The following is a 225,411-nucleotide window of genomic DNA, read 5'->3' on the forward strand; positions in this document are numbered from 1 at the left end:
GTTCCACTGGTCGACCCACAGGGTCTTGTCGTCCACCGGGTCGAACCCGGCGGAGGTCCCGTCGGCGAACTCGACGTCGAGGCTGACGCGGGTGGCGTGGTAGGCGGGGATGTCGCCGTCGGCCACCGGGAAGACCACATAGGACAGCTCGGTGCGCCCGGTGACGGGTGCGTCGAGTTCGAACAGGACGGCGCGGGGCCGGGCGGTGTAGCGCAGGGCACGCGTGCCGGTGAAGCCGGCGCCGGTCTTGGCCGTGGGGGAGCGGTCCGGGCCGCCGCTGACGTGCAGGCCGGGGTCCGCCGGCTGCGGGTCACCGGTTTCGAAGGACGAGAAGAACACGGCGTCGGACATGCGCCCACCGTAACCGCCGCCGAACGGCGCAGCGTGTTGAACGCTGCTGCCCGCGCCGGGGCGGGCAGCAGCGTCGGTGCTAGGCGACGGCGGTGCCTTCGAGCTCGACCAGCAGACCCGGGATCGCCAGCCTGCTCACCTCCAGCATCGTGGTGGCCGGGGCCACCCCGGCGGCGCCCAGCCGGGCCGCCAGCACGCCGTAGTGCGGGAACAGCCCGTCGACGTCGGTGGTGTAGACGTCGAGCCGGACGAGGTTCGCCAGGGACATCCCGGCCTCGGCGAGCACCGCTTCCAGGTTGTCCACGCTCAAGGCGAGCTGGGCGGCCATGTCACCCTCGTGCCGGGGCTTGCCCTCGGCGTCCGTCGACGTCTGCCCCGAGCAGTAGAGGGTGCGGGTCTGCCCCGAGACGAGCTCCCCCTGGTTGAAGCCCATTTCCAGCGACCACGTCACCGGGTTGACCGCCGTTCGTTCCAGTGCCACTTCAGCTCCGTTCGTTGCGATTGCTGCGCCGGGGAGCTTTCCGGCGAATCACGACATCCCCTGTCGTGTATTCGCTACGGTCTCGACGTGCGTGCCGACCGACTGGTCTCCCTGGTGCTGTTGCTGCGCCGGCGCGGCCGGCTGACCGCGGAGGCGCTCGCCCGTGAGCTGGAGGTGTCGACCCGCACGGTGCTGCGCGACATCGACGCGCTGTCGGCGACGGGTGTGCCGGTCTACGCCGAACGCGGCCGGCACGGCGGGTTCGCGCTGCTGCCCGGGTTCCGCACCGAGCTGACCGGGCTGAACCACGACGAAGCCCTGGCCTTGCTGACCACCGGACGCGCCTTCGGCCTCGGCCCGGCGCTGGCTTCGGCGATGCGCAAGGTGGCCGACGCCCTGCCGGACACCCCGCGCGACGCGGCCCGCCGCTTCCTCGTCGAGCCGGAGACCGACCTGCTCTCCCGCCGTCGTGTCGTCGAAGAGGTGGATCGCCCGACGATGCTCGAGGTCCGCCGCGCGGTTCTCCACGGTCGCCGGCTGCGCATCCACTACGCGGCCACGGGCCAGGAACCGCGGTGGCGGACGGTCGACCCGATCGGCCTGGTCACCGTCCGCGACCGCGGCTATTTGCTGGCGACGAGGGCGGGCGCGGACCGGACGTACCGGCTGTCGCGGATCCTGGCCGCCGAGGCGCTCGACGAACCGGCCGAGCGGCCGGCCGAAGTCGACCTGGACCGTATCTGGCGGCAACGCTGCGCGCAGTTCCTGGCCGACGGGCATCTCGCGGTGCAGGTCCGGGTCCGCCCGGCCCGCCGCGACGACCTGCTGGGCACGGCGGTGGCGGTCCGCGCGGAGGAACCCGCGGACGACGGCTGGCTGCGGTTCGAGGTGACCTACCAGGACGCCTGGCACGCGGAGTGGGCGCTGTGGCAGCTGGGCCCGGATGCGGAGGCTTTGGGGCCGGAGTCGCTGCGCACGGCCCTGCGGGAGCGGGCCACGATGATCGCCGACCGCTACGGCGCCCCGGGCGCGGGTCAGGTCGTCCGCGATGGCTTGAACTGACGTCGCAGCCAGCTCGTGAACCCCGCGGAGTCGAGCAGCCAGAGCCCCGCGACCACCAGCGTCGCGCCGGTCGTGATGCAGACGAGCCCGCCGACGAACTCCCGGCTCGAAAACGCCACCCAGCCCAGCCCGGTCACCGACCAGCCTGTCACCGTCAACAGCGTTCCGGCGAGTGCGTCCCGGCGGTCCATGAACGAGAACACGACGGCGGCTCCCACCCAGGACGCGCCGCCGACGACGCAGAGCAGGGCGACCACCACGTGGTCACCGATCAGGGTGCACCCGGCGATCACCCCGAACACGCCCAGCACGCTGAGCCGAGCCCACGTCATGGGCATCGTCATCAGGGTGTGCACGCCGACGCCGCCAGGTCCCACCAGCCGGTGCCGGTTGAGCAGGCAGGACAGCCCCAGCAGGGCGACGCCGACCGCGCAGCCGGTGATCAGGACCCGGCCCAGCGGATCTCCGATCTGAGCGGACTCGGCCGCGACGACCACGCCCAGGGCGAACCCGCTGGTGCCCAGCAAGGTCGCGAGCGCGCTGGCCCGATCGCGCGCGGCCAGCGCGGCGCACACCGCGAAGACGGCCGAGGCCACGGCCATCGGGCCGGTCCACGAAGCCGGAGTGGCCACGACCAGCCCGATCCCGGCCACCGTGAGGTGGAGCAGCGCGCGAGGCAGGTGGGTGGCTATCTCCCGCTCCGGGTCGAGCCGGCCCAGCAGGTGCACGAACAGGGCCACCGCCACGACGGCAGCGACCAGCAGCGGGTGCATCGCGTCGTACAGCCCGTTGGTCCCCGCGCCGATCGCCAGCAGGTTCAGGCCTTGGACCTGCCACTGCGGCAGGTGTCCCGGGGGCGGTGCCGGTGGTGCTCCGTCAGCGGACGCCATGGGCCCAGGATCCCCCGGCCGGGGGCACCGCGCCACACCTCGGCCCGACCCTGCCGCGGCTTCGAACGTCCCGAATGAGTCATCCGCGACACTCCCGGCCGCCCCGGAAACGCGTGAAGGCCACCCCGGTCACCCGGGATGGCCTTCAGCGCACTACCGCGGAACTACATCTTCGCGCACTGCCCGACGTTCGGCCCACGAACCGTGTTCGGCAGGTCGTGGTCGGTCGGTGCCGGCGAGTTGACCGCGCACGCCAGGGGACCGGCGACCGTGCTGGACGTCAGCACCGGTCCGTGGTTGGCCGTCAGCGCGACCGGGCCGCCGATGTCGGTCAGCTCGATCGACACCGGACCGGTCGCCCCGGTGATCGCCACCGGACCGCTCACCTTCGTGCGGTTCAGCACCACCTGAGCCGCACCCGTCGCCGCCAGCGGTCCCTTCACAGAACCGCCGCGGACGATCAGCGATGCACCAAGACCGACCGTCACCGGGCCCGACACCGTCGCGTCCTGCAGGCACACCGTGCCCGACGTGACCGACAGCGGCCCCGGCGAAGCACCCGTGATCGTGCGAGTGCACGCCGCGTCCGGCTTGCCCAGCAGCTCGAACTCCGCCAGCTGCGCCGGGGCGCCGGTGCTGGTCGCGGTCACCTCGAGCCGGTAGTGGGCGTAGTGCGCCGGGTTCGCCACCTTGAACGCACGGGTCTGCTGCCGCCAGCTGAACGCCTGGTTCTCCTGCCGGTCGGCCACCGCCCACGTCTTGCCGTCGTAGGACCCCTTCAGCACCCAGCTCTTCGGGTCACCCGCACCGGTCTGGGACGTCAGCGTGTAGTTCGTGACGGCCTCGTCGGTGTTGTTCAGCTGGTACTGCACGGCGCCGGTGACCGCGGCCTGGGTGCGCGAGGTGTTGTCCACCAGCGCGGCCGCGTTCGAGCCGTCCGAAGTGGACAGCGTGCCCTTGCCGGGCCCGGTCTCGTCGTGCAGCGGCGCCGGAGCGGCGTCACCCGTCGTGATCGACTTCGGCGCGTCGTTCGGGCCGGTGCCCCAGGACGACGGGTTCGGGCCCATGTCGAAGTCGATCCGGCCGCCGCGGGCGATGAGGTCGTGCGGCAGCGACGTCGAGGAGTACGCCTTGCCGTTGACCTTCACACCCTGGACGTAGACGTTCTTCGCGCTGTTCTTCGGCGCGTTGATCACCAGGTCCTTGTCGCCGGCCAGGTGGATCGTCGCCTTCTTGAACAGCGGCGACCCGATCGCGTAGTCCGGGCTGCCCATCTGCAGCGGGTAGAAGCCCAGCGCGCTGAAGGTCCACCACGCCGACTGCTCGCCGTTGTCCTCGTCACCGGCGTAACCCTGGCCGATCTCGCTGCCGGTGTAGAGCCGCGAGAGCGCTTCGCGGACCTTCTCCTGCGTCTTGGCCGGCTGGCCCGCGTAGTCGTACATGTAGAGCGTGTGGTGCGAGGCCTGGTTGGAGTGGCCCAGCTGGCCCATCCGCACGTCGCGGGCCTCCCGCATCTCGTGGATCACCCCGCCGTAGGAGCCCGGGAAGTTCGCGGTCTCCTGGTCGGCGAAGAACGCGTCCAGCTTCTTCGCCAGGCCCGCCTTGCCGCCGTAGAGGTTCGCCAGGCCCTGACCGTCCTGCGGCACGGAGAACGCCATGCCCCAGCCGTTGGTCTCGGTGTAGTCGATGCCCCACACCCGCGGGTCGTAGTCGGCCGGCGAGCGGCTGAACTTGCCCGCCGCGTCCCGGCCCTGGAAGAACCCGACGCTCGGGTCGAACAGGTTCACGTACTGCTGGGCCCGGCTGGTGAAGTACTCGTAGTTGGCCAGGTACTCCGCCTTGCGCGGGTCACTCGCCGGAGCTTCGTCGTAAAGCTTCTTCGACAGGTTCGCGATGCCGTAGTCGTTGACGTAGCCCTCGATCGACCACGAGAACCCGTGGTCGGCCGTGTTGGGCGAGTAGCCGAGGAAGATGCCCTCGTCGATGCCCTTGCGGCCGACGGCGTTGTTCGGCGGGGTCACCGTCGCGTTCTTCAGCGCCGCGTCGTAGGACGCCTTGACGTCGAAGTTGCGGACGCCCTTGAGGTAGGCGTCGGCGAAGGCGACGTCGGAGCTGGTGCCGGTCATCAGGTCGGCGTAGCCCGGCGATGACCACCGCGAGATCCAGCCGCCGTCGCGGTACTGCTGCACGAACCCGTCGACCATCTTCCCGGCCATGTCCGGCGTGAGCAGCGAATACGCCGGCCAGGTGGTGCGGTAGGTGTCCCAGAACCCGTTGTTGACGTAGGTCTGGCCGTCGACGATCTTCGCCCCCGTCTGCGTCGGGGTGTCCGCGCCGGTCTTCGGCGAGACGAAGCTCGCGTACTGGTACTTCGGCTTCTCCGGCGTGCCGGTGTTCTCGAACCCGGAGTTCGGGTAGAGGAACAGCCGGTACAGGTTCGAGTACAGCGTCGTGAGCTGGTCCTTCGACGCGCCCTCGACCTCGATCACCTTCAGCTGCTCGTCCCAGATCCGCTGCGCGGCGTCCCGGACGGAGTCGAAGGTCGCGTTCGGCGCGATCTCCTGCGCCAGGTTCTTCTTCGCCTGGTCCACGCTGATCAGCGACGTCGCGATCCGCATGGTCACCGTCTTGTCGGCGCCGGCGGCGAACCGCAGGTAGCCGGCGACGTCGTCGTGGCCCTGCCCGGTGAGCTTCGCGCCCGCGGTGACCGGCTTGTCGAAGGTGGCGTAGACGAACATCCGCCCCGCCCCGGCCGACAGGCCGCTCTTGACGTCGGTGTAGCCCGACAGCGTGCCGCCCGCGGTGTCGAGCGTCAGCCCGCCCTGGTTCTTGTAGTTGTCGAAGATCAGGCTGGAGTCGCTGCCCGGGAAGGAGAACCGGAACACCGCCGCGTGGTCGGTCGGGGCGATCTCGGTCTTGATCCCGTTCTCGAACCGCACCCCGTAGTAGTGCGCGCGAGCGGTCTCGTTGTCGTGCTTGAACGCCAGCGCCCGCGCGTCGCGGTCGGCGGACGGCACCCCGGCGGCCGCGGACGGCATCACCTGGAAGGTCTGGCGGTCGCCCATCCACGGGCTCGGCTCGTGGCTGACGCTGAACGCCTGCAGCTCCGGCAGGTTCTGCTCGTTGTTCTGGCTGTGGTAGTTGTACATCCACCGCACGTCGCCGTTGTCGGCGTTCGCGTCGGTCACCGGGGTCCAGAAGTTGAACCCGTGCGGCACCGCCGTGGCCGGGAAGTTGTTGCCCCGGGAGAACGTGCCGTTGGCCATCGTGCCGCGCGTGGTGAGCACGTTGTCGGTCGGGCGGGTGCTGGCCGGCGGGGTCGGCGTCGCCGAGACCTTCACGTCGTCCAGCCAGCCCTGCAGCGCGCCGGGGCCGTCCGGGTTGTCGAAGCCGACCAGGATCCGGTCGACCGTCTTGCCCTTGGCGACCGTGCCGATCGCCGAGCGCACCAGGTTCCACTGGTTGGTGTAGAGCACCTTGCTCTTGCCCTGGCCCTCCGGCGTCAGCGGGAAGCCGTACTGGTCGGTCGCGCCGAGGTCGCGCAGCCGGGTGCCGTCGGTGAAGACCAGGTCGATCGCCACGTTGGTGCTCTGGTACTTCAGGTCACCGGTGATGAACTGCGGCTGCACCTTGTAGGACAGCTCGGTCGAGGCGACGACGGGGATGTCGACGTCGAAGACCTTGTTGTAGGACCAGCCGTGGGCCTGGGTCTGGCTGCCGGAGTAGCGGAACGCCTTGAGCCCGGTGAAGCCGACGCGGTTCTTGTTCGTGTACCCGCTGGTCGGGCCGGCGTCGGTGAAGCTGCGCATGTTCGGCAGCGGCGGCGGCGCGGGCTCGTCGTTGGCCAGCAGCAGCTCCGACAGCTGCAGGATCGGCCCGCCGTTGTTGCGGGTGATGTCGAGCCGGAAGTACTTGTACGCCGGGGTCGGCGCGGCCAGCGGGTAGTCCTTCTGCTGGAACCGCGCGGTGAACGCCTGATCGGCTTGGGAGTCCAGGTCGGTCCAGGTCGAGGCGTCGTTGGAGCCCTGCAGGGTCCAGTCCCGGGGGTCGCGGTTGTCGAAGTCGTTGGCCGAGGAGATCGCGTAGTGCGTGATCGACGTCGGCTCCGACAGGGTGATCTGCGCCGCCGCCGTCGGGTCCCACGACAGCCACTTGGTGTCGGTGGTGCCGTCGACCAGGTTGGCGACGACCTCGCCGCCGCCGGCGTTCTCGCTGGTGGCGCTGGTTTCGGTCACCTTGCCGCGGATGTCGCCGGGGATCGCGGTGCCGTTGGCGCCGTTGATCCCGGACGCGCGCGGCTTGCCCGCCACGTCGGTGTCGACCGTGTCGGTCCACGTCGGCTGGACGTCACCGGGCTCGAAAGAGGACGAGAAATCGGGGGGAAGGGCGTCTTCGGCGGCGGACGAGGCCGCGGGGAGGGCGACCAGGCCGGCGGCGACCACGGCGGCGGTCACCAGGAAAGCGACCGGCGGTCTGGCGCTTCGGGGCATCGTTGCTCCAAGCTCGGAGGGCGGATTCAGCAGCGCCGCGCAGGCGGGGACCGGCGGCGCCAACGAAGGGAAACGCGCGGGTGACATCGATGTCAAGACCGCTCGCCAAACCTGGCCAAAATCAGACAACGCGGAAAACGGGGGCCCGATGAGACTGTCGAAGATCTGCACCGCCATAGCCACGTTGACGCTCGTTACCACCACGTTCACCCCCGCGGCCGCCACGGCCGCCACGGACTCCGTCGTCCGGCCGGTGACCGCCTGCGCCGACCTGGTCCGCGGATTCGCCCTTCCGGGCGCACCCACCCACGTCACCTCGGCAGCCGTGGTCGCGGCCACGGCCACCGACCCCGAATACTGCGGCGTGCGGGGCTACGTCGAACCCGCCGTCCGCTTCGAGCTGCGGCTGCCCACCACGACCTACACCGGGCGCTACCTGCAGTACGGCTGCGGCGGCTTCTGCGGCCTGGTCAACCCGCCCGCCTTCGCCGACTGCCTGCCGCACGGCGGCGACTTCGCGGTCGCCGCCACCGACGACGGCCACGTCGGGAAGACCCCCGCCGTCGTCGACGACGGCAGCTGGGGCGCGCACGACCAAGCCGCGCGCGACGACTTCGAATTCCGCGCGCCCCACGTCGTCTCCCGGGCCTCGAAAGCGCTCATCCAGGCCTTCTACGGCGCCCCGCCGCGCAAGTCCTACTTCACCGGCTGCTCCGACGGCGGCCGCGAAGGCCTCCTGCTCGCCCAGCGCTACCCCGCGGACTTCGACGGCATCGACGCCGGCGCCCCCGCCCACTACTGGGGCCCGCGGCTCGGGGTCTACCAGACGTGGCTCGCCCGGGCCAACAGCGCCGCCGACGGCAGCCCGGTCCTCACCGCCGCCAAACTGCCCGCCCTGCACAACGCCGTCCTCGCCGCCTGCGACCGCCTCGACGGCCTGGCCGACGGCCAGCTCGACGACCCGCGCGCCTGCCGCTTCGACCCGGCGACGCTGACCTGCACCGGCGCCGACACCCCCGCCTGCCTGACCCCGGCCCAGGTCGCCGTCGTCCGCAAGCTCTACGCACCGCCCACCGACGCCCGCGGCACCCTGCTCTACCCCGGCGGCCAGCAGCCCGGGTCCGAGCTGTCCTGGGCCGGGTGGATCATCGCCACGCCGGAGACCGGCGGCAGCGCCTTCGCCCGCAACCTCGCCGACAACTACCTGCGCTACCTCGGCTACCCGATCGGCGCGCCCGCCTCGACCGTCGACACCTTCGCCTTCACGAAGGGCGAGTTCGACCGGCTCACCCCGGTCGGCGTCCGCTACGACGCGATGAGCCTCGACCTGTCGGCGTTCCAGCGCCGCGGCGGCAAGCTGCTGCTCTGGCACGGCTGGGCCGACGAAGCCATCCCGCCGGCCGGCACCCTCGACTACTACCAGCGCCTCACCCACGGCCGTCCGCAGGACTGGGCGCGGCTGTTCATGGTCCCGTCGCTCTACCACTGCGGCGGCGGCACCACCCTCACCGAATTCGACCCGCTGCGCGAACTGGTCAGCTGGGTCGAACGCGGCACCGCACCCACCCGGGTGACCGCGACCGGCCGCGACGCCGACGGCACCGTCACCCGCACCCGGCCGGTGTTCGCCTACCCGCAGCGCGCGGTCTACGACGGCACCGGCAGCGTCGACGACGCCGCCAACTTCCGGCCCGCCCCGCCGTCCTCGCCCGTCCGGGACGTCGTCCACTGGGCCGGAGAGCGGCTGTACGGCATCCCGGGGCCGGTCGCGCCGTAAACCGGTCCCGCGGTTCCGGCGTCGTCGCTAGGGTCACGACCATGACGACGCCGGAACCCGCCGACCGCGTACTCGCCCGCGCGTCCCTCGCCGAGGGCGACCCCACCGGGTGGTTCGACCGGCTCTACACCGCCGCCGCCCGCGGCGAGGCCGAAGTCCCGTGGACCCGCGGCAGGCCGAACGCGGACCTGGCCGCCTGGGTGCGGCCGGGCGAGGGCCGCCGCGCCCTCGTCGTGGGCAGCGCACTGGGTGACGACGCCGAACTGCTGGCGGCCCACGGCTGGGCGGTGACGGCCTTCGACGTCGCTCCCACCGCCGTGGCGGCCGCCCGCGACCGGTTCCCGCGGTCGGACGTGGACTACGTCGTGGCGGACCTGCTGCACCCGCCGGGGGAGTGGCGCCACGCGTTCGATCTGGTCGTCGAGATCATCAACATCCAGGCCATGCCCCGCGGCTTCCGCGCGGCGGCGGTGAAGTCCCTGGCCTCGTTCCTCGCCCCGGGCGGCACGGCGATCGTGAGCGAGGTCGCGGAGGAGAACATGGACATGGCGCACTGGCAGGGCCCGCCGTGGCCGTTCAGCCGCGCCGAGATCGAATCCGTCGCCCAGGACGGCGTCCGGCTGGTGAGCCTCGACACCATCCACGACGGCGCGCGGTACTGGGCCACCTTCACCCGTTAGCCCGGTGGCGGCCGGGCGTGGTCCCGACCACGGCGGTGAACGCCGCGATGAAGTGGCTCGGGTTCGCCCAGCCGCACGCACGGGCGGTCGCGGCGGTGTCGTGGCCGTCGGCCAGCAGGACCAGTGCGTGGCCGATGCGCACCTGGGTGCGCCACTCGTAGAACGTCATGCCCAGTTCGTCGCGGAACAACCGGCTCAGCGTGCGCGCACTGGCTCCGGCCCGCTGCCCGAGTTCCGCCAGTGAGGTGGTGTCCCCGGGGTCCTCGTACAGCCTCCGCGCGACGGCCCGCAACCGATCGTCACGGGGTTCGGGCAGGTGCAGCGGCTGCTCGGGTGCTTCGCGCAGTTCGTCGACCAGGACCCGGCGCAGGCGGGCACTCGCCGCCCGGTCGTGCTCGCGCGGGCCGGTGAGGGCGAGCAGCACCTCACGGGCGAGCCCCGAAGCGGTGAACACGGCGGGACGACCGGGCACGAGCCGGGCCAGCGAAGCCGGCAGGAACACGATCCGCATGTCGGTGTGCCCGTGTGCGCGGTGCCGGTGGGTGATCCCCGCCGGCGTCCAGGCGACCCGGTTGGCGGGCACGATCGACGTCCCCCGCTCGGTGTGCACCGACAGCACGCCCCGCGCCGCGTAGACCAGGTGCCCCCGGTGGTGGGAGTCCGCCGCGCTGGTGCCGCCCGGCGGCCACCGGTGCACCCCGCCGGACGGCCAGATCCGCGACGTCGGGACAGCTTGGCGGCCGATGGGCATGAACTGGCATCCTACCGGTGGCCGGTCACCGCGTCCGCTGGTGACAGTGGGGGCATGAAGACGATGCGAGCGGCAGTCTGCGTCCGGCCCGGTGGCCCGGACGTGCTGGAAATCCGCGAGGTGCCGATCCCGGCGGTCCGGCCGGGCTGGAGTCTGGTCCGGGTGCGGGGCGCCGGCCTCAACCGGTCGGAACTGCGCACCCGCCAGGGACACTCCCCGGCCGTGCGGTTCCCGCGGGTGCTCGGGATCGAATGCGTGGGCACCGTCGCCGCCTCGACCGACCCCCGGATCCCCGAGGGAACGACCGTCGCGGCGGTGATGGGTGAGATGGGCCGCGCCTTCGACGGCGGCTACGCCGAATACGCGCTGCTGCCCAACACGCTCCTGATGCCGGTCACCACCACCTTGCCCTGGGAGACCCTGGCCGCCCTGCCCGAGACCTACCTGACCGCCCACGGCGCGCTGGACACCTTCGGCCCCGAACCGGGACGCCTGCTGATCCGCGGCGGCACCTCGTCGGTGGGCCTGGCCGCCGCGGCGATCGCCGCCGGCCGCGGCGGCGAGACCGCCGCCACGACCCGCCGGCCCGGCAAGATCGACGCGGTCAAGCACGCCGGCGCCCACCACGTCCTGCTCGACGACGGCCGGCCACTGGCGGAACAGGTCCACGCCCTCTGGCCCGACGGCCCCGACCACGTCCTCGACCTCGTCGGCGCGGACACCGCGGTGGACTCGCTGCGCCTGGTCCGCCGCGGCGGCACGGTCTGCGTAGCGGGCTCGCTCAGCGGCTGGCTCGTCCCGGACTTCGAACCGATCGCGAAGATCCCGTCCGGCACCAAGCTGACCGCCTTCCACAGCGAGACCGTCGAAGGCGCCGCGGCGCTGCTGCAGCGGATCGTCGGCGAAGTCGAGGCCGGCAGCTACCGCCCGAACATCGACCGGGTCTTCCCGCTGGCCGACATCGCCGCCGCCCACCGGTACATGGAGGACGACCGCGCCGCCGGGAAACTCGTCGTCGTGCCCTGATCCGGTGGCCTGCTGAGCGCCGCGCGGGCTCCACCTCCGTCGTTGTTGATCACAGCCTCGACACATCAACCACGACTGGAGACTCCATACCCACGACGACGACACTGCCCATCCCACCGCGGACGGCCGAGCCGACGCCTTCGACCCCGCCGGCCTGCGGCGCCACTGGGACAACCTGCTGGGTCTGCTCGACCGAGCCCTCTAACAGGTCTCCAGGAACCGGGCCAGGACACGGGTGCCGAAGTGCAGGCCCTCGACCGGCACCCGCTCGTCCACCCCGTGCGCCATCGCCCGGTACGGAAACCCCTTCGGCAGCCACAGCGGCGCGAACCCGTAGCAGTCGATCCCCAGCCGCGCGAACGCCTTCGCGTCCGTCCCGCCGCCCAGGCAGTACGGCACCACGACCGCCTCGGGGTCCTCCGCCCGCAACGCCGAGGCCATCGCGGCGAACCACGGGGAGTCCACCGGCGCCTGCACCGGCGGCTGGTGCGCGACGAACTCGCGCGTCACGCCCTCGCCGAGCAGCTCGTCCAGCGCCGCGAACAACGACTCCTCGGTGCCGGGCAGCACCCGCACGTCGACCTGCGCGGTCGCCGTCGACGGGATCACGTTCACCTTGTAGCCCGCGGCCAGCATCGTCGGGGTCGTGCTGTTGCGGATCGTCGGCAGCACCAGTGCGCCCGCCGGGCCGAGAGCCGCCACCATCGCATCCACATCGGACAGATCCACCGGGACGCCCAGTGCCGCGCCGGTCCGCTCCAGGAACGCCCGCACGGCCGGGGTCAGCGACACCGGCCACCGGTGGGCGGCGATCCGGTGCAGCGCCCCCACCAGCCGGGTGACGGCGTTCTCGTCGTTGGGGCGCGAACCGTGCCCGGCCCGGCCGCGGGCGGTCAGCCGCAGGTGCGCCGTCCCGCGCTCGGCCGTCCCGACCGGGTACAGGCGCACGTCACGGCCGTCGGCGGCGGGCACGTGGTAGGTGTAGCCGCCCGACTCGCTGATCGCCGCGGCACACCCTTCGAACAGCTCCGGGTGCCGGGCGACCAGCCAGTGCGCGCCCCAGTCCCCGCGGTCCTCCTCGTCGGCGACGAACGCCAGCACCAGCTCCCGCCGCGGCCGCGCCCCGCCGGCCAGCGCCGCGAGCACCATCGCCACGAAGTCCTTCATGTCGGTCGCGCCGCGGCCCCACAGGTACCCGTCGCGCACCTCGCCGGCGAACGGCGGCACCGACCAGTCCGCCGCGTCCGCCGGGACGACGTCCAAGTGCCCCTGCACCAGCAGCGCGGGCAGCGCCGGATCCGTGCCCGGGACCCGCGCGATCACACTGGCCCGCCCCGGCGCGGCTTCGAAGATCCGCGAGGGGATGCCCAGGCCGTCGAGGAACGCGGCCACGTACTCGGCGGCGGGCCGCTCCGGCTCGGCGTCGTTCCCGCCGCGGTTGGTCGTGTCGAACCGGATCAGGTCCGCGCACAGCTCGACAACGTCGGCCCGCTCAGCCATAGATGCCCTGCACCGCCCCCGCCGCGATCGCCGTGACGACCTTGAAACACTTCATCGCCTCGGTCATGGTCGGCGCGTCGAACCCGACCCGCCGCGTCCCGATCTGCGCCACCGTCGGGATCACCGCCGTCGCCTGCGCCAGGTGACTCGCGTCGAACTCCACCTCGATCCGGTGGCCACCCACCCGCCGCTCCTCGCGCCCGGCGCGGGCCATGGCGCCGGCCGCCGCGCCGGTCAGCAGCTCCGCCGTGCGCGAGGGCGGCAGGCAGATCGCCGCGTACCGGCTCACGCATTCCTTCACCTGGACCAGCTCCGCCTCCGGAGCGTAGTCACGGGCGTCGTCACACGTTTTGTCGTCACCCGAAACGAGCAGGACAGGCACGCCGTACTCCGCGGCCACGCCCGCGTTCAACCGCCCCTCGCTCGCCGGGACGTCGTCCAGCCACACCCCGGTGATCTGGTTCTCCAGGTAGGTGTGGGACAGCACCCCGTCGAAGCCCGCCCCGGCGTGGTAGCCGAGGAACACCACACCGTCCACACCGGAATCGACGCCCTGCATCATCGACAGCGGCTTGTGCCGCCCGGTCAGCATCCGCGCCCGCGGATCGAGGTCCTCCAGCAGCAGGTTCCGCTGCGAGGAGTGCGCTTCGTTGACCAGCACGTCACTCGCCCCGGCCTCGAACAGCCCGGCCAGCACGGCGTTGACGTCCCCGGTGAACAGCCGCCGGAAGCGGTCCCACTGCGGCGAACCGGGCACGACGTCGTCGGTCCAGGTGACGCCGGTGGCGCCCTCCATGTCCGCCGAGATCAGGATGCGCATGCCCGGCACTCTAGCCAGCGCGCCCGGCCCCCGGACGCGGGACGCCCCCACCGCCGAATGTCACCCAGCGTGACGATCAGGGGGTCGATAACGATCGGGCACCTGCCGGGGCGGCAACATATTGCGCAGTTGTCCCGACATGTGGTTACTTCTCGTCTTCGGGGAGGCTCACAAGCGAACGATGGGGTGGTTTTCGGTGCAGTTCCAACGCAGAAGCGGGCGGTTCGCCCGCGTGGGCGCGGTCGTCGCGGCCGCGACACTGGCGGCGATCCCGCTGGCCGCTCCCGCCCAGGCCCAGCAGGGCAAGGTGCTGCGGGTCGCGCTCACCACCGGCATCGACCACCTCAACCCCTTCACCGCCGTGCTGTCGGCCTCCACCCAGATCGGCCGGTTCACCTTCGAATTCCTGACCGTCCCGAACGCGGAAAAGGCCGAAGCCTCGCCCGCGCTCGCCGAGTCGTGGACCCCGTCGCCGGACAAGCTCACCTGGACCTTCAAGATCCGCGGCGGCGTCAAGTGGAGCGACGGCAAGCCGGTGACCGCCAAGGACGCGGCGTACACCTTCAACCGGATGCTGACCGACGAAAACGCCCGCACCGCCAACGGCAACTACGTGGCCAACTTCGAGACGGTCACCGCGCCCGACGACACGACCCTGGTCATCAAGACCAAGACGGTGCAGGTCAACATGAACCTGCTCGACGTGCCGATCGTGCCGCAGCACATCTGGGAACCGGTCACCGACCTCAAGGCCGCCTCGACCGACTCCCTCGCCGTCGCCGGCGTCTCCGACGGCCCGTTCCGGATCACCGAGTACAAGCCGAACGAGTACGTCAAGTTCAAGGCCAACAAGGACTACTGGCGCGGCGCCCCCAAGGTCGACGAACTGCAGCTGCTGCAGTTCAAGGACACCGAGGCCGCGGTCAACGCGCTCAAGCAGGGCGAAGTCGACGTCATCAACCGGCTCAACCCCAACCAGTTCGCCGCGCTGCAGGGCCAGCAGGGCATCACCACCAACGCCGCCCCCGGCCGCCGCTACGACGAGCTGTCGATCAACTTCGGCGTCACCGACAACGCGAACAACCCGATCGGTGACGGCAACCCGGTCCTCAAGGACATCAACGTCCGCAAGGCCATCACCCAGGCCGTCGACACCCAGGCCATCGTCGACAAGGTCCTCAAGGGCCTCGGCCAGGTCGGCGGCGGCGTCGTGCCCGCCGTCTACAGCGCCTACCACTGGGACCCCAGCGCCGGCGAAAAGGTCAAGTTCGACCTCGCCGCCGCCAACGCCACCCTTGATCAGGCCGGTTACCAGAAGGGCCCCGACGGCGTCCGCACCGCCCCCGGCGGCGCCAAGCTGGAGCTGCGCCTGACCGGCCACGCCAACCGCAGCTACGACCAGGGCGTCGCCCAGTACGTCACCGGCTGGCTCAAGGACATCGGCATCGCCGTCAAGCAGGACCTGGTCTCCGACGACGAGCTGTCCGACCGCACCGCCGTCGGCAAGTACGACCTCGCCATCGGCGGCTACGGCACCAACCCCGACCCGGACTACGCCCTGTCGCTGCACACCTGCGCCGCCCGGCCCGCCCCGGACGGCAAGGGCGGCAGCACCGACACGTTCTTCTGCGACGCCGCCTACGACGACCTGTACAAGAAGCAGCTCACCGAAACCGACGACGCCAAGCGCGCCGAGTACGTCAAGCAGGCCCAGGCCCGGCTCTACAGCCAGTTCCCGACGATCGTGCTCGACTACCAGAACGCGCTCGAGGCCTACCGCTCCGACAAGTTCTCCGGCTTCACCACCCAGCCGCAGCCCAAGGGCGCCATCCTCGAGCAGACCGGCTACTGGGGCGTCTACGGCGCCACCCCGGCCGGCACCACCGACACCGCGAGCAGCGGCTCCGGCAGCACCGTGCTGTGGATCGTCCTCGGCGCGGTCGTCGTGGTCGTCCTCGTCGGCGGCGGCATCCTGCTCGGCCGGCGCGGCAAGTCGGCGGAAGACCGCGAGTAGGACATGACCACCCCCGACCAGGCCGCGGTGCTCGTCGACCTCGACGAGCACCGCGGCGGCACCGGCACGGCCCGGTTCGTGCTCACCAAGATCCTCGAAGCGCTGATCAGCATCGTCCTGGTGATCGTGCTGTTCTTCTTCCTGTTCCGCATGCTCCCCGGCGACCCGGTCGCCGCGATGACCCGCGACCGCGTCACCAGTCCCCAGCAGATCGCCGAACTGCGCGAGAAGATGGGCGTCGACAAGCCCGTCTTCGTCCAGTTCGGGAACTACTTCTGGAACCTGCTGCACGGCGACCTCGGCGAATCCCGGCTGCTCAACAACGGCCGCCCGGTCGCCGACATGATCGGCGAACGGCTCTGGCCCACGATCCTGCTCGTCGGCAGCGCCACCCTGCTCGCCGTGCTGCTCGGGCTGTGGCTCGGCATCCGCGCCGCCTGGCGCCGCGACAGCTTCTTCGACCGCAGCCAGACCGGGCTCGCCCTGACCCTCTGGTCGGTCCCGCAGTTCTGGCTCGGCCTGATGCTGCTCGTGGTCACCAACGGCCTGTTCCCCAGCCGCGGCATGCACTCCCCGGACGCCGGCACCGACGTCCTGTCCCAGACCCTCGACGTCCTGCACCACCTGGTGCTGCCGTGCGTGACGCTGCTGGCGGTGTTCTACGCCCAGTACATGCTGATCATGCGGTCGTCGCTGCTGGGGGAGATGAACGCCGACTACCTCACCACCGCCCGCGCCAAGGGCCTGCGCGACGACCTCGTCCGCCGCCGCCACGCCGTCCCCAACGCCCTGCTGCCCACCACCACGCTGGTGTTCATGCAGTTCGGCTCGGTGCTGGCCGGCGCGGTCACCGTCGAGGCCGTGTTCAGCTGGCCCGGCCTCGGCCAGCTCACCTACGACGCCCTGCACGGCCCCGACCTGCCGGTGCTGCAGGGCGTGTTCACCGTGCTGGCCGGCGCGGTGGTGCTGATGAACCTGCTCGCGGAGCTGCTCTACCGCGTGCTCGACCCCAGGGTGCGTACCTCATGACCACCGCCGAGACCCCGCGGCAGATCGCCTGGAGCCGCCGCCGCGCGGCACTGGCCAGGACCTGGCGCGAATTCGCCGGCCAACGCGCCGCGCTCGCCGGGCTCGTCCTGCTCGGCGCCACCGTGCTCGTCGCCCTGCTCCTGCCGCTGGTCAGCGACGAGACCGGCCTCGACGTCACCAAGGCCACCGGGGCACCGCTGTCCCCGCCGGACGCCGGCTTCTGGCTCGGCACCGACAACTTCGGCCGCTCGGTGCTGCTGATGACCGTCTGGGGCACCCGGATCTCCCTGCTCGTCGGGTTCTCCGCCGCGCTGCTGTCGGTCGTCATCGGCACCCTGATCGGCATCACCGCCGCCCACTTCGGCGGCTGGGTGTCGGGCACCCTGCTGCGGTTCACCGACTTCTTCCTGGTCCTGCCTTCGCTGATCCTCGCCATCGCGCTCTCGGCGGTGCTGCCCAGGGGCGTCGGCACGATCATCCTCGCCATCGGCCTCACCGCCTGGCCCAGCACCGCCCGGCTCGTCCGCGCCCAGACGCTGACCATCGAAAGCCGCCCCTACATCGAACGCGCCCACGCCCTCGGCGGCGGCCACCTGCACATCATCGGCCGGCACGTCCTGCCCGGCGTGATGCCGCTGGTACTGGCCAACACCACCCTCGTCGTCGGCAACGCCGTCATCGCCGACGCGACCCTGTCCTTCCTCGGCGTCGGCGACCCCAACTCGATCACCTGGGGCCTGGTGCTGGAGAACGCGCTCAACAACGGCGCCATCAGCCGCGGCGCCTGGTGGAACGTGCTCCCGCCCGGCATCGCCATCGTCCTCGTCGTCCTCTTCTTCACCCTGGTCGGCCGGGGCCTGGAGACCGTGTTCAACCCGAGGTTGAAGAAGTGACCACCCCGCTGCTGCAGCTCACCGACCTGAACGTCACCTACGCGGTGGGGGAGTCCGACGTCCCCGCCGTCCGCGGGGTCGGCCTCACCCTCGACCCCGGCGCCACTCTCGGCGTGGCCGGCGAATCCGGCTCCGGCAAGTCCACCGTCGCCATGAGCGTCCTGCGGCTGCTGCCGCGCACCGCGAAGATCACCGGCGAGATCCTCCTCGACGGCGAAGACGTCACCACCATGAAGTGGGGACGGCTGCGCGCGGTCCGCTGGGCCGAGGCGTCGGTGGTGTTCCAGGGCGCCATGCACGCGCTCAACCCGGTCCGCAGGATCGGCGAGCAGATCGCCGAACCGCTGCGGCTGCACCCGCCCGCCGGCGGCAAGGCGCTCACCGACGCCGAGGTCGACGCCCGCGTCGCCGAACTGCTCGGCCAGGTCGACCTGCCCCCGGGCCGGGCCGGCGCCTACCCCCACGAGCTGTCCGGCGGGCAGAAGCAGCGCGTCATGATCGCCATGGCCCTGGCCTGCTCACCCCGGCTCATCATCGCCGACGAACCGACCACCGCTCTCGACGTCATCGTCCAGGCCCAGGTCCTGGCCCTGCTCTCGCGGCTGGTCGCCGAACAGCACATCGGGCTGATCATGATCAGCCACGACCTGTCCGTGCTCGCCGCCACCTGCGAACGCATCGCCGTCATGTACGACGGGCAGATCGTCGAAGAAGGCCCCAGCGCCGAAGTCATGGGCTCGCCGAAGCACGAACACACCCGGGCGCTGGCCGCGGCGTTCCCCACCGTCGGCGACCCGGTGTCCCGCTTCGCCCCGGCCACCAGCAGCCCCCTGCCACCGGAACCGGAGGACCGCGCCCCCGGCGGCGAGCCGCTGCTGGCGGCGGAGAACCTGCGCGTGTCCTTCCGCGACCGCACCGGCAAGCGGATCAACGCCGTCGCCGGCGTCGACCTCACCGTGTCCCGCGACGAGATCGTCGCCCTGGTCGGCCAGTCCGGCTCCGGCAAGACCACGCTCGCCCGCACCCTGCTCGGCCTGCAGAAACCCGACTCCGGCGTGGTCCGCTACGCCGGCCACCCGGTACCCACCGGCGGCGCCGGGCTCAAGGCCTACCGCCGTCAGGTCCAGCTCGTCCTGCAGGACCCGACGAGTGCGCTGAACCCGGCCCACACCGTGTACGAGGCCGTCGCCGAAGGCCCCCGGATCCACAAGCTCGCCGACGAACGGGACGTCGTCCACCGCGCGCTGGAAGCCGCCGAGCTGCGGCCGGCGGAGAAGTACGCCGACCGGCTCCCGCACCAGCTCTCCGGCGGCCAGCGCCAGCGCGTCGTCATCGCCGGGGCACTGGCGCTCGAACCGTCGGTGGTGGTGGCCGACGAACCGGTCGCCTCCCTCGACGCCTCCGTCCGCGGCGAAATCCTCGCCCTGCTGCTGCGGCTGCGCCGCGAACTCGGCCTCGCGGCGCTGGTGATCACCCACGACCTGGGGCTGGCCTGGAACATCGCCGACCGCGTCGCCGTGATGTACCGCGGCGAGCTCGTCGAAACCGGCACCGTTGAACAGGTCCTGCTCGACCCGCGGCACGAGTACACGAAGTCCCTGCTGGCCGCCCTCCCCGGCGGCACCGCCCAGCACCGCACCCTCGGAACCTGACCCGCGGCGCCCTCCGGTGTCTGCGAGCCACCGGAAAACCGGCACTGCGGGAACTCTGCACGAGCGCGGTGTGTAATCTCCGAACGGAAATGGCGACCACCACCGACCCCGCACAGACGCCCTCGACCGGCCTGGCCGAGCGGCTACGCGTGCCTTCGCGATTCCCGTACCGCACGATCGCGATGGGCACCGTCGGCAGCACCCTGCTGATGATCGCCGCGCTCGGCGCCGGCGGCATCCTCATCAAGGACCCGGTGCTCGGCCACGGCCCGCTCTCGTGGGTCCGCTACGGCCACGGGCGCATGCTCGCCAACGCCGTCCTCTACACCGGCTTCGGCTTGGTCGTCTGGGCCTGGGTCCGGCTCGGCCGCTACGTGCTCGCCGGCCGCATCGGCAGCCGCCCGATCCTCGTCGCGGCGGGGTGCTGGATGGCGCCGCTGCTGGTGTCGCCGCCGCTGTTCACCCGCGACGTCTTCTCCTACCTCGGCCAGGGCGCCCAGCTGCTCTACGGGCTCGACCCGTACGCCAACGGCCCCGCCGAGCTCGACGTGCTGCCGAACGTCGTGCAGAACGTCCACCCGCTCTGGCAGACCACCCCGGCCCCGTACGGGCCCCTGTTCCTGCTGATCTCCAAGGGCGTCGTCGCCACCACCGGCGACAACATGATCCTCGGCGTCATCCTCATGCGCGTCGTGCTGCTGGCCGGCCTCGCGGGGACGCTGTGGGCGCTGCCGCGGCTGGTCAAGCACCTCGGCGGCAAGCTCCCGGTCGCGCTGTGGCTCGCGGTGGCCAGCCCGATGATGGTGATCCACCTCTTCGGCGGCCCGCACAACGACCTCATGATGCTCGCGTTCCTCACCATCGGCGTCCTCGCCGCCCTGGAACGCAAGCACGTGGTCGCGGTCGTCCTGGTGACGATCGGCATGCTGATCAAGCCCACCGCGGCGATCGCGCTGCCGTTCCTCGTCTGGATGTGGGCCAACCACCTCACGGGCGAGTCGAAGGTCCGCAACTTCCTGCGCGCCGGCGCCGCCTCGGTGGGCCTGTTCCTGCCGGTGTTCGTCGCGGGCACCTGGATCTCGCTGGGCTCGCTGAACATGGGCTGGTGGTCCGGGCTCAAGGCCCCGCAGCTCATCGCGAACTGGCTCAACATCCCCACCGGCATCGGCGAGGTGTTCTACAACCTGGTCCACCTGATCGTGGACGTCCAGGTCTCCCCGTTCGTCACGGTCGCCCGCGCGGCGGGCATGCTGCTCCTGATCGGCTTCGGCGTCCGCCAGTGGTGGCTCGCCCGCGGCGGCGGCACCGAGGCGGTGTACCGGGCCGGGATCTCGCTCCTGGCCGTGGCGATCCTCATGCCGCCGACCCTGCCCTGGTACCTCACCTGGGGCTTCGTGCTCCTGTCGGCGTTCAAGTGGCAGCCGAGGCACCTGGCGCTCGTGGTGGCGGTCTCGGTGTTCGTGACGCTGGTGTACTACCCGACGGGCGAGCAGGCCCTGTACGACTGGTGGTTCATCGCCGGCGTCGTGGTGGCCAGCCTGTACTCGGCGGCGTCACTGCTGCGCCCCGACCCGCTCGGCATCATCGACGCCTGGCGGCGCCCGGAGAAGTTCCTCCGCGACCAGAGCTCGCGGTAGCACCCGACCACGGGCAGCGCCGTGTGGTGGCCAGCCGGCCAAGCACCTGCCGCACCACTCACGAGCCCGTCCAGCCGCGCCACGTGTGCACGTCCGTCACCACCACCGCGTGCTCCGGCGGCCGCCGCGCGTACTGCTCGTACTTCGCCACCAGCCATTCCACCGGCTCGGACCCCGGCGGCAGTACCCGCGCGATCCCGTCCGCCCGGACCCACCACAGCCGCGACCAGTCCTCGTCGTAGCCGTCCGCGAGGAAGCACACCGCGGGGTTCGACTCGATGTTGCGCAGGCGGCGCAGCGCCACCGACGTCTTCGGCTTGTGGTCCACCGCGAACACCACCACGTCGCCGCGCGCCGCGAACGTCACCGGGACCAGGTGCGGCACCCCCTCGGCCGAGACCGTCGCCAGCCGGGCGACCCGCGCGGCGGCGAAGCGGTTCCTGGCCTCGTCCGGGGTCACGTCAACGCCGGCGCGTCGAAGGTCAGCGTCCCCAGGTCCGCGTCCAGCGTCACCGGCACCCCCAGCGGCAGCGTCGGCGAGGAGGCCACGTGCCCGAACCCGAACTCCTCGACCAGCGGCACCCCCAGCGGCACCAGCCGGTCCACCATCAGCGCCCGCACCTCCGCCGGGTCGCCGCACGCCGCCCACGAGCCCAGGACGATGCCGCGGACGCCCTCGAACCAGCCGCTGCGCAGCAGCTGCGTCAGCAGCCGGTCCAGCCGGTACACGCTCTCCGTCACGTCCTCCAGCAGCACGATCGCCTCGCGCGCCGAGCCGTGTTCCGGGGTGCCGATCCCCGACGCCAGCATCGACAGGTTCCCGCCCGTCAGCACGCCCGAGGCCCGGCCCGGCACCAGCGCCGACCCGCCGCGGACCACCCGGTTCAGCTCCGGCTCGAACAGCGACCGCCGCAGGTGCTCGACCGCGAAGTCGTCGAACAGCACGCTCGCCGGCATCGGGGAGAACAAAGTGGACAGTCCAAGGTGGACGTCCACCGCCCGGTGCAACGCCGTGATGTCCGACGACCCGGCCAGCACCTTCGGGCCCGCCGCCCGCAGCGCCGCCCAGTCCACCAGGTCCAGCATCCGCTGCACCCCGTACCCGCCGCGCGCGGCCAGCACGCACCGCACCCCGGGGTCCAGCCACGCTTCGGTGAACTCCGCCGCCCGCGCCGCGTCCGCACCGGACAGGTACGGCGGAGTGCCGGGCGACGAACGCACGCACGGCCCGACCCGCACCTCCACACCCCAGCCGCGCAGCACCGGCAGCGCCTTCTCCAGCAGGTCCGCCGGCACCGGCCCGGCCGGCGCCACCAGCGCCAGCGTGTCGCCGGCCCGCAACCGCGGCGGCCTCACCGCGACAGCTCCAGCCGCGCCACGCCCGGCGTCTCGAAACCGAACACCTGGCCGTAGAACGACAATTCCGCCTCCAACGCCGCCACGATCGTCGCCGCCTGCCGGAACCCGTGCTGCTCACCGGCGAACCGCTGGTAGGCGTGCGGGATGCCGCGCCCGGCCAGCCGGGCCACGAACCGGTCGGCCTGCTCCGGCGGGCAGATCCGGTCCTCCAGGCCCTGCTGGAACAGCACCGGCCCGGCCAGCCCGCCGACGTTCGCCAGCGGCGAGCGGTCCACGTACCGCTGCCGCGCCGCCGGCAGCGGCCCGATCAGCCCGTCCAGGTACCGCGACTCGAAGTCGTGCGTGTCGCCCCCGGTCCCGGTCCACCCGGCCAGGTCCAGCACCGGGTACATCACCGTGCCCGCCCGGTAGGTCTTCGTCGTCGTCAGCGACGCCGCCGCGGTGAAGCCGCCCGCGCTGCCGCCCCGGATCGCCAGCCGGTCACCGTCGGCCAGCCCGGCCGCCACCAGCGCCTCGGCCACCGCCGCGCAGTCGGCGACGTCCACCACGCCCCACTGCTCCCGCAGCCGCTCCCGGTAGGCGCGCCCGAACCCCGTCGACCCGCCGTAGTTCACCGCCGCCACGCCGATACCGCGGCTGGTGAAGTACGCGATCTCCAGTTTCAGATCCGCGAAGTGCTGCCCGGTCGGGCCGCCGTGGACGTCCACCAGCAGCGGCGGCCGCTCGCCGTCGGGTGCGGTGAAATCCGGGTTCCGCGGCAGGTACAGCACCACCGGCACAGTCTCGCCGTCCGCCGTGCTGAACACCCGCTCCTGCGGCACCGGCAGGTACGCCTCCGGCAGCTCGGGCTGCGGCGTCACGTCCGTCACCCCGCCGTCGGGGGACACCCGCACGACGGCGGACTCCCGAGCCGGCCCGCCCGCCACGCCGGCGACCTCGTCACCGAGCACCGCGAGTCCCGTCGAAGACCAGGCCGTCAGCTCGCCGGCCACCGGCGTCACCGAGCCGTCCGCCTCGTCGAGCACCGCCAGCCGGCCCGCGACCAGCACCGCGTGCCGGCCACCGCCCAGCGGCGCGAACCACCGCGAGCCCACCTTCCACAGCGGCCCGCCCAGCTCCTGCTCCACCGGCGCCAGGTTCACCACCGACCCGTCCAGGCCGACCCTGTGCAGGTTCCACCAGCCGCCGGGGTCCGCCAGCGCCAGCAGCGCCGCCGGTGTCTCCCACTCGACCTGGCACACCGAGACGTCCGCGCCGCCGGCCAGCACCCGGTGCGGCCCGAAGGCGCCGTCCCCGTCGACGGGCGCCACGCACAGCTCGGTGCCGTCCCACGGCATCAGCGGGTGGTCCCAGCCGAACCAGGCCGCGTGCCGCCCGTCCGGCGACAGCTTCGGCACCGTCAGGAACCGGTGGCTCGCGGCCAGGACCCGCTCGCCGCCGCCGTCCAGGGCGATCGCCACCGGTTCCCGCTCGATGTCGGTCGGCCGCGGCCCGGTGCCGCGCTCCCGCACCGCCCACACCTCCCCGGGCCGCCCGGGCCGCAGATCGCCGTAGCGGACGCTCTGCGGCTCCGCGGGGGACGGCGTGAGCGCCACCACGCCGGTTTCGCTCTGCGCGTACACGCGCTGATCGGCCCAGTGCGTGAACACCACCACGCCGTCGGCGACCGCCCACGGCCGGCCGCCGTATTCGTGCAGCCGGTTGCGGACGTTCCACGGGGCGGGCAGCACGTCCTCGGTACCCCCCGCGACCGCCCGGACCAGGGCGACCCGGCCCTGTTCACCGGGTCGTGCCTCGGCCCACCACACCTCTCCGGAGACGACGTCGAGCCACTGCGGGCCGCCGCCGGCGGCGGCCACGTCGGCGGCGGTGATGGGCGAAGACCAGGTTCCGCACGGGGAGATCCGAGACACCCCCCGAGGCTAGCGGCCGTCGAACGGTGGGGCGGCGGATGCCGATCATGCGCCGGTGGCCTAGGGTCGTCAGTGCTATGTCTCGCGTAATCCACGTCTTCCGCCAGCCGGATCGGTTCGTCGCCGGCACCGTCGGTGAGCCCGGCGATCGCACGTTCTACCTCCAGGCGTCGGAGGACGTGCGCACCATCAGCGTCACCATCGAAAAACAGCAGGTCGTCGTCCTCGCCGAGCGGCTGAGCTCGCTGCTGGAGGAGGTCGCCAGCCGGTTCGGCGCCGAGGTCCCCGACGACGCCCCCGAGGACCTCGTCGACCTCGACCCCCTCACCGTGCCGGTCGAGGAGGAGTTCCGGGTCGGCACCATGGGCCTGGGCTGGGACGCCGACAGCAGCGCGGTCGTCATCGAACTGCTCGCCATCACCGAGGGCGAGGTCGACGAAACGGTCGTGCTCGACGACACCGAGGAGGGCCCGGACGCCGTCCGCGTCTTCCTCAGCCCGGCCGCCGCCCGCGCCTTCGCCGAACGGGCCGACCGCGTCGTCAACGCCGGCCGCAAGCCGTGCCCGCTGTGCGCCGAGCCGCTCGACCCCGCCGGGCACATCTGCCCCCGGCAGAACGGCTACCGGCGCGAGACCGACGCGGGCGAAGACTGATCATGGCGACCGTCCCCGCCGACCCCGCCTCCCGCGAACTTGTCACCCACGGCCGCATCGACGTCGAAGGACGGCTGGTCGACGCCTCCAACGTGACGCTCTTCTGCGCCATCGAGCTCGACGGCGTCACCGGCCGGGTCGTGTACAAGCCGGTGTCGGGGGAGCGGCCGCTGTGGGACTTCCCCGACGGCACCCTGGCCGGGCGCGAGGTCGCCACCGCGATCATCGCCGACACCACCGGCCTCGGCGCGATCCCGCCGACCGTGCTGCGCGACGGCCCGTTCGGCCCCGGCATGGTCCAGCTGTGGATCGAAACCACCGAAGACGACCTGGTGGAAGTCCTGCCGCCCGACGAGGTCCCCGACGGCTGGCGCCCGGTGCTGCACGCCCACGACCGGCTCGGCGAACCCGCGGTGCTGGCCCACGCCGACCACCCCGGCCTGCGCGACATCGCCGTGCTCGACATCGTCGCCAACAACACCGACCGCAAGGGCGGCCACCTCCTGCCCGGCGTCGACGGCCGCGTCTACGGCGTCGACCACGGCATCTGCCTGCACACCGACCCGAAGCTGCGGACCGTGCTGTGGGGCTGGATCGGCGAGCCGCTGCCACCGGACACCGTCGAAAAGCTGCGCAAGCTGCGCTCGGAACTCGACGGCGGCCTCGGCACGACTCTGGCCGAGCACATCACCAAGTTCGAGATCCGCGCCCTGGCCGAGCGCACGGACCTGCTGCTCGCCGAGGGCATCTTCCCGGCGCCCGGTGACGACTGGCGAGCGATCCCGTGGCCCCTGTTCTGATCGACGACGCGGCCCGCACCCGGCTCGTCGACCGCTTCGGCGCGGAACTGGCCGAGCCGTGGTGCGATGCCCTCCCGGACCTGGTCGCCCGGCTGACCGCGCAGTGGGGGCTGACCGTCCGCGAGGCGCGGCCCGGCAACACCGGCCGCACCCTGCTCTGCACCGGCCCCGACGGCGACCTGCGGGTATTGAAGCTCACCCCGGACCCCGAGGTCGTCCGGCTGGAGTTCGCCGGACTGCGCGCCTGGGCCGGCTGCTCCCGCGTCGTCCAGGTGCTCGACGCCGACCTCGGCGCCAACGCCATCCTGCTGGAAGGCCTGGTTCCGGGAACCGAGCTGACCGGTCGTGCCGTCCCGTGGGCCGAGATCGGCGAGCTGCTCACCCAGCTGCACTCCGCCGAGCCTCCTCGCGGGTTCCGGCGGCTGGCCGAGGGCATCGAGTTCATCTTCGACCTCTCCGAACGCCGTCGCCGCGAGTCCGCGGCCGCCGGGCACATGGGCGCCGACGTGCTGGCCAAGGGCCGTGAGCGCGCGTTGGCCCTGGCCACCAGCGGACCGGTCACCCTCATCCACGGCGACCTGCATCCGGCCAACGTCCTCGACGCCGGCCCCGGACGCGGCGCGGTCGCCATCGACCCGCGGCCCGGGCTCGGCGACCCGTCCCTCGACGCGGTCGACTTCGTCTTCGTGCCGATGGCCGCGGGCGGCACGATCGACGACGGCATCGCCGCGCTCGCCCCGCACGTCCCCGGCTTCGATGCCGAGCGCGTCCGCGCGTGGTGCGTCGCGATGGCCCCGCTGGTCGCGCTCGCGCCGCTGCGCCGGGGCGAGCACACGCCGTTCACCGATGCCCTCCTGCAGATGGCGCGCTGACCGGCGTGGCATGACCCGCTCGAGCACCGGGGAGCACTACGTTCCCTGGTCGTGCGCTCCCATTCCTATGACGACGTGCTCGCCGGCCCCCGCCGCAAGAAGGTGCCGGAGGTCCCCGCCGAACCCGGCCTGGTCGTCGAGGACCCGGCCAGCGGCTTCTGCGGCGCGGTGGTGAAGATCGAGTACGGCAACGTCGTGCTCGAAGACGCCAAGGGCCGCCACCGCGTCTTCCCGCTCGCGCCCGCCGGGTTCCTCCTCGAAGGCAAGCCGGTCACGCTCGTGCCGTACCGGGCCCCGGCGAAGGCGCCGGCCCGGCGGATCTCGGCGTCCGGCTCGGTGCGGGTCGAAGGCCTCAAGGCCCGGGTCGCCCGCGACTCGCGCATCTGGGTCGAAGGCAAGCACGACGCCGAGCTCGTCGAACGCGTCTGGGGCCACGACCTGCGCGTCGAAGGCGTCGTCGTCGAGCCGCTCGACGGCGTCGACGTGCTCGCCGACCGGATCGCCGAGTTCGGCACCGGACCCGGCCGTCGCTTGGGTGTGCTGGTCGACCACCTCGTGCCCGGCAGCAAGGAGTCCCGCCTCGTCGAGGCGATCCGCGACGAGAACGTGCTGGTCACCGGCCACCCCTACATCGACGTCTGGGAGGCCGTGCGGCCCGGAGCCGTCGGGATCGAAGCGTGGCCGAAGATCCCCCGCGGGACGGAGTGGAAGCAGGGGATCTGCGACGCGCTCGGCTGGGGGCAACCTTTCGAAGGCTGGCAGCGTGTCCTGAGCGGAGTGAGCAGTTTCCGCGACCTCGAGACCCCGCTGATCGGGGCCGTGGAGCGGCTCATCGACTTCGTCACCGAGCCGGAGGAAGAGGACTGAATGTCCGTTTTGTCCAAGGTCACGCGAAGGTTACGTCCCGTCACGGCGCCGGTGCGAACCGGCGCGATCTGAGAGCATGAAGCCATGGCTTGGGCACTGGTCTGGTTGATCGTCGGCATCGCCCTGGTGATCGCCGAAGTCGTCTCGGGTGACTTCGTGCTGGTCATGCTGGGCGTGGCCGCGCTGTTCGGCGCGGGGGCCGACGTGCTGACCGGCAACCTGGTCATCGACGTCGCCGTGTTCGCCGTCGCCTCCGTCGGCATGCTCCTGCTGGTCCGCCCCGCGCTCAAGCGGCGCCTGCTGTCCGGTCCGGTCCACCACACCGGGATCGACGCGCTGATCGGCGCCCGCGCCGTCGTCGTGTCCACAGTGGACGCCGAGGCCGGGCAGGTGAAGCTGGGCGGTGACGTCTGGTCGGCCCGCAGCCTCGGCGAGCACCTGCCGCCGATCGCGCCCGGCACCCCGGTCACGGTCGTCGAGATCTCCGGCGCCACCGCCGTCGTGTCGGCCGAGCCGTGAGCCTGGGACTCGTCATCGTCGGCGAGGGCCACGCCGCGGTGCTCGAACGCGGCGGGCGGTTCCGCACCGTGCTCGGCCCCGGCCGTCACCTGGTGCTCCCGTTCGCCGACCGCGTCCGCGCCCGCTTCGACCTCGGCGAGCAGATCCTCTCGGCCCCGCCCCGCCCGGCCGGAACCGGCGACGGGAAAGAGGTCCTCATCGGCTTCGAGGTCGTCTTCGCGGTCACCGACCCGCGTCTGGCCGGCTACGAAATCGCGAACCCGGCCCTGGCGATCGAGCAGCTGACCCGCTCGGCGCTGCGGCAGGAAGCCGGCCTGACCACCGCCGAGCGCGCCGTCACCGCGCCCGGGGACCTGCACCGTACAGTGTGGACAGTCCTGCACGACACCACCCGCCGCTGGGGCATCACCACGAAGGAGCTGACCCTCGAGGTGCGCCCGCCCGCGGCACCCGGAACGCCGTCAACCGCGCAAGAATGGTACTAGGTAAGGGGAAATTCTCTTGACCGGATTTGTGATCGGCCTGGTCATAGCTTTGGCCTTGCTCGTGATCATCACGATAGCCAAGGCGGTCATGGTGGTGCCGCAGGCACAGTCGGCCGTGATCGAGCGGCTCGGCCGGTTCCGCACGGTCGCCTCGCCCGGCCTCAACATCCTCGTGCCGTTCCTGGACAAGGTGCGCGCCCGGATCGACCTGCGCGAGCAGGTCGTCTCGTTCCCGCCGCAGCCGGTGATCACCGAGGACAACCTGACGGTGTCGATCGACACGGTCGTGTACTTCCAGGTGACCGACTCGCGCGCCGCGGTGTACGAGATCTCCAACTACATCGTCGGTGTCGAGCAGCTGACCACCACCACGCTGCGCAACGTGGTCGGTGGCATGAGCCTCGAGCAGACCCTGACCTCCCGCGACTCCATCAACACCCAGCTGCGCGGCGTGCTGGACGAAGCCACCGGCCGCTGGGGCATCCGCGTGAGCCGCGTCGAGCTGAAGGCGATCGACCCGCCGCCCTCCATCCAGGACTCGATGGAGAAGCAGATGCGCGCCGACCGCGAGAAGCGGGCCATGATCCTCACCGCCGAAGGTCAGCGGGAGTCGGCGATCAAGACCGCGGAAGGCCAGAAGCAGAGCCAGATCCTGGCCGCCGAAGGTGCCCGGCAGGCGACCATCCTCGCCGCCGAGGCCGAGCGGCAGTCCCGCATCCTGCGGGCCCAGGGTGAGCGGGCCGCCCGCTACCTGCAGGCGCAGGGCCAGGCGAAGGCGATCGAGAAGGTGTTCGCCGCGATCAAGGCCGGCCGCCCGACCCCCGAGGTGCTGGCCTACCAGTACCTGCAGACGCTGCCGCAGATGGCCCAGGGCGACGCGAACAAGGTCTGGATGATCCCCAGCGACTACGGCAAGGCCCTCGAAGGCTTCGCCCGCGCGCTCGGAGCCCCGGGCGACGACGGCGTGTTCCGGTACGAGCCGCCGCAGGACGACGTCGCGGACAAGCCCGACCTCGAGGACGACGAGGTCGCCAGCTGGTTCGAGACCAAGAGCGACCCGAAGGTCGCCGAGGCCGTCGCGGCCGCGGAAGCGGTCGCGCGCAAGGAGGTCCCGGCGATCGGGGCGCCTTCGTCGCCGCCCGCGCGGCCGTCGATCCCGCGCCCGGCCCAGCAGCAGACCGCACCGGAGGCCGACGAGGACCGCGGCACGGAGGCCGTGCCCCCGCCGCAGCAGCCGTCGACGCCCAGGAGCGGCCAGCCGGCGCTGCCTCAGCCCCAGGCCCCGGCCGGCGTCGAGCAGCAGCGCGGCCAGTACCAGGGCCAGCCGCCGCAGGCGCCGCCGCCGGGCCAGTTCGGCGGCCCGCAGCAGCAGAACCCGGGCAGCGGCCCGTTCCCGCAGCAGCCCCCGTTCGGCGGCCCCCAGGGCGGCCCGCGCCGCTGACGCTCGCATGACGAGGGCCTCCCACCCACCCGGTGGGAGGCCCTCGTCACGTGTGTCGTCCGTCCAGACACGTGTGTCGTCCGTCTGGGCACGCGTGTCGTCCGGTCAGGTGCGCTGGTAGACGGTGACGTCGTCGATGTCCGCTTTGGACCGGTCCTTCAGGAAGATCACGCACAGGACCGTGACCACCGCGGCCAAGACGATGTAGCCGGAGATGGCGTACGGCGTCCCGGTCGTGTGCAGCAGCCAGGTCGCCAGCAGCGGCGCCGGTCCGCCCGCGAACACCGACGCCAGCTGGTACCCCAGCCCCGCGCCGCCGTAGCGCAGGTGCGTCGGGAAGCTCTCGCCGATGAGCGCCGCCTGCGGGCCGTACTGCAGGGCGTGCGGGACGAAGGACACGACGACCGCGACGAACACCAGCGCGTGGCTGCCGTGCGCCAGGATCGTGAAGTACGGGAAGGCGATCAGCCCGGTCAGCACCGCCCCGCAGAGGTAGACCCGTTTGCGGCCGAAGGTGTCCGACATGGCCGAGAACAGCGGGATCAGCGCCAGCTCGCACGCCGCCCCGACCAGGACCGCGTTGAGCACGAAGGTCTTGCTGAACTCGTGCCGCGACACGACGTAGATCAGCACGTAGCTGGTGAACAGGTAGAACGGCATCTGCTCGCTGAACCGGACGCCGGCCGAAAGCAGGATCTCCCGCCAGTGGTGCCGGATCGCGTCGAGCACCGGCGTCCGCGCGGTCTGCCGGTTCTCGACCAGCTTCGCGAACATCGGCGTTTCGAGGATCTTCAGCCGGATCACCAGGCCGACCGCGACGAGCACCAGGCTGAGCAGGAACGGGATCCGCCAGCCCCAGGAGTCGAACGCGGCGGGGGAGAGCGTCGCCGACAGCAGCGTCATCCCGCCGGTGCCCAGCACCAGCCCGACCGGCACGCCGATCTGCGCGAAACTGCCGAGCAGGCCGCGTTTGCGCTGGTCACCCCACTCCATGGCGAGCAGCACCGAGCCACTCCACTCGCCGCCGATGGCGATGCCCTGCACCAGCCGCAGCAGCACCAGGAGCAGCGGCGCGGCGATCCCGATCGCCGACGTCCCGGGCAGCATCCCGACGATGCCGGAGGAGATGCCCATCAGCAGCAGCGTGACGATCAGGGTGGCCTTCCGGCCGATCCGGTCGCCCCAGTGCCCGAAGATCGCGGCGCCGACCGGTCGCGCGGCGAACCCGACCGCGTAGGTGGCGAACGACTGCATGGCCCCCGCGTACGCGCTCGAGGCCGGGAAGAACAGGTGCGGGAAGACCAAGGCCGCCGCGGTGTTGTAGAGGAAGAAGTCGTACCACTCGATCGTCGTGCCGACCGCGCTCGCCAGCGCCGCCCGCCGTACCTGCACTCTGCTGTCCGCCGCCACCTGGCGCGTGACGCCGTTGTCGCCCAGAACCATCTCGCAACACCTCCGGTGACCGATGTCACACAACAGTGTGGCGTCCCGCCACGCTTTCGGCGATCGATGACCGGTTTCTCGTCCGATCACTGCCGGAGGAAGGGGGGAATCGGACACTGAAACTTGCCGACTAGGCAACGTTGCAGATTCGGCAAGTTCCGCTAGGGTGGACGCATGGACACCGACCGAGCCGGCCTCCGCGAACGCAAGAAGCGGGAAACGCGCATCGCCCTGAGCTGGGCGGCGATCCGGCTGACCGTCGAACGCGGCTTCGACAACGTCCGGATCGAAGACATCGCCGCCGAAGCCGGGGTGTCCACGCGGACTTTCAGCAACTACTTCGGCAGCAAGGGCGAAGCCATCGTCGCCCGGCACCACGACCGGGCCCGGGCCATCGCCGCCGCCCTGCGGGAGCGCCCGGCCGGAGAACCGATCTGGGAGGCCATCACCCACGCCGCGCTCGAAGGGTTCGCGCTCGGGGAACCGCTGCCCAGCGGGCAGGCCGCCGACCGCAGCTGGGTCGAAGGGCTGCGGCTGATGGTCGCCGAGCCCGCCCTGCAAGGCGAGTTCCAGAAGGCCGGGGCGGCCGCCGAAGCCGAGTTCGCCCTCGCCGTCGCCGAACGCACCAGCGCCGACGCCACCCGGGACGTCTACCCGCGGCTCGTCGCGGGCGTCGTCGGCGCCGCGCTCAACGTCGTCAGCCGGCAGTGGCTCATCGCCGAACCGAGGCAGTCACTGGGCGACATCCTGCGGGACGTCTTCGACCGGCTCGCCGCCGGCCTGCCCGAACCCCGCTAAGCCCGCCATCCGCACCACGCCCGCACGCCGGGCTGCTTCGCCGTGCCCGAAAACAGCTTCACGTCCAAAGGAGTTTCCACTGTGGAAGACGTCATCATCGCCGGAGCCGGCCCCAACGGCCTCATGCTCGCCTGCGAACTCGCCCTCGCCGGGGTCCGTCCGCTGGTTCTGGAACGGCTGCCCGCCCCCACCGCCGAAAACCGCGCCAACGGCCTCGTCGGCCAGGTCGTCCGCCTCCTGGACCGCCGCGGCCTGCACGAACGGCTCGACGGCCCGATCGGGCCTGCCGCGCCGGCGTTCGTCTTCGGCGCCCTGCGCCTGGACCTGACCCTCGCCGAGCGCAACTCGCTGCACCTGCTGGGCGTGCCGCAACGCCGGGTCGAGGCGATGCTCGGCGAACGCGCCGCCGAACTCGGCGTCGAGATCCGGCGCGGCCACGAAGTGACCGGCCTCGTGCAGGACGCCGACGCGGTCGCCCTCGACGTCACCGGTCCCGAGGGCTCGTACCGGCTCGACGCCCGCTACCTCGTCGGCGCGGACGGCGGCCGCAGCATCACCCGCAAGCTCGCCGGCATCGGCTTCCCCGGCGTCACCGAGGACCGCACGCTGTCCTACACCGCGAACGCCACGGTGCCGGCGGAGTTCACCGACCCGGGCTCGGGTGGGCTGCGCGTACCGGGGCACGGCGTCATCCCGCCGTTCTTCCACCACCGCACCGAAACCGGGCTGTTCGTCTACGCGCCGTTCCCCGCCGGTCCGCTGCTGAGCTCCATGGAATGGACCGACGACGAAGAGCCCGCCGACGAACCGCCGATGACCCTCGACGACCTGCGCGCGAGCATCCGCCGGGTCCTCGGGTGCGACCTGCCCCTCGGCGCGCCCGAGGGCGACGGCCCGCACCTGCTGCGCCGGCTGCGGGGGCGCAACACCCGGCTGGCCGACAGGTTCCGGGACGGCCGCGTCCTGCTGGTCGGCGACGCCGCGCACGTCCACTCCGCGCTCGGCGGCCCCGGGCTCAACCTGGGCCTGCAGGACGCGGTCAACCTCGGCTGGAAACTCGCCGCGACCGTGGGCGGCCGGGCGCCGGAGGGCCTGCTCGACACCTACGAGAGCGAACGCCGCCCGGTCGCCCAGCGCGTCGTCATGCACACCCAGGCCCAGTCCGCGCTCATCAGCCCGGGCAGCAACGTCACCGCGCTGCGCGAGCTGTTCGGCGAACTCCTCCGGCTGCCGGGCACCGTGCAGCACATCGCCGACCTGATGTCCGGCGCCGACGTCCGGTACGCGCCGGGCACCGACCACCCGCTCGACGGCCGCTGGGCCCCCGACCTCGTGCTGGCCGACGGCACGCGGCTCGCCGAGCTGACCACGACGGCCCGGCCGCTGCTGCTGGACTTCACCGGCTCGCTCGGCGACGAGCTGCGCGGCTGGACCGGCCGGGTCGACCTGGTCGCCGGCCACGCCGAGGGGGAGGCGACCGCGCTGCTCGTCCGGCCCGACGGTTACGTCGCCTGGGCCACCAGCGCCGCGGAGCCGGACGACGTCGAACGCAAGGCCCTGCGCGCGGCCCTCGAACGGTGGTTCGGCCACCCGCTTGACGCGTAGGAGATATCCTACGTATTGTCGGCGGCATGACGATCACCCACGTGCAGTTCCTGACCCTGCCGGTCGCCGACCACGCCCGCGCGCGGGAGTTCTACGTCGGCAAGCTCGGGTTCGAGGCCCTCGTCGACCGCCGTACGCCCGAAGGCGGCCGGTTCGTGCTGGTGGCGCCGAAGGGGGCGAAGACCGGCGTGGTGCTGACCGACCAGCGGGTCACCGGGGTCGAACCGGGTCCGCGGCACTTCCAGCTGCAGACCACCGATGTCGACGCCGACGTCGCCGCGCTGCGGGCGGCCGGGGTCGAGGTCGCCGAGCCGGACGAGCGGCCGTGGGGCCGGGCGACGTCGTTCCGGGACGTCGACGGCCACACGATCGGCCTGCTGGAGCCGTCGGACTTCGGCGCCGTGCCGCGCTGATGCCGGTCAACGACGACGTCTTCGCCGCGCTGGCCAGCCCAGCGCGGCGCGAAGTGCTGCGGCTGCTGCTCGACGGCCCGATGGCCGCCGGTGCGATCGCCGAGCGGTTCGCCATGGCCCGGCCCAGCCTCTCGGAGCACCTGCGGGTGCTGCGCGAGGCGGGCCTGGTCACCGAACAGCGCCAGGGCCGCAACCGCGTCTACCGCCTCGACGCGGCACCGCTGGAAGAAGTCGCGGACTGGCTGACCCCGTACGAGCGCTTCTGGCGCGCCAAGCTCGCCAACCTGCGCGACCTGCTGGACGAGGAAGAAGAAGACCGGTGACCGACGACCCGACGGCGATCCACGTCGACCAGTTCCTCGCCCACCCGCCCCGCAAGGTGTGGCGCGCGCTCACCGAGCCCCAGCTGCTGGAGCGCTGGATCAACATGCCCAACGACATCAAACCCGTGGTGGGGCACCGGTTCGAGCTGCTGGCCGAGCCGGTGCCCGCGGCCGGGTTCGCCGGCGGCCCGGTGGCGTGCGAGGTACTGGAGGTGGAACCCGAGCGCAAGCTCAGCATCCGCTGGGGTCCGCAGTGGACGGTGACGTGGCGGCTCGAACCGGAGGGCACCGGCACCCGGCTGTTCCTCAGCCACGAAGGGTTCGACCCGGACGACGAGTTCCAGCGCGTTTCCCGCCGGATCATGGGTGGCGGCTGGCGCTCGCACGTGCCGCGGGCCCTGGCGCGGTTGCTGGACACGCTGCCCGATCCGGCCCCGCTACCATCGGACGGTGACCCCCACCGCGGCTGACCCCACCGACCCGAAGCCGCTGCGCGCCGACGCCCGGCGCAACCGGGCGCGGGTGCTGGAGGCGGCCGAGAACGTGTTCGCCGCCAAGGGCACCGGCGCCCCCACCGAGGAGGTCGCGCGCGTCGCCGGCGTCGGCATCGGCACGGTGTTCCGGCACTTCCCGACGAAGGAGGCGCTGCTCGAAGCGGTGCTGTTCGCCCGGCTGAGCCGGTTCGTCGAGGAGGCCGAGGCCGCCGTCGCCGCGGAGTCCGCCGACCCGGGTGAGGCGTTCTTCACCTTCCTCGGCAGCTGGGTCGAGATGTCGAGCGCGAAGAACGCCTACTTCGAGGCGCTCACCGCGGCCGGGGTCACCGTGCCGGTGGCGAAGTCCGACATCGGCGCGCGGCTGCTGGCGGCTCTCGGCGTGCTGCTTTCGCGGGCGCAGGAGGCGGGCGCGGTCCGGGCCGACCTCGTCGTCGGCGAGCTCATCCCGGTGATCATCGGCGTCGCGCGGGCCGCGGAGTACGCCGGCCCGGACGCGACCCTGCGCGACCGGGCCGTGGCGATCCTCTTCGACGGCCTCCGCCCGTCAGCGGGTGACCGGCACTGAGTCCACCGGCGCCAGCGCCGGGCGCTTCGCGGTGAGCGTGTCACCGGAGGACTCGCCCCGCAGCCGGCGCCGCACCCACGGCAGCGCGTGTTCCTGGGCCCACTTCAGGTTCTCGCTGCGGCGCGCGGCCGGGCTCAGCACCTCGCGCGGGCCGAGTTCGGTGCCGGTCAGCGGGTGTTCGACGCCGAGCTCCGCCAGCACGGCGATGGCGACCTCGGTGTGGCCGTAGGCGTTGAGGTGCAGGCGGTCGGGCGCCCACAGCCGCCGGTCCCGCAGCTGCCGCATGGCCCACATGTCCACCAGCAACGCACCGTGGCGGACGACGATGGCCCGGACGAACTCGTTGTAGATGGCGACGCGGCCGCGCATCTTGCGGAAGAGCGCGTCCTCGCCCCCGTCGACCCCGGTGAACAGCACCACGCGCGCACCGGTCGCCCGGATCTTCGCGACGGCGGCCTCGTAGTCGGCCATCAGCGCGTCGATGTCGACCTTGGGCCGCATGAGGTCGTTGCCGCCGGCGTAGAGGGTGACGAGGTCGGGCTCCATGGCCAGCGCGGGCTCGAGCTGCTCGCCGAGGATCTGCCGCATCAGCTTGCCCCGGATCGCGAGGTTGGCGTACTGGAAGCCCGGCTCGACGGCGGCGAGCTGCTCGGCGACGCGGTCGGCCCAGCCGCGCACGCCGTTCGGGGCGGCGGGATCGTCGTCCCCGACGCCTTCGGTGAACGAGTCCCCGAGGGACACTAAGCGCTTGCTCATGTGTCCAGTGTAGGCAGTGGGGTGGCGCCGGGTTCCGCCCGGCGCACCATCCGTGGGCGCCGGGATGCGGCGCCGCGGCGCGGATCGTGCGCGGTGCCGATCGCCACGGGTGCGCTGCCCGCCGTCGCCGCGATCATGGTCCACACCGACATGCCCGCCTACCCGGCTGTGCCGCGCGAAGCCGCGGCCGTCGTCGAGCTGACCTAAGCGCTGACCTGCCGGGCCCGGTGCTCGGCGACGTGGACCCGTGTCGCACAGCGCGTCGAGCAGAACCGGCGGCGGCCGTTGCGCGAGGTGTCGACGTACGCCGTTTCGCAGCCTTCGCGGCCGCAGATGCCCAGGCGGTCCGGTGCCTCGCACACCAGGTGGGCCAGCCCGCCCGCGGTGTACGCGCGGACCCGGCCGACCGGGCCGGCGTCCGCCGCCGAGTAGTGCAGGTGGGGTGGCTTGCCGTCGTGGGTGGTGATGTGCGGACGGCACGCCGCTTCGGCCAGCAGCTCGTTGACCAGCTCCGGGCGGTCGGCGACGCCGGCGGCGAACACCGGCCGCAGCCGGCCGGCCCACGCGGCGATCAGGGCCGCTTCGCCGTCGGTCAGGGCCTTGATGGCCATGCCGTTGCGGACCATCCCGTCGAGGAGCTCGCTCGCGGACCCGGCGTTGACCAGGTCGGCGGCCACGAGCGCGGCCGCGCCGCCGTAAGGGTTGAAGTGCACTGAGTCATTACACCACGATCGGGGCATGGACCGGAACCGTTGCCCCCGCTGCGGCTGGCCGCTCGCCGAACTCCCGGCGGCCGCGGTGCGGCCCGTCACCCACCGGCTCGACTACGTGCGCTGCGTCTGCGGCAGCTGGCTCGCCCGCCTCGACGGCGAAGTCGTCGGCGCCACCCGATCGGCGCCGTGACTCAGAGGTCGAGCGCGCCCGCCGCGTTGTCGTTCCACTGGTCGACGCGGCGGATGTACTCGTACAGCGCCCGGCTGCCGCGCACCCAGCGGCCCTGGTCGGCGATCGCGAGGTCGTCGGCCCCGGCGCGGCGGGCCTCGGTGGCGAACCCGGACCGCAGGGAGTGGCCGGTCACCGGGTACGGCAAGGCCGCGCGAACGCCCGCCCGGGTGAGGATCTGGTTGACGCCGGTGGTGCTCAACGCGGGCTCCCCGACGTTGCCGTGCCGGTCGACGCGGCGGAACGCCGGCCCTTCGGAGATCCCGGCCCCGGACCGCCAGGCGTGCCACGCCCGCACCGGGTCGGTGTCGGCGCTCTCCCGCCGCGGGACGACCATGTCACCGGTGCTCTTGCCGTGCCGGACGGTCACCGCCAGCCCCCGGTCGTCGACCGGCTGCACGTCGGTGACCAGCAGGTTCGCCAGGTCCGAGCACCGGGCGGCGATCGGGAAGCCGATCAGCAGCATCGCCCGGTCCCGGGCGCCGGCGAGGGTGTCGGGACACGCGCGCGACATCGCCCGCAGGTCGGCGAGGGTGACCATGGTGGCCTTGCCGCGGCCGCGCTGGATGCCTTCCCGCGCCAGCCGCTGCCGGTAACCCTTCAGCGCCCGCCACGCGGCCCGGCTGGCTTCGGGATCGACGAGGACCTTGTGGTGACGCAGCCCGGCGAGCGCCCCGGTGAGCCGCCGCTCGATGGTGGACGGCGCCGCCGGAGCGGCCCGTTCGGGCACTTCGGGCACGGCCCGCTCGTCCGGTCGCAGCGTGCGCCCGCGTTCCAGCCACACGACGAACCCGGTCAGCGCGCCGATCGTCGCCGACAGCGGCGGAATCCCGGCTTCGGCGGTGTAGTCCTGCCAGACCTGCCAGTCCTGGGCGTAGGCCTTGAGCGTGTTGGGCGGCCGCTGCTCGTCGACGTGCCGGGCGGCGGCTTCGTCGAGCAGCGCCAGCCGTTCGTGCGCGCTGAGCGCGGCGTCGGTCACCGGTTCCAGGTCGGGCACGCGCCGAGGTTACGGGATTTCGGTAGTTTCCCGTGTCGATCCACGCGGGTGCCGTTCGTATCAGCGGTGAAGGCACCCGATCCGAGGAGGACGCCGTGAAGCAGTACCTGCTCAGCATCTACCAGCCCGACGGCCCGACCCCGCCGCCGGAGGTCCTGGACGGCATCATGCGCGAGGTCGACGCCCTCAACGCCGACCTCAAGGCCGCCGGGGCGTGGGTGTTCGCCGGAGGGCTCTACCCGCCGTCGAGCGCCACCGTGCTGCGGGCCGCCGACGGGGGCACCGTCGTCACCGACGGCCCCTACGCCGAAGGCAAGGAACACCTCGGCGGGTTCACCATCATCACCGCCGCCGACCTCGACGCCGCGCTCGCCTGGGGTGGCCGGCTCGCCGACGCCGTCGCCCCGCTGCCGGTCGAGGTGCGGCCGTTCCGCGAATGACCGTCGAAGAGGTCTTCGCCGCCGAGTACGGCCGGGCGGTGTCGGTCCTGGTGCGGGTCTTCGGCGACATCGACGTCGCCGAGGAAGCCGTGCAGGACGCCTTCGCCGAGGCCGTCCGGCGGTGGCCGTCCGCCGGGCTCCCGCCGAGCCCGGCGGGCTGGATCATCACCACCGCCCGCAACCGTGCCGTCGACCGGCTGCGCCGGGAGTCCGCCCGGGCGGACAAGCACGCCCAGGCCGCCCTGCTGCAGGCCGGTACCGAGCCCGTGGAGGAGGGCGCCGTGCCCGACGAACGGCTCCGGCTGATCTTCACCTGCTGCCACCCGGCGCTGGCCCGGCCCGCGCAGGTGGCGTTGACGTTGCGGCTGCTCGGCGGCCTGACCACCGACCGGATCGCGGCGGCGTTCCTGGTCGCCGAGCCCACGATGGCCCAGCGGATCGTCCGGGCGAAGAACAAGATCCGCGACGCCGGCATCCCGTACCGCGTCCCGCGTGACGCCGACCTGCCCGCGCGGCTGGCCGCGGTGCTCGCCGTGCTGTACCTGATCTTCAACGAGGGGTACGCGGCCGGCGCGGGAGAGGAGCTGATCCGCGCCGACCTGTGCCGCGAGGCGATCCGGCTGACCCGGGTCCTGGCGGAGCTGATGCCGGACGAGCCGGAGGTGCAGGGCCTGCTCGCGCTGATGCTGCTGATCGACGCCCGCCGCGAGACGCGCACGACCGCGTCCGGCGAGATCGTGCTGCTGGCCGAGCAGGACCGGTCGCGCTGGGACGCGGTGCTGATCGCCGAAGGGCACGAAATCGTCCGCCGCTGCCTGCGCCGCAACCAGCCGGGCCCGTACCAGATCCAGGCGGCGATCCAGGCCGTGCACACCGACGCGCCCACGGACTGGGCCCAGGTCAAGGCGTTGTACGACCAGCTGCTGGCGTGCACGCCGACCCCGGTGGTGGCGTTGCACCGGGCGGTGGCGGTCGCCGAGGTCGACGGCCCGGCCGTGGCACTGGCGCTGGTCGAGGACCTCGAGCTGGCGCGGTACCCGCTGTTCCACGCCATCCGGGCGGACCTGCTGGACCGGGTGGACCGGCCGGAGGAGGCGATCGCGGCCTACACGGCGGCCATCGGTCTCACGCGCAACGCGGCGGAGCGGGCTCTGCTGGACCGCAAGCGCCACGCGTGCTCTCGGCGGGTGCACCGATGAGAAATCCCCCGCCCGGTCGTCAGTTCTGGTGACCGCTCATCCCGGTGGAAGGATCGACGACCATGACCGACGTCAGACTGCCGGGCGGCGACGAGGCCGCGTTCCTCGCGGCGGTCCGCTCGGCCGACCCGGCGCGGTTCGCGCTCGTCACCGAGCGCCACCGGCGTGACCTGCAGGTGCACTGCTACCGGATGCTCGCGAACTACGAGGACGCCCAGGACCTGACGCAGGAGACGTTCCTGCGGGCGTGGCACAAACGGGAGTCGTTCCGGGGCGACGCGGCCCTGCGGACCTGGCTGTACCGGATCGCGACGAACGCCTGCCTCGACTTCCTGGACAAGCGCAACGACCGCACCCCCGTGCCGGCCGCACTGCCGGGCCCGGGGTCCGAGCTGCCGTACCTGCAGCCGTACCCCGACCGGATGCTCCCCGAGGACCCGCAGGAATCGGTGGTGGCGCGGGAGACGATCGAGCTGGCGTTCATCGTCGCCGTCCAGCACCTGCCGCCGCGGCAGCGGGCGGTGTTCATCCTGCGCGACGTCCTCGGCTGGCCGGCGGCGAAGGCCGCCGGCGCCCTCGAGCTGACCGTCGCCTCGGTGACCAGCGCACTGCAGCGGGCCCGGGTGACGGTGCGCGAACGGCTGCCCGGCCGCCGCCTCGACTGGCGCAGCCCCGCCACCCACGAGCTGTCGGAGGACGAGCGCGGCGCGGTGAAGTCGTACATCGACGCCCACGAGCGCAACGACCTCGACGGGCTGATGGCCCTGCTGCGCGACGACCTTCGGTTCGCGATGCTGCCCGATCCGGGCACCGTGACCACGACGGCCGGAGAGGCGGTGGACGGCTGGGTCTCCGGTGGGCTCTTCCAGCCCGGCCACGACGACTGGCGCGGGGTCACCACGACGGTCAACCGCATGCCCGCCGCCGCGCTGTACCTCCGCACGCCCGACGCGCCGGAGCACCGGCTCTTCGCCGTCGCGGTCCTGCACATCGCCGAGGGGAAGATCGCCGAGCTCACCGGGTTCGACGCCGCCGGCAAGCCATGGCTGGGCCTGCCCCCGGCGCTGTGATCAGGCAGGTGAACACCACCGCCCCGCCGGCCACGCCGGCGGGGCGTCTTGATGGGTCCGCGCTCATCGCCTCGTTTCGTAGCGGGTCAGCACCACCCCGCCGGGGAACGTCCGCGTTTCGACCAGGTTGAGGTTCACCCAGTTGTCCAGCGCCGTGAAGTACGGTGTGCCGCCGCCCACCAGGATGGGGTAGGTGGCCACGGCGTACTCGTCGATCAGGCCGGCCCGCATGGCGGCCCCGGCGAGCGTGGCGCCGCCGATGCTCATCGGGCCGCCGTCCTCGGCCTTGAGCCGGGTGATCTCGGCGACCGCGTCGCCGGTGACCACGCGGGTGTTCCAGTCGACCTTGTCGACGGTCGAGGAGAACACCACCTTGGGCGTGTCCCGCCAGTTCCGCGCGAACTCGATCTCCGCGGGGGTGGCGTCCGGCTGCTGGTCGCCGGTGGGCCAGTAGGAGCTCATCGCCTCCCACAGCTTGCGCCCGTACAGGGTCAGTTCGTTCGCCTGCTCCTGCTCGAGCCACCACTGGAACAGCTCGTCGCTCGGCGGCCCGCTCCAGCCGATGTCGTCGCCGGCCGCGGCGGTGTAGCCGTCGAGGGTCAGGTTCATGCCGAAGATCAGTTTCCGCATCGGGTTCAGCCTCCTGTGAGTCGATCTCACCCCGTATAGACGGGTCCGGCGCGGAAACCTCATCGGTGCGTCGTCCTCGTGTTCTGAGTTGCGATATGTGACCTTATCCAAACTCAGCACCCTGGGTGGACTTCTTCTAATTTTGAACAGCTATATCTAGTTCTGATTAGGAGGCTTGATAGGGTCCTGACCATGACGGAAGACGCAGGTCAGGTGCGGGTGTGCGAGTACCGGAGGTGCGGAGCGCCGCTGCCGCCGGCGGTGGGGCGTGGGAGCCGGGCGCGGTTCTGCCAGGACGGGAAAACCTGGGGGCGGCGGAACCTCAGCTGCCGCGACGCCGAGGCCGTGCTCTCCGACGCCGAGTCGCTGCGGGAAAGCGACACCGCGCTGGACGACACCGCCGTCACCGCGCTCGCCGACCAGGTCGACCGGGTGCTCGAACCGGCCCGCGGGCTCGTCGAGACGCTCACGACGCTGCGCCACCAGCTGGAGGCGACGACCGCCACCGCTCTGGCCGAACGGGATGCGGCCCTGGCCGAGGCCGACGAGCACCGCCTGCAGCGTGGCCGCGCGGAAGCCGAAGCCGTCCAGGCCCGGGACACCGCGGAGACCGCCGTTGCCGCGGCCGCCTCGGCGGAGCGCGAGCAGGCGGCCGCGGTCCGCGAGCGGGACGAGGAACGGGCGGCCCGGCGCGCCGCCGTCCAGGAGCAGCAGCGGGCCGAAGGGCAGCTGGCCGCGGTGCGCGACGAGCTCGCTCGGGTCGCCGACCGGGCCGATGCCTCCGCGGCTCTCGCCGGTGAACGCGCGGCGGTGATCGCCACCCTGACCGCCGAACTGGCGGCCGCCCGGGCCGCGTTGGAGGAGGAGCGCGGCCGCGGTCAAGCGGCCGCCGCACGGGCGGACGCGGCCGAGGCGCGGGCCGACGCCGTCCGGGAACGGCTCGAAGCGGCCCTCGGCGCCGCGCGCGACGAGCACGCGAAGGCGACCGCGGCGCACGAAGCTGCGCTCGATCGCGCCCGTGCCGAGGCCGAGCGCGTGCGGGCGGGGTTCGACCAGCGGCTCGCCGAGCTGCAGGCGGCGCACGAACAGACCGTCCGGTCGATGCACGAAACGACCACGAACCTCGGCGCCGAGCTGCGTTCGGCCCACAGTCGCGCCGATACCGCCGAGCGCGAGCTGGCGGACGTGCGCACCATCCTCCGGGAGGCCCCGGAGCTCCCCGAGAAACTTAAGCAGTTGCTTGACCGTCTGGCGCTCCAGGGTTAACTTAAGTAGGTGCTTAACCATGAGGAGTCGCTGGACCTGGTGTTCCGCGCCTTGGGCGACCGGACGCGGCGGGCACTGGTGGAGCGGCTCGTGCGCGGGCCGGCGTCGGTCAGTGAGCTGGCCGAACCGCTGACCATGTCACTGGCCGCCGTCGTGCAGCACCTGCAGGTGCTGGAGACGGCCGGGATCGTGCGGTCGGAGAAGACCGGCCGCGTCCGCACCTGCCGGCTCGAACCGGAGGCGCTGCGGGTGGGCGAGCACTGGCTGGGACAGCAGCGCACCACGTGGGAAAGCAGGCTCGACCGGCTCGGCGAGTTCCTCGCCGGCCCAGAAACCACGGAAGGGAGCACGTGATGACCGTCCTGCACACCACCTTCACGCTCGAACGCACCTACCCCGCGGCCCCGGAACGGGTGTTCGCGGCCTGGTCGGACCCGGCCGCGAAGGCCCGCTGGTTCGTCCCCGACGGCACGCACGGACTCGACTTCCGGGTCGGTGGCACGGAGACCGTCGACGCTCGGGGCCCGGACGGCACGATGCTGAGCGTCGTCTCGACCTACCACGACATCGTGCCGGATCAGCGGATCGTCTATTCGACGACGCTGAGCGGCGGCCAGGCGCTCGCCACGGTTTCGGTCACCACCGTGGAGCTGCAGGAGGAGGGCGAGGGCACGCGGCTGGTGCTCACCGAGCAGGGCACCTTCCTCGACGGCGCCGAGAAGCCGGAGTGGCGTGAGCAGGGCACCGGCGACTGGCTCGACCGGCTCGGCGACGCGCTGAAGTGACGCGCTACCGCGCCGGAGCCCGGTAGTTCTGCGGGCTGAGGCCGAACTCGCGCTTGAAGGCCGCGCTGAGGGCGAACGCGCTGCCGTAGCCGACCTGGCGGGCGATCGCGGCGATCGTGGTGTCCGGGTGCTGGCGCAGCAGGTCCGCGGCCAGCGCGAGGCGCCAGCCGGTCAGGTAGGCCATCGGGGTTTCGCCAACCGCGGCCGCGAAGCGGCGGGCCAGGGCGGCCCGGGACACGCCGACGTCCGCCGCGAGCTTGGCGACCGTCCACGGCTCGGCCGGCTGGTGCTGCAGCAGCCGCAGGGCCTGGCCGGCGACCGGGTCTTCGTGCGCCCGGTACCACGCGGGTGCACTGGTGCCCGGCCGGTCGAACCAGGCGCGCAGCGCGGCGATCAGCAGCAGGTCCAGCAGCCGGTCGAGGACGGCTTCCTGGCCAGGGACGTCCTTGCCGATCTCGGTGGCGAGCAGGCCGACCAGCGGGGTCGGCCAGTCGGCCGCGCGCAGCACGAGCACCGGCGGCAGCGCGGCCAGGAGCCGTTTGGTCAGCTCGCCGTCCATGCCGTAGGTGCCGGTGAGCAGCACGACCGGGCCGTCGGTGCCGTGACCCCAGGTGCGGACCCCGACGTCGGCGAGTCCGGTCAGGTGCCCGCCGTCGGAGGTGCGGCACTCCTGGCCGGGCAGGATGAGCGCCTGCGGCGGGGTTTCGGGGTGGTCGGCGACCAGGTACGGGTCCGGGCCGCGCGCGATCGCGACGTCGCCTTCGCCCATCGAGACGCCTTCGCCGCCCTCGGGCACGATCCACGCTTCGCCGCGCACCACCGCCACCACGGTCAGCGGCGCCCGGTCTTCGATGCGCAGCGACCACGGCGGGGTCAGCACCGAGCGCAGCAGGAAGGCGCCGCGGGCGCGGGGGCCGTCGAGGAGCGCGGCGAGCGGGTCCATGCCGCAAGCGTAGACGCTGGAACATGCGATCGAGGCTGTCGACCATGGAGAGTCTCACCGAGTGCCGCTTGACTGATCGGCATGACAACGAACTTCCTGGCGGTGGGCGGCACCGGCGAGACCGGGCGCCGGGTGGCGGACCGGCTGCGTGAGCGCGGCCGGCCGGTGCGGAGCGCGGGGACGGGAAAGGGGAAACCGATGGCGGCGGTGGTGCTGGTGGCCGCGGTGGTCGCGGCGGGGTTGATCGCGGGGCTGTTCTATGCCTACGCCTGTTCGGTCATGCCGGGCTTGGCGCGCGGGGACGACAAGACGTTCGTGGAGGGGATGCGCGGGATCAACATCGCGATCGTGAACCCGGTGTTCCTGCTGACGTTCCTGGGTGCGCCGCTGCTGGCGGGGGTGGCGGTGTTCCTGAACCCGGGACCGCGGCCGTGGGTGATCGCCGGGTTCGGGTGCCTGGTGGCGATGCTGGTGATCACCGGGGTGGTCAGCATCCCGCTGAACGACGCCCTCGGCCGCGGCGGCGACGACTACGCGGCCCTGCGGGCGCGGTTCGAGGCGACGTGGGTGTGCTGGAACGTCCTGCGCGCGCTGGTGAGCACGGCGGGCTTCGGCTGCCTGGTCGCGGCCGTGCTCACCCGGCGCGGTTAGTCCTCGAGGCGGAAGAGCAGGTCGGTGACCCACTGGGCGGGGTCCGGGACTTGGCGGGGGTCGGTGCGCAGCACTTCGAGGCGGCACCCCCATTCCTCGCCGTCCGGGCCGCCGGTGCGGTCCCAGGTGAGCCCTTCGGCCGTGCCCCAGGCGAGGACGGCCTCGGTGGCGGCGGCCAGCCCGCCGGGTGCGCCGACGTAGGTTTCCAGGACGTACCGGCCCGCCGGGAGTTCGCCGAGGAAGGCGGGCTCGTCCGGGGTGAAGCCGCCGTCGATGGGGACGCCGGCTTCGACGGTGAACCGCGGGCCGGGGTGCAGCACGCGGTAGCGGAAGAACGGGGCCCCGGCGAGGCCGGCGCCGCCGGCGGTGAGGGTGCCGATGAGCGGGGGCAGCCGGTCGGCGATCCGCGGGAACTCGGCGATGCCGAGGGTGGCGCGTTCGGCGACGTACCGCTGGGCCGGCCGGTCGACGACGGTGGGCATCAGGCGTAGTCCTCCGGCTGCAGCATGGGACGGACTTCGATGCTGCCGTAGGCGGCGGCGGGGTGGCGGGCGGCGAGTTCGAGGGCTTCGTCGAGGTCGGCGCAGTCGAGGATGACGAAGCCGCCGATCTGTTCCTTGGCTTCGGTGAACGGTCCGTCGGTGAGCAGCACTTCGCCGTCGCGGACGCGGATGGTGGTGGCTTCGGCCGGCGGGCGGAGGCCACCGCCGCCGCGGAGCTTGCCGCGGCGTTCGAGGTCTTCGCTCCAGCCGCCGCAGCCGTCGTTTTGGTGTTCTTCGGCGGTTTCGTCGCCGCAGATCATCAGCAGGTACTGCATGTCAGCATCCTTTCAGGATTTCGCGCAGGCGGGCGGCGAAGGCTTCCGCGTCGGTGTCGAACCCGCCGTGGCCGCCGGGGAACACCTCGGTTTCGACGCCGAGGGCGGTGGCCAGCCCGAGCGCGGCCTGGTGGACCGGCAGCGCGGCGGACTCTTCGCCGACGGCGACGACCAGCCGCGCCGGCGTCGCCCGGAGTGCGTCGAGGTCGGGCTCGTAGGCGCCGGTGGCGGGCATGAGGTGACCGAAGAAGTAGGCGAAGTTGCCTTCCGCGCGTGGGTCGAGCGGAGGGGCGGGGTCGACGCCCACGACCTTCATGAACGCGGCGAAGGCGGCGGCGAGGCCTTGCTCGCGGAACAGGGCGGGGATGTCGGGTCCGTCGAGCGCTCCGGCGGGCAGGTACCGGGTGACGGGCGGTTCGTGCAGGACGGCCGTGCGGACGCCGGACGGGTGGTGGCGCAGGTGTTCGAGCAGGGTGATGGCGCCTCCGCTGCTGGCCAGGACGTCGGCGGGGCCGACTTCGGCGAGCAGCCGGTGCACGTCTTCGGCGTGGTCGCGCAGGGTGTCCGGGCCGGGGGCGCCGTCGAGGGGGCTGCGGGACAGGCCGCGCGGGTCGTAGGTGACGACGGTGTGGTCTTCGGCCAGCAGTGGCCGCAGGTGGGTGAACACCGCGGCGTCGGCGGGCCCGCCGGGGATCAGCAGCAGGGCCGGGCCGCGGCCGTGGACGTCGTAGGTGATCGTGGCGCCGGGGACGGCGAGGGTGGTCATGGGGCTTCCTCCGGTGGTCGGGCTTCACCTGCCCGACGAACGGCGTCGCCCGGGACCGACACCACCTCCGAAATTCTCCGCGTGAGGTAGCCGCGTTCGGCTTCGGTGCCGGCGAGGTCGCGGGCCTCGGCGTACCAGCGGGCGGCTTCGGCGTGGCGGCCGAGGCGGCGGAGGAAGTCGGCGCGGGTGGCGGCCAGCAGGTGGTAGCCCGCCAGTGGCAGGGTGTCGAGGAGGGCGAGCCCGGCCGCCGGGCCGTGCGCCATGCCGATCGCGATGGCGCGGTTGAGTTCGACGACGGCGCTGGGGACGTGGCGGCGCAGCTGGTCGTAGAGGCCGGCGATCTGCGCCCAGTCGGTGTCGGCCGCGCGGGCGGCGGTGGCGTGGCAGGCGGCGATGGCGGCCTGGATCTGGTACGGCCCGGGACGGCGGCGGCGCAGCGCGGTCTCCAGGACGCTCGTGCCCTCGGTGATGGCGGCGGTGTCCCAGCGGCCGCGGTCCTGTTCTTCGAGGGGGACGAGGACGCCGTCGTCGCCGGTGCGGGTGGCGCGGCGGGCGTGCTGGAGCAGCAGCAGGGCGAGCAGGCCGAGGACTTCGGGTTCGTCGGGCATCAGCCGGGCGAGGACGCGGGCGAGCCGCAGGGCTTCGGCGGCGAGGTCGGGGCGGAGCAGATCGGGGCCGGCGCTGGCGGAATAGCCCTCGTTGAACATCAGGTACAGCACGCCGAGCACGGCGTGGGTGCGTTCGGGCAGCAGGTGGGCGGGTGGGACGCGGTAGGGGATGCGGGCGTGGCGGATCTTGCGCTTCACCCGCACGAGCCGCTGGGACATGGTCGCTTCGGGGACGAGGAAGGCGCGGGCGATTTCGGCGGTGGTTAGGCCGGCGAGGGTGCGCAGGGCGAGCGCGACCTGGGCTTCGGTGGCCAGCGCGGGGTGGCAGCAGGTGAAGATGAGCCGCAGCCGGTCGTCGGTGACGCCGCTGTCGCCGGGCTCGGCAGCGAATTCGGGGTGGTCCGGGACGGGCATGCGGGCGGCCTCCCGGAGCTTGGCGGCGCCGACGGCGTCGCGGCGGAGCCGGTCGGTGGCGCGGTGGCGGGCGGCGGTGGTCAGCCAGGCGCCGGGCGAGGCCGGGATGCCGTCGCGGGGCCAGGTACGCAAGGCCGACGCGAAGGCCTCCTGGGCGCATTCCTCGGCCAGGTCCCAGTCGCCGGTGATCCGGATGAGCGTGGCCACGACCTGGCCCCACTCCTCGCGGAACGCGTCGGCGACCGCGGTCTCGACGTCCACCTTTGCTCCTCCCGCCGGTGTCATCCTCCCGACGAACGGGACGGCCCGGGACCGACAGCCGCGGCGTGACACGCGCCGAATCCGTCGGCGCGGACGACGATCCGGCCGTCTTCGACGCGGACCGCGGTCTCGGTGGCGTCGCTGACGGCGGTGACGCCGGCGGCCGCGGCCAGTTCGCCGCTCGCGTCGCAGACCAGCCGCAGCCGGGGCCGCTCCGGCGGGGCGATGGCCTGGTCGAGGCAGCCGCGCAGGTCGGCGACGGCGAGCCGGGCCAGCGGGGCGAGTTCGCCGGGGTCACTGGTGACGAGCACGGCCGTGACGCCGGCACCGGCGCGGACGGCCTCTTCGAACGCGGCGGCGCGGTGCAGGCCGAGGACGGCGACGACGCCGTCGCCGGGCCGGAAGGCCTGGCCGGTCAGCAGATCGGTCGCCACGGGCGGCTGCCACGGCTGCCCGGCGGGCCGGGCCTGGCTGGTGATGGGCGGCTCGGCCGGCCAGTCGTCGGCGAGGTCCAGGTCGAGCAGCGCGGCGCAGGCGGTGACGAGGTGGAACGGCTCGCCGAACCCGGGTGCGGCGGCGGCCAGCTGACCGGCGCCGTGCAGCGTGGTGAGAGCGGCTTCGGCGACCCGCACGAGACGCCGTCCCGGGCGGACCCGCTCGAGGGCGAGGCCGAGCAGGATCGCCTCGACCCGCATGAGCTGGGCGAACGGCCGGCGGGTGTGCTCGTCGGCGAGGACTTCCGGCAGCAGGTCGCGGGCGAGGCGGGCGTCGTCGCTGTCGCTGTCGGTGGCCAGCGGGAGCCGGGCGATCCAGGCGCGGGCGAACGCGGCCAGGACGTCGCCCGCGGCCGGGTTCGCGGGCGGGGTGGCGGGCCGGGGCGCGCGTTCGGCGAGGTCGGCCAGTACCGCGAAGTAGAGAGCGCGTTTGCCGGGGAAGTTGGAGTAGACCGCGCCGCGGGTGAGTTCGGCGCGTTCGGCGATGACGTCGATCTTCGCCTCGCGGAAGCCGCGGCGGGCGAACTCGTCGCGGGCGGCGGTGAGCACCTTCGCGCGGTTGCGTTCCTGGGTTTCCGCCCTGCTGAGCCTGACCATCGTCCTCCTTGCCGCGGGATCGGCGACCAAGATACCGTGACCACTGAGATGATAAGAACATCTGATTTTAACATCTGGAGTGGTGGATGACCCCCGAGATCGACCTGACCGACCCGACGGTGCTCACCGACCCGTTCACCGCCTACGACCACGCGCGGGAACGGGCCGCGGTGGCCAAGCTGGTCATCCCCGGCTTCGGCCCGTTCTGGGCCGTGACCCGCTACGCCGAAGCGCGCGCGATGCTGAGCGACGCCCGGTTCGAGGTGAACTCCGGCAGCTTCCTGCGCCCGCCCGGCATCCCCGACCACTGCCTGGCGTACCTGGAGACGATGGCGGAGAAGGACGGGCCGGAGCACCTGCGGCTGCGGCGCCTGGTCGCCCCGGCGTTCACGCCGAAGCGGGCCGCGCGGCTGCGGCCACGGCTCGCGGCGATCACCGGACGGCTGCTCGACGAGCTGCCCGGGCACGCCGAAGACGGCGTCGTCGACCTGGTGCCGCACTTCGCCCGGCCACTGCCGATCGACGTCATCTGCGAACTGGTCGGGATCCCGGAGACCGATCGGCCGCGCTGGCGCGGATACGGCGCCGCGGTGGCGGGCGGGATGGGCCCGGACTTCGCCGCGGCGATCCCGGCGATCATCGAGGGTGCGAAGGAAGCCGTCGCGCGCAGCCGTGTCGAGCCGGGTGACGACCTCATCGGCGATCTGGTGCGGGTGCAGGCCGAGGACGGCGACCGGCTGAGCGACACCGAGCTGGTCACGCTGGTCTGGCACCTGGTCCTGGGCGGGCAGACGCCGGTGAACCTCATCGCCAACGCCGTCGAGGCGCTGCTGCGGCACCCGGACCAGCTGGCCCTGCTGCGGGCCGACGCCGGGCGGTGGCCGGGAGCGGTGGAGGAGCTGATGCGCTGGTGCAGTCCGCAGCTGCTGACCACGCCGCGGTTCGCGCGCGAAGACGTCGAGATCGGCGGGCAGGTGATCGGCAAGGGCGAGCGGGTGACGGCGGCGGTGGTGGCCGCCGACCGCGACCCGCGGGCGTTCGCCGATCCGGACCGCTTCGACATCACCCGCTCGGGTCCGGCGCAGCTGGGCTTCTCGCACGGGCCGCACTTCTGCCTCGGGGCTTCGATCTCACGGGTGCAGACCGAGGTGGCGCTGTCGTCGCTGTTCACCCGCTTCCCGGAGCTGGCGCTCACCGAGGACGTCCCGCGGGCGCCCGACGGCGGGACCTGGCGCCCGGCGCGGCTGCTCCTGGCGCTCTGACCCGCCTCCTTCGGCTCCAGACCGGTCGTGAGTAACCGGCCTCACCCCTCACGACCGGTCTACGCGGGTGGTGACCAGGGCTTCGATGCCGTCGAGGACGCGGGCGAGGCCGAAGCGGAAGGTGTAGGCCGGGTTCTCGGCGGCGTTGTGGGCCTCCCCGGCCGCTTGGCCGACCCGGGAGGAGAGCGGGTAGTGCGCCGCGTCGGCGGCCGGGATGCCGGCCAGCACCGGCGCGGCGCGCTCCCACCACTGGGCGTCGGTCATCCCGGTGGCGCGGACCAGGCGGGCGTTGTCGAGCGAGCTGCGCGCGGTGGTGCGGACGAGGCCGGCGACCAAGCCGACCACGGCGTCCATTTCGACGTCGTCGAGGCCGATGCCCTCCACCGCGCGCAGTTCGCGCTCGTACTTGGCGAAGCTGTGCGGGCCCAGCGCCGAGCGGCTGGTGGCGACCTGCAGCAGCCAGGGGTGGCGGTGGAACAGCGCCCACTGGTCTTCGGCGATGGCGGTCAGCGCCGCCCGCCAGCCGAGCCCGTCGGCGGGGGTGGCCAGTTCGCCGTGGGCGTGGTCGATCATCAGGTTCAGCAGCTCGGCCCGGCCCGGTACGTAGGTGTAGAGCGACATGGGGGAGACGCCGAGCTGGTCGGCGACCCGGCGGATGGTGACGGCGTCGATGCCGTCGGCGTCGGCCAGCGCCACCGCCGCGCGCACGACGTCGACGGTGGCCAGCTTGGGTTTCGGGCCGCGGCGCGGGGGTGCCGAGACGCCCCAGAGCAGCTCGATCGCCCGCCGCGGGTCGCCGTCACCGTTCTCCTGCGTGCGCACGCCGGTCATTCTGCCCGCCTGATTCCCGTACAACGTACAGAGTTGTGCTAACCTCTTCTCTGTACACTGTACAGAGTTTAAGGGGCAGGATGACTCCGCAGATCCACGCCGAAGGGCTTCGCAAGCGCTACGGCGACGCGCACGCCCTCGACGGATTCGACCTCTCCGTCCCGGCCGGCACCGTGTGCGGCCTGCTGGGACCCAACGGCGCGGGCAAGACCACGGCGGTCCGCGTGCTCTCGACGCTGCTGCGCCACGACGGCGGCGTCGCTTGCGTGGCCGGCTTCGACGTCGCCACCGAACCGGCGAAGGTTCGCGCCTCGATCGGGCTGGTCGGCCAGCACGCCGCCGTCGACGAGATCCTGTCCGGCCGGCAGAACCTCATCCTGTTCGGCCGGCTGCACCACCTGGGCCGCCGGGAAGCCACCCGCCGCGCCGACGATCTGCTCGAGCGCTTCGGCCTCGCCGGCACCGGGGCAAAGCCGGTGTCGGCCTACTCCGGCGGCCTGCGGCGGCGCCTGGACCTGGCCGCCTCCCTGCTCGCGGCGCCGCGGGTGCTGTTCCTCGACGAGCCGACGACCGGGCTCGACCCGCGCAGCCGCCACGAGGTGTGGCGGGCGGTGCGCTCGCTCGTCGCGGACGGGACGACGGTGCTGCTCACGACGCAGTACCTGGAGGAGGCCGACCGGCTGGCCGACCGGATCTCCCTGGTCGAGCACGGCCGCGTGATCGCCGAAGGCACCCCGGCCGAACTGAAGGGCTCACTCGGGGCGACCCGGATCGAGCTGGTGCTCACCGACCCGGACACCCTCGGCGCGGCGGCGGGGCTGCTGGCCCGGGTCACCGGGGCCGAACCGGTCACCGACGAGCTGCGGGTGAGCGCGGCGGCCGAGCCGTCGATGCTGACCGACGTCGTGCGCGAGCTGGCGGCGACCGAGCTGTCGTTCGCCGACGTGGCGCTGCGGCAACCGACGCTGGACGAAGTGTTCCTGGAACTGACGGGGGTGGCGCGATGAGGTGGGCGGTCGAAGACGGCTGGACGCTGACCCAGCGCTACCTCGCGCAGCTGGCGCGGCGCCCGGCCCGGCTGGCCGGGGTGGTGGCCTTCCCGATCCTGATGGTGCTCATCTTCGCCTACCTGCTCGGCGGCGGGATGAGCGTCCCCGGCGGCGGCTCCTACCGCGAGTTCCTGATGCCGGGCATGTTCGCGATGACCATGGCCTTCGGCCTGTCGGGGACGATGATCGCGGTGCTCGACGACACCGGCAGGGGCGTGACCGACCGGTTCCGGTCGCTGCCGATGGCGCCGTCGGCGGCGTTCACCGGGCGGGTGGCCGCGGACCTGGTGAACGCGGCGCTCGCGCTGGCGGTGCTGGCCGGTTGCGGGTTCGCCGTCGGCTGGCGCCCGCACGGCAGCCTGGGTGAGACCCTCGCGGCGCTCGGCCTGCTGCTCCTGCTGCGGACGGCGCTGGTGTGGGCGGGGATCTACCTGGGCCTGCTGACGTCCGATCCGTCGATGGTGTCGCTGGTGCAGACCCTCGAGTTCCCGTTCGGGTTCCTCTCCGGCGCGTTCGTGGCGACCTCGACGATGCCGGCGTGGCTGGGAACCGTGGCGGAGTGGAACCCGTTGTCCTCCACGGTGACCGCGGCGCGGGTGCTGTTCGGCAACCCGGGCGCGGCCGGCACGTCCTGGGTGAGCGCGCACGCGGTGCCGATGGCGGTGGTCTGGCCGGTGGTGCTGCTGGCGGTGTTCGTGCCGTTGTCCGTGCGCCGATACGGGAGGCTGGGGAACTGAACGTCCATTTCGAACCGGGCGAACCACCGCGGGCGGGACGCCTGGTGGTCGACGGCCGCACCCTGTCCATCGCCGACGGTCTGCCGGAACTGCTGGGTGGCGCCGACGCCTTCTGGGCGACGGCGGCGCGGGCCGCGCTGCGGCTGGTCGCCGCGGGCCGGCTGCTGCCCGGCGTCACCGCGGCCGGGCACGACGCCTGGCGGGCCGGCCCGCTGGAACCGGCGGAAGCCGCGTGGCTGCGCGAGCTCGCGGCCGCGATGCCGCCGGACGAGCGTGCGCCGGGGCCGCTGTTGCGGGCGTTCCTCGACGCCGTCGCCGACACGCTGCCCCGCACACCCGCGGCGGCGAAGGCGGCCGGCACGCGGGTGTTCGCCGCCGTCGCACCGCAACGCGCGGACGGCTTGCGCGACTGGGCCGACGAGCTGGCCGCGGGCCTGGATTCGGGGATCCGGGTGTCGCTGCGGCTGACGGCGCCGGACGGGTTCGCCACCGGGCGCTTCCACGCCGTGGTCCAGGTGCACAGCCTCGCCGATCCCGGGCAGGTCGCCGACGCGGCGCAGCTGTGGGAGACCGGACGGTTCGGGCCGCGGGCCCGCGTCGACGTGCTGCTGGCCCTGCGCCGCGCGGCCCAGGTGTGGCCGGCGCTGAGCCCGCTGCTGACCTCGGCGGTGCCGGCCGAGCTCCCGCTCGGCGAAGACGACGTGACCGAGCTGGTCGCGACCGCGGCGCCACGGCTGGCGGCGGCCGGGATCGACGTGCACTGGCCGGCCGAGCTGGCGGGATCGCTGACCGCGCGGGCCGCCGTCCGCGCCGGCGACGCCCCGGGTGACCTGCCGTCGTTCTTCGGCGGCGGCCGCGCCCTGGCGTTCGACTGGCAGCTCGCGCTGGGCGGCGAGGTGCTGACCGAGGCGGAACTGGACGCGCTCGCCGAGGCGCGGCGTCCGGTGGTGCGCCTGCGGGACCGGTGGGTGCTGCTCGACCCGGCACTGGCGGCAAAGGCCCGGGAGCGGACCTTGAAGCCGCTGACGCCGGTCGACGCGCTGGGTGCGGTGCTCTCGGGCACCACCGAGGTCGACGGCGAGGTGGTCGAGGTCGTCACCGACGGCTGGCTGGCGCGGCTGCGGGAACGGCTGGCCGAGCCCCCGCAGCCACAGGCCCCGCCGGCCGGGCTGGCCGCGACACTGCGGGACTACCAGCTGCGGGGGCTGCAGTGGCTGGCCACCGTCACCGGGCTGGGCCTCGGCGGGTGCCTCGCCGACGACATGGGCCTGGGCAAGACGGTCACGCTGATCGCGCTGCACCTGCACCGCGCTTCGGGGCCGACCTTGGTGGTGTGCCCGGCGTCGCTGCTGGGCAACTGGGAGCGCGAGATCCGCCGGTTCGCCCCCGGCGTGCCGGTGCGGCGCTTCCACGGCAGCGCCCGGTCCCTGGCCGAGCTCGACGGGTTCGTCCTGACCACCTACGGCACGCTGCGCACCGATCCCGCCCCGCTGGCCGCGGTGCGGTGGGGGCTGCTGGTCGCCGACGAGGCCCAGCACGTGAAGAACCACCGCTCGGGCACGGCGAAGGCGCTGCGGCTGGTGCCGTCGGCGGCGCGGGTGGCGCTGACCGGGACACCGGTGGAGAACACGCTCTCGGAGCTGTGGGCGATCCTCGACTGGACCGCGCCCGGCCTGCTGGGTTCGCTGACCGAGTTCCGGACGCGCTGGGCGAAACCGATCGAGGCGGGCGACCCGGCCACGGCCGAGCGGCTGGCCCGGCTGCTGCGGCCGTTCCTGCTGCGGCGGCGCAAGTCCGACCCCGGGATCGCCCCCGAGCTGCCGGCCAAGACCGAGACCGACCGGCCGGTGGCCCTCAGCGCGGACCAGGTGGCGCTGTACGAAGCGGTCGTGCGGGAGATGATGGCCGACATCGCCGCCAGCGACGGCATGGCCCGGCGCGGCCGGATCGTCAAGCTGCTGACCGCGCTCAAGCAGATCTGCAACCACCCCGCGCAGTACCTGAAAGAGCCGGGTGGCCGGTCGGGCAAGGTGGAGCTGCTCGACGAGCTGCTGGACACGATCCTCGCCGAGGGCGGCGCGGTGCTGGTGTTCACCCAGTACGTCGCCATGGCGCGGCTGCTGGAGAAGCACCTGGCCGGGCGCGGGATCACCACGCAGCTCCTGCACGGCGGGACGCCGGTGACGCGGCGCGAGGAACTGGTGGCGCGGTTCCAGGACGGTGCCGTGCCGGTGTTCCTGCTGTCGCTGAAGGCCGCCGGCACGGGGCTGAACCTCACCCGCGCCGACCACGTCGTGCACTTCGACCGCTGGTGGAACCCGGCGGTGGAGGACCAGGCGACCGACCGGGCGTACCGGATCGGGCAGACCCGCCCGGTCCAGGTGCACCGGCTCGTCGCCGAAGGCACGGTCGAGGACCGGATCGCGGCGATGCTGCGGGAGAAGCGGGCCCTGGCCGAGTCGGTGCTGGCCGGCGGGGAAGCCGCGTTGACGGAACTGTCGGACACCGAGCTGGCGGAGCTCGTCGAGCTGAGGAGCCGCGGATGAGCGACGACCGGGTACGCGGCTTTCCCGCGTTCGGCGCGGGCGGGCGCCTCGCGCGTTCGTGGTGGGGCCGGGCGTGGGTGCGCGCGATGGAGGACACCGCGCTGGACCTGCGTCAGCTGAAGAACGGCCGCAAGTACGCCGCGGCCGGGCTGGTCGGCCCGATCACGGTCAGCCCCGGGCGGATCGCGGCGGTGGTCGACGACGCCGACGGCGGCCCGTACCGGACGCAGCTGCGGCTGGCGGAACTGTCCGAACCGGACTGGACGCGCCTGCTCGACCGGGTCGCCTCCCGCGCGGGCCACCTGGCGGCCCTGCTGGACCGCGACCTGCCACCGGACCTGGTGGAGGCGGCGGGCGTCGACCTCCTGCCGGGCATCGGCGACCTCGACCCGGAGTGCGACTGCCCGGGCTGGGAGCTGCCGTGCCGGCACGCGGCGGCGCTGTCGTTCCAGGCGTCCTGGCTGCTCGACGCGGACCCGTTCCTGCTGCTGTTGCTGCGCGGCAAGGGGGAGCGGGAAATCCGGTCCGAACTGGAGAGCCGCACGGCGCCGGAGCCGGTCGCGGAGCCGGCGGCCGGCCGCGTCCCGGGGGAGCTGCCGGACCTGGCCGGCTTCCGGCCGTCGGGAGCCCCGTCGATCCCGGCGGCGCCGGGGGTGCCGGCCGAGGCCTTCGCGCTGCTGGCGGCCAACGCGGCCGGCCGGGCCCTGGCGGTGCTGGAAGGCAGGCCGTGGCCGGGGCGGCGGCAGGACGCGGTCCGCCTGGCCGCGGAGTTCCCGGCGGCCGCCGGGCGGCTCGGCGAAGGGCCGGATTTCGCGCGGGCGGTGGCGGCGTGGCGCTACGGCGGGCCGGACGGGCTGGAGGTGCTGGAGTCGTCGTGGACGCCGCCGAAAGCCGTGGTGGCGGCCGCGCGGGCGGCGCTGGAGGTGGCGGCGGTGTTCGAGCGGAACCGGTGCACGGCCGGCGCGGTGCAGCTGCGGCTGGATCGCCGCGGCCGGTGGCACCCGTACCGGCTCGAGGGTGACGTGTGGTGGCCGGCGGGGCCGCCGGAGACCGATCCGGGGCTGCTGGTGGGCTGAGGTGGGCCGGGTCCGGCGGCGGCGCCTCGAGTTCTGCGCCGGTATCGGGCGTTGCCGCTGCGCCGGCCCGGAGGAATTCCGCCGACTTTGCCGGTATCCAGCGCGGTACTCGTTGTCTCCTGTCCCCCGACGGCGGGTTCCGCCGGGCCACTGGGGGTGCGGGCGCGTGGGTTCTTCCCGCGCGCCCGCCCGGTTTCCGCCGGTGTCCGACAGAGTTCGAAACCACCCGCTGTCGAAGGCTGGAGGGGGCTCCGGTGACGGGGTCCCCTCCAGCGTCAGGCCGTCGCCGTCACCGCGTAGTCCTTGACCCGCATCGAGTCGTGCATGCGCACGCCGGCGGTGTTGAGCTTCGCGATCGCCCGGGTCGCTCCGGCCGGCAGCGCCGAGATCAGCCGGCCACCGTGGGCCAGGGCCCACACCCCGGCGCGCGAGGACGGGATCAGGCTTCGTGCCGCGCCCACGGCGAAGGCCCGGCTGCGGCGCACCAGTTCGCCCATCTCCCGTTCGTAGGCGGCGAAGGCGCGCTCGTGGTCGCCGTTGGCCGCGGCCAGCTCGCCGGCCAGGACGTAGGCGCCCAGTACCGCGAGGCTCGTGCTGCCCCCGACGGCCGGGCCGGGGCAGTAACCGGCGTCGCCGACGAGGGTCACGCGGCCGCGGGACCACGTGTCCAGGCGCAGCTGGGTGATCGAGTCGAAGTAGAACGGGCCCGGGCCGTCGAGCTTGGCCAGCCAGCCGTCGACCTGCGGGTGCAGGCCGGCGAACGCGGCCCGGAGCAGCTGCTGCTGCCGGGGGACGTCCCGGTGGTGGTAGTCGAGCGGCTCGTCGCGGCGGAACAGGAACACCGCGCGGGCGTCGGGCAGGTGCCGGGCGCTGTAGAGGGAGACGGTGCGGCCGGGCCCGAGGTGGGTGACGGCCTCGCTGTCGAGGCCGAGGGTGTCGGGCAGGGACAGCACGGCCAGGTAGGCGCCGATGAACGTCGTCATCCCGGCTTCGTCGCCGAAGACCAGGCGGCGGACGTTCGAGTGCAGCCCGTCGGCGCCGACGACGATGTCGAAGCGGCGCGCCGGCGCGTGTTCGAAGGTGACCTCGCCGTCGGGGGAGAGGGCGGTGATCGACTCGCCGAAGAGGTACTCGACGTCGTCGCGGCCGGCGTCGTAGTAGATCTCGCTGAGGTCGTCGCGCATGACCTCGACGTGCCGGTCGGAGGTGGCCTGGAAGAGCTTCGCCAGGTCGACGTGGATGGGCTTGCGGCTGCCTTCGCGGTGCAGCGTCATCCGGGTGGTGCCGGTGGCCCGCGCCTCGACCTGGGGCAGGACGCCCATCCGTTCGGTGATGTCCATGGCCGGCCGGAAGAGGTCGACGGCGTGGCCGCCGGTCCTGCGCAGGGCCGGGGCGCGCTCGACGACGGTGACGTCGAAGCCGTGCCGGGCCAGCCAGTACGCCAGCACGGGCCCGGCGATGCTGGCTCCGGAGACCAGGATTCGCATGAGTACCTCCCTGACTTAACGTTAGGTAAGTTGTACCACGGTTCCTTACCTATCGTTAAGTCAGTTATGCTGGGGCCGTGCCGAAGCCCTCAGACACCAAGCAGCGCATCCTCGACGTCGCCCGCGAACTGTTCACCAGCCAAGGCGTCCAGCGCACCAGCCTGCAGGACATCGCCGACCGGCTCGGCATCACCAAGCCCGCGCTCTACTACCACTTCCCGTCCCGCGACGACCTCGTCCGCAGCATCGTCCAGCCGATGCTCGACGACGGCGAGAAGTTCCTCCTCGACCAGGAAGCCCGGGGCGACGCGCCGGTGCGCGAGCTGATCGAAGGCTTCTTCGACTTCAACCACCGCCACCGCGGCGACGTCGTCATGCTGCTGGCCGAGCTGCCGACCCTGGCCGACCTCGGGCTCATCGACCGCGTCCTGGGCTGGCGCACCCGCCTCACCCAGCTGATCTGCGGCCCGGCACCCACCCTCGAACAGCAGGCCAGGGCCATCCTCGCACTCGGCGGCCTGCAGGACGTCTGCATGCAGTTCCCCGACGTCCCCGTCGCCGAACTGAAGGCCGCCGCGGTCGCCGGCGCACTCGGCGCCCTCGGCCGCTGAAACTCCGGGCAAGGGTTTCCGGCGGCGAGTGTCGAGAACGCTCAGCCGGCTCCGTCCCCGGGACAGCAAGCGCCACGTCCGGAGAAGGAGACCGACATGCAGCAGAACGAGATCACCGAGGTGCTGGACCGCCCGCTCAGCCGCGAACTGCTGGCCCGCGACCTGACCCGGCTCGCCTACGTCGCCAAGGACGGCACCCCGCGCAGCATCCCGATCGCGTTCACCTGGAACGGCTCGGAGATCGTCATGTGCACCGCGAAGAACTCGCCGAAGCTGCCGTCCCTGCGCGCCAACCCGGCGGTCGCCCTGACCATCGACACCGAGGTGCACCCGCCCAAGATCCTCCTCATCCGCGGCCGCGCGGAGCTCGACGTCGTCGACGGCATCCCGGCGGAGTTCCTGCAGATGAACGGCAGCTACGAGATGACCCCGCAGCAGCGCGTCGAGTGGGAACGCGAGGTCCGCTCCCTCTACGACGGCATGGTCCGGATCGTCGTCACCCCGACGTGGGCGAAGCTGATCGACTTCGAGACCACCCTGCCCAGCGCGGTCGAGGAACTGGCCCGGCAGCGGGCCGAGCGCGCCGGCTAGCGGATCGCGGCGCGCTCGATGATCGCTCCCGTGTCGACGCCGGCCGGGAGCGTGCCGAACGCGATGCCCCAGTCACCCCCGAAGCGGGACGCGCAGAACGCGTCGGCGACCGCCGGGTGGCCGTGGCGGACCAGCAGCGAGCCCTGCAGCACCAGGGCCATCGCCTCGACCAGCCGCCGGGCCCGGTACTCGATGCCGTCGAGGTCGGTGAGCTCCTTGCGGACGCGGTCCACCGCGTCGTCCAGCCGGGCGTCGCCGCCGGCGGCCCGCTCGACCTCGGCGAAGAACGCGGCCACCGACTCCGGCTGCTTGCCCATCGCCCGCAAGGCGTCCAGCGCCGCGACGTTGCCCGAGCCTTCCCAGATCGACGACAGGGGCGCCTCCCGGTAGAGCCGCGGCATCCCGGATTCCTCGACGTACCCGTTGCCCCCGAAGCACTCCAGGGCCTCGGCCGCGTGCGCCGGCGCCCGCTTGCACACCCAGTACTTCGACACCGCGAGCCCCAGCCGCCGGAACGCCTGCTCCTGCGGGTCGTCCCGCCGGTCGCCGGCCGCGGCCAGCCGCATCGCCACCGTCGTCGCCGCCTCGGACTCGATGACCAGGTCGGCCAGGACGTTGGCCATCAGCGGCTGGTCCACCAGCGCCTTGCCGAACGCCCGCCGGTGCGTGGCGTGGTGCACCGCGCGGACCGCCCCCAGCCGCATGCCCGACGCGCTGCCCAGCGTGCAGTCCAGCCGGGTGTTGTTGACCATCTCGATGATCGTGCGGACCCCGCGGCCCTCCTCGCCGACCAGCCAGCCGACCGCGTTGTCGTACTCGATCTCCGACGACGCGTTCGACCGGTTGCCGAGCTTGTCCTTCAGCCGCTGCAGCCGGATCGGGTTGCGCGAGCCGTCCGGCAGGACGCGGGGGAGCAGGAAGCACGACAGCCCGCCCGGCGCCTGCGCCAGCGTCAGGAACACGTCGCACATCGGCGCCGAGGTGAACCACTTGTGCCCGACCAGGGTGTAGCTGCCGTCCGCGGCCGGGGTCGCGGTCGTCGTGTTCGCCCGGACGTCGGAGCCGCCCTGCTTCTCGGTCATCGACATGCCTGCGAGCAGGCCCCGCTTGGTGCTGGGCTCCCGCAGCCCGAAGTCGTACTCGGTCGCCGCCAGCAGCGGCTCGTACCGCGCCGCCAGCTCCGGGTTCGCCCGCAACGCCGGGACCGCCGCGTAGGTCATGGAGATCGGGCAGCTGTGCCCGGCTTCGACCTGCCCCCAGACGTAGAACTTCGCCGCCCGCGCCGCGTGCGCGCCCTCGCGCGGGTCCTGCCACGGCGTGCCGTGCAGCCCGTGGGCCGTGGCGACCTTCATCAGGTCGTGCCAGTGCGGGTGGAACTCCACCTCGTCGATCCGGTGGCCGTACCGGTCGTGGGTGCGCAGCACCGGCTCGTGCTCGTTGACCAGCCGGCCCCACTCCTGCGCCTGCTCGGTCCCGGCCAGCCGGCCCAGCTCGTGCAGTTCGCCGGCCGCCCAGCCCGCCCCGGCCCGCTCGAGCCCGGCCAGCAGCGCCGGGTCGTCGGCGACGTCGTGGCCGGCCAGCGGCGGAACCTGGTTGGTGACCTCATGCGTGGCGGGCATCGGAACCTCCTAGAGCGCGCAGGATGAACGTGCGGAGCTCGGCGACGTCACCGGCGTTGCCGCTCGTCAACGGGCCGATCAGGACTTCCGCGGCGGCCCCGACCAGCGCCGCGGCGGTGAGCAGGCCGTCCTGGGGCGGCAGTGAGCCGTCCCGGACCCCGGCGGCGACGTGCTCGGCGATGACCTCGGTGTAGGCCCGCCGGAACTCCAGCCGCTCGGCGTCGATGAGCGGGTCGACCGGCTCGATGAGCAGGGCATAGGCCTGCTTCGGCGCCTTGAGGGCACGCTGGGCGAAGGTGTCGACGGCCGCCAGGACCCGCTCGGCGGGTTCGCCGGCCTCGGCCGATGCCGCCCGGACCGCCTCGACCTCCCGCGTCACGACCTGCCGGAACACGTGCACGACCAGGTCGGCCTTGGTGGGGAAGTGCCGGTAGACGCTCCCGACGGCCACCCCGGCCCGCTCCGCGACCGCGGCGACCGAGCAGCCGCCGTAGCCGTGTTCGGCCAGCTGACGCGTCGCGGCGGCGATGATCGTTTCGCGCTGGGCGTCGAGGCGTTCCTGCACCTTCGGGGTGCGGCGGTAGGGCACGTCAAGAAGTGAAGCACTGATTCATTGCTTCAGTCAACGTTCCAGCAGCCGCTTCGCGCCGCGCACCTCCGCCTCGACGTCGGCTCGCAGCCGGCGCCGCAGCACTGGCTCGACCAGCCGGCGCAGGGGAGCGGCGAACCCGAACGCGATCCGGCGGCGCACCCGGATCCCGCCGTCCACCGGCACGCACTCGAAGTACGCCTCGAACGTCGACACCCGGCGCACGAGGCGGTTCTCCGGCCGGTCCGGCAGCCGCACGTCGACCCGCCGGCCCGGGGTCAAGGTCATCCGGGACACGACCTTCGGCCCCGGCCCCAGCCCGGGCAGCGCCGAGCGGAACCGGAACTCGGTGACGTCGCCCTCGGAGTGCACCCAGTCGATCCGGCCCAGCTTGCGGTCGACCTCCGCGTACCGCCGCGGGTCCATGACCAGCGCCAGGAAGGCCTCCGGCGAGCACGCCACGAACTCTTCCACGGTCACTTCCACCATAGAAAGAGAGTAGTTTCTCACTATGGCTCGGACAACCCCCGGCGTCACCCGCCGCCGCATCCTCGACGAAGCCGTCCACCTCTTCGCCACCCGCGGCTACGACGCCACGTCCGTCGCCGACATCCAGACCGCCTGCGGCCTCCACCCCGGCAGCGGCGCCCTCTACAAGCACTTCCCGTCCAAAGCGGCCCTCCTCGAGGCCGCGGTCCACGACAACCTCGCACGCCTGGCCGCCCGCACCGCCGAAACCGCCGACGCCCGGTTGCCCGAGGACCCTCGCGAGGCCCTGCGCGTCCTCGCCGACGACGTCTGGGCCTTCATGGCCGCCGACCGAGACCTCATCCGCCTGATGATCCGCGAGTTCACCGGCTTCCCGGAGCTGTTCGAACAGATGTGGCGGGGCGTGCTGGCCACCGTCTACCGCCGCGGCACCGAGTGGATCACCACGCTGCGGGACCAGGGGAGAGCCGAGGTGAGCGATCCGGAAGCCACCGCCGCGGTCCTCGTCGCATCGCTGACCTACTACCCGATCCTCGACGTCCTCATCGGACACACCCCCGGCGACCTCGCCCCGGACCGCTTCCTCGCCGCCTGGCTCGACTCCTCGATCGCGGCCCTGCGGCTCACTTCCCGCTGACCGCGGCACCCCGCCGCGGTCAGCTACCCCGCTTCACCAGCGCCACCAGGTACCGGCACGGCACCGAGCCCGGGTTCGCGAACACGCAGTCCGCCGCCGGCCCCAGCTGCAGGCAGTCCCCGGCGGCCAGCTCGTGCACCTCCGGCCCCTCGTGGAACCGCAAGTGCCCCTCCAGCACCCAGATCTGCTGGTGCAAGAACGCATACGTGCCCGACGTCAACGGCACCTCAACCCCGCCCGGCAGCTCCACCTCCACCAGCTCCAGGGGACGACCGGCCGCGGGGGAGACCGACCGCCGCCGGTAGCCGGTGTCCGGATCGACCCACACCGGCTGCTCGGCCGCCCGCGCCAGCCGTCGCTCGTCACCCTCGGCCCGCGCGATCAGCTCCGACAACGTCAGGCCGAGCGCCGCCGACAGCTTCGCCAGCAACGCCGCCGTCGGCTGCACGTCACCCCGCTCGATCTTGCCGATCATCGCCCGTGACACCCCCGACCGGTCGGCCAGCGCGGCGACCGAAAGGCCGTGCGACGTCCGGGCGGCGTGCACCGTGGCGGCCAAACGAGCAGTCAGGGGATCGGTCATGACACGGGATACTATAGGAGCCACTGTGGCTACCATGTGAGCCATGATCCGACACGCCACCCCGCGCGCCGCCGCCGCCTGCGCCGCCCTCTACGCGCCCTACGTCACCGACACCGCCGTCTCCTTCGAAACCGAACCACCCGACGCCACCGAAATGGCCCGCCGCATCGCCGCCGCCCACGCCTGGTTCGTCCTCGAAGACGACGGCCACGTCGCCGGCTACGCCTACGCCACCCGCTTCGCCGAACGCGCCGCCTACCGCTGGTCCTGCGAGACGAGCATCTACCTCGAACAGGGCCGTCGCCGCACCGGAGCCGGACGCGCCCTCTACGAAGCACTGTTCGAGCGGCTGCGCGCCCGCGGGTTCTGCCGCGCCTTCGCCGGCATGACCCTGCCGAACGAGGCCAGCGCCGGCCTCCACCGCGCCCTCGGCTTCGAGCCCGCCGGCGTCTACCGCCGGGTCGGGTGGAAGCACGGCGCCTGGCGGGACGTCGCCTGGGTCCAGAAGGACCTTCGCGCAACCGAAGGTTGCACATCTGCGCCCGGCGAGCTAACGTGAAACGCAACCAAACGTTGCACAAAGGAGCGGCATGGACCACGGCACCCTCGAACGGGAAATCCACATCGACGCCACCCCCGACGTCGTCTTCGACGTCGTGAGCAACCCGGAACACGTCCGCGAATGGTGGACCGACGAAGCCGAATACCCCGTCGAACCCGGGGGAGAAGGCCGCATCGGCTTCGGCGGACACTGGGTCCAGTTCACCGTCGTCGACGCCGTCCCCCCGAAACACTTCTCCTTCCGCTGGACCCACGCCGAAGGCGAAACCGCCGCCCCCGGCAACTCCTTCCTCGTCGTCTTCGACCTCGAACCCGACGGCACCGGCACCCGCCTCCGGATGACCGAAACCGGCTTCCGCGAACGCGGCTGGGACGAAGCCAAGATCGCCGCCGAATACACCGACCACGTCAGCGGCTGGGACCAGTTCCTGCCCCGCCTGCCCGGCTACGCCGCCAAGGTGGGAGCCACCCGGTGACCACCGCCGTCGACGACGACCTCTGGTCGGCCATCGGCGACCCCACCCGTCGCCGCCTGCTCGACCTGCTGCTGAACCAGGGGAGCGCCACCGCCACCGGCCTCAGCGAACACCTGCCGGTCACCCGCCAGGCCGTCGCCAAACACCTCGCCGTCCTCGACCGCGCCGGCCTCGTCCACGCCCACGCCGAAGGACGCGAAAAACAGTTCCGCGTCGACGAAGCCCAGCTCGCCCGCGCCGTCGCCCAGCTCACCGAAGTGGGCAACGCCTGGGACGCCCGGCTCCGCCGCATCAAGCGCATCGCCGAAACCATCGAGAAGAAGACCGAAAGGAAACCGTAGAAAATGGACATCCTGCACCGCATCGGCGTCAAGGGCGGCACGCCGGAGAAGGTCTACGACGCCCTCACCACGATCGACGGCCTCGCCGGCTGGTGGACCGAGAAGACCGAAGGGGAGACCGGCATCGGCGACGTGATCGCCTTCCGCTTCATCCCGGGCGGTTTCGACATGAAGGTCCTCGAACTCGACCCGGGCCGGCTCGTCCGCTGGGAGGTCGTCGACGGCCCGCCCGAGTGGATCGGCACGACGATCCGCTGGGAGCTCCAGCAGCGCGACGAGCACACGATCGTCCTGTTCAAGCACGAAGGCTGGCGCGAGGCGGGCGAGTTCATGCACCACTGCAGCACGAAGTGGGCGATCTACCTGATGAGCCTCAAGCAGCTCGTGGAGACCGGGGAGGGCGCCCCGGCACCGCGGGACGTGATGATCAGCGACTGGCACTGAGGACACTGACGTTACTTGACATAATGTACATTATCGGCACTTGGTCACACGCTGGGCCGAGCGCCGAGAGGGGCGCAGAATCCGGGGGTCGGACCGTCTTCCGATGGAAGCGTGCAGCTTCACCTGGACGGCTCCTGACCCGGTATGGCGGCCCCTCGAGCCGCGACGCCAGCGAGGTGAGCCCTCGGAAGGGCGACAGCATCCCCTGAGGGCTGGTGGCCCAACGTCCAGTCACTCGACCTCAAAACGTCACGGTGACGAAACTGAGTGAGACTCAGAGGTCGACGTCGTCGTTCGACACGGTTGATGTCACGCGGATTCACGACCCGGACTCCGGCGCCGCCTCTGGCGTCTCACGCGAGCCGGTGTCGAACATGTGTGCGGCACGCCCCCGAAACGCGACACGAGGGCGTCTGAAGGCTCGGGATGGGTTCCCGGAGAAGTCCGTGTCCCCCAAGGGGAAGATCCTGGGTCACCCCGGCATTTCATGCATAATTGCCATTATGCATGAAATGCCGGGGTCGGGACCGGCCGCGGAAACTGTCGGTGGTGTGCGGTACAAGATCCACATGAAGGTTTCCGAGGCTCAGCAAGCCTTCTTCGCCGCCCGCCGCCCGCGCAAGGACTCCCCGCACACGACCGACGCCTACCGCCGGGATCTCGCCGGCATCACCACTCTCCTGGTTTCGGAGCTCGGCCGCCCGGCCGAGGACCTGGAGGTCGCCGACCTCACCGGGCCGGCGCTGCGGGCGGCGTTCGGCGTGTTCGCGGACGGGCACGCGAAGAGCTCGGTGCTGCGGGCGTGGTCGACGTGGAACCAGTTCCTGACGTTCTGCGTGGCCGACGGGCTGCTGGCGGGCAACCCGATGGGTGCGGTGGCGCGGCCGCGGACGCCGGCGTTGACGCCGAAGCCGTTGCGGGGTGAGGAAACGCCGGAGCAGCTGCTGTCGGCGGCGGCCGCGGGGTCGCGGCGCGCGCGGGACCCGTGGCAGGAGCGGGACGTGCTGGTGATCGCGCTGGGGCTGGTGGCGGGGTTGCGGGCGGCGGAGATGCGGGCGCTGACGTCGCGGTCGCTGGTGGGGCGCGCCGGTGAGCTGCGGTTGCACGTAAAGGGGAAGGGCAGCCGGGACCGGTCGATTCCGGTGCAGCCGGTACTGGCGGAGCTGATCGAGCGGTACCGGGAGTCGTGCCGGGTGCGGTTTCCGAACGTGCGGTTCTCCCCTGGTTCGCCGTTGCTGCTGGATCGGGCGGGTGAGCCGATCGGGCGGGGTGCGCTGGAGTACCTCGTGAAGTCGTGTTACCGGGGTGCGGGGTTGCACGACCGGGTGCCGGTGGGGGCGAATCTGCACGCGTTGCGGCACACGTTCGCGACGCGGCTGGCGGAGGACGGGGCGACGGCGTCGGAGATCATGGCGTTGCTGGGGCACGCGAGCTTGGCGACGAGCCAGAACTACATCGAGGCGACGGGCCGGGAGCAGCGGGCGGCGGCGGCGAGCAACCGGACTTATCGGGCGTTGGACACCTTGGGCTGAGTACCGCGATGGACGACACGCGTGCTGGGGCGGACGACACGCGTGCCTGGATGGACGACACGGCGTCGGCCGGCGGGCGGGCGGGTCGTGTCGTCCGGCTGGGTACGCGTGTCGTCCGTGGGTCAGCGGAGTTGTTCGAGGTCCTTGGCGGCGCGGGCGATCTCTTCGGCGAGTCCGCGGAGTTCTCGCGGGTCGGCGCCGTCGTCGGCGGCGGTGACGATGTCTTCGGCCGCGCAGCGGAGCTGGAAGAGGCGGTCCTGGAGGGCCGCGATTTCGGTGTCGGAGAGGACGACGGCGTCTTCGGGGAGTCCGCTGCGCTGGAGTGCGGTGCGGCGTTCGTAGGCGCGTTGGCGGCAGGATTGGCCGCAGTAGCGCCGGCGGCGGCCGACGTTGCCGCCTTCGGGGAGGCGTCGTCCGCACCAGCCGCAGTGCTTGGGGGCGCCTCGGCGGGCCGGGGCGAGTTCGATGGTGGTCGGCTGGGTCAGTTCGGCGGCTTCCCTCACCCGGGAGACCCTAGCTGGCCACCGTTTGCTCATGCCGGGGTCATGGCGGAAGGGCACACTGGGGGGATGCACGCGTCGTTCCCGTACCTGGCCGATCCGGTCCCCCGTGCCTTCGCTCACCGGGGGTGGCACCTCGGTGAGCTCGAGGGGCTGGAGAACTCGTTGCCGGCGTTCCGGCGGGCGTGTGCGGAGGGGTACCGGTACCTGGAGACGGATGTGCACGCGACGGCGGACGGTGTGGTGGTGGTGCACCACGACCCGGATCTGGACCGGACGACCGATGGCGCGGGGCCGATCGCGGCGCAGACGTGGGAGCAGCTGAAGAACGTCAAGGTGGCCGGGAAGGTGCCGTTGTCGCGGCTGGAGGACGTGCTCGAAGAGCTGCCGGACGCGCGGTTCAACGTGGACGTGAAGTCCGATCGGGCGGTGGAGCCGTTCGTGCGGGTGCTGGAGCGGGCGAAGGCGTTCGACCGGGTGGCGGGGGCGGCGTTTTCGGATGCGCGGCTGGTGCGGTTGCGGAAGCTGGCGGGGCCGCGGCTGGTGACGGCGATGGGGCCGCGGTCGGCGTTCGCGTTGTGGGCGCGGGGCCGGTTGCCGCTGCTCCCCCTGGGCCGGCTGGTGCTGGGGGCGATGGCTCAGGTGCCGGTGCGGCAGGGGGCGTTGCGGGTGGTGGACAAGGCGTTCCTGGCGATGGCCGGCCGTTCGGGCATCGAGGTGCACACGTGGACGATCGACGATCCGGCGGAGATGCGGATGTTGCTGGATCTGGGGGTGCACGGGATCGTGACGGATCGCCCGGACCTGCTGCGTGAGGTGCTGATCGAGCGGGGTGCGTGGCGGCAGTCCCAGGACTCGTGAGGGGTCAGCGGGGTGGTTTGCCGGTCCAGGCGGCTTCCCAGGTCTTGGGGCCGAGGAGGCCGCTGTCCTTGATGCCGTTGGCGCGTTGGAGGTCGAGGACGGCGGTGCGGGTTTTTTCGAGGTAGCAGCCGGTGCCGGTGAAGCCGTAGCCGAAGGCGTTCATGCGGAGCTGGAAGGTCTTGAGCGGGTCGGCGCAGTCGCCGTAGCGGTAGACGACGCCGGGCCAAGCGGGTTTGGGGCCGCCGGGGCCGGGTGGTGGTGCGGGGAGGTCGCCGCCGCCGATGTAGGCGGATTCGGTGTAGGTGGGGACGCGTTTGCTGCGGGCGTCGGCGTCGGCGGCGAGTTTGAGCATGCCGGCGCACTGCCAGGGTTGCCAGCCGCGCATGCGGTAGAGGTAGAGGGCGCGGTAGTCCTGTTCGGCAGGGGTGGCCTGGTCGGGGCGGCCTTGGCCGCCGACGCTGCGCCAGGTGGGCAGGTCGAACTGGTAGGCGCCGTAGTAGCCGTTGCCGGTGTTGGTGGCGTAGCGGCCGCTGGATTCGCACATGCGGAGCTTGGCCCAGGCGGTCGCCGCGGGGTCCGCGGAGGCGGCGGCGGGGGTGGTCAGCGGCAGACCCGTGACGGCGAGGGCGAGGAGCAGGAGTCTCGCCACGGTGCGTCGGCCGTTCTGGATCATGGGTGCACAGTAGGAGCGTGTCCCACTGACCACAACAGACACGATAGGCGCTGGGATCCCACCTGTAACACCGTGCGGTGACCCGCCGCGGGCGGCGGACGAGCTGATCCGGCCGGGTGGCGGGTGATCACGAAGCGACGAACCGGACACGGTTTCGGTGGTGCGGTCACCGGGGTGGCGGTGTGCCCGTAGTCTCCGCGCTGACCTGGATGTTCTCGAGGTGAAGGAGCCGTGGATGACGCTGGCCGGGACGCGCTCGACCAAGCGTGAGCGGTGGGGCTGGTACTTCTACGACTGGGCGAATTCGCCGTTCTATTCGTCGACGACGACGGTGTTCGGCGCGCTGTCGATGAGCTCGATCGCGGCGGCGGACGCGAAGGCGAACATCACCCTTAACGGGGATCGTGCGTGCCTGAACGCGGCGGGCGGGACGGACACGCTGCGGAACTGCGACGTGACGTTGTTCGGGCTGCACTTCCCGGCCGGTTCGGTGTGGGGTTACCTGCTGTCGGTGGCGACGGTGGTGCAGGTGCTGGTGTTGCCGATAGCCGGTGCGGTGGCCGACCGCAGCCACAACAAGCGGCGGATCCTGGGTGGGTTCGCGTTCCTGGGTGCGGCGGCCGCGGCGGCGATGTTCTTCCTGACCGGCTCGGACTGGCAGCTGGGTGCGGCGTTGTTCATCGTGGCGAACATCGGCTACGGCGGTTCGCTGGTCGTCTACTACTCGTTCCTGGCCGACATCGGCGGGCCGGACGAGCGGGACGGCATTTCGGCGCGGGGCTGGGCGTTCGGGTACCTGGGTGGCGGGCTGGCGCTGGCGTTGCAGCTGGGGTTCTACCTGAAGCACGACCTGTTCGGGGTGGACCAGGGCCTGGCGGTGCAGATCTGCTTCCTGACCTCGGGGCTGTGGTGGGCGGCGTTCACGTTCCCGGCGGTGCGGCGGCTCCCCCGCCGGCACGTGCCGGTGGACGTCGCGCCGGGGCGTTCGGTGCTGCGGGCGGGGTTCGCGGAGCTGCGGCAGACGCTGGTGGCGGCGAAGGCGTACCCGTTGACGCTGGCGTTCCTGGGCAGCTACCTGGTCTTCACCGATGGGATCAACACGGTGGTGACGGTGTCGGCGCAGTACGGCAAGGACGAGCTGGGGTTCGGCAACGAGGTGCTGATCGTCACGATCCTGGTGATCCAGTTCGTGGCGTACCTGGGTGGGACGCTGCACGGGCTGGTGGCGCGGCGGATCGGGGCGAAGCGGACGATCCTGGGCAGCCTGGTGGTGTGGATCGCGGTGCTGGGCGGGGCGTACTTCGTGCAGCCGAGGCAGCTGCTGCAGTTCCTGGCGGTGGCGGTGGGGATCGGGCTGGTGCTGGGCGGGACGAACGCGTTGTCGCGGTCGTTGTTCAGCCAGATGATCCCGGCGGGCAAGGACGCGCAGTACTACTCGCTCTACGTGGTGGGCGAGCGGGGGACGTCGTGGCTGGGGCCGCTGGTGTTCGCCGGGGTGGGGCAGGCGACGGGGTCGTTCCGGCTGGCCATCGTGGCGCTGGTGGTGTTCTTCGCGGCGGGGCTGGTGCTGGTGTGGCTGGTGCCGGTGCGGCGGGCGATCGAGGCGGCGGGCAACCGTCCGCCGGAGGTTCTGTGACCACCGATAGGCTCGGGTGTCGTGACCTTGATCGACGACGCCGCCGGCCCTGATCCCACCGATGCCCTGTCGTCGGTTCCCGCGGCCGGTTCCCGCCGCGGGACGCCGCCGGTGGGCAGGCTGAAGTTCTGCTACGGGCCGATGGACTGCGGGAAGTCGACCCTGGCGCTGCAGATCGACCACAACCACGCGCGGCAGGGCCGCCGGGGGCTGGTGCTGGTGCGCCACGACCGCTCGGGCGCGCCGCAGATCTCGAGCCGGATCGGGCTGACCCGGCAGGCGGTGGAGGTCGGTGAGGACACCGACGTGCGGGAGCTGGTGCGGCAGGAGTGGGCCCAGGGCCGGCACGTGGACTACGTGGTGGTGGACGAGGCGCAGTTCCTCTCCCCCGGCCAGGTCGACCAGCTGGCGGAGCTGGCCGACGAGGTCGAGATCGATGTGTACTGCTTCGGGATCGCGACGGACTTCCGGAGCCGGTTGTTCCCGGGTGCCGCTCGTCTGTTCGAACTGGCGGACGAGTTGCAGCCGGTTCAGGTGGAGGTGCTGTGCTGGTGCGGGTTGCCCGGGCGGTTCAACGCGCGGGTGGTCGAGGGTGAGGTTGTGCGCGAGGGCGACACGGTTGTGGTGGCAGATACCGAACAATCCGTAGTTGAAACTTCAGCTTCGGCGCGTTTTGAGGCCGAATTCGCTACCGTGCGTTATCAGGTATTGTGTCGCCGCCACTTTCGATCGGGTGACCTGGGGCCGGTTACCGCCCATCACGGTCAGTTACGGTTGACCTGAGCGAGCCGCGGGTAGCCCATCTGGGGGATCTCAGCACTAAGAGGCCGTATTGACGTCACGCCGGAGCGCGAAATGCCTCCTACTAGGAGAAGCTGATGCAGGCGGGTGACGCAGCTCATCGTGAGCAACGACATGGCGGTCCGGGAATCCTCCGGGGCCGCGGGTCGTTGCATAGGGTGAGCAACACCCTGGCTCCACCCCGGAGCTGACTGAAAGGACCCCCATCATGGCCGACCGTGTTCTTCGTGGAAGCCGGCTGGGAGCGGTCAGCTACGAGACCGACCGCAACCACGACCTCGCCCCACGCCGCACCGTGCGCTACGCCTGCCCGAAGAACCACGAGTTCGAGGTGCCGTTCTCCGACGACGCCGAGATCCCGACGGTCTGGGAGTGCCGCCTGCACGGGAGCGAATCGGAGATCGTCGATGGAGGGCAGCCCGAGCAGAAGAAGGTCAAGCCGCCGCGCACCCACTGGGACATGCTGCTCGAGCGGCGCACGATCCCCGAGCTCGAGGACCTGCTGAACGAACGTCTCGCCGAGCTGAAGGGCCGCCGGACCTCCCGGTCGGCGTGACCCTCCGCACCTCGGCTTCGTAGCCAAGCTCCCACCACAACGGAACGGCCCCCGCGACCTCCCCCCGCGGGGGCCGTTCCATGTCCGGCCGCTGCCCGGTCAGGGCTTCGGAGGTGTCATTCGCGACACCCGCGGGGCTCGCCGAGCCGGGCCCACTACCCCGCCGCCGTGCGGAACGGGCCGGTGAGGGCGGCCCACTGCAGCAGCATGATCGTCTTGGCGTCCGCGATCTCGCCCGTTCCGATCATCTCGAGGGCCTTGGTGAACGGGAGCTCGAGCACTTCGATGTCCTCCCCCTCCTCCGCGATGCCGCCGCCCCGGCCGCGGTCGGCGGGGTCGTAGGGCGCCGCGTAGCAGTGCAGGCGCTCGGTCACCGAGCCCGGGCTCGTGTAGACGTCGAACACGTGCTCCAGCGCGCCGATCCGCACGCCCGTCTCCTCCTGCGCCTCCCGGCGGATGGCCGTTTCCGGGTCGTCGGCGTCGAGCAGGCCGGCCGCCGTCTCGACGAACATGCCGTCGGGGTGGTCGTTGACGTAGACCGGGTAGCGGAACTGGCGGGTCAGCAGCACCGTGCCGCCTTCGACGTCGTACAGCAGCACGGTGGCGCCGTTGCCGCGGTCGTAGGTCTCGCGCTGCTCGGTCGTCCAGTGTCCGTCGCCGTGCTGGTAGTCGAATGTCGTGCGGCGGAGCACGTACCAGGCCGAGGACAGCAGCTCCACGTGGGTGACCCGGACACGCGGGTTGCGGGACGGGCTTGTCGAGGTGGTCATGACCCGACCATAATGTGCATGATTCGGAGAAAACAAGGAGGATCGTGCATGCTCGTCGGGGAACGCCGTGAACTGCTGCTCGCCCGGCTCGCCGCCGACGGCAAGGTGCTGGCCAAGGACGTCGCCGCCGAGCTGGGGGTGTCCGAGGACAGCATCCGCCGTGACCTGCGCGACCTGGCCGCGGCGGGGCTCTGCCAGCGCGTCTACGGCGGTGCGCTGCCCGTCTCCCCCGCCGTCGCCGACTACGCGAGCCGGACGTCGATCGCCGTCGGCGGCAAGGAGCGGGTCGCCGCGGCCGCCGCCGCCCTGGTCCGGCCCGGCTCGACCGTCATCCTCGACGGCGGCACCACCACCCTCGCCCTCACCCGGGCCCTCCCCCGTGACCTGCGGGCCACCGTCGTGACGCACAGCCCGACCGTGGCCGCCGCGCTGCTGGACCACCACGGCATCGAGGTGTTCCTGCTGGGCGGACGGCTGTTCCGGCACTCCGCGGTCACCTGCGGCGCGGCCGCCGCCGAGGCCGCCCAGTCGATCAGCGCCGACGTCTTCCTGCTCGGCGTCACCGGCGTCCACCCCGAAGCCGGCCTGACCACCGGCGACGCCGACGAAGCCGCGATGAAGCGCACCCTGGCCCGGCGCGCGGCCGACACCTACGTGCTGGCCAGCGCCGAGAAGCTCGGCGCCGCGTCCCGGTTCACCGTGCTGCCCTTCGCCGACGTCGCCGGGATCATCACCGACGCCGACGAGAAGAACGTGCAGAAACTGGCAGACCAGGGCGTGGCGATCCTGCCGGCGTGACCTCGGCGTACCACTCGCGGCCGGCCACCAGCCCGAACACCGGCGCCGGCAGCCACACCAGCACCCGCAGCACCGCCGAGAGCCGCCCGCCGCCGCGCACGTCCGACACGTGCGCGGCCAGCGCCGCCTGCTTGCGCGCGGCGAACCGCCGCACGTCGAACCGGTGGGTGACGGCCGAGGCCGGGCTGTAGGCGTGCTCGAGCGCATCGACGTCGTAGTCGAACGGGATCCGCAGCGCCCGGACCACCCGCGCGAACCGCAGCGCGAAGTCCCGGGGCAGGGTGGCCTCCAGCAGCCGCGTCCCGGTCAGCCGGGCCGCGCGGCGGGCGACTTCGTGCACCTTCACGTGGTCGCGGTGCCCGTAGCCGCCGTTGCTGTCGTAGCCGAGCAGCAGGTCGGCGCGCTCCTCGTGCAGCAGGGCCGCGAGCCGGTGGGCGGCTTCCTCGGTGTCCGCGCGGGCGAAGCGCTGCCGTCCGGGCGGGTCCGCGTACAGCACCGGACCGTGGCCGCTGTCGGCGTAACCCAGGTGCACGACGCGCCGGACCCCGAGGATCGCCGCCGCGGCCTCCAGCTCGGCCCACCGCGGTGTCGGGTGCTCGGCGACCATGCCGTCGGTGGCCACGACGACCACCACCCGGTGCCCGTCGGCCGCGGCGCGGGCCAGCGTGCCGCCGCTGAGCAGGACGGGGTCGTCGGCGTGGGCGTGGAAGGCCACGATCGTCGTCACGGGCCCATGATGGCCCAGAACGGGCGAAACCGGCTCAGGCGCGCTTGAGCAGCTTGCGCAGCTGGTGCCAGCGGCGCTCGGCGCCCCACTTGGCCACGCGCAGGAACGCCTCGCCGATGATCGAGCCGTCCATCTTCGACTCGCCGATCTCGCGCTCGGTGAAGGTGATCGGGACCTCGACGATCTCGAAGCCGGCCTCGGCCGTGCGGATCGTCAGGTCGATCTGGAAGCAGTAGCCGTGCGAGTTGACCTCGTCCAGGGCCAGTTTCTCCAGCACCGGACGCCGGTAGGCGCGGAACCCGGCGGTGATGTCGCGGGTGCGCATGCCCAGCGCGACCTGCGAGTACACGTTGGCGCCCCGGGAGAGCACCTGGCGCTTGAGCGGCCAGTTCACCACCGCGCCGCCCGGCACGTACCGGGAGCCGATCGCCAGGTCGGCGTCGCCGACCGCGTCCAGCAGCCGCGGCAGGTCCTCGGGGGCGTGCGAGCCGTCGGCGTCCATCTCGACGATCGTGTTGTACTCGCGCGCCAGGCCCCAGCGGAACCCGGCGATGTAGGCGGCTCCGAGGCCGGCCTTCTCGGTGCGGTGCAGCACGTGGACGTGGTCGTTGGCCGCGGCGCGCTCGTCGGCGAGCTCGCCGGTGCCGTCCGGGCTGCCGTCGTCCACCACGAGCACGTGCACGTCCGGGAGTGCCTTGTGCAGGCGGTCCAGGATCGGGCCGAGGTTCTCCCGCTCGTTGTAGGTCGGGATCACCACCAGCACCGGCTCGATTTCCCGGGCCCCCCGCGGCGCCTGCGACATCCGTGCTCCTCCGATATCCGCGGCGGTCAGTCCGCCGCCGCTTCCCCTGCTGCCGTGCCGGCGCTCGCGCGCCGGGTGCGAAAACGGAGTACGAGCCCACCGGCCACCCCGGCGATCGCCAGAGCCAGCAGCCCGTACTCCGTCCACGCACCTAGTTGATCCGACAGCGTAGTCTGCGTCCGCAGCGGGACGCGCCCGACCAGGGAATCCGCCGTGAAAAGGCCCGTTGAGCTGGTCACCGTCCCGTCGGGCGCGACGATCGCGCTCACGCCCGAGACGGCGGACACCACGACGGCGCGGCCGTGTTCGACCGCCCGCAGCCGTGACATCGCCAGCTGCTGCTCGCTCATCTCGCTGCGGCCGTACCAGGCGTTGTTGGTCGGCACCACCAGCAGCTCGGCGCCCTCGCGGACGGCGTCGCGGGCCGGGTAGTCGAACGCCGCTTCGTAGCAGATGAACACGCCGACCTTGGTGCCCGCGGCGGTCATGGTCTGGTTCGTGCCGTCGCCGGGGACCATGTCCACGGTTTCGGAGTCGAGGAACGGCGTGACGAGCTCGGCGAGCTTGCGGGCCGGGACGTACTCGCCGAAGGGCACCAGCTGCTGCTTGGCGTAGCGCGCCCCGGGCCCGGTGCGCGGGTCCCAGCCGATGAGGGAGTTCTGCAGGTGCCCGTCCGGCAGCCGGTAGACCGCGCCGATCAGGGCCGGCACGCCGAAGTTCGCGACGAGCTGGTCGACCTGCGGGTCCGGGCCGGTGACGGTGGTCGCGCTCTCCGGCCACACCACCAGGTCGGGCTTGGGCACCTTCCCGGCCCGGATGGCGGCGAGCAGCCGTTCGCTCTCGGCCAGGGTGTTGTCGCGCAGCACGGTCCGCTCCCCCTGCAGCGCGAGCCCGATGTCGGGGGCGTTGCCCTGCACAGTCGCGACCGTGCGTTCCCCGTCCTGGGCGCCGGTCCCGATGGACGGCCACAGCGCCAGGCCGGCGATGACGGGCAGCAGCGTGCCGACGGCGGCGAAGACCGCCGGGCGCGTCAGCTCGCGGACTTCCCACACCCGGGCCGCGAGGGCGGCCAGGCCGAAGCCGGTGAGGACGACGGCCAGGCCGACCAGCGGGGCGCCGCCGATCGAGGCCAGCGGCAGGAACGCGCCCTCGGGCTGGCTGAAGGCGACCCGGCCCCACGGGAACCCGCCGAAGGGGAACCAGGCGCGCGGCGTCTCCAGGGCGACGAACACCAGCGCGCCCCACAACGGCGCGGCCGGCAGCCGCGACACCAGCGTGATCAGGCCACCCGCCAGGCCGTGGTAGAGCGCCAGCGCGAAGGACAGGCCCAGCCACGGCCACGGGCCGAAGTCCGGCCCGAGGAAGTCCAGCAGCCAGGTCAGCAGCGGCAGGAAGAACACGAACCCGAACGCGAAGCCGTAGCCGAAGCCGGCCCGGAAGCGACGTCCGCGCAGCACGAGCGCCAGCCCGGCGAAGGCCAGCGGCGCGAGAAACCACAGCGGGCGCGGCGCGAAGCTGAGGTAGAAGGCGAAGCCGGACACCAGTGCCGCGGCCGTCCGGAGAAGCCACGCGCGGGGGAAGCGCCGGGTGCGCGCGGGTTGGTGCGGGGCGCCCGGTCCGGGGTCCGCCACGGTGACTGCCACAGCCGACAACTCTAGGTGATGTCGTCGTGGAGGACGTCACCCGCGCGGACCGTGCGCAGGCACCGCGGGAGGGCGGCGTCCGGTTCGAGCCGGGGCAGCGGCGGCACGCCGGCCCGCGGGTCGGTGGACCAGCGCTGCACGCGGCTGTCCGGGGTGGCCACGACGAGGTCGGCGGCGTCCCAGATCGCGTAGTGGGCCGGCGCGCCCGGGACGAGGCTGCCGGTGACACCGTCGTTGACCCCGGCGGCGCGGTGCCCGGCCCGGGTGTGGGCGGTGAACGCCGCCCGCGGTGACAGCCCGGCGCCCGGCGTCCGGTGGTAGGCCGCGGCGCGCACGCTCGCCCACGGGTCCAGCGGCGTCACCGGCGCGTCGGAGCCGAAGGCGAGCAGGACCCCTTCGGCGGCCAGCGCCGCGAAGGGGTTGAGCCCGGCCGCGCGGTCCGCGCCGAGCCGTTCGGCGTACATGCCTTCCGGGCCGCCCCAGAGCGCGTCGAACAGCGGCTGCGCGGAGGCGACCACGCCCCAGCCGGCCAGTTGCCTGGTCTGCTCGGCGGTGACCATCTCCAGGTGCTCGAGCCGGTGGTGGCGGGCGGCCAGCGCGCGTTGGCCGACCTCCTTCTCGGCCAGGCGGAAGCCTTCGACGACCTCCGCGACCGCGGCGTCGCCGATGACGTGGAAGCCGGCCTGCAGCCCGGCCGCGGTGCAGGCGGCGAGGTGCTCGGCGATGCGGTGGGCGTCGAGGTAGAGCGTTCCCTGGCCGGGGTGGTCGGCGTAGGGCCGGGTCAGGGCGGCGGTGTGGGAGCCGAGGGCGCCGTCGACGAACAGGTCGCCGGCCAGGCCGCGCGCGCCGAGCTCACGGGCGGTTTCGACGGCGCCGAGCTCACCCCAGTAGCCGACGACCTCGGGGGTGCCGGGCCCGGCGAGGGCGAGGAGGGCGGCGAGGTCGTCGCGGCCGGAGATGTCGGGGCCGGCGCACTCGTGGACGCTCACGATGCCCTGCTTCGCGGCTTCGGCGAGGAACGCCCGCTGGGCGCGTTCACGCTGCTCCGGCGTGACGGCGGCGCGGACGGCCGCGCGGACGGCGTGGTGGGCGGCGCGGGTCAGCGGGCCGTCGGGTGACCAGCCGTCGGCGTCGCGGGCGGCCGGGGCCAGTTCGACCAGGGTGGTGGAGACCAGTGCGGAGTGCACGTCGACGCGGCTGAGGTAGACCGGGGTGCCCCCGGCGGCGGCGTCGAGTTCGGCGCGGCTGGGCAGGCGCGGGTCGGTCCAGGTGGTCTCGTCCCAGCCGTGGGCGAGCAGGATCTGGCCGGGCACGGCGGCCTCGCGCACGCGGGCCAGCAGGTCGGCGCCGCCGCGGACGCCGGTGAGGTCGAGGCCGGTCAGGTGCAGGCCGGTGGCGGTGGCGTGGACGTGCGCGTCGACGAACGCCGGGGCGACGAAGGCGCCGTGGAGGTCGACGATCTCGGCGCCGGGGTGCAGGGCCCTGGCCGGGGCGTCCTGCCCGACCCAGACCACGGTGCCGCCGGTGACCGCCATGGCCGTGGCGTCGGGGCCGGAGGGGGTGTAGATGCGCCCGCCGAGCAGGAGCGTGGTGCGTTCGTCCGTCACGCCCCTGAGTCTGCCCCCTTGGTCCACGTGGGGGACAGCGCCCCAGCAGGCAGGAAGATTTACTCCGTGGGAACGATATGACAGGATATTTTAACGCGTTCCCGACGACTAGGAGTACAAGTGACTGCGATCCAGGAACCTGTGACGCCTGCCGCCGCCTTCGACCAGCCCTACGAGTACGCCCGCGCCGAGCTGGTGGAACCCGACTGGCGCCGCTTTCCTGGCTGGCACGACGTGACCGAAGCCGAGTGGCGCGACGCGCAGTGGCAGCGGGTGCACTGCGTCCGCAACGTCAAGCAGCTGCGCGCGCTGATGGGCGACCTGCTGGAGGAGCGCTTCTACGACGACCTGCTCGCCGACCAGCGCGAGCTGGCGACGATGTCGATGCTGCTGCCCCCGCAGATGCTCAACACGATGGCCCCGACGGCCGGCACCGACCCGGCCAAGGTGACCGAGGCGTTCTACGCCGACCCGATCCGCCGCTACATGCTCCCGGTGAAGAGCGACCGCGACGCCGCGTGGCCGAGCCACCCGCACTCCGAACGCGACTCCCTGCACGAGGCCGAGATGTGGGTCGTGGAGGGCCTGACCCACCGCTACCCGACGAAGGTGCTGGCCGAGATGATCTCGACCTGCCCCCAGTACTGCGGCCACTGCACCCGCATGGACCTCGTCGGCAACTCGACGGAGACGGTCGAGAAGCACAAGCTGACGCTCAAGCCGGTCGACCGCCAGGACGCGATGATCGCGTATCTCAAGAAGACCCCGGGCGTCCGCGACGTGGTCGTCTCGGGCGGCGACGTGGCCAACGTGCCGTGGCCCCAGCTGGAGTCGTTCCTGATGCGCCTGATGGACATCGACACGGTCCGCGACATCCGCCTGGCGACGAAGGCCCTGGCGGCGCTCCCGCAGCACTGGCTCCAGCCGAAGGTCGTCGAAGGCCTCGAGCGCGTGGCCGTGACCGCCCAGCGCCGCGGCGTCAACCTGGCGATCCACACGCACGTCAACCACGCCCAGTCGGTGACCCCCCTGGTGGCGGAGGCGGCCCAGACGGCGCTGAACGTCGGGGTGCGGGACGTCCGCAACCAGGGCGTGCTGATGCGCGGGGTCAACGCGACGCCGGCCGCGCTGCTGGACCTTTGCTTTGCCCTGCAAGGGGAAGCGAACATCCTGCCGTACTACTTCTACATGTGCGACATGATCCCGAACGCCGAGCACTGGCGCGTTTCGGTGTGGGAGGCCCAGGAGCTGCAGCACGCGATCATGGGCTACCTGCCGGGGTACGCGACGCCGCGGATCGTGTGCGACGTGCCTTATGTCGGGAAGCGGTGGGTGCACCAGCTGGCCGAGTACGACCGGGAGCTGGGGATCTCGTACTGGACCAAGAACTACCGGACGGGAATCGAGCTGGAGGACCCGGAGGCGTTGCAGCGCCGGTACCCCTACTACGATCCGATCTCCACCTTGCCGGAAGCCGGCCGGACCTGGTGGGCCAACCGCACCCGCTGACGCTGACGCACCACCGTTCGAGAGGTGTGCCGAGGGGTGTCGTGCGGCCCGATCTGGGCCGTGCGGCACCCCTGCGGCCGTCTCGGACGTTCAGGCTGGTCGGGGCCGGTGCCGCGGTTAGGCACCCTCGCGTCGACGAGCCGGTTGTTCGGCCCGCCGGGCGGGACGTCAGCCGGCGACGGGGTACCGGCTGGTGATGGCCACGCGGTTGAACGCGTTGATCACCGTGGTGAGCCACGCGACAGCCGAAATCTGGTCCGCGGTGAGCACCGTCGCGGCGGCGGCGTAGTCCTCGTCGCCGACGTGACCGTCCGCCACCCGGGTGATGGCCTCGGTCAACCGCAGCGCCGCCCGGTCGGTGTCGGAGAAGTAGCCTGTCTCCTCCCATGCGGGCAGCACGGCGATCCGGTCGGGGTTTTCGCCTTTCTTGAGGGCGTCACCGGTGTGCATGCGCAGGCAGAAGGCACAGCCGTTGATCTGGGAGGCACGGATCCGCACCAGCTCGGCCAGGAGCGGGTCGAGGCCCGCCGCGGTGGCGGCTTTCTCCGCCTCCGCGGAAAGGCCGATGAGTGCCTTGTAGGCGGCCGGGTGCTGTTTGTCGATGCTGACGCGTCGGGTGTTCGTCATGCTTTCTCCGATCAGGTGAATATCAGTGGTGGACGTCGTCGACTTTGAGCTGGGCTCCGTTGTCGGCGACGAAGACGAAGAGCCTGCTGGAGCAAGGGGGGCTCAGGGTTTCCGCGGGTGGCTGCGCCGCCGTGGTGGTCGTCGGGTTCGTGGCCGAAGCGGGCTGGTCGGCCGCACAGGCGGGGGCTCCGGCCAGTGCGGCGACGGCCAAGGCGCCGCCGACGATCCGCGTTCCGGTCCTCCTGCTGTTTTTCATGACTTTCCTCACCGGGAGGGGAATGGGGCGAGCGTTTCTCGTCATTCCTTTTCGTGTTCTCGTCAGGGAGACGAGGTAGCCCCTCCGGGTGTGACAGCTCAGAGGTGCGAAAGTTTGTCCGGGTTGACGACCCTGCGGTACGCGGTGATCAGACCGTGCGAAATCTGCACCGTGTCGACCGAGTGGACGCGGTCCTGCCGGTGGCACACGAGGGAAAGCTCGCCGCCCACCTCGACGAGGTCGATGTGGTCCACCTGCCACTGGCGGCTCACCCGCACCATCACCTCGGCGATGCGCTCACCGCCGTGGATGAGCTTGCGGGCCGCCGAGACCTTGCCGCCGCCGTCGGTGACGTAGACCGCGTCCGGGTCCAGGAGCCGGACCAGGCCGGCCAGGTCACCGGATTCGTACGCGGCGCGGAAGGCCGCCAGCACCCGTTCGCGCTCCGCCTTCGGTGCCTGCGGAGCGGCCTGCTTCGCCTTGGCCACCCGCCGCCGCGCCCGCGACGCCAGCTGCCGGGCGGCGGGCACGGAGACGTCCAGCACTTCCGCGATCCGGCCGAACTCGAGCCCGAAGACGTCGTGCAGGACGAAGGCCACCCGCTCCGGCGGGCTCAGCTCCTCCATGATCAGCATGCATCGCCGCACCGACGGACTCGTCGACGAGCACCGGTTCCGACGCGTCCGGCCCGGTCAGCAGCGGTTCCGGCAGCCAAGGCCCGACATAGGCCTCCCGGCGCACGCGGGCGCTCTTGAGGATGTCGTAGGACCGGCGCGCGGCCACCGTGACCAGCCAGGCCCGCAGATCGTCCACTTCGCGGAGATCCGAACCGGCCGCCCGCAGCCACACGTCCTGTGCCACGTCCTCGGCATCGGCCACGCTTCCCAGCAGCCGGTAAGCCACACCGAAGACGGCAGGTCGATGCCTCTCCCACTCGGCACCGAGCCGGTCCGCCTGCCCGGCCTCCCGCGGCGCACGCTCGTCGACCACGCGACCGCGACCTCCTCCGGGTTGCCGACTCGACGTACCGTTCCCGTTTCGAATGCTTACCGGAAGGGTCAGCTGGGCCACGGCGAGCCGGTGATGCGCTCGACCGTCGTCGTGCGCCGGAAGCCGGGAACGAAGTGTTCGAGGTAGTCGGAGTTCACGGTGCCGTTCGTGGTGTCGGGGCGGTTCTTCAGCCCGTCGACGGTGATCCGCAGGAACTCGTTCTTGAAGTCCCCGCGCGGGTGGGCGGCGAGGATTTCGGCCAGCTGTTCGCGGTCCAGTTCGTCCAGGCCGAAGCCGAGCACGTCGGTCAGGACGCCGTAGTAGGTGACCGCGATCTCCGGGGCCATCCGGCCGGGAATGCCCGGGGTGGTGTGCAAGGCGATCGCCGTCCAGACCGTCTCGGCGGCGGTGGCCGGGAACCCGCGGTCCAGCAGGAACTTCCGCGCGTGGTCGGCGCCGTCGACTTCGAAGCGCTGCTCGGCCTCGGAGAACGGGACCTGGAGGCCGAGGTCGTGGAACATGGCCGCCAGGTAGAGCAGCTCCGGATCCGGCCGCACACCGAGCCGGTGCGCGTGCAGCAGGCCGAAGAAGTACACCCGCCGCGAGTGGTGGTAGATGAGTGGGCTGGTCGTCTCCCGGATGTGCGACGTCGCCTGGGCGACCGCCTCCGTGTCCGGGATTTCCAGCTCCGCGATGACCTTTGACATGCTTCCATGCTGCTCGCCGAGCGTCGGGCGGCGCCGCCTTCGTCCGGCCAGGAACCCCTCGGATCCGGACGTGTACGGGATGCCCTGAAGGTGCCGATCAGCCCAGTTGCGTATCAGCGCCCGTTCGGGTCTGCCCGTCGCCGACCGGCCAGCACCATGTCGATCAGAGACCGCGCGGTGGCTCGGAGCCGGTCCGGATCCTGGTGGACGCGTTCCATCACGACGATGCCGCGGGTCATGGTGACCAGCACCCGCGCCGCGTCGGCCGCGGGGAGCGCGAGCCGGGTGTCTTCGGCCGACAGCCGATCCCGGACGAGGTCTTCCAGGCCGTCGAGCAGGCGGCGCAACGCGGCGTTGATCCGTTCGCCGTCGGCCTTCGAGTCGATCGCCGTCTTGGTCGTCAGGCATCCGCGCGCGGGCTCGCCCGTGGTCATGGACGTGATGGTGAAGTCGAAGAACGCCCGGAGGGCACGGTCGAGGTCCGGGTCGGCGAGGAAGTCACGGGCGTAGTCCTCGAACACCTGCAGGAACAGGTTTCCTTAGCTCGAGGGTGCGCCGCTCGTCGACCTGCGGGAACGCCGCACCCTGATCACCGGGGCCGGGAGCGGCATCGGCCGGGCCCTGGCCCTGGAACTGGCGTCCCGGCGGGGCGCGCTGGCGCTCGCCGGACGCCGGACCGAGCCACTGGCCGAAACGGCGGCGCTGGTCGCCGAGCGCGGCGGCACCGCGCACCCGATCACCGCCGACCTCACTGCCGACGGAGAGCCGGACCGCGTGGTCGCAGAAGCGGCCGAGGCGCTCGGCGGCCTCGACGTCCTGATCAACAACGCGGGGAACGTCCGGGCGGCACCCCTCGAGGACATCGACGTGGCGGACATCCGGGCCATGGTCGCCCTCAACCTGCTGGCTCCCGTCCTCACGACCCGGGCAGCGCCCATGATGGCCACGACCCGGGCCGGCGCGGACCTGGGCTACGGCCTGCGGCCCGTCGACGAGGTCGTCGCGGAAATCGTGGCGGGACTGGAGCAGCGCCGGATCGACATCAACACCCAGCTGCCCGAACGCCGGGCGATGCAGGAGCTCAACGCGCGGGATCCGCTCGCCGTCGACGCCGCCCTCGCACCCCAGCTCGCCGAACTCCGGGCGGCGGTCAGCACCCATCGCAGCATCTGAGGGCCGGCCTGGCACCTGCTTAAGGTCCCCTGTGGACGGCCCAGAGGTCCGGGCGGTCCGCTCGCGACTGCGGAAAGACACCGCAGCGACTGCTCACCGTCTCACCGAGACGCCATCTAGTACTTTCGGCCGATGTCCGCACGGCGAAAACCCTTCGAAAGGCGTGAGCCATTCCGGGGGTCCTTTCGCGGCACCGGTTCCGCCGTCGATCACCGCCCTACTGTGGCGGTGCTTCGTGATCTTGAAACCGGAACCGATGAGGGGATCCACCTTGCCCAACCGGACCAGATTCCTCGGCAAAACGCTGGCGGCAGCGGGCACCGCGGTGGCGCTCGCGCTCGCCACGGCCGTTCCCGCGGCCGCGGACACACCATCCACCGTCGAGCAGGACGTGGCGCAGCTGTTCCAGGACGTCGTCGATCTCTACAACGGCCTGCCGGCCAACGCGCTGCGCGGCGTCGACCGGCTCATCGACTCGCCCATCCCGAAGATCGGCCCGCGCGCCCGGGCCGCGGAGGACCCGATTCCCGGCTGCACCCCGGGTTCGCTGCTGACCTACGCCGACCACCTCGCTTCGCAGCTCGACCCGGTCGAAAGCGGCGCGTTGAGCACCCTGTCGGCGCTCGGCCAGCTCTACGTCCAGGGCGTCGCCTCCGACAAGACCCCGCAGGTGTTCGGCACCGACGGCCAGTACACCGCGCGCGCCACCCAGGCGATCGACAAGCTGCGCGGCTTCTGGGACATCGAGAGCTGGAACATCCAGCTCATCGCCTGGAAGGGTACTGACCTGGGCAGCCAGGCGAAAATGGCGCAGACCTTCAGCCTCGGCCTCGCCCCGGCGAAGGTGCAGGCCGCGGCCGCGCTCGCCACCAAGGTGCTCTACGAAGTGCCGGTCCTGCAGGGCGGCCGCAACCCGCTGCTCACCCTCAACGCGTTCGCCTCCCCGGCCGACAGCCTCGGCGGCAAGCGCGTGTCCCTCGGCGACGGCCTGCTCGACACGGTCAACGCCCTCGGGTTCGACGAGGTCTCGGTGGAGTCCGTCATCGGTCACGAGTACGGCCACCAGGTCGACTTCGCCCACGAGAACTACCCGCGCAACGAGTCGTCCGAAATGGGCCCTGACGCCTACGGCGGCTATTTCGTCGCGCACGCCAAGGGATACGCGTGGAACTCCCGCACCCAGCAGGAGGTCGGCTACCTGGACGCCGCCATCGGCGACTGCTACCACAGCCACGGCACCCCCGGCCAGCGCAAAGCCGCGGGCACCTGGGGCGAGAAGCAGGCGACGAGCCAGAGCAACCCGAATCGGATCGTCCCGTCCGCCAAGATGATCGAGAAGTTCCAGAAGCAATACCCGAAGCTGATGCCGCCGGCCGCTGAGCAGCCGGCTGCTGCCTCGGTGGCCGCGGCTCGCGGCTGAGCCTCGGTTCCGGTCAGCGGGCCGTCTCCCCGGAAACCGAGGGACGGCCCGCTTTCCGAGCGGCGGGTTCCGCGAACCGCCGCTGATCCCGCTCGGCTGTTTGGCGCGCGGCGAACCCGGGCAACCTTTCCCTCGCGACGGCGTCCGATGGAGGTTGCGGGTTCATGTCGTGAACGTCTCCGCGTGGGTCGCCGTCACCCGGATCCGGAACCGGTCACGATCCTGAGGTGGCGTGCGGCTTGCCCCGAAGGCGGTTCGCAGGTATTAGCGCGCAGCCGCTTCGCGAGCCGTATCCACTGGGCCGAACGCAGCACCGGCCAACCACGCGACGACCGCGCCGCGAAAGAAGCTCTCCGCCGCTTCACCGACCCTTCGCCACGGGCCTACGACAAAGCCTGTGCGCTTGAGCCCCGCGCGCGGGTGACGACGAGGCGTTACAGGCACCGGCGGGCTACCCCGTCGCGACCGCGAGTGCCCGCACCGCGGCCGCGACGTCGGACTCGTCGTTGAAGTAGTGGAAGCCGAAGCGGACCCGGTCGCCCAGCGCCGTGGCGCGCACGCCGTGCCCGGCCAGTGACCGGGCGATCCCGTCGGCGTCCTCGGTGGCCAGGACGACGATGTGCGACGCCGGTCCGGCGTGGACCCGGCGCAGGCCGAGCGCCGCCGCCTCACCGGTCAGGTGCCCGGCCAGGCCGAGCACATGCCGTTCCACGGCGGCCGGGTCCAAGTGGTGGAACAGGCGCAGCGCGGCGCGGGCACCGAGCCAGGAAAACCACGCCGGAGAGGCGTCGCACCGGGCAGCGTCCGGGGCGAGGTCGTCCAGGCCGCCGCCGAAGTAGCCGTGCGGGGCGGCGGTCGACTTCCAGCCCGGCGCCAGCGGCCGCAGCCCGGCCACCCGGTCCGGCCGCGCCACCAGCCACGCCGCGCCGCGCGGGCACAGCAGCCACTTGTAACCGTGCACCGCGAGGTAGTCCGGCGCCACCGAGGGGTCGTACCGCAGCGCGCCCAGAGACTGGGTGAGGTTGACGAACAGCCGGGCCCCGACCCGGTCGGTCGCGGCACGCAGCGCGGCGAGGTCCAGCCGCTGCCCTTCGCGGCTGGTCACCTCGCTGACCGCCAGCAGCGCGACGTCCTCGTCGAGCGCCGCGATCAGGTCCTCGGTCCGCGTCCAGCCGTCCCGGGCGGGCACGCTCACCACGTCGTGCCGGGCCAGCCAGGGGAACCGGTTGCTGCGGAACTCCTCCCCGGCCACCACCACACGTCCGCGGGGCAGCGACGCGGCGACGGTGGCGGCCGCCTCGGCCAGCGAGGACACCGTGGCGACCGTGCCCGGCGGGACGCCGAGGAAACCGGCGAACAACTCCCGCGCATCGGCAGCCGCGGCGTCCCAGCGGAGCCAGTCGAACCCGCCGGAGGACCACGCGTCGAACACCTCGCGCATCGCCGTCACCACCGGCTCGGCGCCCGGCGGCGCGCCCGGGGTGTCCAGCCACACCCGGTCGCGCAGCGCCGGGAACAACGCCCGGAACTCGGCGGGTGTCACCGGGGCACCGCGGCCATGGCTTCGACCTCCACCAGGATGTCCGGCCGGGCGAGCGCGGCCGCGACGATCAGCGACTGGGCGGGCCAGTCGCCGTCGGGGTACCAGCGGGTGAAGGTCCGCTTCTGCGCCGAGCGGAAGCCGGCCAGGTGCTCGGTGCCGGCCACCATGCTGAACACCTTCACCAGGTGCCCCGGCTGCGCACCGGCCGCGGTGAGGAGGCGCTCGAGGTTGGCGAACACCGCCTCGGTCTGGGCCTCGGCGTCCGCGCCCGCGAGCGAACCATCGGGCAACGCCCCGACCTGGCCGGAGATCACCACGAGCTCATACCCGGGCGGCACGTGCGCGAGGTGGCTGTACATGCCGAGGGGGGCGGCGACGGTGTCGGGGTTCCAGCGCCGGATCATGCGTTCTCCTCGTTTCGTTCGGCGGACGGGACGCCTGTGCACACTAGGGCGGCCGGCGGGACGGCCCGCCGTCGCCGGCGAACTGTTCGGAACCCCGCACCCTCAGGAGGAGTGTGACGGGGCGGCCGTGACCGGCGCCTGGACGGCAAGGCGGGCGCGGGCCGCCTCGGTGACCGGGGTGAAGAGGTTGACGAGGTTGCCGTCGGGGTCGCGGAACAGCAGAGAGCGGTTCCCCCACGGCATCGTGGTCGGCCGCTGCACGACCTCCGGGGGTGCGGGCAGCTTCCGCACGCGGTCGTACTCCCGGTCGACGTCCTCGACGAGGAACTCGAGGATCGCGGACCGGTTCGACGCGGGCACGGCCGCCCCGGTGCCGAACAAGGCCATCGTCTCGGCACTGCCGATGGCCAGCGTGCACGACGGGCCGACGAGCTCGGCGAACTGCTCGGCGGGTCGCCGGGCCGCGATCCCGGTCACCTGCTCGTAGAACGCGGCGAGGCGAGCGACGTCGCCGGTGATGAGGCGGACGGAAACGAACTGCACGGTGGTTCCTTTCGGTGCGGGAAGGCCCTGGCGGCCTTCCGGAGACACCGGCCACGGTAGGAACAATAGTGGACAGGATCCGCCCGGTATGGGAAAGATCTTCGGCATGACCCGGCCGATCGCCCGCGTGCTGGCCTTGCTGGAGCTGCTCCAGCAAGGCGGTACCCGGACCGTCGCCGAGCTCGCCCGGCGGCTCGACGTGGACGAGCGCACCGTCCGCCGCTACGTCGACCACCTGGTCGACCTGGACATCCCGGTCCGCTCCGTGCGTGGCCGGTACGGCGGTTACCACCTGTCCCCCGGCTACCGGATGCCGCCGCTGATGCTCACCGACGAAGAGGCGGTCGCCGTTCTGCTCGGCCTGGTCGCGGGTCAGCGCGCCGGGGTGCACGGCACCTCGGTCGTGGCGGCCGAAAGCGCGGCGGCGAAGGTCCGGCGCGTGCTGCCGAAAGCTCTCGGGCAACGGCTCGACGCGCTCCTCGAGGTCGCCGGCTTCACCGCGCCCGCCAGGCCGGCGCTCACGGCGGAGGCCGGGATCCTGCTGACCGTCGCGGAGGCGGCACGGGACCGCCGCCCGGTCGCGCTCGGCTACGTCGCCGGCCACGGCGGCGCCAGCGAGCGCGTCGTCCACCCGTACGGGGTCGTCGCGCACTCCGGACGGTGGTACCTGTCCGGCTTCGACTCCGCCAGCGCGCAGGTGCGCACGTTCCGCGTCGACCGGATCACGGCCATCGAGGTGCGTGACGGCACTTTCGCCGTTCCGGCCGGGTTCGACTCGGCGGAGCACGTGCTCACCGCGATCGCCGAGGCACCGCACCGGCACGAGGTGTCCGTGCGGATCCAGGCGACGGCCGGGCAGATCCGCTCCGTGTTCCCCGCTTCGGTGGCCACGCTGGAAGAGCTCGGCTCCGACGGGTCCTGGGTGCGGGCTCGCATCCGGGCCCAGCGGCTCGACTGGATACCGCCCCTGCTCGCCGCACTCGACCGGCCCTTCACCATCGAACGCCCCGATGCCCTCCGTGATCTGGTGCGCGCACTCGCCGACCGGCTCGCGGGTTCCGCCGGCACCGTGCCGGACGAACCCGGCTGACCATCGATCACCTCATCCGGGCGGCTGTGTCAACCGTGGGCCCGGTTGCCGCCCAGCGCGGCCAGCACGGTCCGGAAGGTCAGGTCGGCCCGTGCGCCCACCTCACCCGCCTCGTCGCCCAGCATCGGTGAGTTCGCCGTCAGCTGCGCTGCTTCGTGGACGACGGCCAGGTAGATGGCGCAGCACCAGGCCGTATCGGTGGCGGTGATCTCGCCGGCTTCGCGCAGCCGCCGGAACAGCAGTTCGAGCCCGGCCGTGACCTCGGGGCTCAACGGTGTCCTCTTGGTGGCCGGGTCCACGGTGAGTTCCATGATCGCCCGGCTGTCGGCCTTGAGCTCGAAGAGCAGCTCGGTCAGCCGGTACAGCGCCGCGACCGGTGGCGCCGTCGCCACTCGCGCCTGCTCGAGCCCGCAGAGGTAGCGCTCGTTGAGCAGGCCGGTCAGCGCCTCCAGCAGCGCCTTGCGCGAGGAGAACCGGCGGTGGACGGTGGCGCGCGCCAGTCCCGCGGCGTCGGCGATCCGCTCCAGCGTGGCGGTCGCGTCGACGGCGAGCACCTCCTCGGCGGCGGCCAGGATCCGCGCCGTGCTGCGTTCCGCGTCCGCCCGCAGGCGCCGCGGTTCGGCCTCTGCGCCCACGCGGACTGCTCCTTCCACCTCGGTTGACCTCAAGCTGTCCCACGTCAGCCTACATCCGAACCACCCAAGTCTCTTCTTTGCACATAACTGAGACCGCTGTGTAGCATTTATGAGGTCAACCAAGACGCCGAGGGAGAATCACCATGGATCTGGATCTTGCGGGGAAGCGTGTCCTCGTGACGGGCGCGAGCCGGGGCATCGGACTGGCGACGGTCGAGGCGTTCGTCGCCGAAGGCGCCACAGTCGTCGCCGTGTCGCGCAAGAGCACTCCCGAGCTCGAAGCCACCGGCGCGACGTTCGTGGCCGCCGACCTGCTCGACGCCACCGCGCCGCAGCGGGTGCTGGACACCGTGCTCGCGGACGACCCCCGCCTCGACGTGCTCGTCAACAACGCAGGCGGCGGCGAAGCGGCCGACGTCGACCTCGCCGACCCCATCGGCGGTTCCCGCGCGGCCTGGGGCGACGTTCTCGCGCTGAACCTCGGCGCCGCCGTGGAGATGACCCGCGCCGCGCTGCCGGCCCTGTCACGCACGCGGGGCGCGATCGTGAACATCAGCTCGAGTTCCGCGCGCGACCCGCGCAAGGTGCCCCTGTCCTACGCCGCGGCGAAGGCCGCGCTGAACGCGTTTTCCCGTGGGCTGGCGGAGCAGCTCGGGGACACGGGCGTCCGGATCAACGTCGTCACGCCCGGCGCTACCCGCACCGCGATCCTGACGAGCCCGGACGGCTACGTGGGGAAGCTGGCGGCGAGCATGGGCCTCGACCAGGAGACGGTGCTCGCGGCCATGCCCGAGCAGTCGGGAATGGTGACCGGCAAGCTGATCGAGCCCGCCGAGATCGCCAGGGCGGTGCTCCTGCTGGCGTCGCCGACGATGCCCAGCGCGGTGGGCGCCAACTGGAACGTCGACGGCGGCACCCTCAAGACGCCGTAGCCCGCCGGCCCGGTCGACTCGCGGACGCTGTGCTTGCGCCGGCCGGCTCCGGGTACTCGCGCCGCAAGGCGGCCATACCCGGCCGCGACGGCACAGCGCAACGACAGGAGACACTATGGCCACCGGGGAAACCGGCTTCGACGACGTCACGTTCGACCTCGTATCGGTGCAGTACCACGCCCTGAAGGCGGGGCACGACTACGGCCAGTACGTCCGGGACGCCGACAACGCGGGACGGCAGGACATCGCCGACTTCTTCCGCAAGGTCATGGAGGAAGACTCGGCGCGGGCGAAGCAGTGCCACGAGTTCCTCAAGCAGCTCTCCGGAAGCTCGGAGTCCGGTCCGGCTGTGTCTTGAGGCGTGCTCGTCGTCCCGTCCACGCGGGCGGGACGACGAGGCGCTGCTCACCGCGTGGCCCGCCGCCGCTCCCCGATCCGGCGACGTTTTCCGGAATGCCGGAAACGCCATTCAACAGATTTCGAAATGAACCTCTCCCGCATTCGTTGTCAACGTTGACAACGAATGTCGTCCGGACAATTTCGTGTCATAGCGCGGTATTGCGCTGCGCAGTATCCTCTGGCGCGGCAGTTCCGAATTCGCGGTTGCCATCCGAAAGAAAGACAAGCCGCCTCGGGCACCAGTGTGCCCGCACCGAAGGAGAGGACGGAAAATGCGCACCATCACCAAGTCATTCGCCGCGCTGGCCGCTGCCGCCGCGCTTCCCCTGACGATGAGCGGCACGGCGTGGGCCGACATTCCCTTCGACCAACCGATCAACGGGCGCGCCACCTACTACAACGACGCCGGCTTCGGCGCCTGCGGCACGCAGATCAACGCCGCCACCCAACTGCTCGCCGCGGCACCGGCCGCGTACTGGACCACGGCCAACCCGAACAACGACCCGCTGTGCCGGGGCGTGTCCGTCCGGGTCTCCTACAACGGCCGGACCATCACCGTGCCCGTGGCCGACAAGTGCCCGAGCTGCGACAGCGCGCACATCGACCTCAGCGCACCCGCGTTCGCCCAGCTCGCCGACCCCGCGCTGGGCAACATCCCGGTGACCTGGTCGTTCGTCCGCTCGTGACCGGGACGGAACTTCGGAGAACCGGCATGAACCAGCTCAGGAAACTCCTGCTCGTCGTGACCGTCGCCGCCGTCGTCATCGCCGGCGGACCGGCCGCTCCGGCGACCGCGGCCGGCACCAAGAAGGGCGTCAGCGCGGCCGCCTTCACCGGGGTCACCACCGCGCTCGCCGACGTCGGCGCCCGGTGGTTCTACACCTGGGCCGCCGACCCCCAGGGCATCACCGCACCGGCGGGGACGGAGTTCGTCCCGATGATCTGGGGCCGCGGCTCGGTCACCCCGGACCGGTTGCAGCAGGCGAAGGCGTCCGGGAGCACCCTGCTCGCGTTCAACGAGCCGGACCTGGCCGGCCAAGCCGAGATGCCGGTCGAGACCGCGCTCGACCTCTGGCCGCAGCTGGAGGCGACGGGCCTGCGGCTGGGCGCGCCGGCCGTGGCCTACGGCGGCGACACCCCCGGTGGCTGGCTCGACCGGTTCATGAGCGGCGCGGCGGCGCGCGGCTACCGCGTCGACTTCATCCCGCTGCACTGGTACGGCGGCGACTTCTCGACCGCCGCCACCGGGCAGCTGCGGTCGTACCTGCAGGCGGTGTACGACCGCTACCACCGGCCGATCTGGGTCACCGAGTACGCGCTGATCGACTTCTCCGGCCCGGCTCCGCGCTACCCGTCCGCCGCGGAGCAGGCGGACTTCGTCAGCCGGTCCACGGCGATGTTGAACGGGTTGTCGTTCGTCGAGCGCTACGCGTGGTTCTCGCTGTCGACGTCGACCACCCCGACCGGCCTCTACACGGGGACCACCCCGAACGCCAGCGGCGCCGCCTACCGGGCCGCCGGCTGATCCCCTCACCCGCACCGGAACCGAACGGAGGTCCATCCCGGATGTTCAAGCGGCTCTTCGCCACGGTCGCGGCGCTCGTCGTCGCCTTGACCGTCAGTTCGCCGGCGAGCCCGGCCACCGCGGCGGGCAACCACACGGTGACGTTCGTCAACCACACCGGCCAGACCATCTGGCTGGGCAGCACCGTGAACGCCGACGGGTCGGTCAACTTCGCGAGCCTGCCGACGCTGGCCGACGGGCAGTCGGCGACCGTCACGATTCCCGAAACGTCCGCGCCCGGCCACTGGCGGGGCAAGTTCTTCGCCCGCCAGGGGTGCACGGGCACCTCGGGGCGGGACTTCCACTGCCTGGTCGGCGACTGCGGCGTGTACGCCGACCACTGCGCGACCGGCGAGCAGCCGGCCAGCCTGGCCGAGTTCAACTTCGACACCGCCGACGGCCTCGCCCCGTGGTACGACGTCAGTTACGTCAACGCGTTCTCCGTCCCGATCACGATCGAGCCGGTCAACGCGGCGGTGCCGCCGGGTTCGGCGTCGTGCGGCACGGCGGGCTGCCCGGAGAACCTGCTGCCCTACTGCCCGGCCGCGAACCGGCAGTACTCCCCGTCCGGCACGCTGATCAACTGCGTGAACCCGAACCGCGACGCGCCCACGAGCTACAGCGACGCGATCAAGTCGCACTGCCCCAAGGCGTACGCGTGGTCCAAGCAGGACACCGAGCCGGGCAACCAAACGATGTACCAGTGCGCCTCCTGCACCGGCTTCACCATCACCTTCCACCGCGCTTCCTAGCGGCGACGCCGGGACACGGGCGGTGATCGCCGTCCGTGTCCCGGCGTCCGTGTCCCCGCGTCCGCCCGGCGCCGGTTCGCGGCGTGGACCGGCAACGACCCGTTCAGGTCGCCGGACGTCATGGACGACGTCGGTACCGGGGTGAGCGCGGGCCCGTTCTACGATCGCCCGCGGAGGTGGGGCGTGGAGCCGTTGGGTCCGGGTGAGCCGGCGCAGGTGGGGCGCTACCGGCTGCTCGCCGCGGTCGGTGAGGGCGGGATGGGGCGCGTGCTGCTCGGGGTCGCTCCCGACGGCAGGCTGGCCGCCGTCAAGCTGGTCCACCGCGGCTTCGCGCACGATCCCGGGTTCCGCGAACGGTTCCGCCGCGAGGTCGAGGTTTCCCGGCTGGTCTCGGGCGCCTACACCGCGGCGGTGATGGACGCCGACCCGCACGCGCCGATCCCGTGGCTGGCCTCGGTCTTCGTCGCCGGCCCTTCGCTGCAGGAAGCCGTCGACGCGACCGGGCCGCTCCCGTCGCCCGCGGTGCGGCACCTGGCCGCCGGGCTGGCGTCCGCGCTCATGGGCATCCACCGGGCCGGGCTGGTGCACCGGGACCTCAAGCCGGGCAACGTCCTGCTCGCCGACGACGGCCCGCGCGTCATCGACTTCGGCATCGCCCGCGCCGCCGAAGGCAGCACCGACCTGACCCACACCGGGGTCATCCTCGGGTCGCCGGCGTTCATGTCGCCGGAGCAGGCGGACGGGCGGCCGCTGACCCCGGCGAGCGACGTCTTCTCCCTCGGCGCGCTCCTCGTCCTCGCGGCCACCGGACGCAGTCCCTTCGCCGGGGCGTCGGCTCCGCAGTCGCTGTACAACGTCGTCCACACGCACCCGGACCTGCGGGCCCTTCCGCCCGAGATCCGCGCCCTCGCCGAACCGTGCCTCGCGAAGGACCCGGCCCGGCGGCCGACGCCGGCGCAGCTGCTCGAGCTCCTCGGGCCGCTGCCGCCGGTCCAGCGGCCATGGCCGCCGGCCGTGCACGCGCTGATCGCCCGCCACGGGGACCAGGTGGCGGCCGTCGTGGCCAAGCCGCCGAAGCCGCGGCAGCGGGGCCGGCGGATCGCGCTCGCCGCCGCGGCCGCCACGGTGGTCGTGGCCGGCACGATCACCGCGGTCGCCCTGCTGAACGGCGACGGTGGCGCGACCGCCGCCCCGGCGAGCAACCCGGCCCCACCCCCGGTGACGACGTCCGCGCCGAACCCGGACCCGCTGGGCCCGGACAAGCTGCGCGGGGTCGACCCGTGCCAGGTGCTGCCGTCGGTGCCCGGGATCGGGAAGCTCACCCCGCAGGGCGAAGTCCAGTTCTTCTCCTGCACCTTCCAGACCGCGCAGCGCCAGTGGATGCAGCTGACGATCGGCGGCCCGTCGCCCGCCAGGGGCACGCCGGCCGGGGAGCTGAACGGCCTGCCGCTCAACCTCGACGTCAAGAGCAGCGGCTGCACGGCCTCGGTGCCGGTCGTGGACCGCCCCGCCGCCACCATCGGCGTCGAGGCCGGCGACCTCGGGGTGGGGAAGTTCGCCCAGCCGTGCGACGCCGCGAAGTCCGCGCTCACCGAAACGCTGAACCGCCTGCGCGCCGGGAGCGTTTCCGCCGCGCCGCCGGGAAGCCTCGCGCCGGTCGACCCCTGCGGCCTCGTCGCCACCGCGACCGCCCAGCGGATCGCCGGCCCGATCACCAAGGTGGAACCCCGCGGGCTGCACGAGTGCCGCTGGACCGCCGGCGGCGAGCTCAGCGTGAACCTCGAACGGGGGCGCCCGCCCGTCGCGGCGAAGGACGGCTCCTACGACGCGGCCGGCACCGTCGACCTCGGCGGGCTCACCGCGTACTTCACCGCGGACCGGATCAACCCCGCGTCGGTCGACTGCACCGTGACCTGGCCGCACCGGCCGGTCGGCGAACAAGCCTCGGAGAACGTCATCGTCCAGTACACCACTTCCGCCAGCACGCTCACCATCGAGCAGACCTGCCGCCACGTCCAGGACTTCGCCAAAGCGGCCCGGCCCGGGCTGCCGAAGCCGTGAAGCCGCTGCAGCCGGGCGAGGCCCGGCACGCCGGCCGGTACCGCCTGGTCGCCGAACTCGGCGAGGGCGGCATGGGCCGCGTCCTGCTCGGAGTCGCCCCGGACGGCCGCCTGGTCGCCCTCAAGCAGGTGCACGCGGAGTTCGCGCGCAACACCCACTTCCGCAGCCGGTTCCGGCAGGAAGTGCTGGCCTCGCAACGGGTTTCGGGAGCGTTCACGGCGGCGGTCATGGACGCCGACGCGGACGCCGAAACGCCGTGGCTCGCTTCGGTGTTCGTCACCGGGCCGTCGCTGAAGGAAGCTGTCGAAGCGACCGGACCGCTGCCGGTCGAGGCGGTGCGCCGGCTCGCCGCCGGCCTGGCGACCGCGCTGATCGAGATCCACCGGGCCGGGCTGATCCACCGCGACCTCAAGCCCGGCAACGTGCTGCTGACCGGGGACGGCTCGCGGGTGATCGACTTCGGCATCGCCCGCGCCACCGAGGGCGGCGCCGACCTCACCGGCACCGGCGGCATCGTCGGCTCCCCCGCGTTCATGTCCCCCGAGCAGGCCGAAAGCCGCCCCCTGACCCCGGCGAGCGACGTCTTCTCCCTCGGCGGCCTGCTGGTGATGGCGGCGACCGGCCGCGGCCCGTTCACCGGCTCGACGACGGCGCAGCTGCTCTACAACGTCGTGCACGCCGCCCCCGACCTGACCGGGCTGCCGCCCGAAATCCGGACCCTCGTCGAGCCGTGCCTGGCCAAGGACCCCGCCCGGCGGCCGTCGCCGCAGCGGATCCTCGATTTCCTCGGCCCGGTGGCACCCGGGACGCGGCCGTGGCCGGACGCGGTGCACCGGCTGATCGAAGCGCAGGACACCGCGGTCCGCACCGCGCTGTCCTGGCCGGCGCCGGTGCCACTGCCCCCGCCGCCCCGCCGTCGCCGCTGGTTCCCGGTCGTGGCCGCGCTGGCCGCCGTCGCCGCACTCGCCGTGGGCAGCCTGGTGGCGGTGCTGGCCACGAGGGCCGGTGCGGATGCGCCGACCGCGGGCGCGAACCTGGACCCGACGAGCCTGGAAACGCTGCGGCGCACGGATCCGTGCAAGGTGCTCAACGACGTCAGCGTCCAGGACGCGGGCAAGCTGAGCGCCGTCCCGGATTCGGGGTACTTCGACCGCTGCGATTACCGCACGAAGTCCGGCGAACGGATCTCGATCAAGCTCGGCGACGAGATCTACGTCGAGGGCGGCAGGCCGGCCGAGGACCTCGACGGCCGTCCGGTGCTGTTCACCGAGATCAGCGGCAGCACCTGCGACGCCAGCGTCCAGGTTCCCGCGCAGCCGGAACTGGGCGTGACAGCGCTGGCCGAGACGTGCGGCCTGGCGAAGACCACCCTCGCCAAGGTCCTCGACCGCGTCCGCGGCGGCGCCGCATACGACCTCCCGCCCGGCACGCTGCTCGCGTCGGACCCGTGCACGGTGCTCGACAAGACCGCGGTGGCGCCCGTGCTCGGCCCGGTCCGCGAGGTCAAGCTCAACCGGCTGCGCGAGTGCGAGTGGACGGCGGCGACATCCCTGCGGCTGACCTTCGACAAGGGGTATTCCAGCGTGCCGGACGACGGCAGCCCCGTCGACCTCGGCGGCGTCACCGGCACGCGCCACCCGACCGGCGACAGCTGCGCGGTGTCGTGGAACCACCGCCAGTTCGACGCCAAGCGCACGGAACACATCCGGATCTTCGCCTCGAAAACCGGCGGCGGCGCCTGCGACACGGCGGTGGCGTTCGGCAAGCTGCTGGTGGGGAAACTGCCGAAGGCTTGACTCAATGAGTGTGTCCGTCCGGACTCATCGCGTCGTGATGTCGACGCGGATGCCGTCTCCGGCCGGGACGACGTAGACGGCGTCGCTCCCTTTGCGCCAGCCGGCGGCGACCAGTACGTACCGCTCCGAAGTCTGGGTCAGGGAAACCAGGCCGGAGTAGCGGAAGTGGTACTTCGTCCGGTCCTGCTCCAGCGTGTCCACGGTGATCCCCGGTCCGGTGATGGACAGGCGCTCGGCGCTGTAGAGCGTCACGGACGGCCGGTTGCGCAAGCCGGCCGCGATGCTGCGTGCCACGTCCTGACCGGTCGCCTGGGCGTACAGGGCGACGCTCCACAGCAGGCCGAGCAAGGCCAGCCCGGTCAGCAGCAGTCCACGGAGCCCGGGGGTCCGCGGCGGCACCCGCCGGTCCGGCCGGTGCCCGCAAGCGCGCAGGTGGTCCGCGTAGGACAGCAGGCAGGCCGCGGCGAGCAGGGACAACGGCAGTGCCACGCCGAGGGCGTTGCCGACTGCCACCGGCAGCAGCAACCCGGTCACCGCGACCCCCATCAGCAGGACGCCGCCGACTCGGGCGACGAGAATCGTGGCGTCGGCCATGCGCCGGCGGCGGGTCGACGGTGTCGCGCGGGCGGCCGGCCCGAGGACCGTGCGATGCAGGGCCGCCGCGCCGAGGGCGGCGATGCCGCTGCCGATCAGCGGCAGGAAGGCCGAGTTGATGCTGCGCAGGGCGTAGTCGGCCGTGCCGTAGCCGAGCAGCCCGGTGTCGACGCCGAAATAGGACCAGGTGGCTTGGCTGCGGACCCAGCCGAAGTAGTACAGCAGCGCGGAAATCAGCACCGTCTGGGACAGCACGGTGGTCGCACGGGTCCAGAGCACCGAGGACGGAGCGGCGACGTCGGTCACGGGGTGGGTGGGGGCGCGGTCACCTCAGTGGTGTCCGGTTGGCCGGGGGTGCCGGTCGGGGTACCGGTCGGCTCCGGGATCAGCGGTGTCGTCGGCTCCGGCGCGGGCGCGACGTCGGAAGAGCTCACCTCGCCGGACGCTGTCGTGCTCGAGCCCGCGCCCGCGGTGTCCCCGCCCACGGCAGGCGCCGGGACCGACGACGAAGGACCGGTCCGCTCGTCGACGCAGCTTTCGGCGGTCAGCAACGGCAACAGCAGCAGGCCGGCCGCCACACCGACCGTTCGCAGGCTTGTCATCGGAGAGTCCCCTCGACGTCCGGCTCGCCGGGGAAGTCGTTCGCGGGTGAGACATCGTCACAGGCGGGGAGCACAATCAGCCGAATGGCGCAAGAACGCGAGTTCGGGCCCGGGCGGGCCGTGGATCAGGGCGTGTCCTGGCTGCGGTGCCCGCGGTCGGCACCGCAGCCAGGGTCGGTCACGTGGTGCAGGCCGCCGCGTTGAGCGTGACGGCGGACGGTGCGCCCGACGTGCCGTTGGCGGTGAAGCCGAGCGATACCGCCGCTCCCGCGGCCAGGGACGGGCTGTAGGTCGGCGCGGTCACGGTGACCTTGGTGCCGCTCTGGGTGAAGGTGCCGTTCCAGCCGCTGGCGATGGTGGCTCCGGCGGGCAGGGTGAACACGACCTTCCACGGATTGGCGGCGCTCGTCGCGGTGTTGGTCACCGTCAGCGTGCCCTGGAAACCGCCCTGCCAGGAATTGTCCAGGTTCCACGCCGTCTGGCAGCCGCCGGTGCCGCCGCCGGTCGTGGGGGTCGTGGGGGTGGTGGGGGTGGTCGTCGTCGGGTCGGGCCCGCCGCCGGCCGGCGGGATGAGGTAGGGCTGGAGGATGCTCTGCTTCGCCTGGTTGACCGTGGTCCAGTCGTCGTTGAGGATGCCGCCCGTGTCGCCGGAGTTGGGGTTCCACGACCAGTAGGTGAACGAGATGCCGTTGACGCCGGTCCCGGTGTAGGCCATCAGCTTTTCGAGCCACACCTTGTCGACCGGGTTCGCCAGCGTGGTGCCGAACTCACCCATCATCAGCGGTGCGATGTTCTGCTTGTACAGGTAGCCCCAGTACTTGTCCCAGATCGCGGTCATGTTCGCCGGGTAGTCGGGAGCGCTGAACCACGGCTGGTTGTAGACCGAGGTGGCGTACTCGTGCGGGGAGTACACCAGCCGGCCGGGCACGGACAGGCGTACCGGGAACTCGCCGGCCTTCGACAGGTTTCCGCCCCACCAGCCGCAGTCCTCGTCGTTGGACGGGTCACCGTCCCACACGTTCGACAGCCCGCCGCTCGGGCAGCTCACGCCCTCGACGAAGATCAGCCAGTTCGGTTGCACGCCCAGGATCGCGTTGCCCGCGCGTTCGGCGGCCAGCCGCCAGTCGCGGGCGGTGTCGCCGCAGCCCCAGCACGCGCCGGTCGCGGCCGGGTTGGTGCCCTCGGCGTGCGGCTCGTTGTGCAGGTCCGCGCCGATGACCGTGGTGTTGCCCGCGTAGTGCTGGGCGAGCGTCTTCCAGTCGGTGATCCAGGTGCTCTCCGGGACGCCCGCGGTGTACCAGAGCGCGGTCTGCCCCGCGCTGGTCGGCCGGTGCCGGTCGAGGATGACGCGCATTCCTTTTTGGCCCGCGTAGCCGATCACCTTGTCGAGGATCTGCAGCGGCGAAAGCCCGATCAGATCGGGGTTGGTGTAGTCGTTGATCCCGGTGGCCTTGGCATCGGGTTTCAGCGCGTCGTCGGAGAACGGCACGCGCAGCGTGTTGTAGCCCAGCTGAGCCATCTGGTCGAGCTGCTGGCGCCAGGTGCGGCTGGACCACAGGCCGTGGAAGGTCTTGTTGTCGGTCTCCATCCCGAACCAGTTGATGCCGGTCAGCCGAACCGTCGCGCCCGTGCTGTCCAGGATCTTGTTGCCGCTGGTGTGCAGGTATCCGCTACCCGTACCGCTTGCCGCCGCGGCGATCTGACCGGTCGCGCCGAAGGCGACCAACCCGCTCGCGGCCACGACAGCCGCGGCCAGCGCGCCGAACGCCTTTCTCCACTGCGTCATCTGCTCTCCTTTGAGCAATAACCGATTTCTGGGAGCGCTCCCAGACAGAAGGGTAGCGAACGCGGGCACCCTGTCAAGAGTGCCCGCCACCAATGACCGGTTCGCCCGTCCGGCCGATTGACCGCAATTCCCTACGACGCGAAGATTCCCGCCCCCGCGACCGGGCGCCGCCGCGCTCCCCTCCGCAGGAAATCCCTACCGCACCACAGCCGGGGTCCGCCGGAGATCCAGCAGGTACCGCGCCAGCTCGGCGACCGTGGGCCGGCCGAAGACGACGGTGGCCGGCAAGTCGATGCCCGACAACGCCGTCAGACGGGTGCGCAGCTCGATCGCCCGCACCCCGTCCGTTCGGCAACAAGACTGCCCCGGGTGATCACCGCGGCTGCGTCGGCGGCGTGGTGCCGCTCCGTTCGTCGCCGTAGCTCAGCCAGGTCCCGATCGGCGCGCGCTGCCCGACACCCGGACGGCCGTAGTCGCACACACCGCCGGGGAACGCCGCCCGCAGCCGCTTCCGGTCCGCCACCGTGAAGGCGACCGGGTAGTCGCCGAAGTCCAGCGGCTTCAGCCGGCACTTCAGCACGTCGAGGGCCAAGCTCTCCCCCGCGACCATCCGCGTGTTGGCCGCCACCGGGTACAGCGCGCCGCACCGGCCGCTCGCCGGGTAGGTCAGCGGCTCGGTGATCCGCGACGCGGCGGAGAGGTAGCAACCGTCGCCGAGATCGCCCGGCCGGTTCGCCAGCACCTTCTGCGGCCGGCTCCGGTGCGAGCGGTCGGCGTCGATCGCGGTCAGCCAGCGGTCCATCGCGTCCAGCTCGTAGACACCGGCGGCCGCCGCTTCGGCCGCGGTGGCGTGGTTTTCGATGATGACCTGGTTGCCCGCGGTGCCGTTGGCCCGCAGCAGCCGTTGCCGCATCACGTAGGACCACTCCGTGGTGTGGATGTCGTTGCCGAACCCGGCGAGATCCAGATCGGTGCGCTGGTCGATGATCGGCGTCTCCCGCAACCCCTGCGAGCCGGAGTTCACGAGGTCGTCGGCGTACACCGCGTCGAGCGCCTTCGGATCGGCCGCGATCCGCTCCGCCACCGGCGTTCCCGTGTGGTCGAGGCCGCCGATGCCGGCGTTGAGGTCCACGAACTGCGCGGCGGTGATCGTCCCGGCCTTCAGCGCGTTCAGGCCGTACTGCACCCCGGTGGTGTCCAGCGGACTGCGCACGAATCCCGTCTTCGGGTCCCGCCCGAGCTGATTGACCAGCTGCTCGTTCGAGTTGCACTTCACCCCGCGCGGGTTGGTGACCGGATCCCACCGCGCCGAGACCGGGATGGCCGCGTTGCAGCTGCCGGTCGCGGTGGCACGGCTGGCGAAGGTCTTGTCCCAGGAGACGCAAGTGTCGTAGCTGGCGAAGCCCGCGACGGCCTGCTTCTGCGCCGCGGTGAACGACGCGCCCGGCCCGGCGAAGTACCGCTCCAGCAAGCGGCAGTCCGACACCGGACCGCCCGTGCTCAGCGGATCCGGGAACGAGACGCCGGGGATGATGCCGTCGACGATGCCGGGGTAGTTCTCCGCGATGTCGTACTGCTGGATCGCCCCGCCCGACCCACCCCAGCCGATGGTGTGGGCGACCGGGCCGTAGGTCTCGACGAAGTGCTCCTTGACCATCATCGCCGCTTCGGCCGAGATGATCGGGCCGCAGTTGGTGTCGAGCACGTTCAGGGTCGACGACGCGACCGCGTAGCCCCGGGCCAGGAACAGGTCGTTGACGACCCCGCCGGTCGAGCTGCCCTGGTGGTAGCCCGCGTTGCAGCCACCACCGAAGGTGTAGACCAGCTTCCCGTTCCAGCCGCCTTCCGGCGCGACGGGCGACGGCGCGCCGTCGTACAGCGCCGCCATCTCGTAGACGGCGCGGTCGATCGTGCCGCGCTCGACCCGGACCACGTACGGCACCGCGTGCCCGCCGACCGTGGCCGTCGCGAGGTCCGCGGGCCGGGCCGCCGGATCCGCCAGCGGCGCGAACGCCCCGGCGGTGGTCCGGTACTGGTAGCTCACTTGTGTCGGCGCGCCGCAGAACGGCTGCGCCGCCGCCGGCAGGCCGAACGCCTGGGTCTCGCAGTAGAACGGAAGCTGCTGCGAGCCGGAGAAGACGGGCCCGGTGATCGGGTGGTTGGTGACGCGCAGGTTCGCCCGCCGGTCCCGCCCGTGTCCGCCGGCCCGGGCGCTCAGGTCGTTGGCACCGTTGCGCAGGCCGGTCACCAGGCCGAGCAGACTGCCGTCCGGCTGGGCGCGGAAGCCCGGGGTGACGTCGTGGCCGTTGGCCATGACGTCGACCCGTCCCCCGCTCTGCGGCGAGACCACCCTGACCAGGACCTGTCCCCCGCTGACGAGCGCGGGCCGCGGGTTCGACACCGTCTCGATCGTCAGCTGCCGGCCTGGCGGAGTGCCGGGAGCGGCCACCGCGGTCGCGGTCCCCAGCAGGAGGACGGGCGCGGTCAGGGCGGCGAGCACGGCGGATGAGCGCACAGCACGGTGGGCCACCAGACACTCCGGTCGTTCGTGGCATCGCCTCGTCGCGACACCGGGCTGCTGCCGGTATAGCACTCGCCGTACGGGCGGAACAACGTTCGGTGCGCTCGCGTCGGGCAAGGTGATTGGCTAGTTTACCCGGTCGTATAGGTCGTTATACAGTTAAGGAGATCGGTGAACGACAGTGCCCGGTTCCGCTGAGCCCGGCCGGGCTCCGGTAACGCCCTCGGCCGCAGCGCTGTACCCGGGAAAGCCGCTCGAACCGCTGTTTGTTAGCTTCGCTGATGATCACCAGGCGGGCGGAGGGAAAGAGTCGCACGTGAGCAATCCTCTGGTCGCGGAGACGAAGGACTCGACGAAGGCGTACTCGGGGGTGTCGCTGCTGGAGTCGGCGGCCGACCTGAAGTCCGCCATCGAGAGCGGCGACTGGGCGTCGGTGGCGCTCGGCTCGGTCGGGACGGCGCTCGACGCCTTGTCGATGGCCATGGACCCGTTCGGGGCGATCCTGGCGGCCGGTGTGGGCTGGCTGATGGAGCACGTCGGGCCGCTCAAGGAGGCGCTCAACGGGCTCACCGGCAACGCCGACGAGATCGCGGCGCAGGCGGAGACGTGGAAGAACGTCGCCACCGAGCTGGGCAGCGTCGGCGAGGACCTGCTCGGCATGGTCAAGGCGGACACCGTCTCGTGGACGGGGAACGCCGCCGATACCTACCGTCAGCGCGCGCAGGACACGGTGACGCTGCTCGAAACGGCGCAGAAGGGCTGTGAGGGCGCTTCCAGCGGGGTGAAGACCGCCGGTGAGGTCGTCGCGGCCGTGCGGGCGCTCGTCCGTGACATCATCGCCGAACTGATCGGGCACCTGATCAGCTGGGCGTTGCAGGTGGTGTTCACCTTGGGCATCGGCCTGACCTGGGTGGTGCCGCAGGTGATCAACGCGGTCGCGAAGACGGCGTCGAAGATCGCGGACCTGGTCAAGCGGCTGGTCACCGCGCTCAAGGCGCTGGTCCCGCTGCTCAAGCGCGCGGGCGACCTCTTCTCCGATGCCGCGAAGGCGCTGCGGAACATCAAGCCCGGCAAAGCCGCGCCGCCGCCCAAGCACGCCGACATCAAGGGCAATCCCAAGGACATCGGCGGCCCCAAGGGCAACGGCTCGCCGGACGCACCCCCGCCGAAGACCGACCCGCCCCCGGCGGGCAAGGGCGACGACAGCACCACCACCTCCGGGGCGAAAACCGACCCGCCACCCAAGACGGACCCGCCACCCAAGACCGATCCGCCGCCGAAGAGCGACCCGCCTGCCGATCCCCCGCCGGTGGCGAAGGCCGATCCGCCGCCCGGCGGAACGCCGAAGGGCGCGCCGGGCGGCGGAGGCAAGCCGAAGAGCGCACCCGATGACGGGCCGCGGATCAGGGACAACAACCCCAAACCGGACGAGCACACCACGCCGACGAAGGACCGGACCGACTGCGGCGACCCCATCGACGTCGCGACCGGTGCGGTGATGGTGGAGCAGGAGGACGTGTCGCTGCCCGGCGCGCTGCCGCTCGTGGTCGCGCGCACGCACCTGTCGTCCTACCGCGCGGGCCGGCGGTTCGGCCCCACCTGGGCTTCGACGCTGGACGAACGGCTCGAAGTCGAGCCGGACGGGCTGCACTTGGCCCTGGCCGACGGCACGCTGCTGCGCTACCCGGTTCCGCTCGGCGTGGAGGCCGTGGTCCCCGAGAGCGGCCCGTACCTGGCGCTGCGCCGGGTCCGCCACGGCTACATCGTCGGGGACCCGCAGTCCGACCGGGTGCGCTACTTCGCGGGTCGCCGCGGCGACACCACGCTGCCGCTGCGCGCGGTCGTGGACGGGGCGAAGAACCGGATCGTGCTGCGCTACCGCGACGGGATGCCGGTGGCGATCGAGCACTCCGGTGGGTACCGCGTCGAGATCGACAGCGCCGACGGCCTGGTCACCGCGTTGCGCGCAGCGGGGTCACCGGTCCCCCTGGCGGAGTACCGCTACGACTCCGCGCGCCGGCTGGTCGAGGTCGTCGACGCGGTCGGCACCCCGCAGAAGTTCACCTACGACGCCGACGGCAGGCTCGTCCGCTGGGAGGACGTCAACGGCCGCTGGTACAGCTACGGCTACGACGCCCAGGGACGCTGCGTGCGCGCCCAGGGCACCGGCGGCTACCTGAACACGACACTGGCCTATCAGCCCGGCGTGACCACGGTCACCGACTCGCTCGGCGCCGTGACCCGCTACCGGCTCGACGAGCGGATGCGGGTGATCGGGCGGACCGACCCGCTCGGGAACACCACCAGCGCCGAACGCGACCGCTTCGGGCGCGTGGTCGCCGAGACCGACGAGCTCGGCCACGTCACGCGCTGGGACCACGACGAGCTCGGCAACCTCATCGCGGTGACGCGTCCCGACGGCAGCCGCATGGTCATCGGCTACGACGAGCGGCACCGGCCGGTCGCGGTGACCGGGCCCGACGGCGCCGTGTGGCGCTACGAATACGACCGGCGGGGCAGCCTCGCCCGCGTCGTCGACCCGACCGGGGCCGCGACCGCCTACACCTACGACCCCTTCACCGGCACCGTCGACTCGGTGACCGACGCCCTCGGCGGGGTCACCCGGATCCAGGCCAACGCCGCCGGGCTCCCCCTGCTCGTCACCGAGCCGGACGGCGCCGTGTGGCGCTACGGCTACGACGCGCTCGGCCACACCACCAGCGTGACCGACCCGCTGGGGCACACCACCACCCTGGTCAGCGACGCCGCCGGTCACCTCGTGCAGACGCGCGACGCCGACGGCGCGGTCGAGCGGTTCACCTCGACCGCACGGGGCAGCTTCGAAGAGCGGACCGATGCCCGCGGTGGCGTCACCCGCATCGACTACGGCCAGTTCGACCTGCCGGTCAGCGAGCGCAGCCCCGACGGCGGCACGCTGACCTACGGCTACGACACCGAGCTGCGGCTCACCTCGGTCACCAACGAACGCGGCCTGGTCTGGCACTACCAGTACGACGCCGCGGGCCGGAAGGTGGGCGAGACCGACTACAACGGGCGCGTCCTGCGCTTCGGTTACGACGCGGCGGGACGGCTCGTGCACCGCACCAACGGCGCCGGGCAGACCATCACCCTCGAGCGGGACAGCCTCGGCCGGGTCGTGCGGCGCAGCAGCGCCGACGAAGTCGCCGTCTTCACCTACGACGAGGCCGACCGGATGGTGTCCGCGGCCAACGCGCACAGCGAGGTCCGGTACACCTACGACGCGCTCGGCCGCGTGCTGTCCGAGTCGATCAACGGCCGGACCGTGGTCAACCGCTACGACCCGCTCGGCCGCCGGGTCAGCCGCCGGACGCCCTCGGGAGCGGAATCGGTCTTCGGCTACGACACCGAGGGACGCCCGACCGTGCTGAACACCGCCGGGCGCACCCTGCGGTTCGGCTACGACGCCGCGGGCCGCGAGACGGTGCGCCGGCTGCACACCACCGCCGGGCCGGTGGCGGAGCTGCGCCAGGACTGGTCCCCCACCGGGCAGCTGGCGGCCCAGACGGTGCTGCGCGGCGCGGACACCGTGCAGCGGCGCGAATACGGCTACCTGCCCGACGGCCACCTCGCTCGCGTCGAGGACCTGATCTCCGGGTCGCGCACGTTCGACGTCGACGCGAGCGGACGGGTCCGTGCCGTGCGCGGCACGCGCTGGCAGGAGAACTACGACTACGACCTGACCGGTGCCGTCACCGGAGCCGGCTGGTCCGGCGCACCCCAGGCCAGTGGGCCGCGCGCCTACACCGGCACCCTGCTCACCGCCGCCGGCCCGACTCGCTACCGCCACGACGGGGAAGGACGCGTCATCGCCCGCGAGCGCGGCGGGAACCGCTGGACCTACGAGTGGAGCGCGGAGAACCGGCTGATCGGCGTCCGCACGCCCGACGGCACGGTGTGGCGTTACCGGTACGACCCGTTCGGCCGGCGCGTCGCCAAGCAGCGCCTGGACGCCACCGGCGCCGTGGCCGAGCAGGTCGAGTACGCCTGGGACGGGCAGCTGCCCGCCGAGCAGGTCCACAGTGGACCGGGCCGGCCGCCGATCGCCACGGTGTGGGACTACGCCCCCGGCGACCGGCTCCCGCTCACCCAGACCGAACGCGTCCTCGGCGCCGGCGGCGGGGAGCGGTTCCACGCGATCGTCTCCGACCTGGTCGGTGCGCCCGCGGAACTGGTCGACGACACCGGCGCGCTGGCCGGGCACCTGCACACCGCGCTGTGGGGCCCGGTCGTGTCGGCCGGCGGAGCGGCCGGCACGCCGTTGCGGTTCCCGGGCCAGTACCACGATCCCGAGACCGGGCTGCACTACAACCGGTACCGCTACTACGACCCCGAGACCGGGCGCTACCTCTCCCACGACCCGCTCGGCCTGACCCCGGCGCCGGACTCCCTGGCCTACGTCGGCAACCCGACCGCCATGGTCGACCCGCTCGGCCTGGCCCCGCAGCGGACCACGCCCTGCGCGGCCGCGAACCGGCACAACCCCTACGCCCGAGGATCGGACGGGTCCTCGACGAGCGGCCGCACGTACCCGGAAAGCACCTACGGCGACCGGAACGCCGAACGCAAGCGCCTCGACGACAAGTACGACTTCAAGATCGACGGCAACAAGACGCACCAGTCCGAACACGCCGGTGGTTACGACATCCTGAGCGACAACGGCGGTGTGAAGGGCGCGCGGTCGGACAAGAGCAACAAACCCCTGGAGAACAACGCCTACGCCTACTACGAGGACTTCGCCAACCACCGGTACCACCCCGGTACCGGCAAGGGCGGGAGCAACCACGAGTCCGGGTTCACCAAGGGCGACGTCCGGGACGCACCCAACACGACGAAGGACGACAACCTCGGGTACGACGACCGTCTCGGTTCGTACCGCAACGCGCAGCGCAACGCCATCGAGGCCAACGACCCGAGCACCGCGGTCCAGCTCAACCAGCTCGGCTACGGCCACCAGCAGGGCTTCCAGAACTCGAACACCATCAAGGCGGGCTACGACCAGCCGCACAGCTTCTCCGACCAGGTCTACCACGGGAACGACAAGAACCACGTCCACCACGAAGACCACCCCCTGTACGACAAGGACAAGGCGGACGCGGCGAAGGCCGAACAGGACCGGCGGGACGCCATCAAGGCCGACCCGAACCACCCGGACCGGGCGGCCTACGACGCCGAGCAGAAGCGGATGGCCATCGCCGACGACTCGTACCACAAGATGATCGACGACATGCGCTCCAGCGGCGAAGGCATGCGGTACAACCCGCAATCCGGTCAGGCCGTTCCCACCGGCGGCCACGCGGTGGACGGCTCCGGACACGTCACGACCAAGCCGATCGACAAGTGGGACGCGGCCGAAATGCACGGCGCACGGGACGCGGCGCGCACGGGCGAATGGCCGGGCTACGGCGGCTTCTACAAGAACCCGACGGTCGACGACTGGGCCGCCCTCGACCGCGGCGACCTCGACCCACCGGAGCTCAAGAACATCGACCTCGACGGGGACAAGATGGACGTCGATCCCTGATCGCCGTTCCCCGGCCATCTTGCCGGAACCGCAAGATCCCGTGCTCGCTCGTGCGTGCCCGGCAAGACTGACGGCATGCCGGCAGAAGACCTTTCGACTCACACCTCTCGGTTTTGCCGCTTCGCGCGCACGGCGGTGACGCTCACGCTCGCTCTCCTGCTCACCACGAGCGTCACCGCCTGCTCCACGTCGGCCACCGTTGCGCCCTACGCCACCCAGACCCGGGACGACCCGGCTTTTCGAAGCACCTTCCGGCACGAGTTCGCCGACGTCGACGGCGTCCGCATGCACTACGTCGCCGGCGGCAGCGGCACGCCCGTGGTCTTGATCCACGGCTGGCCGCAGACCTGGTACGGCTGGTGGCCGATCATGCCCGCCCTCGCCGAGCACCACACCGTCTACGCGGTCGACCTTCCCGGCCTGGGTGACGGCACCGGCTCGCCCACCGGCTACGACAAGGCCACCCTGGCCCGGTACGTCCACACCCTGATCGCCGACCGGCTCAAGCTCCGCACCGCCGCCGTCGTGGGGCACGACTTCGGTGCCGCGGTGGCGTTCCAGTACGCCGCCCAGTTCCCCGGCGACACCACCCGGCTCGGCTACCTCGACCTGCCGCTCCCGGGCCCGGCGATCGACGCCGCCACCTACCGGACCCTGAGCTGGCACATCGCCTTCCACTCCCAGCGGCGGGTTCCCGAGGCGATCGCCGGTGACGACGTCCGCGAGTACCTGGCCCTGTTCTACCCGCAGGTCTCGTTCGGCGGAACCGCCTTCGGCGGCACTTCGGACCGCTCCCCGTTCACCGGTGCCGAGATCGACGAGTACACCCGGACCTACCGCCGGCCCGAGGTACTGTCGGGCGGCTTCGAGCTCTACCGCGCACTCGACAAGGACGTTCGCGACACGGTGGCTGCGGCACCGGTCCGCGTGCCGGCCCTGCTCCTGACCGCCCAGGGCCAGCTCGACGCGATCCGGGCGACGGTGACCCCCCGGGTCACCAACATCGTGCGCGCCGTGGACGTACCGCACGCGGGCCACTGGCTCGTCGAGGAAAACCCCGCGTTCGTCACCGCGGAGCTGGTGCGCTTCCTCGGCGACTGACCGCACGGGCCGGCCTGACTCACCGGCTCCGGACGTGAACCAGCTCATACCGCGCCGCGCTCCCGGCGTGCGGCAGGATCACCCCATGGAGGACTACCCCGACCACGACGCCGTCGGCTTGGCCGCTCTGGTCCGTACCGGCCAGGTCACCCCGGCCGAACTGCTCGAAGCCGCCCGGGCCCGGCTGGCGCGGGTCAACCCCCGGCTCAACGCCGTCGTGCGCGAGGTGGACCCGCCTGCCGCGGCCGACGGGCCCTTCGCCGGGGTCCCGTTCCTGCTCAAGGACCTCAACCAGGACCTGGCCGGAACGCCCACCAGCGCCGGCTCGCGGTCGATGGCCACGGTGCCCGCCACCGAAACCAGTACCGTCGTCCAGCGCTGGCTCGACGCCGGCCTGGTCGTCTTCGGCAAGACCAACACCCCCGAATTCGGCGCCAAGGGCGTCACCGAACCCGACGTCTTCGGCCCCACCCGCAACCCCTGGAGCACCGGCCACACCCCCGGCGGATCCTCCGGCGGCGCGGCCGCCGCCGTCGCCGCGGGCGTCGTCCCCTGCGCGGCCGCCAGCGACGGCGGCGGCTCCATCCGGATCCCGGCCTCGGCCTGCGGGCTCTTCGGGCTCAAACCCTCCCGCGGGCTCATCCCGGCCGGGCCGGCCCGCGCCGAAGGACTCGGCGGCACCGCCACCGACGGCGTCATCTCCCGCTCGGTCCGCGACACCGCCGCCATGCTCGACGTCCTCACCGGCCCCACCCCGCTCTCGCCCTACCTCGCCGCCGGGCCGCGAACCCCGTTCGCCGACGAAGCCGGCCGCGAACCGGGCCGCCTGCGCATCGCGCTGTGCACCGCCAGCGCCATCAACCCCGCCCCGCACCCCGAAGCCGTCGCCGCCGCCCGCGCGGCCGGCGACCTGCTCGCCGAGCTCGGGCACGAGGTGGTGGAACTGCCCACGCAGCCGTTCGACGACGCCGTGCTGGCCAAGGACTTCCTGACCAGCTGGTTCGTCAGCTGCGCCTACTCGATGGCCGAATGCCAGGCAGCGAGCGGGGCCGGCGACACGGCGTTCGAACTCGACACCCGCACCATGGCCGCACTCGGCCGGGCCACCAGCCCGGTCGACCTGATGCGGGCCGTCGAACGACGCCACGAGCACACCCGGCGCCTCGCCGGGTTCCACGAGTCCCACGACCTCCTGCTGACCCCGACCACGGCCACCCCGCCACCGAAGATCGGGGCGTTCACCACCCCCGCGCCCGTCCGCGCCGCGCAGCGCGCCTTGCTCACCGCCAAGGCCGCCGGCCTGCTGCGGCACACCCCGATCGTGGACCGGCTGATCTCCGAAAACCTCAGCTGGGTGCCCTACACGCAACTGGCCAACCTCACCGGACGCCCCGCGATGAGCGTGCCCCTGCACTGGACCCCCGACGGGCTGCCGATCGGGGTCCAGTTCGTCGGCCGGCTCGGCGCCGACGACACACTCCTCCGGCTGGCCGGACAGCTCGAACGGGCCCGGCCGTGGGCGAACCGCCGCCCGCCACTGACCTGACCGCGTCCGACACCACTCGTTCGTGGCGGCCAAGGACTCGTTCGGATCTAGTCCGGCGATTCGCCCCGGCGGCATCCTGGGTTCCGTCCGCTCCGAACCACCACGTCGGGAGAACTCGTGCCGGTCAACGATTTGCTCAAAGCGAAGATCGAACACGGGTTCTCGCACTTGGACGTCGACGGGGACGGCCTGCTCACCGAAGGGGACCACGTCCTGATGGGCCGGCGCGCCGCCGAGGCCCTCGGCCACACCCCCGGATCACCGCAGGAAAAGACCATCATCGACGCCTACCTGCGCATCTGGCGCGAGCTGCACCTGCCCCACATCCCCGGCGGAGGCGACGCCATCTCCCGCGAGCAGTTCACCACCTCGACCGGTTCGCTGGCCGACGACCCCGACGCCGCCCAGGCCGGCCTCGGCGCGCTCGCCGAAGCCTTCCTGGCCATCGCCGACACCGACGCCGACGGCCGTGTCACTCCCGCCGAATTCCTGATCTTCCAACGCGGACACTTCCCCGGACTGACCGAAGCCGAGGTCACCGAGGCCTTCACCCACCTGGACACCGACGGCGACGGCCACCTCACCGCCGGGGAGTTCACCCGTGCCTGCGTGGAATTCTGGTCGAGCACCGACCCCGACGCCCCGGGAAACTGGTGGATGGGCCGCTCCTTCGCGTGACGTCGCTCTTTCACCGCCGTCACCGACGGCTCCACCGGCCTGTTGCCGGCTGCTAGGGTGAAAATCCCTGCCTGACCACGAAACGCGTGGGTTCGGGCGGCCGCAGATCGGAGTGGGTCTCCGGTGACGCAGCTCGTCGAACGGGACGCCGAAGTGCGTGCCCTGGAGAGGTCGCTCGTCCGGCTCGGCGCCGGCCAGGGCGGGGTGGTCGTCCTCGACGGTGGTGCGGGCGCGGGGAAAACGGCGCTGCTGAAGCGAGTTCGCCGGCTGGCGGTCGACCGGGGCTACGCGGTGCTGTCCGCGCGCGCCGCGGAACTCGAGCGGGAGTTCGCGTTCGGGGTGGTGCGCCAGCTCTTCGAACCCGTGCTGCCGACGGCGGGACCCGAGCGCGCCCGGTTGTTCAGCGGTGCGGCCAGAACAGCCGAAGGCTTGTTCGGCGCCGCGGACCAGACCGTCGCCCCGAGCTCGTCGTACGCGGTCCTGAACGGGTTGTACTGGCTGCTGGTGACCCTGGCCGAGCGGGCCACCCCGGTGCTGCTGGTGGACGACGTGCACTGGGCCGACCTGCCGTCCCTGCGGTTCCTGGGTTTCCTGGCCCGCCGGCTCGACTCCTGCGCCGCGCTGCTCGTCGTCACGACGAGGTCCGCCGACCACGGCGAAGACGGCCTGGCCGACGACCTGCTGGCCGCGGACGACCTCACGCTGCTGCGGCCGCGGAACCTGAGCGGCCGCGCGGTCGCCGAGCTGGTCCGCCGGGAGCTGGGCCCGGACGCGCACGAGGAGTTCTGCGCCGCCTGCCACGCCCTCACCGGCGGGAACCCGCTCTTCGTCCGGGAGCTGCTGCGCGTGCTGGTCACCGACGGCGTCCGGCCCACCGCCGACGGGGCCGCCGCCGTCGCCGCGGCCGGCCCCGACGCGATCCGGTGGTACGTGACGGCCCGGTTGCGCCGCCAGCCCCCGCACGTGCGCGCGGTGGCCCGGGCCGTCGCGGTGCTGGGCGACGACGTGGCGCTCGCCGAGGTGGCCGCGCAGGCCGGGGTGCCGGCGGCGGAGGCGGCCTCGGCCGCGGCCCGGCTGACCCACGAAGGGATCTTCGACCGGGCCGACCCGCCCGCCTTCGTCCACGCTGTCGTGCGGGACATAGCGCTCACGCTGATCCCGGTCGAGGAGCTCGGGCCGGAACACGAACGGGCGGCGCGGGTGCTGCTCGAGGCGGGCCGGCCGGTCACCCGCGTCGCCGCCCACCTGCTGCGGACGACGCCCGCCGGGGTGGCCGACCGCGTCGGGCTGCTGGCCACCGCCGCCGGCCAGGCCTTCCGGCACGGCGCACCGGAGAACGCGGCGGTGTTCCTCGACCGCGCCCGCGCCGAACCGCCGCCCCCGGCGCAGCGCGCGGAGGTGAGCCGGCAACTGGGCAACTGCCGCGCCCACCACCTGGCCCTCGCCGAAGCCGACGACCACCTCCGAGAGGCGCTCGCCCTCGCGGACGGCGGCCGGCAACGGGCGTTGTGCGCGTACAGCCTCGCCCGGTTCCGCAACGCCTGCGGAGCGCCGCGCGAGGCCGTCCCGCTGCTCGTGCAGGCGCTGGCCGACCTGGCCGGGGCCGAGGACCCGGGGCTGGAGCTCGAGGTGGAGGCGGAGCTCATCGGGATGGCCCGGGCCGACCTGGGCGGGCGGGCCGAGCTGGTGCGCCGGCTGGCTGCGTTCGGGCGCCGGCCCGGCCGGCCGCAGGCGGTCCTCGACTCCCAGGCGGCGCTGGAGGCCGTGCTCGCCGGCCGTCCGGCCGGCGAAGCGATCGCCCTGGCCCGGTCCGCCCTGGCGGGCGACGTGCTCACGCCCGAGCGGTGCGGGCTCTGGGCGGCGGTGCACACGCTGCTGGTGACCGACCAGCTCGACGAGGCCGACCGGCGGATGCAGCGGGCGCTGGACACCGCGGTGGACCGCGGCCTGCTGCTGCCGATGGGCATCGTCCGCGGCTACCTGGCCCGGATCGCGTACCTCCGCGGCGACCTGGCGCAGGCAGCCGAGCACCTCGAGCTCGGCACGGCGGCCGCGCCGCCGCCGAACATCGGCCTGCCGATCTTGGAGGCGACCGCGGCGGAGGTGCACCTCGAGCACGACCGGCCACCGGACGCCGCGACCGTGCTCGCGTCCGGAGTGCTCGGCGACGACCGGCCACCGCACTCGTCGGCCCACCTGTGGCTGCTGGGTGCCCGGACCCGGCTCCGGCTGGCTCAGGGAGACCACGTCCGCGCACTGGCCGACGCCGAGATTTGCCGTCGGTCGTACGAGCGGTGGGCGCCCGGCGAGCTGTGGGACGTCCCGTGGCGGCTGCTGGCGGCCCGGGCTCACCTGGCGGCCGCCCGGCCCGCCGAAGCCACGGCCCTGATCGGCGAGCAGGTGCGGCTCGCCCGCGACTTCGGCGTGCCCCGCCACCTCGCGGTCGCGCTCCGCGCCGCGGCCGGGCCGGCCGAGCCCCCGGCCGCCCGGCGGCACCTGGAGGAGGCGGTCGAGCTGCTGCGCGCGGCGCCCGCCCGGCTGGAGCTCGCGCACGCACTGGCCGACCTCGGCCGGCTCCAGCTGCGCGGCGGCGACCGCAGCACGGCCCGCGCGACGATCCGGCGGGCGGCCGAGCTGGCCCTGGAGTGCCACGCGCAGGCCCTCGCCGACCGGTTGACGGCAGGCCTGGCAACGAAGGGCGGCCGTCCGCCCCGGTTGCGCGTCACCGGCGTCAGCGCGCTGACCCCGTCGGAGCGCCGGGTCGCCCAGCTGGCCGCCGACGCGCTGACCAACCGCCAGATCGCCGAGCGGCTGTACGTCACGGAGAAGACGGTCGAGGCCCACCTGAGCCGCGCGTTCCGGAAACTCGACGTCCGCTCCCGCACCCAGCTCGTCAGCCGGCTCACTACGGGACCTCGTTTGTGACGTCGGCACCCGATCGCCGGGGTCGCGGACCCGCTTCTTTGCGGTTTGAGCTGAAACAGGTGCCACAAGTGGTATTTGATGAGTCCCCGACCGTATAGGCCATTATACAATGAGGATCACGCCGCCGAGACCTCGGGCTTGGTCAGTCCCCGACGTGGCGATGGCCGAGATCCCGCGCGGTCCGGGGCCGGATCCCTGGCTGGGTGCTGGCGGGGTCGAGAGTGTCCAGGATCAGGTCGGCCCAGTTGGTGCCGGCGAGCCAGCCCTTGCCCATCAGGTGCGCGGTCCAGTGCAGGTAGGCCGGCCAGGTCCGGATCCGCTCCACCGCGATCCGGTACCCCTCGCCGGGCGCGCACTCCTCGTGGGTGACCCGCCAGCGGGCGCGGGTGTCCGGCGCGGCGAGCAACTCCTCGATCAGGAACTGGCCCTCGTCCGGCGGCTCGGGCGTCGCCGTCTCCGGACGGCACCACACGGCGCCGTCGCCGTCGTCGATCAGCTGCAGGCACACGTCGCACACCGCCAGCAGATCCGGGCCCGTCATGGCTGAGGCCGGACCAGCCGGCCGGCGTCGCTGCCCGGCTCGACAACGTACGGCGGGGTTGTCTGCGTCAACCCGCTCTCCCCTCCCCGCACCGGCGGCAAACCGGCGGCGATACTCTCGAGTCCTTTCAGGCGGTGTGGAAGGGTGCGCTCGCCGATTTCACGGAGCTCTTGCCGACCGCGGTGATCGTGGTGTCGAAACTGGGCGGCGGCGCGCTCTGCGGGATGGTGACCGATGCGGAGAAGCTGCCGTTGCCGTCGGCTTCGACCTGCGCGACGAGCGTGGCGTGGACCGTGATGTCGACCATTTCGTTCGCCCAGAACTCCTTGCCGACGACGGTGACTTTCTGCCCTTTCCGCGCGCTGTTGCGGGAAAGTGTGAGCGACGGGGTTTCGTTGACTTGTTTTTTCTGCCACTCCTGCATGGCCCGGTCGGCTTGCTGCTCGAATCCGGCGACCTGGGCCCGCTCCGGATCGGCCGGCGGTGACGCGGTCTTCGCGATCTCCATGCAGTCCTTGACGATCTGCAGCGCGACGGGAGTGTTCTCCTGCTTGCTCTTCTCGTAGCCGAGCTGCAGCCCGGCGTCCGCGACCACCTTGAACGTCCCGCTCACCTTGCCGTCGAGCTTGGTGGCCACGTTGACGCCTCGATCCTTCGTGCAGACGACGTATTGGGCCGCCATGTCGCTCAGGCACACGCCCTCGTAGGCCTGCGTCCCGGCCGCGCAGGCAGGGGCGGGCGCACAGCCGGGAACGACCGTCATCGCCAGCGCCAAGAACAGCGTCAGTACCGCTGTCCGGAAACGGCGAAATCTCTGCGCGTTGATCGAATAATCGGCCACTTCGCGCCCTCCTCCGCGAGTTCGAGGGAACAAGTGTAGTGAGCGAAAGGCCGGTTCGAGATCGACAATGCCAGGGCCGTTTGGGTGAATCGGCTGACGACCGGATACCTGAGTCGATGCCTCACTGCGGCTGTTCGGCATCGGACCGGCTCCGACGGCCCGTGACGAATCGCCAGGGTCAGGAGGTCACGGCGAGGCCCTCCGGTTCGGCGCCGACCGGCACGGTCGCGATGACCGTGTTCGTCGCGGTGTCGATCACCGACATCGAGCCCGAGGCCGAGTTGGTGACGAAGACGTAGCTGCTGTCGGGCGCCGCCGCCACGCCTTCGGGCTCGTCTTGGACCGGGATCGCCACCGGGGGGTTGCGGCCCAGCAGCGACACCGTGTCGGAGCCGGCGTTGGCGACGTAGACCTGGCCGCGCGGGGTGACCGCGACCCCCATCGGCACCGCTCCGACCGGCTGCGTCGTCATCAGCGTCGGACCGGAGGCGCTGATGGCGTTGACGCTGTTCGCGCCGGTCGCCGCCACGTAGACGCGGTCGCCCGCCGGGCTGGTCGCGACCCCGGCCGGGAAGCGGCCCACCGGCAGTGTGGCCACGACCTGGTCCGATCCGACGTCGATGACCGACACGGTGGCCGCGCCGTTGTTGGTCACGTACACCCGGCGCCCGTCCGGGCTGGCGGCCGGGCTGTGCGGCAGCCGGCCGACCGGGATCTGCCGCACGACCTTGTTCGTCGCGGTGTCGATCACGGACACGGTGTCGGCCCCGAAGTTCGTCACGTAGGCGCGCGAGCCGGCGACCGCGACGCCGAACGGGTGCAGGCCCACCGGAACGGTGGCCAGGGTGGAATACGTGCGGGCGTCGATCACGGACACCGTGTCGGAGAGCTCGTTGGTGACGTAGACCCGGTCCCCACCGGGTGCCGCACCGACCCCCACGGGCGACCGGCCCACCGGGATGGTCGCGACCACCTCCCGCATCCGGGGGTCGTACACGGTGACGTTGTCGGAACCGCTGTTGGCCACGAACACCTGCACCCGCGCGGGATAGGCGTGCGCCTCCGGGCAGACGGAAGCGAGGACCAGCAGCAGCGCCGTCAGCGCCCCACCGGCCCGCCGGGTGCCGGGCCGCCGTGCACGCGGAATCCTCGTCGCACCATTGCCGAATGACATAACCTTCTCCGGTTCAGCAGCCAACCGCGGCTCGTTCGAAAATGAAGGCTGTTCGGATCTCTTGATCGGACGCCTTCGGGGAAGCCGGTCGGCGAAGCGCTTGTGGCGCGCCGTTTCCCCGGCTGGGCATCACGCTAACCGACGGCTCGGTGAACCTGCCACCGGAACAAGATCATGATCGCCTTGACGAGTGAAGACGGCAGCGCATCCCGTTGGGCGCCGCATAAACCTTTTCAACCCGTCCGGGTGGCACCGATGGTGCGAAAACGGGAACCCACCACCATTCTCCACCGATTTTCACTCATTTCGGGAAAGGAGGACGCTCGACGAGGGGATCGTTGCCGCCGTGGAGACCGGGCGCGGGCAGCCGGTTCGAAGAGACCATGGTCGCCGAGCGCGCCGGCGTGCCGCAACGAGCCGCCGGCCGGCCGTGACGGCCGGCCGGCGTTCCCCCGGCGGCCGCGGGGCTCGCTCCGACGAGCCCCGCGGCATCGATCAGTTGCGTGCCGTGCAGACGATTTCCGGAGCGTTGAAGGCCCGCCCGCAGGCACGCCACGGCCCGCCGTACTGGCCGACCGTGCCCGTGTTCGCCGATGTGGCGCCGGACGGAATGGTCCGGTAGCCGGTCACGGTGCCGCGTGCGCTGTCCAGCCAGACCGGATCGCCGGTGGCTCCGTTCGTGATCTGCCCGTGCCACCCGTTGTCGCACAACCAGAGGTGGATCACGCGACCGTGCACCGACACGGAACTTACCGGTTGCCGGCAAGGTGCCGCCACCGACGACGCGTCGGCGTCCGCGGTCACCGCCGTTCCGAGCAGACCCAGCACAGCCATGCCGAACACGATCGGCAGCTTCTTGACGAACATGGTGCTCCCACCCTTCGAATTCCCGGACTGCGGGGAATTCCCGCGCCGCGACCGCGATTCCTAACTCCGGTCGCCGGCCGATCCCCCGTGTCCGGAAGTCTCGGCGGTCGGCCGATCGAGCGCCTCCGGCATGTCCGCCATCCTGCGAACCTTGGCCCCGGTGACCCCATAGTGGTCGAGGAACGCCTGCCGCAGGACCTCCGCCGAACCGAACCCGCACCGGCGCGCGACCGCGGCCAGCGACAGTTCACTGGCGCGCACCAGGTGCGCGGCGGCCTCCGTCCGGGCGGCTCGCACGGCACGGGCCGGCGTCGTGCCCGCGTGGGTGACGAACAACCTCGTGAGGTGGCGCGGGCTGACCTGGGCCCGTGCCGCCAGCGCCGCCGGGCTGAGGTCGTCACCGGGGTGCGCGGCGATGTGCGCGAGCAGGTCGCGCACCAGCCGGTCGCCCGGTGGCGGCGGGGCCAGGAACATGCTGATCTGCGCCTGGTCGGCCGGGCGCTGCAGGTAGGTCACCAGCTCACGGGCGACCTCGCGGGCCACGGTCGGGCCGTGGTCGGACTCGACGAGCGCGAGGGTCAGGTCCAGGGCGCTGGTGACCCCGGCCGAGGTGTAGACGTTGCCGTCCTGGACGTAGAGCGGCGCCGGGTCCACCGTCACCGCGGGGAAGTGCGCGGCGAGGATGTCGCTGTACGCCCAGTGCGTGGTCGCCCGCCGTCCGTCGAGCAGCCCGGCCGCGGCCAGCACGAACGCGCCGGTGCACACCGACGCGATCCGCCGGCTGCGCCGCGCGAGCCGCCGCACCTGGGTCAGCATCCGGTCGTCGGCCATCGCGGTCCGGGTCCCGTGCCCGCCGACGACCAGCATGGTGTCGATCCGCCCGGTCACCGAAGCCAGCCGCCGCGCACCGGTGAGCGCGATCCCCGACGAACTGCGCACGCTCCGGCCGGCCACCGTCGCCAGCTCGATCGCGTACGGCGGGAGGACGCCGTGACCGTTCGCGATTTCCAGCGCGCCGGTCGGGCAGGCCACGTCGAGGATCTGCGCATCGTTGTACGCGATGATCACCATTCGTCGAGCCGCGTCGAGCCGCGTCACACCCGCCCCCGCCTCAGCCGTGTCGTCGCCCTCTCGATCCTCCCACTCCCGGCAAGGGCCGGCGGGCGGCGCCGGGAACCGAGACGCAGCCGGGGAAATCACCGGCGGCGGGAAACAAAGATCCGGACCGCGTACCGCCGGGCGGCCCGAGCATCAGCTCTCGGCACGGCGAAGGCGCTCGGCGGCCTCATCCTCCGACAGCGACGTGACGGGCTGCCCGGCCGCGTGCTGGAACTTGGCGTCGAAGGCCCTGGTCCACACGCCCGCCGCCCACGCGCGTTGCCGTTCGCCGGCGCTGAGGTCCCGGCCACGCGCACGGCCGTAGGCGACGAGGAATCGCCGCGTGTCCTCGACGGTGGCCAGCTTGTCCGCGTCGACGGTCGAGTACAGCGCGGCGGCGAAACCGACGAGGATGTCTTCGCTGTCCGCGGTCACGCTGTCCCAGTCGTGCACCACCAGCAGCGTGTCTCCGTTCCAGCGCAGGTTGCCGGCGAGCCAGTCGCAGTGGCCGATCACCGCGCCGGAGCCGCCGATCCGCAACCGGTCGCGAGCCCGACGTCCGGCGTCGTCGATCCACTCGGCGCCGGAGACTTCGCCGGGATCGGCGTCCTCCGAGCGCGGCCACAAGCCGTCCCCGGGGTGGTTCCAGGCCGCCCACGACGGTGCCGGGGTGAGCGGAGGCAGCTCAGCGGGGCTGGGGGCCAGCCGGACCAGCCACGCGAACGCCTCGGCGAAGGCCCAGGCCGCGCGGCCGGCGCTCGGCAGCACGGCGCCGCCGGGGACGTAGACCTCTGCCGTGGCGATGTCGCGACCGAAGGAAGTGGCGCCGGTGAGGGGCTCCGGGCAGGGGTAACCGGCCTGGAAGAGGCGACGCTGAACCTCGACGCACACCGCTACCCGGGGCGAGGCCGGACGGACCTTGACCACGACGTCACGGCCGTCGGCCAGCCGTAGCCCGATGACCGCGGACAGGTGCCCGGAGCTGAACATCTCTTCGGCGGGCGGGCTGCCCAGGTGCTCCAGGCACCAGCGGGCGAGACCGTCGGGATTGATCGCGGGCGCACGAGGGGGCATTTCGGCATGCTGCCAGAGGAGCCGCCGGCTTTCGCCCATTCGGGTCTCCCCGGCTACCGGGTGTGAACTTACGCTCGGAGGTTCACTCACCTGGAGGTTCACCGAATGGTCTCGTTGAACGCCGGCATGATCATGAAGCACAACCACAAGAGAGTCGTCGTCCTCCGGACCGGGCTGAGCCTCGACGGCGCCGACGCCGTGATGATCGCCCCGCTGAACACGAGGCGGCCGTCGGGCAAGGCCCCGGCCGTCGAGGCGAACACCTGGTACGACAACTACTGGATCGCGACCGACCAGGCCAAGGTCGTCGAAGCCGCGGAGGTGGTTCACGCCTTCACCGGCCCGGGGCGGGTGCGCAGGAGCACGCTGAACGCCGTGTTGAAAGAACTGTGAAACACCCCCTGGCCCGCTGCTCCTGCGGGCAAGGGCGCCGGACGTGCTCAGCGGAACGCCATCGGCCTGCGAGCGCGTCGTCGACCCAACCTATCGTCTTGATCGCGTCGACGAGTCCTTCGATGCTGCCGGCGAGGCTCGAGCCGGTCCACGCCTCGCGGGTGGACCGGACGGGCGCGATGAGGGAGTCGTCGGTCATCGCGTGGGGTGCGAGGTGGAATCGTCCGGCAGAATTACCCACGCGACAGCGAATCCATGGTGCTTCACTACCCGCATGGTGAAGAAGCTGGCCACCACTGTGGCCGTCCTGGGCATTGCCGCCGTTTCCCTCGCCGCCCCCGCGGACGCGGCCACGAGGTACTACCAGCAGACCGTCAGCGGCGCCACCAAGTCGGCGTGCGAGACGGCCGGCTGGCAGCTCGCGCAGCAGAAGATGGCCGAAGGTTATCTCGTCACCTGGATCGGCTGCGCGTACTCGAACTTCTACTTCTACGGCACCGTCAGCTGGTCCGACTGACCGGCTCCACGCTCGTCCCGCCCAGGAGGTGCCGGCCACGGCGGCCCACACCTCCTGGGCGGTCAGCACTCGCGCCAGGGTGACCCCGGCAGCGGTGAAGAACGCCTGCGCTCGAACCCGAAACGCGACCGCGGTTTCCTTGGTCTCATCCGGCAGGATTTCGCTGTAAGCCAGCCGGGAATGATCATCCACCGCGTTGTGCAGATAGCTGGACTCGATCTTGGGTGTGCCGTAGCGGTGGCGGTCGTGCTCGTAGCGGCGGACCGGCCGGGTTGATCACCGCCAGTTCCGGGCCGACGGCGGCCCGGCTCTCGTCCGCGCAGCCGAGGGTCGCGCACGGTGGTCCGGACCCGGCGCCCATCGGCCAGCAGCCACGGGCAGTCCGGCCGCAGCTTGAGCCGTCGCGCGGAACCGGGCCGATCTGCTCGTAGCAGCGCAGATAGCATTCTCCGGCGCGCAAATTGATCCATGGGCACACAATCGGCGAATACGCAAATACACCCGAGGGCACATTCCTGGTTCGATCGCAAGATTTGTGACCAGCATTCCGAAACTTGACACCTCCTTTCGGGGTTGCTTATGGTCGCCCGAGTTCGCGTCGACCAAATTCCGAAGGTGTACATGACAACGCCGCCAACGCTGCCCAAATCCCGGCAGCGGTTGATCCTCGCCGTCCTCATGGTTTGTTCGCTGCTGATCTGGCTGGACAACACCGTTCTCGGCGTCACGCTGGAAACCCTCGCCGACCCGGTGCGCGGACTGGGCGCCGGCCCGGCCGAACTGCAGTGGGCCACCGGTGCCTACACCCTGGTCTTCGCGACGCTGATGTTCACCGCCGGCGCGCTGGGCGACAGCTTCGGCCACCGGACCGTGCTCGCCGCCGGCCTGGTCGTCTTCGCCGGCGCCTCGGCCTGGGCGGCCTACGCCGGCGATGCCGGCCAGCTGATCGCCGCCCGGGCCGCGATGGGGGTCGGCGCCGCACTGATCATGCCCGCCAACTTCGCCATTCTGCTGTGGACCTTCACCGGCCCCGGGCGGGCGACCGCCATCGCCGTCTCCTCGATGTCCACCGGTGCCGGCATGGCCGCGGGTCCGGTGCTGGCGGGAATCCTGCTCAGCCATTTCCGGTGGGGGTCGGTCTTTCTCGTCAACGTCCCGATCGTGATGGTCGCCTTGGCCGGGATCATCCTGCTGGTTCCCGATTTCCGCAGCCCCACCGTGCGGCCCGTGGACCCGGCCGGAATTCTGCTGTCGATCAGCGGACTGGCGGCGTTGACCTACGGCCTGATTCGCGCGGGCCAGGTGGACGAGTGGAGCCGGCCGGACGTCTGGGGGCCGATCGCGGCCGGGCTCGTCCTGCTGACCGCTTTCGTGCTCGTCGAATCGAAAGCCAAGGCACCGGGTTTCGATCCCCGGCTGCTCGCACAGCGAATGTTCGGCGGCGGCAACGCGGCCATGGCCTTGCTGCTCTTCGCCGTGGCCGCCGTCACGTTCTTCAACGCGTTCTACCTGCAGGGCGCCTTGGGCTACTCGCCGATGAAGGCCGGTTTGGCCACCGTCCCGACCGCCGTCGGCGCGGTCGTCGGGGCGCCGCTGGGCGCGCGGCTGGTCCGCCGGTGGTCGCTGCGCCCCATCGCCGTGCCGTCGCTCGCCGTGGCGGCCTTCAGCATGGGCGCGGTCGGCTTCCTCGGGCTGGACACCCCGCTCGCCGGGATCGAGATCGTGGTGCTGGTGCAGGGCCTGTCCGTCGGCATGGTGCTGGCCCCGGTGACCGGAGCGTTGATCAGCAGCCTGCCGCTGGACCGGTCCGGTGCCGGGTCGGCCGTCACCCACACCGCGCGGCAGACCGGCAGCGTCATCGGGATCGCGGTGGGCGGCACGATCCTGTCGATCGCCTACCGCGGCGCGGTTGAACCTTCGCTGGCCGAGGTCCCGGCGGGACTGCGGGACCAGGTCCGGGTTTCGGCCGAACAGGCTCGGCACGTCGCCGCCGTGCTCGACCGGCCCGCGGTGGCGCGGGCCGCCGATGAGGCGTTCATCCACGCCATGCACGTCGGCGCGGTCTGGGTCATGCTCGTCGCGCTCTTCGCCACCGCGGTGCTGGTGTTCGCCCTGCGTCCGGCGGGGCCGCGCCGGGGCCGGTCACCGAGGCGAACGCCCGGTGGCCGTCACGGCACGAGCGTCGGTGGGCTGAGGGTCACCGCGCCGGAGCCGGGCGGGCCGACCGTGACGCCCGCCCGGTAGGTCCGGGTCACGCCGCCACGGGTGACGCGGATGTCGTACACCGCCGCTTTGAGGAACTTTTCGATCAGGCCCTGGTCGAGGGCCAGCCGGGTGAGGATCTTCTTGTCGCCGCTGGTGAGCATGCCGCGGATGAACGGCGACAGCTCGTCGCCGTTGAAGGTCGTGTACGCCACTTTGAAGTCGACGTCGGCGCCCGCTTTGAGCTCCCGGCGCATGAAGCCTTCGATGTGGTTGTTGGCGAACTGGTTGGCCCGCTCGGGCGCGAGGAAGATCGGGTACGCCTCGCGCCCGAGCCCCGGACCGTGGATGTGGTAGCGGATGTAGTCGGTCAGGCCGTACTTGCCGCCCAGGTGCAGCAGCGACTCGTCACCGCCCCGGGCGAGCGCGGCGGCCACCCGGCTCCAGTCGAGCGTGCGGCTGATCGTCTTGATCCGGGAGGCCATCTGGGAGAGGACCAGCATCCCCTGTACCCGGTTGCGGGCGATCGCGGAGATGCCGAAGGTGCCGAGGTCCAGCAGCAGGTCGAGGTCCACGGCGCCGCGCTGCCCGGCCCGCCCGGCCGGCATCAACGCCGGCCACTTCGCCTCGCGCAGCGCCGAGCCGGCCCGGCTCGCCGACCGCGCGACTCCGGACGCGGCGGCGGGCACGTAGGGCAGCACGCTCGTGAGGATGGTGAACACCATCGCGGCGCGTTTCGCGTTCGCCTGCTCGCGCGCCGCCTGCGCCGCGTCCTTGCTCGCCATCCGCGCGGCGGCCGCCGCGCCCAGCACGTCCGCCCGCCGGTTCGCCGCGACCGAGTCGGCGACGGCGCCGCCCGCCGCGGCCACGTCCATCACGGCGAGGAAGGCGCCGGCGGCGGGGGCGGCCGGGGTCAGCAGGGCCAGCATCGCGACCACGTTCGCGACCGCGAGCCCCAGCTCGGCCTGCGCCTTCGCCTTCTCGGCCTCGGTGATCTTCTTGTTGTAGGCGTCGACGAAGTACTTCACGCCGGCGGTGGACCAGTCCCGCCTGCCGGTCTCGCCGCCGAGCAACCGGCTGATCGACGGGCCGAGGATCTTCCAGTCCACCTTGCCCGGGGTGCCGAGCATGGTCAGGAACGTCCTGGCGTCGGTGGCGTTCTGCTGGGCGGTCCGGATGATCGCGTCGGTCGCGGCGGCCTCGGACTGGCCGGACAGCGCGCTGACCGACTTCAGTTCGTGCCGCTCGTGCAGCACGGCGAGGTTGGCGTCCTCGGCCAGCATCGCCGCCATCAATTCCTTGAACGTCGCGGCGTTCTCGACGCACTGGCGGTGGACGTCGCGCAGCACTCCCAGCGCGACGTCGTCGATCTCCCCGCCCCGCTTGCGTTCGGACTCGACGTCGAGGTCCGGGTCGAACAGCACCGGTGAGAGCTGCTCCCCCGGCGGCGGCCCGGTGCCGGTGCGCGCGGCGTCCCCGCCACCGGGGCCGGGCAGCAGCGCCGGCGTCGGCGCGACCGGCGGCCCGGGCGGGGCGAGCAGGCCGACGTCGGTGCGGCGCACGCCGACCTGCGCCCCGCGCAGGATGTCCGGCCAGTTCTCGAGGAAGTCGACGACCGTGGCCGCGTCGACCAGGCTGCCCGCGTCGGCCAGCGGCTTCGGGGTGGTGCTCCGGCTGAGCAGCTTGTCCTTGTCCTCGGTCCCTTCCGGTCCGCTGTGGTCGGCGGGCATCCTGGACTGGTTCTCCTTGGCCTTGTCCTCCTTGGCTTTCTGCAGCTCCTGGGCGAGGTTTTCGAGGCGGACGACCTGCGAGCCCAGTGTGGACTGCGACAGCGACACGGTGTCGGCGGCGAGCGCGGACAGCAGCGGGCGGGCGGCCGCGACCGGGTCGATCTTCTCCTTGGTGATCGACCGGTCCCACAGCTCCTTGTACGCCGGATCCGCGATGGCCTCGGGCAGCTGCAGCCCGAGCTTCGCCCAGAGCTGCTCGAGCGTGCTGTTGAACGGGACGAGGCTGTCGAGTTCCTTCTTGATCGGCGCGGCCTGGCTGGTGTCGACCTGCCGGGACACCCGGAGCACGCCGGGCCGGTCCAGGAACCGGCCGACCGCCTGGTTCCCGGCGAGCCGCTGCAGCCGCAGGAGTTCGCCGCCGCCGGAGCCGGAGGAGGGCGTGTCGCGGTGTGTGCCCGCCGGGTGCTGCGGGTGGGCACGGGAGACCGGGGCGGAGGTCCCCTCCACGCGCTCGGACATGGGTCGAAGGTACGTCCGCAGGAGGGGGTTCGCCCCGGCCACGGGCCGTCGTTGCGGGCAGCTCGGGCTGCCCGGACGGGCAGTCCGGCCACTCACGAACTCACGGCCGGCCACGGGTGACCGCCGACCAGGCGTCGACCGCGCCGTGGCCGTAGAAGCCGTTGAAGGAAGCGTCACCCGCGCACGTTGCCGTGTACGAAGCGTCGCGGCCCTCGTCGAGGTAGTCGACCGTTCGTGGGACCGGGCAGGGGATCTTCGACGCCGTCGCCTCGAGGATGCGCTGCACGACGTCCGGGTTCAGGCCGAAGCCCCCGTCCTTGCCCGGTGCGCCGTACTGCGACACGATCAGGGCGGCGACGCCGGCGGCGTGCGGTGCGGCCATCGAGGTGCCCTGCAGCCACCGGTAGTAGCCGACGCGGCCGTCGGCGGCCGTCTGCTTCTGGATACCGACGTTGGCCCCGGCGGGCGTGATCTCCCCGGCGGCGTCGATGTAGGCGGCCGCGACGCCGACACTGCGGGCGTAGGTCGACAGGATTTCGTTGTCCCGGCTGTCGTACCACGGGGTGCCGAAGTAGTCGCGTTTGTACCCGCCGGGCGCGGACACCGAGATCTGCTCGACGCCGTAGTTCGAGTAGTCCGCCTTGGCCTGGGACGGGCCGAAACCGGCCACGCCGATCGTGTGCGGTCCCTCGACCGGCAGGGTCAGGCAGGTCGCGTTGTCCACCGTGCGCGGGTGCGTGCCGTTCGACGGGTAGTCGGGGCTCGTCGCGTCCGGCTGCGGCGCGCCCAGGTCGCTGTGCTGGTTGCCCAGCGCGACCACCATCGTGACGCCTTTGCGGTGCGCGTAGTCCAGTGCCCGTTTCGTCGCCTCGATGACCGTGCGCTGCTCGGCCTGTTCGGCGGGTGAATCCGCGGGGTTCGCCGGGCAGTTGTACAGCCACGGGTCGATGTAGAACGACATGTTCACCACGTCGATGCCCGCGTCACCGGCGTAGGTCAGCGCGTCGACCGTCGGCTGCAGGAAGTAGAAGCCCGAGTCCTGTGCGGCGCGCAGGCTCACCAACGTCACGTGGGGCGCGACCCCGGAGACGCCGAAGCCGTTGGCGGCCGCGGCGATGGTGCCGGCGAGGTGGGTGCCGTGCCCGGTGCCGTCGACGTCGACGGGGTCCACGCAGCCGCGGTACTCGCACGGCCCGTCGACGGGCACGCCGTTGACGTCGGCGACGATGTCCTTGGTGAAGTTGCGGGACGCGGCGCGGTCGAAGTTCGGCGCGAGGTCGGGGTGCGTGCCGTCGATGCCGGAGTCGATGACGCCGACCTTGACCCGCTTGTCGCCGGGCTGGACCGTGCGCGCGAGGTCCGACCGCACCGCCTTGAGGCCCCAGAGCCGGTCGTCGAGCGGGTCGAGACCGGCGGACGAACCCCGCGGCGACGGGGACGCGGCGCGGCCGGCCTCCGCCTCGGCGACGTCGGGTTTCGCCACGGCCTTGCCGCTCTTGGGCACCGTGCCGATCGACTTCGCCTCGGCGGCGCCGAACACCGCGGCTTCGCCCGAGACCCGTTCGAGGAAGCCCCCGGCGGGTGCGGCCGCGGTGAGCAGGCCGGCCGCGGCGTTGCTCGCCACGACCGTGCCGCCGGCCGCGCGGACCGCCTTCGCGGCCGCCGCCACGTCGTAGCCGCCGGCTCCCTCACGGGCCAGGACGGAGAATTCGGTGGTGGGGCCCGACAGCCGCGGCTGCGCCGCCGTGGCGGGCACGGCGAGCGCGCCGGACAGCGGCACCGCCAGGGCCAGTGCGAGGATTCGTTTCACGGCTGTACTCCCGGATCGGACGCGGGCGGATGACGCAGTTCGAGCGTGCAGCACTTCACGCTGCCGCCCCCGTTGAGCAGCTCCGACAGGTCGGCGCCGATCGGCTCGAAGCCCCGCTCCCGCAGCTGCGCCGTCAGCCGCGTGGCGGCCTGGGGCAGGATGACGTGCCGGCCGTCGGAGACGGCGTTCAAGCCGAACGCGGCGGCGTCGGCGGCGGAGGCGATGACCGCGTCCGGGTACAGCCGCTCGAGCTGCCGGCGGCTGTCCTCGGTGAACGCTTCCGGCCAGTACGCGATCAGGTCGTCGGCCAGCACGGCCAGTGCGGTGTCCAGGTGGTAGTGGCGCGGGTCGGTCAGCGTGAGCCCCACGACGGGCAGGCCGAAGAACTCCGCGGCCTCTTCGTGCGCCCGCGGGTCGGTCCGGAAGCCCGAACCGGCCAGGATCCGGGAGCCGGCGACCAGGAGGTCGCCTTCGCCTTCGTTGGTCCACCGCGCCTGCCGGACGTCGCGGAACCCGTGCGCGGCGAACCACCGCAGGTACGCGGCGGACTCCGGGCGGCGGTAGTGGTGGCGGAACCGCGCGACCAGCGCCCGGCCGTTCACCACGGTGGCCCCGTTGGCCGCGTACACCATGTCCGGCAGGCCGGGCCGCGGATCGAGCAGGTCGACCCGGTGGCCGAGGTCGAGGTAGAGGTCGCGCAGCCACTCCCACTGCGTGACCGCCAGCTCGGTGTCGGTGGGCTTGGCGGGATCCATCCACGGGTTGATCGAGTATTCGACGTCGAAGTACCTCGGTCTGACCATGAGGTAGTGGCGCACGTGTTCTCCTGGGTGATCAGGCCGTCTGCAACGACTTCCGGGCGGACACCAGCCGTTTGACGAGCTGGTCGCGGATGCGGGGCGGGATGTCGGGGGCGAACCGCCGGAAGTAGCTCTCGGCGTGCGCCGTGCTGTCCATCAGAAACGGCAGGTCGAACACGACCAGCTTCCGGACGGCCAGCAGCGGCACCGGCGCGCGCAGCGCCTTGAACTCGTCGTTCCACAGGCCGGGCTGGTCGCAGACCGGGTGGAACTGTCCGATCATCAGCCCGTCGGCGACGAACCCGTCCTTGGCTTCGCGCTGCAGGTCGTCCAGCGGGGCCGCGTCGTGGTGGTCCAGCTGCGGCAGCACGAGCAGGATCGTCAGCAGCTCCCGGTGCTCCGGCGGGAGGCCCGCCGCGAGCCGCTCGTACCACAGGCGCAGGCTCTGGATCGCGGCGTGGACGTCGACCTCGCCGTCCACGGCGGTCAGTGCGGCCAGGTGGAACAGTCCTTTGTGGAGTGAGGGCTGGGTGTAGGGGCACACCGGGCCGTTCCGGCCGAGGTCGGGGTGCGCGGAAACCAGGTACCGCCACGCCCAGGTGAGGATCTCCCGCAGGTGCGGGAGGTGCTCGGCCGGCACGGCGCCGGCCCCGACCTCGGCCGCCGTCCAGATCAGCACCTTGTCGTCGCCGATCATGAGCCGATGCTTTGCGCGAAGGTGAAGAACCCGTCCGGATCGACCTGGTCCTTGATCCGCTTCAGGCGCGGGTAGTTGACGCCGTAGTAGGCGGTGCGCCAGTCCGCGAGGTCCGGGTCGGTGAAGTTCTGGAACGCGCCACCGGACCCGTACGGCGACATCGCGTCGCCCAGGTCCGCCAGCCAGCGGAGGTTGGCCTCGACCACGGCCGGTTCGTCGTCCTCGGCCCACGAGGTGTCCATCGCCAGCAGGAACATCGCGTCGCGGTGGACGAACGCGGTGTCCGTCGCGCCCACCCGGTTGATCGCGCCGCCCCAGGAGAACAGGGCGGCACCGCCACCGTCCGGGTTGCCGCTGCCGGGCCGGCGTTCGACGAACGCGAGCATCGTGGCGATCGCCTCGTCGGGCAGCGGCCGGGTGACGATGTTCGTCCGCGAGGCGAACGCACCCTCGGCGGTCTCGTGCCGCAGGTCGTCCTTCGCCTGCCAGAAGGTCCGGTCCGCGATGGCCGTGCGGATCGGCGGCGCGACGGACAGCACGGGGTCGAGGATGTCGCGCAGCTCCGCGGCGGACCCGAGGTGCTGCCCGATGGCCGACACGACGGTGTCCCCGCCGGCCCGGCTGACCCCGATCCTCGCCGCGAACTCGTCCGGTGCCCGCCGCACGACGTCCTGGAGCACGGAGAAGACCTTCGCCGCGTCCGCGCTGTCCCACAGCAGCAGGTAGGTGGCGCAATCGGTGACCGGCCTCGCCTGGAAGGTGAAGGACACGTTGACGCCGAAGTTGCCGCCGCCACCGCCGCGGCACGCCCAGAACAGGTCGGGGTTGGTGCCGGCGTCGCACCGCAGCAGCTGCCCGTCCGCGGTCACGATCGTGGTCGCGACGAGCGCGTCCGCGGTCAGCCCGAACACGCGTGAGGTCGCCCCGCAGCCGCCGCCGAGGGTGAGACCGCCGATGCCCACGGTGGCGCTGTTGCCCAGCGCGAACGCCATCTCGTGGGGCTCGACGGCCGCGTAGACGTCCGCCATCCGCGCGCCGCCCCCGGCCGTCACGAGCCCGGTCGAGCCGTCGGCGGACACGGGGTTCAGCGCGCCGAGGTCGAGGACGAGACCGGTGCCGACCGAGTGCCCCGCGAAGCTGTGCCCGCCGCCGCGGGCGACGAGGCCGACGCCGGTGTCCCGCGCCCACTCGATGGTGCGCCGCACGTCCCCGGTGTCCGCCGCGGACACGACGCCGGCGGGGGTGATCCCGGCGAACCGCTTGTTGAACGGCGTGCCGGCGGCACGGAACCCGGCCTCACCGGGCCGCCGCACGCGGCCGGTCACCGCGCGCTCGAGCCGTCGCCAGTCCGCGTCGGAAGGGGGCCGGGACACTAGCTCACCTCGTCGAGGTAGGAGACACCGGTGGCGGCGTGCGGGCCGTAGCGCTCCCACACCTCGCGCAGCCGGAGGTGGCCGTCTTCGGCGACCTCCGGCGTGTTCACCGTGTGCCCGCAGATCACCTCGCCGGTGGCGAGCACCACCGTGTACCCGAGGTGGAGCACCCCGTTCTCCCGCTGGGTGCCGGCGATCGCGCCGCGCCGCACCTCTCCCCCGGCGAACTCCGCCCAGACGACGTCGTCCTCCTGCCGGTACACGGCCACGGCCGCGGCGCCGTCGCCGGCCTTGCGGAACTTCCGCCCGTCGTAGTCGATCACGCCGGGCCCGCCTCACCGGTCTCGTGCGCGACGAACTCGGCCGACATCGCCTGGTCCCACCAGATCGCGTAGTAGGCGAAGTCTTCGCCGTGGCGGGGATCGTTGAACAGGTGGTGTTCGATGCCCGGCCGCAGGAACACGATGTCCCCGGCCGCGAACTCGTGCCGCCGGCCGCCGGCGACCACCGCGGCCCGCCCGGACATCCCGATGAAGATCTCGTGCTCGTGGTGGGCGTGGGCCACCGACGCGTCGCCCGGGCGCAGCACGCACCAGGCCCCGCGGAACGGCGCGGTCATCCCGTCCCACGGGTAGAGCAGCTTCATGTCCAGTCCGTAGGCCCGCGTCAGGTTCTCGTGCTCGAGCCTGCGGATGTCCACGAGGGCAAGGTCTTGGTCAGTCACATCCCACTCCGATCAGCGTGGTTCCCCGGTCGGGCGTCCGACGCCGATCGACGCTAGGTCCGGCCGGTTTCCCGGCGATAGGGGAACTGTTCCCGATCGCCGGTGAATTCGCCGCGCCCGAGTCCCGCGTCCCGGGCCAGGACTATCGCCTGTGCCCGATCGGCTACACCGAGTTTGGCGAAAACCGCGGACACGCGATTGCTGATGGTCTTGGGCGCGAGGCCGAGATCCCGCGCGATCACCGCGTTCGACCGGCCCGCGGCGACGCGATCGAGCACCTGCCGTTCCCGGGCCGTCAGTTGCGGAAAGGGGTACGGCTCGGGGCCCGCCGTGCGCACCAAAGCGCTGAACCGGGCGGCGATCGCCCGGCCGACGATCGCCTCCCCCGCCGCCACGACCCGCACCCCGCGCACGATCTGCTCGGCGTCGGCCCCCTTCACCAGGTACCCGCGCGCCCCGGCGTGGATCGCCGAGCGGACGGCGGTGTCGTCGTCGGCCGAGCTCAGCACCAGGACCTTCGTCGCCGGTGAGACCAGCGCTATCCGGCCGATCACGTCGATCGGCACGGACTCGCCGAGCTGCGGGTCGACGACCAGCACGTCCGGCCGGTGCCGGGCGGTCTCCGCGATGGCCCCGTTGGCCGTGGCCGCCTCGCCGACCACGAACACGCCGCCGGCGTCCTCCAGCGCGGCCCGGACCCAGTGGCGGACCGACGGCTGGGGGTCGGCGAGCAGCACCGTCAGCGGTGCGGGCTCGCGGTGTTCCACCGGCCACAGCCGAGCGGTGTTCCCGAAACCGGTGGCGTGACTCATCGTTCCCCCTACGTGAACCGCTGCCGATCCGTCCCGGTCGGCTCCCGGCGAAAGCGCGTGCACGCTTCCCTATCGGACACGAGAGTCTCATCGTTAGGGAGAATTGATCGCAATCAATTTCCTTGATCGCGATCAAAGATTCCCCGATGCCCGGGAAACCCTTCCCTACCACCGGGGAAAGTGCGCTCCTTACGATCGCTCCGGCGGCACGCGGCACGCCGACTATTCCAGAAATCGGAGTGTATCTGTGACCGAAGTACAGGTGGGTCTGCTCGCGATCGGAGCCGGACCGGCGAACCTCGCCCTCGCGGTGGCCATCGAGGAGTCCGGGCACCCGGAGCTGGCCCTGCAGACGCTGCTGCTGGAGCAGGGACCGGACATCAAGTGGCAACGGGACCTGCTGATGCCGTGGGCGCGCAGTCAGGTCTCCTTCCTCAAGGACCTGGTGACCCTGCGCAACCCGCGCAGCAGGTTCTCGTTCCTCAGCTTCCTCCACGACCAGCGGCGGCTCGACGAGTTCGTCAACCTGGGGACGTTCCACCCCTTCCGCTGGGAGTTCTCGGACTACCTGCAGTGGGTCGCGAAGTCGCTGGAGCAGGTCCGCATCCGGTACGACGCGAAGGTCCGGACCATCGAACCCGCGCGCGACACCGACGGGTCCATCACCGGCTGGATCGCCACCCTCGAGGGCGGCGACACCATCCGGTGCCGCGACCTGGTGGTCGGCGGCGGCCGGGACACGCACGTACCCGACGTCTTCGCCGGCCTGCCGGCCGACCGGCTCATCCACAGCGCCCAGTACCGCCGCCGGATCGCGCAGCTGCCCGCGGACGCACCCCTGCGCGCCGTCGTGGTGGGCGGGGCGCAGAGCGCGGCGGAGATGTTCATGGCCCTGCACGACAACCTGCCCAACAGCACCCGCACGATGATCGTGCGGTCGGTGGGCCCGCAGAACTACCAGACGAGCAAGTTCGTCAACGAGCTGTTCTTCCCGTCGTTCGTCGACCGGTTCTACGACAGCCCGCCCGAGGTCCGCCGGCAGGTGCTGGACGAGATGCGCCTGACCAACTACGCCGGGGCGGCCCCGCCGTTCCTCGATCACATGTACACCACGCTGTACCAGCAGCGCGGCATCGGGCAGCACCGGTCCGAGGTGCGCACGCTGACCGAGGTGGTGGGTGCCCGGGTCGACGGCGACGAGGTCGTGCTCGACCTGCGCGACCGCACCAGCGGCAAGGTGGAGCCGCTGCACTGCGACCTGGTGCTCCTGGGCACCGGCTTCGACACCCGGATGCCCGCGCTGGTCCGCGACCTGGCCGACCGCGTCGGCCTGGCGGAGATTTCGGTCAGCCGCTGCTACCGCGTCGACCTCGGCGAGTCCGCCTGGGGCGCGGTGTACCTGCAGGGGGTCAACGAGGCCACGCACGGCATCGCCGATTCGCTGATCAGCGTGCTGGCCCACCGCTCGCACGACATCGTCGACGACCTGCTCGCCCGCCGCGGCGGCGAGCGCGAGGCCGTCTGATGGACCGGCTCGTGGTGATCTCGCCCGCGCCCACGGCGAACGGTGACCTGCACCTGGGCCACCTCGCGGGTCCGTTCCTGGCCGCCGACGTCTGCACCCGCTACGCCCGCGCGACCGGCCGGGAAGCCTTGTACGGCACGGGCATGCACTTCACGCAGAACTACGTCGTCGCCGCGGCCGAGCGCCTCGGCGTGGCGCCGGAGGAGCTGCGGGAGCGTTCGGCCGAGCAGGTCCGCCGGACCTTCGCCGCGATGGGCGTCGGGATCGACGGGTTCGGCTGCCTCGGCGACCGGTTCACCGGCCTGGTCACCGGCTTCTACGAGCGCCTGCACGAACGGGGCCTGCTGGAGCTGCGGACGGTGACGTTCCCGTACCTGCCCAGCACGGGCGAGTACCTGATGGACGCCTACGTCACCGGCGGGTGCCCGTTCTGCCTCGCCGAGGGCTGCGCCGGGATCTGCGAGAGCTGCGGGCTGCCGATCGCCCCCGGCGACCTGATCGGCCCGCGCTCGGCCACGCGGCCGGACGAGCCGCTCGAACGCCGTGACGTGGACATCCTCGTCTTCCCGGTGGAGCGGTACCGCGCGGAGCTGGAGGCGTACTTCGCCCGGATGCCGATGCGCCCCGGCATGGCCCGGCTGATCGAGTCCGCGCTGGCGCGGCCGCTGCCGGACTTCCCGATCACCCAGCCGGCGTCCTGGGGCATCCCGGCGCCGTTCCCCGAAGTGGCGGGCCAGGTCTTCTACGCGCACATGGAGGGCATGCCGTGGAGCATGTTCACCACGGCGCTGGCCGCCGAGGAACGCGGCGCGGTGCTGACCGCCGACGACGAGCTCTGGCGCACCGGCGCCGGCACGACGGTGGTGTACTTCCTCGGCTTGGACGCGACCTACCCGTTCGCGATCGTGGGCACGGCACTGCTGACCGCGCTCGGGGAACACGTGCTGCCGTCGCAGTACCTCACCAACGAGTTCTACGAACTGGCCAGCGAGAAGTTCTCCACCAGCCGCGGCCACGTGGTGTCCGGCCGGGAGCTGGCCGCCGAGGTGCCGCGCGACCTCATCCGGTTCCACCTCTGCGCCACCAGCCCCGAGTACCAGCGCACCGACTTCACCCGCGAGGCCCTGCTCCGCGTGGGCGAAACCCGCCTGACCGGACCGTGGAACCGGGTGGCGGCGGCGGTCGACCGCTGGGTGGACCGCGGCCCGCTCCCGGTGTCGGCGAACGCCCGCCGGACGGCGCGGCGGATGGCCGAACGCTTCGCCGACAGCTACGAGCTCCCCCGCTTCAGCCTGACCGCGGCGGCCTCGACGCTGGCCGAGCAACTGGCCCGCCTGGACCGCCTGGCCGCAGGGGCGACAGCCGCAACAGCGGGCGACCTGTACCACCAGGTGGAGGTGTTCCTGCGCTGCGCGGCGCCGATCCTGATCGACCTGGCGGCGGCTGCGCTGCCTGACACGATGCTGCCGGAGCATGAGGACGCGGACTCGGTGACACCCAAGCGACTGCCGCGGCTCGCCGCGGTGGTCAGGACGGGAGGGGCACCCGAGCCGGCCGACGCACCCGGCGGCGGATCGGCCGGGGCGGCCGACGTGGCTGGTGCGGCCACTGGGAGCGGGGAAGCCGGGCTGCGCGGTGCCGATGGGTCGGCTGGGTCGGTCGGTGCGACCGGATCGCCTGCCGCGGCCGGGGCGGCAACTCCGGCTGGGGGTGTTGGCGCAACCGACTCGGTTGGCGCGAACGGGGCAGCTGGGTCGGTCAGCGCGGCTGGGGCGATCAGCCCAGCCAACATGACCCGCGCGGCGGGATCGCCGAGCGCAGCCATCCCGGCCGGGGCGACCACTGCAACCAGCGTGACCGAAGCGGCGGGCGCGACCGGGCCGGCCGGTCCGGCCACGCGCTGATGGCCACGGTCGCCGTCGTCGGGGGTGGGGTTACCGGGCTCGTGACCGCCATCGGTTCCGCGCAAGCCGGGCACCGGGTCCGCGTTCTCGAACGCGGGCCCCTCCCCAACCCCGGGTCGACCTCGGCTGATCAGCATCGGGTGGTGCGGGTGCTGCGTCCGGACGATGTCGATGGCACCGTGCGGATGGCCGAAGCGCGCCGGCGGTGGGCGGAACTGGAATCGCTGCTGCGGACCGAGTTCGTCCGGCCGGTCGGGGTGGTCAGCGCCGGCACGCCGGGTGAGCTCGAGCGGGCGTTCGGCACCGCGCGGCGGGCCGGGGTGCCCGCCTCCGCCGTTGCCCCCGGGGCGCTGCCCGCCGTGCTGTTCCCGGGTGGGACCAGCGGGATTTTCGACCCCGGTGGGGCGGTGCTGCTGGCCGATCGGTTCCTCCGCGCCGCCGTCGGCTGGCTCGCCGCGCACCCCTCGGTGACGCTGCGGCCGGGGTGCGCGGTCACCGGGATCGACGACCACCGGGTGGTCCTGGCCGACGGCGCCGCGGTCGACGCCGACGTCGTCCTGGTCGCGGGTGGGCCGTGGACCAGCGAACTGGCCGGGCCACCCGTCGTGCTGTACCGGCAGACCATGGTCTACCTGCGTCCGCCGCCGCACCTGGCCGGCTGGTGGGCGTCGGCTCCCGGGGTCGGCCGGATCGGGGGCGACGGCCGGGCGTGGCTGGTGCCGCCCGGTGGCGGGGCCCAGCTCAAGATCAGTTCGGACGCCGTGTGCCGTCCGGTTCCAACCACCACCGCGGAGCGCGACGGCGAAGCCTGGGCCGCCCGGCTGCTCGCCGAGCCGATCCTCGCCGGCGTCGAGGGTTACGCCGTGGTGGGCGTGAAGGACTGCCACTACGCGGCCGACGCCGTCACCGGTGGCCCGGTTCTCGCCCGGATCCGCCCGTCGGTGTGGGCCCGCCCGGCCTGTGGTGGCTCCGGGTTCGGCGCCGCCCCGCTCGTCGCCCGGGAATTCCTCGGCGCCGTCAGTCAAGTGGACGACAAGGAGTGTGCGTAGTGGAGTTCACGATCGTGGGTGCCGGCATGGCCGGCGCGTTCCTGGCGCTCTCGCTGGGCAGGCAGGGGCACGTCGTGACGGTGTACGACCGCCGGCCGGACCCCCGCGGGGCGACCGTCGCGGTGACGTCGATGAACCTGGGGCTCTCCCGGCGTGGCCTGGCGGCGCTGGACCGCCTGGGGCTGTCGGAGGAGGTGACGCGGCTCGTCGTGCCGATGCGCGGGCGGCTGCTGCACAACGTCGACGCGGGCCCGCGGTTCTCGCCCTACGGCGACGGCGGCATCCTCGCCATCCAGCGCCAGGACCTCAGCGCGCTGCTCGTGGACGCCGCCTGCCGGGAACCCGGGGTGCGGTTCGTGTTCGAGACGCGGTGCACCGGCTTGGACCGGGACCGGCCGTCGGCGACGTTCGAGGGCCCGGACGGGCGGTCGTTCGAGGTGCGGCCGGACGTCGTGGTGGGCGCGGACGGCGCGTTCTCGGCCGTCCGGCGGTTCATGCACCACGAGCTGCGCGCGGAGTTCTCGCAGAGCTACCTCGAGTGGGGCTGGCGCGAGCTGCACATCCCGGCGGCCGCCGACGGCAACCACCGCATGGCCGACGACGTCTTCCACCTCTGGCCGCGCGGCGACACCATGATGTTCGCCCACCCCAACCGCGACGGGTCCTTCACCTGCTCCTGCGTCCTGCCGTTCCACGGCCCCGACGGCTTCGACTCGCTGCGGACGCCGTCGGACGTGGAGGCCTTGTTCCGCCGGGAGTTCCCCGACGTCCTGGCGCTCGTCCCCGGCCTCGGCGAGGCGTTCCTGCGGCGGCCCACCTTCAACCTCGTCACCGTGAGCACCGCCCCCTGGACCTACGAGGGCAAGGTCGCGCTGATCGGCGACGCCTGCCACGCCGTCTACCCGTTCCTGGCCCAGGGCATGAACTCGGCGTTCGAGGACGCGCTCGAGCTGACCGACAGCCTCGCGCGCCACCCCACCGACCCGGCGGCGGCGCTGGCCCGGTACTACGCCCGCCGCAAGCCGAACACCGACGCGCTCGCCGCCATGTCCCACCGCAACTTCGCCGAGCTGCGCGACACCGTGCGGTCCCCGGCGGTCCGGCTGGAGCGGGCCTGCGACACGCTGCTGGAGAAGGTGCTGCGCCACCGCTGGATGCCGCTGCACGCCATGGTCACCAACACCACCATCCCCTACCTCCAGGCCCAGCACCGGGCGAGCCGCCAGCACCGCATCCTGAAGGTCCTCGGCGCGGCCGCCCTCTCGGCCGGTGCCGTCGCGGTGGGCCGCCGGCTTCGCCGCTGACCCCCCACGGAAAAGAGGCCTTCGCCGATATCCGGCGAAGGCCTCTTTTCGTTGCGCGGTAACACCTTTACTCGGGGCGGACCTCGATCCGCACCAGGCCCGCGGCCTTCTCGGCGCGCTGCAGGGCCTCGGCGGGGCTGTCCGCCTCGGCCATGACCAGGCCCGCGCGGTCCCAGGAGCTGCGCAGGCCGGCGAACCGGTGCCCGGGGCCGACCTGGAGGTCGACGAGGAACACCCCTTCCACCTGCCGGGCCTGCTCGAGGCCGAGCACGGCGTCGATCACGCCGGGCTCCATGGGGACGAAGCGGACGGCCGCACCGCCGGTCGGCCGCTGCGGCAGCTTGGGCGGGGTTTCGCCGCGCATCACGGCGAAGTACGCGCGCAGCAGCTCGATCGAGTAGGCGTGGTCGATGATCTCCATGATGCCGTCGCCGGCGATCCGGCCCGCGCACTCCACGAGGTACGGCACGCCGCCGGCGGCGACGATCCACTCGCAGTGCACGATCCCGTCGGCGAACCCGATCGCCGCGACGACCCGGCGGGTGACGTCCGCCAGCGTCTCGGTCAGGTCGCCGGGGATGTCGGCCGGCACGACGTGGGCCAGCTCCACCGGTCGCGGGCCGGGGTAGAGCTGCTTGCCCGTGACGTTGGCGAACAACTGCTCGCCGCCGCGCACGAGCATTTCGACGCTGTACTCGGGGCCGGGCACGAACCGCTCGGCCAGCATCCGCAGCTCCATCGGCCGGTCGGGGACGAAGATGCCTTCGTCCTGTTCGAGGCAGTTCGCCCAGGCCCGGTCGACCTCGGCCGGGCCGGTGACGATCTGGGTCCCGACGGCGGCCTGCCGGTTGGTGGGCTTGAGCACCACCGGGCCGGGGCAGGCGCGCATGAACGCCCGCACGTCCGCCGGGCCGCTCACGCCGGTGCTTTCCGGGTTGGCCAGCCCGGCGGCCGCGCTGACCCGGCGCAGCAGGGCTTTGTCCCGCAGGATCAGCGCGGCGCCCAGGCTCGCGCCCGGCAGGCCGTAGCGTTCGGCGAGCCGGGCGGCGAACGGGGTGGCGTATTCGATCAGCGGGATCACCGCGACCGGGTCGAGGTCCGGGTGGGCGGCGTGGAACTCGTCGGCGGCGCCGGGGCGGGCGTGCTCCCACTCGATCAGGTCCCGGACCAGGGCGGACCCGGCCAGTCTCGCGCGCAGGTCGCGTTTGCGGACCACGTCCGGCTCTTCGACGAGGACGACCGAGCCGTCGGGTTCGACGCCGGTGAGGGCCGTGATCACCGGCGTGACGAACCCGACGACGAGGACCGGACGCTCACGCATCGGTCTCGGATTCGGTCTTGGGCTTGTCGACGATGCCGAGCATGAACCGCATGGAGGGCTTGGCGCCGACCAGGTGCGCCCCGACCGTCTGGGTGACCCGGTCCCGCGCGGTCGGGTGCATGGCCATGGTGACCGCGTCCCGCAGCCACCGGTTCATCGGGTCGCCGGAGCGGATCGCCGCGGTGCCGAGCAGGTCGCACAGCCGCAGCACGACCCGCTTGGCCATCTGGAAGGCCTGCCAGCCGGTCAGTGCCGGCGCGACGCGCTCGTCGGGCGTGAGGTCGTCCAGGGTGCCGGTGCCGTCGGCGGTGACCTCCCACTGCCGCTCCAGGGCGCGGTAGACCCCCGCCCGGGTGGTGCTGTAGTCGGCCTCGCACTCGGCCAGGGTGATCTGGATGTGCTCGTTGTCCTTCCAGGCGACGCCGCTCATCCGCCACGGCGAACCCTTCAGCATGTCGACCCGCTCGACGGTGAGACCGCGGACGTAGTCCAGCGCCGCCCGCGCGACCCCGAGCGGGACGCCGCACATGCTGCGCTGGATGACGTCCGGTTGCACCAGCGGCCCGTTCGGGACCTTCGGGTTGTCGAACGTCAGGGTGTGGTTCTCCGGCACGAACACGTCGGTGATCGTGTAGTCGCAGCTGCCGGAACCGCACAGGCCGAGGGTGTACCAGTTGTCGAGGGAGCGGATCTGCTCGCCCGGCACCATGAACAGGCGTGACTCGTGCGGGTTGCTGCCGTCCGGGCTGGCGTAGGGCGCGCCGTTCTCGAACACCATGGCGCCGGAGGCCACCCAGTCGGCGTGGGTCGAGCCGCTGCCGAACCCCCACCGGCCGGTGAGCCGGTAGCCGCCGGGCACCCGTTCGGCGTGCCCGGTCACCGGGAGCACCCCGGCCGAGTGCATGTCGATGCTGGTGAACATCCGGCGGGCCTCGTCCTGGTCGAGGAAGTTGGCGTGCAGGCCGATGTCCGAGCCGAGCTTGGCGCACCAGCCCACGGACGCGTCGCCGTAGGACAGCGCCTCGATGACCTCCGTCTGCTCCATCGACGTCATTTCGGGGCCGCCCCAGGCCCGGCTGAACCCGATCCGGAAGACGCCGGCGTCGCGCAGCAGCTGGACCACGTCGTCGGGCAGGCTCCGGTTCGCTTCGATCTCCGCGGCCCGTTCGCGCAGGACCGGCGCGAGCGCTTTCGCGTTCTCCAGGATCTGCGCGCCGGTCAGCGGCACATCGGTGCGGGCGGGCTCGGTCATGGTCATGCGGAAACTCCCTCGTGTTCGTCGACGTCGAGCAGCCCGGCGGGCATTTCGAACGCGGTACCGGGTTCCGGTGGGCCGACCGGGACGGCGTCGACCCGCACCGCGGCGGCGGCCGTGTCCAGTCGCCGGGCGCAGGTTTCGGGGTCGCCGGCCTCGCACACCACGAAGGAGTGGCGGGCGAGGTAGCCGCCGGGTGGCAGCCGCAGGGTGGTGCCCGGGGCGGTCATCGGCGCGGCGAGGACCAGGCCGGGCACCTGCTCGCCCGACGCCGGGACGGTGATCTCGTGGACCAGGCAGTCGTGCTCCGGGTAGCCGAAGCGGATGCCGGCGACCGCGCGCCGGGTGGGGGTGATGGCCGGCCGGGTGCCGGTGGTGACGGCGAACAGGACTTCGCCGGGGTCGATGCCGGTGGCCGTCTTGCCGAGGAACGGGATCAGGTCGCCGCCGAGCCTGCCGTTGACCTCGATGATCAGCGGCCCGCGGTCGGTGAGCCGGACCTCGGTGTGGGTGATGCCGTCCTCCACGCCGAGCGCCCGGTGCGCCCGCACCAGGACGTCGAGCAGTTCGGCGTCGTGCAGCAGCGGGTCGGCGGCGTCGACGACGTGCCCGACCTCCTCGAAGTAGGGCTGGTCGCCGGTGTGCTTGCGGGCGACGAACATCGGGAGGTACTCGCCTTGGTGCACGGCGGCGTCGATGCTGATCTCCGGCCCGCGGACGAAACCCTCCACGATCGCGGCGCCGCCGTAGCGGCTCTGGTCGACCGTGGCCGCGCCCATCGCGACCGCGAACGCGGCGTCCAGCTCGGACTCGTCGCCGGCGAACACCACGCCGATGCTCGCGCCCATGGCCCGCGGCTTGAGCACGACCGGGTAGCCGATCCGCGCGGCCGCCGCGCGTGCCTGCTCGAGGCCGGTGGTCAGGGCGTACCCCGGCTGCAGCAGGCCTTCGGCGGTCAGCACGGTCCGCGTGCGGTTCTTGTCCCGGCACCCCCGGACCCCGGGCACGCTCAGGCCGGGCACGCCCAGTTCGGCGGCGAGCTCGCCGGCGGCGAGCACGACCGGTTCGTCCCAGCACATCAGGCCGACGACGCGGTGCCGGGCGGCGACCTCGCGGGCGGCGGCGAGCATCTCGCCGGCGTCGAACACGTCGACGTGGACGATCTCGTCGAAGTAGCCGCGCTGCCAGGTGGGCTTGAGGTTGTTCAGCAGCACCAGCCCGAGGCCGGCCCGGCGGGCGCACCGGTGGATCGACGCGACCAGGTATTCACGGTAGGTTCGCAGCCCGCTGCCGATGACCAGCAGCACACCCTGGGGTTCGGTCATGATCGCTCTCCCACGGCTTCCGGTTCGGGAACGGGGGCCGGCGCCGGGGGTGTCCGGAGGCCGTAGATGTGCATCGAGCCGGCGGTGACGGACAGCAGCGCGCAGCAGCCCCAGAACACCGGGCCGCCGAAGCGGCTCCAGACGAGCACCCCGAGCACCGGGCCGAGCGTGGCGGCCAGGCCGGACAGGGTTTCCTTCGTCGCGATGTAGCGGCTCCTCAGCGTGACCGGGAAGGTCGCGGGGTGCGCGGCCGTGCTCGGTCCGTGGATCATCAGCCCGGACACCGCGAAGAGCGCGCCGGCGAGCACGAAGAACGGGTGCTGCGCGATCAGCCCGTAGCAGATGAACCCCAGCCCGCTGACCAGGTTGCCGGCCAGCCCGGCGAGGTACTTCGGGATGCGGACGATGTAGGTGGTGATCTTCAGTTCGCAGGTGATCAGCACGGCCGAGGAGATCACCAGTACCGTGCTGTACAGCCCGACGGGGTAGCCGGCGGAGACGATGTTCAGCGGCAGCACCGCGAGTGACCCGGCGTAGACCATCATGCCGAACACCCCGGCCACCAGGTAGCAGAGGAACCGGGTATCCCGCAGCATCGTCCCGTACACCGCGCGTGCGCCCGTGGCCGTCCCGGAGCCGCCGGGCCCGGTCCGGTGCCCGGCCGCGGATCGCCTCGGGAGCAACGCGAAGGCCAGCAGCGCCCACAGTGCCGCGGTGGCGCCGTCCAGCCAGAACAGCAGGTCCCAGTTCACCAGGATGAGCAGGGCCGCGAGCAGCGGTGCCACCGCGGCGCCGATGTTGAGCGCGATGCGCATCATCGAGAAGCCCATGACCTTGTGCTCTTCCGGCATGGACTCGGCGAGCAGCACCGCCGCCGCCGGCCGGTAGGCCTGCACGGCCAGCCCGGAGAGCGCGACCACCGCGAGCAGCGCCGCGGGGACGCCCCGGACCAGCGGGATCGACGCGACGAGCGGCGCGGCGCAGGTCATCGCCGCCACGATCGTCGTCCGGCCGCCGAACCGGTGGGTCAGCTCGCCGCCCAGCATGGCGCCGAAGATCGCGCCCACGCTGTAGGCGGCGAGGCAGATCCCGGCGAAGCCGGCCGAGCTGCCCCGGAACGTCAGGTAGAGCACCAGGAACGTCTGGACGAACGCGCCCAGCTGGTTGACCAGCATGCCGCCCAGCAGGTACCTGACCGGGGCGGGGGTCGCCCGCAGCACCGCGAAGACGCCGGTCCGCGCACCGCCCGTCACGCCGTCTCCTCCTTGGTCGGTCGCACCGTCACCTCCGTGGTCGCGAGCTCGCCACGGCCGGCGGCGCACCGCTGTCCACAACGGACAGTGAGCGCGGCCGGCCCGATGCGCCAAGGCTAGGTTCGGCCGGTTCCCGGGGGGTAGGGGAACTATTCCCGGCGATCCGGGAATCTCACCAGCTCCGCGGCGAACACCCCGACCAGCGTGGGGATCGCGTAGCGGCCAGCGACGTCGGCGCGCCGGAGCAACCCGGCATCCACAATGGACTCCAGGAGTTCTTCCGCGGTCTCGGTGGCGACACCCATCGCCGCGGCGACGGCGGCCGGCGTCGTCCGGCTCCCGCCCTCCGCTCCCAGGTGGCGGACGGCCGCGCGGCCCGCCGCGGACAGGCCTTCGTAGGCGGCGGTGAACCGGTCGCGGACGTTGACGTCGCCGACGCTGAGGCTGTCCACCAGCCGATCGCGGCCGGCGAGCCGGCCGGCGGTGGCGGCGATCGTCCATTCCGGCCGCGCGGCGATCCTGCGCCCGACGATGCTGACGGCCAGCGGGAGATCGCCGCACAGCCCGGCGATCGCGGCCGCGGCGGCGTGCTCGGCGCGGATCCGGTGCCCGCCGGCGATCCGCGCGAGCAACGCCACCGATTCCGCGCGGGTGAAGGTGTCCAGCTCGACCCGGTGCGCGTCCTCCAGTGCCGGCAACCGGGCGCGGCTGGTCACCACCACCTGGCTGTGCGCGGTGCGGCCGAGCAGCGGGCGCACCTGCGCCTCGGAGGTGGCGCCGGTCAGCAGGACGAACAGCCGGTGCTCGGCCAGCAGCGACCGGTACAAGTCGATCCGGTGCGCCGGGTCGTCGGGCGCGAGGTGGGCCGGCACGCCCAGTGCCCGCAGGAATCCCCGCACGATGCCGTCGGTCGAGCGGCCGTCCGGCCCGCGGTCGCTCAGGTCCGCGTGCAGCTGCCCGTCCGGGAACCGCGCGGCGGCCTCTTCGGCCAGCCGCACCGCGAAGGCGGTTTTGCCGGTCCCGATCGGACCGGTGACGAGCACCGGCGCTCTCGACGGCCGGACCACCGCGACGGCCTCCGCCAGTTCGGTTTCCCGGCCGACGAAGGTGCTCGTGCCGAGGGGCAGCTGAGCCGGCCGCCGGGCTTGGGCGCGGGATTCCTGGGCGACGCTGCGCCAGCGCCGTTCCCACGCCCCGCGGTCACCCCCGCACGCGGACACGAAGGCCAGTGTCACGGCCAGGGTCGGCAGCCGCCGTCCGCTGGCCGCGCTGGACAGCACGGACGGCGCGAAGTGCGCGGCCCGGGCGAGCTCCCGGTAGCTGGCGTTCCCGGCCCGGTTCCGCAGCACCCGGAGCTCGTGGGCGAACGCGGCGATCGGCCCGGCGGTGGGGTCCAGCGGGCGTTCGGGCCGACCCATGCCATCTCCCTCTGCCTGAGCTCATTGCTAAAGGGGCAACGAGCATTACCACAGATACAAAGGGAAATCGGGCCGCCGCGGGTGGCCCGATCGGCGTAACCCCGGTGGCCGGAAACGGCGCCTTTTCCGGCCACCGCACTCCTCCCGGGGCCGGCTGAACCCGACCTTTGGGGCCGCGTCGTCCGGCGGCCGCGGGGCGGTTCGCCGTCCGCCTTTGCCGGGTTCGAAGTCCGGCCCGGACTTCGAGAAGGTCCTCGGCGTTCCGGGGCCGGCGGATGAGGTCGGGCTCAGCTCTCGGGCCGCGCTTCGAGCGCTTGCGCGAGGGCTGACGCGACGAGGGCGACAGCCGGGTCCTCGTCGCGGCCCAGCCGCCGCAGGACGTCTCGTGCGGCGTCTCCCGGCAGTTCCGCCAGGGCCTGGGCCAGCCGGATGCGCACCGCCGGGTCGGCGGGGTGGGCGGCGAGCTCGCCGGCCAGGACGCCGATGATCCGGTCCGCGTGCTCGTCGGCCGACGACAGCGTGCCCAGCATCTCGGCCGCTTCGACGTCGTTCGTGCCTTCGACCACCATGGCGGCGAGGACCGGCACGGCGTCGGCGTTGCCGCGCCGGCCCGCGGCCAGCGCCGCCAGCCGGCGCACGACCGGGTCCGGGTCGTCGAGCGCCTCCGCGAGCAACGCGCCGGCCTCGGGACCGGGCAGCTCGGCGATCGCCCGCAGCGCGCGCTGCCGGACTTCGGCGTCGCCGGACCGCAGGCCGGGTGCCATGCTCGCGACCCCGTCGCCGCCCGCACGGGCGAGAGCCCACCGCAGGGCGCCGGCGACGTTCGGGTCGGATTCGGCGAGGATGGCCTTGGCCAGCGGGTCGACGGGAACGGCCGGCTCCTCGGTCCGCGCCAGGACGGCCTGCTGCCGGCGCGCGGCGTCGGGCGAGCCGAGACCGCGCAGGAGCTCGACGACGCGCAGGACGTCCTCCCAGCCGGACGGCGCCGCGGCGTCGATCGTCCGGAGGCGCTCGAGCAGTTCCTGCTCCCGCTGCAGCCGGTCTTCGGTCCGCCGGACGAGGTCGCCGACCAGCGTCGCCGGGGTGAAGGCCGGATCCTCCAGCGCGCGGCCGATCTGGCGCAGCGACATGCCGAGCGACCGCAGGCCTTCGACGTGGAAGATCCGGCGGATGTCCGCCGCGGAGTACTCGCGGTAGCCGCCGACGGTGCGGCCGGTCGGCCGCACCAGCCCGAGCGACTCGTAGTGCCGGAGCATCCGGGTGCTGACCCCGCAGCGGCGGGCCACCTCGCCGATCAGCACGCGGCTCCCCCGGTCCGCTCCGGGCCGAGCGCGACGATCCGGTGCGCCTCGTCGACGGCCAGGTCGAAGCCGGCGTCCGGGTCGCGCAGGAGCCGCTCGGTGGCGCGGGCGTGCGCCCGCACCGCCGGGTCGGCGCTCGCCAGCGCCGCCCGAAGGACCGGCTCGGCCACCTCTCCGAGCGCGACGAGCGCGCGGCTGAGGCTCAGCCGCACGTCCCGGCCACCGCGACCGAGCTCCCCGGCCAGTTCGGCGGCCAGCACCGCCCGCTCCCCGGCGGGCACCAGGACGACGGCGGCGCGCCAGGCGCTCCGGGCGACCTCGTCGTCGGCGTCGTGCAGCAGCGATCCGGTGATCCCGGACCAGGTGGCGCGGTCCCCGATCTTGGACAGCGTGTGCAGCGCCTGGCTGCGGGCCTGCGCCCGCCCGGAGCGGAGCTCGGCGAGCAACCGGGGCACCGTGGTCTCCGTCGGCAGGCGGGTCAACGCCCAGGTGAGCATGTCCCGCACGAAGAAGTCGGGCTCGATCCCGCTCCGGGTGACCAGCGCGTCGGCGAGCGCCGGGTCGGCGCGCGTGCCCGCCGCCAGTGCGGCCTGCAGGCGCGTGGACGAGTTCCCGGCGGCCAACGCGGCGAGCAGGCGGTCGTGGTTCTGGGCGTCCGTGTGTGTCGGGCTGTTGATGACGATCACCTCCTGCACGCAGTGAAGACCTTGTCACGGTGTCAAGGTCAAGCGTGGGAGGTCCGAGCCGGGCGGGGCGAAGCGATCCGGGCGGCCGAGATCGGGCTGAGGCCGGTGTATCACGGCGCTCCCCGGCTGCTCCGCACGCCGAGGAGGAATCACGATGAACCTGTTCCGTCCGCGCCGGGTGATCGCGGTGCTGGCCCTCGGCGTGGCCGGCTGCGCGACCCCGGCCGTCCCCGACGCGCCGAGCGGCACCGGCCCGACCACCGCCACCACGACCGAAACCACGCCGACGGCCCCCGGCGCCGAGCCGAGCGGCCCGGAGCGTCCCCGGACCGGCGACCACGAGGTCGCGATCTCGATCCCCGAGCTGCCGATCGGCGGGAACGCCGACCCCGCGGGCACCGGAAAGCTGTGTGCGACCGCGAGCTGGCTGCAGCCGGACGCGCTGCCGGACGGCGGCGTCACGGTCACCCGGATCTGGGCCGACCCGCCGGACGGCTTCCGCGTGGGCGGCAGCTGCGGCGGGCTCCGCGGGTGTGCCTCGTACCGCTTCCGCCCGGGTGGCGGCCGATGCTCGGTCGCCGTCACCGGACCCGGGACCGCCGAGGGCGCGCAGCTGAAGTTCGCCGGCCGCTTCAGCTGCACCCCCGGGCGGGAGAGCTCGTGCCATGAACTGACCCGGCGGGTGAACCCGGGATCGATCGGGCTGTCCCGGCCGGAGACGACCACCGAGCCGGAACCGACCGCGACGCCGGCCGCGACGCCGACCGGGTGAGGTGGTGGAAGAACCCGGCCGGCTGGAACGCCTCGTCGAGGCCGGCAAGGCCGTCATCCCGCCGCTGACGCTGCTCAGCGCGCTGCTGTTCTACTTCGGCTACGTCTCGGCGCGCTCGCAGTACGAGTACTTCGGCGTCGACGTCGACACGATCGGGCTGGGCACGCAGGACTACATCATGCGCAGCCCGCAGCCCCTGCTGACGCCGTTGCTGGTGTTCGCCGCGGCCGCCGCCGGCTCGATCGCGGTGCACGCGGCGATCCGGCGGCGGATCCACCCCGGCGCCTCCGCCCGGACGGTCGCCCGGATGCGCCGGATGGGCCGCGCCGGGCAGGTGGCCGGGCCCGCCGTCCTGGCCGGCGGTCTCCTGCTGTTGTCCGGCTATCCGTTGCTGCGCGACTGGCGGCTGTACGGGCTGGTGACCCCGCTACTGATCGCGCTGGGCGGCACGCTGTACGGCTCCGGGGCGGCCATCGGCCGGCTCCTGCGGCCCCCGCCGGCGCCGTCCGGCCGGGCCTCGACCACGCTCGTGTACCTCGTCGTCGCCGTGAGCGCGTTCTGGATGACCGCCACCGTCGCGCAGTGGTCCGGCCGGGGACTCGCGATGGACCGGGCGAACCGCCTCGGCCGGCTACCCAGCGTCATCCTCAACACCCGGGAAAGCCTGTTCCTGCGCAGCCCCGGCGTCCTGGAAACGAAACTGCCCGCCTCCGAAGGCCAGACGTTCCACTACCGGTACCGGAACCTGCGCCTGCTGATCCACGGCAAGGACCGGATGTTCCTGGTCCCCGACAGGTGGTCGGCCAGCAACGCGACGATCATCGTGCCGCTCGACGGCTCGGTGCGCGTCCAGTTCCAGTTCCAGAACCAGCCACCGTGACGCGGACCCGCGATCCGGCGGGTATCAAGCGGTGGCCCGCCCGCTCCGGGAAGTGTGCCCGGGAAAATCGTGCCGCTCCGCGGCCAGCAGCGCCGCGATCGCCGGCGTGCTGCGCACCTTCGCCAGGCACCGGGCCCGCGACGGGCCGATCGAGCCGATCGGGATCCCCAGCGTCGCACTGATCTCCCGGTAGGACATCGGCGGGTCGCCGAACAACAGCGACAGCAGCCGCCGGTCCTGCCGGGACAGCTGGGCGCAGGCCTGGCGGGCGGCGACCAGGCGTTCGGCGCCGATCAACGTGGCGTCGGACGCGGGGCCGGCCGGATCGGCGAACATCGCGCTCTCGGTGGGGATCTGCCGGGTGCGGTGGCGCAGCAGCCGCAGGCATTCGTGCCGGGTGGTGGTGCGCAGCCAGCCGGGCAGCGCGTCCGGTTCGCGCAGCCGCGCCAGGTTCGCCACCAGCTGCAGCCACACCGTGGCGCCGATGTCCTGGGCGTCCGCGTCGCCGATCCGGTGCTGCCGGCACACCGCGTGGATCAGCGAAGAATAGCGGTCGACCAGGTCCCGCCAAGCCCATTCCGCACCTCGGGCCGCATTTTCCAGCAATCGCGCCGGCGACTCGTCCCGCATGGTCCCTCCTCGTACTCGGCTGTTCCCGGGTTCACGATTTCGCCACGCCCTGTTCGCCGACCTTGCAGAGACCTTGCGGTGCGGGCAGCATCGACGTGGCCGGTCCGGACGTGTCGAGCACGGGGAGTCCGCCGCATGGAGTTTCTGCTGTTCGGGGCGGTGCAGCTGCGCGTCGCGGGACAGCCGCTGGACGTCGGGACCCCACGACGGCAGGCCGTTCTCGCGGCATTGGCGGTCGATGCCGGCCGGCCGGTTCCGATCGAGACGCTCATCGACCGGGTGTGGGGTGAAAACCCGCCGGAGGAAGCGCGCAATGTGCTTTATTCCCACCTGAGCCGAATACGCCGACTCCTCGATCGGGTGACAGAACTGACCGGTATCCCGGCCGCGGTCACCCGGAAAACCGCGGGTTACGTGCTGGAAATCGACCCGGACGTGGTCGACCTGCACCGGTTCGCCCACCTGGTCGAACAGGGCAACGACCACCGCGCCACCGACGCCGACCGGGCCGCGGCCCTGTCCGAGGCGCTGCGCGGCTGGCGGGGTGCGCCGCTGGCCGGCCTCCACGGCGACTGGGCCGAGCGGGTCCGCACGACCTGGCACCGCCGCCGGCTCGACGCGGCCGTGTCCTGGGGCGAGCTGGAACTGCGGCTCGGCCGTCCCGGCGCGGTCATCGGCGCGCTGCCCGAGCTGGCGGCGGAGTACCCGCTCTCCGAACCGCTCGAAGCGTTGCTCATGCGCGCGCTGCACGCCGCGGGACGCGACGCGGAAGCCGTCGAACGCTACGCCGCCGTCCGGACCCGGCTCGCCGAAGCACTCGGCACCGATCCCGGCGCCGAACTGCGGGCGCTGCACGGCGAAATCCTGCGGGGCGAGCTGCCGCCCGGCCCGCGCGCCGCGCCGGCTGCCGTCCCGGCGCAGCTGCCACCGGACACGCCGGGTTTCGCGGGCCGGGACCGGGCTTTGCGCCGCCTCGGCGAGATCGCGGGCGAGCGGTCCTCCGCCCCGCGGATCGTCGTGCTGTCCGGCACCGCCGGGGTCGGCAAGACCGCACTGGCGCTGCACTGGGCCCACCGGGCGGCCGGCGAGTTCCCCGACGGCCAGCTGTACGTGAACCTGCGCGGCTTCGACCCGGCCGGGTCACCGGTGGCCCCGGCCGACGCGGTGCGCGGGTTCCTCGAAGCCCTGGACGTCCCGGACGACCGGATCCCCCGCACCCTGGACGCGCAGGCCGGCCTGTACCGGACGCTCCTGGCGAACCGGCACGTGCTGGTGGTGCTGGACAACGCTCGCGACGCCGGGCAGGTGCGCCCGCTGCTGCCGGGCGCGCCGGGCTGCGTGGTGCTGGTGACCAGCCGCGACCAGCTCACCGGCCTGGTCACGGAAGGCGCGCACCCGCTCGCCGTCGACCTCCTGGACACCGCGGAGGCCCGCGCGGTGCTGCGCCGGCGGATCGGCGCGGACCGCGTCGCGGCCGAACCCGCCGCGGCGGACGAGATCATCGCCCTGTGCGCCCACCTGCCCCTGGCGCTGGCCGTGGTGGCGGCCCGCGCGGCGATCCACCCGGCGTTCGGGCTGTCCGTGCTGGCCGGCCAGCTGCGGGACGCCCGCGGCCTCGACGAGTTCGCCGCCGCCGACCCGGCGACCGACCCCCGTGCCGTGTTCTCCTGGTCGTACCTGCGGCTGGATCCCGCGGCGGCCCGGCTGTTCCGGCTCTTCGGCCTGCACCCCGGGCCGGACATCGGCACCCCCGCGGCGGCGAGCCTGGCCGGCCTGCCCCGGGGACGGACCCGGGTGCTGCTGGCCGAGCTGGCGAACGCGCACCTGATCGCCGAGCCCGCCCCCGGCCGCTACACGCTGCACGACCTGCTGCGCGCCTACGCCGCGGAGCTGGCGCACGAGGAGCAGTCCCCGGCCGAGCGGAACGCCGCCGTCCACCGGGCGCTCGGCCACTACGCCCACACCGCGTACCTCGCCGACGGATTCCTCGACCCGCGCCTGGAAGTGCCACCCGAGCTGACGCCGCTGCCGGAGGGAGCCGAGCCGGACCGGATCACCGACCACCGGCGGGCGCTGGCGTGGTTCGAGGCCGAGCACCGGGTGCTGCTGCAGGCCGTCCAGGCGGAGGTGGAGTTCGACGCGCGGGTCTGGGAGCTCGCCTGGTCGATGCAGCGGTTCCTGACGATGCGCGGCTACTGGAACGACGAGCGCGACGTTCTCACCGCGGCGTTGTCGGCGGCGCGCCGCCTCGGCGACGAGCGCAAGCAGGCGTTCGCGCACCTGCACCTGGGCGGCACGCACGGCCGGTTCGGCAGGCACACCGAAGCCGCCGACGATCTCCGGGCCGCGCTCGCCCTGTACGCGGCGAGCGACGACGTGGTCGGGCAGGCCTACACGCACCGCCAAACCGCCTGGCTGCTCGACCGGCAGGGCGCCGCCACCGAGGCGCTCGCGCACGCCGAGCAGGCGCTGGCGTTGTTCCGCGCGGCCGAGCACCGGGCGGGCGAGGCGACGGCGCTCAACGCCGTCGGCTGGTTCCACACCCTGCTCGGCCGGCACACCTCGGCCATCGAGTACTGCCGGCAGGCCCTCGAACTGCAGACATTGCTCGGTGACCAGACGGGCGCGACCCAAAGCTGGCACAGCATCGGCTACGCCCACCAGCAGCTCGGCGACCACGCCCAGGCGATCGCCTGCTTCGAGAAAGCACTGGAACTGGTGCGCGGCAAAGGAAGCCTGACGACCGAAGCCCGGTTGCTCAACGAACTGGCGAACCTCCACCGCGACCTGGGCGACCTGGCGGCCGCTCGGGCCGGGTGGTGCCAGGCCCACGACATCCTCGTGCACCTCGCCCACCCGGACGCGGACGAAGTGCTGAAGAGGCTGGCCGAAGTACACAGTGGATAGCCGGAAAGGAAGGAACACCATGCCGGACGAGGAAAGCAAGCACAAATTCGACTTGACGGAAATCGAAGAGTTCCACGAGACCCTCAATGCGGTCAAGGCCAAGATGCCGGACGAACAACAGCGGCTGCTGCAATCCATCCTCGTTCTCGCCTGGGCCGCGGTCGAAGAGGAGGAAGCCAAGCTCGCGAACGGGTTCAGCGGCAGCTTCACACCCGAACAAGGTTCGCTGCTCGCGGACTTCACCAAGGGCGGGGTATCCCTGCGGCCTCAGCTCTTCCGGGGCTTCATCAAACTGTGATGATCACCTCTCCTGCCGTTCTCGTCTCGATGCCGTTCCTCGACGCCGACCGGCCGTCCATCCAGCTGGGGCTGCTCAAGGCGATCGGGGAACGGCACGGGTTCGGCGTGCGCACGCTGCACCTGAACCTCGACTTCGCCGTGCGGATCGGGGTCGACCGCTACCGGCGGCTGGCCGACCACCGCGGCCGGCAGCTCGGTGACTGGCTGTTCTCCGTCGAAGCGTTCGGCGACGCCGCGCCCGACCCGGATGGCAGGCTGCTCACCGAACTCGGCGACGAACTGTCCTACCTGGACGATCCGGCCGGGAGCGCGCGGGAGTGGCTGGCGGCTGTCCGCACGACCGACGTGCCCGCGTTCCTCGATGCCGTCGCCGATGAGCTCGCCGGGGCCCGGCTCGTCTGCTTCAGCTGCACTTTCCAGCAGAACGTGGCCTCCTTCGCGCTGGCCCAGCGGCTGAAGGAGCGGGATCCCGGCGTGGTCACCGTGTTCGGCGGGGCCAACTTCGAGGGTGAGATGGGCTTGGAGCTGGTCCGGTCCGTCGCCTGCGTCGACTTCGCCGTGCTCGGCGAAGGGGACGTCGCCTTCCCGCGCCTGCTGGACGCGCTCGCGAACGGCACGGACCCCGGCGGCGTCCCCGGCGTGGCCCGGCGGGTCGGCGACGAGGTCGTCGCGACGCCCGCCGAGGCGCCGCACGACCGGCTCGACGACCTGCCGGTGCCCGACTACGACGAGTACTTCGAGCGCGCGGAACGCGCCGGGTTGCCGACCGGGCACGTCGCCCTGCCGTTCGAGTCGGCTCGCGGGTGCTGGTGGGGCGCCAAGCACCACTGCACGTTCTGCGGGCTCAACGGCACCACCATGCGGTTCCGCGCCAAGTCGCCGGACCGGGTGCTCGGCGAGCTGGACCGGCAGGCACGGCGGTACCGCACCTTCCGGTTCGACGCGGTCGACAACATCATGGAGCCGGGCTACCTCGGGACGCTCGTGCCGGCCTTGGCCGAGGCCGGCCGGGAGTACCAGATCTTCTACGAGGTCAAGGCGAACCTCACCCGTGCCCAGCTGAAGCTGCTCGCCCGGGCCGGCGTCACCCAGCTGCAACCGGGCCTGGAGTCGCTGAGTTCCGAGGTGCTCCGGCTGATGGACAAGGGGGTCCGGGCCGCGCAGAACGTCAACTTCCTGCGCTGGGCGCGGTACTACGGCATCGCCGTCGGCTGGAACATCCTCTGGGGCTTCCCGGGCGAGCCGGCCGAGGCCTACGCCGCGCAGGCGGCGGTCGTCCCGCACCTGGTCCACCTGCAGCCGCCGGCCGGCGCGGCCCGGCTGTGGCTGGAGCGGTTCAGCCCGCTGTTCACCCAGCCCGGCCGGTTCCCGTTGCGGTCACGGGAACCCGAGCCCAGCTACCGGCACGTCTACCCGGCCACCGTGCACCTCCGCCGGGTCGCCTACTTCTTCGGGTACGAACCCGAGCACGAGCTGCCACCGGAGGTCTACGCGCCGCTGCGGGACGCAGTGTCGGCGTGGACGGCGGCGTGGGAGGCGGACCCGGCCCCGGTGCTGGTGTACCGCTGCGCTCCGGGGTTCCTGCAGATCTACGACGGACGGCATCCCGGAAGCCGTGGCACGCACACCTTCCGCGACACCCTCGCCGACCTCTACCTGGCCTGCGTGGACCGGCCCCGCACCGCCGCGGCCGTGCACCGCGAGCTCGGCCTCACCGTCGGCGTTCCCGCGGTCGAAGCCGCGTTCCGGCGGTTCGGCGAGCGGGGGCTGATGTTCCTCGACGGGAACCTCGCCCTCTCCCTCGCCCTGCCCGCGACACCCGGCCGGTGACCGGTATCAAGCGCGTCGCCCGCCCCTCTGTCCGGCGGTAGGACCGAGACGAGCGGAAAGGCACCCGACATGGACCCTTCGGTCATCATGGAGGCGGCGAACGCCTCAGCGAAACGGCTCACCGGCTGGACGCCGTGGGAATTCACCTGGGGGCTGATCAGGAAGGGGGACTGCACGATGTTCGAGGGCGCCAAGTGGACCCTGTCCCCCGACGGCACCGCCACCTTCGACGCCACCGTGACCAGCGGGGAGGACGACGACGCCTGGGTCATCTGGCACGTCGACCTGCTCGACGCCAACCGGGCGATCCTGGGCTCGCTGGCCACCGAGCACCCCGTCGGCGGCGACTGGCGCAAGTTCGTCCAGAACATGCCGAGCAGCGCCGAACGCTACCGGTTCCGGGCCTGGGCGACCTTCGACACCGGGCTGTGGGACGACATCGCCCACCTGAAGATGCACTCGAGCTGCTGACCCGGTCCGTGGCCGGTCCCGGCGCCGCGGAACCGGCCACGAATCCCGGGCGTCAGCCGCGCACGGACGGCCGGGCGAGCTCGACCGGGGCCGCGGTGACCGCCAGCGCGTGCACCGCCACGCCCGCGGACGCCGGCCCGAGGCCGGCGGGCAGCTCGTAGGAGTCCGCCGCGTCGATGTCGACCTGGTAGCCGAGGTCGCCCAGGGAGGCGACCGTGACCCGGCTGAGCGGGTTCGGGGCGTGGCCGACGAAGCCGGTCATCAGCTCGTTGCCGAAGGTGCGGTCCCGCCAGTGCACGTCCCGGGTGCCCGGACCGCCGGTGTCCTCCACCGGCACCCGCACCGCTTCGCCGGAACCGCCCAGCTTCCGGTACTCGGCCATCGCGGCCGGGCCGGAGAACGCCGGGTCGCTGGTGCCCTTGCCGACCAGCAGTCCCTTGGCGGCCCACAGCGAGCCGACGCCGAGGACGTGCCCCATCTCGTGGGTGATGACGTCCCCGAGGATGCCGGTCGCCGCCATCTTGACCAGATCCGCCTTGTCGAACGTCATCTCGCCCCGGACCGGCAGCAGCGCCGACGGTTCCGGGCCGGCCGGCCGCACGTGGGTGATCCGCGCCTGACCGAGGACGCGGCCGTCCCCGTCGATATCGGCGCCCTTGGCGACGATCAGCACGTCGTCGATGGGCTCGCCGTCGAGGACGACGTCCGGCAGGTCACCGACGATCACCGTCGCCCACCGGTCGGCGGCCGCGGCGAAGGCGTCCCGCTGGGCCTGGGTCAGCCCGCCCGCGAACCGGACGGTGATGGTGAACGGCGAGGTGGTGCCCGTCAACAGCCGCGCCCGTCCGGCGTCGGCGCGAGCGTGGTAGATCTCCGGTTCGGGCATGGTCGTTCCTTCCGCTGTGGGAGCTGTGCCGGTCAGAGTCCGGAAGCGCCCGGCAGATACACCGTGGATCCCGGCGTATTTCCGGGCCGGCTCGCGGCTCCGTCCCGGTGAAGGAAGGGGAAAACCGTGAGCCTCGCGCTGATCGTTCTCGCGTTGTCGCTGGTGGTCGTGCTGCTGCTCGCGCGACGCCGCCGCGTGCGCCGCCCCGCCGCCGCCGCGTTGGCCGGGCCGCCCGGGGGCATCCCCGCGTTCCGGATCGTCACGCTCGGGCTGCAGGGTTCGGGCAAGACGCTGCTGCTGACCGGGATCTACCGCCGGCTGCAGACCCCGGGCGACCGCGGCTTCTACCTGCGGGTTCCGCACGAGCAGCTGATCGAGCTGAACCGGTGGTACCGCAAGGCGGCCGACGTCGGCGAAGAGTGGCCGCGCGGGACGACCCGCGGCGAGCTGCGCGAATTCGAGTTCAGCGTGATGGCCGACGTCGAGGGGGCGGCCGAACCCGTCGTCAAGCTCGGCTACCTCGAATACCCGGGCGAGCTGCTGACCGACCCGGACGCGCCGGGCTCGACCGCGCAGGCGACGCTGCTGCGGGCGATCGCCGGCGCCGACGCGCTCGTCGGCATCATCGACGGCTTCCGCCTGCTGCAGGCCGAACAGGGCGACCAGCGCGGCGCGCTGCTGCTCGAGGCCTCCCTCGACGCGATGATCAACGCGATGCTGCCGGTGCGCAGCCCGATCGCCTTCGTCATCACCAAGTGGGACCTGCTCGACCACCTGCACCCGGACGAGAACGAGCGGCTGCGGATCGTCCGCGACCGGCTGATGGCCACGCCCGGGTTCGCCGACCTGGTCAAGGTGCACAGCGCCCGGCGGATCGTGCGGCTGATCCCGGTGACCGCGGTCGGGCACGACTTCGCCGTCTTCTCCGGCGGCGTGGTCCGGAAGAAGCCCGGCGGGCACTTCCGGCCCGGGAACGTCGAAGCCGCGTTGGCGGTGGTCGTGCCCGACATCCTGCGCCAGACCGAGCTCGCGCTCGACCGGGCCACCCGCGCGGAGCTGCTCGCGGCCGCGCAACGGCGGATGCGGATGGGGCCGGCCGAGGCGCTGCGGACGCTCGGCGGCCACCTCACCGCGCACGCCGCGCGGGTGCTGGCCTCGGCGCTCGGCGCCGGCCTGGTCGCCCAGTCGGGCCTGATGCTGCTGCTGGACACGCTGCCGCCGCACGACGACCCGGCCGAGCGCGGTGCCCGGCTGGCCCGGCTCGGCGAGGCCGACCGGCTGGCGGAGCAGTACGTCCAGGCCCGCCGGCGCGTGGTCGCCGAACTGCAGCGGCAGGTCGCGGTGCTCGAGGCGAAACTGCCCGTGTCCCGCCTCGGCGGCGACCGCTGGGGTGACTGGTGACGGCCCGGGCGTGGCCGTTCCTGGTCGCCCGCGGCCGCCGGCGCGGCTACTCGGCCCTGCTGGTCCCCGGCTTCCTGCGGGAGCACGGGTTCCTCGAAGCCACGGCGACACCGCTGGACGAGGTGCCCTCGCGCGCCGCGGCGACGCCGTACGGAGTGCTCGTGTGGGCCGAGCACGCCGTGACCGAGGCGGAAGCCCGCGGCGAACCGCGGGACGAGTACGGCCGCCCGCTCGTGCTCCTGCACGGGTTCCTGTGCCCGGACGGCACGCCCGCCGCCGCCGCGGCCGCGCTGGCCCGCACGAGGACCACCGCGCTCGCGGTGTACGACCGGTTCCTCGCCGACGAGGAGGGCTTCCGGGCGGAGCGCTCGGAGCCGTTCGCGGTCGACGTCGCCGAGGTCGCCGGGGCGGTCCGCCCGCGGGTCTCGCCGCCGGAAGCGCCCGCCCGGCCGGGGCGCGGCCTGGCGTGGGCCGGCGCCGGCGTGCTCGTCGTGGCGGGCGCCGTGGCCGCGGTCGTGGGGTTCGCCTCGGCGGGCGGTGAAGCCCCGCCGCCACCGCCACCGCCGCTGTGCGGTCCTGGCGTCGTCGTCCCGACGGTCTCGGCGGTCGCGCCGACGGTTTCGGCGGCGGTTTCGGCCGCGACCTGCGTGCGCGGAGGGACGACCGTGACCTACGCGCCACGATGAGCAGCCCCAGCCGGTCACCGGCTGGGGCTGCTCATCGTGCGGGGTTCTTCCGGGTCAGCGCCGCAGCGTCAGCACGCCCGGCCGCCACGGGAGCCGGTTGTAGTCGCCTCCGGCAGCGGGGTCCTTGCCCTGGTAGAGGAACTGGAGGTTGCACGGGTCGATCGTCTTGGTCTGGTCCGGGTTGGTCCGCACCAGGTCGCCGTGGCTGATGTCGTTGGTCCAGGTGGCACCGCTGTTGGCCTTGCCCGCGAAGGGGTTGCTTTCACTGGCCGCCTGCGGGGTCCACGAACCGCTGAGGCTGTTGGAGGTGAACGAGCGGAAGTAGCGGCCGCCCGAGCCCATCGCCTCGACGATCATCAGGTACTGGTTCTGGCCCTGGACCTTGTAGACCTCGACCGCTTCGAACAGGTTGGCCTGCGTGTCGCTCATGACCGTCGTGTACGACGACCCGAAGCTGCCCGGGAAGTTGCCGATCGGCATGCTCGCCCGGTAGATCTTGCCGTTGTCACCGGCGAAGAACAGGTACATGTTCGACCCGTCCGCGATCAGCGTCTGGTCGATCGGGCCGGTGCCGGAGCCGGAGATGCTGCCCGTGAACAGCGGCTGCGGCGAGGACCACCCGTTGGGGTTGGTGGGGTCGCTCGACGTGCGGTAGATGAACGGCCAGGCACCCCACTGGTAGGCGAGCACCCAGATGTTCTTCGGCGCGAAGTAGAACAGCGTCGGCGCGACGGTGCCGGAGTTCATCCCGTTCTGGCCGGCCGAAGCCATGTCGGACCAGTTCGTGAAGGGGCTGAACGCCATCGAGCCGTAGGACCCCGACGAGTTGACCGTCGACCCGTAGACCAGGTGCTTGCCGTTGTAGACGACGTTGGTGAAGTCCTTGAGCGAAAGCCACCCGTTCTTCGGCTGCGCCAGCGCACCCGACGACGACCAGCGGTACGTCGAGGGAAGGGTGCAGCTGTTGCCCCCGGTCGTGGTCGTGGGCGTGGTGGTCGTGGGCGTGGTGGACAGGCCCGTCCACTGCTGGTTGGTGCCACCGTGGCACGTCCAGACGGCCACCGCGGTGCCGTTGGCCGTGCCGGCGCCGCTGACGTCGAGGCAGAGCCCGGACTGCACGCCGACCACCGTGCCGTCGGCGTTGACGCGCCACTGCTGGTTGGCCCCGCCGTGACAGGTCCAGATCTGCACCCGGGTCCCGGCGGTGGTCGCGGCGCCCGCCACGTCCAGGCACTTGCCGCCGAACACCGTCAGCTGGCCGCTCGAGGTCGAGGTCCACTGCTGGCCCGCCCCGCCCGAGCAGTCGTAGATCTGCACGGAGGTGCCGTCGGTCTGGTTGGCGTTCGGGACGTCCAGGCACCGCCCCGAACCGACCCCGCGCAAGGCGCCGGTGACGTCGGCCTGGGCCGCTTCGGCGCCGAACAACGCCGTCACCGCGACCGTCGCCGCAGCGGCGAGCACGGCGATCAGGTGCCGGCTCCTGCGGCTGATGCTTCTTCTGTTCATGACGACTCTCTCCCGGTCAGCTACCCGCCGTTGGACGGCCAGATCGGTCTCACACGAGCACGACGACTGTTATCGCTAACATGCGTCGGGCAAGCCTGAACTTCCGGGCGAGCCGTTGTCAATCCACGACCCGCGCCACCGGCACCGGGAAAACCGGACCGGTGCGCCGTGCCACCTCAGAGCCCTACACAACGTCCACAGAGGACAAATGAGCCGTGAAAGTTACACGCGGCCCCTCGGCCGCCCGCTCACCCGCCGACCTTCCGGTCCGCCCACGCGATGACGGCCCGGAAGTAGTCCGGCGCGTTGGGCGCGTAGTTGATCGCGTGCCCATACCCCTGCAGCGCGTAGGTCGTCAGGTCCGCACCGGGGGCGTAGTACGGCGTCTCCGAACTCCTGATCCCGTCCCCCGACGAGCAGTTGGTCGCCAGCAACCCGCAGAAGACCGTGTCCTGGCCCAGCACGACCATCACCGGCCGGTCGATCAACAGCGAATAGGGCGCGATGATCCCGACCGGGAACAGGTCCGCCGCCTGCTCATAGGCCGAGGTGTCCTTCGTCGCCTCGTCGAACGCGATCGCCCCGGCGACCTTCGGGCCCGGCGCGTGGAAGATCGAATACCGGCTGTCCGGCACCGTCGTCAGATAACCGGGGTCGAAACCACCCGCGGCGAAGCGCGGATCGAGCAGAGCCGGGTAGGTGGCGGCGAAGACCGCCGTCGTCCCGGTGAGGTTCAGCCGGTGCGCCAGCCCGGTGACCAGCACGGCGTCGACGTCGTGGAACGTGGCCGCCTCGATGCTCGCGGTACCGGACCCGAACGAATGCCCGGCCAGGATCACCTTCCCGAACCGCGGCCCCTGCGCCCCCGACCGCACGGCCCGGATCACCTGGTGCACCACCGCGGCTTCGGTGACCGTCGTCAGCACCGCACTCGGCGGCGTGCTGCTCCCCCCGGTACCGAGCCGGTCGAGCGCCAGCGTCGCATACCCCGCGTTGTTCATCGCCAGCCGGTAGGACCGGATCTCCGGCTGGTACCCGATGTCCCAGTACGAACTGTTGTACGTACCCCCGGGAATGAGCACCTGCACCGTGCCCGCACCACCGGCCGGCACGCACAGGGTGCCGTGCATCGTCTGCGGCAACGCCACGAGCGTCACCGGGAAATACACGTCCCGGCAGCTCGCACCCTCCGCTCTGGCGGACACGGGAACCAGCAGGAACCCGAACGCCACCAGCACGAGCACCACGGCCCGGCGGCGACGGCCGACGGCGTGCTTCATCCCACGACGGAATCCGAACACGAGAAACTACCTCCGAAACAAATCAGTGTCGATCAAAAACAGAAAACACGGTTTTCGATATCCGTCACCTCGCCCGGCGAGGCACCACCGTCATCGGCATCCGGTCGGGGTACGCCGCCGACGTCACCGTGAGACGCACCGGCACACCGGGCACCGGAAGCAATTCCCACCCCGCCAGCACCGTCGCCGCCACCAGAACGATCTCCGTCTGCGCGAACGCCTGCCCGACACATTGCCGGCCACCCGCACCGAACGGGACATACGCCCCCCGCGGAACCCGCGCCGCCCGCTGCGGCAGCCAACGATCGGGATCGAACCGCTCCGGATCCTCGTGGAACCGCGGATCGAAATGCAGCGCGAACGGACTGAACATGACCTCCGCACCCGCGGGCAACCGCACCCCGCCGAGCTCGACGTCCCGCAACGCCCGTCGCATCAGGATCCAGATCGGGTACATCCGCAGGACCTCGCTGACCACCCGGCGCAAGTACCCCAGCTTCGCCACATCGGCGAACGTCGCCGCCCGCCCGGCCAGCACCTCGTCCACCTCGGCCCGCACCCGCCGCTCGACCTCCGGGTGCCGGGCCAGCTCGTGGAACAACCAGGTCAGCGCGACCGCGCTGGTCTCGCTCCCCGCCGTCAGCAACGTGATGACCTCGTCGTAGACCTGATGATCGGTCATGCCCTCACCGGTGCCGGGATCCCGTGCCAGCATCAGCATCGACAGCAGGTCGCCGTGGTCCTCCCCGGTGGCGCGCCAGCCGGCGATCACCTCGTGCACGATCCGCCGCAGCCGCTCGACCGCCCGGTCGAACCGCCGGTTCGCGGGGATGACCGGGACGTGTTCCAGGAACCTCGGGGACAACGCCCGCACCATCCCCGCCTTCAGCACCACCGGGATCGACCGGCGCGCCTCCGCGACCGCCCGCCGCCCCAGCTCGGTGGCGAACAACGTCTCCCCCACGACGGTGATGGCCAGCCACTGCATGTCCGCGTCCAGCCGGCGCACCTCCCCCGCCCGCCAGCCACCGGCCAGCTCCGCCGTGACCCGCACCATCGTGTCCGCGTACGCGGCGAGCCGCGCACCGTGGAACGCCGGCTGCACCAACCGCCGCTGCCGCAGGTGGAAGGCACCCTCCGACATGACCAGCCCGTTTCCCATGAACGGCCGGAAACGGTCGAAGATGATCCCCTTCGAGAAGCTCGTCCCCTCGGTCACGAGGACGTGGTTGACCAACTCCGGGCTCGTCAGGAAATACGCCTCCAGCGGACCGAGGAACACGCGCACGATATCGCCGTGCGCACGCAGGGAAGACGTGAACCCGACCCGCTGCCGCAACAACGACGGGGTGTGCCCCAGCAGGATCCGACGGCCTGGTGCGACCGGGACGATCATTTCCTCTCCTCGGCAGTCCGGAAGAAGTCTGCCACCTTAGGCCCATCCGGCCGCAGGCAACAGCACCCATTGGCTGAAACGCCGTCACACCGATGGCGTAATCGACGGCGCCGCGGGAGTGAGTATGTTCTTCGTTCGAAGGCGAGCGAGGTGCATGACGATGACAACGCAACACCGAGAAGAGGAATGGGTTCCTCCGGGTATCGACACGACGAAACCCAGCAGTTCCCGGACCTACGACTACCTGCTGGGCGGCGCCCACAATTTCCAAGCCGACCGGGACGCCGCCGAACAGGCCGAAAAGATCATGCCCGGCATCCGGAACGTCGCCCGGCTCAACCGCGCGTTCCTCGGCCGGGTCGTCCGCACCCTGATGGACCTGGGCATCCGCCAGTTCCTCGACATCGGCTCGGGGATCCCGACCGTCGGCAACGTCCACCAGATCGCCGGCGAGATCGACCCCCGCTGCCGCGTGGTCTACGTCGACCGCGACCCGATCGCCGTCGCGCACAGCAAGATGCTCCTGCGCACCAGCGAAAACGCCACGATCGCCCACGCCGACTTCACCGACCCGGACGGCGTCTTCGCCGACCCGGACGTCCGCCGGCTCGACTTCGGCGCACCGATCGGCATGCTGATGGTGGCCATGCTGCACTGGATCCCCGACGCCAGCGACCCGCACGCCCTGCTCGCCGAATACCGCCGCCGCGTCCCGGCCGGCAGCTACCTGGCGATCTCCCACATGGTCAGCGACCGCGACAGCGACCGGATCAACAGCGCGGTGGGCACGTTCAACCTGGCCAGGGGCAACGACCAGGCGACCACCCGCACGTACCGGGAGGTCGAGACGATGTTCGGCGACTTCGAACTGATCGAACCCGGCCTGGTCGGCTGCGCCCTGTGGCGGCCGGGCGGTCCGGGCGACATCTCGGACGACCCGAACGCCAACACGCAGCTCTACGGCGGAGTGGCGCGGAAGGTCGCCGGCTGAGCGAACATCGGTCGATTCCCGGCGTCCTCCGAGCGGCTTTGGCCTGTTCGGGCCGCGATTTTCGCCGGCACGAGCGATGCCGTATAGGTCGTTATACACTTTTGTCCGTGCCGGCCGGCTCCTGCTCGGGCCCGAGCGGGCGGGTCCCCGGCGGCAGGGACCGGTGGCCGTCCGGGAAGTGACCAAGGACCCTAAGCCGGGCCCGCTCCCCCATCGGATGCTCTCCGGGTAACCCCGAACGAGCAGGAGACCCCGATGAGCGCCCTGGACCTCGCCCGATGGCAGTTCGGGATCACCACCGTCTACCACTTCCTCTTCGTCCCGCTGACCATCGGCCTGTCCTTCCTGGTCGCCGGGATGCAGACGGCCTGGGTGCGCACGGGGAACGACCGCTACCGCCGGATGACGAAGTTCTGGGGCAAGTTGTTCCTCATCAACTTCGCCATGGGCGTGGCGACCGGCATCGTGCAGGAGTTCCAGTTCGGGATGAACTGGTCGGACTACAGCACGTTCGTCGGTGACATCTTCGGCGCGCCGCTGGCCATCGAGGGCCTGCTGGCCTTCTTCCTGGAGTCGACGTTCCTCGGCCTGTGGATCTTCGGCTGGGACAAGCTGCCGAAGAAGCTCCACCTGGCCACCATCTGGCTCGCCTCGGTCGGCACCGTGCTGTCGGCGTACTTCATCCTCGCCGCCAACTCCTGGATGCAGCACCCGGTCGGCTACGCGGTCAACCCCGCCACCGGCCGTGCCGAGCTGAAGGACTTCGGCGCGGTGCTGACCAACTCCACCGCGGTCGGCGCCTTCGCCCACACCATCACCGCGTGTTTCCTCACCGGTGGCATGTTCGTCGTCGGGATCAGCGCCTGGCAGCTGCGGAAGAACCGCGACGACGGCGTCTTCCGGCCGTCGATGAAGCTCGCCCTGGTCACGGTGCTGGTGGCCAGTTTCGGCGTGATCGTCACCGGTGACCTGCAGGCGCGGCTGATGACCGAGCAGCAGCCGATGAAGATGGCCGCCGCCGAAGCGCTCTACGACACCGTCGCCCCCGCGTCGTTCTCGCTGCTCACCATCGGCTCGCTCGACGGCTCGCAGGAGAAGTTCAGCATCCGCGTCCCCGGCGTGCTGTCCTTCATGGCCACCGGGGAGTTCGACGGGCGGGTCGAGGGCATCAACGACCTGCAGGCCGCCGAACAGCGGCAGTACGGCCCCGGCGAGTACCGGCCGGACATCCCGGTCGCCTACTGGACGTTCCGCCTGATGATCGGTTTCGGCTTCCTCTGCCTGCTGATCTCGCTGGCCGGCCTGTGGCTGCTCCGCCGCGGCCGCACCCCGCGCGGCCGCTGGTTCTTCCCGGCCGCCACCCTCGGGATCGCCCTTCCGTTCCTGGCCAACAGCGTCGGCTGGATCTTCACCGAGATGGGCCGTCAGCCGTGGTCGGTGTTCGGCGTGCTCAAGACCGCCGACTCGGTGTCGCCCACGGTCTCCGCGGGCAACGTCCTGACCTCGTTGATCGTGTTCACCCTGCTCTACGGCGTCCTCGCGGTCGTCGACGGCGTCCTGATGGTCCGCTACGCCAAGGCCGGTCCCCCGCCACCGGAGGCACCCGCGGACGAGACCGATTCCGATGAGCCGCGCCCCGCGGCCTTCGCCTACTGAGACGCCGGAGACCCGCCATGGCCCTCACCGACATCTGGTTCCTGCTCATCGCGGTCCTCTGGACCGGCTACTTCGTCCTCGAAGGCTTCGACTTCGGCGTCGGCACGCTGCTGCGTGTCCTCGGCCGCGACGACACCGACCGCCGGGTGCTGATCAACACGATCGGCCCGGTCTGGGACGGCAACGAGGTCTGGCTGCTCGTCGCCGGCGGCGCCACCTTCGCCGCCTTCCCGCTCTGGTACTCGAGCCTGTTCTCCGGCTTCTACCTGGCGCTGCTGCTGGTGCTCGTCGCGCTGATCCTGCGCGGGGTCGCGTTCGAGTTCCGCGGCAAGCTCGACAGCCCGCGCTGGCGCAACGTCTGGGACTGGGTCATCGTCTTCGGTTCCGCCGCGCCCGCGCTGCTGTGGGGCGTCGCCTTCGGCAACATCGTCCACGGCGTCCCCCTCGACGCCGAGCACCACTTCACCGGCACGTTCTTCACCCTGCTCAACCCGTACGCCCTGCTCGGTGGCCTGGCCACGCTGAGCCTGTTCACCTTCCACGGCGCCGTGTTCCTCACCCTCAAGACCACCGGCGCCCTCCGCGACCGGGCCCGCACGCTGAGCCGGGCGCTCGGCGGCACGGCGATCGTGTTCGGCGGCGTCTTCCTCGTCTCCACCGCCATCGAGCACGGCGGCTGGGCGTGGCTGTCGGCGGCGCTGGCCGCGCTGCTGCTCGTCGCGGCGGTGCTGTTCGCCGCCGGTGACCGGGACGGGTTCGCGTTCGCCGGCACCGCCGGCGCCATCATCGCCGTCACCTCCACGCTGTTCTGGTCGCTCTACCCGAACGTCCTGCCCTCGACGACCGACCCGGCGTTCGGCCTGACCACGACGAACGCGTCCTCGACGCCGTACACCCTGCAGATCATGACCTGGGTCGCGGTCGCGTTCACCCCGATCGTGCTGGCCTACCAGGCCTGGACGTACTGGGTGTTCCGCAAGCGGATCAGCCGGGCCTCGATCCCGGCCGGCGGCGGCCTGCCCGTGGCCGGCCGGTGAAGCCGCTCGATCCGCGGCTGCTGCGGCACGCGAGCGCGGTCCGCCCGTTCGTCCTCGCCTGCGCCGCGCTGGGCGCGCTCACCGCGATGCTGGTGCTCGCCCAGGCGGAGCTGCTGGCGAAGACGATCACGTGGGCGTTCCTCGACGGCTTTTCCCTCCGCAGCCTCGTGCTGCCGCTCGGCCTGCTGATGCTGGTCGTCCTGGCCAGGGCCGGGATCACCTGGCTGGCCGAGACGACCGCGCACCGCGCCGCCGCCCGTGCCCTCTCGCAACTGCGCGAGACGGTGATCTCGGCCGCGCTGCGGATCGGGCCGCGGCAGGCCGGCCGCTCCCCCGCCGAGGTCGCGGCCCTGGCCACGCACGGCGTCGACCGGCTCGAGGGCTACTTCTCGCGCTACCTGCCGCAGCTGCTGATCGCGGCGGTCGTGCCGCTGGTCGTCGGCACCCGGATCCTGGTCGCCGACTGGGCCGCCGCGGTGATCGTCGGCCTCACGGTGCCGCTCATCCCGGTCTTCATGATCCTCATCGGGATGTACACCCAGCGCGACGTCCGGCGGCAGTGGCAGACGTTGTCCGTGCTGGGGAACCACTTCCTCGACCTCGTCGCGGGGCTCGCCGAGCTGACGGCGTTCGGCCGGGCGCGGGCGCAGATCCGGTCGCTGCGGGAGATCACCGGGAAGTACCGCACGCACACCATGCGGACCCTGCGCGTCGCGTTCCTCTCCGCCCTCGCCCTCGAGCTGCTGGCCACGCTGTCGGTCGCCCTGGTGGCGGTGTCGGTCGGCCTGCGGCTGCTGGCCGGCGAACTCGACCTGCGGACCGCGCTCGTCGTGCTGATCCTCGCGCCGGAGGTCTACCTGCCGCTGCGGGCGGTCGGCGCGCGGTTCCACGACAGCGCCGAAGGTCTCGCGGCGGCCGAGGACATCATCGCGCTCGCCGGCACGCCCAGCGCGGACACGGGCACCGGCACGGTTCCCGACCTCACGCGCGTGGCGCTGCGCTGCGAAGACGTCACGGTCGACGGCCGGTCCGGGCCGGTTCTCGACGGCTTCAGCCTGCGCCTGCCGCCCGGTGAGGTCGTCGGCGTCACCGGACCGAGCGGGGCGGGCAAGTCGACGCTGCTCGACCTCCTCCTGGGCTGGCGGCGGCCCGACGGCGGCCGGATCCTGCTCGGCGACACCGATCTCGCCGGCATCGGCCGCGCGACCTGGCACCGGCACGTGGCCTGGGTGCCGCAGCAGCCGCACCTGGTCGCCGGGACGGTGGCGGAGAACATCCGCCTGGGCTCCCCGGACGCACCCGACGACGCCGTGCTCGCCGCCGCCGACACCGCGGCGCTCGACGTCCCCCTGGCCACGGTGGTCGGCGAGCTGGGGGCCGGGCTGTCGACCGGCCAGCGCCGCCGCGTCGCACTGGCCCGCGCGGTGTTGCTCGACCGGCCGCTGATCCTGCTGGACGAACCGACCGAAGGCGTCGACGCGGAGACCGAGGCGGCCATCCTGGAGCGGCTGCCGAAGGTGCTCGCCGGCCGGACCGCGGTGCTCGTCAGCCACCACCCGGCGGTGCTGGCCCGCTGCGACCGCGTGGTGTCCTTGGGCGAACCGGTCGCCGTCCCTTCGCCCTCCTCCGCGGTGTCGCCGCGGGCGGTTTCCCGGCCGGTCGCCCCGGCGGTCGCCGAGCCGTCCACTGTGGACGTACCGCGGTGGCGGCCGCTGCGCGAAGCGATCCGGCCGCACCGGCTGCGGCTGGCGCTGGCCTGCCTGGCCGCGACGGCCGCGCTCGGCTGCGGCGTCGCGCTCACGGCGACGTCGTCGTGGCTGATCGCGAGCGCGGCCCTGCACCCGCCGGTGCTGAGCCTGATGGTGGCGATCGTCGCGGTGCGGACGTTCGGCCTGGCGAAGGGGCTCTTCCGCTACGTCGAGCGCCTGCTCTCGCACGACGTCGCCCTGCGGGCGCTGGCGGAGCTGCGGGTGCGGGTGTGGGCGCAGCTGGCCCGAATCGGCCCGGCGGGCACCTCGCGCCTGCGCCGCGGCGACCTCCTGCACCGGCTGGTGTCCGATGTGGACAGCCAGCAGGACGTCCTGGTCCGGGGTCTGGTCCCGGGCGTTTCGACGTTCGCCGTCCTGTCGGCGACCGCCGTCACGCTCGGGCTCATCCTGCCCGGCGCGCTGCTCCCGGCCGCGCTGGGCCTGACCGTCGCCGGGGTGGTGACCCCCGCGGTCGCGGCACTGGCGGGCCGCCGGGCGCAGCGCTCGACGGCGCGGCTGCGCGCGGACCTGACCGCGGGGACGGTGGAGCTGCTGCAGGCGTCGGCCGACCTGATCACCCACGACGCGGCGGCACGGCGGCACGGACGGCTGCGGGAACTCGACTCCGCCCTGACCGCCCTCCAGCGCCGGTCGGCGACCTGGCGCGGCCTGGGCGGCGGGATCGCCGCGGCCGGGGTCGGGCTGACGTCGGTCGCGTGCCTGGTGCTGGGCATCCTGGCGGTGCGCGCCGGCACGATCCCCGGCCCGGCGCTGGCGGTGCTGGCGCTGACCCCCCTGGCGACGGCCGAGCTGGTGGCCGGCCTGCCGGAGGCGGCCCAGCGGCTGCTCGGCGCGTCCGGCTCCGCGCGCCGCCTCGCCGAACTGGACGCCCTTCCCACGCCGCACACGCCGGCGGCGGCGATCGCCCCGGCCGCGACCGAGCTGGCGGCCGAGCACCTGTCGGTCCGCTGGCCGGGCCACCCGGCCGACGCGGTCCGGGACGTGGACCTGCCCATCGGCCACGGCCGCCGCGTCGTGCTGACGGGCCGTTCGGGCGCGGGCAAGAGCACGGTGATCGCGGCGTTGATGCGCTACCTCGACCCCTCGGCGGGGCGGGTGCTGCTGGACGGCACGAACACGCTGGCCTACGACGGAGATTCGGTCCGCGAGCAGATCGCGTGGTGCGGCCCGGAGACGCATCTGTTCGACAGCACGCTCCGGGAGAACCTCCGGTTGGCCCGGCCTTCGGCCTCGGACGCCGAGCTGCGGGCCGCACTGGACGGCGCTCAGCTGTCCTCGTGGCTCACGGACCTGCCCGGCGGCCTCGACACGGCCTTGGGCACGCACGGCACTCCGGTGTCCGGCGGCGAGCGTCAGCGCCTCGGCGTGGCCCGGGCGTTGCTGTCGGACCGGCCGATCCTGCTCCTGGACGAGCCGACCGCCCACCTGGACACCCCGACGGCTTCGGCGCTGGCGGCCGTGGTCCTGGCGGCGACGGAAGGCCGGTCGGCCCTGGTGGTGACCCACCGGCCGGCCGAGTTCCCGGCCTTGACGGCGGTGGACGTCGCCGCGGACGAGGACAGCCGGACACCGTGGGCCGGCACGCCCGTCCGGTCGTGAAGCCCGGTCCCCCGGCGGTCCACCCGGCCGGCGGGTAAGCGGCCGGGAGCGGGCCCGCGATGGTGGGCGATCAGGCCGTCGGGTCGGGGCCGAGAGCGCGGTCCAGGAGCTCGCCCAGCTGGTCGAGCTGGTCCTGCGACAGAGCGCGGAACGACGATTCGGCGACGCCGTCGACCAGCTTCTGGCCCTCGGCGCGCAGCCGGGCGCCTTCCTCCGTGAGCCGGTGCCGCACCGCGCGTCCCGGGCCCGGGACGCGCTCGATGAGCCCGCGGTCGGCCATGCGGGTCGCGAGCGAACCGAAGGACTGGTCCGTCTGGAAGGTGAGGACGGCCAGCTCGTGCAGGGACGCGTCCGGGCGGCGGTGTAGGTGCCGCAGGGTGTCCCACTGCACCAGCGAAAGCCCCAGCGGCGCCAGTGCCCGGCTCAACGCCCGGTGGTGGCGGTACTGCAGGCGTTTGACGGCCAGGGAGACGTCGCCGGGGCGGTACTTCATGCGCTCACCCTATCCCATCCGACTCAGGTTGCTTATCTAAACAACCTTATATAAGGTTCCTTAGGTAAGCCCCGAACCCGAGAAGGACCCATGACGACTCTCCGCACCACCCGCACCCTCGGCCCGGCCGAGGTGACCCTCGAGGTCCACGACCGCACCCGCACGTTCCTGCTCCTGCACGGCGGTGGCGGCGTCGCGACGATGACCGGCTTCGCCGGCCTGCTCGCCGAACGCACCCGGTCCCGGGTGCTCCTGCCCACCCACCCGGGTTTCGCGGGCACCCCGAAGGACGCCGGCCTGACCGGCGTCACCGGCTTGGCCCGGCTGTACGCCGGACTGCTGGAGGACCTCGACGTCACGGACGTCACGGTCATCGGCAACTCCTTCGGCGGCTGGCTGGCGGCCGAAATCGCCTTGCTGGGCAGCCCGCGCGTCCGCGACGCGGTGATCGTCGACGGGATCGGCATCGAGGTCGGCGAGCACCCGATGACCGACATCAGCGGCATGTCGCTCACCGAGATCCGGGCACTGTCCTTTCACGACCCGGGCAAGGCGCCGCCGGCCGGCGGGAGCGGGCCGAGCCCGGACGTGCGGGCCCTGATCGGCTACACCGGCCCGGCGATGGCCGATCCGGCACTGGCCGGACGGCTCGGCGAGGTCACCGTCCCGGTGCACGTGATCTGGGGCGAAAGCGACGGCATCGCCGGCCCCGGCTACGGGAAGGCCTACGCCGCCGCCATCCCCGGGTCGACGTTCACCCTGCTCCCCCGGACCGGGCACCTCCCGCAGGTCGAAACACCCGGGGAACTGCTCGACGCCCTCCTCGGCCTCAGCGGCTGATCCGGCGCCGGAGGTGTCGATCAGGGGGACGAAAAGAATGGAGCCGATCCGCCACTTGCCACCGTCGTCCTGCTCCATCCGCCGTGCCACTTCCCGGAAGTGCGGCGTCGGCGCTCTGTCGAATTTCCACCGGTTCACCGCGCAGTTCATGAATCGTTTTTGACCCACCGCGCCCGCTGCGCCGCTCGGATCATCGCCTCGGCCTGGGCCGTTACGAGCGTTTCCGGTTCGGGACCATACCGTGACCTTCGGCGGCGGCCCGGCGTGAAACGCCCGGGCGAGTTACGGCGATTAGTACAGCGGGTGACCATCCCGCTACGCGCAACGGAGCAGCCGGCTGGGCTACCCGCACGAAACCCGGTTCCCCGGTTTGTCACGGAGATCCGGACCATTTCTGGCGGACGGGGAGAAGATGCGCCGGACATTCGTCGTCGCCGACTTCGGTCGTCCCCCGGGCTACGAAGACCGGCTGAAACGGGTGCTCCACGATTTGCACGACGGGCTCGGGCCGACGCTCACCGCCGCCGTGCTCGGGCTGCGCGCGGCGCGCGAGCTGATCGCGCGGGACCGGGCCGGCACCGAGCACCTCCTGGCCCGGCTCGAGGACGAGCTCTACGGCGCGATCACCGACCTGCGGCGGATCGTGGCCGACGCGCGGCCGCCGGCCCTGGACGAGGCCGGGCTGGTGCCGGCCGTGCGCCGGTACGCCGCCACGCTCACCGGCCGGGTGCCCGCCGAACACGGGCCGCTGCGGGTCGGGGTCGAGGTGCGCGGCGAACTGCCGCCGCTGCCGGCGGAGGTCGAGGTCACCGCCTACCGGATCATCCGCGAGGCGCTGGTGAACGTCGCCCGCCACTCCGGGGCCAGGGAGTGCACCGTCCACCTCTGGCCACGGGACGGCGATCTGCACGTGGAGATCGTCGACGACGGCGTGGGCACCGACGGCGAGGCCCTGCCCGCGGTCGGCGGGACCGGGCTGCGGTCGATGCGGGAGCGCGCCGGCGACCTCGGCGGCGGCTGCCGGGTCGAGCCGGTTTCCTCCGGGGGCACGCGGATCGCCGCCTGGCTGCCGCTCGCCGCGGGGAAGTGAAGCCGTGTTCGGCGCCCTGCGCGTCCTCGTGGTGGACGACCACCCGGTCTTCCGCGCGGCCCTCTGCGCGATGCTCGACGCCACCGACGGGATGGAGGTCGCCGGCGAGGCGGCCGACGGCCTGACCGCGGTCGCCGACGCGGGCCGGCTGGACCCCGACGTCGTCCTGATGGACCTGAACCTCCCGGACCTCGACGGGGTCGAGGCCACGCGCCGGATCGTGAGCGCGAGCCCGCACACCGGCGTGCTCATGCTGACCATGTTCGAGAACGAGGCCGCGGTGTTCGCCGCCATGCGCGCGGGCGCCCGCGGCTACCTGCTCAAGGGGGCGCGCAACGAGCAGATCATCCGCGCGGTCCGGGTGATCGGCGACGGCGAGGCCATCTTCAGCCCGGCGATCGCCACCCGGGTCCTGTCGCTGCTGGGCACGGCGACCCCGCGCGACGAGTCGTTCCCGCGGCTCACCCTGCGCGAGAAGGAGATCCTGCGGCTCGTCGCCCAGGGCATGGGCAACGCGTCGATCGCCGAAGAGCTGGTGCTGAGCCACAAGACCGTGCGCAACCACGTGTCCCACATCTTCCGCAAGCTCCGGGTCACCGACCGCACCCAGGCCATCGCCAAGGCCAAAGAGGCCGGCATTGCCCGATCGGAGTAAGAAAGCGGGACATATCGGGACTCCATGTCCCTGTTCGGCGAGCGCCCGCACCACGATCCTGGGAGGTGGAGCGATCCGACATCGTTCGAGGGAGGGCTTTCGCCGATGATCACCGACCAGGTTCCGGTGCTGCTGCACGCGACCGACACCATCACCCACGCGGGCGTCACGGCCGCGCTGCGGTCACGTCCCGAAATCCGCTTCGCCGACGAGGACTCCGGCGAGCCCGCCGTGGTGCTGGTCATCGTGGAGCGGCTCAACGAGGAGGCCCGGCAGCTGCTGCGCAGCCTCCAGTGCGCCGGCCACGCCGGCGTCGTCCTGGTCGCCGGCGAGGTGGAGGACTCGGAGCTGCTGGACGTCGTGGGCAACGGCGTGTCGGCGATCATCCGCCGCGCCGACGCCACCCCGGACACCCTGGTGCGCCTGGTGAAGGCCGCGGCCGTCGGCGAAGGCGCACTGCCGCCCGACCTGCTGGGCCGCCTGCTGTCCCGGGTGTCCCGGCTGCAGCGGGACGTGCTGCGCCCGAACGGGTGGGACCTGGCCGGGATGTCCCAGCGGGAGACCCGGGTGCTGCGGCTGGTCGCCGACGGGTTCGAGACCAAGGAGATCGCCGACCAGCTGAGCTACTCGGAGCGGACGGTGAAGTCGATCCTGCACGACATCACCAACCGCTTCCAGCTCCGCAACCGCGCCCACGCGGTGGCGTTCGCCATGCGCGAAGGGCTCATCTAGCACGGCCTACTCGACCCGGCCGGAGAAGGAGACCGACGGGGTGCAGCGGCCCCGGTCCCCCGGGTTCTGGCAGCTGACCGCGAGCACGATCTTGTCCCCCGGCTGGAACCGCCAGGCCTGCAGCCAGTGGTGGTCGAGGTCGCGGAAGTTCGAAAGCCCGACCTCCAGCAGCACCGTCTTGGTGCCACCGGAATCCCGCAGCAGCCGCAGGGTTCCGGTGTCACCGCGCGGGTTCTGCAAGATCAGGTCGGTGATCACCAGCGTCTTGCTCGGGTCCGGCAGGGTGTAGGGGAACTCGGCGAACCGGTTGACGTTCGAGTCGATCTTCGCGTCCGCGGCCACCCGGAAGTCCGTCGGCGTCCCGTCGGCGGCGGCCGCGTTCGAGACGCGGGTCGGCGGCGCGCCGGGTCCGGAACCGGGGGGCGCCGGGTTGTCGCCCGGCGGGGTCAGGCCGACGGCCTTCATCGCCTGTTCGGAGTTCTGCTTGGCCTGGTCGGCGTTCTTCTTCGCCTGATCGGCCCCCGCGCCGGCGTCCTGCGCCGCCTTCACGATCTCCTGGTTGTGCTCTTCGGCGGCCTCCCGCGCGGCCGACTTCACCGCGGGCCGCAGCACGGTGAACCACAACGTCACCAGGGCGAGCAGGAGGACCAGCAGCGCGGCGAGCGCGGGCAGCAGCCACTTCGGCAGCAGCTGCCGCTGCACCATGGTGCCTTCGGTCTTGATCGGCTCGGCCCCGTCGGCGACGACGAACACCTGGAAGCGGTGCCGGACGGGTTGCCCGCGCAGGAACCGCTTCCGGGGCTTGGCGCGCATCCGGACGAACGCGGCGGTACCCGGCGCCAGGTCGGCCCGGTCGCGCTCGAGCCGGAAGTCCAGCTCGTCCTCCGGGTCCAGCGGGCTCAGCTCCACCGCCACCGGCCGGTTGCCGCGGTTGTCCACCGCGACCTCGAAGTCGGCCTTGGCACTGCCCTCCACCTTGGCCGGCACGATCTCGGCGGTCACCTCGGTGAAGGCGCCGAGCTCGACGGTGCCCTCCTCGACGACCGAGCCGGCCGGGTCCTCGCTCGAGAACACCCGGACGCCGAACGGGATCGTCCCGGCGGGGACGTCGGAGGACCGCGGCGGCGCGAACCGCACGGTGACCGTCCCGGTCTCCCCCGGCAGCAGGTTGACCGTCGCCGGTTCCGCGGCGGCCCAGCCACTCGCGTCACCGACCACGTCGATCGCGAACTGGTCGACGACCTGCCCGGCGTTCCGGATGGTCACCGTGCAGCTCGTCTCCTGGCCCGGTTCCGCGACCAGACCGGGCTCGGACAGCGTCGCCGTTGCTCCCATGCGCGGAAGTCTCCCTTTCGTCTCGCGCGTCCGGCACCAGCGGACGGGTGTGCGGCCGTGCGCCGCTGGTTGCCCCAACGGGCAGCGGGTGCGCCGCGGCTCCCGGGTCAGCCGCGGCTGATGAACGGGGGTTGTTCCGTGCGCAGGACCACGAGGATCGGGTTCGACTGCGCCGCCCCGAACTTCGGGCCGCTCACCGAGGTGACCGCGACCGTGCGCGGCCCGATCAGGTCGTGGTGGAAGATCAGGAACTGCGCCTCGAACTTCCCGTCGACGCCCACCGTGGCCAGCCCCGGCGTCTCGGAGATCCCGGCCGACCAGGCCAGCCGGACCGTCGCGCCCGGCGGGAAGTCCGTGCCCGTCACGCGCGGGACGGAGCCCAGCGGGCCGACGCCCGGATCCACGGTCACCACCGGACGGCGGATCACCACCCGCGCGCCGGCCGTGTTGTCGCCGGGGCTGGTGTCCGGCCCGCTCGTGCTGACCGTGCCGGACACCGGCGCATCCGCCGCGGCACTGGCCGCCAGCGAAATCCGGACCTCCACGGTCTGCCCGGGCGCCAGCGTCCCGAGCGCGCAGCTGCCGCCGCCCGGCGCGCACCCCGGCGGCACCGAGGTCGCGGGCAGCTGCGGCGGCAGCTGGGTGACCAGGCGGACGTCCGGCATCGGCGCGCCGGAACCGTTGTGCACCAGGAACGTCAGCACGACATCGTCGCCGCCGGTGAACAGCGGGACGGCCGACACCGCCAGCCCCACCGACAACGACCCCGGCGTGACCGGCGGCAGCGGCTTCGCGCCGACGGTGACCGCGGCGGTGGCGGAGTTGTCCCGTGCGTCGGCGTCCTGGCCCGCCGTGGTGACCGTGCCGGTGGCGGCCTGCGCCCCGGGCTCGGCGCCGGTGGCGCTGAACCGCACCCGCGCCTGCGCGCCCGGCGCGAGCGTGCCGAAGGCGCAGACGAGCTCCGGCGTGCAGGTGCCGACGCTGGTGATCGGCGCCTGCGGCCGCAGCCCGGCGGTCAGCCGGACGAACAACCCGACGCCGGGCGACGCGGCGACGCCGTGGTTGGTGACCACGAATTCGAACGTCGTCAGCCCGGAGAACGGGATGGCGGCCGGGACGGCGGTCGCGGTCACGCCGACGTCGGCGATCCGCCGGAACGCCGGCTGCGCGGCCCCGCCCGGGCCGTCGATCAGCACGGACGGCGCGCCACCGGCCGCCGGCACGGCCCGGACGCTCGGCCGGGACTCGGTGGGCGCGCTGTCGAAGGCGACCAGCGAGCCGTCCGGCGACCAGGCCGGGTCGTCCACGTTTCCGGTGTCCTGCACCAGGATCCGCGCGGGACCGCCGTCGGCCGGGGCCACGCAGAGCTGACGGCGGTCGTTGTGGAACACCAGCGCGGCGCCGTCCGGCGAGACGTCCGCCGAGCCCTGCCGCCCCGAGCCGCACGGCGTCCCGAACGACGGCGAGAGATCGCGCTGCGTACCGGTGACGACGCGGTCCGGGCCGGACTCGACCGAGACCTGCCACAGCTCCTGCCGGAACTCCCCGCCCGGGTCGACGGACATGACCGCGGTCTCGGTGGCGGTGCCGCCCCGCCCGGTCGCCGTGCACGTCACCGTGGTGGCGCCGACCGGGAAGAGGCTCCCGGAAGACGGGGTGCAGAACGGCGTCAACGGCGTTTCGCGGTCGGCGTCGATCGCGGTCGCGGAGTACTCGATGACCGTGGGCGCGGTCCCGGTGACGGTCGTGTCGGGCACGGTGATCAGCGGCAGCCGCGGATCCCTGACCCGCACGGTGACGTCCTCGGTGTAGCCGGGCCGGACGAAGTTCTCCCCGTCGATCCGGAACTCGACCCGGCAGTGCAGGACGGCCCCTAGCGGCGCGGTGGCCGCGACGGCCGCGAATTCGGTGAAGCGCGCCTCCGTGCCGCCCGGCACCTGCTGCGGTCCCCCGGGGTCGAACGTCAGGGTCAGGCCGGGGTCGCAGAAGGGCGTCGGCAGCACCTTGACCCCCAGGTCGCCGATCTTCTCCGTGATCACGGCGCTGAGGTTGCCCGGATCGGTGCTCGCGACGACGCCGCCGGTCGCGTTCACCACCTCGGTCGCCTGGCCGGCGGCGTCCAAGCCACCGCCGCCGCTCCCGGCCGACACCGCGACCACCCGGATGCCCTGTGCCTTCAGGTGCTCGATCGCCTGGGCGAGCGTCACGCCCTGGTCGGGGTGCCCGGGAACGCCACTCGGGTCGTGGCTGGGCGCGTCACCGGCCAGCACGATGATCCGGCTGCTGTCCGGCCGGAAGGTGACGGCACCCGTCGCGATCCGGTCCAGGGCGTGGATCCAGTCCTCCGGCGTGTCGATCCCGCCGCCGACGGTGATCTTCTCGAAGGCTTTGGTGACCTCGGCCTGGTTCTTCGTGAGGTCCTGCTGCACCTGGAACAGGCGGCCGTTCGGGTTGTTCTCGTCGGCCGGGTCGTCGCGGTCGCCGAACGCCACGGCGGCGTACCAGGCCTCCGGCTGTGCCGTGCTGAGGGTGCCCATGACCTGGGTCAGGTTGGTCTGCATGTCCTTCAGGGCGGTCCCCATCGAACCGGTCTGGTCCATCAGCAGCACGATGTCCGGCCGGGCGGGCACCTTGTCGGTCGGCACGGTCTTGTCGATCGCCACCGACGAGCCCTGCCCGACCGGGACGTCCACCACCGAAGGCCGCACCCGGCCCGGCGGTGGCGGCGCGACCCGCGAAGCCGCCCGCGTCAGGGTGATCTTCGTGCCGTCCGCCGACCACACCGGCTGCGAGTCCTCGCCACGCAGGTGCGGTGGGAGCGGGATGTCGCCCAGGACGCGGCCGTCCGCGGCGCGGGCGACCCGCACGGTGTCCTGGGACCCCTCCCCTGCGGACACGGTGTTCGTGAACGCGATCATCGTGGCGTCCGGCGACCAGGCCGGGTGCTGCTCGCGCTTGCTCCCGTCGCGCGGGCCGGTCAGGGCGCGGGGTGCGCCACCGTCGGCGTTCGCCACGACGATCTCGGTCTCCGACGACGACTCGCCGGGTCCGGCCTGGGTGTAGGCCAGCTGCGAGCCGTCGGCGGAGAACGCGGGGTCGTATTCGCCGGCGCCCGGGCGGTGGGTCAGGTCGCGGCGGTCGCCGCCGGTGGCGTCCGCGCTCCAGATGTCGGTGGTGCCGCCCGCCCGCAGCTCGGTGAACACCGGCCGGCCGTCCGGCCGGAACGCCGGCTCGGTTTCGCCGGTGTCCCGCAGCGCCGAGATGACCGACACCCTGCCGCCGTCGATCTGCTTGACGTCACCGAAGGGGTCCTGCGCGCGGGTCGTGAAGGCCAGCCGGGCGCCGTCGGACGACCAGGCCGGTTCGCTCGAATCCCCGGGGTCGGGCACGGCGCGGGTGACCGCGCCGCCCGTTTCGGCGACCAGCACCACGTCACCGGCGGGGTGGAAGCGGGTCGTGGTGAAGGCGATCCGCGCCGGCCCCCACGCCGGTTGGGTGTCGGCGGCCGGGTCCGCGGTCAGGCGCGCCGGCGTGCCACCGGCGACCGGGACGGTGTAGATGTCCCCGGCCGGGTCGTCGCGGGTGCTGCTGAACGCCAGCCGGGTGCCGTCGGGCGACCAGCTCGGCGAGTCGTCGGTGGCCGGGCCGGACGTCACCTGGCGCAGGCCGCGGCCGTCCACGCCGATGACGAACAGCTTCCGGCCGCCGGCGCGCTCGGAGGCGAACGCGACCGTGCGGCCGTCCGGCGAAAGGGCCGGGTGGAGGTCGACGGCGTCGTCGTCGGTCAGCTTCCGCACCACCGAGGCGCCATCGGGGAGGTAGCACAGCTCGCCGTCCCACTCGGCGCCACCCGCCGCGGCGCGGTGGCTCACCCACACCAGGCCGCCGGTGCCCGCGGACGCGTCGGCGTCGACGCTGCCGGTACCGCGTGGCAGCGCGGGCTCCGCGCCTTCGCCGGTCGCCTGGTACAGGCCGGTGGTGGCCTCGCTGACGTAGCCGACGCGGTAGGGCGCCGCGACCGGTGCGGGCGCCTGCGCCTCCGTCGGCGCGAGCGCTCCGCTGATCGCCCAGCCGCCGAGCACCGCGACGACCGCGACGCCCGCCACCGCTCGGTTCGCGCGCATGGTCGGTCCTCCCCAACAGACTTCGGTGACTCAGCCGGCTTCGAACAGCTCGATCTCGGAGATCGCCACGTCCGTGCCGTTGAGCGAGCGGTACAGCCCGGCCACGTGCAGCTCGACGCTCGTGGCGCCTTCGCTGTTCTCGATCGCGGCTTCCTGGGAGTCCGGCGTGTCGGCCAGCACCATGTCGTAGGTCTTGCCGGTGGAAAACACCAGGTGCAGCTTCTGCGGCCGGTGCGCGGCCGGGAAGTTCGCCGCGTCGCCGGAGTACACGATCGCCTTCCGCAGGTCCGCCGGGTGGTCGAAGGTGAACACCAGCACCTGTTCCCGGTCGGCGGGGGCCGCCCAGAACGTGTTCTTGGCGTTGTCGGTGACCAGCGGTGCGGCGTGCCCGGTGCTCTGCGCGGTCGCGCTCACCTTGACCGGGTGGACCGGGTTCAGCTTGGCCTCGAAGATCCCGGTCACCTGGCTCCACACCCCGACCGCGGCGGTGTTGATCGCGCCGCGGAACGGCTGGTAGAGCGCGTAGATCAGCGCCGAGAACACCAGCGCCACCGCGACCGCGCGGCGGATCACCTTGCCCACGGTCCGGCGCGCGGCCCCGGCCCGGCCGGTCCGGCGGCGGACGCCGTCCTTGCCCGGCCGCGCCCCCGCCTTGTGCTCCTTCGGCCTGCGGCCGAACAGCCGCCGCCACCACGACGTCTCGACGACCTCGGACTCGGCCAGCGAGGCACCGCAGCGGCTGCAGAAGTTGCGGGTGGGCGCGTTGCCCTTGCCGCACTTCCCGCAGATCAGGTCGCCGGGGTTGAGGACCTGGTCCTCCACCGTCTGCCGCACCGGCTGCCGGACCGGGGCGATCGGCTCCGCGGGCTGCACGACCTGCTGCTGCACCACCGGCTGCGCCCGCACCGCGACGGGGCCGTCGTCGTCCCACTTCAGGTAGCGGCCGCATTCGCCGCAGAACTCGACGTCGGCGGGCCCCTGGTGCCCGCACTCCGCGTAGATGACCATTCTCCTCAGCCCTCCAGGACTTCCACCGTGACCCGCACGTGGGCGGGCACCGCATCCACGACCGCCGCCGTCAGCCGGCGCACGTCGAGCCGGCCCGGTTCAGGCACCCGTACCCGCACCCGCACCCACGGCGGTCCCGGGTCCGGCAGCGGCGCGCCGGGCCGCGGTTCGGCGACGACGCCACCGCTGTCGGTCACCTCGACCTCCCCGCCGGTCAGCAGCCGCACGTGTTCGGTCAGCCCGCGCCGCGTACCGCGCCACCGGTGCAGCTCGACCGAGCGCGTCACCAGCTGCCGCAGCTGCTCCGGGCTCCAGCTCTCGTCGACGCGCAACGCGACCCAGTGCGCCAGCCAGCCGACGAAGTCCGCGGGCGCCACCCCGGGGTCGAGGTAGCCGGAGAAGTTGTCCAAAGTGGAGATGACCGGCGCGAGCACCTCGTCGAGCGCGCCGGTGAAACCCTGCATGAACCGGTCCTCGGCGTACACCGACGGCAGCTGCTCGCCGATCGGGTGCGGGCTCGGCAGCCCCGGGATCCCCGTCCTCATGCGCCCGCCTCCCGCACCCGGACCTGGTGCCCGAACGAGAACGCCAGCGCGTTGGGCGGCAGGTCGAGCCGCTCGACCTGCTCGCCGCGTTCGCGGGTGATCGGGTTCGCCGCGAACAGCCGCACGTCCTCCACCAGCTCGACGCCGGGAAGCCGTTGCAGCACCGCGAACACCTCCCCCGACTGCACCGGGCGGCCGAACGGCCAGCCGTCGCCGTCCGGGCCGCCGCTGATGGGGTTGAAGTAGTCGTAGAGGGCCTCACTGGCCCGGGCACCGAGCGTGCCCGCCGTCGTCCGGCGCCGGGCGCGCAGCCGCGCGACCACCGTCACGCCCTGGTAGAACGGCGGTTCCACGGACACGAGCGCACCCACGCAGCGGCGTTCGCCGAGGTAGCGCTCGATCCGGCCGCGCATGCCGGCTTCGAGCATCAGGGTCGCGAAGGCGAGTTCGCCGGTGTCGGGCACGGCCGGCACGACGAGGACCCGGATCGCGCCGGTCTCGCGGCCGTCGGCGCCGTGCGCCGGGATGCACCGCACCCGGGCCGCTTCCGGCGCCGCTTCGCGCGCCAGCTGCTCGTAGTCCTCGGCGGTGACCGCGCGGTCGCGGGTGCGCAGCAGCAACGGGCCGCGGACCGCCGCGTCCCGCACCGACTCGCCGTCCACCCCGCCGATCGCCGGACGGCGGTTGACCACGCTGCTGACGAACGGGATCGGGTCCCGCTGCACCTCGAGGACCTCGCGGGCGACGTTGCCGCGCCGCCCGCCGCCGGACCGGTACTCGGGCACGCGGATCGCGGCGGACTTGGCCGGGACGGCCCCGTAGCAGCGCAGCCCGCCCTCGGGCTGGCGCACCGCGGGGCCGAACGCGACCTGCCCGCCGACGCGGTCGAGCACGACGTGCCGGTCGTCCGGGCCGGAGTCGGCGAAGGAGCGGACTTCGGTCCACGGCTCCCAGCCGTCCGGGCCCGACACCTCGACGACGAGTTCGCCCTCCCCGACGACCACCGGCGGACGGCCGAGCGGGAACCGCTGGCCCGGCGTGCCGTCGGAGGTCCCGACGATCTCGTTGCGGATGATCTCGGCGTGCACGGCGCCGGCCGTGCCGCCGATGGTCGAGGCTTCGACCGCGTGCAGGCGGGGCGAACGCTGGTAGAACGGCTGGTTCGGCTTCGCCTCGACCAGGCGGCACCGCAGCCACCCGGCCCGCTGCCGCGCCAGCACCGACATCGTGTGCCCCTGCGGGACGTGCACCACGATGTCGCCGGCCCGGTTGAACGCCCCGGTGCTGTCCCGGTCGACCTCGCACGCCGCCCAGCCGGTGCCGTCCCAGGCCTCCCACAGCCACGGCGGGTCGCGCGGGTCGACGCCCTGGCCCTCGACCTCGCAGTTCGTCCGCAGCAGCACCGCGCAGCCGGGCACGGCGCCCGACAGTCCGAAGAGGACCGCGTCGCCCGGCGCCGGCGTTTCGGAGAAGGCCGCGGGGCCCCCGCCGACGAGCAGTTCGTCGGTGCGGTCGACCGGCGGCAGACCCGTGTCGGCCGTGCTGGTCGCCAGGTGCGCGAGCGAGCACGGCACGATGTTCAGCGTGTGCTCCACGGTGAAGACCACCGGGTCCTCGACCTCGTTGCGCACGCTCGCGACCTGCTTGCCCGCCGCGACGACGACCGGGACGTCACGGGCGGCCGAGAGCCAGAACGTCACCTCGGCCCGCGCCGCGGCGGGCGGGAACAGCCGGACGCCGATCAGGTCGAGGAACCGCAGGTAGTGCAGGTCGGGCACCCGGTTGAGCCGGTAGAGCAGCTGGTCGACCATCTGCGCGAACGTCTCGATCAGCGTGACGCCGGGGTCGGAGACGTTGTGATCCGTCCACTCCGGGCAGTTGCGCTGGACCAGGTACTTGGCTTCGTCGACCAGGTCCTGGAACCGGCGGTCGTCGAGGTTGGGCATCGGCAGGGTCATCACGCACCGTCCTCGCCCGAATCGTGCGGCGGGATGACGTAGAAGGGGAAGACGAGGTTGCGCGGGTCGTTGGTGCCGCGCAGGCGGTACCGGATGTCGATCAGCAGGGTGCCCCGGTCGGCCTCGTCGAAGCTGACGACGACGTCGTCGAGGGTGATCCGCGGCTCCCAGCGCTCCAGCGCGACCCGGACCTCGTAGGCGATCTGCCCGGCGGTCGCCGCGTCGGCGGGCGCGAACACGAGGTCGTGCACCGCGCAGCCGAACTCGGGCCGCATCGGGCGTTCGCCGGGCGAGGTCGCCAGGATGAGCCGGATGCTCTCGACGACCTCCCGCTCGCCGCCCACCAGCGCGATCGAGCCGGTCGCGTCGGTGTGCAGCGGGAACGCCAGTCCCCGGCCGAGGAAGTCGTTTCCTGTCGCCGTCACATCAGCCTCCGATCAGGACGGTCGGGCAACCCATGACGATCGGGGCGCCGCAGGCGGCCATGTCGCCCATCCGGGCCGCGGGCATCCCGCCGACGAGCACCGTCGGGCAGCCCGGCGGCGCGATCGGCGTCGGCGGGTGCACCGCGGGCGGCGGGAACGAGCACGTGTGCAGCGTCCCGACGTTCGCGGCGGGCATCCCGCCGATCAGCACGGTCGGCACCCCCGGCCCGGCGATGACGCCCGGGTGCCCGGTCGGGTCGCCGACCCTCGCGGCTGGTGGCATGCGCACTCCCCCGTCAGTTGATCTTGACCACGCTGCCGCGCACGGTGACGACACCGCCGGCGGTCAGCTCCGTCTGGCCCTGGCCCGCGACCGAAACCGTGGCGCCCTCGACCTTCACGCCCGCGGTGCCGTTGAGCTTCAGCTGGCTGGTCGCCTCGATGCTGGCGTCGGTCTGGGACTTCACGGACACCTTCTGGCCCTTGAGCTCCAGCGGCCCGGTCCCGGCGTCGATGCTCACGCCGTTCCGGGCCTTGACCGTGACGCTCTTGCCGCTGGTCACCTCGATGACCTGGTTCTTCTGGTCGATCTTGACCACGAACTTCGCGTCCCCGGAGGACAGGATGATCCCGTCCTCCTCGGCGAACTCGAGCTTGTGGCCCTTGCGCGAGACGAACCCGCGCAGCGTCACCTCCCCGCTGTTGTCGTCGACGAGGGGTTTCGTGAACTTCGACGGCGTGCTGTCTACGCCGTTATACAGTCCGCCGAGCACGTAGGGCGCCTCGAAGTCGCCGTGTTCGAAACCCACCAGGACCTCGTCGCCCACTTCGGGCAGCACCACCGCGCCGCGGTCCTTGCCCGCGCCGGGCTGGACCGTGCGGGCCCAGGTGCTGGAGAAGTCCTTGTCCAGCCACGGGAAGGTGAGCTTGACGCGGCCGAGCTTCGCCGGGTCCCGGAGGTCGGACACCACGGCGGGCACGACCCCCGGCCACGCCGATCCCCGCGCCCCGCCGGCGACCAGGCCGTAGAGCGAGCGTTCCTGCCTGCCGGACACGGCGAACTCGGTGGTGTAGCCGACGTCGCCGTTGAACAGGTGGCGCGTGCTGGTCAGCGTGTACTTGCCGGAGAAGGGCTGGCCGACGCCGGTGAGCGTGACGGCGGTGCCCGCGCGCAGCTTCGGGTTGCCTTTGGCGACGCCGTCGAGTTCGGTGCAGGCGCCGCCGAGCTTCTCGGCCAGTGCCTTCGCGGTCGCGTTCGCCTCGCCCTGGGTGCGCCGGGGCGCGGCGGCGTCGAGGAAGGGCGGGCTGGCGAACTTGCGCGCCAGCGCCACCGGGTCCACCGCCGGCACGTCCGTGCCCGCGTTCTTCGGCGTCTCGGTGGCGGTGATCGCCCGCTTGTGCTCGTAGTCCCAGCCGGTGACCCGCACCTCGGGGACCTGTTCGGCCGCGGTGACGCTGGCGCGCAGGCTGACCAGGGTCCCGTGGGCCTCGAGGACCAGGGGGTCGGCGGTCGCCCTGGTGGTGGTCGAGGGCGCGCCGGAGGGCTTCTCCGGCAGTTCGAAGTTCAGCTTCCCGTCGCGGACGGCGATCTGCGCGCCGACCACGTCGGCCAGCCGGGACAGGAACTCCCAGTCGCTGACGTTGTCCTGGGACAGCTGGGTGTTCGGGCGGCCGCCGAAGCCCGGGACGTCGTCGACCTTCGCGACCGGGATGTCCGCGCGCCGGGCGACCTTGCGCACGACGTCCGCGATCGTCATGTTCGGGTAGGCCGCGACGCGGCGGCCGCGGAACAGCCGGTGCGCGTGGTCGTACCCGCGGACCTCGGTGAAGGTGCCGTGCGCGTCCAGGTCGATGGCGACCGCGGTGACCTCGCCGGAGAGCAGGTCCTGCGGCGCTTCGGGGTCGGACGTCTGGACCTTGAGCTTGATCTTGGCCCCGACCTTGAACTTGCCCTTCTCCAGCACGACGGTGCCGGGGTCGCGGAAGCGCAGCACGAACGTGTCGGGCAGGTTCCGGCTGTCGTCGACGTAGGCGTAGCTGAGCATGACCTTGACGTCGTCGGGCAGCGCGGTGCCCTCGACCTCGACGAGGAGGGTGTTCGTGAAGGTCTCGTTAGCCATCGAGCTCCTCCAGCGCGGGCACCAGCAGCCGGGTGCCGGGCCGCAGCCGCATCGGGTCGTCGATGTCGTTGGCGTCGGCGATCTCGCGCCACTTCCCGGCGTCGCCGTAGGCGCGGAAGGCCACCGAGGGCAGGGAGTCCCCGGCGACGAGCACGTGCGTGTCCCGGGCCGCGAGCGCGCCGGACGTCGGGTTCTGCCCGCCCAGCTCGCCCGAGATCTCCTCCAGGTTGACGGTGCAGACCGCCCGCACCGGCGTCCCGGACGGTGTGAACAGCGTGTATTTGGCGGTGACGGAGGCGACGTAGGCGGGGAAGCCGGTCATGCCGCCCCACTTGAAGATCACCCACGGCGGCGACGGCTTCTTGTGCTGGCGGCTGTCTTCGGTGGCCACGCAGCAGGTGAACAGCTGCTCGACCTTCTTGACGACGGCGTCGTCCATCTTGTCGGTGGCGTCGAGGAACATCTCCAGCGCGAGCTTGGCCGGATCGGACCCCTTGAACTGCGGCGGCGCGCTCTTCTTGGCGTTCGGCTGGGCGTCCCGGCCCCACTTGGCGTTCTTGCTGACCGAGAGTTCCTTGGGGTTGAACTGGAACTTGATGTCGAACATCTTGTCCCCGGGCGGCTGCCCGGTCCCGCCGGACTGCGGCGGCTTCCGCACTTCCAGCAGCGCGCGCTGCAGGTTGGAGGGCGCCGGTTCCCCGGACCCGTAGGCGGCGGGCGGCTGGGAGCCGGCCGAGGTGAAGGTGACGGGCGAGGACATGGTCAGCCCTTCTTCGCCGGGCTGAGGAAGCCGTGGTGGGCCAGTTCGAGGGTCTCGGTGGCGACTTTCGGGGAGTCGGGCGACAGCTGCGGCCCGCTCCACCGCACCGGGACGACGCCTTCGAGGGCCCAGCTGGCGATGACCTTGCCTTCGAGGGTGCGCGCCTCGATGGTGGCGGTCTTGCGTTCGATCCCGCCGGCCAGGCTGGCGAACCACTTGGTGATCTGCGAGCTGGCCTCGGTGACCGGCCGCGACAGCTTGATGTTCGAGTACTTGATCCGGGTCGGCAGCTGCCAGACCATGCCGTTGTTGCCGCCCTCTTCCCGCTGTTCCATGACGAACTCGCAGCCGAGCCCGTCACAGCTGGAGAAGGCGCCGAGGTTGCCGAGGTTCTTGTCGTCCAGCTTGACGACATAGCAGACGGCAACGGCCTCTTCGGTGTCCGGCATCGGCTCCTCCTTCAGTGCGGGCGGTCGGTGAGCGCGCCCCGGCGTTCACGGTCGAGACGCAGTTCGGTCTTGAGGCGGCGCAGCAGCGGATCGAAGAGCTTCTTGACGAGCTCCTCGGTTTCCGGTTGCGGCTGGGGCGGCGGCGACACCGCGGCCACAGCGGTAGGCGCGGCGACGACGGCGGGCGGCGCGGCGGGCGCGGGTTCCGGATCGCGCTGGACGACCGGACTCGGCGGCGGGTCCGGAGTGGACTGATCGGCCATCCGCGCGACCGGCAGCGGCGGCGCGGTGGTTTCTGCTGGCCCGGCGGCCACGGGGAGTCCCGGGGTCTCGATCGCGCGGGCCACCAGGAGCGGCATCGCGGCTCCGGCCACGGCCCGCGCGGTTCCCGCTGTGCCTTCGGGGGATCCCGTGAGGTCGAGAGAACGCGCCGGCGAGAGCGGCATCGATCCCACGAACGGGGCTGCCGCTCCTTCGACGGCCCGAGCCACGGAAAGTCCCGAAGCCCCGTTCGCCGGAGCGACCGGCAACGACGGAACCGTGGGTCCGCCCGCCGAGCCGGATGAGGGAAGTCCCGGGTTCTCGAGCGCCCGCGCGACCGGCAACGACGGCAGTGCGGCTCGGCCGGCCGCGGAGAGTCCCGTGGGGTCGAGCGCCCGCGCGATCGGCAGTGGCGAAATTGCCGCCGCGCCCGCCGAGCCGGTCGAGGGAAATTCCGAGTTGTCGTCCGCTCGCCCAATCGGCAGTGGTGAAACTGCCGCTCCGCTCGCCGAGCCGGCCGCGAACAATCCCGAGGTGTCGACCGCCCGCGCGACCGGCAGTGGCGAAACTGCCGCCCCGCTCGGCGAGGCGGCCGCGGACAATCCCGAGGTGTCGACCGCCCGCGCAATCGGCAGCGCCGAAACTGCCGCCCCGCTCGCCGAGCCGGCCGCGGAAAGTCCCGGAGTCTCAAGCGCCCGCGCCATCGGCGCCGCCGCCCCGCCCGAACTGACCGTGGGAAGTCCCGAAGTCTCGAACGCCCGCGCGACTGGCAGCGGCGGCAGTGCCGCTCCGCCCGCCAAGCCGGCCGCGGAAGGTTCCGGGGTTTCGAACGTCTGCGCCACCGGCAACGAGGGCACCGCTTCCCCACCCACCGAACCAGCCGCAGAAAGTCCCGACGTATCGATCGCCCGCGCCACCGGCAACGACGGCACTGCGGCTCCGTCCGCCGAACCAGCCGCAGAAAGTCCTGGGGTGTCGACAACCCGCGCGACTGGCAACGACGGAACCGCCGGTCCGCTCACCGAGCCGGCCGCCGAAAGTCCCGGAGTGTCGGCCACCCCCACCACCGGCAACGACGGAACTGCCAGTTCGCCCGCCGAACCAGCCGCGGAAAGTGCCGGATTCTCAAGCGCCCGCGCCACCGGTAACGCCGCCCCGCCCGACCCGGCCGCGGAAAATCCCGAGGTGTCGAACGCCCGCGTGACCGGTTGCGGCGAGACTGTCGGCCCGGCCGCGGAAATTCTCGGAGTCTCGAGTGCCCGCGCCACCGGCAGGCTCGCCCCGGGAGTGGGGGGTCCTGCGGTCTCGATCGCCCGGGCGGCCGTCAGCGGTGGAACTGCCGCTTCCCCCGCCGAGCCGGCCGCCGGCAGTCCCGGGGTCTCGATCGACCGCGCCACCGGGAGCGGTGTGGCCCCCGCCACCGGCGTTGCCGAGCCTTCTGCGCTGCCGGCCGCGGGGGGTCCCGGGGTCTCGACCGCCCCGGCTGCCGGGAGAGGCGGAACCGCAGTTCCCGCCATCGGGGCCAACCCTTCGGTGGCGCAAGCGACCGGGAGCGAAGCGCTCTGTGCCTCTCCCGCCGAACCGGTCGGAGTCTCCACCGCGCGCAGCACGGGAAGGGGTGTTGCCTCCGCCGCTCGCGCCGAGGGCTCGCCCACCCGGAGCACCGGAAGCGGCGGTGGCCCCCCGGAAGGCGCCGACGGGGAGGATTCCTGCGCCGCCGGGAGCACCGGAGTTCCGGACGCCGCCAACGTGGACCGTTGCGCGACCGGCACGCCGGACAGTGCCGGGCTCTCGACCATCGGCAGCGTCGACACCTCCTCCGTGCCGGAAAGCGCCGGAGTCTCCGTCGGCAGCGCCGAACTCGGCATCCCCGCCGCGCCGGCAAGTGCCGGGGTGTCAGCCGGTGCGCCGAAGGTCGCCGGGGCGTCGGCCGCGGGCGCTACCACCGGCAGTGCCGTGGGCACGTTTGCTGCCGTCGCCCGCGATACCGACGGCGGCGACTGCACCGTGGTCTCGGCCCCCGGCGAATCGACCGCCCGCGCCACCGGCAGCGGCGACTGCACCGTGTTCCCGGCCCCCGGCGAATCGACCGCCCGCGCCACCGGCAACGGCGTGGAAACGCTCGTCGAGCCGCCCGGTGTCCCGGGCGGCTCCGTGGTCCCGGGACGCGCGTCCGGGGTGTCGAGTGGGCGGAAGCTGTTCACCGGCGGGGAATCGGGTGGCGGCTGCGCGGCCGAAGCGCCCGCACTCGGTGGCCCTGGTGGGACCGCGTCCGCGAGGCGGGACACCGAAGCCGGGCCGGGCAGCATCGGCGCGCCGAGGCCCAGGCGCCGCGGTACCGCCTGCTCGGTCCGCTGGACCAGCGGCAGCTCGACCCGCGCTTCCGAAACCGCCGGCGCCTCCGAAACGCCCGGCGGTGCCGAAACGGCCGGCGCCTCCGAAACGCCCGGCGGTGCCGAGACGATCGGCGCCTCCGAAACAGCCGGCGGTTCCGAACCACCCGGTGGTTCCGAAACAGCCGACGGATCCCGCGCCACCAACGGGACCACCGGACCGGTACCGGCCACCGAGGTGTCCACAGGGGACGGAACCGCCTGGAGGGTCCGCACCGGCGGCGTGACCGCGTCGCCGGCCGACATCAACGGCGGCACCGCGGCACGCTCCGAAACGACCGGCAGCACCAGTGGCAGCTCCGCCGGTTCCTCCGGCCGCCGCTCCGGTGCCGGGGCCACGACCCGCTGCACCGAGCCGCCGGCCTCCGGCGCCGGCCGCACGAGGTTGCCGATGACGCCCGCCGGCTCCGTGGGCCCGATCCGGTGGCCGAGCGGACCGAGGTAGCCCGGGCTCTGCCAGGACGTCAGCGCCGAGCTGAACCGCTGCACCGGGTTGACCAGCGGGTGCTCGGCCAGCACCCGCTGGATCGGTGCCACGCTCCGCCACTCCCCCCGCGTCACCGGCAGCGCGGCCGGCTCAGGCACCGGCGCGGCCGCGGGCGGGCCCGCCTGCTTCCGGCGAAACCACATCGTGCGTCACCGTCCCTGGCTCATCCGGGTGTTGATCCGGGCGATCTCGGCGACGTAGGTCAACCGGTCGGGGTGTTCGAGGTCGAGGATGTCGTCCAGCGACCAGTGCAGGTGGTAGGCGACGTACGCGACTTCCTCGTGCAGCCGGTCGGCCGCGTACGTCACGATTCCCCCAGGCGGCCACCGGCGACGTCGACGACGAAGCTGTGGCCGCACTCGGGGCAGGCGACGCCCGCCCTGGTGTGGCCCTCGCTGTTGACCCGGCGGTACATGTCCTGCAGGAACGCCAGGTCGGAGGCGAACAGGTTCTCGATGATCCCCGCGTGCACGTCGGTGATGTCGCCGATCCGGGTGACGACCCGGGCCAGCAGCACCACCGTGAGGAACGCCGAGTTCTCGCGCACCCGGTCGTCCCGCAGCGGGATCAGCTCGTCGCGCGCGGTGGCCAGGCGCATCACCCCGGAGTGGTGCACCTTGCCCTCGTCGTCGACGTATCCGCGCGGGAGCTCGAACGCGAACTCCGTCCGCAGCTTCGGCCGCTCGGCGCGGGGCTCGCCCGCCGGAACGGGCGCCTCCTCGACCGGCGCCGACGCCATCACCCTGCGCATCGGCTCACTCGACTTCCATCTGCTCGTAGGTGATGACGAGCTTCTCGGTGAGCACGCTCGTGTCGCCCGCCTTCAGCGAACCGATCTCCAGGCTCTTCGGCCAGGCGTTGGTGAGCTTGTAGCGCTTGATCGCGGCGCCCTCGTAGTCGTAGACGATGATCGCGCCGCCCTTGCGCGCGGTCGTCATCTTGCCGAAGTGGGCGTCCTTGACCCACTTCTCGAAGCTGTTGTCCTCGGTCAGGCCACGGGTCAGGGTGACTTCGCCGGCCTTGGGGCGGCCGGGCAGCTTCTTGATGACGTACTTGCCGTCGACGGTGTTCTGCTTGAGCTCGATGACGTCCTGCTCCATCTTGAGGCCGGAGACCTCGGAGATCTGCTTGATCTGGACGCCGTCGATCTCCAGACCGAAGGAGTGGCCGACCGCCTTGTCGAGATCGGGAAGTGCCATGTCAGAGGAGTCCCTTCACTATTCGTTGACCAGGCTGGTGCCACCGGACATCTGGGCCAGCCGGAAGATCACGAACTCCGCCGGTTTCACCGGGGCGATGCCGACTTCGCAGATCACCTGGCCGAGGTCGATGCCCTCGGCCGGGTTGGTCTCGCGGTCGCACTTGACGAAGAAGGCCTCGTCCGGGGTGAGCCCGAACAACGCGCCCTTGCGCCACTCCATGACCAGGAACGCGCTGATCGTGCGCCGGATCCGGGCCCACAGCGCGTCGTCGTTCGGCTCGAACACCACCCACTGGGTGCCGTTGAGGATCGACTCCTCGAGGTAGTTGAACAGCCGCCGGACGTTCAGGTAGCGCCACGCCGGGTCGCTCGACAGCGTCCGCGCGCCCCACACCCGGATGCCCTTGCCCGAGAACGACCGCACGCAGTTGACGCCGATCGGGTTGAGCAGCTCCTGCTCCGCCTTGGTCAGGTGCGTCTCGAGCGCCAGCGCGCCGCGGACGACTTCGTTGGCCGGGGCCTTGTGGACGCCGCGCGTGGCGTCGGTGCGGGCCCAGACGCCGGCCATGTGACCGCTCGGCGGGATGAACGTGTTGGTGCCCGAGGCGGGGTCGAGGACCTGGACCCAGGGGTAGTACAGCGCGGCGTACTTCGAGTCGTAGCCGGCCGCGTCCATCCGCCAGCTGCGGACCTCCTGCGGGTTGAGCGCCGGCGGCGGGTCGATGATCGCCATCCGGTCGCCCATCAGCTCGCAGTGGGCGATCATCGCCAGCTGCACGGCCTTGACGGTGTCCAGGTCGATCAGGTCCCGCTGGTAGGCGGCCATCAGGTCCGGCGCGGCGACCATGGTGATCTCGTCGATCGCCTCCAGGCCGCCGAACCCGGTCCGGTCGGCCACGTCGCCGACGTAGTCGTCGGCCGCGACGCGGCGCGGGACCGGCGGCGCGTCCGACTCCTTCGCCGGGGCGGCGAGCACCGCGGTGCCCTTGTCGGGCTTGGCGACCGCGCCGCCGGCGGCGACCTCTTCGATGGTGATGTAGCTGGACTTCTCCCGCACCGCGGTGACGACGTTCTCCTTGGTGCGCTTGGTCGTCACGTTGTGGGTCTCGACGACCTTGCCGTCCTGCTTGACGAGCACGGTGAACCGGTCTTCGGCCGGGTTCTCGCCGGTCGGTTCGGCGACCTCGACGGTGATCTCGCCGGCCGGCTTGCCCTCCGGCAGCTCCTTTGCGACGAAGCGGTAGCCGCCGAGGACGGCCTGGCGGGCGGCGATCTGCTTCGGCCCGGCGCCGTTGTCCTGGGCCCGGGATCCGCCGATGCGGACGATGTAGCAGTTGGTGCCGCCGTTGAGGAAGTAGCCGTAGACCGACTGGGCCAGGTAGCAGCCGTCGATGAAGTCCCCGAAGGTCTGGGTGAACTGGCCCCAGTTGGACACCAGCGTCGGGGTGTTGAAGGGACCGTCCGCCGCGAAGCCGACGAAGGCGGCGACGGCGGTGCCCACGCCCTCGATCGGCCGTGCGCCCGCCTCGATCTCCTCGACGTACACCCCCGGCGTGAGATAGGTGGGCATGCGTGCCTCCCTTGTCGACGCACAAGTCTTGTCTCCGGCGATGCTGCTGCCAGGGCGTTCTCCGCGGAACGACCGTGCGGCTAGGCCCGCGGGAACCGATCTCTGCCCTTAAAGGCAACTGCCCGTTCGGGCAGCCGTGCCCGCCCGTCCGGCCGTTGGCAACCGGCCCGGCACGGCCGACAGTTGAACCCATGCCAACGGGGCGGGACAAGGCGCCACGAGAGCCGTCCGGGCAGCCCGCGCGGCCGGCCCGTCCTGCGCGCCGGGCGACCCAGCCCACCTTGCTGCGCCTGCAGGCTTCGGCGGGCAACGCCGCGGTCTCCGGGCTGGTCGCGCTGCAACGGCAGGGCTGTCCCGCGCCCCCGGTCGCGCCGCCCGGCGTGACGCCGTCGGCCGACCCGAAGTTCCAGTCGCTGAAGAAGGACGTCGGCGACAGGGCGAAAACGGCGAAGGCGCACCCGCCCGCCGGCGCGGAGGTCAAGAAGGCGCAGGACGCCGCGGTGGCGCCCGCCGACGACAAGGACGCCCAAGCCAAGGCGGCCCAGGCGGACAAGATGGCGGCGGCGAAGCCGGCCGGCTTCGACAAGGCGGCCTTCATCGCCGCGGTCAACGCCGCGATCGCCAAGCAGGCCCCGAAGAACCTCGACGAGGCCGACAAGTTCGCCACCTCCGGCAAAGCCGACCAGATCAGGACCGAGGTGCTGGGCAAGGTCACCAGCGGCAAGGACGCCTCGGCCAAGGACGTCACCGACCGGACCAAGGAGCCGCCGGACCCCGGCCGCGCCGTGGAGAAGCCGGTCACGCCGCTGCCGCAACCACCGGCACCGCCGGCACTGGCGCCCCCGGACGCACGCAAGGCGACGCCGGACAAGGCACCGCCCGAGCAGATCGACCTGCGGGCCGGCCAGTGCGAGACACAGGGGGCGATGGCCGCGGCCGGCGTCACCGACCAGCAGCTGGCCGAGTCCAACGAGCCGGAGTTCACCGGTGCGCTGGCCGCCAAGCAGGCAGGCGAGCAGCACACGGCCGCCGCGCCGGCCGCGGTCCGCGAGTCCGAGGCCGGGCAGCTGGCCGCCGTGACCGGCGCGGCCCAGGCGTCCGGGCAGGCCGCGATGGCGGGCATGACGGGCGCGCGTTCGTCGGCCGGGCAGAAGGGGCAGGCGGCGAAGTCGGCCACGAAGTCCAAGGACGAGCAGGACCGGGCCCGGATCACCGGCGAGATCAAGGCGATCTTCGACGAGACCAAGACGAAGGTCGAAGGCGTGCTGGGCGCGCTCGACGACCAGGTGGCGAAGAAGTTCGAGGCGGGCGAGGCCCAGGCCAAGGCCGCCTTCACCGCCGACCACCAGGCGCGGATGAAGCGCTACAAGGACGAGCGCTACGACGGGATCACGGGCGCGGCGCGCTGGGCGTACGACCTCTTCGCCGACCTGCCCGCCGAGGCGAACAATCTCTTCCTCGAGGCCAAAAAGGTCTACGAGTCGAAGATGCAGGGCGTCATCGGCGACATCGCGGACTTCGTCGGCCAGAAGCTGGGCGAGGCGAAGCAGCTGATCGCCGACGGCCGCACCCGCGTGCAGCAGAAGGTGGCGTCCCAGTCGCCGGCGTTGCGCAAGATCGCGGGCGAGGCGGCGAAGGAGTTCGGCGGCCAGTTCGACGACCTCGAGAAGTCCGTCGACGAGAAGCAGGACGCGCTGGTCGAGGACCTGGCCCAGAAGTACAGCGAGGCCCGCACCGCCGTCGACGAGGAGATCAAGGCGCTGCAGGCGGAGAACAAGGGCCTGTGGAGCAAGGCGAAGGAGGCCGTCGGCGGCGCGATCGAGACCATCCTGAAACTGAAGGACATGCTGCTCGGCGTCCTGTCCCGGGCGGCCAACGCGGTCGGGTTGATCATCGCGAAGCCGATCGAGTTCCTCGGCAACCTGGTCAACGCCGTGAAGACCGGGGTGCTGAACTTCGGCGCCAACATCGTCCAGCACCTCAAGGACGGGCTGAAGGGGTGGCTGCTGGGCAACCTGGCGAGTGCGGGCATCGAGATCCCGGAGTCGCTGGACGCGAAGGGCATCCTGAAGATGGTGCTGTCGCTGCTGGGCCTGACCTGGGCGAGCGTCCGCGCGCGGATCCTGCGGTTCATCCCGGAGCCGGTGCTGGCGAAGCTGGAGCAGACCCTGGACGTGGTCAAGGTCCTGGTCACCGAGGGCGTGCCCGGCCTGTGGCGCTGGATCGTCGCGAAGCTCGGCGACCTCAAGGAGCTGGTGCTCGGGCAGATCAAGGACTTCGTGATCGAGAAGATCGTCAAGGCGGGCATCACCTGGATCATCTCGATGCTCAACCCCGCGGCGGCGTTCATCAAGGCCTGCAAGGCGATCTACGACATCGTGCTGTTCTTCGTGGACAAGGCCGCCCAGATCAAGGAGTTCGTGGATTCGGTACTGGACTCGGTGGAGTCGATCGCCCGCGGCGGCGCGGGCGCGGTGGCCGGGCTGATCGAGCGGACGCTGGCGAAGGCGTTGCCGATGGTGCTCGGGTTCCTGGCGAGCCTGCTGGGACTGGGCGGCATTTCGGAGAAGATCAAGTCGGTGCTGGAGAAGGTCCAGGCCCCGGTGGGCAAGGTGATCGACTCGGTCGTCGGGACGATCGTCAAGGCCGGGAAGAAGGTCTGGTCGAGGCTGAAGGGCGGCGGCAAGAAGGGCGGCGGCGACGACGAGCGGAGCCGCGCGGTCAAGAAGAAGGCCCACGACATGCTCACCGGGCCGACCGCGGCCAAGTTCCACGATCGGAACGGCCTGCGCGCGGTGACGGAGAACATCCTGCGCACGCTCCGGCCGGAAGGGCTCAAGACGCTTTCCGCGGTACCCGACAAGGACCGGCCGGGCCACTTCTCGGTCGTCGCGACGGCCAGTGCCGGAGAAAAGGTCGGCGAAGCGGATGTCGAGTCGGACGAGCCGATCAAGCTCGCCGAGGAGGTCGGCAAGGCCAGCGAGGAGGCCGGCGGCCGGAAGTTCCTCTTCCGGGGAGACGACCAGTGGCGCGAGGGGGACGCGGTGGGCGTGCCCCTCGGCAGCGAGCTGGCGGACGAGGCCGACGTGCAGACGCCGTGGGCGCACGTCCGGGAAAAGCAGGGCGAGATGACCAGCCGCTACGTGTCGTTCTCCGAGATCATCGGCGACAAGAAGGGTGGCGCCGCGAAATTCACCAAGAAGGACAACATCGCGAAGGCGGTGTGGGATGCGTTGAAGGAACTCGAAAAGGACGGGGTCATCCGGATACTGACCCCGGACGCGGTCCACGCCATGATGCTCGGGGAAAAGCCCAAGATCCGCAAGTTGGCAGGTGATGTCCGGGCGATTATGATCAAGAATCACGAGGTTCTCATCGAGGGCCGGATTCCCGCCGAATACCTCAAGCGAGCGAAATGAAGGACACCGGACGCGACCAGGCCGCGATCCTCCGCGAGGACCGGCTCGACCAGGCGATCGAGGAAGCGGGACCGGGCCTGTTCGACCTCCTCTCGGCCTCGGCCGGCGACCCCGACGCCGAGGTGCGCGAAACGGCCGCATACGGGCTTGGCGAGATCGGCGACGCCCGGGCCATCCCCCTGCTCGTCGGGCTGGTCGAGCACGATCCGGCCGAGTCCGTCGTCGTGCACGCGCTGAAATCCCTCGAGTCGTATCGCGACCCCCGGATCCACCGGACGCTGCTCAGGGAGGCCGATCGCGCCCGGCACACGCGGTCCCCCCGCTGGTATGCGGCCAAGCAGCTTCGGTGGTATGACTCGCCGGACTCGGTCGACGCGCTGATCCGCCTGTTGGCGAGTGAAGACGCCCTCGTCCAGCAGGCCGCCGAGGAATCCCTGTCGATCCTGCGCCCCGGGGAACGCGAACGGTGGCAGCGCCTGCTCGGCCGGAACCCCTGACGGGACCGGTCAATATCACGCCCCACGGGGGATCAGGACGCCTCTTCCTCGAGCTCTTCTTCCCGCTGCACGTACGTCTGCGCCGTCTGCGCCGTCTGCTCCTCTTCGCCCTCATCGGCGGCAGGAGCCTCTTCCTCACGCTGGGCCGTCATCCGCTGCACGGACTCCTCGTGCGCCCCGCCGTCCTCACAACGCTGCACGGCGGGCCCGGCCGCGGAAGCGGAAGCCGGCGCGGGCGAAGACATCAGGCGATCGGCGTTGGCGACGGCCTCGCGCTCGAACCGGTCCGACGGGTCCGAGACCTTCACCCCGCCCCCGGCGTCCGTCCCGTCCACCGGGCCGCTGCGCTGCTGCACCACGTGCGTCAGCTCGTGCGCGAGCATGTGCTTGCCCGAATCCGAACCGGGGTCGTACTTGTCGCGCTGGAACACGATGTTCGACCCCACCGTGTACGCCTGGGCGTTCACCGACTTCGCCGAGTCGTGCGCCGCCCCGTCGGTGTGCACCCGCACGTCCGAGAAGTCCGCGCCGAAGCGGGTCTCCATGTCCGCGCGCGTCTCGGTGTCCAGGGGCGCGCCGCCGCCCGAGCCGACGACGTCGTGGACCGGGGAGCGCTCCTCCTCCACCAGCGACGCGGTCCCCGCGTTGCCCACCGCGCGCTGCAGCCCCAGCATGCCCTCCGGACCGAGGACGTCGGTGCGGCCGGCGGCCGCGGCGCGGCCCAGCAGGTCGTGGTCGTCCCGCTCGATGCGGTCGCCCTTCGGCCGCAGGGTCGGGTCGAGGTCGTTGTCGTGGCTGTACCCGCGCATGTCCGCTCCCTCCGCCGACGTTCAAGCTTGCCCCGCCGGCGCGCCGCGCGCCAGGCTGCGGCGCCCGTCCGGACGGGCAGCGAAACCTGCCCCTACGGGCAGTTCAGCCCTCCGTCACCATCGCCAGGTAGGGGCCGAACTCCCGGTCGAGGCAGAGCCGGCCCAGCTTGCGGTACTCCCGGGCGACCGCGCCGACCAGGTCGCTCATCGCCACCGGACGGCCCGCCTCGGCGGCCAGGTACGCGCCGGTCACCGCCGCCGAGCGGATGTGGCCGCCCGCCAGCTCGAACGCCTCGGCCAGGAACTCCAGGTCGAGATCGCCACCGCGCGGCATCCGGGCACCCAGGCAGCGGTCCCACAGCCGGCGGCGGAGTGCGACGTCCGGCAGCGGGAAGTCGACGATCACGTCCAGCCGCCGGGTGAAGGCCTCGTCGAGGTTCGCCCGCAGGTTGGTGGCCAGCACCGCGATGCCGTCGAAGGTCTCCATCCGCTGCAGCAGGTACGCGCTTTCGATGTTGGCGTACCGGTCGTGCGCGTCGCGGACCTCCGACCGCTTGCCGAAGATCGCGTCCGCCTCGTCGAAGAGCAGGACGCCGTTGACCCCGGACGCCTCGGTGAAGATCCGCTCCAGGTTCTTCTCCGTCTCGCCGACGTACTTGTCGACCACGGTCGCCAGGTTCACGGTGTAGAGGTCCAGCCCGAGTGACGCGGCGATGACCTCGGCGGACATCGTCTTGCCGGTCCCGGAGTCCCCCGCGAAGAGCCCGGTGACGCCCCGGCCGCGGCCGCCGCCCGGGCGCATCCGCCACTCGTCGAGCACCTGGTCGCGGTAGCGCGCCCGCGCCGCCAGCTCGTCCAGCAGGGACAGCACACCGGCCGGCAGCACCAGGTCGGCCCAGCCGACGACCGGTTCGATCCGCCGCGCGAGCCGTTGCAGGCCGGCCGCGTTCTGGCTGCGTGCGCCCGCACGGACGTGGGACGTGCGGACCAGCCCGTCGTCGGCCAGCGCGGTCACCGACGCGGCCTTCGCCGCGCGGGCGATCTGCCCGGGACCCAGGACGAAGTGCGCGGTCGCCTCGCCCGGGTCGACGCCCGGGGCGAGCCGGCCGTCGAGACGGCTGCGCCAGAGGTCCGCCCGGTCCGCGCCGGACAGCGGCAGCGCGTCGAGCTGCAGCGGCGGGGTCGCGCTCCAGCGCGGGTCCCACGCGCCGGTGCCGTGCACCACCAGCGGGATCGCCGGGTGCGCCAGCTCCTCCAGCCGCGGGTCCTCCACCGGGCCGAGCACGATCCCGGCCCCGCGCAGCAACGCCTCCCGCCGCAGCGACGCGGTGAGCTCGGCGTGCCCGGACTCGGCCTGCCAGCGCGCCGCGTCCACCACCAGTGCCGGGTAGCCGGCCTCGGCCAGGGCACCGACGCCGAGTTCCTCGGCCCCGCCCCCGGGGTGTTCCTTCAGGTAGACGAGCCCGACCCGGCCCCGGACGGCCCGGGCGAGCCGGTCCCGGCCCGGCACCGCGACGAGCTCGGTGCCCAGGTGCGCGCAGCCGGCGAGCTCGGGTGCGAGCCGGTCGTCGCCGAGGAGGTGGTTGACCACCCGGTCCGGGACCCGCAGCGTGCGCGAGAGGAACGGCCGCTCGTCCTCCCCCACGGCGAGCAGGCCGCAGGTGACCAGCGGGGAGTCGGCGTCGAGCCGGGCCCGGCCGGCGGCCGAGGCCTCGGGGATGCCGCACAGGCGCAGGGCCAGCCCGGCGCTGGCGCGGCGGCGGGTCACGTCGTCGTTGAGGTAGCCGTAGAACTGCTCGAACCGGCTGTCCAGGTCGGGGGCGAGCGCGACCAGCAGCAGTTCGACGTCGACGCCGGTGAGCCCCGCGCGTTCGGCGAGCGGGCGCAGCCTGCCGTCCGGGACGGAATCGGTGAACGGCGTGAACGGCTCGCGGTGCCCTTCCAGCAGCGCGTCGATCGTCTCGTTGGACAGGTAGAGGCCGCGGAAGGGGTCGTCGGGGTTCGGGTCGCCCGCGCGGCGGCTGTCGACGGCGTCGCGGATGCGCTGTTCGAGCCGGGCCAGCCGCTCGAACAGGTACTCCAGGCTCACCGGGGCTTCCGGTGGGTGCGGGCCATCGCGACCCGGCGCTGCCCGTCGACGGCCCCGGTCGCGGACACGTGGTGCCCGAGGAGCTCGCCGTCGCCGGTGTCGAGCCGGAGGCCTTCCTTGGCGGGCGGCCCGGCCGGGTAGCCGCGTCCACTGTGGATCGGCGCGGAGACGACGACGTCCAGCGACGGCTTGAGCTCGCCGCCCAGCGCGGTCCACACGTCGGCGAACGCGCGGTCCTCCGGCGGTGGCAGCGCGACGGTCATGGGCACCGGCAGCCCCATCTCGGCCAGCGACCCGGTGAGCACCTCGGCCGGCACGGCCTCGTGGCGCAGCAGGCCGAGCAGCAGGTCCGACAGCACCCGGTGCTCGTCTTCGGGGCGCTGGGTCCACGCGGTGACCAGGTAGGACAGCTTGACGTGCTTGGGCGGCAGGTGCCGCGCCGCAACCTCGCCGCGCTGGTCGTATTCGTTGAGCAACCCGCGCGACCGCCGCCGCATGTCCTCGCGCACGTCGTAGAGGTAGATGTTCACCGTCGGGGCGTTGCGCCGGGCGGCCCAGTCCTTGGTGGGCGCGTCGAAGGCGACGTCGACCTCGCTGCCCCGCAACGCCTCGTCCTTCACCAGCCGGCGCAGCGCCTCGTCGACCTCGTGGATCACCGGCGGACCTCCTCGCACTGGCGGTGCCTCCACGATGGTCGCGAGCGAGCGCGTCGGCCAGCCGCGCAGCGGCGAACCTTCGGGTACACCCGGCTGCCCGTAAGGGCAAAGTGGGCCGCATGACGATCACGACCAGGCTCGCGTCCGAGGCCGATGTGCCCGCCCTGCTCGCGCTGCTCCGGGAGCTGCACCCGGAGGACCCCGTCCCGTCCGCCCGAGCCGCGGCCGCCGCCTGGCGGGCCATCGAGAACCAGCCGGGCCGGGCGATCCTGCTCGCCGAGTCCGGCGGTGTGGTGGCCGGGACGATCGACTGCGTGACGCTGCCGAACCTCACCCGGGGAGCGCGGTCGTTCATGCTCGTCGAGAACGTCGTGGTCGCCGCCGCGCACCGGCGGTCGGGCGTCGGGGCCGCCCTGATGGAGGCGGCCTTCGCCATGGCCCGGCAAGCGCGGTGCTACAAGGTCCAGCTGCTGTCACGGTCCGGCCGCGACGCTGCGCACGCCTTCTACGAGTCACGGGGATTCCGCGCCGTCGCCCAGGGCTACCGCGTGTACCTCGACTGAGGGCCGGCTTCCTCGCACCGACTGCTCGGGCCGCGTCGAACCGATCAGCGGAACCGGGCGACGAGCGGATCCGGCAGACCGGGTTCGGCGCCGTCCATCGCGCCGGAGGTCCACAGGGTTCCGGCGCCGCGCTCCGCGGCGATGCCGAACAGCGTCGCTTCGCCATGGTCGCGGCTACCCGGTCGGCGGTGGTTCGGTGAAGCCGCCGCACGGGTCACCGCGCCGGGGGTCCGCGAAACGCCGTGCCGAAACCCCGATACCGCCTACCACCACCGGTACACCGGGCTGAAGCTGATCCTGCCGTCCGGCGGTCGGTTCTTCCTGCTGCCGCGCACCGAGCGAGCCGGGTCCGCGTGGTGCGGACCCGGCTCGCTCGGTGCTGCTGCGACCGTCAGGTCAGTCGTCGTCGACGGCGGTTTCGTCGTCGACGTCGTGGACGACGACCCAGTTGTCGTCATCCGCGTCCGTGGCGTCGGCCACCGAGGTGACCGAGTGCGCCGAGGCCCCGCCCACACCGGCCGCGGTGTACCAGGCGTGGTAGCCCGCGTAGTCCGGCACGGCCACGGCGTGCGCACCCTCCGACGATGCGCCGTACGGGCCGGCCGTCAGCTTCTCCGCCTCGTAGGTGGCGTGGTGCTCGCCCGCGTGGCTCGCCACGTGGCCCGAGGTCGCGCCGCCCACACCGGCCGAGTGCTGCTCGGCGTAGTAGGCCACGTCGTCTTCGTCGTCATCGTCGTCGCCGTACACGTCGTTGTCGTACACCGGCTGCACGACGTAACCGACCGGCTCCTGGTTCACCGGGTCGGGGTGGCTCACGACGTGGTGGACCACGTGGTCGACGTCATCGTCGTCGTCCGCGTCGTAGCCGTAGTCGCAGTCGTCGTCGTCCCCGGCGTACCAGCCGTCGTGGACGGTGTGGTGCCAGGGGCGGTGCCAGCCGTTGTCGTCGCCGGACTCGCCGCTGTGCGTCACGGCGGCGCCACCGATGCCGGCGACGGCGGAGTCCTGCTCCGACCAGTGGTGTCCCCACCAGGTCATGCCTTCGTCGGTGTCGGTCGTGCCCGCGCCACCGATACCGGCCCAGGCGCTGGAGCTCTCCGCGCTCCAGGAGTCGTGCGGCCAGTCGATCGGGTGCGCCGTCGCCGGGGCGGCGATGACGAGGGAAAGCGGCAACGCGAAAGCGCCGGCGACAGCCAGTCGTCGCAATGTGGACATGGTTTCTCGGGGTTCCCTTCCTGAGTGCGGCGGCCGGGTTTCAATCGGGGCCCGTACGCCGGGGCAGAAGTTCTGTCCGATAGGTGACGTTACAGCTACCCAGAGCTGAAGATGCGGCTTTGACCTGCGCGAATACCCGATCGGTGTGCGGGAACACTCCATGTGGAGGACACCGGCGAAATAGGGTCGAACGAGCCTAGTTCGCCGTCACGGCCGGGGTCGGAATGAATGGCGTGAAATCACTCGCTCAGGTAGTTCTCCGTTTAACGGACGAAATCCTGATCCGAGCGGACGGGCTCCGCGGGCACCCGGGGGCCTCCGCCGGTCGCCCGCCGCCGCGCTGGGCCGCCCGGCCGACCCGCCGCGGCAGGTGGCCCACCCGCGGTACGGCCGGCCAGACCTCCCCGAGGTGCCCGTCGGCGGGGATTTCCGGTCGCCGACCGCCACCGGACCACGGTAACAGAAACTTCCACCCATTGTTCCCACGGTATTCACAGTCGTGGAGTAATCACTGTTTTAGCGGTTACCTGGTACACCCGAAAGCGCGTGAATGGACTCGTTCGGCCCAAGCCGTTGCGCCGTGAATTGCGTAGGTTCACGGCATGTCGCCGATCAGATCCATTCTGGCTGTCGTTCTGCTGGCCGCGCTCGTCGTGCCGCCCGGCCCGGCCGTGGCCGCGGACGCGGTGACACCGGGACCGGTGTGCGATCACCAGCCGCTCGTCAACACGACCGCTCCCGCGGGTGCGGTCACCGTCGACGCCGCGGTGCCCGGCGACCTCTACCGCAAGTCGCAGGAGTCCCCGCCCGGCACGACGTTCTGGCTGCCCGCGGGCACGCACAAGCTCGCGGCGGACCCGTTCGGGCAGGTCATCCCGAAGGACGGCGACGTCTACCTCGGCGCGCCCGGCGCGGTGCTCGACGGGCAGGGCATCAACCGCGCGGCCTTCACCCAGCAGGCGAAGGACGTCGTCATCCGCGGGCTCACCATCCAGAACTTCGTCGCCCCGCAGGACCAGGGCGTGGTGAACCACGATTCCGGCGAGCATTGGATCATCGAAAACACCACCGTGCAGAACAACAAAGGCGCGGGAATCATGGCCGGCGCCCGCCAGGAGGTGCGGCACAGCTGCCTGCGTGACAACGGCCAGTACGGCATGAACGCCTACCGGTCGGACAGCACGATCACCGCGCTGATCGTCGAGGGCAACGAGATCGCGGGAAACAACACCGACGACTGGGAAACGCGCAGCCCGGGGTGCGGGTGCAGCGGCGGGGTCAAGTTCTGGGTGGTCGACAAGGCCGACGTCCGCGGCAACTGGATCCACCACAACCACGGCGCCGGGCTCTGGGCCGACACCGACAACAACGACTTCCTGATCGAGAACAACCTCATCGAGGACAACGACGCCGAGGCGCTGTTCTACGAAATCAGCTACAACCTCGTCTTCCGCGACAACGTGCTGCGGCGCAACAGCCTGGTCGCGGGCAAGCGCCGCGGCGACCGCGGCGACAACTTCCCGGTGGCGAGCGTGTACCTGTCCGAGTCGGGCGGGGATTCGCGGGTGCCGGCCCGGACCCACCTCATCGACATCTACGACAACACCTTCGAGGACAACTGGTCCGGCGTCACCGCCTGGGAGAACGCCGACCGGTTCTGCAACAGCCCGGCCAACACCTCGATCAACACCTGCACCAAGCTCGTCGCCGACCGGACGCAGTGCTCGGCCCCCGGCATCGAGTCCCCGCCGCTGTACGACGACTGCCGCTGGAAGACCCAGCTGGTCGAGGTGCACGACAACACGTTCCGCTTCGACCCGGCCCGCGTCGGCTGCACGAACGGCAACTGCGGCAAGATGGCGCTGCTGTCCAACTGGGGGACGTACCCGTCCTGGTCGCCGTACCAGGGCAAAGTCGTCCAGGACGCCATCACCCACGACCAGGGCAACTACTGGTTCAGCAACGCCTACTACGGGCCGTGGAAGTTCGTCGCGGGCGACACGTCCCGGATCCTGACGGCCGAGCAGTGGCAGTCGACCCCGTGGGATCAGGACAATTGCGCGTCCTTCGACGACGTGATGCCGCACTGCTGAGCGGTCAGCAGGCCCAGCACCGCGGCGGACTTCGCCTCGTCGAGGAACCGCAGGCCCATGAAGTTGTCCCCGGCGGTGAAGCCGGGCAGGGCCCAGATCGCCTCGTAGGGCAGCTCGACGCGCCGGTAGCGGCGCAGGCTGTAGACGTTGCTGAACACGCACTTGCCCGGGTCCGGGGTCCAGAGCCGGCGGGCGAAGGCGGGGTTGCGGAACCCGTGCCCCACCTCCGCCGTCACCTGGACGTGCCTGCGGCCGGTGAAGAGCACGACGTCGCCGGTGGTCACGGTGTCCATCCGGCGGTCGTACTTGTCCTTGGCGCCCCAGAACCGGGCCCGCCCGCCCGGGTGCAGGGTGTTCAGGCGGGCCAGGTCGGCGGGGTCGAGCAGTTCGGCGAACTCGCGGAAAGCCACCGTCCGGTCGAGGGACACCGCGCCGTAGCGGCGGGCGTCCCGGGTGCCGTAGGCGGGCTGGACGAAGACCTGGACCACGCCGGGAACGGTAGCTCAGCCGCCGTGGGTGCGGTCGCTCTGGTAGTCGGTGTAGGTGTACGGGTTGTCGAGGACCTTGGTTTCCGGGACGTCGGGGTTCATCCCCTGCCGCCACGCCTCCTCCCCCAGCTGCCCCCGCAGGTACTCCACCGTCTCCTCGACGCGCCGCCGGACCGCCGGCAGGTCGGCGCCGACCAGGCGGCCGTCGCGCTTGACGATCCGGCCGCCGACCAGCACGGTGTGGACGTCGGCGCGCTGGGCCTGGAAGGCCACGTGGCCGTAGGGGTGCAGCACCGGGAACGACACCGGCGAGGCGTCGTTCTTCAGCAGCACGACGTCGGCCTTCTTGCCGGCTTCGAGGCTGCCGAGGTCCGAACGCCCGAGAGCGGCGGCGCCGCCGCGGGTCGCCCACTCCACCACCTGTTCGGCGCGCAGCGCCGCGTGCGTCACGGTTTCGCCCTTGGCGTGGGCTTCCAGGTGCTCCCGCGACCGGTCGGCGCCCAGGGTGGCGCGCATGGCGGAGAACAGGTCGCCGCTCCACCACACCGAGGTGTCCATCGACAGTGACACCGGGATGCCGTACTTGCGCAGCGCCCAGGTGGGCGGGTAACCCTGGCCGGCGCTCTGCTCGCTTTCGGTCGACACCGACACCGACCCGCCGGTCGCGGCGATGCGGTGGTAGGAGTCCGCCGACAGTGACGCGCCGTGGACGTAGATCGTCTCGGGCGTCATGAACCCGTGGTCGTACATCAGCCGGATGCCGTCGTCGCCGGTGGCGCCCCAGACGCCGGCGTGCGTGGTCACCGGGACGCCGAGCTCGCGGGCCACCTCGAACGCCGGCTTCTCGGGGAACTCCGGGTCGCCGGTGACGTCGAAGGCGAGCTGGAAGCCGAGGTCGCCCCCGGTGCGCCGGGAGACGAAGTCGCGGAACTCCGGCGTGGCCGTCCAGTTCGCCGGGGCGTCCTGGATGTTGCCGTAGGCCAGCACGAACCGGCCGGGGACGGATTCGAGCGCGTCGGCCGCCGCGTCGGCGTGCGCGGTGGTCCGCAGGCCGTGGGACCAGTCGACGGTGGTCGTGACCCCGGCCTCCAGGGCTTCCCACGCGCCGAGCAGGTTACCCGCGTAAATGTCCTCAGGCCGGAACACCTTGCCCCATTCGAGGTAGTACCAGACGAAGTACTGGGTCAGGGTCCAGTCGGCGCCGTAGCCGCGCATGGCCGTCTGCCAGAGGTGGCGGTGGGTGTCGATCATCCCCGGCATGACGATGCCGCCGGAGGCGTCGATCTCGGTCGTGCCCGCCGGGACCGCCAGCGCCGGTCCGATCGCGGTGATGCGGTCGCCTTCGACCAGGACGTCTTCGCCGGGCAGGACGCGGCGGGCGTCGTCGAGGGTCAGCACCGTGCCACCCCGCAGGACGATCGATCCGGACATGACTGCCTCCCATTGCGACACTGCGTACACTTGTCCGCTGTACGGACACTTGACGGGTGCCGCCACTTTCGTCCAGTGCCGAGCCGGTGTCAATCCCCGCCGCTACGCTGCCCGGGAGGACCACAGCAGAGGGAGGTCGCGCATGCCACGCGAGGGAACCGGTCCCGACTTCATCGAGGCGCTGGCCCGCGGGCTCGAGGTGATCACGGCGTTCCGGCCCGGCCGGCGGTCGATGACGCTGGCCGACGTCGCCACCGCCACCGGCCTGGCGCGCCCGACCGCGCGCCGCATCCTGCTGACCCTCGAGGAGCTCGGCTACGTCCGCACCGACGGGCGCGACTACTCCCTGACGCCGCGGGTGCTCGACCTCGGCGTCGCCTACGTGCACTCCACCGGCCTGTGGGACGTGGCCCGTCCGCACCTGGAGCGGCTGGTCGCGCGCACGAACGAGTCCTGTTCGATCGCCCAGCTCGACGGCTCCGACATCGTCTACGTCGCCCGGGTCGCGGTGCCGAAGATCGTCGGCCTGAGCGTGCAGATCGGAACCCGCTTCCCGGCCCTGCCGACGTCGCTGGGGAAGGTGCAGCTCGCGGCGCTGCCGCCGGACGAGCTGGAGGCGGTACTGGCCGAGCCGACCCGCTCGGGGCTGGTGCCCCGCTGGCAGCCCGGCCGCGCCGAGCGGGACGCCGAGCTGCGCGAGGTCCGCGCCCGCGGCTGGGCGCTGACCGACGAGCAGCTCGCACTGGGCATCCGCTCGGTGGCCGCGCCGCTGCGCGACGGCGCCGGCCGGGTGATCGCCGGGGTCAACGTCAACTGCCACGCCGCCGAGACCCCGGTCGAGCGGCTGCTGGAGCACCACCTGCCGCTGCTGCTGCAGACGGCCGGGGACATCAGCGCCGACTTCGCCCGCCTCGGCACCGTCCCCCACGTGGTCGTGAGCGGTAAGGCGGGTTAGCACCGGCCTCACCGCTCGCGACCGCCGCGGCGGGCTCGCGAGCGGCGCCTTGACCGCGGGCCGGACCCTGCCGCAGACTGGCGGACAAGAGTCCGTCTGACGGACAGAAGGTGAGGACCTGGTCTTGGAACCCCCCACCGGCCCGCTGTCCGGGTTGCTGGTCGCCGACTTCTCCCGGGTGCTGGCCGGCCCGTACGCCACGATGCTCCTGGCCGACATGGGCGCCGACGTCGTGAAGGTCGAGGGCCCGCAGGGCGACGAGACGCGCACCTGGATGCCACCGGTGCGCGGGGACGTCTCGACCTACTACCTCGGCGTCAACCGCGGGAAGCGGTCCATCGCACTGGACCTGCGCGACGAGGCCGACGCCGTCGTCGCCCGCGAACTGGCGGCCCGCGCGGACGTGCTGATCGAGAACTTCAAGCCGGGCGGGCTGGCCAAGTACGGCCTGGACTACGAGACGGTCCGCCGGGCCAACCCCGGCAGCGTCTACGCCTCGATCAGCGGGTTCGGGGCCGGCGAAGGCGCGCACGTGCCCGGGTACGACCTGATGGTGCAGGCGATCTCGGGACTGATGAGCCTGACCGGCGACCCGGACGGCCCGCCGTACCGGGCCGGGATCTCGGTCTTCGACGTCATGGCGGGCAACCACGCGGTGATCGGCATCCTGGCCGCGCTGCGGCACCGCGACGCGACCGGCGCCGGCCAGCACGTCGAGGTCAACCTGCTGTCCTCGGCGCTGACCGGGCTGGTCAACCACAGCTCGGCCTACGCCGCCGGCGGCGTGGTGCCGTACCGGATGGGCAACGCCCACCCGAGCGTGTTCCCCTACGAACCGCTGCCGACCGCCGACGCCGACCTCATCGTGGCGGCGGCCAACGACGGGCAGTTCCGCCGGCTGTGCGAGGTCCTCGACCTGCCCGGCGTCCCGGACGACCCGCGGTTCGCCCGCAACGCCGACCGCACGAAGAACCGCGAGGAGCTCCGGCCGATCCTGGTCGAGCGGCTGGCGAAACGCGGGGCGGTGGACTGGTTCGACGCGCTGACGAAGGTCGGTGTCCCCTGTGGACCGATCAACACGATCGACGGCGGGTTCGCGATGGCCGAACGGTTCGGGCTGGATCCGATCGTCGAGGTCGGCGAGGGCGACCGCGCGGTCCCGACCACCCGCCACCCCATCCGGTTCTCCGCGACCCCGGCCGGCTACCGGCTCCCGCCGCCGGAGCTCGACGAACACGGTGCCGAGCTGCGGGCGTGGCTGACGGAGGCCGTCGATGGCTGACCCCGTCTACGAAACCGCCCTCGGCGCGTCCACCAAGGACAAGATCACGCTGCTCGGGCAGGACCTGGCCGAAGACGTGATGGGCACGGTCGGGTTCGGCGAGCTCGCGTTCTGGCTGGCGACGCAACGGCGTCCGTCCCCCGGCGAGACCCGGGTCTTCGAGGCGGTGCTGGCCGCGCTGGCCGACCACGGCTTCACCCCGACCGCGATCGTCACGCGGCTGACCTGGCTGTCCGCACCGGACTCGGTCCAGGGCGCCCTGGCGGCCGGCCTGCTGGGTGGCGGGTCGCGCTTCCTCGGCGTCACCGAGGACTGCGGCCGGTTCCTGCACGACGTCCTCACCGCAGCCGGCGAGCCGCCGTCGGACGAGGCCGGGTGGGACGCCCTCGCGCTCGAAACCGTCGAAAAGCGCCGTGCCGAGCGGAAGTTCGTCCCCGGGCTCGGGCACCACGTGCACAAGGACGGCGACCCGCGCACCCCGCGGCTGTTCGCGATCGCCGCCGAAGAGGGGCTGCGCGGCCCGCACCTGGAGCTGTTCGCGGCGATCGGCCGGGTGCACCCGCGGGTGCTGGGCAAGACGCTGCCGCTCAACGGGGCCGGGGTCTGCGGCGCCGCGCTCGCCGACCTCGGGCTGCCGCTGGAGCTGCTGCGCGGGTTCGCGCTGCTGGCCCGGACCGCCGGGCTGATCGGCCAGCTCGCCGAGGAACTGCGCCACCCCGTCGCCAACGACGTCTTCTTGTCGGTCGACCTCAACAACCGGTCGGTCCCGCCGGATCCGCACGCGTGAAAGGAACGCCGATGCAGCTGGTCACCGAGGACAACATCACCGAGCTCGCCGCGCAGCGCTGGGCGAGCGCGCACGACCCGCGGACGGCCGAGGTGATGGCCGCGCTCGTGCGGCACCTGCACGCCTTCGCCCGCGAAGTGCGGCTGAGCGAAGCCGAGTGGATGGCCGCGATGCGGTGGCTGACCGAGACCGGGCGGATCAGCAACGAAAAGCGCGAGGAGTTCATCCTCGCCTCCGACGTGCTCGGCCTGAGCATGCTGGTGGTGCAGATGAACCACGCCTTCGACCCGAAGGCGACCCCGGCCACCGTGCTCGGCCCGTTCCACATCGACGGCTCGCCGGAGAAGGAGTTCGGCGGCGACATGTCCGACGGCCTGCCCGGTACGCCGCTCTACCTCACCGGCACGGTCCGCGGCCTGGACGGCTTCCCCGTCGTCGGCGCGGTCCTCGACGTGTGGCAGGCCGACGAGGAGGGCGCGTACGAGTCGCAGATCCCCGACGTCGACGAGGCCCGGCTGCGCGCGAAGTACACCAGCCGCGCCGACGGGACCTACTGCGTGCGGACCATCGCGCCGAAGGGGTACTCGATCCCGATGGACGGCCCGGTCGGCGAACTCGTCCGCGGCACCGACATCAGCCACTTCCGCCCCGCCCACGTGCACTTCCTGATCAACGCCGCCGGCTACGAGCCGCTGATCACGCACCTGTTCGAGGAGGGGGCGCAGTACCTCGACAGCGACGTCGTGTTCGGCACGAAGCAGGAACTGGTGGTCGCCTTCGAGCCGCGTGACCCCGGGCCGACGCCCGACGGCGGCGAATCGGCACGGCCGTGGCTCGAAGCCCGGTACGAATTCGTCCTCCAGCCGGTGTGACCACCGGTGCGCGCGGCGGAGATCCGCACGGCCGGGCAGCCCCCGGTGGTGACCGGCCGGCCCGAGCCGGCACCCGGGCCCGGTGAGGTCGCCGTCCGCGTGACGGCGGCGCCGATCACCCCGCTCGACCTGCTGTGCGCGTCCGGCACGTCCTACTTCGGCGTGCCGGCCACCCCCTATGTGCCGGGAGTGCAGGGCGTCGGCCTGGTCGCGGGGAGTCCGGTCTGGTTCGCCACGACGGCGGGCATGCGACCCGGGGACGGCAGCATGGCCGAGTGCGCCGTGGCCGCGTTGTCCGATGTGGTCCCCCTGCCGGAGGGCGCCGACCACGCGCTGGTCGCGGCGCTCGGGCTGTCGGCGGTGGCGGCGTGGATGTGCTTGACCGGCAAGGGAGAGCTCGCCGCGGGCGAGACCGTGCTGGTGCTCGGCGCGGGCGGGGTGGTCGGGCAGTCGGCCGTCCAGCTGGCGCGGGTGGCCGGAGCCGGGCGGGTGGTGGCGTGCGCCCGGTCGGAGGCCGCGCTGGCGCGGGCCCGCGAGCTCGGCGCGGACGGCACGGTCCGGCTCGAGGACGGCGAAGACGCCGAGGCACTGGCCGAGCGGCTCGAAGCGGCGGCCGGCCCGGTCGACCTGGTCGTCGACCCCGTGTGCGGGCTCCCGGCCGCGGCGGCGCTGCGCTCCCTGCGGCCGGGCGGGCGGCTGGTCAACCTCGGCAGCGCGGCGGGCGAGGTGTGCGCGGTGCCGTCGGCGGTCCTGCGCAGCCGGTCGCTGCGCGTCCTCGGCTACACGAACAACGAGCTCACCGACGGCGAGCGCCGGGAAGCACTGCTGACGGTGGTGGTGCAGACGATGGCGGGGGCGCTCACGGCCGGCTACGAGCGTGTCCCGCTGCACGACGCGGCCCGGGCGTGGAGCAGCCCGGGCCGCGTCGTGCTGGTGCCCTGAAGCGGGCTTCCGGCGGTGACCGCGGCGGTCACCGGCCCCCAGGGCCGGGTTTCGGCACGTCGCCGATGTAGGGACCGCCTCCGGCCCCGCCGACCGGCGCCGGGTCGCTCGAGGGGCCGCTCGCCGCGGACGCCACGGGGGCGAGCACGGCGAGCGCGGCCGCGGTGAGCAGAGCGGCGGCTACAGCACGTTTCATGGGTGAGCTCCTTCGCGTTCCCCCGCATTCTGCGGGATCCGGCTTCCAAACCGCTTCCGCGCCCGGAATGCACGCCCGATGGTCCATTCGGTGCTATTCGGGCGTGTGCCGTGGTCGGTGTCCGCCGTCCTCTCGTTGAATGGCGGAGCACGCGTCCGGAGGGGGCTGGGGTGGAGGAGCCGAGGTTCCACGTCGTCGACACGCGACGGCGGTTCCTGTCGTGGTTCGCGCCGCCGGCGGCGGTCTTCGTGCTGGGGTTCGTCGCGTTGCTCTTCGCCGGGCACGTCCTCGGGCCGCTGCAGCCGATCACCGTGGTGCGCGCGATGCTGGCGTCCAAACGGGACTTCTTCGAAGACGAGCAGGTCAAACGGCTGCTGATGAGCCACGGCTACCAGGTGCAGATCACCCCCGCCGGATCGTTCGAGCTGGCCGAAACCGCCGACCTGGACAGTTACCAGTTCGTCTTCCCCTCGGGGCAGGCCGCGGCCGACCGCGTTCGCGAGCGCCGCCAGGGCAAGCACGCCGTCGGGTACAAGCCGTTCTTCACCCCGCTCGTGCTGGCCACCTTCCGCGACTACGCGGAGGCGCTGAAGAAGGCGAAGGTGGCCGAGCCGCTGCCCACCGCGAATCCACCCCTGTACTACCGCGTCGAGATGGACCAGCTGATGGCGCTCGTCGCCGGCAAGGGCCGCTGGCGGGACTACGGCCCCGGGCTCAGCGCGAACCGGCTGCTCGTGCAGTCGCCCGACCCGTGCCGGAGCTACTCGGGCGCCGCGTACGTCGGCTTGGTCGCCTTCGCGCGTTACGCACAACCGGCGGCGACGGACGCCGAAGCCGTCGAGCAGGCCCGCGGGATCAAGCCGATGCTGGACGCCGAAGGCCAGCACAGCGACGACATGGCGCCGAAGTACTTCGTCCCGGAGGGGCGCAGTTTCGCGACGGTCGCCGTCATCTACGAGCACCAGTACCTGGCCTACCAGAACCGGCGGCTCGACAACGGGCTCGGGCTCGACACCGACCGGGTGCTGATGTACCCCAGCGCCCAGCACCAGACCGCGCCCGACCTGATCTCGTTCAGCCCGGAGGGCGACGCCATCGGCTCGCTGCTGATGTCCGACCCGGCGCTGCGCCGGCGCGCCGTCGAGCTGGGGTTCCACGTGTACTCGGCCGACACCGCGCAGTTCGGCTTCGCCGGGTACCTGGCGCAGCGCGGCATCCCGGAGCCGGCGACCGCGACCGGCGACACCGAGACGTGGCTGCCCCGGGACGCCCAGTTCCGCCGGATGGTCGACGAGATCGGGGACTGCCCGTGGTGAGGGCCGTGCTGGTCCTGGTGCTCCTGCTGAGCGCGTGCGGTCCCGGCGGGCCCGAAGGCACGAAGCTCACCGTGCTGGCCACCGCCGAGCTCGCCGATCTCGGCCCGGTGCTGGCGGACCTGCGCCGCGACACCGGGGTCGAGCTGGCCATGGACTACCGCGACACGATGACGGCGGCCGCCGAGCTGAACCGCGGGTTCGACCTCGCCTGGCTGCCGACCGGCCGGTTCCTGCGGCTGCGCGACGCCGAACCGAAGCTGACGACGTCGATCATGCTGTCACCGCTGGTGCTCGGCGTGAAAGCGGGTGAGGCGGCGAAGCTGGGCGCGCGGCCGACCTGGGCGGACATCGCCGACCGCGCCGCCGGCGGCGGGCTGCGGTTCGGCATGGCGGATCCGCACGTCTCCGGCAGCGGGATGGCCGCCCTGATCGGGGTGGCCACCGCGGCGGCCGGAACCGGGGCGGCCCTGCGCCCGGAGGACGTCCGGTGCGACCGGATCCAGGGCTTCCTCGCGGGCCGGGCGTTCGACGCGCCCGACGTCTCCGGGGAGTACGTGCGCCGGCAGGACGAGGCCGGCGGCATCGTCGCGCCGGAGGCGGCGATCCTGGCGCTCAACGCGTCGGGGCGGCTGCGCGAGCCCCTCCAAGTCGTCCACCCGCGGGACGGGAGCGTGCTCGAGGACTACCCCCTGATGCTGGTCAACCCCGACCGGCGCGCCGCCTACGACAAGGTCGTGGGGTGGCTGCGCACGCCGGCCGCGCAGCGGGCGATCATGGACCGGACGTTCCGGCGTCCCGCCGATCCGGCGGTGCCGCGCCGGGCGGAACTCGCGGCGCCGATCGGCGACCCGCTGTACTTCCCGGACCGGCAGGAGGTCCTCGACCGGCTGCTGCGGGCCTACGACCGGGCGGGCACCGGACGCCAGGTGATCTTCGTGCTGGACTACTCGCTGTCCATGGCCGGGCCGCGGGTGGCGGCGCTGCGCCGCGCGTTCGCCGCCCTGAGCGGGTTCGACCGGTTCTACGCCGGCGAGAACGTGACGATCATCCGGTTCGCCGGCCAGGTGCTGGAGGAGCGCACGGTCACCGTGGCGCGCCAGGAGGACGTCGACGCGCTGCAGGCGGTCGTCGGTTCGGCGGACCTGCGGCCGCACACCGCGATCTGGGCCGCGCTCGAGCGCGCCTACCGGATCGCGAAGCCGGGGGCGTCGATCGTGCTGATGACCGACGGCGAGAACAACGCCGGCCCGGGCCTGGACGCGTTCCTCGGCGGACGGCACGACGCCGGGCCGACGTACGCGATCCGGTTCGGCGAGGCGGATCCGGCCGAGCTGGGCCGGGTGACGGCGGCGACCGGCGGCCGCGTTGTCGACGGCGACGCGGAATCGTTGACAGAGGCGGTGAAAGAGCTTCGTGGGTGTCGATAGGGCCATGCTGTGGTCGGTACTGGGCTGGTGGGCCTGGGTCTGGGTCGCGACCGCGCTGGCCGCGGTGCTGACGCTGGTGGTGCTGGTGCTCGGCGTGCTGCGGCGCCACCGCCCGGTGATCCTGCCCGGCCTGCCGTTCTACCTGGACGAGTCGCGGGTGATCGAGCTCTGCCAGCAGGGCGGCTACGGCGACATCGCCAAGCGGACCATCCGGGAGTTCGTCAAGCGGAACACCGACGGCTCGTTCGGGTTCACCAGCCAGTGGTTCAAGCTCGGCCGCGGGGCCAACCGCGGGCACGAGACGGAGACGAGCTACGACGTGCACGTCACCGCGAACACCCTGCTGGGCCTGGCGCTGAAGTCGCTGGAAGCCCAGCACGGCATGGTGCACGCGGACCTGACGGCCGGGGTCGTGCGGGGCGACCGGGCGTGGCGCCGGACGCGGTCACCGCGGCTGTCGGAGGTCCACGACGGCTACGTGGTGGTGCAGGGCAAGTTCACCGTGGCCGCGGAGTCCCGCGACGAGGTGGTGCTGCACGCGCGCATCGGCGAGCACGACGCGCGGGTCCGGGTGGTCTGCCACGACGGCCACCTGCGCCGCAAGGAGGTGCCGGAGGGCCCGTTCAACGTGCGGTGCCTCGGCAAGAGCCAGGCGTGGCGCCCGGAGAGCGGCGAGCTGGTCATCCTGCCGATCGCGGTCCTCCAGTAGCTCACCCCGGCGGAGCGAGGTCCTTGCAGAGCGCGGTGGGGAACTTCGGCTCGGTGGACAGGATTTCGGCGCAGCCGCCGCCGGTCGCCCCGCCGACGCTCGACCAGCCGTTGCCCGCCCACCGGTAGGCGACCCGGGTCGGTCGCTGGCCGCTGTGCCGCTGCAGATCGTGGATCAGCCAGTTCTGGTCGCACGCCCGGGTGGTGCCGGGGAACTCGGCTTCCGCGCTGAACTCCAGCTGCCCGATCCACGCCGGGTCGCAGTGGTCGGGGGGCGGGTCGCAGTTGACGGCCCAGTCGCACTTCTTCCAGCCACCGGAGCGCAGTCCCCAGGACTCCGTGGAGTTGACGACCACCATCCGCTTCCCGATCGGGGCGGCCGTCCTGATCGGGAAGTCGGCCGGGAATTCCTGGCAGTCCGGATCGGGCCGGACCCGGAACAGGACACCGGCGTCGATGCGGGTGCCGGTCTCGGTGACCTGAGTATGCGCTCCTTCGGCACAGGTGGGCAGGGTGACGTGCAGCACCGCGCTGTGGTCGTCCGGGCCCGGCCGGACGTCGGCGATCCACGCGGTCCGTTCCGCCGGTGGGGCCGGTGGCGGGACCGGTGGCGGGACCGGAGTGGTCGCCGAGGTGGTGCCGGGCGTGGTTTCCGGCGCGGCGGTGCTCTGGTACGGGATGTTCAGCGCCAGCAACAGCCAGAACGCCAGCCCCCCGGCGGCGAGCACCCCGATGGTCCACAGCACGGGCTTGACGAAACGCGGCATCGAAGTCCCCCTTCAACGATCTCGGGAGCCTATCGCCCGCCGCGAACCGCCCTGGCGCCTGTCCTCGAAGCGGTGGGTGGTCTGCTGCCGGCATCTGGTGCGAAGGGACGTCCGCGGGTCGATGACCGGCGGGTGAGCAACGGGATGTGGTTCAAGGCCAAGACCGGGGTCGCGTGGCGGGATCTGCCGGAACGGTACGGGCCGTGGAAGACGGTCTACAACCGCCGCGGCCGGGCCGGTGGTCGCCCACCGGCCTTCGACCGCGCCGTCTACCGGTGCCCGAACATCGTCGAACGCTGCTTCAACCGGTTCAAGCAGTGAGGACAGGCCTTAGCGGCCGTATCCCTCGGCGGCCAGCACCTTCCCGATCTGGTCGTAGACCGCCGGGTCCTCCGGGGCCACCGTGGCGAGACCGTCGACGTAGCGGTTGAACATGCAGAACGCCGCGGCGATGAGGACCGTGTCGTGCAGTTCGACGTCGGTCGCGCCTTCCGCGCGGGCCGCCTCGATCAGCTCCGGCGTCACGGCGCGACCGGTCTCGCGCGTGGCGAGGGCGATCCGCAGCAGGGCCTTCAGCTTCTCCCCCACCGGTGCGTCGTCGACCCCGGCGCAGGCCGCGTCGACCACCGCGCGGCCGCCGTCGAGGGTCTCGGCCGCGGCGGCGGCGTGGCTGCCGTGGCAGAAGCGGCACTCGTTGCCGTTCGACACGACCGCCGCGATCAGTTCGCGCTCGCCGACCGTCAGGCTGCTCGGACCGCGCAGCAGGACCTGCGCCAGGTCGTTGAGCGGGACGGCGGTCTCGGGCCGGAACGCCATCAGCGACCGGATGCCGGGCAGCTGCGGGTCGAGCGGGATGTGCGGCATCGGTTCCTCCTGGCGGGGGCGAAAGATCGTCCCGCGCAGTCTCGCCGTCCGCGGCGGCGAGGCCAACCTCCGTGTTGCCCAACCGGCTGCCGCCGAACGTCCCAGTCCGGTTTCCGTTGTCCTGAGCGCCTTCCCGGGCCGGGCACCGGGCCCGGCGCGGACCCACGGGCCGCACAACGATCGCGCCGAAAACGTTCCAACTCCGCGGGGTGGCCGGTAGCGTCCTGGTCCATGCGGGTGAAGTGGGGGAAGAATGGACAACGCAGAGTGACCAAGCCGTGGCGGGCGGCCCCGAAGGCCGCCCTCTCCAGCCCGCTCACGCTCATCGTGGCGGCCGTGACCTCCCTGCTCGCCTGCTTCCTCGGCACGGCCGCGGTGCTGCAGGCGTCCGCGGCCGGCGGCGCGACGATCCGGTACCAGACGGGCATCACCTGCCCGGACAGCTACGGCCCGATGTTCGGCAAGGGCAACATGCCGGTCAAGGACATCCCGGCGGTGACCGGCGCGATCCAGCGCCACGCCGCCGCACACGGGTTCGGCGCCCCGGTCGTCGGCCAGTTCACGAACGTCCTGCGCGGCATCGAGTTCAACGGCGACCCGCACTACAAGGTCCGCTTCGGCTACCGCGACCAAGCCGGTCTGGACAACCTGTCGCTGCAGCAGGGCACGCGCGCGCCGGGACTGTGGCTGGGCAACGTGGTGGCCGACGCCGAGCACATCGGCGTCGGCGCGAAGCCGAGCCTGCAGGGCGTGGCGCTGCCGCCGGTCACCGGCATCTACCGCGACCTGCTCGACCCGCCGCCGCGGTGGTGGTGCTCCCAGCAGTCCGGGGCCGTCATCGACCGGCTGGTCGACGACCCGATCGACTCGACCGTCTTCGCCACCGACCGCAGGACCTTCGACGACACGATCAAGGCGATCGGCCTGCCGACGATGCAGTACTTCCACGTCTCCTTCTACGAGCCGGCACCGACGACGCTGAGCGCCGCGGAGGACCTGCTGCGGCGGTCCCAGGACCTCGTCGCCGACGTCCGCGCCGACCTGACCGCGCAGGGGCTCGGCTCGCTGATCGCCGCCGACGTCCCGACGTTCCGGCGTTCGGTGGAGATCTCCCGCCAGGCGCAGGACAACGTGCTCGTCTCGATCCTGCCGCTCGCGCTGATCAGCGTCCTGGTCGGCTGCGCCGGCCTCGGCACCGTCGCCCTGCAGTGGTACCAGCGGCGGCACGCCCAGCTGCGGCTGCTCTCCGCGCGCGGCAGCGGCCCCGCGGCGCTCGGCGGGCTCGCCGTCGCCGAGCTGGGCCTGCCGATCCTGCTCGGCGGGGCGGCGGGTGCGGTCGCGGCGCGGCTGCTGCTCGGCCTGTACGGCCCGCCCGGTGACCCCGATCCGGCGGCGGAGCTGCGGGCCGCCGGCGTCGCGGCCGGGACCCTGGCGGTGTCGCTGGTACTGCTGGCCCTGGTCGTCGCGGTGCGGGTGCACCGCGAGTTCGAACTGGGCCGGACGCGCCGGGGCCGCAGGCGGGTGCGGCTGCTGGCGTACTTCCCGTGGGAGCTCGCGACGGCGGGCATGGCGTGGCTGGGCTGGACCCGCCTCGCGCGCTACGGCACGGCTTCGCGGCTGGGCAACCCGCTGCCGCAGGTGGACCCGCTGGCCCTGACCTACCCGGTGTTCGTGGTGCTGACCGTGGGCCTGCTGACCGCCCGGCTGGCGTGGCTGGCGCTGCACGCCTCGCATCGGGCCCGGTTCTGGTCGCGTCCGGCGCTGCAGCTGGCGATCCGGCGGCTGGCCGGCGCCCGCGCCCCGGTGACCGGGGTGCTCGTCATCGGCACCCTCGCCATCGGCACGCTGGCCACCGGGATCGGCATCGCCGACGGCCAGGAAGAGGCCCTCGACACCAAGTCGGCGATCTTCGTCGGCGGCAACGCCCGCCTCGACACCGACAGCCCGATCGGCATGGGCGAGGTCGCGATGCCCGCGTCGCTGGCCGGGACGAGCACGGTGGTCGGCGAGCTGACCGGCACCGGCAGCGTGGTGCTGGTGGTCGACCCGGCGACGTTCAGCCGCGGCGCGGCCGTGGACCGGGTGCCCGCCGACGACCTGGCCGGGCTGCTCGGGAAGATCTCGCGGCCGGACCCGCGCGGCACGCCGGTGATCCGGGTCGGGCACACGGCCAAGCAGGACGCGAAGCTGCCGGCCGGCCTGCCCGGCGCGGTCGTCGCCGGCGACCTGCCGGTGTTCCCGATGATCGGCACGTCCCCCGGTTACGTCGTCTCGCGCACGGTGCTCAGCCACGCGCAGCTGGCCGGCATTCCGAAGTGGAGCGTGCTGACGAACGCGCCGATGGCGGAGGCGACGACCGCGCTGCGCGCCGCGGGGGTGTACATCCCCAACCGGGTCAGCCGGGAGTCCGCTTTGGACAGCCTGCCGTTCTTCGTGGTGTCGTGGACGTTCTCGTTCGTGGCCCTGCTGGGCGCGGTGCTGGGCGTGGTGGCGGTCCTGGCGCTGCTGGTGGCGGTCGAGGTCCGGCGGCGGCAGAACGCCCTGGCCGGGGCGCTGGTGCTGCGGATGGGCATGCGGCCGCGGACGCTGCTGGCCAGTCACCTGATGGAGCTGGGCGCGCTGAGCGGGCTGGCGATCGTCGTCGGGGTGGCGTGCGGGGTCTCGGTGGCGGGCCTGTCGGTGCCCCGGTTCGACCCGGCGACGTTCCTCGCGCCGCGGTCGGAGCTGCCGGATCCGCTGCCGTTCGTGCTGACCGTCGTCGTGATCGGCGTGGCGGTGGTCGCGCTGGCCGGCTGGATCGCGGTGCGCTCGGTGCGCACCGCCCGGACCGCGGAGCTGATCCGTGCCTGAGAAACCGATCTTCTCCCTGCGCGGCATCGGCGTCGACTACCCGACGCCCGCCGGCGTCGTCACCGGCGTCGACGACGTCAGCCTCGACGTGCCGGCGCGCGGGATGACCGTGCTCGCCGGGCCGTCCGGGTCGGGCAAGTCGACGCTGCTGCGGGTGCTGGGGCTGTTCGAAGCGCCCGCGCGCGGCACGCTGACGTTCCAGGGCGCCGACGTCCGCAAGCTCAGGCACCGCGAGCGGCGGGCGTTGCGGCGCCACCACCTGGGGCTGGTGTTCCAGAACCCGGCCGACAACCTGCTGGGCTACCTGACCGTGGCCGAGAACCTGCACGCCGCGGCCGAGGCGGCCGGGACCGAGTGCGTCGCCGAGGACATCCTCGGGCAGCTGGGCCTGCACGGCACCGGCGGCTGGAAGATCGCCGCGCTCTCGGGCGGGCAGCAGCAGCGGCTGGCGTTCGGGTGCGTGCTGGCCGCCCGCTCCACGGTGATCCTCGCCGACGAGCCGACGTCGCAGCTGGACGAGGCGTCGGCCGACCTGGTGCTCGACACCCTGCAGTACCTGGTGGACCAGGACTTCGCGGTCCTGGTCGCCTCGCACGACGAACGCCTGATCGACCTCGGCGCGCGGGTGGCCCGGTTGCACAAGGGCGCGCTCGAAGGCATCGAAGAACGGGAGCTGCCGGCATGACAGTCGTGGAAGCGGTCGGCTTGCGCCGCAGTTTCGCCCACCCGAGCGGCGACATCGAGGTGCTGCGCGGGCTGGAGCTGCGTGTCGGCGCGGGCGAGCTGGTGACGGTGTCGGGCCGGTCCGGGTCGGGCAAGAGCGCGTTGCTGGCCCTGCTGTGCGGGTTCGACTCCCCCGACTCCGGCTGCGTGCTGCTCGACGGCGTCCCGATCGGCGGCGCGCCGCCGTGGCACACCTGCGCGGTGCTGCCGCAGGCGCTCGGCCTGGCCAACGAGCTGACGATCGCCGAGAACGTCGCCCTGCCGCTGCGGCTGCGCTCGGACGTCCCGCGCCCGTCGCCGTCGGCGATCGCCGAGCGGGTCACCGGCCTGCTGGCCGAGCTGGGCATCGGCGAGCTCGGCGACCGCTACCCCCTGGAGGTGTCGTTCGGGCAGCAGCAGCGGGTGGCGCTGGCCCGCGCGGTCGCCGGGCGGCCGCGGGTCCTGCTCACCGACGAGCCGACCGCGCACCTGGACGCCGGGTCGACGCCCCGGGTGCTGCGGCTGCTGCGCCGCTGCGCCGAGGAGGGCGCCGCGGTGCTCGTGGCGACCCACGACGAGGAGGTCCACCGCATCGCCGACCGCCGCGTCCGCCTCCTCGACGGCGTGCTCACCGCGCTGCTGGACTGACCGGGGCCCCGGAGTCCGGCACGCCGGCGTAATCGGGCAGCTCGACGCCGTTGATCGCGCGCTCGATCAGCGGCATGAGCGCTTCCATGTCGGGCTCGGCGGTCGCGGCGTCCGCGTCGCGGCTGCGGACGTGCAGCCGGCCGATCTCCTGGTTGGCTTCGACGTAGGAGCGCATCCGCGTCTCGTAGCCGGCGAACCCGGCGGCGGGGTCCCAGCCGGCGGCGGCCAGTTCGCCGGCCAGCAGGTACGCGCCGACCAGGGCCAGCCCGGTGCCCCCGCCCGACATCGGCGACGAGCAGAACGCCGCGTCGCCGATCAGTCCCACCCGGCCGTCCGACCAGCGGTCCATCACCACCTGGGCGACCTGGTCGAGGTAGAAGTCCGGGGTGTCGTCCAGGTGCGCGAGGATGCGCGGCGTCCGCCAGCCCAGGCCGGCCATCCGCTCCCGCAGCAGCCGCTTCTGCGCTTCGACGTCGCGGTGGTCGACGTCGAAGCCGTCCGCCGGGAAGGAGAGCATGGCCATCGCCCGGGTGGGGTCCCTGAGGGGCCGCAGCCCGGCCGAGCGGCCCTCGTGCTGGTGGTCGAGCATCCAGCGGTCGATCCCGAATTCGTTGGGCACGCTGTAGAAGGCCAGCACGAGCCCGAGGTGGCGGACGAACCGCTCGCGCGGCCCGAAGACCATCGCGCGCAGCGCCGAGTGCAGCCCGTCGGCCCCGATCACCAGGTCGAAGCGCCGCCGGTCACCACCCGCGAAGGTCACGTCGACGCCGTCGGCGTCCTGGGCCAGTTCGGCGATCCGGTCCCCGAAGACGTACTCGGCGCCGTCTCGGGTGTCGTCGTAGAGCACCTGGGACAGGTCGCCGCGCAGGATCTCGATGTCCGCGATGTACCCGTCGCCGCCGTCGTCGTCCGCGCTGAAGGTCTCCAGCACGGTCCCGTCGGCGTCCACGGTGTGCGCGCCGGCGGTCTCGGTGCGGGCCGCGCGCACGGCCGCGTCCAGGCCCATCCGCCGGATGACCTCCTTGGCCACGCCGCGCGCGTCCACCGCCTGCCCGCCGGGACGCAACCCGGGCGCCCGCTCCACCACGGTCACCTCGGCTCCCCGCCGGCACAGCCAATGGGCCAGCGCGGGCCCCGCGATGCTCGCCCCGGTCACCAACACCCTGCTCCCGCTCACCGCGGTCCCCCCATCGCCGTCCGGATGCCGGTCCGGAGTGTAGCGGCGGTGGCCGCGCCAACCGATCAGGAATCGAGAAGCGCTGGTCAGCGGGCCGGCCATAGCGTCATCGACGTACCGCAGACCACGAACTTCAGGAGCACCGAAGATGAGCACCCAGGGGATCAAGACCGTGCTGCACCCCGTCACCGACCTCGCCGCCGCCAAGGCCGTCTACACCGCGCTGCTGGGCATCGAGCCGCAGGCCGACGCGCCCTACTACGCCGGCTACGACGTCGAAGGCCAGCACATCGGTCTCGTGCCGAACGGCGCGCAGCAGGGCATGACCGGGCCGGTGACGTACTGGCACGTCGGTGACATCGAGGCGAAGCTCGCCGAGGTGACCGCGGCGGGCGGGACGGTCAAGGACGAGCCGAAGGACGTCGGCAACGGGCGCCTGGTGGCGACCTTCACCGACGCCGACGGCAACGTCCTCGGCCTGCTGCAGGACGCCCGGTCCTAATCGAGCGCGGTGGCCCGGCTGACCTCCTCCCAGGCGGCCAGGTCCGCCGCGACGGCCCGGTGGTGGGCGCGGATCGCCTCGACGGCGTCCGCGCCCAGCGCCAGCCGCAGCGGGGCGTCGTCGCTGCCGACCGCGCGGACGATCGCCGCGGCCGCCTTGGCCGGGTCGCCGGGCTGGGTGCCGTCCATGTTCTCGACCGCCGCGCGGGTTCCGCCGGTCGACACCGCGTAGGCGTCGATCGTGCGGGAGCGGTGCATGCGGCCGCCGCCGAACTCGGTGCGGAAGGCGCCCGGCTCGACGATCAGCACCCGCACCCCGAACGGCGCCACCTCCGCGGCGAGGGCCTCCGAGATGCCTTCCAGGGCGAACTTCGCCGCGCAGTACGCGCCGAAGCCGGGCATCGACAGCTGCCCGCCCATCGAGCTGATCTGCACCACCGTGCCGCTGCCCTGCGCGCGCAGGTGCGGCAGCACCGCCTTGGTGACCGCGACCGCGCCGAAGAACATCACGTCCAGCAACGCGCGCAGTTCGTCCATCGTGAGTTCTTCGACCGCGCCGACCGAACCGTTGCCGGCGTTGTTGACCACGACGTCGATCCGGCCGAACGCCTCGAGCGCCGCCTTCACCGCCGCGTCGATCTGCCCGGCGTCGGTGACGTCCAGTGCCGCGGTCCGGAGCCGGTCGCCGCCGCGGTCCCGCAGTCCGGCCAGGGTTTCCGGTCGGCGGGCGGTGGCCAGCACGCGGTCGCCCGCGGCCAGCGCGGCCAGGGCGATCTCCCGGCCGAAGCCGGCGGAGCAGCCCGTGATCAGCCAGACGCGGCTGTCGGTGTTCGTCATTTCTCGTTTCCTCCCAGTGCTTTCCTCCCTGCCATCCTGGGGACGATCACGGCCGGGCCGCCAACACCGATGTCCTGCCGCGGCTACAGTCGGAGCCTGTGACCCCCGAGTTGCGGCAGCTCCGCTACTTCGTCGCCGTCGCCGAGGCGACCAGCTTCACCCGCGCCGCCGCCGGGCTGCACCTGGCGCAGCAGTCGCTGTCCCAGCAGATCACCGTGCTGGAACGAGCCCTCGGCGCGCGGCTGTTCGACCGCGACGCGCGTGGCGCGCGGCTGACCGCCGTCGGCCGGCTCTTCCTGCCCGAGGCCCGCGCGGTGCTGGCCCGCGCCGAGGAAGCCGTCGCGACGCTCGGGCGGGCGGTGCGCGGCGAGATCGGCGAGGTCCGGCTCGTCTTCCTCACCACGACGGCGAACTACCTGCTGCCCCCGGTGGTCCGCGCGGTGCGGGAGCGGTTGCCCGGGCTGGCGGTGACGACCGCCGAGGCGTCGATCGCCGAGCTCGTCGAGGGCCTGCGCGAGGGCCGGTTCGACCTGGCGTTCACCCGGCCGCCGCTGGTCGGCGACCTGGTGTCGCGGACCCTGCTCACCGAGGAGGTGTGCGCGGTGCTGCCGGCGGACCACCCGCTGGCCGGGCGGGCGTCGCTGAAGCTGGCCGATCTGGCGGACGAACCCTGGGTGCTGACTCCGCGCAGCAGCTGGGAGCCGTGGCACCGCGGTTACGACGCCGACTTCGCCGCCGCCGGCTTCACCCCGCGAGTGGTGCAGCGGGCCGCCACCGTCCAGGGCCTGCTCGGGCTGGTCGCGGCGGGCGTCGGCGTCACCCGGCTGACCCGCTCGTCGCACAGCCTGCGCCGCGGCGGCGTGGCGTTCGTGCCCCTCGACGGGGATGTCGCCCGCACGGAGCTGGTGTGGGTGCCGGGCAACGACAACCCGGCGGTGCGCGCGATCGCCGACGTCGCGATCGGCCTCGCGGCGGCGACGGACCTGACTCAGGCGGGCTGACCGCTCTCGGTGGGCAGGCCGGCGCCCACCCAGTCCTCGATGCCTGCGGCGTACTTGCGGACGTCGGTGTAGCCCAGCCGTTCCAGCTGGGCGGCGACCTGGCCGCTGTTGGCGCAGGCGGGGTTCGAGCAATAGGTGACGATCGCGGCGGCCTTGTCCGGCAGCAGGGCCGGCGCCCTGTCCCTTCAGAACGTCTTGGCGGTGTCGCGGGCGGCTTCGTGGGCGACGCGGCCGAGTTCTTCGGCGTCGCCGGTGAGGGTGGGGTGGAACCGGATCTCGGTGACGTCGTCGATGCCCGTCCAGCCGAGCCAGCCGGTGAAGAACGGCGCCTGGAAGTCCGCGCCGAACCCGGCGCCGAGGCCCGGGGCCCACACCGCGCTGGTGTAGATGACCGCGGCGCGCTTGCCGCGGCCCGCCAGCAGGTGCCGGTAGCCGGTGACGGGGTCGACGCCGAAGACCCAGCCGGGCTGGGACACGACGTCGACGAACTGCTTGAGCACGTACGGCACGCCGGAGTTCCACATCGGCACGCTGAACAGGATCCGGTCGGCGGCGTCGAACCGGGCGAACGCCGCCCGCGCGGCCGCCCAGGCTTCGGCTTCCTCACCCTGCGGGGTGCCGCCGCCGAAGACGGTCATCTTGGCGCGGGCGGCGGCCGGGCCGAAGGCGGGCAGGGAGCCGTCCCACAGGTCCCATTCGTCGATGTCGGCGTCCGGGTGCAGGCCGCGGTAGGTGTCCAGGAAAGTAGCTGCCAGACGCAGCGACTGGGACGCTTCCCCTCGTGGGGACGCGGAAATGTGCAGCAGATCGGGCATCTCGAGGCTCCTCGGAAGAGTGTCGGCTTTCGCGAGACGAAGAATCGGACTAGAGTCCGCTTATGTCCTCAGACCGTAGCGGACCGGAGTCCGCTTCGTCAACGCCGGCCGAGCTGCCGGTCCTCGGCGCGCCCGTCCGCGAGCGGGCGGACGCCGCCCGCAACCGGATCCGCGTCCTGGAAGCCGCCGAGAAGCTCTTCGCCGAACGCGGCGTCGACGCGGTGACCATGGACGACGTCGCGGGCGCCGCCGGCGTCGGCAAAGGCACGCTTTACCGCCGCTTCGGCGACAAGGGCGGCCTCGCCATGGCCCTGCTCGACCAGCGCGAACGCGAACTGCAGGAACGGATCCTCACCGGTCCGCCACCGCTGGGCCCTGGCGTCGGGCCCGCGGACCGCCTCGGCGCGTTCGTCGAGGCCTACCTCGAACTCCTGGACCGGCAACTGGACCTCGTCCTGCTCTCGGAAACCGCCACGACCGGGGCCCGGTTCCGCACGGGCGCGCACACCCTGTGGCGGCAGCACTGCCGGCACCTGCTCGAAGCGGGCGGCGCCGACGGCGCCGAGATCGCCGCGGACGTCCTGCTCGCGGCGCTCGCGGCCGAGCAGGTCCGGCACTGGCGGCGGGACCGGGAGATCAGCGCCGCGGCGCTGGCGCGGTCGCTCGTCCGGCTGGTGCGGACCTGGCTGCCGTGACGCACCGTGTCCGCCGCTCGGCCGGTCCGTAGAATCGGCGGCGATGCGTCGTCTTCGGTGGTACTGGGGAGCCCTCGTCCTCGCGTGCGTGGCCCTGCTGGCCGGCTTCTTCGTCTTCTTCGGCTCCGAGAGCGAACCCGGGCAGCCGCAGCCGCGGCAGGGCCCGCCGGGCACCGGCCCGCTCACCGTCGTCGCGATGGGCGACAGCACCGTCTCCGGCGAGGGTGCCGGCCAGTACACCGCCACCACCAATGGCGAGGGCGGCAACTGGTGCCACCGCTCCCCCAACGCCTTCGTCGAGAAGATCGCCGCCCCGGGCATCACCGCGCACGTCAACCTCGGCTGCTCGGGCGCGCCCGCCGAGCAGGTCGCGCTCGGCGACGTCAAGCAGTGGACCGAAGACTCGCAGGCGCGGCAGCTGGCCGCGCTGGTCAAGGACCACCGGGTCGCGGCGGTGGTGATCGCGGTCGGCGCGAACGACGAGCCGAAGTTCTCCAACCAGGTCAACGACTGCGTCAAGGCGTGGTTCAACGCCGGCGGCCCGCCGTGCAGCACGGCGCTGAAGGAGAGCTGGAAGTCCAAAGTGGACGCCATGGTGCCGAAGGTGGCGAAGGCGGTTTCGGACGTCAAGGCGGTACTGGCGCAGGCGGGGTACGTGCCCGCGGACTACCAGCTGATCCTGCAGTCCTACGCGGCTCCGATCGGCCCGGACCTGCCGGAGGACCTGCGCAGCCTCAACGGCTGCCCGTTCCGCACCGAGGACCTGCGCTGGATCGCCCAGACCGGCATCGGCGTGCTGTCCTCCGGCCTGAAGGCCGCCGCCCAGCAGGCCGGGGCCCGGTTCCTGGACCTGGCCAAGGCGGGCGTCAAGCACGAGGCCTGCAGCGGCGGCCCCAACCCGGCGACGGAGTGGTTCACCCGGCTGACGTTCCAGCTGGCCGACCTCGGCCGGGCCGAGCGCGCCGGACACGCGCTGCAGGAGTCGTTCCACCCCAACGCCACCGGTCACGCGGCGATCGCCGGCTGCCTGACCGAGTTCATCGCCGCCAAGGACGGCAACGCCGCCTGCCTCGCCGGCGCGGACGGCAAGCTCCACGCGGTCCCGGAGGTCGTGGCCCGCTGACCGGCCCGGTACGCGAGCCGGCCCGTCAGGGGACCTTGCGCACGGAGGTCGTCTCCACGTCGGCGGGGATCCCGTCCGATGCTGTCGGCCGCAGCGGCGGCAAGGGGACGCCGTGGGTGTCGACGAGGACCGAGTGGGCCTCGCCGGGCGCGAAGGCGTGGCGTTCGCCCCACTGCCGCAGCGCGACGATGACCGTGAACAGGTCGCGCCCGGCCGGGGTCAGGACGTAGACCTGCCGGCGGCCCGAGGGGGCGGTCCGCCGGTCGAGGACGCCGCGCTCGACCAGGCGGTGGAGCCGGTCGGTGAGGATGTTGCGGGCGATGCCGGTGCGCTGCCGGAAGTCGGTGAACGAGCGGGCGCCGTCCATGGCGTCGCGCACGACGAGCAGGCTCCAGCGGTCGCCGACGAGGTCGAGCGTGCGCGCCACCGGGCAGTTCGGGTCGGTCCAGCTCTCGGTCACCACACCTCCGGAAGAGTTGCTGTTTGAAACCATTCTGCCTTACGGTCGAATCAGTGGCAAATAGCTACCGATGGGGGCGGGATGGGTCGGAACACAGTGCCGGCGGCGGTGTGCGCGGTCGCGGTGGCGAGCCTCTACGCCGCGCAGCCGGCGCTCGCGGGGATCGGCGCGGACCTGGGCGTGCCGCCGGCGGGCCTCGGGTGGATCGTCGCCGCCGGCCAGCTCGGCTACCTGGCGGGACTGGCGCTGCTCGTCCCGTTGGGCGACCTGCGGGATCGCCGCGGGCTGATCACGGGACACCTGGTGCTGACGGCGGCCGGCGCGGTGGTCGCCGCGGCCGCGCCCCGGCTCTGGGTGCTGCTGGCCGGCCTGGCCGTCGCCGGGCTGTTCGCGGTCGTCGTCCAGACGACCGTCGCCTACGCCGCGGCGAGCGCCACGCCCGCCGAACGCGGCCGCACCCTGGGCGCGGTGACCTCCGGGGTGGTCCTCGGCATCCTCGGCGCCCGCGTGGCGGCCGGGGCGCTGGCGACGGCGTGGGGCTGGCGCAGTGTGTACGTCGTGCTCGCCGTGCTCCTGCTGACGCTGGCCGCGGTGGCACGGAAGACGCTGCCGCCCGATCCGCGCACCGGCCGCTCCTCCTACGGGGACGCGCTGATCTCGCTGGCCGGGCTGTTCCGCGACCGGCTGTTCGTCTCGCGCGGCCTGATCGCGTTCTTCCTCTTCGCCTCGTTCGGCACGCTGTGGAGCGGGCTCGCGCTGCCGCTCGCGGCCGCGCCGTGGCGGCTGAGCGCGGCGCAGATCGGTCTGTTCGGGCTGGCCGGGCTGGTCGGCGCGCTGGGTGCCGCGCGGGCGGGACGCTGGGCGGACGCGGGCTACGCCCGGGCCGTCACCGGCGGGGCTCTCGCGTTGCTCGCCGTCTCGTGGGCGGCGATCGGGCAGACGTCGTGGGCGCTGTGGCTCGTGGCCGCCGGCGTGGTCGTGCTCGACTTCGCCGTGCAGGCCGTGCACGTGAGCAACCAGCACCTGCTGACCACCGCGCACCCGGACGCGACCAGCGGCGCGATCGGCGGCTACATGCTCTTCTACTCGCTCGGCTCGGCCTTGGGCGCCACCGCGACGACGACCGCGTTCGCCGTCGCGGGCTGGGCGGGCTCCAGTGTCCTCGGTGCCGTGTTCGCCCTCGGTGCCTTGGCGGTCTGGGCGGCCGGCCTCAGAGATCCAGGGCGGCCCGCAGGGCGATGTCGATGCGTTCCTGGACGTGCTGGTCGATCTCGGCGATCCGCTCGTCGAGCCAGGGCCGGTAGAGCCGGGTGAGGTTGAGCGTCGAGACCCAGTAGCGGGCGTCGATCGCGACGCCGAGGATGTCCATCGGGTCGCGGTCGAGGAGCTCGGTGCCGAGCAGCCAGGGCCGCTCGGACTCGTTCACCCCGTCCGAGGACAGCAGCACCACCGTGCGCT

212 protein-coding genes and 4 pseudogenes (2 of these 216 running past the window's edge) are annotated in these 225,411 nt (G+C 72.5%); 108 read left to right on the plus strand and 108 right to left on the minus strand.

Translation table 11 applies throughout. From position 1 onward, the window contains the following. A protein-coding gene (locus DV20_RS28375; protein ID WP_043785676.1) for a GH92 family glycosyl hydrolase crosses the window boundary here: on the minus strand, positions 1 to 351 show its 5' portion. Its footprint begins 2,775 nt before the window's first position; the window shows 351 of its 3,126 coding nt (coding positions 1-351); the start codon lies at positions 349 to 351; the stop codon falls past the left edge of the window. Positions 352 to 430: 79 nt separating this feature from the next. Then, entirely contained in the window at positions 431 to 826 is a 396-nt protein-coding gene (locus tag DV20_RS28380; protein ID WP_043786070.1) for a RidA family protein, read from the minus strand. A gap of 93 nt (positions 827 to 919) precedes the next feature. Here DV20_RS28380 and DV20_RS28385 point away from each other — a divergent pair, with 93 nt between their 5' ends. Then, positions 920 to 1,894, plus strand: a complete 975-nt coding sequence (locus DV20_RS28385) for a helix-turn-helix transcriptional regulator (protein WP_051736162.1) — start codon at positions 920 to 922, stop codon at positions 1,892 to 1,894. Here the strand turns inward: DV20_RS28385 and DV20_RS28390 are convergent. Next, positions 1,867 to 2,784: a hypothetical protein gene (locus DV20_RS28390; protein WP_043785678.1), complete on the minus strand. Its 918-nt coding sequence runs from the start codon at positions 2,782 to 2,784 to the stop codon at positions 1,867 to 1,869. The genes DV20_RS28385 and DV20_RS28390 overlap by 28 nt on opposite strands. 164 nt (positions 2,785 to 2,948) lie before the next feature. Then, entirely contained in the window at positions 2,949 to 7,274 is a 4,326-nt protein-coding gene (locus tag DV20_RS28395) for a GH92 family glycosyl hydrolase (RefSeq protein WP_043785680.1), read from the minus strand. 148 nt (positions 7,275 to 7,422) lie between these two features. On the opposite strand from DV20_RS28395, the gene DV20_RS28400 reads away from it, so the two are divergent. Next, the gene (locus DV20_RS28400) at positions 7,423 to 9,051 is read left to right on the plus strand and encodes a tannase/feruloyl esterase family alpha/beta hydrolase (protein ID WP_043785682.1); all 1,629 of its coding nucleotides are present in this window, start codon (positions 7,423 to 7,425) and stop codon (positions 9,049 to 9,051) included. A 41-nt stretch (positions 9,052 to 9,092) separates the two neighbouring features. Further along, positions 9,093 to 9,731 (plus strand): class I SAM-dependent methyltransferase, encoded by a 639-nt coding sequence (locus tag DV20_RS28405; RefSeq protein WP_043785684.1) that lies wholly within the window; start codon positions 9,093 to 9,095, stop codon positions 9,729 to 9,731. Here the strand turns inward: DV20_RS28405 and DV20_RS28410 are convergent. Continuing rightward, positions 9,721 to 10,482, minus strand: a complete 762-nt coding sequence (locus DV20_RS28410; protein WP_235190996.1) for a helix-turn-helix domain-containing protein — start codon at positions 10,480 to 10,482, stop codon at positions 9,721 to 9,723. The genes DV20_RS28405 and DV20_RS28410 overlap by 11 nt on opposite strands. A 54-nt stretch (positions 10,483 to 10,536) precedes the next feature. Between DV20_RS28410 and DV20_RS28415 the strand changes: the two genes are divergently transcribed. Then, positions 10,537 to 11,508 (plus strand): zinc-binding dehydrogenase, encoded by a 972-nt coding sequence (locus tag DV20_RS28415; protein ID WP_043785686.1) that lies wholly within the window; start codon positions 10,537 to 10,539, stop codon positions 11,506 to 11,508. A gap of 201 nt (positions 11,509 to 11,709) precedes the next feature. On the opposite strand, the gene DV20_RS28420 is transcribed toward DV20_RS28415, so the two are convergent. Both DV20_RS28420 and DV20_RS28425 read right to left on the minus strand, forming a co-directional pair. After that, entirely contained in the window at positions 11,710 to 13,008 is a 1,299-nt protein-coding gene (locus DV20_RS28420) for a M20/M25/M40 family metallo-hydrolase (RefSeq protein WP_043785688.1), read from the minus strand. After that, positions 13,001 to 13,828 (minus strand): M55 family metallopeptidase, encoded by an 828-nt coding sequence (locus DV20_RS28425; protein ID WP_043785690.1) that lies wholly within the window; start codon positions 13,826 to 13,828, stop codon positions 13,001 to 13,003. The genes DV20_RS28420 and DV20_RS28425 overlap by 8 nt, the downstream gene beginning before the upstream one ends. Before the next feature lie 181 nt (positions 13,829 to 14,009). Between DV20_RS28425 and DV20_RS28430 the strand changes: the two genes are divergently transcribed. From DV20_RS28430 to mptB, 5 genes are all read left to right on the plus strand, one after another. Then, positions 14,010 to 15,842 carry an ABC transporter substrate-binding protein gene (locus tag DV20_RS28430; protein ID WP_043785693.1) on the plus strand — a complete coding sequence of 611 codons (1,833 nt, stop codon included), beginning with the start codon at positions 14,010 to 14,012 and terminating at the stop codon, positions 15,840 to 15,842. A gap of 3 nt (positions 15,843 to 15,845) precedes the next feature. Further along, on the plus strand, positions 15,846 to 16,871 hold the full coding sequence (locus DV20_RS28435; protein WP_043785696.1) for an ABC transporter permease: 1,026 nt from the start codon (positions 15,846 to 15,848) through the stop codon (positions 16,869 to 16,871). Next, complete coding sequence (locus DV20_RS28440) at positions 16,868 to 17,764, plus strand: ABC transporter permease (protein WP_043785697.1); 897 nt, start codon at positions 16,868 to 16,870, stop codon at positions 17,762 to 17,764. Before DV20_RS28435 ends, DV20_RS28440 begins: the two co-directional genes overlap by 4 nt. Then, complete coding sequence (nikE, locus tag DV20_RS28445) at positions 17,761 to 19,416, plus strand: nickel ABC transporter ATP-binding protein NikE (RefSeq protein ID WP_043785699.1); 1,656 nt, start codon at positions 17,761 to 17,763, stop codon at positions 19,414 to 19,416. The genes DV20_RS28440 and nikE overlap by 4 nt, the downstream gene beginning before the upstream one ends. An 89-nt stretch (positions 19,417 to 19,505) precedes the next feature. Further along, positions 19,506 to 21,053, plus strand: a complete 1,548-nt coding sequence (mptB, locus tag DV20_RS28450; RefSeq protein ID WP_043785701.1) for a polyprenol phosphomannose-dependent alpha 1,6 mannosyltransferase MptB — start codon at positions 19,506 to 19,508, stop codon at positions 21,051 to 21,053. A 58-nt stretch (positions 21,054 to 21,111) separates the two neighbouring features. Here the strand turns inward: mptB and DV20_RS28455 are convergent, their stop codons facing one another. Genes DV20_RS28455 through DV20_RS28465 form a run of 3 tightly spaced genes read right to left on the minus strand, consistent with a single transcriptional unit; the run spans position 21,112 to position 24,325 of the window. After that, positions 21,112 to 21,513, minus strand: a complete 402-nt coding sequence (locus DV20_RS28455) for a TIGR03668 family PPOX class F420-dependent oxidoreductase (protein WP_043785703.1) — start codon at positions 21,511 to 21,513, stop codon at positions 21,112 to 21,114. Further along, positions 21,510 to 22,409 (minus strand): S66 peptidase family protein, encoded by a 900-nt coding sequence (locus DV20_RS28460; RefSeq protein WP_043785704.1) that lies wholly within the window; start codon positions 22,407 to 22,409, stop codon positions 21,510 to 21,512. The genes DV20_RS28455 and DV20_RS28460 overlap by 4 nt, the downstream gene beginning before the upstream one ends. After that, the gene (locus DV20_RS28465; protein ID WP_043785706.1) at positions 22,406 to 24,325 is read right to left on the minus strand and encodes a prolyl oligopeptidase family serine peptidase; all 1,920 of its coding nucleotides are present in this window, start codon (positions 24,323 to 24,325) and stop codon (positions 22,406 to 22,408) included. Before DV20_RS28465 ends, DV20_RS28460 begins: the two co-directional genes overlap by 4 nt. Positions 24,326 to 24,402: 77 nt before the next feature. Between DV20_RS28465 and DV20_RS28470 the strand changes: the two genes are divergently transcribed. The 7 genes from DV20_RS28470 (at position 24,403) to DV20_RS28500 (ending at position 29,962) form a co-directional block, all read left to right on the plus strand. After that, the gene (locus DV20_RS28470; RefSeq protein WP_043785707.1) at positions 24,403 to 24,978 is read left to right on the plus strand and encodes a DUF3090 domain-containing protein; all 576 of its coding nucleotides are present in this window, start codon (positions 24,403 to 24,405) and stop codon (positions 24,976 to 24,978) included. 2 nt (positions 24,979 to 24,980) lie between these two features. After that, positions 24,981 to 25,778, plus strand: a complete 798-nt coding sequence (locus tag DV20_RS28475) for an SCO1664 family protein (RefSeq protein WP_043785710.1) — start codon at positions 24,981 to 24,983, stop codon at positions 25,776 to 25,778. Then, positions 25,763 to 26,650: an aminoglycoside phosphotransferase family protein gene (locus DV20_RS28480; protein ID WP_043785711.1), complete on the plus strand. Its 888-nt coding sequence runs from the start codon at positions 25,763 to 25,765 to the stop codon at positions 26,648 to 26,650. Before DV20_RS28475 ends, DV20_RS28480 begins: the two co-directional genes overlap by 16 nt. A gap of 51 nt (positions 26,651 to 26,701) precedes the next feature. Beyond that, positions 26,702 to 27,517, plus strand: a complete 816-nt coding sequence (locus DV20_RS28485; protein ID WP_043785713.1) for a DUF3097 domain-containing protein — start codon at positions 26,702 to 26,704, stop codon at positions 27,515 to 27,517. A gap of 84 nt (positions 27,518 to 27,601) precedes the next feature. Then, positions 27,602 to 28,036 (plus strand): NfeD family protein, encoded by a 435-nt coding sequence (locus DV20_RS28490; RefSeq protein WP_043785716.1) that lies wholly within the window; start codon positions 27,602 to 27,604, stop codon positions 28,034 to 28,036. Further along, on the plus strand, positions 28,033 to 28,521 hold the full coding sequence (locus DV20_RS28495) for an SPFH domain-containing protein (protein WP_043785717.1): 489 nt from the start codon (positions 28,033 to 28,035) through the stop codon (positions 28,519 to 28,521). The genes DV20_RS28490 and DV20_RS28495 overlap by 4 nt, the downstream gene beginning before the upstream one ends. Positions 28,522 to 28,537: 16 nt before the next feature. Then, a complete protein-coding gene (locus DV20_RS28500) occupies positions 28,538 to 29,962 on the plus strand; it encodes an SPFH domain-containing protein (RefSeq protein WP_043785718.1) in 1,425 nt (474 codons plus the stop codon). A gap of 105 nt (positions 29,963 to 30,067) precedes the next feature. Here DV20_RS28500 and DV20_RS28505 read toward each other — a convergent pair whose 3' ends face one another. Further along, positions 30,068 to 31,405: an MFS transporter gene (locus DV20_RS28505; RefSeq protein WP_043785720.1), complete on the minus strand. Its 1,338-nt coding sequence runs from the start codon at positions 31,403 to 31,405 to the stop codon at positions 30,068 to 30,070. Positions 31,406 to 31,579: 174 nt separating this feature from the next. On the opposite strand from DV20_RS28505, the gene DV20_RS28510 reads away from it, so the two are divergent. The 6 genes from DV20_RS28510 to DV20_RS28535 all read left to right on the plus strand — a co-directional run bounded on the left by DV20_RS28510 (position 31,580) and on the right by DV20_RS28535 (position 35,603). Then, positions 31,580 to 32,203: an acyl-CoA-like ligand-binding transcription factor gene (locus DV20_RS28510; protein WP_043785723.1), complete on the plus strand. Its 624-nt coding sequence runs from the start codon at positions 31,580 to 31,582 to the stop codon at positions 32,201 to 32,203. Positions 32,204 to 32,284: 81 nt separating this feature from the next. Next, positions 32,285 to 33,808: an FAD-dependent monooxygenase gene (locus DV20_RS28515; protein WP_043785725.1), complete on the plus strand. Its 1,524-nt coding sequence runs from the start codon at positions 32,285 to 32,287 to the stop codon at positions 33,806 to 33,808. A 26-nt stretch (positions 33,809 to 33,834) separates the two neighbouring features. Beyond that, positions 33,835 to 34,221: a VOC family protein gene (locus tag DV20_RS28520; RefSeq protein ID WP_043785726.1), complete on the plus strand. Its 387-nt coding sequence runs from the start codon at positions 33,835 to 33,837 to the stop codon at positions 34,219 to 34,221. Then, the gene (locus tag DV20_RS28525) at positions 34,221 to 34,544 is read left to right on the plus strand and encodes a metalloregulator ArsR/SmtB family transcription factor (protein WP_043785728.1); all 324 of its coding nucleotides are present in this window, start codon (positions 34,221 to 34,223) and stop codon (positions 34,542 to 34,544) included. Before DV20_RS28520 ends, DV20_RS28525 begins: the two co-directional genes overlap by 1 nt. Continuing rightward, a complete protein-coding gene (locus DV20_RS28530; protein WP_084093723.1) occupies positions 34,541 to 35,014 on the plus strand; it encodes an SRPBCC family protein in 474 nt (157 codons plus the stop codon). The genes DV20_RS28525 and DV20_RS28530 overlap by 4 nt, the downstream gene beginning before the upstream one ends. After that, on the plus strand, positions 34,995 to 35,603 hold the full coding sequence (locus DV20_RS28535; RefSeq protein ID WP_043785731.1) for a TetR/AcrR family transcriptional regulator: 609 nt from the start codon (positions 34,995 to 34,997) through the stop codon (positions 35,601 to 35,603). Before DV20_RS28530 ends, DV20_RS28535 begins: the two co-directional genes overlap by 20 nt. On the opposite strand, the gene DV20_RS28540 is transcribed toward DV20_RS28535, so the two are convergent. Both DV20_RS28540 and DV20_RS28545 read right to left on the minus strand, forming a co-directional pair. Continuing rightward, positions 35,583 to 36,359 (minus strand): SGNH/GDSL hydrolase family protein, encoded by a 777-nt coding sequence (locus DV20_RS28540; protein ID WP_200876515.1) that lies wholly within the window; start codon positions 36,357 to 36,359, stop codon positions 35,583 to 35,585. The genes DV20_RS28535 and DV20_RS28540 overlap by 21 nt on opposite strands. Positions 36,360 to 36,562: 203 nt before the next feature. Further along, positions 36,563 to 37,072 carry a CGNR zinc finger domain-containing protein gene (locus DV20_RS28545; RefSeq protein WP_043785735.1) on the minus strand — a complete coding sequence of 170 codons (510 nt, stop codon included), beginning with the start codon at positions 37,070 to 37,072 and terminating at the stop codon, positions 36,563 to 36,565. Between the two features lie 25 nt (positions 37,073 to 37,097). Between DV20_RS28545 and DV20_RS45965 the strand changes: the two genes are divergently transcribed. Further along, positions 37,098 to 37,262 carry a hypothetical protein gene (locus tag DV20_RS45965; protein WP_167344406.1) on the plus strand — a complete coding sequence of 55 codons (165 nt, stop codon included), beginning with the start codon at positions 37,098 to 37,100 and terminating at the stop codon, positions 37,260 to 37,262. Between the two features lies 1 nt (position 37,263). On the opposite strand, the gene DV20_RS28550 is transcribed toward DV20_RS45965, so the two are convergent. Then, entirely contained in the window at positions 37,264 to 38,298 is a 1,035-nt protein-coding gene (locus DV20_RS28550; RefSeq protein WP_043785736.1) for a site-specific integrase, read from the minus strand. Positions 38,299 to 38,393: 95 nt separating this feature from the next. Between DV20_RS28550 and DV20_RS28555 the strand changes: the two genes are divergently transcribed. The 3 genes from DV20_RS28555 to DV20_RS28565 all read left to right on the plus strand — a co-directional run bounded on the left by DV20_RS28555 (position 38,394) and on the right by DV20_RS28565 (position 41,007). Beyond that, on the plus strand, positions 38,394 to 38,738 hold the full coding sequence (locus DV20_RS28555; RefSeq protein WP_043785738.1) for a YciI family protein: 345 nt from the start codon (positions 38,394 to 38,396) through the stop codon (positions 38,736 to 38,738). Further along, positions 38,735 to 39,937, plus strand: a complete 1,203-nt coding sequence (locus tag DV20_RS28560; protein WP_043785740.1) for an RNA polymerase sigma factor — start codon at positions 38,735 to 38,737, stop codon at positions 39,935 to 39,937. Before DV20_RS28555 ends, DV20_RS28560 begins: the two co-directional genes overlap by 4 nt. Before the next feature lie 62 nt (positions 39,938 to 39,999). Further along, positions 40,000 to 41,007 carry an RNA polymerase subunit sigma-70 gene (locus DV20_RS28565; protein WP_043785743.1) on the plus strand — a complete coding sequence of 336 codons (1,008 nt, stop codon included), beginning with the start codon at positions 40,000 to 40,002 and terminating at the stop codon, positions 41,005 to 41,007. A gap of 63 nt (positions 41,008 to 41,070) precedes the next feature. Here the strand turns inward: DV20_RS28565 and DV20_RS28570 are convergent, their stop codons facing one another. Beyond that, a complete protein-coding gene (locus DV20_RS28570; protein WP_043785744.1) occupies positions 41,071 to 41,637 on the minus strand; it encodes a dihydrofolate reductase family protein in 567 nt (188 codons plus the stop codon). A gap of 192 nt (positions 41,638 to 41,829) precedes the next feature. Between DV20_RS28570 and DV20_RS28575 the strand changes: the two genes are divergently transcribed. From DV20_RS28575 to DV20_RS28585, 3 genes are read left to right on the plus strand one after another with little or no spacing between them, the layout of a single operon-like run. Then, a complete protein-coding gene (locus DV20_RS28575) occupies positions 41,830 to 42,903 on the plus strand; it encodes a coiled-coil domain-containing protein (RefSeq protein WP_235190997.1) in 1,074 nt (357 codons plus the stop codon). Positions 42,904 to 42,912: 9 nt separating this feature from the next. Next, positions 42,913 to 43,257, plus strand: a complete 345-nt coding sequence (locus tag DV20_RS28580; protein ID WP_063607833.1) for an ArsR/SmtB family transcription factor — start codon at positions 42,913 to 42,915, stop codon at positions 43,255 to 43,257. Beyond that, complete coding sequence (locus DV20_RS28585) at positions 43,257 to 43,688, plus strand: SRPBCC family protein (protein WP_043785746.1); 432 nt, start codon at positions 43,257 to 43,259, stop codon at positions 43,686 to 43,688. Before DV20_RS28580 ends, DV20_RS28585 begins: the two co-directional genes overlap by 1 nt. Before the next feature lie 4 nt (positions 43,689 to 43,692). Here DV20_RS28585 and DV20_RS28590 read toward each other — a convergent pair whose 3' ends face one another. Further along, positions 43,693 to 44,631 carry an AraC family transcriptional regulator gene (locus DV20_RS28590; RefSeq protein ID WP_043785748.1) on the minus strand — a complete coding sequence of 313 codons (939 nt, stop codon included), beginning with the start codon at positions 44,629 to 44,631 and terminating at the stop codon, positions 43,693 to 43,695. 198 nt (positions 44,632 to 44,829) lie between these two features. Between DV20_RS28590 and DV20_RS28595 the strand changes: the two genes are divergently transcribed. Next, on the plus strand, positions 44,830 to 45,282 hold the full coding sequence (locus DV20_RS28595; protein ID WP_043786079.1) for an anthrone oxygenase family protein: 453 nt from the start codon (positions 44,830 to 44,832) through the stop codon (positions 45,280 to 45,282). Here the strand turns inward: DV20_RS28595 and DV20_RS28600 are convergent. Genes DV20_RS28600 through DV20_RS28620 form a run of 5 tightly spaced genes read right to left on the minus strand, consistent with a single transcriptional unit; the run spans position 45,279 to position 49,239 of the window. Then, a complete protein-coding gene (locus DV20_RS28600) occupies positions 45,279 to 45,764 on the minus strand; it encodes a GyrI-like domain-containing protein (protein ID WP_043785750.1) in 486 nt (161 codons plus the stop codon). The two genes, DV20_RS28595 and DV20_RS28600, sit on opposite strands and share 4 nt — an antisense overlap. Next, the gene (locus tag DV20_RS28605) at positions 45,764 to 46,099 is read right to left on the minus strand and encodes a YciI family protein (protein WP_043785752.1); all 336 of its coding nucleotides are present in this window, start codon (positions 46,097 to 46,099) and stop codon (positions 45,764 to 45,766) included. Before DV20_RS28605 ends, DV20_RS28600 begins: the two co-directional genes overlap by 1 nt. Position 46,100: 1 nt before the next feature. Continuing rightward, positions 46,101 to 46,865, minus strand: a complete 765-nt coding sequence (locus DV20_RS28610) for an alpha/beta fold hydrolase (RefSeq protein ID WP_043785753.1) — start codon at positions 46,863 to 46,865, stop codon at positions 46,101 to 46,103. Beyond that, positions 46,862 to 48,172, minus strand: coding sequence for a sigma-70 family RNA polymerase sigma factor (locus tag DV20_RS28615; protein ID WP_043785755.1), 1,311 nt, complete (start codon positions 48,170 to 48,172; stop codon positions 46,862 to 46,864). Before DV20_RS28615 ends, DV20_RS28610 begins: the two co-directional genes overlap by 4 nt. Further along, on the minus strand, positions 48,169 to 49,239 hold the full coding sequence (locus DV20_RS28620; RefSeq protein ID WP_043785756.1) for a TetR/AcrR family transcriptional regulator: 1,071 nt from the start codon (positions 49,237 to 49,239) through the stop codon (positions 48,169 to 48,171). The genes DV20_RS28615 and DV20_RS28620 overlap by 4 nt, the downstream gene beginning before the upstream one ends. Positions 49,240 to 49,325: 86 nt before the next feature. On the opposite strand from DV20_RS28620, the gene DV20_RS28625 reads away from it, so the two are divergent. Beyond that, positions 49,326 to 50,501 (plus strand): cytochrome P450 family protein, encoded by a 1,176-nt coding sequence (locus DV20_RS28625; RefSeq protein WP_043785759.1) that lies wholly within the window; start codon positions 49,326 to 49,328, stop codon positions 50,499 to 50,501. A gap of 48 nt (positions 50,502 to 50,549) precedes the next feature. Here the strand turns inward: DV20_RS28625 and DV20_RS28630 are convergent, their stop codons facing one another. Continuing rightward, complete coding sequence (locus DV20_RS28630; RefSeq protein WP_043785761.1) at positions 50,550 to 51,332, minus strand: TetR/AcrR family transcriptional regulator; 783 nt, start codon at positions 51,330 to 51,332, stop codon at positions 50,550 to 50,552. A gap of 80 nt (positions 51,333 to 51,412) precedes the next feature. On the opposite strand from DV20_RS28630, the gene DV20_RS28635 reads away from it, so the two are divergent. The 4 genes from DV20_RS28635 to DV20_RS28650 are packed head-to-tail and all read left to right on the plus strand — an operon-like array spanning position 51,413 to position 56,740. Further along, positions 51,413 to 52,339: a daunorubicin resistance protein DrrA family ABC transporter ATP-binding protein gene (locus DV20_RS28635; RefSeq protein ID WP_043785762.1), complete on the plus strand. Its 927-nt coding sequence runs from the start codon at positions 51,413 to 51,415 to the stop codon at positions 52,337 to 52,339. Then, the gene (locus tag DV20_RS28640) at positions 52,336 to 53,118 is read left to right on the plus strand and encodes an ABC transporter permease (RefSeq protein ID WP_043785765.1); all 783 of its coding nucleotides are present in this window, start codon (positions 52,336 to 52,338) and stop codon (positions 53,116 to 53,118) included. The genes DV20_RS28635 and DV20_RS28640 overlap by 4 nt, the downstream gene beginning before the upstream one ends. A 44-nt stretch (positions 53,119 to 53,162) precedes the next feature. Beyond that, a complete protein-coding gene (locus DV20_RS28645) occupies positions 53,163 to 55,664 on the plus strand; it encodes a DEAD/DEAH box helicase (protein WP_043785767.1) in 2,502 nt (833 codons plus the stop codon). Beyond that, entirely contained in the window at positions 55,661 to 56,740 is a 1,080-nt protein-coding gene (locus DV20_RS28650) for an SWIM zinc finger family protein (RefSeq protein ID WP_043785770.1), read from the plus strand. The genes DV20_RS28645 and DV20_RS28650 overlap by 4 nt, the downstream gene beginning before the upstream one ends. A gap of 275 nt (positions 56,741 to 57,015) precedes the next feature. Here DV20_RS28650 and DV20_RS28655 read toward each other — a convergent pair whose 3' ends face one another. Continuing rightward, positions 57,016 to 58,227, minus strand: coding sequence for an FAD-dependent monooxygenase (locus DV20_RS28655; RefSeq protein WP_043785772.1), 1,212 nt, complete (start codon positions 58,225 to 58,227; stop codon positions 57,016 to 57,018). A 77-nt stretch (positions 58,228 to 58,304) separates the two neighbouring features. Here DV20_RS28655 and DV20_RS28660 point away from each other — a divergent pair, with 77 nt between their 5' ends. Next, entirely contained in the window at positions 58,305 to 58,838 is a 534-nt protein-coding gene (locus DV20_RS28660; RefSeq protein ID WP_043785774.1) for a TetR/AcrR family transcriptional regulator, read from the plus strand. Positions 58,839 to 58,934: 96 nt separating this feature from the next. Continuing rightward, entirely contained in the window at positions 58,935 to 59,429 is a 495-nt protein-coding gene (locus DV20_RS28665; RefSeq protein ID WP_043785776.1) for a pyridoxamine 5'-phosphate oxidase family protein, read from the plus strand. Here DV20_RS28665 and DV20_RS28670 read toward each other — a convergent pair. From DV20_RS28670 to DV20_RS28680, 3 genes are read right to left on the minus strand one after another with little or no spacing between them, the layout of a single operon-like run. After that, positions 59,426 to 61,048: an acyl-CoA dehydrogenase family protein gene (locus DV20_RS28670; protein WP_043785778.1), complete on the minus strand. Its 1,623-nt coding sequence runs from the start codon at positions 61,046 to 61,048 to the stop codon at positions 59,426 to 59,428. The two genes, DV20_RS28665 and DV20_RS28670, sit on opposite strands and share 4 nt — an antisense overlap. Continuing rightward, positions 61,032 to 61,637: a TetR/AcrR family transcriptional regulator gene (locus DV20_RS28675; protein ID WP_043785782.1), complete on the minus strand. Its 606-nt coding sequence runs from the start codon at positions 61,635 to 61,637 to the stop codon at positions 61,032 to 61,034. Before DV20_RS28675 ends, DV20_RS28670 begins: the two co-directional genes overlap by 17 nt. Before the next feature lie 33 nt (positions 61,638 to 61,670). Continuing rightward, positions 61,671 to 62,126 (minus strand): SRPBCC family protein, encoded by a 456-nt coding sequence (locus DV20_RS28680; protein WP_043785783.1) that lies wholly within the window; start codon positions 62,124 to 62,126, stop codon positions 61,671 to 61,673. Positions 62,127 to 62,148: 22 nt separating this feature from the next. Between DV20_RS28680 and DV20_RS44345 the strand changes: the two genes are divergently transcribed. Beyond that, positions 62,149 to 62,763 carry a TetR/AcrR family transcriptional regulator gene (locus tag DV20_RS44345; protein ID WP_084093725.1) on the plus strand — a complete coding sequence of 205 codons (615 nt, stop codon included), beginning with the start codon at positions 62,149 to 62,151 and terminating at the stop codon, positions 62,761 to 62,763. Between the two features lie 19 nt (positions 62,764 to 62,782). Here the strand turns inward: DV20_RS44345 and DV20_RS28690 are convergent, their stop codons facing one another. After that, positions 62,783 to 63,346, minus strand: a complete 564-nt coding sequence (locus DV20_RS28690) for a helix-turn-helix domain-containing protein (RefSeq protein WP_043785787.1) — start codon at positions 63,344 to 63,346, stop codon at positions 62,783 to 62,785. Positions 63,347 to 63,389: 43 nt separating this feature from the next. Here DV20_RS28690 and DV20_RS28695 point away from each other — a divergent pair, with 43 nt between their 5' ends. The 5 genes from DV20_RS28695 (at position 63,390) to DV20_RS28715 (ending at position 66,700) form a co-directional block, all read left to right on the plus strand. Next, a complete protein-coding gene (locus tag DV20_RS28695; RefSeq protein ID WP_043785790.1) occupies positions 63,390 to 63,905 on the plus strand; it encodes a GNAT family N-acetyltransferase in 516 nt (171 codons plus the stop codon). Positions 63,906 to 63,936: 31 nt separating this feature from the next. Beyond that, the gene (locus tag DV20_RS28700) at positions 63,937 to 64,383 is read left to right on the plus strand and encodes an SRPBCC domain-containing protein (protein ID WP_043785793.1); all 447 of its coding nucleotides are present in this window, start codon (positions 63,937 to 63,939) and stop codon (positions 64,381 to 64,383) included. Beyond that, a complete protein-coding gene (locus tag DV20_RS28705) occupies positions 64,380 to 64,724 on the plus strand; it encodes an ArsR/SmtB family transcription factor (RefSeq protein WP_043785795.1) in 345 nt (114 codons plus the stop codon). The genes DV20_RS28700 and DV20_RS28705 overlap by 4 nt, the downstream gene beginning before the upstream one ends. Before the next feature lie 3 nt (positions 64,725 to 64,727). Continuing rightward, positions 64,728 to 65,168, plus strand: a complete 441-nt coding sequence (locus DV20_RS28710) for an SRPBCC family protein (RefSeq protein WP_043785797.1) — start codon at positions 64,728 to 64,730, stop codon at positions 65,166 to 65,168. A 551-nt stretch (positions 65,169 to 65,719) separates the two neighbouring features. After that, positions 65,720 to 66,700 (plus strand): tyrosine-type recombinase/integrase, encoded by a 981-nt coding sequence (locus DV20_RS28715; RefSeq protein ID WP_043785799.1) that lies wholly within the window; start codon positions 65,720 to 65,722, stop codon positions 66,698 to 66,700. A 122-nt stretch (positions 66,701 to 66,822) separates the two neighbouring features. Here DV20_RS28715 and DV20_RS28720 read toward each other — a convergent pair whose 3' ends face one another. Then, positions 66,823 to 67,203 (minus strand): hypothetical protein, encoded by a 381-nt coding sequence (locus tag DV20_RS28720; RefSeq protein WP_003081494.1) that lies wholly within the window; start codon positions 67,201 to 67,203, stop codon positions 66,823 to 66,825. Between the two features lie 66 nt (positions 67,204 to 67,269). On the opposite strand from DV20_RS28720, the gene DV20_RS28725 reads away from it, so the two are divergent. Then, the gene (locus tag DV20_RS28725) at positions 67,270 to 68,061 is read left to right on the plus strand and encodes a glycerophosphodiester phosphodiesterase (protein ID WP_043785804.1); all 792 of its coding nucleotides are present in this window, start codon (positions 67,270 to 67,272) and stop codon (positions 68,059 to 68,061) included. Positions 68,062 to 68,065: 4 nt separating this feature from the next. Here DV20_RS28725 and DV20_RS28730 read toward each other — a convergent pair whose 3' ends face one another. Beyond that, entirely contained in the window at positions 68,066 to 68,734 is a 669-nt protein-coding gene (locus DV20_RS28730; RefSeq protein ID WP_084093726.1) for a transglycosylase family protein, read from the minus strand. Between the two features lie 235 nt (positions 68,735 to 68,969). On the opposite strand from DV20_RS28730, the gene DV20_RS28735 reads away from it, so the two are divergent. The 3 genes from DV20_RS28735 (at position 68,970) to DV20_RS28745 (ending at position 71,727) form a co-directional block, all read left to right on the plus strand. Further along, on the plus strand, positions 68,970 to 70,370 hold the full coding sequence (locus tag DV20_RS28735) for an MFS transporter (protein ID WP_043785806.1): 1,401 nt from the start codon (positions 68,970 to 68,972) through the stop codon (positions 70,368 to 70,370). Positions 70,371 to 70,397: 27 nt separating this feature from the next. After that, on the plus strand, positions 70,398 to 71,153 hold the full coding sequence (locus DV20_RS28740) for a thymidine kinase (protein ID WP_407638360.1): 756 nt from the start codon (positions 70,398 to 70,400) through the stop codon (positions 71,151 to 71,153). Between the two features lie 226 nt (positions 71,154 to 71,379). Further along, positions 71,380 to 71,727: an RNA polymerase-binding protein RbpA gene (locus DV20_RS28745; RefSeq protein WP_003081521.1), complete on the plus strand. Its 348-nt coding sequence runs from the start codon at positions 71,380 to 71,382 to the stop codon at positions 71,725 to 71,727. Between the two features lie 155 nt (positions 71,728 to 71,882). Here DV20_RS28745 and DV20_RS28750 read toward each other — a convergent pair whose 3' ends face one another. Continuing rightward, positions 71,883 to 72,497, minus strand: coding sequence for an NUDIX domain-containing protein (locus DV20_RS28750; protein WP_200876516.1), 615 nt, complete (start codon positions 72,495 to 72,497; stop codon positions 71,883 to 71,885). Between the two features lie 48 nt (positions 72,498 to 72,545). Between DV20_RS28750 and DV20_RS28755 the strand changes: the two genes are divergently transcribed. After that, positions 72,546 to 73,295 (plus strand): DeoR/GlpR family DNA-binding transcription regulator, encoded by a 750-nt coding sequence (locus tag DV20_RS28755; protein WP_043785814.1) that lies wholly within the window; start codon positions 72,546 to 72,548, stop codon positions 73,293 to 73,295. Here DV20_RS28755 and DV20_RS28760 read toward each other — a convergent pair. From DV20_RS28760 to DV20_RS28775, 4 genes are read right to left on the minus strand one after another with little or no spacing between them, the layout of a single operon-like run. Further along, the gene (locus DV20_RS28760; protein WP_051736164.1) at positions 73,228 to 74,022 is read right to left on the minus strand and encodes a PIG-L deacetylase family protein; all 795 of its coding nucleotides are present in this window, start codon (positions 74,020 to 74,022) and stop codon (positions 73,228 to 73,230) included. The genes DV20_RS28755 and DV20_RS28760 overlap by 68 nt on opposite strands. A gap of 34 nt (positions 74,023 to 74,056) precedes the next feature. Next, on the minus strand, positions 74,057 to 74,824 hold the full coding sequence (locus DV20_RS28765) for a polyprenol monophosphomannose synthase (protein WP_043785819.1): 768 nt from the start codon (positions 74,822 to 74,824) through the stop codon (positions 74,057 to 74,059). Positions 74,825 to 74,850: 26 nt separating this feature from the next. Then, complete coding sequence (gene lnt, locus DV20_RS28770) at positions 74,851 to 76,467, minus strand: apolipoprotein N-acyltransferase (RefSeq protein WP_043785821.1); 1,617 nt, start codon at positions 76,465 to 76,467, stop codon at positions 74,851 to 74,853. An 11-nt stretch (positions 76,468 to 76,478) separates the two neighbouring features. Continuing rightward, a complete protein-coding gene (locus tag DV20_RS28775) occupies positions 76,479 to 78,074 on the minus strand; it encodes an amidohydrolase (protein ID WP_043785822.1) in 1,596 nt (531 codons plus the stop codon). Between the two features lie 120 nt (positions 78,075 to 78,194). Between DV20_RS28775 and DV20_RS28780 the strand changes: the two genes are divergently transcribed. Beyond that, positions 78,195 to 79,583 (plus strand): KamA family radical SAM protein, encoded by a 1,389-nt coding sequence (locus DV20_RS28780; RefSeq protein ID WP_200876517.1) that lies wholly within the window; start codon positions 78,195 to 78,197, stop codon positions 79,581 to 79,583. Positions 79,584 to 79,751: 168 nt separating this feature from the next. Here the strand turns inward: DV20_RS28780 and DV20_RS28785 are convergent, their stop codons facing one another. The 6 genes and pseudogenes from DV20_RS28785 to DV20_RS28805 form a co-directional block, all read right to left on the minus strand. Further along, positions 79,752 to 80,210, minus strand: a complete 459-nt coding sequence (locus DV20_RS28785) for a carboxymuconolactone decarboxylase family protein (protein ID WP_043785824.1) — start codon at positions 80,208 to 80,210, stop codon at positions 79,752 to 79,754. Between the two features lie 22 nt (positions 80,211 to 80,232). After that, positions 80,233 to 80,466, minus strand: coding sequence for a hypothetical protein (locus DV20_RS45135; protein WP_152603769.1), 234 nt, complete (start codon positions 80,464 to 80,466; stop codon positions 80,233 to 80,235). A 98-nt stretch (positions 80,467 to 80,564) separates the two neighbouring features. Beyond that, positions 80,565 to 81,101, minus strand: coding sequence for a sigma factor-like helix-turn-helix DNA-binding protein (locus tag DV20_RS46750; RefSeq protein ID WP_235190998.1), 537 nt, complete (start codon positions 81,099 to 81,101; stop codon positions 80,565 to 80,567). Between the two features lie 166 nt (positions 81,102 to 81,267). Beyond that, a pseudogene (locus DV20_RS47350) lies at positions 81,268 to 81,537 on the minus strand (sigma factor); the annotation flags it as partial. Further along, on the minus strand, positions 81,525 to 82,163 hold the full coding sequence (locus tag DV20_RS28800; RefSeq protein WP_043785827.1) for an HD domain-containing protein: 639 nt from the start codon (positions 82,161 to 82,163) through the stop codon (positions 81,525 to 81,527). The pseudogene DV20_RS47350 and the gene DV20_RS28800, both read right to left, overlap by 13 nt. 113 nt (positions 82,164 to 82,276) lie before the next feature. Beyond that, entirely contained in the window at positions 82,277 to 82,684 is a 408-nt protein-coding gene (locus DV20_RS28805; RefSeq protein ID WP_051736165.1) for an LmrA/YxaF family transcription factor, read from the minus strand. A 67-nt stretch (positions 82,685 to 82,751) separates the two neighbouring features. Between DV20_RS28805 and DV20_RS43215 the strand changes: the two genes are divergently transcribed. After that, entirely contained in the window at positions 82,752 to 83,336 is a 585-nt protein-coding gene (locus DV20_RS43215; RefSeq protein WP_268747450.1) for an SDR family NAD(P)-dependent oxidoreductase, read from the plus strand. Between the two features lie 271 nt (positions 83,337 to 83,607). Then, a complete protein-coding gene (locus tag DV20_RS28815; protein ID WP_043785829.1) occupies positions 83,608 to 84,756 on the plus strand; it encodes a M48 family metalloprotease in 1,149 nt (382 codons plus the stop codon). 451 nt (positions 84,757 to 85,207) lie between these two features. Here the strand turns inward: DV20_RS28815 and DV20_RS28820 are convergent, their stop codons facing one another. From DV20_RS28820 to DV20_RS28830, 3 genes are all read right to left on the minus strand, one after another. After that, the gene (locus tag DV20_RS28820; RefSeq protein ID WP_043785831.1) at positions 85,208 to 86,299 is read right to left on the minus strand and encodes an aminotransferase class V-fold PLP-dependent enzyme; all 1,092 of its coding nucleotides are present in this window, start codon (positions 86,297 to 86,299) and stop codon (positions 85,208 to 85,210) included. After that, on the minus strand, positions 86,296 to 86,703 hold the full coding sequence (locus tag DV20_RS28825; protein ID WP_043785832.1) for a RidA family protein: 408 nt from the start codon (positions 86,701 to 86,703) through the stop codon (positions 86,296 to 86,298). The genes DV20_RS28820 and DV20_RS28825 overlap by 4 nt, the downstream gene beginning before the upstream one ends. 102 nt (positions 86,704 to 86,805) lie before the next feature. Further along, entirely contained in the window at positions 86,806 to 87,246 is a 441-nt protein-coding gene (locus DV20_RS28830) for a VOC family protein (protein WP_051736167.1), read from the minus strand. 106 nt (positions 87,247 to 87,352) lie between these two features. On the opposite strand from DV20_RS28830, the gene DV20_RS28835 reads away from it, so the two are divergent. Further along, positions 87,353 to 88,336, plus strand: a complete 984-nt coding sequence (locus tag DV20_RS28835; RefSeq protein ID WP_043786086.1) for a helix-turn-helix transcriptional regulator — start codon at positions 87,353 to 87,355, stop codon at positions 88,334 to 88,336. 29 nt (positions 88,337 to 88,365) lie between these two features. Here DV20_RS28835 and DV20_RS28840 read toward each other — a convergent pair whose 3' ends face one another. Then, a complete protein-coding gene (locus DV20_RS28840) occupies positions 88,366 to 88,971 on the minus strand; it encodes a TetR/AcrR family transcriptional regulator (RefSeq protein ID WP_043785834.1) in 606 nt (201 codons plus the stop codon). A gap of 143 nt (positions 88,972 to 89,114) precedes the next feature. On the opposite strand from DV20_RS28840, the gene DV20_RS28845 reads away from it, so the two are divergent. The 7 genes from DV20_RS28845 (at position 89,115) to DV20_RS28875 (ending at position 96,475) form a co-directional block, all read left to right on the plus strand. Next, entirely contained in the window at positions 89,115 to 89,903 is a 789-nt protein-coding gene (locus DV20_RS28845) for an SDR family NAD(P)-dependent oxidoreductase (protein ID WP_043785836.1), read from the plus strand. Between the two features lie 115 nt (positions 89,904 to 90,018). After that, positions 90,019 to 90,261: a hypothetical protein gene (locus DV20_RS28850; protein WP_043785837.1), complete on the plus strand. Its 243-nt coding sequence runs from the start codon at positions 90,019 to 90,021 to the stop codon at positions 90,259 to 90,261. 313 nt (positions 90,262 to 90,574) lie between these two features. Next, entirely contained in the window at positions 90,575 to 90,988 is a 414-nt protein-coding gene (locus DV20_RS28855; protein ID WP_043785839.1) for a cysteine/serine endopeptidase inhibitor, read from the plus strand. A gap of 26 nt (positions 90,989 to 91,014) precedes the next feature. Continuing rightward, on the plus strand, positions 91,015 to 91,827 hold the full coding sequence (locus tag DV20_RS28860) for a glycoside hydrolase family protein (protein WP_043785842.1): 813 nt from the start codon (positions 91,015 to 91,017) through the stop codon (positions 91,825 to 91,827). 41 nt (positions 91,828 to 91,868) lie between these two features. Then, on the plus strand, positions 91,869 to 92,618 hold the full coding sequence (locus DV20_RS28865; RefSeq protein WP_043785844.1) for a thaumatin family protein: 750 nt from the start codon (positions 91,869 to 91,871) through the stop codon (positions 92,616 to 92,618). 183 nt (positions 92,619 to 92,801) lie between these two features. Next, entirely contained in the window at positions 92,802 to 94,679 is a 1,878-nt protein-coding gene (locus tag DV20_RS28870; RefSeq protein ID WP_043786087.1) for a serine/threonine-protein kinase, read from the plus strand. Then, a complete protein-coding gene (locus DV20_RS28875; protein ID WP_043785847.1) occupies positions 94,676 to 96,475 on the plus strand; it encodes a serine/threonine-protein kinase in 1,800 nt (599 codons plus the stop codon). The genes DV20_RS28870 and DV20_RS28875 overlap by 4 nt, the downstream gene beginning before the upstream one ends. Before the next feature lie 24 nt (positions 96,476 to 96,499). Here DV20_RS28875 and DV20_RS28880 read toward each other — a convergent pair whose 3' ends face one another. The 5 genes from DV20_RS28880 to DV20_RS28895 all read right to left on the minus strand — a co-directional run bounded on the left by DV20_RS28880 (position 96,500) and on the right by DV20_RS28895 (position 101,987). Further along, a complete protein-coding gene (locus DV20_RS28880; RefSeq protein ID WP_043785849.1) occupies positions 96,500 to 97,375 on the minus strand; it encodes a hypothetical protein in 876 nt (291 codons plus the stop codon). Beyond that, the gene (locus tag DV20_RS28885) at positions 97,372 to 97,671 is read right to left on the minus strand and encodes a hypothetical protein (protein ID WP_152603770.1); all 300 of its coding nucleotides are present in this window, start codon (positions 97,669 to 97,671) and stop codon (positions 97,372 to 97,374) included. The genes DV20_RS28880 and DV20_RS28885 overlap by 4 nt, the downstream gene beginning before the upstream one ends. Before the next feature lie 178 nt (positions 97,672 to 97,849). Further along, entirely contained in the window at positions 97,850 to 99,457 is a 1,608-nt protein-coding gene (locus tag DV20_RS28890) for a cellulase family glycosylhydrolase (RefSeq protein ID WP_043785855.1), read from the minus strand. Positions 99,458 to 99,652: 195 nt separating this feature from the next. After that, positions 99,653 to 99,796, minus strand: a complete 144-nt coding sequence (locus tag DV20_RS45650) for an acyl carrier protein (protein ID WP_160169765.1) — start codon at positions 99,794 to 99,796, stop codon at positions 99,653 to 99,655. Positions 99,797 to 99,830: 34 nt separating this feature from the next. Then, complete coding sequence (locus DV20_RS28895; RefSeq protein ID WP_043785857.1) at positions 99,831 to 101,987, minus strand: DUF6351 family protein; 2,157 nt, start codon at positions 101,985 to 101,987, stop codon at positions 99,831 to 99,833. A gap of 307 nt (positions 101,988 to 102,294) precedes the next feature. On the opposite strand from DV20_RS28895, the gene DV20_RS28900 reads away from it, so the two are divergent. The 5 genes from DV20_RS28900 (at position 102,295) to DV20_RS28920 (ending at position 113,791) form a co-directional block, all read left to right on the plus strand. Beyond that, the gene (locus DV20_RS28900) at positions 102,295 to 107,541 is read left to right on the plus strand and encodes an RHS repeat-associated core domain-containing protein (RefSeq protein WP_051736168.1); all 5,247 of its coding nucleotides are present in this window, start codon (positions 102,295 to 102,297) and stop codon (positions 107,539 to 107,541) included. 75 nt (positions 107,542 to 107,616) lie between these two features. Further along, entirely contained in the window at positions 107,617 to 108,642 is a 1,026-nt protein-coding gene (locus DV20_RS28905) for an alpha/beta fold hydrolase (protein WP_051736169.1), read from the plus strand. Between the two features lie 85 nt (positions 108,643 to 108,727). Continuing rightward, a complete protein-coding gene (locus DV20_RS28910; RefSeq protein ID WP_043785860.1) occupies positions 108,728 to 110,188 on the plus strand; it encodes an amidase in 1,461 nt (486 codons plus the stop codon). A 117-nt stretch (positions 110,189 to 110,305) separates the two neighbouring features. Further along, a complete protein-coding gene (locus DV20_RS28915) occupies positions 110,306 to 110,866 on the plus strand; it encodes an EF-hand domain-containing protein (RefSeq protein WP_043785864.1) in 561 nt (186 codons plus the stop codon). Positions 110,867 to 110,989: 123 nt separating this feature from the next. After that, positions 110,990 to 113,791: an ATP-binding protein gene (locus DV20_RS28920; RefSeq protein WP_051736170.1), complete on the plus strand. Its 2,802-nt coding sequence runs from the start codon at positions 110,990 to 110,992 to the stop codon at positions 113,789 to 113,791. Between the two features lie 142 nt (positions 113,792 to 113,933). Here the strand turns inward: DV20_RS28920 and DV20_RS28925 are convergent, their stop codons facing one another. From DV20_RS28925 to DV20_RS28950, 6 genes are all read right to left on the minus strand, one after another. Continuing rightward, positions 113,934 to 114,332 carry a hypothetical protein gene (locus DV20_RS28925; protein WP_043785866.1) on the minus strand — a complete coding sequence of 133 codons (399 nt, stop codon included), beginning with the start codon at positions 114,330 to 114,332 and terminating at the stop codon, positions 113,934 to 113,936. 127 nt (positions 114,333 to 114,459) lie between these two features. Beyond that, positions 114,460 to 115,173 carry a hypothetical protein gene (locus DV20_RS28930; RefSeq protein WP_152603771.1) on the minus strand — a complete coding sequence of 238 codons (714 nt, stop codon included), beginning with the start codon at positions 115,171 to 115,173 and terminating at the stop codon, positions 114,460 to 114,462. A gap of 178 nt (positions 115,174 to 115,351) precedes the next feature. Next, positions 115,352 to 116,347 (minus strand): YVTN family beta-propeller repeat protein, encoded by a 996-nt coding sequence (locus DV20_RS28935; RefSeq protein WP_043785870.1) that lies wholly within the window; start codon positions 116,345 to 116,347, stop codon positions 115,352 to 115,354. A 495-nt stretch (positions 116,348 to 116,842) separates the two neighbouring features. Next, complete coding sequence (locus DV20_RS28940; protein WP_043785872.1) at positions 116,843 to 117,214, minus strand: hypothetical protein; 372 nt, start codon at positions 117,212 to 117,214, stop codon at positions 116,843 to 116,845. A 60-nt stretch (positions 117,215 to 117,274) separates the two neighbouring features. Further along, positions 117,275 to 118,285 carry a GlxA family transcriptional regulator gene (locus DV20_RS28945; RefSeq protein WP_043785874.1) on the minus strand — a complete coding sequence of 337 codons (1,011 nt, stop codon included), beginning with the start codon at positions 118,283 to 118,285 and terminating at the stop codon, positions 117,275 to 117,277. A gap of 180 nt (positions 118,286 to 118,465) precedes the next feature. After that, positions 118,466 to 119,386, minus strand: coding sequence for a phosphotransferase family protein (locus DV20_RS28950; protein WP_043786093.1), 921 nt, complete (start codon positions 119,384 to 119,386; stop codon positions 118,466 to 118,468). Positions 119,387 to 119,491: 105 nt separating this feature from the next. On the opposite strand from DV20_RS28950, the gene DV20_RS28955 reads away from it, so the two are divergent. Beyond that, a complete protein-coding gene (locus DV20_RS28955; RefSeq protein ID WP_043785876.1) occupies positions 119,492 to 119,779 on the plus strand; it encodes a hypothetical protein in 288 nt (95 codons plus the stop codon). 274 nt (positions 119,780 to 120,053) lie between these two features. Further along, entirely contained in the window at positions 120,054 to 120,296 is a 243-nt protein-coding gene (locus tag DV20_RS45145) for a hypothetical protein (RefSeq protein ID WP_043785878.1), read from the plus strand. A gap of 63 nt (positions 120,297 to 120,359) precedes the next feature. Here the strand turns inward: DV20_RS45145 and DV20_RS45150 are convergent. Next, positions 120,360 to 120,503: pseudogene (locus DV20_RS45150) on the minus strand (IS481 family transposase); the annotation flags it as partial. Between the two features lie 414 nt (positions 120,504 to 120,917). Between DV20_RS45150 and DV20_RS28965 the strand changes: the two are divergent. After that, positions 120,918 to 122,540, plus strand: a complete 1,623-nt coding sequence (locus DV20_RS28965; protein ID WP_084093729.1) for an MFS transporter — start codon at positions 120,918 to 120,920, stop codon at positions 122,538 to 122,540. On the opposite strand, the gene DV20_RS28970 is transcribed toward DV20_RS28965, so the two are convergent. The 8 genes from DV20_RS28970 to DV20_RS29005 all read right to left on the minus strand — a co-directional run bounded on the left by DV20_RS28970 (position 122,465) and on the right by DV20_RS29005 (position 130,963). Next, positions 122,465 to 124,747 carry a hypothetical protein gene (locus DV20_RS28970; protein WP_043785880.1) on the minus strand — a complete coding sequence of 761 codons (2,283 nt, stop codon included), beginning with the start codon at positions 124,745 to 124,747 and terminating at the stop codon, positions 122,465 to 122,467. The two genes, DV20_RS28965 and DV20_RS28970, sit on opposite strands and share 76 nt — an antisense overlap. Before the next feature lie 100 nt (positions 124,748 to 124,847). Continuing rightward, complete coding sequence (locus DV20_RS28975) at positions 124,848 to 126,548, minus strand: S8 family serine peptidase (RefSeq protein WP_084093733.1); 1,701 nt, start codon at positions 126,546 to 126,548, stop codon at positions 124,848 to 124,850. 5 nt (positions 126,549 to 126,553) lie between these two features. Then, entirely contained in the window at positions 126,554 to 127,375 is an 822-nt protein-coding gene (gene ddaH, locus DV20_RS28980; protein ID WP_407638359.1) for a dimethylargininase, read from the minus strand. A 16-nt stretch (positions 127,376 to 127,391) separates the two neighbouring features. Then, positions 127,392 to 128,054 (minus strand): DUF6875 domain-containing protein, encoded by a 663-nt coding sequence (locus DV20_RS28985; protein ID WP_043785885.1) that lies wholly within the window; start codon positions 128,052 to 128,054, stop codon positions 127,392 to 127,394. Further along, positions 128,051 to 129,427 carry an FAD-binding oxidoreductase gene (locus tag DV20_RS28990; RefSeq protein ID WP_043785887.1) on the minus strand — a complete coding sequence of 459 codons (1,377 nt, stop codon included), beginning with the start codon at positions 129,425 to 129,427 and terminating at the stop codon, positions 128,051 to 128,053. The genes DV20_RS28985 and DV20_RS28990 overlap by 4 nt, the downstream gene beginning before the upstream one ends. After that, complete coding sequence (locus tag DV20_RS28995) at positions 129,427 to 129,750, minus strand: hypothetical protein (protein WP_043785890.1); 324 nt, start codon at positions 129,748 to 129,750, stop codon at positions 129,427 to 129,429. Before DV20_RS28995 ends, DV20_RS28990 begins: the two co-directional genes overlap by 1 nt. Then, positions 129,747 to 130,127 carry a cupin domain-containing protein gene (locus DV20_RS29000; protein ID WP_043785893.1) on the minus strand — a complete coding sequence of 127 codons (381 nt, stop codon included), beginning with the start codon at positions 130,125 to 130,127 and terminating at the stop codon, positions 129,747 to 129,749. Before DV20_RS29000 ends, DV20_RS28995 begins: the two co-directional genes overlap by 4 nt. 77 nt (positions 130,128 to 130,204) lie before the next feature. Beyond that, positions 130,205 to 130,963: a LuxR C-terminal-related transcriptional regulator gene (locus DV20_RS29005; protein WP_051736171.1), complete on the minus strand. Its 759-nt coding sequence runs from the start codon at positions 130,961 to 130,963 to the stop codon at positions 130,205 to 130,207. A 247-nt stretch (positions 130,964 to 131,210) separates the two neighbouring features. On the opposite strand from DV20_RS29005, the gene DV20_RS29010 reads away from it, so the two are divergent. From DV20_RS29010 to DV20_RS29025, 4 genes are read left to right on the plus strand one after another with little or no spacing between them, the layout of a single operon-like run. After that, positions 131,211 to 132,488, plus strand: coding sequence for a SidA/IucD/PvdA family monooxygenase (locus DV20_RS29010; RefSeq protein ID WP_043785894.1), 1,278 nt, complete (start codon positions 131,211 to 131,213; stop codon positions 132,486 to 132,488). Then, positions 132,488 to 134,392, plus strand: a complete 1,905-nt coding sequence (locus tag DV20_RS29015; RefSeq protein WP_235191000.1) for a class I tRNA ligase family protein — start codon at positions 132,488 to 132,490, stop codon at positions 134,390 to 134,392. The genes DV20_RS29010 and DV20_RS29015 overlap by 1 nt, the downstream gene beginning before the upstream one ends. Continuing rightward, positions 134,392 to 135,441 carry an NAD(P)/FAD-dependent oxidoreductase gene (locus DV20_RS29020; protein WP_043785897.1) on the plus strand — a complete coding sequence of 350 codons (1,050 nt, stop codon included), beginning with the start codon at positions 134,392 to 134,394 and terminating at the stop codon, positions 135,439 to 135,441. Before DV20_RS29015 ends, DV20_RS29020 begins: the two co-directional genes overlap by 1 nt. Further along, positions 135,441 to 136,745: an FAD-dependent oxidoreductase gene (locus DV20_RS29025; RefSeq protein ID WP_043785899.1), complete on the plus strand. Its 1,305-nt coding sequence runs from the start codon at positions 135,441 to 135,443 to the stop codon at positions 136,743 to 136,745. Before DV20_RS29020 ends, DV20_RS29025 begins: the two co-directional genes overlap by 1 nt. A gap of 67 nt (positions 136,746 to 136,812) precedes the next feature. On the opposite strand, the gene DV20_RS29030 is transcribed toward DV20_RS29025, so the two are convergent. The 7 genes from DV20_RS29030 to DV20_RS29060 all read right to left on the minus strand — a co-directional run bounded on the left by DV20_RS29030 (position 136,813) and on the right by DV20_RS29060 (position 145,313). Further along, complete coding sequence (locus tag DV20_RS29030) at positions 136,813 to 138,066, minus strand: ATP-grasp domain-containing protein (protein WP_043785902.1); 1,254 nt, start codon at positions 138,064 to 138,066, stop codon at positions 136,813 to 136,815. Then, positions 138,059 to 139,324 carry an acyl-CoA dehydrogenase family protein gene (locus DV20_RS29035; protein WP_043785905.1) on the minus strand — a complete coding sequence of 422 codons (1,266 nt, stop codon included), beginning with the start codon at positions 139,322 to 139,324 and terminating at the stop codon, positions 138,059 to 138,061. The genes DV20_RS29030 and DV20_RS29035 overlap by 8 nt, the downstream gene beginning before the upstream one ends. Beyond that, positions 139,321 to 140,646: an ATP-grasp domain-containing protein gene (locus DV20_RS29040; protein ID WP_043785908.1), complete on the minus strand. Its 1,326-nt coding sequence runs from the start codon at positions 140,644 to 140,646 to the stop codon at positions 139,321 to 139,323. Before DV20_RS29040 ends, DV20_RS29035 begins: the two co-directional genes overlap by 4 nt. Then, positions 140,643 to 141,899: an MFS transporter gene (locus DV20_RS29045; RefSeq protein WP_043785910.1), complete on the minus strand. Its 1,257-nt coding sequence runs from the start codon at positions 141,897 to 141,899 to the stop codon at positions 140,643 to 140,645. The genes DV20_RS29040 and DV20_RS29045 overlap by 4 nt, the downstream gene beginning before the upstream one ends. A 149-nt stretch (positions 141,900 to 142,048) precedes the next feature. After that, entirely contained in the window at positions 142,049 to 143,317 is a 1,269-nt protein-coding gene (locus DV20_RS29050) for an ATP-binding protein (protein WP_051736172.1), read from the minus strand. A 287-nt stretch (positions 143,318 to 143,604) separates the two neighbouring features. Then, positions 143,605 to 144,618: a HEAT repeat domain-containing protein gene (locus tag DV20_RS29055; RefSeq protein WP_043785912.1), complete on the minus strand. Its 1,014-nt coding sequence runs from the start codon at positions 144,616 to 144,618 to the stop codon at positions 143,605 to 143,607. Beyond that, the gene (locus DV20_RS29060; RefSeq protein ID WP_043785915.1) at positions 144,612 to 145,313 is read right to left on the minus strand and encodes a HEAT repeat domain-containing protein; all 702 of its coding nucleotides are present in this window, start codon (positions 145,311 to 145,313) and stop codon (positions 144,612 to 144,614) included. The genes DV20_RS29055 and DV20_RS29060 overlap by 7 nt, the downstream gene beginning before the upstream one ends. A 145-nt stretch (positions 145,314 to 145,458) precedes the next feature. Here DV20_RS29060 and DV20_RS29065 point away from each other — a divergent pair, with 145 nt between their 5' ends. Both DV20_RS29065 and DV20_RS29070 read left to right on the plus strand, forming a co-directional pair. Beyond that, positions 145,459 to 146,076 (plus strand): hypothetical protein, encoded by a 618-nt coding sequence (locus DV20_RS29065; protein ID WP_043785916.1) that lies wholly within the window; start codon positions 145,459 to 145,461, stop codon positions 146,074 to 146,076. 4 nt (positions 146,077 to 146,080) lie between these two features. Then, on the plus strand, positions 146,081 to 146,956 hold the full coding sequence (locus DV20_RS29070) for a hypothetical protein (RefSeq protein ID WP_235191001.1): 876 nt from the start codon (positions 146,081 to 146,083) through the stop codon (positions 146,954 to 146,956). Between the two features lie 24 nt (positions 146,957 to 146,980). Here the strand turns inward: DV20_RS29070 and DV20_RS29075 are convergent, their stop codons facing one another. Then, complete coding sequence (locus DV20_RS29075) at positions 146,981 to 147,586, minus strand: RNA polymerase sigma factor (RefSeq protein ID WP_051736173.1); 606 nt, start codon at positions 147,584 to 147,586, stop codon at positions 146,981 to 146,983. 135 nt (positions 147,587 to 147,721) lie between these two features. Here DV20_RS29075 and DV20_RS29080 point away from each other — a divergent pair, with 135 nt between their 5' ends. The 4 genes from DV20_RS29080 (at position 147,722) to DV20_RS29095 (ending at position 153,094) form a co-directional block, all read left to right on the plus strand. Beyond that, positions 147,722 to 150,493, plus strand: coding sequence for an AfsR/SARP family transcriptional regulator (locus tag DV20_RS29080; RefSeq protein ID WP_043785920.1), 2,772 nt, complete (start codon positions 147,722 to 147,724; stop codon positions 150,491 to 150,493). A 19-nt stretch (positions 150,494 to 150,512) separates the two neighbouring features. Further along, entirely contained in the window at positions 150,513 to 150,791 is a 279-nt protein-coding gene (locus tag DV20_RS29085; RefSeq protein ID WP_043785922.1) for a hypothetical protein, read from the plus strand. Then, positions 150,791 to 152,623, plus strand: coding sequence for a RiPP maturation radical SAM C-methyltransferase (locus DV20_RS29090; protein WP_043785923.1), 1,833 nt, complete (start codon positions 150,791 to 150,793; stop codon positions 152,621 to 152,623). The genes DV20_RS29085 and DV20_RS29090 overlap by 1 nt, the downstream gene beginning before the upstream one ends. Positions 152,624 to 152,692: 69 nt before the next feature. Continuing rightward, a complete protein-coding gene (locus DV20_RS29095) occupies positions 152,693 to 153,094 on the plus strand; it encodes a DUF6294 family protein (RefSeq protein ID WP_043785924.1) in 402 nt (133 codons plus the stop codon). A gap of 52 nt (positions 153,095 to 153,146) precedes the next feature. Here the strand turns inward: DV20_RS29095 and DV20_RS29100 are convergent, their stop codons facing one another. Further along, complete coding sequence (locus tag DV20_RS29100; RefSeq protein WP_043785926.1) at positions 153,147 to 153,980, minus strand: leishmanolysin-related zinc metalloendopeptidase; 834 nt, start codon at positions 153,978 to 153,980, stop codon at positions 153,147 to 153,149. Between the two features lie 126 nt (positions 153,981 to 154,106). Between DV20_RS29100 and DV20_RS29105 the strand changes: the two genes are divergently transcribed. Further along, positions 154,107 to 155,381, plus strand: coding sequence for a hypothetical protein (locus tag DV20_RS29105; RefSeq protein ID WP_043785927.1), 1,275 nt, complete (start codon positions 154,107 to 154,109; stop codon positions 155,379 to 155,381). Next, the gene (locus DV20_RS29110) at positions 155,378 to 156,067 is read left to right on the plus strand and encodes a hypothetical protein (protein WP_043785929.1); all 690 of its coding nucleotides are present in this window, start codon (positions 155,378 to 155,380) and stop codon (positions 156,065 to 156,067) included. The genes DV20_RS29105 and DV20_RS29110 overlap by 4 nt, the downstream gene beginning before the upstream one ends. Positions 156,068 to 156,121: 54 nt before the next feature. Here the strand turns inward: DV20_RS29110 and DV20_RS29115 are convergent, their stop codons facing one another. From DV20_RS29115 to DV20_RS29125, 3 genes are all read right to left on the minus strand, one after another. Further along, a complete protein-coding gene (locus DV20_RS29115; protein ID WP_043785931.1) occupies positions 156,122 to 157,573 on the minus strand; it encodes a non-reducing end alpha-L-arabinofuranosidase family hydrolase in 1,452 nt (483 codons plus the stop codon). A 248-nt stretch (positions 157,574 to 157,821) separates the two neighbouring features. Further along, positions 157,822 to 158,853, minus strand: a complete 1,032-nt coding sequence (locus DV20_RS29120; protein ID WP_200876520.1) for an alpha/beta hydrolase — start codon at positions 158,851 to 158,853, stop codon at positions 157,822 to 157,824. Between the two features lie 85 nt (positions 158,854 to 158,938). Further along, on the minus strand, positions 158,939 to 160,270 hold the full coding sequence (locus DV20_RS29125) for a cytochrome P450 (protein WP_043785933.1): 1,332 nt from the start codon (positions 160,268 to 160,270) through the stop codon (positions 158,939 to 158,941). 160 nt (positions 160,271 to 160,430) lie between these two features. On the opposite strand from DV20_RS29125, the gene DV20_RS29130 reads away from it, so the two are divergent. The 4 genes from DV20_RS29130 to cydD all read left to right on the plus strand — a co-directional run bounded on the left by DV20_RS29130 (position 160,431) and on the right by cydD (position 167,322). Beyond that, complete coding sequence (locus DV20_RS29130; RefSeq protein ID WP_043786102.1) at positions 160,431 to 161,261, plus strand: SAM-dependent methyltransferase; 831 nt, start codon at positions 160,431 to 160,433, stop codon at positions 161,259 to 161,261. 255 nt (positions 161,262 to 161,516) lie between these two features. Continuing rightward, positions 161,517 to 162,917 (plus strand): cytochrome ubiquinol oxidase subunit I, encoded by a 1,401-nt coding sequence (locus DV20_RS29135; RefSeq protein ID WP_043785935.1) that lies wholly within the window; start codon positions 161,517 to 161,519, stop codon positions 162,915 to 162,917. A 17-nt stretch (positions 162,918 to 162,934) separates the two neighbouring features. Beyond that, positions 162,935 to 163,954, plus strand: coding sequence for a cytochrome d ubiquinol oxidase subunit II (cydB, locus tag DV20_RS29140; protein ID WP_043785936.1), 1,020 nt, complete (start codon positions 162,935 to 162,937; stop codon positions 163,952 to 163,954). Next, positions 163,951 to 167,322, plus strand: a complete 3,372-nt coding sequence (gene cydD / locus DV20_RS29145) for a thiol reductant ABC exporter subunit CydD (RefSeq protein ID WP_051736174.1) — start codon at positions 163,951 to 163,953, stop codon at positions 167,320 to 167,322. Before cydB ends, cydD begins: the two co-directional genes overlap by 4 nt. Positions 167,323 to 167,392: 70 nt before the next feature. On the opposite strand, the gene DV20_RS29150 is transcribed toward cydD, so the two are convergent. Beyond that, positions 167,393 to 167,815: a MarR family winged helix-turn-helix transcriptional regulator gene (locus tag DV20_RS29150; protein ID WP_043785938.1), complete on the minus strand. Its 423-nt coding sequence runs from the start codon at positions 167,813 to 167,815 to the stop codon at positions 167,393 to 167,395. Positions 167,816 to 167,905: 90 nt separating this feature from the next. On the opposite strand from DV20_RS29150, the gene DV20_RS29155 reads away from it, so the two are divergent. The 4 genes from DV20_RS29155 (at position 167,906) to DV20_RS29170 (ending at position 171,132) form a co-directional block, all read left to right on the plus strand. Further along, positions 167,906 to 168,655 (plus strand): alpha/beta fold hydrolase, encoded by a 750-nt coding sequence (locus tag DV20_RS29155; RefSeq protein WP_043785939.1) that lies wholly within the window; start codon positions 167,906 to 167,908, stop codon positions 168,653 to 168,655. A 412-nt stretch (positions 168,656 to 169,067) separates the two neighbouring features. Next, positions 169,068 to 169,745: a sensor histidine kinase gene (locus DV20_RS29160; RefSeq protein ID WP_043785940.1), complete on the plus strand. Its 678-nt coding sequence runs from the start codon at positions 169,068 to 169,070 to the stop codon at positions 169,743 to 169,745. Between the two features lie 4 nt (positions 169,746 to 169,749). Further along, positions 169,750 to 170,400, plus strand: coding sequence for a response regulator (locus DV20_RS29165; RefSeq protein ID WP_043785943.1), 651 nt, complete (start codon positions 169,750 to 169,752; stop codon positions 170,398 to 170,400). Positions 170,401 to 170,505: 105 nt separating this feature from the next. Further along, positions 170,506 to 171,132: a response regulator transcription factor gene (locus DV20_RS29170; RefSeq protein WP_043785945.1), complete on the plus strand. Its 627-nt coding sequence runs from the start codon at positions 170,506 to 170,508 to the stop codon at positions 171,130 to 171,132. Positions 171,133 to 171,138: 6 nt separating this feature from the next. Here DV20_RS29170 and DV20_RS29175 read toward each other — a convergent pair whose 3' ends face one another. From DV20_RS29175 to DV20_RS29250, 15 genes are all read right to left on the minus strand, one after another. Further along, positions 171,139 to 172,467, minus strand: a complete 1,329-nt coding sequence (locus DV20_RS29175; RefSeq protein WP_043785947.1) for a COG1470 family protein — start codon at positions 172,465 to 172,467, stop codon at positions 171,139 to 171,141. A gap of 107 nt (positions 172,468 to 172,574) precedes the next feature. After that, positions 172,575 to 176,591 carry a VWA domain-containing protein gene (locus DV20_RS29180; RefSeq protein WP_043785949.1) on the minus strand — a complete coding sequence of 1,339 codons (4,017 nt, stop codon included), beginning with the start codon at positions 176,589 to 176,591 and terminating at the stop codon, positions 172,575 to 172,577. Positions 176,592 to 176,621: 30 nt separating this feature from the next. After that, positions 176,622 to 177,599, minus strand: a complete 978-nt coding sequence (locus DV20_RS29185) for a zinc ribbon domain-containing protein (protein WP_043785950.1) — start codon at positions 177,597 to 177,599, stop codon at positions 176,622 to 176,624. 5 nt (positions 177,600 to 177,604) lie between these two features. After that, positions 177,605 to 178,144, minus strand: a complete 540-nt coding sequence (locus DV20_RS29190; protein ID WP_043785953.1) for a phage tail protein — start codon at positions 178,142 to 178,144, stop codon at positions 177,605 to 177,607. Then, positions 178,141 to 180,102 (minus strand): putative baseplate assembly protein, encoded by a 1,962-nt coding sequence (locus DV20_RS29195; RefSeq protein WP_043785955.1) that lies wholly within the window; start codon positions 180,100 to 180,102, stop codon positions 178,141 to 178,143. Before DV20_RS29195 ends, DV20_RS29190 begins: the two co-directional genes overlap by 4 nt. Continuing rightward, positions 180,102 to 180,527, minus strand: coding sequence for a GPW/gp25 family protein (locus tag DV20_RS29200; protein WP_043785957.1), 426 nt, complete (start codon positions 180,525 to 180,527; stop codon positions 180,102 to 180,104). The genes DV20_RS29195 and DV20_RS29200 overlap by 1 nt, the downstream gene beginning before the upstream one ends. Position 180,528: 1 nt before the next feature. Beyond that, positions 180,529 to 180,810 carry a PAAR domain-containing protein gene (locus tag DV20_RS29205; RefSeq protein ID WP_043785959.1) on the minus strand — a complete coding sequence of 94 codons (282 nt, stop codon included), beginning with the start codon at positions 180,808 to 180,810 and terminating at the stop codon, positions 180,529 to 180,531. A 13-nt stretch (positions 180,811 to 180,823) separates the two neighbouring features. Continuing rightward, complete coding sequence (locus tag DV20_RS29210; RefSeq protein WP_043785961.1) at positions 180,824 to 182,647, minus strand: VgrG-related protein; 1,824 nt, start codon at positions 182,645 to 182,647, stop codon at positions 180,824 to 180,826. Continuing rightward, positions 182,640 to 183,407 carry a CIS tube protein gene (locus DV20_RS29215; RefSeq protein WP_043785963.1) on the minus strand — a complete coding sequence of 256 codons (768 nt, stop codon included), beginning with the start codon at positions 183,405 to 183,407 and terminating at the stop codon, positions 182,640 to 182,642. The genes DV20_RS29210 and DV20_RS29215 overlap by 8 nt, the downstream gene beginning before the upstream one ends. A gap of 2 nt (positions 183,408 to 183,409) precedes the next feature. Then, the gene (locus DV20_RS29220) at positions 183,410 to 183,856 is read right to left on the minus strand and encodes a phage tail protein (RefSeq protein ID WP_013226669.1); all 447 of its coding nucleotides are present in this window, start codon (positions 183,854 to 183,856) and stop codon (positions 183,410 to 183,412) included. 11 nt (positions 183,857 to 183,867) lie between these two features. Beyond that, entirely contained in the window at positions 183,868 to 187,047 is a 3,180-nt protein-coding gene (locus DV20_RS43480; RefSeq protein ID WP_200876521.1) for a hypothetical protein, read from the minus strand. 99 nt (positions 187,048 to 187,146) lie between these two features. Then, positions 187,147 to 187,305 (minus strand): DUF6760 family protein, encoded by a 159-nt coding sequence (locus DV20_RS29235; RefSeq protein ID WP_003098516.1) that lies wholly within the window; start codon positions 187,303 to 187,305, stop codon positions 187,147 to 187,149. Continuing rightward, positions 187,302 to 187,748 (minus strand): hypothetical protein, encoded by a 447-nt coding sequence (locus tag DV20_RS29240; RefSeq protein WP_043785972.1) that lies wholly within the window; start codon positions 187,746 to 187,748, stop codon positions 187,302 to 187,304. Before DV20_RS29240 ends, DV20_RS29235 begins: the two co-directional genes overlap by 4 nt. 4 nt (positions 187,749 to 187,752) lie before the next feature. Further along, positions 187,753 to 188,196, minus strand: a complete 444-nt coding sequence (locus DV20_RS29245; RefSeq protein WP_043785975.1) for a phage tail protein — start codon at positions 188,194 to 188,196, stop codon at positions 187,753 to 187,755. 18 nt (positions 188,197 to 188,214) lie between these two features. Further along, positions 188,215 to 189,768, minus strand: coding sequence for a phage tail sheath family protein (locus DV20_RS29250; RefSeq protein WP_043785976.1), 1,554 nt, complete (start codon positions 189,766 to 189,768; stop codon positions 188,215 to 188,217). 191 nt (positions 189,769 to 189,959) lie between these two features. On the opposite strand from DV20_RS29250, the gene DV20_RS29255 reads away from it, so the two are divergent. After that, positions 189,960 to 193,187, plus strand: coding sequence for a phage tail protein (locus DV20_RS29255; protein ID WP_235191002.1), 3,228 nt, complete (start codon positions 189,960 to 189,962; stop codon positions 193,185 to 193,187). Continuing rightward, positions 193,184 to 193,684: a HEAT repeat domain-containing protein gene (locus tag DV20_RS29260; protein WP_051736175.1), complete on the plus strand. Its 501-nt coding sequence runs from the start codon at positions 193,184 to 193,186 to the stop codon at positions 193,682 to 193,684. Before DV20_RS29255 ends, DV20_RS29260 begins: the two co-directional genes overlap by 4 nt. 32 nt (positions 193,685 to 193,716) lie before the next feature. On the opposite strand, the gene DV20_RS29265 is transcribed toward DV20_RS29260, so the two are convergent. From DV20_RS29265 to DV20_RS29275, 3 genes are all read right to left on the minus strand, one after another. Further along, a complete protein-coding gene (locus tag DV20_RS29265) occupies positions 193,717 to 194,493 on the minus strand; it encodes an eCIS core domain-containing protein (protein ID WP_043785978.1) in 777 nt (258 codons plus the stop codon). Positions 194,494 to 194,596: 103 nt separating this feature from the next. Beyond that, positions 194,597 to 196,582 (minus strand): ATP-binding protein, encoded by a 1,986-nt coding sequence (locus DV20_RS29270; protein ID WP_043785979.1) that lies wholly within the window; start codon positions 196,580 to 196,582, stop codon positions 194,597 to 194,599. After that, positions 196,579 to 197,238 (minus strand): DUF4255 domain-containing protein, encoded by a 660-nt coding sequence (locus DV20_RS29275; RefSeq protein ID WP_043785980.1) that lies wholly within the window; start codon positions 197,236 to 197,238, stop codon positions 196,579 to 196,581. Before DV20_RS29275 ends, DV20_RS29270 begins: the two co-directional genes overlap by 4 nt. 119 nt (positions 197,239 to 197,357) lie before the next feature. On the opposite strand from DV20_RS29275, the gene DV20_RS29280 reads away from it, so the two are divergent. Then, positions 197,358 to 197,801, plus strand: coding sequence for a GNAT family N-acetyltransferase (locus DV20_RS29280; protein WP_043785982.1), 444 nt, complete (start codon positions 197,358 to 197,360; stop codon positions 197,799 to 197,801). A gap of 44 nt (positions 197,802 to 197,845) precedes the next feature. Here DV20_RS29280 and DV20_RS45655 read toward each other — a convergent pair whose 3' ends face one another. Then, positions 197,846 to 198,019: a hypothetical protein gene (locus DV20_RS45655; protein WP_160169766.1), complete on the minus strand. Its 174-nt coding sequence runs from the start codon at positions 198,017 to 198,019 to the stop codon at positions 197,846 to 197,848. Between the two features lie 178 nt (positions 198,020 to 198,197). Further along, positions 198,198 to 199,016 carry a hypothetical protein gene (locus tag DV20_RS29285; protein ID WP_043785983.1) on the minus strand — a complete coding sequence of 273 codons (819 nt, stop codon included), beginning with the start codon at positions 199,014 to 199,016 and terminating at the stop codon, positions 198,198 to 198,200. 602 nt (positions 199,017 to 199,618) lie between these two features. On the opposite strand from DV20_RS29285, the gene DV20_RS29290 reads away from it, so the two are divergent. Next, positions 199,619 to 201,109, plus strand: a complete 1,491-nt coding sequence (locus tag DV20_RS29290) for a right-handed parallel beta-helix repeat-containing protein (RefSeq protein ID WP_043785985.1) — start codon at positions 199,619 to 199,621, stop codon at positions 201,107 to 201,109. On the opposite strand, the gene DV20_RS29295 is transcribed toward DV20_RS29290, so the two are convergent. Continuing rightward, complete coding sequence (locus DV20_RS29295; RefSeq protein WP_051736176.1) at positions 201,064 to 201,597, minus strand: hypothetical protein; 534 nt, start codon at positions 201,595 to 201,597, stop codon at positions 201,064 to 201,066. The genes DV20_RS29290 and DV20_RS29295 overlap by 46 nt on opposite strands. A gap of 15 nt (positions 201,598 to 201,612) precedes the next feature. Continuing rightward, a complete protein-coding gene (locus DV20_RS29300; protein ID WP_043785988.1) occupies positions 201,613 to 203,028 on the minus strand; it encodes an amidohydrolase family protein in 1,416 nt (471 codons plus the stop codon). 142 nt (positions 203,029 to 203,170) lie between these two features. Here DV20_RS29300 and DV20_RS29305 point away from each other — a divergent pair, with 142 nt between their 5' ends. The 5 genes from DV20_RS29305 to DV20_RS29325 all read left to right on the plus strand — a co-directional run bounded on the left by DV20_RS29305 (position 203,171) and on the right by DV20_RS29325 (position 207,866). After that, entirely contained in the window at positions 203,171 to 203,983 is an 813-nt protein-coding gene (locus DV20_RS29305; RefSeq protein WP_043785990.1) for an IclR family transcriptional regulator domain-containing protein, read from the plus strand. Positions 203,984 to 204,107: 124 nt separating this feature from the next. Next, positions 204,108 to 205,265, plus strand: a complete 1,158-nt coding sequence (locus DV20_RS29310) for a CaiB/BaiF CoA transferase family protein (RefSeq protein ID WP_043785992.1) — start codon at positions 204,108 to 204,110, stop codon at positions 205,263 to 205,265. After that, positions 205,258 to 206,052, plus strand: coding sequence for a citryl-CoA lyase (locus tag DV20_RS29315; protein WP_043785993.1), 795 nt, complete (start codon positions 205,258 to 205,260; stop codon positions 206,050 to 206,052). Before DV20_RS29310 ends, DV20_RS29315 begins: the two co-directional genes overlap by 8 nt. 11 nt (positions 206,053 to 206,063) lie before the next feature. After that, on the plus strand, positions 206,064 to 206,924 hold the full coding sequence (locus tag DV20_RS29320; protein WP_043785994.1) for a dioxygenase family protein: 861 nt from the start codon (positions 206,064 to 206,066) through the stop codon (positions 206,922 to 206,924). A 6-nt stretch (positions 206,925 to 206,930) separates the two neighbouring features. Beyond that, on the plus strand, positions 206,931 to 207,866 hold the full coding sequence (locus tag DV20_RS29325) for a quinone oxidoreductase family protein (protein ID WP_235191003.1): 936 nt from the start codon (positions 206,931 to 206,933) through the stop codon (positions 207,864 to 207,866). 28 nt (positions 207,867 to 207,894) lie between these two features. On the opposite strand, the gene DV20_RS45660 is transcribed toward DV20_RS29325, so the two are convergent. After that, positions 207,895 to 208,062, minus strand: coding sequence for a hypothetical protein (locus DV20_RS45660; RefSeq protein ID WP_160169767.1), 168 nt, complete (start codon positions 208,060 to 208,062; stop codon positions 207,895 to 207,897). Positions 208,063 to 208,232: 170 nt separating this feature from the next. Between DV20_RS45660 and DV20_RS46755 the strand changes: the two genes are divergently transcribed. Genes DV20_RS46755 through DV20_RS29340 form a run of 3 tightly spaced genes read left to right on the plus strand, consistent with a single transcriptional unit; the run spans position 208,233 to position 211,514 of the window. Beyond that, positions 208,233 to 209,378 carry a hypothetical protein gene (locus tag DV20_RS46755; RefSeq protein ID WP_051736177.1) on the plus strand — a complete coding sequence of 382 codons (1,146 nt, stop codon included), beginning with the start codon at positions 208,233 to 208,235 and terminating at the stop codon, positions 209,376 to 209,378. Then, positions 209,372 to 210,805 (plus strand): substrate-binding domain-containing protein, encoded by a 1,434-nt coding sequence (locus DV20_RS46760; protein WP_043785996.1) that lies wholly within the window; start codon positions 209,372 to 209,374, stop codon positions 210,803 to 210,805. Before DV20_RS46755 ends, DV20_RS46760 begins: the two co-directional genes overlap by 7 nt. Beyond that, positions 210,792 to 211,514 (plus strand): hypothetical protein, encoded by a 723-nt coding sequence (locus DV20_RS29340; RefSeq protein ID WP_152603773.1) that lies wholly within the window; start codon positions 210,792 to 210,794, stop codon positions 211,512 to 211,514. The genes DV20_RS46760 and DV20_RS29340 overlap by 14 nt, the downstream gene beginning before the upstream one ends. A gap of 1 nt (position 211,515) precedes the next feature. On the opposite strand, the gene DV20_RS29345 is transcribed toward DV20_RS29340, so the two are convergent. Then, positions 211,516 to 212,280, minus strand: coding sequence for a hypothetical protein (locus DV20_RS29345; protein ID WP_043786001.1), 765 nt, complete (start codon positions 212,278 to 212,280; stop codon positions 211,516 to 211,518). A 51-nt stretch (positions 212,281 to 212,331) separates the two neighbouring features. On the opposite strand from DV20_RS29345, the pseudogene DV20_RS45160 reads away from it, so the two are divergent. Then, a pseudogene (locus DV20_RS45160) lies at positions 212,332 to 212,505 on the plus strand (transposase); the annotation flags it as partial. A gap of 105 nt (positions 212,506 to 212,610) precedes the next feature. On the opposite strand, the gene DV20_RS29355 reads toward DV20_RS45160, so the two are convergent. After that, the gene (locus DV20_RS29355; protein ID WP_043786002.1) at positions 212,611 to 213,144 is read right to left on the minus strand and encodes a carboxymuconolactone decarboxylase family protein; all 534 of its coding nucleotides are present in this window, start codon (positions 213,142 to 213,144) and stop codon (positions 212,611 to 212,613) included. Positions 213,145 to 213,411: 267 nt separating this feature from the next. Here DV20_RS29355 and DV20_RS29360 point away from each other — a divergent pair, with 267 nt between their 5' ends. From DV20_RS29360 to DV20_RS29370, 3 genes are read left to right on the plus strand one after another with little or no spacing between them, the layout of a single operon-like run. Further along, complete coding sequence (locus DV20_RS29360; protein ID WP_043786004.1) at positions 213,412 to 215,994, plus strand: FtsX-like permease family protein; 2,583 nt, start codon at positions 213,412 to 213,414, stop codon at positions 215,992 to 215,994. Continuing rightward, positions 215,987 to 216,679 carry an ABC transporter ATP-binding protein gene (locus DV20_RS29365; protein WP_043786006.1) on the plus strand — a complete coding sequence of 231 codons (693 nt, stop codon included), beginning with the start codon at positions 215,987 to 215,989 and terminating at the stop codon, positions 216,677 to 216,679. Before DV20_RS29360 ends, DV20_RS29365 begins: the two co-directional genes overlap by 8 nt. Continuing rightward, entirely contained in the window at positions 216,676 to 217,344 is a 669-nt protein-coding gene (locus DV20_RS29370) for an ABC transporter ATP-binding protein (protein ID WP_043786008.1), read from the plus strand. The genes DV20_RS29365 and DV20_RS29370 overlap by 4 nt, the downstream gene beginning before the upstream one ends. On the opposite strand, the gene DV20_RS29375 is transcribed toward DV20_RS29370, so the two are convergent. Next, entirely contained in the window at positions 217,325 to 218,521 is a 1,197-nt protein-coding gene (locus tag DV20_RS29375; protein WP_200876522.1) for an FAD-dependent monooxygenase, read from the minus strand. The two genes, DV20_RS29370 and DV20_RS29375, sit on opposite strands and share 20 nt — an antisense overlap. 148 nt (positions 218,522 to 218,669) lie before the next feature. On the opposite strand from DV20_RS29375, the gene DV20_RS29380 reads away from it, so the two are divergent. After that, positions 218,670 to 219,023 carry a VOC family protein gene (locus DV20_RS29380; RefSeq protein WP_043786009.1) on the plus strand — a complete coding sequence of 118 codons (354 nt, stop codon included), beginning with the start codon at positions 218,670 to 218,672 and terminating at the stop codon, positions 219,021 to 219,023. On the opposite strand, the gene DV20_RS29385 is transcribed toward DV20_RS29380, so the two are convergent. Then, the gene (locus DV20_RS29385) at positions 219,020 to 219,859 is read right to left on the minus strand and encodes an oxidoreductase (RefSeq protein ID WP_043786010.1); all 840 of its coding nucleotides are present in this window, start codon (positions 219,857 to 219,859) and stop codon (positions 219,020 to 219,022) included. The two genes, DV20_RS29380 and DV20_RS29385, sit on opposite strands and share 4 nt — an antisense overlap. 98 nt (positions 219,860 to 219,957) lie before the next feature. Between DV20_RS29385 and DV20_RS29390 the strand changes: the two genes are divergently transcribed. Next, on the plus strand, positions 219,958 to 220,860 hold the full coding sequence (locus tag DV20_RS29390) for a LysR family transcriptional regulator (protein ID WP_043786011.1): 903 nt from the start codon (positions 219,958 to 219,960) through the stop codon (positions 220,858 to 220,860). Here the strand turns inward: DV20_RS29390 and DV20_RS46770 are convergent. Beyond that, positions 220,848 to 221,039, minus strand: a pseudogene (locus DV20_RS46770) (rhodanese-like domain-containing protein); the annotation flags it as partial. The gene DV20_RS29390 and the pseudogene DV20_RS46770 sit on opposite strands and share 13 nt — an antisense overlap. Before the next feature lie 6 nt (positions 221,040 to 221,045). Continuing rightward, entirely contained in the window at positions 221,046 to 221,675 is a 630-nt protein-coding gene (locus DV20_RS29400; protein ID WP_043786012.1) for an FMN-dependent NADH-azoreductase, read from the minus strand. A gap of 62 nt (positions 221,676 to 221,737) precedes the next feature. On the opposite strand from DV20_RS29400, the gene DV20_RS29405 reads away from it, so the two are divergent. Next, positions 221,738 to 222,370: a TetR/AcrR family transcriptional regulator gene (locus tag DV20_RS29405; protein WP_043786013.1), complete on the plus strand. Its 633-nt coding sequence runs from the start codon at positions 221,738 to 221,740 to the stop codon at positions 222,368 to 222,370. Positions 222,371 to 222,413: 43 nt separating this feature from the next. Further along, positions 222,414 to 223,493 (plus strand): GDSL-type esterase/lipase family protein, encoded by a 1,080-nt coding sequence (locus tag DV20_RS29410; RefSeq protein WP_200876523.1) that lies wholly within the window; start codon positions 222,414 to 222,416, stop codon positions 223,491 to 223,493. Between the two features lie 25 nt (positions 223,494 to 223,518). Here the strand turns inward: DV20_RS29410 and DV20_RS29415 are convergent, their stop codons facing one another. Beyond that, a complete protein-coding gene (locus DV20_RS29415) occupies positions 223,519 to 223,986 on the minus strand; it encodes a winged helix-turn-helix transcriptional regulator (RefSeq protein WP_051736178.1) in 468 nt (155 codons plus the stop codon). A gap of 48 nt (positions 223,987 to 224,034) precedes the next feature. On the opposite strand from DV20_RS29415, the gene DV20_RS29420 reads away from it, so the two are divergent. Further along, a complete protein-coding gene (locus DV20_RS29420) occupies positions 224,035 to 225,267 on the plus strand; it encodes an MFS transporter (RefSeq protein ID WP_084093730.1) in 1,233 nt (410 codons plus the stop codon). On the opposite strand, the gene DV20_RS29425 is transcribed toward DV20_RS29420, so the two are convergent. Beyond that, positions 225,164 to 225,411, minus strand: the 3' portion of a protein-coding gene (locus DV20_RS29425; RefSeq protein ID WP_043786016.1) for a hypothetical protein. It continues 52 nt past the right edge of the window; the window shows 248 of its 300 coding nt (coding positions 53-300); its start codon lies beyond the right edge, outside the window; its stop codon occupies positions 225,164 to 225,166. The genes DV20_RS29420 and DV20_RS29425 overlap by 104 nt on opposite strands.

This window comes from Amycolatopsis rifamycinica (genome assembly GCF_000695625.1).
GTDB classification, from domain to species: domain Bacteria; phylum Actinomycetota; class Actinomycetes; order Mycobacteriales; family Pseudonocardiaceae; genus Amycolatopsis; species Amycolatopsis rifamycinica.

What these genes read in the sequence shown, in the direction of transcription:
- DV20_RS29415 (WP_051736178.1), bottom strand. Translation starts at nt 223,986, where the DNA reads ATGGTTTCAAACAGCAACTCTTCCGGAGGTGTGGTGACCGAGAGCTGG.
- DV20_RS28695 (WP_043785790.1), top strand. Translation starts at nt 63,390, where the DNA reads ATGATCCGACACGCCACCCCGCGCGCCGCCGCCGCCTGCGCCGCCCTC.
- DV20_RS45965 (WP_167344406.1), top strand. Translation starts at nt 37,098, where the DNA reads ATGGACCGGAACCGTTGCCCCCGCTGCGGCTGGCCGCTCGCCGAACTC.
- DV20_RS29035 (WP_043785905.1), bottom strand. Translation starts at nt 139,324, where the DNA reads ATGACCATGACCGAGCCCGCCCGCACCGATGTGCCGCTGACCGGCGCG.
- DV20_RS28700 (WP_043785793.1), top strand. Translation starts at nt 63,937, where the DNA reads ATGGACCACGGCACCCTCGAACGGGAAATCCACATCGACGCCACCCCC.
- DV20_RS28800 (WP_043785827.1), bottom strand. Translation starts at nt 82,163, where the DNA reads ATGTCAAAGGTCATCGCGGAGCTGGAAATCCCGGACACGGAGGCGGTC.
- DV20_RS29205 (WP_043785959.1), bottom strand. Translation starts at nt 180,810, where the DNA reads ATGCCACCAGCCGCGAGGGTCGGCGACCCGACCGGGCACCCGGGCGTC.
- DV20_RS28945 (WP_043785874.1), bottom strand. Translation starts at nt 118,285, where the DNA reads ATGGTGATCATCGCGTACAACGATGCGCAGATCCTCGACGTGGCCTGC.
- DV20_RS28730 (WP_084093726.1), bottom strand. Translation starts at nt 68,734, where the DNA reads ATGATCCAGAACGGCCGACGCACCGTGGCGAGACTCCTGCTCCTCGCC.
- DV20_RS28610 (WP_043785753.1), bottom strand. Translation starts at nt 46,865, where the DNA reads ATGACCACCCTCGCCGTCCCCGGCGCCACGATCACCTACGACGTCCAC.
- DV20_RS28885 (WP_152603770.1), bottom strand. Translation starts at nt 97,671, where the DNA reads ATGACAAGCCTGCGAACGGTCGGTGTGGCGGCCGGCCTGCTGCTGTTG.
- DV20_RS28560 (WP_043785740.1), top strand. Translation starts at nt 38,735, where the DNA reads ATGACCGTCGAAGAGGTCTTCGCCGCCGAGTACGGCCGGGCGGTGTCG.
- DV20_RS28420 (WP_043785688.1), bottom strand. Translation starts at nt 13,008, where the DNA reads ATGGCTGAGCGGGCCGACGTTGTCGAGCTGTGCGCGGACCTGATCCGG.
- DV20_RS28440 (WP_043785697.1), top strand. Translation starts at nt 16,868, where the DNA reads ATGACCACCGCCGAGACCCCGCGGCAGATCGCCTGGAGCCGCCGCCGC.
- DV20_RS28475 (WP_043785710.1), top strand. Translation starts at nt 24,981, where the DNA reads ATGGCGACCGTCCCCGCCGACCCCGCCTCCCGCGAACTTGTCACCCAC.
- DV20_RS28605 (WP_043785752.1), bottom strand. Translation starts at nt 46,099, where the DNA reads ATGCAGTACCTGCTGATGATCTGCGGCGACGAAACCGCCGAAGAACAC.
- DV20_RS45145 (WP_043785878.1), top strand. Translation starts at nt 120,054, where the DNA reads ATGGTGAAGAAGCTGGCCACCACTGTGGCCGTCCTGGGCATTGCCGCC.
- DV20_RS29155 (WP_043785939.1), top strand. Translation starts at nt 167,906, where the DNA reads ATGACGACTCTCCGCACCACCCGCACCCTCGGCCCGGCCGAGGTGACC.
- DV20_RS29420 (WP_084093730.1), top strand. Translation starts at nt 224,035, where the DNA reads ATGGGTCGGAACACAGTGCCGGCGGCGGTGTGCGCGGTCGCGGTGGCG.
- DV20_RS28520 (WP_043785726.1), top strand. Translation starts at nt 33,835, where the DNA reads ATGACGATCACCCACGTGCAGTTCCTGACCCTGCCGGTCGCCGACCAC.
- DV20_RS28725 (WP_043785804.1), top strand. Translation starts at nt 67,270, where the DNA reads ATGCACGCGTCGTTCCCGTACCTGGCCGATCCGGTCCCCCGTGCCTTC.
- DV20_RS29385 (WP_043786010.1), bottom strand. Translation starts at nt 219,859, where the DNA reads ATGACGAACACCGACAGCCGCGTCTGGCTGATCACGGGCTGCTCCGCC.
- DV20_RS28655 (WP_043785772.1), bottom strand. Translation starts at nt 58,227, where the DNA reads ATGCGAATCCTGGTCTCCGGAGCCAGCATCGCCGGGCCCGTGCTGGCG.
- DV20_RS28860 (WP_043785842.1), top strand. Translation starts at nt 91,015, where the DNA reads ATGAACCAGCTCAGGAAACTCCTGCTCGTCGTGACCGTCGCCGCCGTC.
- DV20_RS29315 (WP_043785993.1), top strand. Translation starts at nt 205,258, where the DNA reads ATGGCTGACCCCGTCTACGAAACCGCCCTCGGCGCGTCCACCAAGGAC.
- DV20_RS29255 (WP_235191002.1), top strand. Translation starts at nt 189,960, where the DNA reads ATGCCAACGGGGCGGGACAAGGCGCCACGAGAGCCGTCCGGGCAGCCC.
- DV20_RS29170 (WP_043785945.1), top strand. Translation starts at nt 170,506, where the DNA reads ATGATCACCGACCAGGTTCCGGTGCTGCTGCACGCGACCGACACCATC.
- DV20_RS28665 (WP_043785776.1), top strand. Translation starts at nt 58,935, where the DNA reads ATGCAGCAGAACGAGATCACCGAGGTGCTGGACCGCCCGCTCAGCCGC.
- DV20_RS29305 (WP_043785990.1), top strand. Translation starts at nt 203,171, where the DNA reads ATGCCACGCGAGGGAACCGGTCCCGACTTCATCGAGGCGCTGGCCCGC.
- DV20_RS28850 (WP_043785837.1), top strand. Translation starts at nt 90,019, where the DNA reads ATGGCCACCGGGGAAACCGGCTTCGACGACGTCACGTTCGACCTCGTA.
- DV20_RS28785 (WP_043785824.1), bottom strand. Translation starts at nt 80,210, where the DNA reads ATGACGAACACCCGACGCGTCAGCATCGACAAACAGCACCCGGCCGCC.
- DV20_RS28745 (WP_003081521.1), top strand. Translation starts at nt 71,380, where the DNA reads ATGGCCGACCGTGTTCTTCGTGGAAGCCGGCTGGGAGCGGTCAGCTAC.
- DV20_RS28735 (WP_043785806.1), top strand. Translation starts at nt 68,970, where the DNA reads ATGACGCTGGCCGGGACGCGCTCGACCAAGCGTGAGCGGTGGGGCTGG.
- DV20_RS29005 (WP_051736171.1), bottom strand. Translation starts at nt 130,963, where the DNA reads ATGAGTCACGCCACCGGTTTCGGGAACACCGCTCGGCTGTGGCCGGTG.
- DV20_RS29015 (WP_235191000.1), top strand. Translation starts at nt 132,488, where the DNA reads ATGGACCGGCTCGTGGTGATCTCGCCCGCGCCCACGGCGAACGGTGAC.
- DV20_RS29215 (WP_043785963.1), bottom strand. Translation starts at nt 183,407, where the DNA reads ATGTCCTCGCCCGTCACCTTCACCTCGGCCGGCTCCCAGCCGCCCGCC.
- DV20_RS29405 (WP_043786013.1), top strand. Translation starts at nt 221,738, where the DNA reads ATGTCCTCAGACCGTAGCGGACCGGAGTCCGCTTCGTCAACGCCGGCC.
- DV20_RS28755 (WP_043785814.1), top strand. Translation starts at nt 72,546, where the DNA reads ATGCTCGTCGGGGAACGCCGTGAACTGCTGCTCGCCCGGCTCGCCGCC.
- DV20_RS29075 (WP_051736173.1), bottom strand. Translation starts at nt 147,586, where the DNA reads ATGCGGGACGAGTCGCCGGCGCGATTGCTGGAAAATGCGGCCCGAGGT.
- DV20_RS29020 (WP_043785897.1), top strand. Translation starts at nt 134,392, where the DNA reads ATGGCCACGGTCGCCGTCGTCGGGGGTGGGGTTACCGGGCTCGTGACC.
- DV20_RS28590 (WP_043785748.1), bottom strand. Translation starts at nt 44,631, where the DNA reads ATGGACCCGCTCGCCGCGCTCCTCGACGGCCCCCGCGCCCGCGGCGCC.
- DV20_RS45135 (WP_152603769.1), bottom strand. Translation starts at nt 80,466, where the DNA reads ATGAAAAACAGCAGGAGGACCGGAACGCGGATCGTCGGCGGCGCCTTG.
- DV20_RS28955 (WP_043785876.1), top strand. Translation starts at nt 119,492, where the DNA reads ATGGTCTCGTTGAACGCCGGCATGATCATGAAGCACAACCACAAGAGA.
- DV20_RS29290 (WP_043785985.1), top strand. Translation starts at nt 199,619, where the DNA reads ATGTCGCCGATCAGATCCATTCTGGCTGTCGTTCTGCTGGCCGCGCTC.
- DV20_RS28670 (WP_043785778.1), bottom strand. Translation starts at nt 61,048, where the DNA reads ATGCCCGCCACGCATGAGGTCACCAACCAGGTTCCGCCGCTGGCCGGC.
- cydB (WP_043785936.1), top strand. Translation starts at nt 162,935, where the DNA reads ATGGCCCTCACCGACATCTGGTTCCTGCTCATCGCGGTCCTCTGGACC.
- DV20_RS28905 (WP_051736169.1), top strand. Translation starts at nt 107,617, where the DNA reads ATGCCGGCAGAAGACCTTTCGACTCACACCTCTCGGTTTTGCCGCTTC.
- DV20_RS29345 (WP_043786001.1), bottom strand. Translation starts at nt 212,280, where the DNA reads ATGCCGCGTTTCGTCAAGCCCGTGCTGTGGACCATCGGGGTGCTCGCC.
- DV20_RS29240 (WP_043785972.1), bottom strand. Translation starts at nt 187,748, where the DNA reads ATGCGCAGGGTGATGGCGTCGGCGCCGGTCGAGGAGGCGCCCGTTCCG.
- DV20_RS29380 (WP_043786009.1), top strand. Translation starts at nt 218,670, where the DNA reads ATGAGCACCCAGGGGATCAAGACCGTGCTGCACCCCGTCACCGACCTC.
- DV20_RS29245 (WP_043785975.1), bottom strand. Translation starts at nt 188,196, where the DNA reads ATGGCACTTCCCGATCTCGACAAGGCGGTCGGCCACTCCTTCGGTCTG.
- DV20_RS28600 (WP_043785750.1), bottom strand. Translation starts at nt 45,764, where the DNA reads ATGCCCACCGTCGTCGACCGGCCGGCCCAGCGGTACGTCGCCGAACGC.
- DV20_RS29040 (WP_043785908.1), bottom strand. Translation starts at nt 140,646, where the DNA reads ATGACCGAACCCCAGGGTGTGCTGCTGGTCATCGGCAGCGGGCTGCGA.
- DV20_RS28620 (WP_043785756.1), bottom strand. Translation starts at nt 49,239, where the DNA reads ATGGTCAGGCTCAGCAGGGCGGAAACCCAGGAACGCAACCGCGCGAAG.
- DV20_RS46750 (WP_235190998.1), bottom strand. Translation starts at nt 81,101, where the DNA reads ATGCTGATCATGGAGGAGCTGAGCCCGCCGGAGCGGGTGGCCTTCGTC.
- DV20_RS29410 (WP_200876523.1), top strand. Translation starts at nt 222,414, where the DNA reads ATGCGTCGTCTTCGGTGGTACTGGGGAGCCCTCGTCCTCGCGTGCGTG.
- DV20_RS29210 (WP_043785961.1), bottom strand. Translation starts at nt 182,647, where the DNA reads ATGGCTAACGAGACCTTCACGAACACCCTCCTCGTCGAGGTCGAGGGC.
- DV20_RS29135 (WP_043785935.1), top strand. Translation starts at nt 161,517, where the DNA reads ATGAGCGCCCTGGACCTCGCCCGATGGCAGTTCGGGATCACCACCGTC.
- DV20_RS28865 (WP_043785844.1), top strand. Translation starts at nt 91,869, where the DNA reads ATGTTCAAGCGGCTCTTCGCCACGGTCGCGGCGCTCGTCGTCGCCTTG.
- DV20_RS28565 (WP_043785743.1), top strand. Translation starts at nt 40,000, where the DNA reads ATGACCGACGTCAGACTGCCGGGCGGCGACGAGGCCGCGTTCCTCGCG.
- DV20_RS29185 (WP_043785950.1), bottom strand. Translation starts at nt 177,599, where the DNA reads ATGGTCATCTACGCGGAGTGCGGGCACCAGGGGCCCGCCGACGTCGAG.
- DV20_RS29195 (WP_043785955.1), bottom strand. Translation starts at nt 180,102, where the DNA reads ATGACCCTGCCGATGCCCAACCTCGACGACCGCCGGTTCCAGGACCTG.
- DV20_RS28750 (WP_200876516.1), bottom strand. Translation starts at nt 72,497, where the DNA reads ATGACCACCTCGACAAGCCCGTCCCGCAACCCGCGTGTCCGGGTCACC.
- DV20_RS29285 (WP_043785983.1), bottom strand. Translation starts at nt 199,016, where the DNA reads ATGTCCACATTGCGACGACTGGCTGTCGCCGGCGCTTTCGCGTTGCCG.
- DV20_RS28615 (WP_043785755.1), bottom strand. Translation starts at nt 48,172, where the DNA reads ATGACACCGGCGGGAGGAGCAAAGGTGGACGTCGAGACCGCGGTCGCC.
- DV20_RS29115 (WP_043785931.1), bottom strand. Translation starts at nt 157,573, where the DNA reads ATGAACAGAAGAAGCATCAGCCGCAGGAGCCGGCACCTGATCGCCGTG.
- DV20_RS29090 (WP_043785923.1), top strand. Translation starts at nt 150,791, where the DNA reads ATGATCACCTCTCCTGCCGTTCTCGTCTCGATGCCGTTCCTCGACGCC.
- DV20_RS28505 (WP_043785720.1), bottom strand. Translation starts at nt 31,405, where the DNA reads ATGGTTCTGGGCGACAACGGCGTCACGCGCCAGGTGGCGGCGGACAGC.
- DV20_RS29180 (WP_043785949.1), bottom strand. Translation starts at nt 176,591, where the DNA reads ATGCGCGCGAACCGAGCGGTGGCGGGCGTCGCGGTCGTCGCGGTGCTC.
- DV20_RS29130 (WP_043786102.1), top strand. Translation starts at nt 160,431, where the DNA reads ATGACAACGCAACACCGAGAAGAGGAATGGGTTCCTCCGGGTATCGAC.
- DV20_RS28970 (WP_043785880.1), bottom strand. Translation starts at nt 124,747, where the DNA reads ATGTCCGAGCGCGTGGAGGGGACCTCCGCCCCGGTCTCCCGTGCCCAC.
- DV20_RS29080 (WP_043785920.1), top strand. Translation starts at nt 147,722, where the DNA reads ATGGAGTTTCTGCTGTTCGGGGCGGTGCAGCTGCGCGTCGCGGGACAG.
- DV20_RS28925 (WP_043785866.1), bottom strand. Translation starts at nt 114,332, where the DNA reads ATGACGGGCCCGGATCTGCTGGCGGTGTGCGACGTGTGCCTGCAGCTG.
- DV20_RS28845 (WP_043785836.1), top strand. Translation starts at nt 89,115, where the DNA reads ATGGATCTGGATCTTGCGGGGAAGCGTGTCCTCGTGACGGGCGCGAGC.
- DV20_RS29065 (WP_043785916.1), top strand. Translation starts at nt 145,459, where the DNA reads ATGAACCTGTTCCGTCCGCGCCGGGTGATCGCGGTGCTGGCCCTCGGC.
- DV20_RS28430 (WP_043785693.1), top strand. Translation starts at nt 14,010, where the DNA reads ATGGGGTGGTTTTCGGTGCAGTTCCAACGCAGAAGCGGGCGGTTCGCC.
- DV20_RS28540 (WP_200876515.1), bottom strand. Translation starts at nt 36,359, where the DNA reads ATGAGCAAGCGCTTAGTGTCCCTCGGGGACTCGTTCACCGAAGGCGTC.
- DV20_RS29400 (WP_043786012.1), bottom strand. Translation starts at nt 221,675, where the DNA reads ATGCCCGATCTGCTGCACATTTCCGCGTCCCCACGAGGGGAAGCGTCC.
- DV20_RS28650 (WP_043785770.1), top strand. Translation starts at nt 55,661, where the DNA reads ATGAGCGACGACCGGGTACGCGGCTTTCCCGCGTTCGGCGCGGGCGGG.
- DV20_RS29100 (WP_043785926.1), bottom strand. Translation starts at nt 153,980, where the DNA reads ATGCCCGAACCGGAGATCTACCACGCTCGCGCCGACGCCGGACGGGCG.
- DV20_RS29190 (WP_043785953.1), bottom strand. Translation starts at nt 178,144, where the DNA reads ATGAGGACGGGGATCCCGGGGCTGCCGAGCCCGCACCCGATCGGCGAG.
- DV20_RS29030 (WP_043785902.1), bottom strand. Translation starts at nt 138,066, where the DNA reads ATGCGTGAGCGTCCGGTCCTCGTCGTCGGGTTCGTCACGCCGGTGATC.
- DV20_RS29220 (WP_013226669.1), bottom strand. Translation starts at nt 183,856, where the DNA reads ATGCCGGACACCGAAGAGGCCGTTGCCGTCTGCTATGTCGTCAAGCTG.
- DV20_RS28405 (WP_043785684.1), top strand. Translation starts at nt 9,093, where the DNA reads ATGACGACGCCGGAACCCGCCGACCGCGTACTCGCCCGCGCGTCCCTC.
- DV20_RS28490 (WP_043785716.1), top strand. Translation starts at nt 27,602, where the DNA reads ATGGCTTGGGCACTGGTCTGGTTGATCGTCGGCATCGCCCTGGTGATC.
- DV20_RS28910 (WP_043785860.1), top strand. Translation starts at nt 108,728, where the DNA reads ATGGAGGACTACCCCGACCACGACGCCGTCGGCTTGGCCGCTCTGGTC.
- DV20_RS45660 (WP_160169767.1), bottom strand. Translation starts at nt 208,062, where the DNA reads ATGAAACGTGCTGTAGCCGCCGCTCTGCTCACCGCGGCCGCGCTCGCC.
- DV20_RS28940 (WP_043785872.1), bottom strand. Translation starts at nt 117,214, where the DNA reads ATGTTCGTCAAGAAGCTGCCGATCGTGTTCGGCATGGCTGTGCTGGGT.
- DV20_RS29050 (WP_051736172.1), bottom strand. Translation starts at nt 143,317, where the DNA reads ATGGGTCGGCCCGAACGCCCGCTGGACCCCACCGCCGGGCCGATCGCC.
- DV20_RS29125 (WP_043785933.1), bottom strand. Translation starts at nt 160,270, where the DNA reads ATGATCGTCCCGGTCGCACCAGGCCGTCGGATCCTGCTGGGGCACACC.
- DV20_RS44345 (WP_084093725.1), top strand. Translation starts at nt 62,149, where the DNA reads ATGGCTCGGACAACCCCCGGCGTCACCCGCCGCCGCATCCTCGACGAA.
- DV20_RS28390 (WP_043785678.1), bottom strand. Translation starts at nt 2,784, where the DNA reads ATGGCGTCCGCTGACGGAGCACCACCGGCACCGCCCCCGGGACACCTG.
- DV20_RS28680 (WP_043785783.1), bottom strand. Translation starts at nt 62,126, where the DNA reads ATGGTGGAAGTGACCGTGGAAGAGTTCGTGGCGTGCTCGCCGGAGGCC.
- DV20_RS28525 (WP_043785728.1), top strand. Translation starts at nt 34,221, where the DNA reads ATGCCGGTCAACGACGACGTCTTCGCCGCGCTGGCCAGCCCAGCGCGG.
- DV20_RS28400 (WP_043785682.1), top strand. Translation starts at nt 7,423, where the DNA reads ATGAGACTGTCGAAGATCTGCACCGCCATAGCCACGTTGACGCTCGTT.
- DV20_RS29175 (WP_043785947.1), bottom strand. Translation starts at nt 172,467, where the DNA reads ATGGGAGCAACGGCGACGCTGTCCGAGCCCGGTCTGGTCGCGGAACCG.
- DV20_RS28765 (WP_043785819.1), bottom strand. Translation starts at nt 74,824, where the DNA reads ATGTCGCAGGCGCCGCGGGGGGCCCGGGAAATCGAGCCGGTGCTGGTG.
- DV20_RS28855 (WP_043785839.1), top strand. Translation starts at nt 90,575, where the DNA reads ATGCGCACCATCACCAAGTCATTCGCCGCGCTGGCCGCTGCCGCCGCG.
- DV20_RS28415 (WP_043785686.1), top strand. Translation starts at nt 10,537, where the DNA reads ATGAAGACGATGCGAGCGGCAGTCTGCGTCCGGCCCGGTGGCCCGGAC.
- DV20_RS28890 (WP_043785855.1), bottom strand. Translation starts at nt 99,457, where the DNA reads ATGACGCAGTGGAGAAAGGCGTTCGGCGCGCTGGCCGCGGCTGTCGTG.
- DV20_RS28935 (WP_043785870.1), bottom strand. Translation starts at nt 116,347, where the DNA reads ATGTCATTCGGCAATGGTGCGACGAGGATTCCGCGTGCACGGCGGCCC.
- DV20_RS29320 (WP_043785994.1), top strand. Translation starts at nt 206,064, where the DNA reads ATGCAGCTGGTCACCGAGGACAACATCACCGAGCTCGCCGCGCAGCGC.
- DV20_RS28410 (WP_235190996.1), bottom strand. Translation starts at nt 10,482, where the DNA reads ATGCCCATCGGCCGCCAAGCTGTCCCGACGTCGCGGATCTGGCCGTCC.
- DV20_RS29370 (WP_043786008.1), top strand. Translation starts at nt 216,676, where the DNA reads ATGACAGTCGTGGAAGCGGTCGGCTTGCGCCGCAGTTTCGCCCACCCG.
- DV20_RS28470 (WP_043785707.1), top strand. Translation starts at nt 24,403, where the DNA reads ATGTCTCGCGTAATCCACGTCTTCCGCCAGCCGGATCGGTTCGTCGCC.
- DV20_RS28510 (WP_043785723.1), top strand. Translation starts at nt 31,580, where the DNA reads ATGGACACCGACCGAGCCGGCCTCCGCGAACGCAAGAAGCGGGAAACG.
- DV20_RS29260 (WP_051736175.1), top strand. Translation starts at nt 193,184, where the DNA reads ATGAAGGACACCGGACGCGACCAGGCCGCGATCCTCCGCGAGGACCGG.
- DV20_RS28625 (WP_043785759.1), top strand. Translation starts at nt 49,326, where the DNA reads ATGACCCCCGAGATCGACCTGACCGACCCGACGGTGCTCACCGACCCG.
- DV20_RS29280 (WP_043785982.1), top strand. Translation starts at nt 197,358, where the DNA reads ATGACGATCACGACCAGGCTCGCGTCCGAGGCCGATGTGCCCGCCCTG.
- DV20_RS28710 (WP_043785797.1), top strand. Translation starts at nt 64,728, where the DNA reads ATGGACATCCTGCACCGCATCGGCGTCAAGGGCGGCACGCCGGAGAAG.
- DV20_RS28825 (WP_043785832.1), bottom strand. Translation starts at nt 86,703, where the DNA reads ATGATCCGGCGCTGGAACCCCGACACCGTCGCCGCCCCCCTCGGCATG.
- DV20_RS28630 (WP_043785761.1), bottom strand. Translation starts at nt 51,332, where the DNA reads ATGACCGGCGTGCGCACGCAGGAGAACGGTGACGGCGACCCGCGGCGG.
- DV20_RS28595 (WP_043786079.1), top strand. Translation starts at nt 44,830, where the DNA reads ATGGCGGCGGTGGTGCTGGTGGCCGCGGTGGTCGCGGCGGGGTTGATC.
- mptB (WP_043785701.1), top strand. Translation starts at nt 19,506, where the DNA reads ATGGCGACCACCACCGACCCCGCACAGACGCCCTCGACCGGCCTGGCC.
- DV20_RS28435 (WP_043785696.1), top strand. Translation starts at nt 15,846, where the DNA reads ATGACCACCCCCGACCAGGCCGCGGTGCTCGTCGACCTCGACGAGCAC.
- DV20_RS29250 (WP_043785976.1), bottom strand. Translation starts at nt 189,768, where the DNA reads ATGCCCACCTATCTCACGCCGGGGGTGTACGTCGAGGAGATCGAGGCG.
- DV20_RS29300 (WP_043785988.1), bottom strand. Translation starts at nt 203,028, where the DNA reads ATGTCCGGATCGATCGTCCTGCGGGGTGGCACGGTGCTGACCCTCGAC.
- DV20_RS28950 (WP_043786093.1), bottom strand. Translation starts at nt 119,386, where the DNA reads ATGCCCCCTCGTGCGCCCGCGATCAATCCCGACGGTCTCGCCCGCTGG.
- DV20_RS29095 (WP_043785924.1), top strand. Translation starts at nt 152,693, where the DNA reads ATGGACCCTTCGGTCATCATGGAGGCGGCGAACGCCTCAGCGAAACGG.
- DV20_RS28965 (WP_084093729.1), top strand. Translation starts at nt 120,918, where the DNA reads ATGACAACGCCGCCAACGCTGCCCAAATCCCGGCAGCGGTTGATCCTC.
- DV20_RS28570 (WP_043785744.1), bottom strand. Translation starts at nt 41,637, where the DNA reads ATGCGGAAACTGATCTTCGGCATGAACCTGACCCTCGACGGCTACACC.
- DV20_RS28835 (WP_043786086.1), top strand. Translation starts at nt 87,353, where the DNA reads ATGACCCGGCCGATCGCCCGCGTGCTGGCCTTGCTGGAGCTGCTCCAG.
- DV20_RS29355 (WP_043786002.1), bottom strand. Translation starts at nt 213,144, where the DNA reads ATGCCGCACATCCCGCTCGACCCGCAGCTGCCCGGCATCCGGTCGCTG.
- DV20_RS28395 (WP_043785680.1), bottom strand. Translation starts at nt 7,274, where the DNA reads ATGCCCCGAAGCGCCAGACCGCCGGTCGCTTTCCTGGTGACCGCCGCC.
- DV20_RS29160 (WP_043785940.1), top strand. Translation starts at nt 169,068, where the DNA reads ATGCGCCGGACATTCGTCGTCGCCGACTTCGGTCGTCCCCCGGGCTAC.
- DV20_RS28985 (WP_043785885.1), bottom strand. Translation starts at nt 128,054, where the DNA reads ATGATCGGCGACGACAAGGTGCTGATCTGGACGGCGGCCGAGGTCGGG.
- DV20_RS28575 (WP_235190997.1), top strand. Translation starts at nt 41,830, where the DNA reads ATGACGGAAGACGCAGGTCAGGTGCGGGTGTGCGAGTACCGGAGGTGC.
- DV20_RS28690 (WP_043785787.1), bottom strand. Translation starts at nt 63,346, where the DNA reads ATGACCGATCCCCTGACTGCTCGTTTGGCCGCCACGGTGCACGCCGCC.
- DV20_RS28585 (WP_043785746.1), top strand. Translation starts at nt 43,257, where the DNA reads ATGACCGTCCTGCACACCACCTTCACGCTCGAACGCACCTACCCCGCG.
- DV20_RS29085 (WP_043785922.1), top strand. Translation starts at nt 150,513, where the DNA reads ATGCCGGACGAGGAAAGCAAGCACAAATTCGACTTGACGGAAATCGAA.
- DV20_RS29150 (WP_043785938.1), bottom strand. Translation starts at nt 167,815, where the DNA reads ATGAAGTACCGCCCCGGCGACGTCTCCCTGGCCGTCAAACGCCTGCAG.
- DV20_RS28635 (WP_043785762.1), top strand. Translation starts at nt 51,413, where the DNA reads ATGACTCCGCAGATCCACGCCGAAGGGCTTCGCAAGCGCTACGGCGAC.
- DV20_RS28425 (WP_043785690.1), bottom strand. Translation starts at nt 13,828, where the DNA reads ATGCGCATCCTGATCTCGGCGGACATGGAGGGCGCCACCGGCGTCACC.
- DV20_RS28640 (WP_043785765.1), top strand. Translation starts at nt 52,336, where the DNA reads ATGAGGTGGGCGGTCGAAGACGGCTGGACGCTGACCCAGCGCTACCTC.
- DV20_RS29120 (WP_200876520.1), bottom strand. Translation starts at nt 158,853, where the DNA reads ATGAAGCACGCCGTCGGCCGTCGCCGCCGGGCCGTGGTGCTCGTGCTG.
- DV20_RS29265 (WP_043785978.1), bottom strand. Translation starts at nt 194,493, where the DNA reads ATGCGCGGGTACAGCCACGACAACGACCTCGACCCGACCCTGCGGCCG.